At 34.8% G+C, this 230,686-nt stretch carries 188 protein-coding genes, 7 tRNA genes, 3 other RNA genes, 35 pseudogenes and 1 riboswitch (1 of these 234 cut by a window edge); of the genes and pseudogenes, 94 read left to right on the plus strand and 139 right to left on the minus strand.

Annotation, left to right across the window (positions count from 1 at the left end; all coding sequences use genetic code 11):
• Both rnpB and OPR24_RS05235 read right to left on the minus strand, forming a co-directional pair.
• Positions 1-334, minus strand: an RNA gene (gene rnpB / locus OPR24_RS05230) — RNase P RNA component class A (it extends 11 nt beyond the left edge of the window).
• Between the two features lie 158 nt (positions 335-492).
• Positions 493-1,161 carry a hypothetical protein gene (locus OPR24_RS05235; RefSeq protein WP_265033002.1) on the minus strand — a complete coding sequence of 223 codons (669 nt, stop codon included), beginning with the start codon at positions 1,159-1,161 and terminating at the stop codon, positions 493-495.
• Between the two features lie 29 nt (positions 1,162-1,190).
• On the opposite strand from OPR24_RS05235, the pseudogene OPR24_RS05240 reads away from it, so the two are divergent.
• A pseudogene (locus tag OPR24_RS05240) lies at positions 1,191-2,202 on the plus strand (IS630 family transposase).
• 78 nt (positions 2,203-2,280) lie between these two features.
• Here OPR24_RS05240 and OPR24_RS05245 read toward each other — a convergent pair.
• Positions 2,281-2,931 (minus strand): hypothetical protein, encoded by a 651-nt coding sequence (locus tag OPR24_RS05245; protein WP_265033004.1) that lies wholly within the window; start codon positions 2,929-2,931, stop codon positions 2,281-2,283.
• A 125-nt stretch (positions 2,932-3,056) separates the two neighbouring features.
• Positions 3,057-4,481: an Asp-tRNA(Asn)/Glu-tRNA(Gln) amidotransferase subunit GatB gene (gene gatB / locus OPR24_RS05250; protein ID WP_265033007.1), complete on the minus strand. Its 1,425-nt coding sequence runs from the start codon at positions 4,479-4,481 to the stop codon at positions 3,057-3,059.
• Between the two features lie 374 nt (positions 4,482-4,855).
• On the opposite strand from gatB, the gene ruvX reads away from it, so the two are divergent.
• Positions 4,856-5,323, plus strand: coding sequence for a Holliday junction resolvase RuvX (gene ruvX / locus OPR24_RS05255; protein ID WP_253309368.1), 468 nt, complete (start codon positions 4,856-4,858; stop codon positions 5,321-5,323).
• 44 nt (positions 5,324-5,367) lie between these two features.
• On the opposite strand, the gene ruvC is transcribed toward ruvX, so the two are convergent.
• From ruvC to OPR24_RS05300, 9 genes are all read right to left on the minus strand, one after another.
• The gene (ruvC, locus tag OPR24_RS05260; protein WP_265033009.1) at positions 5,368-5,856 is read right to left on the minus strand and encodes a crossover junction endodeoxyribonuclease RuvC; all 489 of its coding nucleotides are present in this window, start codon (positions 5,854-5,856) and stop codon (positions 5,368-5,370) included.
• Complete coding sequence (locus tag OPR24_RS05265) at positions 5,857-6,684, minus strand: cytochrome c oxidase subunit 3 (protein WP_265033011.1); 828 nt, start codon at positions 6,682-6,684, stop codon at positions 5,857-5,859.
• Between the two features lie 47 nt (positions 6,685-6,731).
• The gene (locus OPR24_RS05270) at positions 6,732-7,391 is read right to left on the minus strand and encodes a TenA family protein (protein WP_265033013.1); all 660 of its coding nucleotides are present in this window, start codon (positions 7,389-7,391) and stop codon (positions 6,732-6,734) included.
• Between the two features lie 43 nt (positions 7,392-7,434).
• A complete protein-coding gene (locus OPR24_RS05275) occupies positions 7,435-8,109 on the minus strand; it encodes a TenA family protein (protein WP_265033016.1) in 675 nt (224 codons plus the stop codon).
• A gap of 125 nt (positions 8,110-8,234) precedes the next feature.
• Entirely contained in the window at positions 8,235-9,407 is a 1,173-nt protein-coding gene (gene metK, locus OPR24_RS05280; protein ID WP_265033018.1) for a methionine adenosyltransferase, read from the minus strand.
• 64 nt (positions 9,408-9,471) lie between these two features.
• Positions 9,472-9,548, minus strand: a tRNA-Ile gene (locus OPR24_RS05285).
• Positions 9,549-9,557: 9 nt separating this feature from the next.
• A complete protein-coding gene (rpmA, locus tag OPR24_RS05290) occupies positions 9,558-9,827 on the minus strand; it encodes a 50S ribosomal protein L27 (RefSeq protein ID WP_096617064.1) in 270 nt (89 codons plus the stop codon).
• 10 nt (positions 9,828-9,837) lie between these two features.
• Entirely contained in the window at positions 9,838-10,140 is a 303-nt protein-coding gene (rplU, locus tag OPR24_RS05295) for a 50S ribosomal protein L21 (protein WP_096617066.1), read from the minus strand.
• A 330-nt stretch (positions 10,141-10,470) separates the two neighbouring features.
• Positions 10,471-10,896, minus strand: coding sequence for a P44/Msp2 family outer membrane protein (locus OPR24_RS05300; RefSeq protein WP_265033020.1), 426 nt, complete (start codon positions 10,894-10,896; stop codon positions 10,471-10,473).
• Between the two features lie 76 nt (positions 10,897-10,972).
• On the opposite strand from OPR24_RS05300, the pseudogene OPR24_RS05305 reads away from it, so the two are divergent.
• From OPR24_RS05305 to OPR24_RS06640, 6 genes and pseudogenes are all read left to right on the plus strand, one after another.
• Positions 10,973-11,984: pseudogene (locus tag OPR24_RS05305) on the plus strand (IS630 family transposase).
• Positions 11,985-12,069: 85 nt separating this feature from the next.
• A complete protein-coding gene (locus OPR24_RS05310; RefSeq protein ID WP_265033023.1) occupies positions 12,070-12,312 on the plus strand; it encodes a hypothetical protein in 243 nt (80 codons plus the stop codon).
• Positions 12,309-12,494: a head-tail connector protein gene (locus OPR24_RS05315; protein ID WP_265033025.1), complete on the plus strand. Its 186-nt coding sequence runs from the start codon at positions 12,309-12,311 to the stop codon at positions 12,492-12,494. The genes OPR24_RS05310 and OPR24_RS05315 overlap by 4 nt, the downstream gene beginning before the upstream one ends.
• A gap of 58 nt (positions 12,495-12,552) precedes the next feature.
• Positions 12,553-12,696: pseudogene (locus OPR24_RS06635) on the plus strand (WPE palindromic element domain-containing protein); the annotation flags it as partial.
• 25 nt (positions 12,697-12,721) lie between these two features.
• A complete protein-coding gene (locus OPR24_RS05325) occupies positions 12,722-13,132 on the plus strand; it encodes a DUF3168 domain-containing protein (protein ID WP_265033027.1) in 411 nt (136 codons plus the stop codon).
• A pseudogene (locus OPR24_RS06640) lies at positions 13,107-13,178 on the plus strand (phage tail tube protein); the annotation flags it as partial. The gene OPR24_RS05325 and the pseudogene OPR24_RS06640, both read left to right, overlap by 26 nt.
• 10 nt (positions 13,179-13,188) lie before the next feature.
• Here OPR24_RS06640 and OPR24_RS05335 read toward each other — a convergent pair.
• Together OPR24_RS05335 and dnaG are read right to left on the minus strand one after the other, a co-directional pair.
• Positions 13,189-14,200 (minus strand): annotated as a pseudogene (locus OPR24_RS05335) (IS630 family transposase).
• A 393-nt stretch (positions 14,201-14,593) separates the two neighbouring features.
• A complete protein-coding gene (gene dnaG, locus OPR24_RS05340) occupies positions 14,594-16,342 on the minus strand; it encodes a DNA primase (protein WP_265033029.1) in 1,749 nt (582 codons plus the stop codon).
• A 175-nt stretch (positions 16,343-16,517) separates the two neighbouring features.
• Between dnaG and ubiG the strand changes: the two genes are divergently transcribed.
• The 4 genes and pseudogenes from ubiG (at position 16,518) to OPR24_RS05360 (ending at position 24,280) form a co-directional block, all read left to right on the plus strand.
• Positions 16,518-17,687 carry a bifunctional 2-polyprenyl-6-hydroxyphenol methylase/3-demethylubiquinol 3-O-methyltransferase UbiG gene (gene ubiG, locus OPR24_RS05345; RefSeq protein WP_265033031.1) on the plus strand — a complete coding sequence of 390 codons (1,170 nt, stop codon included), beginning with the start codon at positions 16,518-16,520 and terminating at the stop codon, positions 17,685-17,687.
• 222 nt (positions 17,688-17,909) lie between these two features.
• Positions 17,910-18,921 (plus strand): annotated as a pseudogene (locus OPR24_RS05350) (IS630 family transposase).
• 1,222 nt (positions 18,922-20,143) lie between these two features.
• Positions 20,144-22,981: an ankyrin repeat domain-containing protein gene (locus OPR24_RS05355; RefSeq protein WP_265033032.1), complete on the plus strand. Its 2,838-nt coding sequence runs from the start codon at positions 20,144-20,146 to the stop codon at positions 22,979-22,981.
• 114 nt (positions 22,982-23,095) lie between these two features.
• The gene (locus OPR24_RS05360; protein ID WP_265033034.1) at positions 23,096-24,280 is read left to right on the plus strand and encodes a hypothetical protein; all 1,185 of its coding nucleotides are present in this window, start codon (positions 23,096-23,098) and stop codon (positions 24,278-24,280) included.
• Positions 24,281-24,323: 43 nt separating this feature from the next.
• Here the strand turns inward: OPR24_RS05360 and thyX are convergent, their stop codons facing one another.
• The 4 genes from thyX to acpP all read right to left on the minus strand — a co-directional run bounded on the left by thyX (position 24,324) and on the right by acpP (position 28,129).
• Positions 24,324-25,178 carry an FAD-dependent thymidylate synthase gene (gene thyX, locus OPR24_RS05365; RefSeq protein WP_265033035.1) on the minus strand — a complete coding sequence of 285 codons (855 nt, stop codon included), beginning with the start codon at positions 25,176-25,178 and terminating at the stop codon, positions 24,324-24,326.
• A 9-nt stretch (positions 25,179-25,187) separates the two neighbouring features.
• Entirely contained in the window at positions 25,188-26,465 is a 1,278-nt protein-coding gene (gene murA / locus OPR24_RS05370) for a UDP-N-acetylglucosamine 1-carboxyvinyltransferase (RefSeq protein ID WP_265033037.1), read from the minus strand.
• Between the two features lie 122 nt (positions 26,466-26,587).
• The gene (gene fabF / locus OPR24_RS05375) at positions 26,588-27,856 is read right to left on the minus strand and encodes a beta-ketoacyl-ACP synthase II (RefSeq protein WP_253309221.1); all 1,269 of its coding nucleotides are present in this window, start codon (positions 27,854-27,856) and stop codon (positions 26,588-26,590) included.
• 6 nt (positions 27,857-27,862) lie between these two features.
• Complete coding sequence (acpP, locus tag OPR24_RS05380) at positions 27,863-28,129, minus strand: acyl carrier protein (protein ID WP_265033039.1); 267 nt, start codon at positions 28,127-28,129, stop codon at positions 27,863-27,865.
• A 145-nt stretch (positions 28,130-28,274) separates the two neighbouring features.
• Between acpP and OPR24_RS05385 the strand changes: the two genes are divergently transcribed.
• The gene (locus OPR24_RS05385) at positions 28,275-29,066 is read left to right on the plus strand and encodes a polyprenyl synthetase family protein (RefSeq protein WP_265033040.1); all 792 of its coding nucleotides are present in this window, start codon (positions 28,275-28,277) and stop codon (positions 29,064-29,066) included.
• Positions 29,059-30,000, plus strand: coding sequence for an FKBP-type peptidyl-prolyl cis-trans isomerase (locus OPR24_RS05390; protein ID WP_265033042.1), 942 nt, complete (start codon positions 29,059-29,061; stop codon positions 29,998-30,000). The genes OPR24_RS05385 and OPR24_RS05390 overlap by 8 nt, the downstream gene beginning before the upstream one ends.
• A 68-nt stretch (positions 30,001-30,068) precedes the next feature.
• Here OPR24_RS05390 and hslU read toward each other — a convergent pair whose 3' ends face one another.
• Positions 30,069-31,559 (minus strand): ATP-dependent protease ATPase subunit HslU, encoded by a 1,491-nt coding sequence (gene hslU, locus OPR24_RS05395; protein ID WP_265033043.1) that lies wholly within the window; start codon positions 31,557-31,559, stop codon positions 30,069-30,071.
• Position 31,560: 1 nt separating this feature from the next.
• Positions 31,561-32,115, minus strand: a complete 555-nt coding sequence (hslV, locus tag OPR24_RS05400; RefSeq protein ID WP_096617344.1) for an ATP-dependent protease subunit HslV — start codon at positions 32,113-32,115, stop codon at positions 31,561-31,563.
• 115 nt (positions 32,116-32,230) lie between these two features.
• Here hslV and gshA point away from each other — a divergent pair, with 115 nt between their 5' ends.
• Positions 32,231-33,391 (plus strand): glutamate--cysteine ligase, encoded by a 1,161-nt coding sequence (gene gshA, locus OPR24_RS05405; protein WP_265033045.1) that lies wholly within the window; start codon positions 32,231-32,233, stop codon positions 33,389-33,391.
• Between the two features lie 3 nt (positions 33,392-33,394).
• Here the strand turns inward: gshA and OPR24_RS05410 are convergent, their stop codons facing one another.
• From OPR24_RS05410 to OPR24_RS05420, 3 genes are all read right to left on the minus strand, one after another.
• Positions 33,395-34,216 (minus strand): hypothetical protein, encoded by an 822-nt coding sequence (locus OPR24_RS05410; protein WP_265033048.1) that lies wholly within the window; start codon positions 34,214-34,216, stop codon positions 33,395-33,397.
• 78 nt (positions 34,217-34,294) lie between these two features.
• Entirely contained in the window at positions 34,295-35,242 is a 948-nt protein-coding gene (gene hemH, locus OPR24_RS05415; protein ID WP_265033050.1) for a ferrochelatase, read from the minus strand.
• A gap of 7 nt (positions 35,243-35,249) precedes the next feature.
• Positions 35,250-36,071, minus strand: coding sequence for a hypothetical protein (locus OPR24_RS05420; protein ID WP_265033052.1), 822 nt, complete (start codon positions 36,069-36,071; stop codon positions 35,250-35,252).
• Between the two features lie 113 nt (positions 36,072-36,184).
• On the opposite strand from OPR24_RS05420, the gene ndk reads away from it, so the two are divergent.
• Positions 36,185-36,604 (plus strand): nucleoside-diphosphate kinase, encoded by a 420-nt coding sequence (ndk, locus tag OPR24_RS05425; RefSeq protein ID WP_265033053.1) that lies wholly within the window; start codon positions 36,185-36,187, stop codon positions 36,602-36,604.
• An 835-nt stretch (positions 36,605-37,439) separates the two neighbouring features.
• Here ndk and OPR24_RS05430 read toward each other — a convergent pair.
• Entirely contained in the window at positions 37,440-38,783 is a 1,344-nt protein-coding gene (locus tag OPR24_RS05430) for a bifunctional folylpolyglutamate synthase/dihydrofolate synthase (protein WP_265033055.1), read from the minus strand.
• Complete coding sequence (locus OPR24_RS05435) at positions 38,780-39,370, minus strand: MlaC/ttg2D family ABC transporter substrate-binding protein (protein WP_265033057.1); 591 nt, start codon at positions 39,368-39,370, stop codon at positions 38,780-38,782. The genes OPR24_RS05430 and OPR24_RS05435 overlap by 4 nt, the downstream gene beginning before the upstream one ends.
• A gap of 116 nt (positions 39,371-39,486) precedes the next feature.
• Here OPR24_RS05435 and ssrS point away from each other — a divergent pair.
• The 3 genes from ssrS to OPR24_RS05450 all read left to right on the plus strand — a co-directional run bounded on the left by ssrS (position 39,487) and on the right by OPR24_RS05450 (position 40,878).
• Positions 39,487-39,648, plus strand: a non-coding RNA gene (ssrS, locus tag OPR24_RS05440) — 6S RNA.
• Positions 39,649-39,667: 19 nt separating this feature from the next.
• A complete protein-coding gene (locus OPR24_RS05445) occupies positions 39,668-40,129 on the plus strand; it encodes a type II toxin-antitoxin system RatA family toxin (RefSeq protein ID WP_265033058.1) in 462 nt (153 codons plus the stop codon).
• A 53-nt stretch (positions 40,130-40,182) separates the two neighbouring features.
• Positions 40,183-40,878, plus strand: coding sequence for a DsbA family protein (locus OPR24_RS05450; RefSeq protein ID WP_265033059.1), 696 nt, complete (start codon positions 40,183-40,185; stop codon positions 40,876-40,878).
• A 29-nt stretch (positions 40,879-40,907) separates the two neighbouring features.
• On the opposite strand, the gene OPR24_RS05455 is transcribed toward OPR24_RS05450, so the two are convergent.
• A complete protein-coding gene (locus OPR24_RS05455; RefSeq protein WP_265033061.1) occupies positions 40,908-41,186 on the minus strand; it encodes a DUF2671 domain-containing protein in 279 nt (92 codons plus the stop codon).
• A 258-nt stretch (positions 41,187-41,444) separates the two neighbouring features.
• On the opposite strand from OPR24_RS05455, the gene OPR24_RS05460 reads away from it, so the two are divergent.
• Positions 41,445-42,092, plus strand: coding sequence for an O-methyltransferase (locus OPR24_RS05460; RefSeq protein WP_265033063.1), 648 nt, complete (start codon positions 41,445-41,447; stop codon positions 42,090-42,092).
• Position 42,093: 1 nt separating this feature from the next.
• On the opposite strand, the gene OPR24_RS05465 is transcribed toward OPR24_RS05460, so the two are convergent.
• A complete protein-coding gene (locus OPR24_RS05465) occupies positions 42,094-42,747 on the minus strand; it encodes a glutathione S-transferase family protein (protein ID WP_064125276.1) in 654 nt (217 codons plus the stop codon).
• Between the two features lie 219 nt (positions 42,748-42,966).
• Between OPR24_RS05465 and ffs the strand changes: the two genes are divergently transcribed.
• The 7 genes and pseudogenes from ffs to OPR24_RS05510 all read left to right on the plus strand — a co-directional run bounded on the left by ffs (position 42,967) and on the right by OPR24_RS05510 (position 49,467).
• Positions 42,967-43,066, plus strand: an RNA gene (ffs, locus tag OPR24_RS05470) — signal recognition particle sRNA small type.
• Positions 43,067-43,081: 15 nt separating this feature from the next.
• A complete protein-coding gene (gene dnaX, locus OPR24_RS05475; protein WP_265016627.1) occupies positions 43,082-44,566 on the plus strand; it encodes a DNA polymerase III subunit gamma/tau in 1,485 nt (494 codons plus the stop codon).
• A 21-nt stretch (positions 44,567-44,587) separates the two neighbouring features.
• Complete coding sequence (locus OPR24_RS05480; protein WP_064125278.1) at positions 44,588-44,902, plus strand: YbaB/EbfC family nucleoid-associated protein; 315 nt, start codon at positions 44,588-44,590, stop codon at positions 44,900-44,902.
• A 372-nt stretch (positions 44,903-45,274) separates the two neighbouring features.
• Positions 45,275-45,994: a P44/Msp2 family outer membrane protein gene (locus tag OPR24_RS05485; protein WP_265033065.1), complete on the plus strand. Its 720-nt coding sequence runs from the start codon at positions 45,275-45,277 to the stop codon at positions 45,992-45,994.
• 140 nt (positions 45,995-46,134) lie between these two features.
• A pseudogene (locus tag OPR24_RS06645) lies at positions 46,135-47,049 on the plus strand (IS5 family transposase).
• A 165-nt stretch (positions 47,050-47,214) separates the two neighbouring features.
• Entirely contained in the window at positions 47,215-48,450 is a 1,236-nt protein-coding gene (gene mtaB, locus OPR24_RS05505; RefSeq protein WP_265033072.1) for a tRNA (N(6)-L-threonylcarbamoyladenosine(37)-C(2))-methylthiotransferase MtaB, read from the plus strand.
• A 66-nt stretch (positions 48,451-48,516) separates the two neighbouring features.
• Positions 48,517-49,467 (plus strand): outer membrane protein, encoded by a 951-nt coding sequence (locus OPR24_RS05510; protein WP_265033073.1) that lies wholly within the window; start codon positions 48,517-48,519, stop codon positions 49,465-49,467.
• A gap of 7 nt (positions 49,468-49,474) precedes the next feature.
• Here OPR24_RS05510 and OPR24_RS05515 read toward each other — a convergent pair whose 3' ends face one another.
• Positions 49,475-50,989: a type II secretion system protein GspD gene (locus OPR24_RS05515; protein WP_265033074.1), complete on the minus strand. Its 1,515-nt coding sequence runs from the start codon at positions 50,987-50,989 to the stop codon at positions 49,475-49,477.
• A 143-nt stretch (positions 50,990-51,132) separates the two neighbouring features.
• Complete coding sequence (locus OPR24_RS05520) at positions 51,133-52,506, minus strand: ankyrin repeat domain-containing protein (protein WP_265033075.1); 1,374 nt, start codon at positions 52,504-52,506, stop codon at positions 51,133-51,135.
• A 675-nt stretch (positions 52,507-53,181) separates the two neighbouring features.
• Between OPR24_RS05520 and OPR24_RS06650 the strand changes: the two are divergent.
• The 8 genes and pseudogenes from OPR24_RS06650 to sucD form a co-directional block, all read left to right on the plus strand.
• Positions 53,182-53,497: pseudogene (locus tag OPR24_RS06650) on the plus strand (transposase); the annotation flags it as partial.
• 76 nt (positions 53,498-53,573) lie between these two features.
• A pseudogene (locus tag OPR24_RS05525) lies at positions 53,574-54,585 on the plus strand (IS630 family transposase).
• Between the two features lie 292 nt (positions 54,586-54,877).
• A tRNA-Glu gene (locus tag OPR24_RS05530) sits at positions 54,878-54,949 on the plus strand.
• Between the two features lie 28 nt (positions 54,950-54,977).
• Positions 54,978-55,664: a 16S rRNA (uracil(1498)-N(3))-methyltransferase gene (locus OPR24_RS05535; protein WP_265033076.1), complete on the plus strand. Its 687-nt coding sequence runs from the start codon at positions 54,978-54,980 to the stop codon at positions 55,662-55,664.
• A gap of 225 nt (positions 55,665-55,889) precedes the next feature.
• A tRNA-Pro gene (locus tag OPR24_RS05540) sits at positions 55,890-55,963 on the plus strand.
• A 155-nt stretch (positions 55,964-56,118) separates the two neighbouring features.
• The gene (gene rpsU, locus OPR24_RS05545) at positions 56,119-56,319 is read left to right on the plus strand and encodes a 30S ribosomal protein S21 (protein ID WP_064125049.1); all 201 of its coding nucleotides are present in this window, start codon (positions 56,119-56,121) and stop codon (positions 56,317-56,319) included.
• Positions 56,320-56,348: 29 nt separating this feature from the next.
• A complete protein-coding gene (gene sucC / locus OPR24_RS05550) occupies positions 56,349-57,500 on the plus strand; it encodes an ADP-forming succinate--CoA ligase subunit beta (RefSeq protein ID WP_265033077.1) in 1,152 nt (383 codons plus the stop codon).
• A gap of 3 nt (positions 57,501-57,503) precedes the next feature.
• The gene (gene sucD / locus OPR24_RS05555) at positions 57,504-58,376 is read left to right on the plus strand and encodes a succinate--CoA ligase subunit alpha (RefSeq protein WP_265033078.1); all 873 of its coding nucleotides are present in this window, start codon (positions 57,504-57,506) and stop codon (positions 58,374-58,376) included.
• An 850-nt stretch (positions 58,377-59,226) separates the two neighbouring features.
• On the opposite strand, the gene OPR24_RS05560 is transcribed toward sucD, so the two are convergent.
• Both OPR24_RS05560 and OPR24_RS05565 read right to left on the minus strand, forming a co-directional pair.
• Positions 59,227-59,667: an RDD family protein gene (locus tag OPR24_RS05560; RefSeq protein ID WP_265033079.1), complete on the minus strand. Its 441-nt coding sequence runs from the start codon at positions 59,665-59,667 to the stop codon at positions 59,227-59,229.
• 49 nt (positions 59,668-59,716) lie between these two features.
• On the minus strand, positions 59,717-60,229 hold the full coding sequence (locus OPR24_RS05565; protein ID WP_265033080.1) for an RDD family protein: 513 nt from the start codon (positions 60,227-60,229) through the stop codon (positions 59,717-59,719).
• Between the two features lie 143 nt (positions 60,230-60,372).
• Here OPR24_RS05565 and icd point away from each other — a divergent pair, with 143 nt between their 5' ends.
• From icd to OPR24_RS05585, 5 genes and pseudogenes are all read left to right on the plus strand, one after another.
• Complete coding sequence (gene icd, locus OPR24_RS05570; RefSeq protein ID WP_265033082.1) at positions 60,373-61,800, plus strand: isocitrate dehydrogenase; 1,428 nt, start codon at positions 60,373-60,375, stop codon at positions 61,798-61,800.
• Between the two features lie 83 nt (positions 61,801-61,883).
• Positions 61,884-63,224, plus strand: a complete 1,341-nt coding sequence (locus OPR24_RS05575) for a molecular chaperone DnaJ (protein WP_265033084.1) — start codon at positions 61,884-61,886, stop codon at positions 63,222-63,224.
• A 21-nt stretch (positions 63,225-63,245) separates the two neighbouring features.
• On the plus strand, positions 63,246-63,884 hold the full coding sequence (gene nth, locus OPR24_RS05580; RefSeq protein WP_265033086.1) for an endonuclease III: 639 nt from the start codon (positions 63,246-63,248) through the stop codon (positions 63,882-63,884).
• A gap of 303 nt (positions 63,885-64,187) precedes the next feature.
• Positions 64,188-64,376, plus strand: a pseudogene (locus tag OPR24_RS06555) (IS630 transposase-related protein); the annotation flags it as partial.
• A gap of 154 nt (positions 64,377-64,530) precedes the next feature.
• Entirely contained in the window at positions 64,531-64,887 is a 357-nt protein-coding gene (locus tag OPR24_RS05585) for a transposase (RefSeq protein WP_265033087.1), read from the plus strand.
• A 188-nt stretch (positions 64,888-65,075) separates the two neighbouring features.
• On the opposite strand, the gene OPR24_RS06560 is transcribed toward OPR24_RS05585, so the two are convergent.
• The 3 genes from OPR24_RS06560 to OPR24_RS05600 form a co-directional block, all read right to left on the minus strand.
• Positions 65,076-65,168: a hypothetical protein gene (locus OPR24_RS06560; RefSeq protein WP_406833296.1), complete on the minus strand. Its 93-nt coding sequence runs from the start codon at positions 65,166-65,168 to the stop codon at positions 65,076-65,078.
• The gene (locus tag OPR24_RS05595; RefSeq protein ID WP_265033090.1) at positions 65,158-65,349 is read right to left on the minus strand and encodes a hypothetical protein; all 192 of its coding nucleotides are present in this window, start codon (positions 65,347-65,349) and stop codon (positions 65,158-65,160) included. The genes OPR24_RS06560 and OPR24_RS05595 overlap by 11 nt, the downstream gene beginning before the upstream one ends.
• Before the next feature lie 210 nt (positions 65,350-65,559).
• On the minus strand, positions 65,560-65,715 hold the full coding sequence (locus OPR24_RS05600; RefSeq protein WP_253309621.1) for a hypothetical protein: 156 nt from the start codon (positions 65,713-65,715) through the stop codon (positions 65,560-65,562).
• A 253-nt stretch (positions 65,716-65,968) separates the two neighbouring features.
• Here OPR24_RS05600 and OPR24_RS05605 point away from each other — a divergent pair, with 253 nt between their 5' ends.
• Positions 65,969-66,613: an alpha/beta hydrolase gene (locus OPR24_RS05605; protein WP_320157135.1), complete on the plus strand. Its 645-nt coding sequence runs from the start codon at positions 65,969-65,971 to the stop codon at positions 66,611-66,613.
• Positions 66,614-66,618: 5 nt separating this feature from the next.
• A complete protein-coding gene (locus OPR24_RS05610) occupies positions 66,619-67,428 on the plus strand; it encodes an SDR family oxidoreductase (protein WP_265033094.1) in 810 nt (269 codons plus the stop codon).
• Between the two features lie 304 nt (positions 67,429-67,732).
• Here the strand turns inward: OPR24_RS05610 and OPR24_RS05615 are convergent, their stop codons facing one another.
• The 4 genes from OPR24_RS05615 to OPR24_RS05630 all read right to left on the minus strand — a co-directional run bounded on the left by OPR24_RS05615 (position 67,733) and on the right by OPR24_RS05630 (position 74,475).
• Positions 67,733-69,169, minus strand: a complete 1,437-nt coding sequence (locus tag OPR24_RS05615) for a hypothetical protein (RefSeq protein ID WP_265033096.1) — start codon at positions 69,167-69,169, stop codon at positions 67,733-67,735.
• Between the two features lie 131 nt (positions 69,170-69,300).
• Complete coding sequence (gene carB / locus OPR24_RS05620; RefSeq protein WP_265033098.1) at positions 69,301-72,603, minus strand: carbamoyl-phosphate synthase large subunit; 3,303 nt, start codon at positions 72,601-72,603, stop codon at positions 69,301-69,303.
• A 314-nt stretch (positions 72,604-72,917) separates the two neighbouring features.
• Positions 72,918-73,673, minus strand: coding sequence for an SDR family oxidoreductase (locus OPR24_RS05625; protein ID WP_264687976.1), 756 nt, complete (start codon positions 73,671-73,673; stop codon positions 72,918-72,920).
• Entirely contained in the window at positions 73,660-74,475 is an 816-nt protein-coding gene (locus OPR24_RS05630) for a YihY/virulence factor BrkB family protein (RefSeq protein ID WP_265015758.1), read from the minus strand. The genes OPR24_RS05625 and OPR24_RS05630 overlap by 14 nt, the downstream gene beginning before the upstream one ends.
• 135 nt (positions 74,476-74,610) lie before the next feature.
• Here OPR24_RS05630 and OPR24_RS05635 point away from each other — a divergent pair, with 135 nt between their 5' ends.
• On the plus strand, positions 74,611-74,958 hold the full coding sequence (locus tag OPR24_RS05635) for a TrbC/VirB2 family protein (RefSeq protein ID WP_265033101.1): 348 nt from the start codon (positions 74,611-74,613) through the stop codon (positions 74,956-74,958).
• Between the two features lie 98 nt (positions 74,959-75,056).
• Positions 75,057-75,335 carry a TrbC/VirB2 family protein gene (locus OPR24_RS05640; protein ID WP_265033103.1) on the plus strand — a complete coding sequence of 93 codons (279 nt, stop codon included), beginning with the start codon at positions 75,057-75,059 and terminating at the stop codon, positions 75,333-75,335.
• Positions 75,336-76,141: 806 nt separating this feature from the next.
• On the opposite strand, the gene OPR24_RS05645 is transcribed toward OPR24_RS05640, so the two are convergent.
• The 3 genes from OPR24_RS05645 to OPR24_RS05655 all read right to left on the minus strand — a co-directional run bounded on the left by OPR24_RS05645 (position 76,142) and on the right by OPR24_RS05655 (position 80,403).
• Positions 76,142-76,993 carry a ParB/RepB/Spo0J family partition protein gene (locus tag OPR24_RS05645; protein WP_265033105.1) on the minus strand — a complete coding sequence of 284 codons (852 nt, stop codon included), beginning with the start codon at positions 76,991-76,993 and terminating at the stop codon, positions 76,142-76,144.
• Complete coding sequence (locus tag OPR24_RS05650; RefSeq protein ID WP_006280226.1) at positions 76,990-77,832, minus strand: ParA family protein; 843 nt, start codon at positions 77,830-77,832, stop codon at positions 76,990-76,992. The genes OPR24_RS05645 and OPR24_RS05650 overlap by 4 nt, the downstream gene beginning before the upstream one ends.
• 90 nt (positions 77,833-77,922) lie before the next feature.
• Positions 77,923-80,403, minus strand: coding sequence for a response regulator (locus tag OPR24_RS05655; protein WP_265033107.1), 2,481 nt, complete (start codon positions 80,401-80,403; stop codon positions 77,923-77,925).
• A gap of 160 nt (positions 80,404-80,563) precedes the next feature.
• Here OPR24_RS05655 and hemF point away from each other — a divergent pair, with 160 nt between their 5' ends.
• The 3 genes from hemF to OPR24_RS05670 all read left to right on the plus strand — a co-directional run bounded on the left by hemF (position 80,564) and on the right by OPR24_RS05670 (position 82,012).
• Entirely contained in the window at positions 80,564-81,388 is an 825-nt protein-coding gene (hemF, locus tag OPR24_RS05660) for an oxygen-dependent coproporphyrinogen oxidase (protein WP_264735810.1), read from the plus strand.
• A gap of 81 nt (positions 81,389-81,469) precedes the next feature.
• Positions 81,470-81,784, plus strand: coding sequence for a hypothetical protein (locus OPR24_RS05665; protein WP_265033108.1), 315 nt, complete (start codon positions 81,470-81,472; stop codon positions 81,782-81,784).
• A 9-nt stretch (positions 81,785-81,793) separates the two neighbouring features.
• The gene (locus tag OPR24_RS05670; protein WP_265033109.1) at positions 81,794-82,012 is read left to right on the plus strand and encodes a hypothetical protein; all 219 of its coding nucleotides are present in this window, start codon (positions 81,794-81,796) and stop codon (positions 82,010-82,012) included.
• On the opposite strand, the pseudogene OPR24_RS05675 reads toward OPR24_RS05670, so the two are convergent.
• Positions 81,991-83,002: pseudogene (locus OPR24_RS05675) on the minus strand (IS630 family transposase). The gene OPR24_RS05670 and the pseudogene OPR24_RS05675 sit on opposite strands and share 22 nt — an antisense overlap.
• A 29-nt stretch (positions 83,003-83,031) precedes the next feature.
• On the opposite strand from OPR24_RS05675, the gene OPR24_RS05680 reads away from it, so the two are divergent.
• Both OPR24_RS05680 and OPR24_RS05685 read left to right on the plus strand, forming a co-directional pair.
• Entirely contained in the window at positions 83,032-83,403 is a 372-nt protein-coding gene (locus OPR24_RS05680) for a recombinase zinc ribbon domain-containing protein (protein WP_265033110.1), read from the plus strand.
• Between the two features lie 149 nt (positions 83,404-83,552).
• Positions 83,553-83,969, plus strand: a complete 417-nt coding sequence (locus OPR24_RS05685) for a hypothetical protein (RefSeq protein WP_265033112.1) — start codon at positions 83,553-83,555, stop codon at positions 83,967-83,969.
• 304 nt (positions 83,970-84,273) lie between these two features.
• On the opposite strand, the gene OPR24_RS05690 is transcribed toward OPR24_RS05685, so the two are convergent.
• Together OPR24_RS05690 and OPR24_RS05695 are read right to left on the minus strand one after the other, a co-directional pair.
• Positions 84,274-85,440 (minus strand): aspartate kinase, encoded by a 1,167-nt coding sequence (locus OPR24_RS05690; protein ID WP_265034014.1) that lies wholly within the window; start codon positions 85,438-85,440, stop codon positions 84,274-84,276.
• Between the two features lie 90 nt (positions 85,441-85,530).
• Positions 85,531-86,475, minus strand: a pseudogene (locus tag OPR24_RS05695) (IS481 family transposase); the annotation flags it as partial.
• Positions 86,476-86,601: 126 nt separating this feature from the next.
• Between OPR24_RS05695 and recJ the strand changes: the two are divergent.
• Positions 86,602-88,341, plus strand: coding sequence for a single-stranded-DNA-specific exonuclease RecJ (recJ, locus tag OPR24_RS05700; RefSeq protein WP_265034015.1), 1,740 nt, complete (start codon positions 86,602-86,604; stop codon positions 88,339-88,341).
• 18 nt (positions 88,342-88,359) lie between these two features.
• Here the strand turns inward: recJ and OPR24_RS05705 are convergent, their stop codons facing one another.
• Positions 88,360-89,532 (minus strand): NADH-quinone oxidoreductase subunit D, encoded by a 1,173-nt coding sequence (locus OPR24_RS05705; RefSeq protein WP_265033113.1) that lies wholly within the window; start codon positions 89,530-89,532, stop codon positions 88,360-88,362.
• 280 nt (positions 89,533-89,812) lie between these two features.
• Between OPR24_RS05705 and OPR24_RS05710 the strand changes: the two are divergent.
• Positions 89,813-90,824: pseudogene (locus OPR24_RS05710) on the plus strand (IS630 family transposase).
• Here OPR24_RS05710 and OPR24_RS05715 read toward each other — a convergent pair.
• Complete coding sequence (locus tag OPR24_RS05715; RefSeq protein ID WP_265033114.1) at positions 90,781-91,230, minus strand: hypothetical protein; 450 nt, start codon at positions 91,228-91,230, stop codon at positions 90,781-90,783. The pseudogene OPR24_RS05710 and the gene OPR24_RS05715 overlap by 44 nt on opposite strands.
• A gap of 79 nt (positions 91,231-91,309) precedes the next feature.
• Positions 91,310-92,593: a pyruvate dehydrogenase complex dihydrolipoamide acetyltransferase gene (locus OPR24_RS05720; RefSeq protein ID WP_265033115.1), complete on the minus strand. Its 1,284-nt coding sequence runs from the start codon at positions 92,591-92,593 to the stop codon at positions 91,310-91,312.
• A 70-nt stretch (positions 92,594-92,663) separates the two neighbouring features.
• Between OPR24_RS05720 and OPR24_RS05725 the strand changes: the two genes are divergently transcribed.
• Positions 92,664-93,155, plus strand: coding sequence for an SH3 domain-containing protein (locus OPR24_RS05725; protein ID WP_265033116.1), 492 nt, complete (start codon positions 92,664-92,666; stop codon positions 93,153-93,155).
• Here the strand turns inward: OPR24_RS05725 and OPR24_RS05730 are convergent.
• The 8 genes and pseudogenes from OPR24_RS05730 to OPR24_RS05765 all read right to left on the minus strand — a co-directional run bounded on the left by OPR24_RS05730 (position 93,152) and on the right by OPR24_RS05765 (position 104,573).
• On the minus strand, positions 93,152-93,655 hold the full coding sequence (locus tag OPR24_RS05730) for a WBM0748 family T4SS-associated protein (protein ID WP_265033117.1): 504 nt from the start codon (positions 93,653-93,655) through the stop codon (positions 93,152-93,154). The two genes, OPR24_RS05725 and OPR24_RS05730, sit on opposite strands and share 4 nt — an antisense overlap.
• Positions 93,656-93,762: 107 nt before the next feature.
• Entirely contained in the window at positions 93,763-96,738 is a 2,976-nt protein-coding gene (locus OPR24_RS05735; RefSeq protein WP_265033118.1) for a hypothetical protein, read from the minus strand.
• Complete coding sequence (locus OPR24_RS05740) at positions 96,719-99,073, minus strand: VirB4 family type IV secretion/conjugal transfer ATPase (protein ID WP_265033119.1); 2,355 nt, start codon at positions 99,071-99,073, stop codon at positions 96,719-96,721. Before OPR24_RS05740 ends, OPR24_RS05735 begins: the two co-directional genes overlap by 20 nt.
• 44 nt (positions 99,074-99,117) lie before the next feature.
• Positions 99,118-99,489, minus strand: coding sequence for a hypothetical protein (locus OPR24_RS05745; protein ID WP_187297371.1), 372 nt, complete (start codon positions 99,487-99,489; stop codon positions 99,118-99,120).
• Positions 99,490-99,590: 101 nt separating this feature from the next.
• Positions 99,591-100,862 (minus strand): hypothetical protein, encoded by a 1,272-nt coding sequence (locus tag OPR24_RS05750; RefSeq protein WP_265033120.1) that lies wholly within the window; start codon positions 100,860-100,862, stop codon positions 99,591-99,593.
• 104 nt (positions 100,863-100,966) lie between these two features.
• Positions 100,967-102,007 carry an NAD(P)H-dependent flavin oxidoreductase gene (locus OPR24_RS05755; RefSeq protein ID WP_265033121.1) on the minus strand — a complete coding sequence of 347 codons (1,041 nt, stop codon included), beginning with the start codon at positions 102,005-102,007 and terminating at the stop codon, positions 100,967-100,969.
• Positions 102,008-102,012: 5 nt separating this feature from the next.
• Positions 102,013-102,534 (minus strand): cytochrome b, encoded by a 522-nt coding sequence (locus OPR24_RS05760; protein ID WP_253307207.1) that lies wholly within the window; start codon positions 102,532-102,534, stop codon positions 102,013-102,015.
• Between the two features lie 1,027 nt (positions 102,535-103,561).
• Positions 103,562-104,573: pseudogene (locus tag OPR24_RS05765) on the minus strand (IS630 family transposase).
• A gap of 315 nt (positions 104,574-104,888) precedes the next feature.
• Here OPR24_RS05765 and OPR24_RS05770 point away from each other — a divergent pair.
• The 4 genes from OPR24_RS05770 to petA all read left to right on the plus strand — a co-directional run bounded on the left by OPR24_RS05770 (position 104,889) and on the right by petA (position 109,365).
• The gene (locus tag OPR24_RS05770; RefSeq protein ID WP_265033122.1) at positions 104,889-105,764 is read left to right on the plus strand and encodes a tetratricopeptide repeat protein; all 876 of its coding nucleotides are present in this window, start codon (positions 104,889-104,891) and stop codon (positions 105,762-105,764) included.
• An 81-nt stretch (positions 105,765-105,845) separates the two neighbouring features.
• Positions 105,846-105,918 (plus strand) — tRNA-Val (locus OPR24_RS05775).
• Positions 105,919-105,970: 52 nt separating this feature from the next.
• Positions 105,971-108,679: a DNA gyrase subunit A gene (gene gyrA, locus OPR24_RS05780; RefSeq protein ID WP_265033123.1), complete on the plus strand. Its 2,709-nt coding sequence runs from the start codon at positions 105,971-105,973 to the stop codon at positions 108,677-108,679.
• A gap of 86 nt (positions 108,680-108,765) precedes the next feature.
• On the plus strand, positions 108,766-109,365 hold the full coding sequence (gene petA / locus OPR24_RS05785) for a ubiquinol-cytochrome c reductase iron-sulfur subunit (RefSeq protein ID WP_265033124.1): 600 nt from the start codon (positions 108,766-108,768) through the stop codon (positions 109,363-109,365).
• A gap of 17 nt (positions 109,366-109,382) precedes the next feature.
• Here the strand turns inward: petA and priA are convergent, their stop codons facing one another.
• Positions 109,383-111,386, minus strand: a complete 2,004-nt coding sequence (priA, locus tag OPR24_RS05790; RefSeq protein WP_265033125.1) for a replication restart helicase PriA — start codon at positions 111,384-111,386, stop codon at positions 109,383-109,385.
• A 106-nt stretch (positions 111,387-111,492) separates the two neighbouring features.
• Here priA and OPR24_RS05795 point away from each other — a divergent pair, with 106 nt between their 5' ends.
• Positions 111,493-113,001 (plus strand): ankyrin repeat domain-containing protein, encoded by a 1,509-nt coding sequence (locus OPR24_RS05795; protein ID WP_265033126.1) that lies wholly within the window; start codon positions 111,493-111,495, stop codon positions 112,999-113,001.
• A gap of 65 nt (positions 113,002-113,066) precedes the next feature.
• Here OPR24_RS05795 and OPR24_RS05800 read toward each other — a convergent pair whose 3' ends face one another.
• From OPR24_RS05800 to OPR24_RS05815, 4 genes and pseudogenes are all read right to left on the minus strand, one after another.
• Complete coding sequence (locus OPR24_RS05800; RefSeq protein ID WP_265033127.1) at positions 113,067-113,435, minus strand: transposase; 369 nt, start codon at positions 113,433-113,435, stop codon at positions 113,067-113,069.
• A pseudogene (locus OPR24_RS05805) lies at positions 113,432-114,443 on the minus strand (IS630 family transposase). The gene OPR24_RS05800 and the pseudogene OPR24_RS05805 overlap by 4 nt, the downstream one beginning before the upstream one ends.
• Positions 114,444-114,621: 178 nt before the next feature.
• On the minus strand, positions 114,622-115,278 hold the full coding sequence (locus OPR24_RS05810; RefSeq protein WP_265033129.1) for a hypothetical protein: 657 nt from the start codon (positions 115,276-115,278) through the stop codon (positions 114,622-114,624).
• Positions 115,279-115,597: 319 nt separating this feature from the next.
• On the minus strand, positions 115,598-119,143 hold the full coding sequence (locus OPR24_RS05815) for a peptidase M2 (RefSeq protein WP_265033131.1): 3,546 nt from the start codon (positions 119,141-119,143) through the stop codon (positions 115,598-115,600).
• A 245-nt stretch (positions 119,144-119,388) separates the two neighbouring features.
• On the opposite strand from OPR24_RS05815, the gene OPR24_RS05820 reads away from it, so the two are divergent.
• The 3 genes from OPR24_RS05820 to OPR24_RS05830 all read left to right on the plus strand — a co-directional run bounded on the left by OPR24_RS05820 (position 119,389) and on the right by OPR24_RS05830 (position 121,678).
• A tRNA-Val gene (locus tag OPR24_RS05820) sits at positions 119,389-119,461 on the plus strand.
• A gap of 11 nt (positions 119,462-119,472) precedes the next feature.
• On the plus strand, positions 119,473-120,384 hold the full coding sequence (locus tag OPR24_RS05825; protein WP_265033133.1) for a cation diffusion facilitator family transporter: 912 nt from the start codon (positions 119,473-119,475) through the stop codon (positions 120,382-120,384).
• Positions 120,385-120,436: 52 nt separating this feature from the next.
• Positions 120,437-121,678, plus strand: coding sequence for a hypothetical protein (locus tag OPR24_RS05830; RefSeq protein WP_265033135.1), 1,242 nt, complete (start codon positions 120,437-120,439; stop codon positions 121,676-121,678).
• Here the strand turns inward: OPR24_RS05830 and plsY are convergent.
• From plsY to recA, 6 genes are all read right to left on the minus strand, one after another.
• A complete protein-coding gene (plsY, locus tag OPR24_RS05835) occupies positions 121,673-122,248 on the minus strand; it encodes a glycerol-3-phosphate 1-O-acyltransferase PlsY (protein ID WP_265034016.1) in 576 nt (191 codons plus the stop codon). The two genes, OPR24_RS05830 and plsY, sit on opposite strands and share 6 nt — an antisense overlap.
• A 305-nt stretch (positions 122,249-122,553) precedes the next feature.
• Positions 122,554-124,020, minus strand: a complete 1,467-nt coding sequence (locus OPR24_RS05840) for an alanine/glycine:cation symporter family protein (protein WP_265033137.1) — start codon at positions 124,018-124,020, stop codon at positions 122,554-122,556.
• A 1-nt stretch (position 124,021) separates the two neighbouring features.
• Positions 124,022-125,359: an alanine/glycine:cation symporter family protein gene (locus tag OPR24_RS05845; RefSeq protein WP_265033138.1), complete on the minus strand. Its 1,338-nt coding sequence runs from the start codon at positions 125,357-125,359 to the stop codon at positions 124,022-124,024.
• 31 nt (positions 125,360-125,390) lie between these two features.
• Positions 125,391-126,161 carry a CDP-alcohol phosphatidyltransferase family protein gene (locus OPR24_RS05850; protein WP_265033139.1) on the minus strand — a complete coding sequence of 257 codons (771 nt, stop codon included), beginning with the start codon at positions 126,159-126,161 and terminating at the stop codon, positions 125,391-125,393.
• Positions 126,158-126,850, minus strand: a complete 693-nt coding sequence (locus tag OPR24_RS05855) for a phosphatidylserine decarboxylase (protein ID WP_265034017.1) — start codon at positions 126,848-126,850, stop codon at positions 126,158-126,160. Before OPR24_RS05855 ends, OPR24_RS05850 begins: the two co-directional genes overlap by 4 nt.
• Positions 126,851-127,014: 164 nt before the next feature.
• A complete protein-coding gene (gene recA / locus OPR24_RS05860) occupies positions 127,015-128,082 on the minus strand; it encodes a recombinase RecA (protein ID WP_264687864.1) in 1,068 nt (355 codons plus the stop codon).
• A gap of 141 nt (positions 128,083-128,223) precedes the next feature.
• Between recA and truA the strand changes: the two genes are divergently transcribed.
• Entirely contained in the window at positions 128,224-128,961 is a 738-nt protein-coding gene (gene truA, locus OPR24_RS05865) for a tRNA pseudouridine(38-40) synthase TruA (RefSeq protein WP_265033140.1), read from the plus strand.
• 96 nt (positions 128,962-129,057) lie between these two features.
• On the opposite strand, the gene dnaN is transcribed toward truA, so the two are convergent.
• The 4 genes and pseudogenes from dnaN to OPR24_RS06655 all read right to left on the minus strand — a co-directional run bounded on the left by dnaN (position 129,058) and on the right by OPR24_RS06655 (position 132,942).
• Positions 129,058-130,215, minus strand: a complete 1,158-nt coding sequence (dnaN, locus tag OPR24_RS05870) for a DNA polymerase III subunit beta (RefSeq protein ID WP_265033141.1) — start codon at positions 130,213-130,215, stop codon at positions 129,058-129,060.
• Between the two features lie 123 nt (positions 130,216-130,338).
• The gene (locus OPR24_RS05875) at positions 130,339-130,836 is read right to left on the minus strand and encodes an invasion associated locus B family protein (protein WP_265033142.1); all 498 of its coding nucleotides are present in this window, start codon (positions 130,834-130,836) and stop codon (positions 130,339-130,341) included.
• Entirely contained in the window at positions 130,829-131,722 is an 894-nt protein-coding gene (locus OPR24_RS05880) for an RNA polymerase factor sigma-32 (RefSeq protein WP_265033143.1), read from the minus strand. The genes OPR24_RS05875 and OPR24_RS05880 overlap by 8 nt, the downstream gene beginning before the upstream one ends.
• 305 nt (positions 131,723-132,027) lie before the next feature.
• Positions 132,028-132,942: pseudogene (locus OPR24_RS06655) on the minus strand (IS5 family transposase).
• A 502-nt stretch (positions 132,943-133,444) separates the two neighbouring features.
• Here OPR24_RS06655 and OPR24_RS05900 point away from each other — a divergent pair.
• Positions 133,445-134,453 (plus strand): annotated as a pseudogene (locus OPR24_RS05900) (IS630 family transposase).
• 426 nt (positions 134,454-134,879) lie between these two features.
• Here the strand turns inward: OPR24_RS05900 and dapF are convergent.
• Complete coding sequence (gene dapF, locus OPR24_RS05905) at positions 134,880-135,668, minus strand: diaminopimelate epimerase (protein ID WP_265034018.1); 789 nt, start codon at positions 135,666-135,668, stop codon at positions 134,880-134,882.
• Positions 135,649-136,236: a nitroreductase family protein gene (locus tag OPR24_RS05910; RefSeq protein WP_265033145.1), complete on the minus strand. Its 588-nt coding sequence runs from the start codon at positions 136,234-136,236 to the stop codon at positions 135,649-135,651. The genes dapF and OPR24_RS05910 overlap by 20 nt, the downstream gene beginning before the upstream one ends.
• Before the next feature lie 85 nt (positions 136,237-136,321).
• Here OPR24_RS05910 and OPR24_RS05915 point away from each other — a divergent pair, with 85 nt between their 5' ends.
• Both OPR24_RS05915 and OPR24_RS05920 read left to right on the plus strand, forming a co-directional pair.
• The gene (locus OPR24_RS05915; protein WP_265033146.1) at positions 136,322-136,849 is read left to right on the plus strand and encodes a biotin transporter BioY; all 528 of its coding nucleotides are present in this window, start codon (positions 136,322-136,324) and stop codon (positions 136,847-136,849) included.
• Positions 136,846-137,256 carry a DUF1284 domain-containing protein gene (locus OPR24_RS05920; protein ID WP_320157119.1) on the plus strand — a complete coding sequence of 137 codons (411 nt, stop codon included), beginning with the start codon at positions 136,846-136,848 and terminating at the stop codon, positions 137,254-137,256. The genes OPR24_RS05915 and OPR24_RS05920 overlap by 4 nt, the downstream gene beginning before the upstream one ends.
• 971 nt (positions 137,257-138,227) lie before the next feature.
• Here OPR24_RS05920 and OPR24_RS05925 read toward each other — a convergent pair.
• The 4 genes and pseudogenes from OPR24_RS05925 to OPR24_RS05940 all read right to left on the minus strand — a co-directional run bounded on the left by OPR24_RS05925 (position 138,228) and on the right by OPR24_RS05940 (position 145,721).
• Positions 138,228-139,239: pseudogene (locus tag OPR24_RS05925) on the minus strand (IS630 family transposase).
• Between the two features lie 1,192 nt (positions 139,240-140,431).
• Positions 140,432-142,228, minus strand: a complete 1,797-nt coding sequence (gene lepA, locus OPR24_RS05930) for a translation elongation factor 4 (RefSeq protein WP_265033149.1) — start codon at positions 142,226-142,228, stop codon at positions 140,432-140,434.
• A 75-nt stretch (positions 142,229-142,303) separates the two neighbouring features.
• Positions 142,304-143,698 (minus strand): malonyl-CoA decarboxylase, encoded by a 1,395-nt coding sequence (locus OPR24_RS05935; RefSeq protein WP_265033151.1) that lies wholly within the window; start codon positions 143,696-143,698, stop codon positions 142,304-142,306.
• Positions 143,699-144,709: 1,011 nt separating this feature from the next.
• Positions 144,710-145,721, minus strand: a pseudogene (locus tag OPR24_RS05940) (IS630 family transposase).
• Between the two features lie 73 nt (positions 145,722-145,794).
• Here OPR24_RS05940 and OPR24_RS05945 point away from each other — a divergent pair.
• Both OPR24_RS05945 and OPR24_RS05950 read left to right on the plus strand, forming a co-directional pair.
• Positions 145,795-146,151: pseudogene (locus tag OPR24_RS05945) on the plus strand (transposase); the annotation flags it as partial.
• A gap of 21 nt (positions 146,152-146,172) precedes the next feature.
• Positions 146,173-146,529, plus strand: a complete 357-nt coding sequence (locus OPR24_RS05950; RefSeq protein ID WP_265033153.1) for a TrbC/VirB2 family protein — start codon at positions 146,173-146,175, stop codon at positions 146,527-146,529.
• Positions 146,530-146,531: 2 nt separating this feature from the next.
• Here OPR24_RS05950 and OPR24_RS05955 read toward each other — a convergent pair whose 3' ends face one another.
• Positions 146,532-147,530, minus strand: a complete 999-nt coding sequence (locus tag OPR24_RS05955) for a pyruvate dehydrogenase complex E1 component subunit beta (protein ID WP_265033155.1) — start codon at positions 147,528-147,530, stop codon at positions 146,532-146,534.
• Positions 147,531-148,059: 529 nt separating this feature from the next.
• On the opposite strand from OPR24_RS05955, the gene OPR24_RS06660 reads away from it, so the two are divergent.
• Together OPR24_RS06660 and topA are read left to right on the plus strand one after the other, a co-directional pair.
• Positions 148,060-148,191 (plus strand): TomO hydrophobic C-terminal domain-containing protein, encoded by a 132-nt coding sequence (locus tag OPR24_RS06660; protein ID WP_458694315.1) that lies wholly within the window; start codon positions 148,060-148,062, stop codon positions 148,189-148,191.
• A gap of 87 nt (positions 148,192-148,278) precedes the next feature.
• Entirely contained in the window at positions 148,279-150,729 is a 2,451-nt protein-coding gene (gene topA / locus OPR24_RS05960; RefSeq protein WP_265033156.1) for a type I DNA topoisomerase, read from the plus strand.
• Between the two features lie 135 nt (positions 150,730-150,864).
• Here topA and OPR24_RS05965 read toward each other — a convergent pair.
• Positions 150,865-151,876 (minus strand): annotated as a pseudogene (locus OPR24_RS05965) (IS630 family transposase).
• Positions 151,877-152,652: 776 nt separating this feature from the next.
• Here OPR24_RS05965 and OPR24_RS05970 point away from each other — a divergent pair.
• Genes OPR24_RS05970 through OPR24_RS05980 form a run of 3 tightly spaced genes read left to right on the plus strand, consistent with a single transcriptional unit; the run spans position 152,653 to position 155,161 of the window.
• Positions 152,653-153,579 carry an ABC transporter substrate-binding protein gene (locus OPR24_RS05970; RefSeq protein WP_265033157.1) on the plus strand — a complete coding sequence of 309 codons (927 nt, stop codon included), beginning with the start codon at positions 152,653-152,655 and terminating at the stop codon, positions 153,577-153,579.
• Positions 153,580-153,585: 6 nt separating this feature from the next.
• On the plus strand, positions 153,586-154,425 hold the full coding sequence (locus OPR24_RS05975) for an ABC transporter permease (protein ID WP_265033159.1): 840 nt from the start codon (positions 153,586-153,588) through the stop codon (positions 154,423-154,425).
• A 7-nt stretch (positions 154,426-154,432) separates the two neighbouring features.
• Entirely contained in the window at positions 154,433-155,161 is a 729-nt protein-coding gene (locus tag OPR24_RS05980) for an ATP-binding cassette domain-containing protein (protein ID WP_264338852.1), read from the plus strand.
• A gap of 204 nt (positions 155,162-155,365) precedes the next feature.
• On the opposite strand, the pseudogene OPR24_RS05985 reads toward OPR24_RS05980, so the two are convergent.
• Positions 155,366-156,227: pseudogene (locus tag OPR24_RS05985) on the minus strand (IS630 family transposase).
• A gap of 385 nt (positions 156,228-156,612) precedes the next feature.
• Here OPR24_RS05985 and OPR24_RS06665 point away from each other — a divergent pair.
• Positions 156,613-157,560: pseudogene (locus tag OPR24_RS06665) on the plus strand (IS3 family transposase); the annotation flags it as partial.
• 585 nt (positions 157,561-158,145) lie between these two features.
• On the opposite strand, the gene cgtA reads toward OPR24_RS06665, so the two are convergent.
• From cgtA to murC, 3 genes are read right to left on the minus strand one after another with little or no spacing between them, the layout of a single operon-like run.
• Positions 158,146-159,168 (minus strand): Obg family GTPase CgtA, encoded by a 1,023-nt coding sequence (gene cgtA, locus OPR24_RS06005; protein WP_265033168.1) that lies wholly within the window; start codon positions 159,166-159,168, stop codon positions 158,146-158,148.
• Positions 159,156-160,430: a phosphopyruvate hydratase gene (gene eno, locus OPR24_RS06010; protein ID WP_265033170.1), complete on the minus strand. Its 1,275-nt coding sequence runs from the start codon at positions 160,428-160,430 to the stop codon at positions 159,156-159,158. Before eno ends, cgtA begins: the two co-directional genes overlap by 13 nt.
• A 4-nt stretch (positions 160,431-160,434) precedes the next feature.
• Entirely contained in the window at positions 160,435-161,940 is a 1,506-nt protein-coding gene (gene murC, locus OPR24_RS06015; RefSeq protein ID WP_265033172.1) for a UDP-N-acetylmuramate--L-alanine ligase, read from the minus strand.
• A gap of 26 nt (positions 161,941-161,966) precedes the next feature.
• Here murC and OPR24_RS06020 point away from each other — a divergent pair, with 26 nt between their 5' ends.
• Both OPR24_RS06020 and OPR24_RS06025 read left to right on the plus strand, forming a co-directional pair.
• Positions 161,967-162,641 (plus strand): septal ring lytic transglycosylase RlpA family protein, encoded by a 675-nt coding sequence (locus tag OPR24_RS06020; protein WP_320157120.1) that lies wholly within the window; start codon positions 161,967-161,969, stop codon positions 162,639-162,641.
• Between the two features lie 365 nt (positions 162,642-163,006).
• Positions 163,007-163,579, plus strand: a pseudogene (locus OPR24_RS06025) (AAA family ATPase); the annotation flags it as partial.
• Positions 163,580-163,711: 132 nt separating this feature from the next.
• Here OPR24_RS06025 and OPR24_RS06030 read toward each other — a convergent pair.
• Positions 163,712-164,723 (minus strand): annotated as a pseudogene (locus tag OPR24_RS06030) (IS630 family transposase).
• A gap of 76 nt (positions 164,724-164,799) precedes the next feature.
• On the opposite strand from OPR24_RS06030, the gene OPR24_RS06035 reads away from it, so the two are divergent.
• Both OPR24_RS06035 and OPR24_RS06040 read left to right on the plus strand, forming a co-directional pair.
• Positions 164,800-165,177: a leucine-rich repeat domain-containing protein gene (locus OPR24_RS06035; protein WP_265033176.1), complete on the plus strand. Its 378-nt coding sequence runs from the start codon at positions 164,800-164,802 to the stop codon at positions 165,175-165,177.
• Positions 165,178-165,264: 87 nt separating this feature from the next.
• Entirely contained in the window at positions 165,265-165,510 is a 246-nt protein-coding gene (locus OPR24_RS06040) for a hypothetical protein (protein WP_265033178.1), read from the plus strand.
• A gap of 124 nt (positions 165,511-165,634) precedes the next feature.
• Here OPR24_RS06040 and trhO read toward each other — a convergent pair whose 3' ends face one another.
• Positions 165,635-166,462, minus strand: a complete 828-nt coding sequence (gene trhO, locus OPR24_RS06045) for an oxygen-dependent tRNA uridine(34) hydroxylase TrhO (RefSeq protein ID WP_265033180.1) — start codon at positions 166,460-166,462, stop codon at positions 165,635-165,637.
• Between the two features lie 129 nt (positions 166,463-166,591).
• Between trhO and OPR24_RS06050 the strand changes: the two genes are divergently transcribed.
• Positions 166,592-168,190, plus strand: a complete 1,599-nt coding sequence (locus OPR24_RS06050; RefSeq protein ID WP_265033181.1) for an ABC transporter permease — start codon at positions 166,592-166,594, stop codon at positions 168,188-168,190.
• A 10-nt stretch (positions 168,191-168,200) separates the two neighbouring features.
• Here the strand turns inward: OPR24_RS06050 and OPR24_RS06055 are convergent, their stop codons facing one another.
• Positions 168,201-169,082, minus strand: a complete 882-nt coding sequence (locus tag OPR24_RS06055) for an Rpn family recombination-promoting nuclease/putative transposase (RefSeq protein ID WP_265033183.1) — start codon at positions 169,080-169,082, stop codon at positions 168,201-168,203.
• Between the two features lie 168 nt (positions 169,083-169,250).
• On the minus strand, positions 169,251-170,573 hold the full coding sequence (gene gltX / locus OPR24_RS06060) for a glutamate--tRNA ligase (protein ID WP_265033184.1): 1,323 nt from the start codon (positions 170,571-170,573) through the stop codon (positions 169,251-169,253).
• A 229-nt stretch (positions 170,574-170,802) separates the two neighbouring features.
• Here gltX and ligA point away from each other — a divergent pair, with 229 nt between their 5' ends.
• The 3 genes from ligA (at position 170,803) to OPR24_RS06075 (ending at position 173,744) form a co-directional block, all read left to right on the plus strand.
• Positions 170,803-172,800, plus strand: coding sequence for an NAD-dependent DNA ligase LigA (ligA, locus tag OPR24_RS06065; RefSeq protein ID WP_265033185.1), 1,998 nt, complete (start codon positions 170,803-170,805; stop codon positions 172,798-172,800).
• A gap of 423 nt (positions 172,801-173,223) precedes the next feature.
• Positions 173,224-173,586, plus strand: coding sequence for a hypothetical protein (locus tag OPR24_RS06070; RefSeq protein WP_265033186.1), 363 nt, complete (start codon positions 173,224-173,226; stop codon positions 173,584-173,586).
• Between the two features lie 5 nt (positions 173,587-173,591).
• Positions 173,592-173,744, plus strand: coding sequence for a hypothetical protein (locus tag OPR24_RS06075; protein WP_265033188.1), 153 nt, complete (start codon positions 173,592-173,594; stop codon positions 173,742-173,744).
• On the opposite strand, the gene dapA is transcribed toward OPR24_RS06075, so the two are convergent.
• The 11 genes from dapA to OPR24_RS06130 all read right to left on the minus strand — a co-directional run bounded on the left by dapA (position 173,734) and on the right by OPR24_RS06130 (position 183,248).
• Positions 173,734-174,666, minus strand: a complete 933-nt coding sequence (dapA, locus tag OPR24_RS06080) for a 4-hydroxy-tetrahydrodipicolinate synthase (protein ID WP_265033190.1) — start codon at positions 174,664-174,666, stop codon at positions 173,734-173,736. The two genes, OPR24_RS06075 and dapA, sit on opposite strands and share 11 nt — an antisense overlap.
• Before the next feature lie 9 nt (positions 174,667-174,675).
• Positions 174,676-175,134, minus strand: a complete 459-nt coding sequence (gene ssb / locus OPR24_RS06085; RefSeq protein WP_265033193.1) for a single-stranded DNA-binding protein — start codon at positions 175,132-175,134, stop codon at positions 174,676-174,678.
• A 67-nt stretch (positions 175,135-175,201) separates the two neighbouring features.
• A tRNA-Arg gene (locus OPR24_RS06090) sits at positions 175,202-175,275 on the minus strand.
• Positions 175,276-175,385: 110 nt separating this feature from the next.
• The gene (locus tag OPR24_RS06095; RefSeq protein ID WP_265034019.1) at positions 175,386-176,201 is read right to left on the minus strand and encodes a hypothetical protein; all 816 of its coding nucleotides are present in this window, start codon (positions 176,199-176,201) and stop codon (positions 175,386-175,388) included.
• A gap of 4 nt (positions 176,202-176,205) precedes the next feature.
• The gene (locus OPR24_RS06100) at positions 176,206-176,814 is read right to left on the minus strand and encodes a hypothetical protein (protein WP_182184030.1); all 609 of its coding nucleotides are present in this window, start codon (positions 176,812-176,814) and stop codon (positions 176,206-176,208) included.
• Between the two features lie 4 nt (positions 176,815-176,818).
• Positions 176,819-178,258 carry a hypothetical protein gene (locus OPR24_RS06105; protein ID WP_265033196.1) on the minus strand — a complete coding sequence of 480 codons (1,440 nt, stop codon included), beginning with the start codon at positions 178,256-178,258 and terminating at the stop codon, positions 176,819-176,821.
• 205 nt (positions 178,259-178,463) lie between these two features.
• A complete protein-coding gene (locus OPR24_RS06110) occupies positions 178,464-178,589 on the minus strand; it encodes a hypothetical protein (protein WP_265033199.1) in 126 nt (41 codons plus the stop codon).
• On the minus strand, positions 178,582-180,327 hold the full coding sequence (locus OPR24_RS06115; RefSeq protein ID WP_265033200.1) for a type I secretion system permease/ATPase: 1,746 nt from the start codon (positions 180,325-180,327) through the stop codon (positions 178,582-178,584). The genes OPR24_RS06110 and OPR24_RS06115 overlap by 8 nt, the downstream gene beginning before the upstream one ends.
• 174 nt (positions 180,328-180,501) lie before the next feature.
• Complete coding sequence (gene tsaD / locus OPR24_RS06120) at positions 180,502-181,509, minus strand: tRNA (adenosine(37)-N6)-threonylcarbamoyltransferase complex transferase subunit TsaD (protein WP_265033202.1); 1,008 nt, start codon at positions 181,507-181,509, stop codon at positions 180,502-180,504.
• Between the two features lie 163 nt (positions 181,510-181,672).
• Positions 181,673-182,410, minus strand: a complete 738-nt coding sequence (locus OPR24_RS06125; RefSeq protein WP_265033203.1) for a WD_0702 family putative metalloprotease — start codon at positions 182,408-182,410, stop codon at positions 181,673-181,675.
• Between the two features lie 241 nt (positions 182,411-182,651).
• Positions 182,652-183,248, minus strand: coding sequence for a hypothetical protein (locus OPR24_RS06130; protein WP_265033204.1), 597 nt, complete (start codon positions 183,246-183,248; stop codon positions 182,652-182,654).
• Positions 183,249-183,373: 125 nt separating this feature from the next.
• Between OPR24_RS06130 and OPR24_RS06135 the strand changes: the two genes are divergently transcribed.
• Together OPR24_RS06135 and OPR24_RS06140 are read left to right on the plus strand one after the other, a co-directional pair.
• Positions 183,374-183,982 carry a superoxide dismutase gene (locus OPR24_RS06135; RefSeq protein ID WP_265033205.1) on the plus strand — a complete coding sequence of 203 codons (609 nt, stop codon included), beginning with the start codon at positions 183,374-183,376 and terminating at the stop codon, positions 183,980-183,982.
• A 1-nt stretch (position 183,983) separates the two neighbouring features.
• Positions 183,984-185,255, plus strand: a complete 1,272-nt coding sequence (locus OPR24_RS06140; RefSeq protein ID WP_265033206.1) for a M16 family metallopeptidase — start codon at positions 183,984-183,986, stop codon at positions 185,253-185,255.
• A 386-nt stretch (positions 185,256-185,641) separates the two neighbouring features.
• Here the strand turns inward: OPR24_RS06140 and OPR24_RS06145 are convergent, their stop codons facing one another.
• The gene (locus OPR24_RS06145) at positions 185,642-186,001 is read right to left on the minus strand and encodes a hypothetical protein (protein ID WP_265033207.1); all 360 of its coding nucleotides are present in this window, start codon (positions 185,999-186,001) and stop codon (positions 185,642-185,644) included.
• Between the two features lie 76 nt (positions 186,002-186,077).
• Between OPR24_RS06145 and OPR24_RS06150 the strand changes: the two are divergent.
• The 3 genes and pseudogenes from OPR24_RS06150 (at position 186,078) to OPR24_RS06160 (ending at position 188,419) form a co-directional block, all read left to right on the plus strand.
• Positions 186,078-187,089: pseudogene (locus tag OPR24_RS06150) on the plus strand (IS630 family transposase).
• Between the two features lie 238 nt (positions 187,090-187,327).
• Positions 187,328-187,633, plus strand: a complete 306-nt coding sequence (locus tag OPR24_RS06155) for a hypothetical protein (RefSeq protein WP_265033209.1) — start codon at positions 187,328-187,330, stop codon at positions 187,631-187,633.
• A gap of 483 nt (positions 187,634-188,116) precedes the next feature.
• On the plus strand, positions 188,117-188,419 hold the full coding sequence (locus OPR24_RS06160) for a hypothetical protein (protein ID WP_265033211.1): 303 nt from the start codon (positions 188,117-188,119) through the stop codon (positions 188,417-188,419).
• Here the strand turns inward: OPR24_RS06160 and OPR24_RS06165 are convergent.
• A pseudogene (locus tag OPR24_RS06165) lies at positions 188,398-189,409 on the minus strand (IS630 family transposase). The gene OPR24_RS06160 and the pseudogene OPR24_RS06165 sit on opposite strands and share 22 nt — an antisense overlap.
• A gap of 69 nt (positions 189,410-189,478) precedes the next feature.
• Here OPR24_RS06165 and OPR24_RS06170 point away from each other — a divergent pair.
• Entirely contained in the window at positions 189,479-190,015 is a 537-nt protein-coding gene (locus OPR24_RS06170) for a hypothetical protein (protein WP_265033212.1), read from the plus strand.
• A gap of 45 nt (positions 190,016-190,060) precedes the next feature.
• Here OPR24_RS06170 and OPR24_RS06175 read toward each other — a convergent pair whose 3' ends face one another.
• The 3 genes from OPR24_RS06175 to recR all read right to left on the minus strand — a co-directional run bounded on the left by OPR24_RS06175 (position 190,061) and on the right by recR (position 192,985).
• A complete protein-coding gene (locus OPR24_RS06175; protein ID WP_265033214.1) occupies positions 190,061-191,281 on the minus strand; it encodes a KAP family NTPase in 1,221 nt (406 codons plus the stop codon).
• Positions 191,282-191,345: 64 nt separating this feature from the next.
• On the minus strand, positions 191,346-192,230 hold the full coding sequence (locus tag OPR24_RS06180; protein WP_265033216.1) for a hypothetical protein: 885 nt from the start codon (positions 192,228-192,230) through the stop codon (positions 191,346-191,348).
• 167 nt (positions 192,231-192,397) lie between these two features.
• Complete coding sequence (gene recR, locus OPR24_RS06185) at positions 192,398-192,985, minus strand: recombination mediator RecR (protein ID WP_265034020.1); 588 nt, start codon at positions 192,983-192,985, stop codon at positions 192,398-192,400.
• 543 nt (positions 192,986-193,528) lie between these two features.
• On the opposite strand from recR, the pseudogene OPR24_RS06190 reads away from it, so the two are divergent.
• Positions 193,529-194,540 (plus strand): annotated as a pseudogene (locus OPR24_RS06190) (IS630 family transposase).
• 11 nt (positions 194,541-194,551) lie between these two features.
• Here OPR24_RS06190 and OPR24_RS06195 read toward each other — a convergent pair.
• A pseudogene (locus OPR24_RS06195) lies at positions 194,552-195,243 on the minus strand (ComEC/Rec2 family competence protein); the annotation flags it as partial.
• Positions 195,244-195,302: 59 nt separating this feature from the next.
• Here OPR24_RS06195 and OPR24_RS06200 point away from each other — a divergent pair.
• Positions 195,303-195,379 (plus strand) — tRNA-Met (locus OPR24_RS06200).
• A 639-nt stretch (positions 195,380-196,018) separates the two neighbouring features.
• Here the strand turns inward: OPR24_RS06200 and OPR24_RS06205 are convergent.
• Positions 196,019-197,050, minus strand: a complete 1,032-nt coding sequence (locus tag OPR24_RS06205; protein WP_265033218.1) for a DNA-methyltransferase — start codon at positions 197,048-197,050, stop codon at positions 196,019-196,021.
• A 55-nt stretch (positions 197,051-197,105) separates the two neighbouring features.
• On the opposite strand from OPR24_RS06205, the gene OPR24_RS06210 reads away from it, so the two are divergent.
• Positions 197,106-197,825, plus strand: a complete 720-nt coding sequence (locus OPR24_RS06210) for a helix-turn-helix domain-containing protein (protein ID WP_265033220.1) — start codon at positions 197,106-197,108, stop codon at positions 197,823-197,825.
• Between the two features lie 316 nt (positions 197,826-198,141).
• A pseudogene (locus tag OPR24_RS06215) lies at positions 198,142-199,153 on the plus strand (IS630 family transposase).
• Here the strand turns inward: OPR24_RS06215 and OPR24_RS06220 are convergent.
• From OPR24_RS06220 to pgsA, 7 genes are all read right to left on the minus strand, one after another.
• Positions 199,110-199,361 carry a SemiSWEET family sugar transporter gene (locus tag OPR24_RS06220; RefSeq protein WP_265033222.1) on the minus strand — a complete coding sequence of 84 codons (252 nt, stop codon included), beginning with the start codon at positions 199,359-199,361 and terminating at the stop codon, positions 199,110-199,112. The pseudogene OPR24_RS06215 and the gene OPR24_RS06220 overlap by 44 nt on opposite strands.
• Positions 199,350-199,452: riboswitch (TPP riboswitch) on the minus strand. (Overlaps the previous gene by 12 nt.)
• Positions 199,453-199,528: 76 nt before the next feature.
• Positions 199,529-200,374, minus strand: coding sequence for an SPFH domain-containing protein (locus tag OPR24_RS06225; protein WP_265034021.1), 846 nt, complete (start codon positions 200,372-200,374; stop codon positions 199,529-199,531).
• Between the two features lie 7 nt (positions 200,375-200,381).
• A complete protein-coding gene (locus tag OPR24_RS06230) occupies positions 200,382-201,278 on the minus strand; it encodes a M23 family metallopeptidase (RefSeq protein ID WP_265034022.1) in 897 nt (298 codons plus the stop codon).
• Between the two features lie 3 nt (positions 201,279-201,281).
• A complete protein-coding gene (locus OPR24_RS06235) occupies positions 201,282-202,022 on the minus strand; it encodes a YebC/PmpR family DNA-binding transcriptional regulator (RefSeq protein WP_265033225.1) in 741 nt (246 codons plus the stop codon).
• A 59-nt stretch (positions 202,023-202,081) separates the two neighbouring features.
• The gene (locus OPR24_RS06240) at positions 202,082-202,789 is read right to left on the minus strand and encodes an outer membrane protein assembly factor BamD (RefSeq protein WP_265033227.1); all 708 of its coding nucleotides are present in this window, start codon (positions 202,787-202,789) and stop codon (positions 202,082-202,084) included.
• A gap of 56 nt (positions 202,790-202,845) precedes the next feature.
• Positions 202,846-203,832, minus strand: coding sequence for a hypothetical protein (locus OPR24_RS06245; protein ID WP_265033229.1), 987 nt, complete (start codon positions 203,830-203,832; stop codon positions 202,846-202,848).
• 108 nt (positions 203,833-203,940) lie between these two features.
• Complete coding sequence (gene pgsA / locus OPR24_RS06250) at positions 203,941-204,483, minus strand: CDP-diacylglycerol--glycerol-3-phosphate 3-phosphatidyltransferase (protein ID WP_253309177.1); 543 nt, start codon at positions 204,481-204,483, stop codon at positions 203,941-203,943.
• 126 nt (positions 204,484-204,609) lie between these two features.
• Here pgsA and OPR24_RS06255 point away from each other — a divergent pair, with 126 nt between their 5' ends.
• The 3 genes from OPR24_RS06255 to grxD all read left to right on the plus strand — a co-directional run bounded on the left by OPR24_RS06255 (position 204,610) and on the right by grxD (position 206,589).
• Complete coding sequence (locus OPR24_RS06255) at positions 204,610-205,932, plus strand: malic enzyme-like NAD(P)-binding protein (RefSeq protein WP_265033230.1); 1,323 nt, start codon at positions 204,610-204,612, stop codon at positions 205,930-205,932.
• 78 nt (positions 205,933-206,010) lie between these two features.
• The gene (locus tag OPR24_RS06260; RefSeq protein WP_265033231.1) at positions 206,011-206,229 is read left to right on the plus strand and encodes a BolA/IbaG family iron-sulfur metabolism protein; all 219 of its coding nucleotides are present in this window, start codon (positions 206,011-206,013) and stop codon (positions 206,227-206,229) included.
• 15 nt (positions 206,230-206,244) lie between these two features.
• Entirely contained in the window at positions 206,245-206,589 is a 345-nt protein-coding gene (grxD, locus tag OPR24_RS06265; protein ID WP_265033233.1) for a Grx4 family monothiol glutaredoxin, read from the plus strand.
• Between the two features lie 51 nt (positions 206,590-206,640).
• Here the strand turns inward: grxD and OPR24_RS06270 are convergent.
• The 23 genes and pseudogenes from OPR24_RS06270 to OPR24_RS06380 all read right to left on the minus strand — a co-directional run.
• A pseudogene (locus OPR24_RS06270) lies at positions 206,641-207,213 on the minus strand (efflux RND transporter periplasmic adaptor subunit); the annotation flags it as partial.
• Between the two features lie 3 nt (positions 207,214-207,216).
• Positions 207,217-208,225, minus strand: a pseudogene (locus tag OPR24_RS06275) (IS630 family transposase).
• Positions 208,226-208,362: 137 nt separating this feature from the next.
• On the minus strand, positions 208,363-209,088 hold the full coding sequence (locus OPR24_RS06280; protein WP_265033993.1) for an ankyrin repeat domain-containing protein: 726 nt from the start codon (positions 209,086-209,088) through the stop codon (positions 208,363-208,365).
• Positions 209,089-209,280: 192 nt separating this feature from the next.
• Positions 209,281-210,441 (minus strand): phage tail protein, encoded by a 1,161-nt coding sequence (locus OPR24_RS06285; protein WP_265032603.1) that lies wholly within the window; start codon positions 210,439-210,441, stop codon positions 209,281-209,283.
• Positions 210,441-211,241 carry a baseplate assembly protein gene (locus OPR24_RS06290; protein ID WP_265032605.1) on the minus strand — a complete coding sequence of 267 codons (801 nt, stop codon included), beginning with the start codon at positions 211,239-211,241 and terminating at the stop codon, positions 210,441-210,443. Before OPR24_RS06290 ends, OPR24_RS06285 begins: the two co-directional genes overlap by 1 nt.
• A gap of 2 nt (positions 211,242-211,243) precedes the next feature.
• Positions 211,244-211,579, minus strand: coding sequence for a GPW/gp25 family protein (locus OPR24_RS06295; RefSeq protein ID WP_265032607.1), 336 nt, complete (start codon positions 211,577-211,579; stop codon positions 211,244-211,246).
• A gap of 2 nt (positions 211,580-211,581) precedes the next feature.
• Positions 211,582-211,836 (minus strand): PAAR domain-containing protein, encoded by a 255-nt coding sequence (locus tag OPR24_RS06300; protein WP_265032609.1) that lies wholly within the window; start codon positions 211,834-211,836, stop codon positions 211,582-211,584.
• An 11-nt stretch (positions 211,837-211,847) separates the two neighbouring features.
• Positions 211,848-212,312: a phage baseplate assembly protein V gene (locus OPR24_RS06305; RefSeq protein ID WP_265032611.1), complete on the minus strand. Its 465-nt coding sequence runs from the start codon at positions 212,310-212,312 to the stop codon at positions 211,848-211,850.
• The gene (locus OPR24_RS06310) at positions 212,299-212,772 is read right to left on the minus strand and encodes a hypothetical protein (RefSeq protein WP_265032613.1); all 474 of its coding nucleotides are present in this window, start codon (positions 212,770-212,772) and stop codon (positions 212,299-212,301) included. Before OPR24_RS06310 ends, OPR24_RS06305 begins: the two co-directional genes overlap by 14 nt.
• Complete coding sequence (locus tag OPR24_RS06315; protein WP_265032614.1) at positions 212,769-213,290, minus strand: phage tail protein; 522 nt, start codon at positions 213,288-213,290, stop codon at positions 212,769-212,771. Before OPR24_RS06315 ends, OPR24_RS06310 begins: the two co-directional genes overlap by 4 nt.
• Positions 213,283-213,603, minus strand: a complete 321-nt coding sequence (locus tag OPR24_RS06320; RefSeq protein WP_265032617.1) for a head-tail joining protein — start codon at positions 213,601-213,603, stop codon at positions 213,283-213,285. The genes OPR24_RS06315 and OPR24_RS06320 overlap by 8 nt, the downstream gene beginning before the upstream one ends.
• Positions 213,604-213,677: 74 nt before the next feature.
• Positions 213,678-214,682, minus strand: coding sequence for a major capsid protein (locus tag OPR24_RS06325; RefSeq protein WP_265032619.1), 1,005 nt, complete (start codon positions 214,680-214,682; stop codon positions 213,678-213,680).
• A 25-nt stretch (positions 214,683-214,707) separates the two neighbouring features.
• The gene (locus tag OPR24_RS06330; protein ID WP_265032621.1) at positions 214,708-215,076 is read right to left on the minus strand and encodes a head decoration protein; all 369 of its coding nucleotides are present in this window, start codon (positions 215,074-215,076) and stop codon (positions 214,708-214,710) included.
• Positions 215,077-215,142: 66 nt separating this feature from the next.
• Positions 215,143-216,195 (minus strand): annotated as a pseudogene (locus OPR24_RS06335) (S49 family peptidase).
• Positions 216,195-217,589, minus strand: coding sequence for a phage portal protein (locus OPR24_RS06340; protein WP_265032623.1), 1,395 nt, complete (start codon positions 217,587-217,589; stop codon positions 216,195-216,197). The pseudogene OPR24_RS06335 and the gene OPR24_RS06340 overlap by 1 nt, the downstream one beginning before the upstream one ends.
• A 185-nt stretch (positions 217,590-217,774) precedes the next feature.
• A complete protein-coding gene (locus OPR24_RS06345) occupies positions 217,775-218,230 on the minus strand; it encodes a glycoside hydrolase family 25 protein (protein ID WP_265032625.1) in 456 nt (151 codons plus the stop codon).
• Positions 218,231-218,239: 9 nt separating this feature from the next.
• Positions 218,240-218,464, minus strand: coding sequence for a gpW family protein (locus OPR24_RS06350; RefSeq protein WP_265032626.1), 225 nt, complete (start codon positions 218,462-218,464; stop codon positions 218,240-218,242).
• Between the two features lies 1 nt (position 218,465).
• Positions 218,466-220,292 (minus strand): annotated as a pseudogene (locus OPR24_RS06355) (phage terminase large subunit family protein).
• Complete coding sequence (locus OPR24_RS06360) at positions 220,289-221,770, minus strand: ankyrin repeat domain-containing protein (RefSeq protein ID WP_265032632.1); 1,482 nt, start codon at positions 221,768-221,770, stop codon at positions 220,289-220,291. Before OPR24_RS06360 ends, OPR24_RS06355 begins: the two are co-directional and overlap by 4 nt.
• A 19-nt stretch (positions 221,771-221,789) precedes the next feature.
• A complete protein-coding gene (locus OPR24_RS06365) occupies positions 221,790-222,269 on the minus strand; it encodes a hypothetical protein (RefSeq protein ID WP_265033994.1) in 480 nt (159 codons plus the stop codon).
• Between the two features lie 191 nt (positions 222,270-222,460).
• Positions 222,461-224,341: a hypothetical protein gene (locus OPR24_RS06370; protein WP_265032633.1), complete on the minus strand. Its 1,881-nt coding sequence runs from the start codon at positions 224,339-224,341 to the stop codon at positions 222,461-222,463.
• 140 nt (positions 224,342-224,481) lie between these two features.
• On the minus strand, positions 224,482-225,699 hold the full coding sequence (locus OPR24_RS06375; protein WP_265032634.1) for a DNA modification methylase: 1,218 nt from the start codon (positions 225,697-225,699) through the stop codon (positions 224,482-224,484).
• Between the two features lie 117 nt (positions 225,700-225,816).
• Entirely contained in the window at positions 225,817-226,293 is a 477-nt protein-coding gene (locus OPR24_RS06380) for a crossover junction endodeoxyribonuclease RuvC (protein WP_265032635.1), read from the minus strand.
• 356 nt (positions 226,294-226,649) lie between these two features.
• Between OPR24_RS06380 and OPR24_RS06385 the strand changes: the two are divergent.
• Positions 226,650-227,658, plus strand: a pseudogene (locus OPR24_RS06385) (IS630 family transposase).
• Here OPR24_RS06385 and OPR24_RS06390 read toward each other — a convergent pair.
• The 4 genes from OPR24_RS06390 to OPR24_RS06405 form a co-directional block, all read right to left on the minus strand.
• A complete protein-coding gene (locus tag OPR24_RS06390; protein WP_265033238.1) occupies positions 227,640-227,828 on the minus strand; it encodes a hypothetical protein in 189 nt (62 codons plus the stop codon). The pseudogene OPR24_RS06385 and the gene OPR24_RS06390 overlap by 19 nt on opposite strands.
• Before the next feature lie 235 nt (positions 227,829-228,063).
• Positions 228,064-228,552 (minus strand): GNAT family N-acetyltransferase, encoded by a 489-nt coding sequence (locus tag OPR24_RS06395; protein WP_265033240.1) that lies wholly within the window; start codon positions 228,550-228,552, stop codon positions 228,064-228,066.
• A 19-nt stretch (positions 228,553-228,571) separates the two neighbouring features.
• Positions 228,572-229,369: a phosphoribosylformylglycinamidine synthase subunit PurQ gene (locus OPR24_RS06400; RefSeq protein ID WP_265033242.1), complete on the minus strand. Its 798-nt coding sequence runs from the start codon at positions 229,367-229,369 to the stop codon at positions 228,572-228,574.
• Between the two features lie 6 nt (positions 229,370-229,375).
• Positions 229,376-230,626 (minus strand): PstA family ABC transporter permease, encoded by a 1,251-nt coding sequence (locus tag OPR24_RS06405; RefSeq protein ID WP_265033244.1) that lies wholly within the window; start codon positions 230,624-230,626, stop codon positions 229,376-229,378.
• Between the last annotated feature and the right edge of the window lie 60 nt (positions 230,627-230,686).

Raw genomic sequence — 230,686 nt, forward strand, 5'->3', positions numbered from 1 at the left:
AATATAAGCCAAGTTCTGTTTATGTAGCTATTTATCTGGAGTAAATGTTACCATTTACCGCATGCGATTTACCCGAGTAGATATGAGGAAAACATAAAATCTACTTCTATTTAATCTTGCTCCTAGTGTTGGTTACTCGACTACCAATGTTACCATTGCCATGGTGTGCTCTTACCACACCTTTTCACCCTTACCTAAAATATTAGGCGGTAATTTTCTGTAGCCCTATAACTGGAGTTACCTCCGGCGGGCGTTACCCGTCACTATTTTCCCTTGGAGCCCGGACTTTCCTCTGCTATGTTTATTACACAACAGCAGCTACTTATTCCACCCAGAAATTATACTTTAACATGAAAATCACAAAAGCAAAAGACAATTTCCTAACAGTCTACATATTAAAAACATTCAGACAAATAGCTAAAGGTGATATTCCGGCACATCATCGCTATCCCAAGATAAGCTTCTTTCACTCTTAGACTCCGCTTCAGTCAGTCAAGAGCTTGGTCCACTGCCTGAAGACGATGAGCTACTTCTTGATCGACTACTATTTTCTACTGATATACTGTCTAGTACTGTTCCACTACCATAACTGCTCATTCTGTTACTAGCAACAAAAATTTCTTCATCGCTATTGCCACTTGAAGATGATCTTCTTCTATCATTGAAATCAGTTAGTTCTAACACAGTAGCAGCATTACGACCCTTAACATATTTGTATGCCATGAATCCTATAATTCCGGCAATACTTATTATCGCTCCAACCAAAGATCCCCCTATCACTCCTGCTCTATTAGACCCTATAGCAAGTTGAGTAGGCTGTGGTGAAGAAGTAGTTTGAGGAAGTAAAGTCGTGGTAAATATAGGAGTTGTTGACTCTCTTGTTCTAGTACTTGGTATAATAAATACTGTTTGTGTAGTTTTCTCTGAGCTTGTCGTTGGCACAGTTGGCTCCACTGTTACTGTGCTTGTTTGAGTCGTTGACTCTGTTGAAGGTTTACTCATTGTAGAAGTAGGTGCAACGGTAGTTGATGCTTCTGTTGTTAATTTGGTAGTCTTTACAGTGTCGGTTTCTGTTGTGCTAGTAATTGCAGCAGTCAGCGTTTTCTTATACCAATTCCCACTATACAAAGAACGGATAGACAATAATGGGAAAAAAGCCATACTAAAGTAAGTGAAGTAGCGAGGTATAAATGGCATTAAGATCAAAATTATTGGATGAAAAAGTAGTAGAATCAGCAAAAGAAATGCTGAAGAAAGTAAGGAACAATGTATATGTTTCAAAAAAACTAAATGCTGTAATTGCGGCAAAAAAGCATAGTATAACGGCTGTAGCAAAAATATATTGAATTTCAAGAAGCGCACTAACTTCGTGGATAAAACTCTTGAAATTTGGCAGAGAAGAAAAACTGTTTGCTCCTCCATCACGCCGTAGAAAAACTAAATTAAATCAGGCTCAACTACAGCAAATTGAAGCATGTATAGAAGAAAATCCTAATATTACCATTAAAGAAATGAGAATAAGAATCCAGGAAAAGTTCGGATTAAATATCAGCAAATCTACAGTACACCGCCATATGCAAAAGATGAAATTTTCATATATTACACCAAGACCAGTACACAACGTACAAGATAAAAGTAAACAAGAGGAATTCAAAAAAAAATCTCAATGAAGTTATTGGCAAGTATCCAGAAAAAGAGCTATTTTTCTTTGATGAATCAAGGTTTGGCACACATTCGAAAGTTGGGCATGAATGGTTTAAAAAAGGCACTAGGACTCGGGTTAAAATAAAATTAGGTAGGCATAATTTTTATCTCTACAGTGCAGTTAATCCTAAAAATGGAGAGAGTTTTAGCTTATTTGCACTAAATGTTAACACTGATTGCATGAATGTATTTCTTGAGCAAATGTCGCAATATCTAGGGACAAGAGAAGCTGTTCTTGTTATGGACTGTGCTAGTTGGCATAAGTCAAAAAATTTAAAGGTAGCTAAAAATATTGAGATTATATACCTACCTCCATATTCACCTGAACTCAATCCTGTTGAGAGGCTTTGGTTATACATAAAACAGAACATTTTGCGCAATAAAATATACGATACAATTGCTCTGCTTTAGGGTGCTTTGTGCAAATTTATTACTTCTCTTGCCAGCTCCACAATTAAACAACTCTGCAATTTCTCCTATTTGACTGACCAACAGTGAGAATTGGTATAACTTGCCTTCATTTGTCATTCGCTCAAACTCACGTTGCCATACCTGATTTCTTTCCAATTTTCTTTTTTAGTTTTGATCTGATTTACCTTGAAGTTCTTTTATCTCCTTTTCCAATTCTTCTATTGCTTCTTTTACAGCACTTTTAAATGCCGGTTGCACTATTGAAATCATGTTATCGTGAGTACAAGAGAACTTGTATCTCGTACCGCCGTATTTAAAAAAAATATCACTAGTGCTTATTACTTCAACTGCAATTTCTATTCCCTTGTTTGCTCCCGAAGTTTTTGCTTTCAACTTTTTTATTGTATTTTGTGTTGTACTTTGAGCTAGATCGAAACCGATATTAGTACAGATAGTAAAGTCCTTTAGGTCACCATCTGCAAAATCTGGATTAATTTTAATCTTTAGATAGGAAACAAAATATTTTGGAACGCTAAATTCACCACTTTTATTTTTTGAAAGCAATTTACCTACACCGATTCCTTCGCATTCATTTTGCTTGTGTTTGTTTTGTATAAACCTATGTACTATTTTTTCATTTTTCCTATCCTGAAAAACAATATCATCAAAACCCGTAGCTGATTCCATTTCTGTGGCTAAACGGAAAGAATATCCAACATCTACTGCACGTTTGAGAAGCAGCATTACCCACTTTAGTTGGTAGATATCACCATGAAGAGACCGCTTTCTTCCCCAAGCAGGATAAGTTTCAGGCATCCTCAACCTCACATAATTTTAAAAATAGTACCGACAAATGGTAAAAAACATATATGTCATAATATACATACACCGTAGCGTAGATTTAATACGAGATGTGCTGTTATGTAAATAAAAAAATGTGACTAATTACTTAATCTCTCACTCAAAATTAAATTCACCACATCAGGGCTGGCTTTTCCCTTGGTAAGTTTCATAACTTCGCCAACAAAGAATCCGTATAACTTTGTTTTACCGCTTTTGTATTCTTGAACTTTATCTTGGTTGCTATTGATGATTGTGTCGATAACTTCTGATATTTGACCTTTATCGGTTATTTGCTTTAGGTACTGCTCTTCTATGATGAGAGATGCAGGTTTGCCAGTTTCAAACATACTATCGAATACTTGTTTGCCAAGTTTAGCAGAGATTGTTCCATCAACGATAAAATCTAAGAGTTCTGACAAAGCATTTGCTTTGATTGGAGAGTCAGCAATATCAATATTTGCTTTATTTAAACGACCGAAAAGCTCTACAGTTAACCAGGTGACTGCGAGCTTTGAATCATGTTTTTTTATCAATTCCTCAAAGTAATCAGCAATCGCCTTATCGGAAGTAATGACGTTTGCATCGTATTCATTGATACCTAATTCCTCAATGTATCGCAGCTTTTTTTGATCTGGCAACTCGGGCAAAGATGATTGAATTAAATCAATTTTCTCCTGGCTTACCTCAACAGGTAATAAATCAGGCTCAGGGAAGTATCTATAGTCGCTTGCATCCTCTTTGCTTCTCATCACTTTTGTTTTTCCCAAAGCGACATCAAACAATAAGGTATCTTGACTTATTTCTTCTCCACTTTCTAAAATTTCAATTTGTCTTTGTATTTCATAGTCTATAGCTTGCACAATATAACGTATCGAGTTCAGATTTTTTATTTCACAACGAGTGCCAAATGTACTACTGCCTTTTAGGCGAACAGAAACATTTGCATCACAACGAAGTGATCCCTTTTCCATATCACCATCACATGAACCAATGTAACGCAAAATCTGCCTCAATTTTTTCATGCATTCTGCAGCTTCTGCAGATGACCTAAGATCTGGCTCTGAAACAATTTCCATTAAAGCAACCCCTGCACGATTTAAATCCACATAAGTTTTGCTTTCCTCATGAACGCTCTTTCCTGCGTCTTGCTCTAAATGAATTCTCGCAATTCTTATTTCCTTTTCATTGTCATTGATAAATACTCTACCATTTTTAACTATTGGCTCAAAAAACTGGGTTATCTGGTAACCTTGCGGTAAATCAGGATAAAAATAATTTTTCCGATCAAAGTAAGAACACTTATTAATTTCTGCAGAAAGTGCAAGACCGGTGCGTATTACTTGCTCTATGCAGTAATAATTTAGTATTGGCAGCGTACCTGGCATTGCCGCATCAACTAGAGAAACTTGAGTGTTATGCTCAGCACCAAACTCCGTTGATGAGCTAGAAAATAGCTTCGTATTAGAAGAAACTTGAGCGTGCACCTCAAGCCCAATTACCGCTTCCCAATCCTCTTTCGTCATGTATTTTATTTAAATGATAATCTTAATATTCTGCAAAATTAACACAAAAAGTCAAAACAAAACCCACATTTTTATTTTTTATCTTAACTTTTTAACCTATAGTAATTAAAATATGACCTTACCCAGAAAAAGTGAAGAGAAAGAAAAGACGTTTTTTTATAATAAAAATGTTTTTTCAAAAGGAGTAGTAATGACAAAAAGAAGAGAATATACAGTTGAGTTTTAATTAGAAGCTGTGTATTAAACAGCGTAGACATTCTGCTATTAATTATTGCATTCCTGAGCAATTTGATTCATTATTCTTTTTGTAAAAAATTTTCTTGACTTTCTCTCTACTTTTTCTGGGTAAGGTCACTTTAAAGGAAGTCTAATAGATGCTACATAGAAATCCAGATGAGTTTCTAAAGTCTATTCCAAAAGATAAGCGCATAATGTGCCTTGACATGGGAGAAAAGCAAATAGGCATAGCATTTAGCGATAAAACACAGCTTATAGCCACAGCTCATAGTGTATATTATAGGAAAAATATGAGCAAAGATTTAGGTTATCTGCATAGAATATTCAAAGAAAATGAAGCTGGATCAATGGTAATAGGACTACCATTAAAAATGGACGAGCAAGAAACTAAATGGTGTAAAACCATAATCCAATTCGCAAATAAAATAATAAAAAAATATAAAGTACATATATACTTACAAGACGAAAGCTTCTCAACATCTATCGCAACTCATACACTAAAAATCACTGGAATATCAATCACAAAATCGAAAAAAATAGATGATAAAATCTCCGCATGTATTATTTTGCAACGAACGTTAGACAAGATAAATACAATCAAATAGTTTTTTCAGATCTGGAAATCTTCAAACTGAATCTCATATAAAAGTTACTCAACAAAACAAGAACCTTTCGTATAAGCATGACAAATTGCTACAGCAAGAGCATCAGCAGCATGGTGACATTTTATACTCAAATTTTTAACTATTTGCTTCACCATAAATATAATCTGATCCTTATCAGCATGGCCATTTCCGGTAATGCTTTTTTTTACATAGTTTGCATCATATTCATTCATAGTTAGCTTTGTTATTTTTAACGCTAAAATTACAACCCCTCTTGCATATCCTAAAGTTAGTGAAGATTTAGGATTTTTATTAACAAAAATTTTTTCTACTGCAGCTTCATTCGGAGAATATTGAAATATTACTTTCTTTAATTGTTCAAAAATTATATGTAAGCGTTCACCTGTACCCAATTTACCATCAGTTGATATGGTACCGCCGCCCAAAAATTCAATATTATTTTTCTCGTTCAGGCTGATAATGGCCCAACCAGTCTTGCTTATCCCTGGATCTAGACCTATTATTTTAATCACTTAATAAACGCTTAACCAATAGACAAACAAAAATAAAAACATCCAGACTACATCTACAAAGTGCCAATACCAGGAGGCAAACTCAAAGCACAAATGGTCCTGAGGTGTAAACTGGCCTTTCCGCGCTCTAAATAAACACACTGATAAAAATATTATTCCTATTATAACGTGTGCGCAGTGAAAACCGGTAATAATATAAAAATTGGATGTATAAATAAGCTTTTCTCCTGTTTCTTGTAGAGAAAAACTCGCTTCATGATACTCTATTGCTTGCACTATTATAAAAAAAACCCCAAGCAATGTAGTTATGTACAGCATTTTAATCATGCTCTTTTTATCATTTTCAAGTAAAGAGTGATTTGCCCAAGTAATTGTTGTACCAGAAAGCAATAATATTAATGTATTCATGAATGGTAGTGACCACGGATCAGGTGGCAAAATTCCCTCAGGGGGCCATTCAACTTTTTTTGCAGGAGAAAACGCCTCAAATAAAAAAACTGGATCAAGCCAGGCTTTAAAGAATGAACAAAAGAACACTATAAAAAATACGACCTCCGAGAGAATAAATAAGTACATTGCAAATTTAAGTCCATGTTTTACAATGGTAGTATGACATTTATCATAAATGGCCTCCCTTATTACATCTCTCCACCAATAGAACAGCACCCCTGATACTGCGGAGATTCCCAGAACTAAACAAAACATTCCGAAAATTTGTTTATGAAGCGCGCCAACTAATCCAAGTGCAAGAATAAGAATTGCTGCTGATATAGCAATTGGCCAAGGACTTGGGTCCACTAAATGAAAATCATGTTCTTTACTTTTCATAGCACTTTAAAAAATACTTACTAAGGATACAAATTAGCTTAAAATTGTCAATGTTTCTTAGGAAATTGATTGAATCTTGAAAAATTATATGCACCGTTCAAAAAATCTAACACAAATTGTGCAGTTATTCTAAACAACTCAAGCATTTTGCTCTTTTCATTTTCTCTTGCTCTGCTGCAATATCCATCAATAATATTTTCCAAAATAATGCATCCAGACTTTACTGAATCACTGTAACAAAAATAAAACCAATCCCTATATCTATTATTTTTTTTGAATCTATTTTTTATGCTATCAACGACAGTCTTGTATATAAACATGCAAGAATACAAAACCGTCATAGCCTCATAGGTATTACTATACGAGATGGATAAAAGAAAATTAGTGAAATTAAAACACTCAAGAGATTTCTTTCCACGACTTATACTGTACATAGTAAAGTAGTAGTCATATAGCACTCTATTAACAGTCACTGCTCTTTGGGCTACTTCAGTAAGCGAGATAATACTACTATAATCTTCCATTCTGGATGCAGTAATTAAGGTGGTACGAATATAATCACCTAAGAACAACGTCTTTTGTTGAGCATAGAATTTGAAGTTCTCTATATTTAGGGTGTTATTCGCCAACTTAACATTAAAAGGATGCTCAATTATATTCTTTAAAAGATTTGACCCGTAACAGCTCCTAATTATGCCACTGAACACTGTAGTTAACGATAAAGATCAAGTCAACGTAAATAATCCGCTGCTAATATTCTTTGCTAGATATATTAGAGTAATACATCTCATCCCAGAATATTACCTCAAGTTCTAATCCGTTACGAAAAAACTCGAGCATCTTTTTCTTCTCCTTATTACTAGATTCTCTATACAGCTTATTCACAATCTCAGTTATAGCATCAGCTGTGTTATCCACTATATTAGTATTATAGAGATTAATCCATTTTTTATACTTATTGCTTGAAGGAATGCTATCTTTTACCGTATGTTGAAAGGTGATCTGACACATACCAAAACATGGATAAGAAGCTGCTAAGCCTTCAGCTACTGAATTATGGTATGCAGCACGCATGAAGAAATCAATAAAGGCAGAACTAGATTTCGATCTTTTGTGATTATCGGATGAGTTACATTCTGTAAACTGCTCCTCACATAGACTTCGCATACTGAATATTTTACGAGCTATAAAGGTTAATTTATCCATTGTTTCAATATCATTAGCTCTAGCTGCAATAATTAAAAAAGCACGAGTGCAATCCACTAAGCATAAAAAAGTCTGTTGAACGTAGAACTTGAACTTCTTATAACTTAATTTGCCATTCATCAATTCAACATAAAAAGGATGTTTTTCTATTCTATCAATAAGATCAGATGATTCTTTTATAGCTATGCTACAGAATTCTTCTTCTATTCCGTTATACATTTTATGAGCCTCACAATAAAAACTGAATATAATAATTATCACTAATATAGTATAATTATTATGAAAAAGCAATTATACTTCAACAATAAGCTAGTATATAAATATGAGGCTGTAAATCAAAAATTTTAGCAATCTAAAGAAATTTTACTATTACCTTCTATATTGAATTCTCTACAAAGATCAGCAGACAAGTTCATGCTTTCCCAAGAAAATCCACCGTCATTTTCTGACTCTTTACCAAAATGTCCATAACAGGCTGTACGTTTATATATAGGGCGATTAAGCGATAAATGCTTAATTATGCTTTTTGTTGATAAATCTATACTATTCTCGATAAACTCTTTAATTACTCTTTCCTCCACCGCATTCGTACCAAATGTATCAATATAGAATGAAGTAGGTTTTGATACACCAATTGCATAAGAAAGCTGCACAAGACAACGTTCAGCTAAACCTGCAAAGACAATATTTTTAGCAAGGTATCTTGCCATATAAGCTGCAGATCTATCAACTTTGGTTGCATCTTTTCCGGAAAATGCCCCTCCACCGTGTGGAATATAACCTCCATAGGTATCAACCATAATTTTTCGTCCGGTTAATCCACAATCACTAACCGGTCCACCAATAACAAATCTACCAGTTGGATTGACTAAGAGATTTTCCTCAGGACATATCCACCCTTTAGGTAAAGATGAAACTATGTAAGGATAAATTATTTCTTTTACTTTTGATTGATCCAAATCCTCAGGGTGCTGTATTGAGACAATAATACTTTCAGCACGTACCGGGAGGTTATTCTCATATGCCAAAGTGATTTGTGATTTTGCATCCGGACCAAGCTTTGCTTCTTTAACTGCGCTCATGATATTTTTCAGAATCGAGTGTGCATAAAAAATGGGTGCTGGCATAAGGTTTTCTGTCTCTGTTGTTGCATAGCCATACATTATGCCCTGATCCCCAGCACCTTGATCCAACCCTATTGCAATGTCATTTGATTGCTCATGCAGCAGTATATTTACCTTCACTTTTCTCCAGTGGAAACCATCATGCTCATAACCAATATCTTTTATTGTATTCCGTACAATACTTTCAATCCTGCTATTTTTGATGTTAGGTCCGAATACTTCCCCAGCTATAATAACGTTATCTTTGGTGACTAAAGTCTCTATTGCAGCTCGCGCAAAAGGATCAGTGAAAAGGTATTCATCAAGTATTGCATCTGAAATTTGATCTGCTACTTTATCTGGATGACCAGCCGCGACTGACTCACTGGTTACTAAATTTTTATATAAACTCATGCTTTAGGTTTCTGCTTATACAATACCAAAACCGCTATAAAAAACACAGTTAGTAATTACTAAATGGTGGGCCTGGGAAGAGTTGAACCTCCGACCTCACGCTTATCAGGCGTGCGCTCTAACCACCTGAGCTACAGACCCCTGATTTATTCAAGCTGAAGCTTTCATATTATCTGTAGGCAAGATATCAATAAAAGTCTTTTTATTTGCTGACCTTCTAAAGCTGACCCAGCCTTCTACTTTGGCAAAAATCGTATGATCTTTACCTATACCAACATTCTTCCCAGGATGAAATTTTGTGCCTCTTTGGCGCACAATTATGTTACCAGGAATAACCTTCCCATTCTTCTTTATTCCTAACCTACGACCTGCTGAATCTCTACCATTACAGGAACTACCACCTGATTTTTTAGTTGCCATATCTTACCTCTTACTTTTGAAGATTAATTTCATTGATACGAAGAACAGTTATATACTGCCTATGACCAGTCTTTCTACGGTAATTTTTTCTTCTTTTCTTCTTAAAGATTATAATTTTTTCTCCTCTACACTGCTCCAATACTTCAGCTTTAACAGTAGCATTAGATGAATAAGATAAGCCATTATTTGAAATACAAATCACCTTATTGATTTCTACCTCTTTTTTTTCTTCAACTTCTAACTTCTCTACTTTTATTATACTGCCTTCTTTTACTAAATATTGTTTTCCACCAGTCTCAATTACTGCAAACATGATAAATATAAATTATTGTTATTAACTTTAATCGTAAACGATGTCATATATGCTGTCAATATAAATAAAAAACATGACTTAATGCTCCTTCTGAGCTACTTAAATACTTCTATCTTTTTTTACCTTGTTATTTGCTTTTTCTCAGACAATAATTAATTCTCAAAAAATCTTGTTTTGAACAGAAGCAAAACTTGATCATTTTTAATCTCCCTCACTTTGCTTTTGCGGCAGGTCTCTAATTAAAACTCCATAATATGGCTTATTAATTATCTAGCAAAAATTCAGCTTCAATTTGAAAAAAGTACAACCTGTTGCTATTCAGCTGGGGTTTTATAAGTTATAATTTATTCCAAGCTCAAATCCATGATTATAATCTTCAAATGCTTTCAATAGACTATAACCAGCAAAAGCACTTGTCCTTGAAGAAAGCGGAAAATCAAGACCAGAGCTTATTTTATATGAGAAACCAAACTTTGACTGTCCAATAAAATCGATAGCAGCACCTACACCAACATTGACATACGAAGTGATATCCGTGTTTGTAAACTCGTAATGATAACGTAAATTTGCTAAAATTCCTCCTTGCAGTCTATATTTAAAAATATTTGCAACTGAAATCATAGGCTCAACTGAAATTTTTACGCTGTTTGTGTAGTGATAACCGATACTATGACTAAAATTGCCAGAACTGTATGACGAAGAAGTATAGATCCTATCTCTAACCCAATCAACTCCAAAACATGGTACTGATACCAATTCCCACTATACAAAGAACGGATAGACAATAATGGGAAAAAAGCCATACTAAAGTAAGTGAAGTAGCGAGGTATAAATGGCATTAAGATCAAAATTATTGGATGAAAAAGTAGTAGAATCAGCAAAAGAAATGCTGAAGAAAGTAAGGAACAATGTATATGTTTCAAAAAAACTAAATGCTGTAATTGCGGCAAAAAAGCATAGTATAACGGCTGTAGCAAAAATATATTGCATTTCAAGAAGCGCACTAACTTCGTGGATAAAACTCTTGAAATTTGGCAGAGAAGAAAAACTGTTTGCTCCTCCATCACGCCGTAGAAAAACTAAATTAAATCAGGCTCAACTACAGCAAATTGAAGCATGTATAGAAGAAAATCCTAATATTACCATTAAAGAAATGAGAATAAGAATCCAGGAAAAGTTCGGATTAAATATCAGCAAATCTACAGTACACCGCCATATGCAAAAGATGAAATTTTCATATATTACACCAAGACCAGTACACAACGTACAAGATAAAAGTAAACAAGAGGAATTCAAAAAAAAATCTCAATGAAGTTATTGGCAAGTATCCAGAAAAAGAGCTATTTTTCTTTGATGAATCAAGGTTTGGCACACATTCGAAAGTTGGGCATGGATGGTTTAAAAAAGGCACTAGGACTCGGGTTAAAATAAAATTAGGTAGGCATAATTTTTATCTCTACAGTGCAGTTAATCCTAAAAATGGAGAGAGTTTTAGCTTATTTGCACTAAATGTTAACACTGATTGCATGAATGTATTTCTTGAGCAAATGTCGCAATATCTAGGGACAAGAGAAGCTGTTCTTGTTATGGACTGTGCTAGTTGGCATAAGTCAAAAAATTTAAAGGTAGCTAAAAATATTGAGATTATATACCTACCTCCATATTCACCTGAACTCAATCCTGTTGAGAGGCTTTGGTTATACATAAAACAGAACATTTTGCGCAATAAAATATACGATACAATTGCTCTGCTTTAGGGTGCTTTGTGCAAATTTATTACTTCTCTTGCCAGCTCCACAATTAAACAACTCTGCAATTTCTCCTATTTGACTGACCAACAATGAGAATTGGTATAAGTCTGAATCTTTTCCAGTTATTTCAGAAGAGGTTAAATCTTTTTTACGCATTGAGAACGATCAAGATGATAAGTTGATTTCAGATCTAATTTTTATGGCAACTGATTATGCTGAGTGGCATATGGAAAAGTCACTGGTGAAACAAACATGGCAAGTTTCATATGAATATTATGTACCTCGTAGGATCTATTTAAGCTATGGCCCTGTGAGTAAGATAGTATTGGCTACTGCAATGATGTCTAAAGGTCAAGAGAAGAGAACACTTAAGTATTATTTTAGTGATGTAGGGGCTACGTTGAGTTTTTCAATTATTTGAATGCAATAAGAGTTGATGTTGTATACGAGGCTAGCTATGACAATGTTCCTGAGCAGATAAAACTAGGTATTATGCGGCATGTTTCTGCTATTTACAAAGATCGTGAATCGTGGGTAAGTAGCCATTTGTCTGAAGTGAAGAAGGTGTATTCTCCATTTCGCGAACCAAAGGTTGTTTTGTAGCTCTTTCTTGTCATCCAAGTAGCTCTGTACAAACATTGTCCACCAGAAGGGTGTCATCCCAGTGCCCAGACACTGGGATCCAGAAAAATTGATTGTGCACTATACAACATTTTCGATCAAAAGCTGGATTCCAGTGTCAAGCACTGGAATGACACCATCTGCCACGCAAATTGCCTGCAAATTGCAATGTCCGTACAGCCGCGTCTGAGTAAATCTGAGGATTAATCATGGAAAAAATTCAAGCTATAAACGAGTTGTACAGTAGCATTTATGAAGCACTAAAAGCAAACTCTGATTTAAGGAAATATGTTACTAACATTTATGACTACTTACCTAAACAGGTCACCATTCCTTACCTGAGATTGCATGTAGTGAATTATAATAATCTGCATATGCTGTCCAATTTTGCTACAAAGGCAAGATTTTCATGCGACATATATACCCATCATATAGGCAGTATGTTTGCCATTATAAGGTATATTAACTTGATACTTAAGAGTATTAAATATTCTGATAATGAAACTATTTTGGAAAGTAATTGTGCTATGAGTCAGCACGATGAAATTTTACATTCAACAATTAATTTTGATATTTTAATGAAAGGAGGTGATAATGAGCAAATTACAGCTAAAAATTAAAGATCATGACAATAATTTTATTGTGTTAAATAATATACGAAACCTAATACCAATTCTCATTGTTGATCAGTCAAATAGGAGAAATTGCAGAGTTGTTTAATTGTGGAGCTGGCAAGAGAAGTAATAAATTTGCACAAAGCACCCTAAAGCAGAGCAATTGTATCGTATATTTTATTGCGCAAAATGTTCTGTTTTATGTATAACCAAAGCCTCTCAACAGGATTGAGTTCAGGTGAATATGGAGGTAGGTATATAATCTCAATATTTTTAGCTACCTTTAAATTTTTTGACTTATGCCAACTAGCACAGTCCATAACAAGAACAGCTTCTCTTGTCCCTAGATATTGCGACATTTGCTCAAGAAATACATTCATGCAATCAGTGTTAACATTTAGTGCAAATAAGCTAAAACTCTCTCCATTTTTAGGATTAACTGCACTGTAGAGATAAAAATTATGCCTACCTAATTTTATTTTAACCCGAGTCCTAGTGCCTTTTTTAAACCATCCATGCCCAACTTTCGAATGTGTGCCAAACCTTGATTCATCAAAGAAAAATAGCTCTTTTTCTGGATACTTGCCAATAACTTCATTGAGATTTTTTTTTGAATTCCTCTTGTTTACTTTTATCTTGTACGTTGTGTACTGGTCTTGGTGTAATATATGAAAATTTCATCTTTTGCATATGGCGGTGTACTGTAGATTTGCTGATATTTAATCCGAACTTTTCCTGGATTCTTATTCTCATTTCTTTAATGGTAATATTAGGATTTTCTTCTATCCACTCTTCAATTTACCGTAGTTGAGCCTGATTTAATTTAGTTTTTCTACGGCGTGATGGAGGAGCAAACAGTTTTTCTTCTCTGCCAAATTTCAAGAGTTTTATCCACGAAGTTAGTGCGCTTCTTGAAATTCAATATATTTTTGCTACAGCCGTTATACTATGCTTTTTTGCCGCAATTACAGCATTTAGTTTTTTTGAAACATATGCATTGTTCCTTACTTTCTTCAGCATTTCTTTTGCTGATTCTACTACTTTTTCATCCAATAATTTTGATCTTAATGCCATTTATACCTCGCTACTTCACTTACTTTAGTATGGCTTTTTTCCCATTATTGTCTATCCGTTCTTTGTATAGTGGGAATTGGTATAAGATGCAATTTTTAATCAAATAAAAATGTAAAATTGCAAATAAAGTTGTACATAAGACTGGATTTTAAAAAATTCCCATAGAATGATATTATGGAAATAAGAATATAAAATTATTGTAACAAAACTAAATATATTAGCATATATTTAAATAGGGTAAGGTCAGTTTTAACGCTCCATTAAACGGATACCCAATTGTTCAACACTATCAATTTCAATTTGTAAAGTGTCCTTTATAAATTCATTAGCCTGTCCTATGTTCATTAAAACTCTATATTTATTGGAATTTGGCATAAACTTTTTATAACAGCTCTACTTTTCAATAAACTCCATTTGCATTTCTTGTATATTACTTTCTATTTGCTCTATTTGTTCTATCAACCTTTCCTCTAAGTCAAGATTACCGCTCAGCCTCGCTTCGGTTCTTTCTTTTCGTAACGCATTTAATTCTTTTAGTAACACTATATTATTCCACACAATTTCTGCAGATTTTCTCTCGTTCAGTTGGCTATTTAGTACACTAGTTTTTTCAAATACATACTTTATAACGTCAAACTGTTTCAATTCTTGTAACAAAGCCTCTTTACCAAGTTTGCTTTTGTTACTTATTACATCAATTACACGCTGTTGTAATCTTTTCATCTCATTAGTAAATTCAAAATGAGAAAATTGCTCAAAAAATATAGGACGGTTCAAGATTTCAGGAAATTCTACGGCTATACGCAAAATTATGGTCTGATTTTGCTCTTCCTCAATTAGCTCTGGAGATTTGTTATGAAGATACTCACCTTTTGTTGCTCTAGTTTTACTATTAAAAATCTGTTTTTTGAAGCTACTTCTTAGTTCACTAGCCTTATTGTAAAAATAATCTCTATAATACCTTCTAATACTGCTGTTGCTAATAGTATTTACATATTCCATGAACTTGTGCTCAAGAACTGAATATTTTTCCGGAGCAAGTTTTTCATAATTTTGCAAGTTGCTATCGATTATGTGATGCCATAAATATTCAGAATGCAGTTTTGTTGAATGGTCAAGAGCAGTCAACACGTCTTCTTTCTTGTATGCCAGTTCGTTACATATATCGTATGGATCTTTATTACTCGGCAAAGTCACAAACTTTAACGTGTATCCAGGCTCTAATATTGGCAGAGCAAGTTCTGCAACTCGGGTAGCAGCATGACGTCCAGCACTATCGCCATCCATACAGATGGAGATTTCTTTAGCAAATCTCCATAGATTTTTTATCTGTTCTGCAGAAATTGCGGTACCAAGTGGAGCAACTGCATTACTAATTCCCGCTTGATGTAGCGCTATAGTGTCCATATATCCTTCAACAACAAATATGTGCTGTTTTTTACGTATTTCGCTTAAAGCAAAGTTTAATCCGTATAAATTCTCCCTCTTCTTGAAGAGCTGACTCTCTGGGCTATTTAAATATTTTGGCTGTTGCTCAGAACTCAGCGCACGTCCGCCAAAACCAATAACTCTTCCTGCAATGTTGTATATAGGAAATATCAGCCGGTCATAAAAATAATCATGAAAATTTTTGTTTACTAATCCAATATCAATTAAAATTTTGTCTTCAATACCTGAAGAGTTTAAATACTCTTTCAAACCAGAGCTTGGTGCATAACCTATCTTAAATTTATCTATGATTTCAGGTAAAATCTTGCGCTGCTTTAAATAATCTACAACGCCCTGATTTTTTTGTGCAAACCAATTTGCAGCTAAATCAAGCGCTAAAAATAGTTTATTGTCCCCTTTTGTAATACTAAGACTTTTGGGCAGTTCAACAACTGTAACCGATGCTAATCTTTCCAATGCTTCTTTAAAGCTTAATCCTTCAGTTTGTGAAATAAATTCAAATGCATCACCACTAGCTGAACAACCAAAACAGTAATATAACCCCTTAGTATTGCTCACCGAAAAAGATGGGGTTTTTTCGTTATGAAATGGACAGAGCCCAACAAAACTATCTCCTCTTTTTATTAGCCTGACTTTTTTACCTACTATGTCAGATAATAATAATTTTGATTTTATAATATCTATGTGATCCATCTTATTGAATTAGTAGTAGGATAAAAATTATATAGAATTTATACACATCTGACTCGAAATTTATTTCAAGCTTTAGGACTCCCGAAAGATCAGGAGTATTAAAACGGCTTGACAGAAAGATCAAAATAAATTACCCATATAAATATCCTTAAGTTATGCAAGATCAACTTTTTATATGTCAGATATAATATCAATTGCCTCAGATCATGCTGGTTATGAATTAAAATCAGAAATAAAATCCTACCTGGAAACCCTGGGTTACACAGCGGTAGATCAAGGCTGCACTGCTAAGCAAAAGTGTGTAGATTACCCAGACTATGCTGTTAAAGTTGTAGAAGATATAACAAGCAAAAAAGCAAATTATGGGATATTAATTTGTGGTACAGGTTTGGGCATGAGTACTGTGGCAAATCGTTTTGAAGGAATCTACGCTGCTTTATGCAATAGTGTTGAGATCGCAAAATTAGCTCGCGAGCATGGCAACGCAAATGTACTGTGTCTTGGTGCAGGATTTACTGCGAGTGGATTAGCAAAAGACATAGTCAAACAATTCCTAGAAACAGAATTTTCAAAAGAAAGCAGACATAAAAAACGTCTTGATAAACTCAGTAATATAACCTCTAAGAAAAAAAAAACAAAAACTTATAACGAAGATGAAATATCAAAATTCGCTAAAATGGCAGGCCAGTGGTGGGATGAGAACGGCAAATTTAAACCATTGCACATGATGAATCCTGTGAGGGTATCTTACATTATTGAGAAAATAAAAGAGTTAAAAAAATGTGATTTAAAAGAATTATCATTGCTTGATGTTGGATGCGGTGGTGGCATTTTGTCAGAATCAATGGCACGCGTTGGCATTAATGTTGTGGGAATAGATGTATGTGAAGAAAACATCAAAGTGGCACAGTCACATGCGAAAAAAGTAGGGCTTAATGTAGAATATATGCACACCAGCATTGAAGAGCTAAGCAATGACAAGAAGTACGACGTGGTTCTGTTGATGGAAGTAGTTGAACATGTGGATAATTTAGAGTTTTTCATGAAAAAAGCAATAGAGCTGCTAAAACCAGAGGGACTGATCTTTATATCCACAATAAATAGAACTATCAAATCCTTTTGTCTTGCAATAGTCGGCGCAGAGTACATATTAAATTGGCTGCCGAAAGGCACGCATAACTGGAATAAATTTCTCAAGCCGTCAGAAATTGCAAATCACTTAAGAGAAAATAATGTAACGCTGCAAAACATGGCTGGCATGGAGTACAACGTGATAAAGCGTGAGTGGAATTTAACTAAAGGCGTGGATGTGAATTATATACTTTGTGGCTTGATGAGTGGTTAGATTTAACTCTATAAAAGCACCATTTTCACTTCTTCCTTATCCAATACTTCGAAGAATCTAGACCGGGTTTTTGACAGGTGCCTGCATTAGTTATCAAAAAACCCTTCGGACAACAACCCCAATTGTTACAACGCTGCTTACACCAATTCCCACTATACAAAGAACGGATAGACAATAATGGAAAAAAAGCCATACTAAAGTAAGTGAAGTAGCGAGGTATAAATGGCATTAAGATCAAAATTATTGGATGAAAAAGTAGTAGAATCAGCAAAAGAAATGCTGAAGAAAGTAAGGAACAATGTATATGTTTCAAAAAAACTAAATGCTGTAATTGCGGCAAAAAAGCATAGTATAACGGCTGTAGCAAAAATATATTGAATTTCAAGAAGCGCACTAACTTCGTGGATAAAACTCTTGAAATTTGGCAGAGAAGAAAAACTGTTTGCTCCTCCATCACGCCGTAGAAAAACTAAATTAAATCAGGCTCAACTACAGCAAATTGAAGCATGTATAGAAGAAAATCCTAATATTACCATTAAAGAAATGAGAATAAGAATCCAGGAAAAGTTCGGATTAAATATCAGCAAATCTACAGTACACCGCCATATGCAAAAGATGAAATTTTCATATATTACACCAAGACCAGTACACAACGTACAAGATAAAAGTAAACAAGAGGAATTCAAAAAAAAATCTCAATGAAGTTATTGGCAAGTATCCAGAAAAAGAGCTATTTTTCTTTGATGAATCAAGGTTTGGCACACATTCGAAAGTTGGGCATGGATGGTTTAAAAAAGGCACTAGGACTCGGGTTAAAATAAAATTAGGTAGGCATAATTTTTATCTCTACAGTGCAGTTAATCCTAAAAATGGAGAGAGTTTTAGCTTATTTGCACTAAATGTTAACACTGATTGCATGAATGTATTTCTTGAGCAAATGTCGCAATATCTAGGGACAAGAGAAGCTGTTCTTGTTATGGACTGTGCTAGTTGGCATAAGTCAAAAAATTTAAAGGTAGCTAAAAATATTGAGATTATATACCTACCTCCATATTCACCTGAACTCAATCCTGTTGAGAGGCTTTGGTTATACATAAAACAGAACATTTTGCGCAATAAAATATACGATACAATTGCTCTGCTTTAGGGTGCTTTGTGCAAATTTATTACTTCTCTTGCCAGCTCCACAATTAAACAACTCTGCAATTTCTCCTATTTGACTGACCAACAATGAGAATTAGTATTACCATTAAAAATGAAAAGTAAGGCTTACCTTGTACATACAGAATTAGAACCATTGAGGTCTTTCTACGATACCGTCCAACCTATCCTTTTTAGGAGGAAGCTCTTATCTCCAAAACAGATTCTTGATCTTAGAAGGGCTCCAGAGTTCTTCCTCCTCCATCTAATACTTAAGCTTAAAATACTAGATGCTTTTTTCAAGATACAAGCCTCTTTCTTGTCATCCCAGCGCCCTGACTACTTGGATCCAGAAAAAAGAATGGTGTCATGAAAGTAGATGGCACTGGTTCCTTTATGACGGTGTCATGAAAGTAGCTGACACTAGAATGACAGCAGTCCTACGTCATACCGTCACGGCATCTCTAGATCCCGCTAACAAGTAGCGGGATGATGGTTGTCAGGGTGTCATGAAAGTAGCTGACACTGGTTTCCATCCAAGAGGGTGTCATCCCAGTGCCCAGACTACTTGGATCCAGAAAACTTAACTTTAAATAAGTGGCTGCATAATAAAGACTAGATTCCAGCGTCACGCGCTGGAATGACACCATTTTCGGTCTCTTAAATTGCTTTAGCTACAAACATTAAGAAATTTACCAAATAAAAAAAAGTCAAAAGAAACCCCGTTGGTGGTTGGCTATTTACTATGTACTAAAATATTGGCGTTTTTTTATTCTAAAACGCTTGATTAAGAGCGATTTAGCTGCTTTTAACTTGCAACTAACCTACACCGCAAGTATTTAAGAAATTTACTAAGCAGGAAAAAAGGCAAAAAAACCCCGTAGTAGCTAGCATTCAAATTCTCCCTTGTCAATTTGACGTTTTTTGCTGTCTTAAACGCTTTGTAAGCGCGTTTCGGCTTTTGTAGGTAAAAACCCAGAAATTTTTAAAGACATGCGATGCACGTAGTGCGAAAAATTAAACATGAGACGCCAAATACATTAAGTTTTTTGTCATTAACCTGCACAGATTGCGAAGATAAATAAATAGCTTCAGTTTCATGATAAAGGGGCTGGCGGAGTTTGTAAAGTAATTTTTCGTAGCTCTCATGACTTAAAAAGCTGGATTCCAGCTTCACGCGCTGAAATGACAGATTACTGTTACCTTATCTAGATACAGAAAAAAAATCTTAATACTTAACACATTTTTCATAGTACACACCGTATGATTGATAAATAAAATAATGAATAGATTTACATAATGTTTGGAGGTTACCAATGGTCAACGACAAGATTACTTTGAACTTTGAGATAGAAAAAGGCGAACCTATAGATCGATACTACTTTTCTGCACGTATGAAGCTTACAGATGAAAGCAAAAATCTTTTGCGTGAGAAGCTTGGCAGTACAATTCAATTCGATAACCTAGATGATCACTTCAATCTTAACCATGAGAATTTTTATATCTACTACAATAAATATAGTGAGCACAACGGTAGAAGTGAGCTATACGTTAGGGATGATAACGGTAGATATTTAACTTCCAATCTTCCACTTAATCACTATGGATTCTCAATGGAACTATCATCTGATGGGGCGTCAATAGCAGATTATGGCTTTTATCCTCTTTATGCAATCTATAACCCAAATCACTATGATAAGGCAAAGGAAAAAGTATTTGATGATCACGGTGAATTGTCACCAATTGCATCAAATATGTTAGATAATTTTTTCAGCAACACAAATAGCTTAACCACACAAGGGATATTTTTACAGTTGCAAAATGAAGCTACTGAAAAAGAGGAGAAATTGATAAGAGAGAAAAGACAAGCAGAAGAAGAATTAGATCAAAAGAATGAGGAATTAAAGGAGTTCATAGAAAAAGGTGAAATTACCTTGTTTAAAGTGTTAAAAGGTAATGACGTAGGTAACGGGCGTTCAGCAGTAGTTTTACAGTTTACTGCAGAAGGTAAGGGGACAAATGAAATTACCCTTGATTCCGAAAAATTCTATATAGCAGATTATGAAGATAGTGAATTCTTGCATTGTGTTAGCTCTGATTATGACATGCTACTTGATTATGAAAATTTATTTTTTGTGCTCAATCAAAGCTTCTACTCAGACTTTGAAAGTGGGTTTTATTCAGCAGACAGCACTGATCCCTATAATTACGCTAAATATTCAAAAGAACCATATTTGAGTGGTGATCAGCTATCTGAAAAATTATCTAATGAATTGGAGAAAGATAGCAATCAGATAGGTACTGAATTTACAATTGATGATGAACAAATAGACGAAGAAGTCGTAGTAGAAAGTGAAATTAAATCCAGGAGGAAAAGGGCAGTTGATGAAGATAATGCAGAAGATACTATAGGAAACATAAATGAAACAAATGAGGTAACCGGTGCGACGCGTTTGCACTCTGCTTCTTTATCAGGGGATTTGAATGAAGTTATCGAACTTGTAGAACATAGCTCAAATATTGACGCGAAAGATAAAGCCGGACAAACACCGCTACATCATGCTATTAAATCAGGAAATACAGAAATAGCAAAATATCTTATCGATCAAGGTGCAAATCTCAATTCTCAAGATATTTATTACGAAGGAACTGATTACTCTTGTTTTAAGACACCTTTGCACTATGCCATAAAATCGGGAAACATGGAAATAGTTGAATACTTAGTGGAACATGGTGCAAATCCTAATATTCCAGATGCTCACAATCTCAGGCCGCTCGACTATGCTATAAAGAACACAGCTTTAGTAAAATATCTTGTGGACAATGGTGCAGATATTAATGTACGTAATCCGATATTCCATTTTGTTAAGCTAGGTGACCTGGATATGGTGGAATATTTAGCTCAACATGGTACAGATCTTAATGTCAAAAACACCTCTGCTCAAACACTACTACATTATGCTATTGAACTCAAACATACAGAGATAGCTAAATACTTAATAGATCACAATGTAGATATTAATACTCGAGATATTAGTTCTGGTAAATTTCCATTACATTTTGCCATGAGCATGAAAAATATAGAGGTAGCAAATTACCTAATAGAGCATGGTGCAGATGTTAATGTTAAAGATAGTTACGGTTTAGCACCTTTACACTTTGCTGTTAATTTAGGAAATCAAGAGATATTAGAATATTTAATAAAGAATAATGCAAATATTGAGGTTCGAGATAGTGAAGGCTGGACACCACTTATTCATGCTGTAAGGCATGGGCAATTGGACGAAGTAAAGTACCTGATAGAGAATGGAGCTGATGTCGATATTCGTGGTAATGAAGGATGGACGCTATTTGAGCATGCTGAACAGTGGATAGATGATAGAAGAATATTAAAAAACGTAATAGATAATGATAGAAAATATGCAGATGCTGCAAGTTGGGAAAAGACTGGAAAAGATATACTCGATTACCTTAAGGGAGTTACAAAAAACACTATACAGGAAGAAGAATCTAACTATATAGATCAAATGCAAGCGGATGATAGCAGCAGTTATGTTGAAGATCAACCAGCTTTGCAAAGCAATCGTGATGATTATGCTGATACGAAAAAAGCTCTGCAGGAGAAATTGCATGGAGATGAAATACGCAAGCAAAGTAATGAGAAAGCTCAAAAAGATATGGAAACAAGAAAAGTCACTGTGGAAACTGACAGTAGCAATAATAAAATTGAAAAACAAGCAAAACCAATAGAAGACGAACAAGAAACTGTTATGGCAAGTGTGATAGAAAATATGGATAAAAATTCTGATAGTGAAGCAGAAGATTCTAACAGTATTGCAAATGCACAACATCCCTTAAAAATAAGGACAGGAAGTCCTCTTGAAGTGGGAAAGTATGAGGTGGAGCTGCAAGTGACATATGATGATATAAAGAATTTTTATAATGCGATAGTAGAACATAAGGATCTAGCCAATGATGGAAGTAACCATATTTTATATAACAAAATTGTCAGACCAATTCATGGCCATTATAATGAATCATTTACTCTGCCTGAAGCATATGTTGCAGATGGTCACCTGTTTATTCAGGATAGAGATTTTGGAACTTTATATGATTTCAATGAAATGTTTTATAAAAGTGATGAGTTAATTTGATCAATATTAGTATAACAAATTAAATTTAATAAGTATTTTATTAAAATATCAATTGCCCAATGGTGTGAATTATTATATTATTAGCTTATATAGCTAATAATATAAATAATTAATATGCCAAGATACGTTAAGAAATATATTAATAGTATTACTGAGTCTAATATATTAAAAGTTTATACTTCCGAAGATAACTCTCAAATTAAAGTATTTTTCAAAATTGCAAATGAAGAAATTGATAGAATTTTTTCAGGGCAAGAAGTAGTGAAATTTTTAAATCAAACTACCAATATAAGAGATCATGAAAACAAATCTGCCATTAGTAAAAATGTGGAACAAGGCATCATTAGAGATGTAGAAGGTATACATAGAGAGAATGGTAGATATGTATATAAAGCACCAATTTTATTACTTAGTAAACAATACAAAGAACTGTTTAAAAGTGAGAAAGCTATTCAATTTAATTTGAATGATTTTATGTCAGATAGCATATCAAAACTTGTACACTTAAAAGATAGATTTGAGGAAATTTTGGGTTTTGATCCTGAAGAGGGCCTATGTCATCCATTAAATTATTTTATTACTCTTTTAGAATTAAAGAATATAGGAGACTTTGCTAGATTTCTCAGGTCTGCTGATGTTGTACCTGAACAAGATTTTATAGATTATATTGATGGAAGAAAAGAACAAACAACTGAATTGTTGATGATGCAGATCTTGTTGCAATTCTTACCTATTCTTTATATTCAGAGCATTGAGAGACGTGAGGGAGATCAATTTTATGACAAGACAATATATGAACAAGAGTGTAATGATTTATCATTAACAGAAGTATGGGTTCATATTAATCAAGAAAAAGTCAAGTGTGCTTTGGATAATGTAGAGATAGAATGCTACTTAGAATTTAATTTCTCCTGTTATGCTTGTAATGAAGGAGGTAGTGATAATGACGAGAATATTGCACATTCTATGTTGGTATATAAAGCAGAGAATGGTAAATACATATTTTTTGACCCTAATAGAGGAGCCGTTGGCTTTTGTCCTAATACAGGAGTTGCTAATTTTACATCAGAGGAAATTTGTAGGGCAGTAGAACTGGCTGTAAATTTTTATTCATATAATATGTACATTGAAAATTCTCCAGACTATTGTGAGATTTACGTTACGCTTAGAAATGCAACATTAATGTTAAAGAAAGCTGAGGAACTTTATGAAACAACAGAAAGAACAAACTCAAAAATAGTTGATATATCAGTTGATAACAATACTGGTAAATTGTTGCTTACACCTATAAATCTATAAATATGTACAATTGCTATAAAGATTTATGCATATGCCTTTATCTTTAAGATTGTTTACCAAGTATGAACATCAGCTCATCCCATTCTCTTTTACCAATATTACTTTCTTCTCTAGTAACGTTTTCCCCTTTAATTAATTTGCGAATTATTTCTAGACCAGTTCTTGAAATACAGGCTGATTCTAGGCAATATTCAACAAAGGCATTGTAGGCCAGTGGAACCCATTTTTTTATTATATCCAACATAACTTCTGCATAAACTCTGATTTCATATTGGGCGTGCTTATCAGCTCTAAGCTTCAAAAAATGAAGAAGGTTATGCAGATCTATTTTCCAATAAAATTGTGTGTAGTAATTAAGCGTTAGGTTGGTTCGGGCAATTTCTCTTGCAAGCCCCTGCTCAATAAATTTTTCATAATGAGAATATACTGAATTAGAGTCATTTGTTAGAGAATCCATTATTTCCTTTGAGGTGCCCGAATCAAAAGCTTCCCCGCTACCTTGTTTATTATTATCAGATTGTTTTGCAACCTGTTCTGGTTTTGGTATATAAAATTCATTATCAAGTATTGAATACCTTGCTGAATACTCATTCATATTTGCAGTTCTATGCCTTATCCATTGCCTTGCAACAAAAATTGGAAGTTTCACGTGAAACTTAATTTCACACATTTCAAATGGAGTTGTATGGTGATGTCTCATTAAATACTTTATAAGTGCTTCATCTTGACTGATTTGTTTTGTTCCCTTGCCATAAGAAACACGAGCAGCTTGAACTATAGCGCTATCAGAGCCCATATAATCCACTACTCGAATAAATCCATGGTCTAATACCTTATGTTCTTCATATAAGATTTCATCTATTTCTTTTACTGTAGTTCGTTTAGTTGCTTCATTCATAAAATATCCTCAAGATGAAATGGAGATATCAGCTCCACATGAATTGAGTTTTTCGTGCGTTGCTTCATATCCTCTCCATAAATGATGCGAATTATTTATTGTAGTTTCTCCACCAGCTACCAAAGAAGCAAGTACCAAAGCTGCTGTTGACCTTAAGTCAGTGGCACACAGATTAGCTCCAGATAAGCTTTTTATTCCACTTATAGTAGCTTTGCTTTTCTCGATGCTGATATTAGCGCCTAACTTTCTCAATTCATCTGCATGTGCAAATCTGTTTTCAAAAATGTTCTCTTCAATTACTGATATCCCATCAGCGATGCACATTGTAGACATCAGTTGTGGTTGCATATCACTGGGAAAGTTGGGGTATGGATCTGTTGCAATGTTAGCAGACCTAATAGAGCAATTTTTTCTGGAAATCATAACCCCCTCATTATATAGTTCAACATTAGCCCCTATAGCCTTCAATTCATTCACAATACATCTTATATCAGATAGACTTATTCCTTCTAACTCCAACTTACCACCGGTTATTATAGCAGCTAGTGCATAGGTGCCTGCTTCTATGCGATCTGGTATTATTTTATGAACACATCCATTTAATTCTTCAACTCCTGTTATTGTGATCCTTGTATCACTAATCTCAATATTAGCACCCATTTTCTTTAGGAACTCTATTAAATCAAGAACTTCCGGCTCCGTTGCAGCATTGTTTATTATTGTCACTCCTTCTGCAAGTGTTGCTGCCATTATTACATTTTCTGTTGCACCAACGCTTATTTTCTCAAGTATAACTTCTTTTCCTTGTAGCTTTCCTTTCACTGTTGCAATTATATTACAGCCTTCAACTTCAATTTTAGCTCCCATTTCTTCTAATGCTTTGATATGCATATCAACGGGACGCTTTCCGATATTGCATCCACCAGGAAAGACTGTTGTGATTTTACCAAATCTACTGAGAATTGGACCTAGCATTAAAAGAGATGCTCGCAGCTTACTTGCAGTTTCATGTGACATTACGTGATTGTTGATATTACTGCAATCAATTTCCAAAGTATGATTTGCTTTATAATCTTTATTGCGTGTAAAATTCACTTTCGCTCCAAGACTCTCAAGCAGCTTAGACATTAGATGCACATCAATTAAATCAGGTACATTATGCAAAATTACCGAGAAGCTACTCAATAGACTTGCTGCCATTATTGGTAAAACAGCATTTTTTGAGCCATTAATCTTGATTTTTCCGACCAGAGGTTTATGGTTACTACTTACTAATATTTTGTGCATTTAATTAAGCTAGATCTTACCAAATAAGTATAGTAAATCGACAGTAAAAGGCAAATTACAGATAATATAGCTATCACAGATCATAATGTTCGTACATTTTAGCTATTCAGCAGCAAAATTGATTACACTTGTCCAAAGATGAGCGATGCATTAGTGCCACCAAAACCAAACGAATTAGAAAGTGCATATTGAATTTTATGCTCCTGAGCTTTAAACGGTACAAAATTTAAATCACATCCTTCTGAAGGTTTATGTAAATTTAAGGTTGGCGGAATAATTCCATTATTTAACGCAAGAATACTGAATATTGCTTCAACGCTCCCTGCAGCACCAAGTAAATGTCCTATAGAAGATTTAGTTGAAGAAACAGGTATTTTATAAACGTAGTCACCAAATAACTGTTTCATTGCTATTACTTCAATTTTATCTCCAAGTGGCGTTGAAGTTCCATGTGCATTGATATATCCTACTTGATTTGGATTAATTTGCGCACTTTTTAAGGCAAGCTGCATTGCCTTAAATGCGCCTCTTCCTTCTGGATGTGGTGCTGTAATGTGGTGCGCATCTCCTGTGAGTCCGTACCCAACCAGTTCAGCATGTATTTTTGCCCCCCTTTTTTTTGCATGTTCGTATTCCTCCAGCACCAATATACCTGCTCCTTCACCCATAACAAAACCATCGCGTTCTGCATCCCATGGCCTTGAAGCTTCTTCCGGTTTATCATTGAATTTAGTTGATAATGCCTTCATAGACGCAAAACCTGCAATTCCAACTCTACACAGTGCACTTTCTGCTCCACCTGCAATCATAATATCCGCTTCACCAAGTTTTATAGTTCTTGCTGAATTTATGATTGCATGCGCACCTGTTGCACATGCGGTTACTGCTGAATCGTTTGGACCTGTAAATTCGTATTTAATAGAAATATGGCCAGATATCAAATTTATTAGACTTGCAGGGACAAAAAATGGACTGACACGTCTGGGCCCTTTTTCCTGCATGGTAATAACATTTTCCTGAATTGACGGAAGACCACCTATACCAGAGCCAATAGTTACGCCAACACGTTCTCTATCTACTTTTGAATCTTCTAAAGATGAATCTTCCACAGCTTGAATCGCTGCTGCAATGCCGTAATGAATAAAACGATCCGTTCTTTTTAGATCTTTTTCAAAAATATAACCTACAGGATTAAAATAATTCTCAATGTTATCGGATTGCACAGGCACCTGCCCTGCAACCTTGCAAGCAAGATCAGAAGAGTCAAATCTATCTGTATTGATTGCTTTTATGCCAGACTCGCCTTTTATCAGCCTTGACCAAGTGTTGTCAACATCTGCCGCTAGTGGAGTGATTAAACCAACACCAGTGACTACTACTCTTCTGCTCATTTAACACTAACTATTAGCCTTTTTTACTATAATGTACTCAACTATTTGCTCCATAGTTTCCATTTTTTGTGCGTCTTCATCTGGAATTTCTATTCCGAACTCTTCTTCTGCTGCCATGATGATTTCAACTGCATCTAAACTGTCTGCACCATGCTCCGAAAGCTTTGAAGAGCTGTTGAATTTCTCTACATCCTTACTAATGTGCTCTAGTATAATCTTTTTCACTTTCTCTTCTATGTCTTCTCTAGTGCTCTTTGCTAGTTCGCTATTCACATTTCTTACCAAAAAAATAACCTATTCTTTGATGTTATAAAAAATTTTTATGTTTGCAATATCTTTTATAACTGGTAAACTACAGCAAAGTTTTCTACTGCCCTAGCTGGCTAGCGTTACGTGCTAAACAATTAACAATTCAAAAATGCTAGACGAAACAACAAAAAATTTGCTTATTGTAGAAGTAAATAAACTTTTACCAGAAAATAGCGAGAATAAGCTTATATCAGCTATGCGTTATATACTCCTTGCTCCTGCAAAACATATACGCTCCTTTTTAGTCGTAGCTTCATCGCGAGTGTTTAACGCGGAAGCTAAAAAAGTAATATCAGTTGCTGCAGCAATTGAATTTGTTCATGCTTACTCTTTAATTCACGATGATTTACCGTGCATGGACAACAGTGATACTCGCAGAAGCCAGCTAAGCTGCCATAAAAAATTTGATGAAGCAACAGCAGTGCTTGCCGGAGATGCACTACTTGCTCTGACTTTTGAGGTATTATCTTCGTTAAATGAGAAATGCTGTGAAATCATTAAAGTTCTTTCTCAGGCAATAGGAATTAGGGGAATGGTAGGAGGACAGATTTTAGATATTGGTGCAGATTTTAACAAAATAAAAGAAATTCATTTGATGAAAACCGCAAAACTATTTGCAGCTTCATGTGAAATAGGTGCTATAATAGGGAATGCTACAGATAAGCAACGTAAAGCGTTATATAACTACGGGATAAACCTAGGGCTTATCTTTCAAGCTAAGGATGATATTGAAGATTACGAACAAGATAAAACAAATAATCTAATGTCTGTACTTGGTAAAAGTGAAGTAGAGGACTATATAGACGCCCTCTTTAAACAAGGCTTGGATAATTTGAGTGCGCTTTCAGGGGATACTAATTATTTATATGATTTATTGAATCAAGTAAAGAAAGATGGTTAGAAAAATTATATTACAAATGCTTATTTCCATAGTAATGATTCTCACTTTAACCTCTGCTTTTATGTTTACTATTGTCTATATAAACAAAGGTAAACCGGGAAAAAAGGACAAGCTTTATGAGATAAGTGCCACGCATGGTGGTTTGATACAGACAATAGCACATTATCTAGTGAAGCCAATACTTGAATCAGCACTCGACCGCTATATTGAAAAGCATGGGCTAACAAAATATTTAGAAGAAATGACGCAGCAAAAGGAAGAAGATTCGATAAATTTTTATGAAATTACTGAAGGCAGTGGCAGCAAGGCTTTCTGTGGCATGGAAGTCCTATTGCAAATATATAAAATTTCTAATAATAACTCAGCAACACTCCCTAGCAAAGTTTCTGATGTTACTTTGAAAATAGGTCAAGATGACCTAAAGGAATTGGGTTTAGGGGTGATAGGTATGAAAGAAGGCGGAGAGCGTGTGGTTACTATTGCCAATGATAACAAAATGAATTTTAATTCTTATTACGTCAAACTGATCGAAGTAAAGGATAAATATCCCGACTCAGTGAATAATCTGATGGTTTTTAATGACTTAATTAACAAGACTGGAAAACAAGTAAGGTGCGGTGATGAGATATCAGTTAAATATAGCGTAAAGGAGCATAATGGGGAATATATAGTCAAAGATCAAACAGTGCAATTTAGGGTTGGCGATAAAAAAATACCACTTGCTATAGAGCTTGGAGTTGTGGGAATGAGAGCTGGTAATAAAAGAACTATTCTTTCTCCGCCTGACCTTTTGACTATTACTGACGATATGTTAATAAAAGACATAGATTATGATGAAGAAAATATCTCAATAATTGACTTAAGCTTAGGTATTAAGCAAGAGGTCGCAGCACACCATTCTACTGTTGAAAAACAGCCTAAAGAATATAGCTGAAATTTTAGGTTTACTGGCTGACCTTCTGAACACTCTCTATACTACTTAAAGTAGGCTTTTTGTTTTTCCTAAAGTATAAACTTAGATAAATCAAGCTGCTTCGAAATTGACTCAAGTTTATCTTTTACATACTTGCTGTCTATAATGAATTTTTCGCTATTTTTCTCAGAAGCAATGAAACTTATTTCATCTAAAAGCTTCTCCATGATAGTGTGAAGCCTTCTTGCGCCTATATTTTCCACTTGCCTATTAACTGTAAACGCTATTTCAGCTATGGTTTTTATACCATCATCAGTGAACTCAAGCGTCACATTTTCTGTTTTCATTAAAGCTATGTACTGCTTTAACAAACTAGATTCTGGTTCCTTTAATATTCTTATTAAATCCTCTTGAGTAAGTGCCTTAAGTTCTACCCTGATCGGTAATCTGCCCTGTAATTCCGGTAAGAGGTCAGATGGTTTAGACTGATGAAAAGCACCAGATGCAATAAATAATATATAGTCTGTTTTTACATGGCCATACTTAGTTGTAACAGTTGTTCCTTCAAGTAGTGGTAACAGATCGCGTTGCACTCCTTCTCTGTTTACTTCACCTTTTACTTCTGTACGCGCTGCAATTTTGTCTATTTCATCCAAAAATACTATACCGTCATTACTAACAAGATCAATGGCTTCTTTGATTATCTTATCTTCATCCATTAGCCTTTCACTTTCTTCATTAATTAATATTTCACGCGCTTCTTTTACCTTCACCGTAATAGTTTTTGTTTTTTTGCTCCCGTTAAACATCTTGCCCACTATTTCTGTTACATTCATCACACCAACTTGCCCACCTGGCATGCCTGGTATATCGAAAGTAGGTAACATACTCTTGCTCTCTCTGACGTTAATAGAAACTTCTCCGTCCTCAAACTCTTTATTCCTCAACCTTTCTCTAAAAATTTTTTTACTCTCTTCGGTTGCATTTTCGCCTACCATAGAGTTTACTATTGTTTTCTCAGCTAAAATTAAAGCCTTGTTAGCTAAGGCTTTACGGGCTTTCTCTTTAACTAAAACTATTGCTGCATCAACTAAATCGCGTATTATCGAATCAACGTCACGTCCAACGTATCCTATTTCAGTAAACTTCGTTGCCTCAATTTTTATGAACGGTGCACCGGCAAGTTTTGCTAAGCGGCGAGCTATTTCAGTTTTACCAACCCCTGTATGACCGATCATCAATATATTCTTAGGTATGATTTCATCACGCAATGGAAATGTAACCTGATTGCGACGCCAACGATTTCTGAGCGCAATAGCAACAGCACGCTTTGCATCATCCTGTCCGATTATGAACCTATCTAATTCTTTAACTATCTTCTGTGGTGGCAGGTCATCTAACAAAACTTGAGTACTGTCATTAACTTGAATATCGCTGTCATTTGAATCAAAACCACTCTTAGTATCTTTATAGAGGTCATTTTTTTCATCATAGGTGTCACTACTACAAGGCCGCCCTTCTGAAAGGGTTATAGGCTGATTGGAAAAATTAGTGCACAAAGTTTTTTGCTTGGAAGACATATCACTCCTCTATCTTTTCAATAACTACATTATGATTTGTATAAACACATATATCGCCAGCTATCTTCATAGCCTTTTTTGCAATCTCTTCTATTGATATTCCTTTAATGTCAATTAAAGCTCTTGCTGCAGATAGAGCAAAATTTCCCCCAGAGCCAATAGCTGCGATTCCATCTTCAGGTTCAAGAACATCACCTGTTCCCGTAATTACTAATGAAATAGATTTATCTGCAACAATCATCATAGCCTCTAATTTTCTTAGATATTTATCCATTCTCCAGTCTTTTGCAAGTTCAACACATGCTCTCATTAATTGCCCTGGGTGCTTGTCAAGTTTAGATTCTAGTCTTTCAAAGAGAGTAAATGCATCGGCTGTTGCTCCAGCAAAACCGGCAATTACAGAATCACCAGAAAGACGCCTAACTTTTTTTGCTCCGGATTTTATAACAGTGTGGCCCAGTGAAACCTGTCCATCACCTATTACTACTACGCTTTTATCTTTTCTAATTGACAGTATAGTAGTTCCATACATTTTATTGTTATCGTGTTGAATCATTTTTCTATCACTTTAAATAAGAATTTCATTATACTTTAATCTTTAGTCAAATTTGCTAAATATGTTTAATTATAGCTTATAATATAATACCTTCCTTATAACATTTAAAGTGTAGATGCAAAACATAATTTACCCAGATTTGGAAAAAAGTATAAATAATTGGTTTGAGGCAAAATTTAACGGCCTTACATTGCCATTTTATAGCTCTATAGATCTTAGAAACTCCAGCTACAAAATTGCCCCAGTGGACGCTAATTTATTTCCTGCAGGGTTCAACAATCTAAGTGAGACATCAAGAGCAACAGCAGCAAAACTAATAAAAAGTTATTTTGAAACAAAACAATATAAAAAGACTCTTATAATACCGGAGAATTACACACGAAATAAAATGTATATAGAAAACGTATTTGTTATAGAGAAAGTACTGCAGCTCGCAGGTTTTGAAACTAGAATTGGCCTCTTTCACAACGAAGCATATAATTTAATAGAACCATATGAAACTATCGTGAAAGAAAACTCTCTGCTAAAGACAACTTCAGGATTTGTGCCTGATGTTATTATACTGAATCGTGATATGACGAGCCACATTCCAGACACGCTAAAAGACGTAAAGCAAGATATAGTACCAAGCCCACTATACGGTTGGCATAGCAGACAGAAATTTAAGTATTTTGAAATCTATCAAGAATTAGCGTCCGAATTTTGTAGCGAATTTAAAATGGACCCATGGCTTATTTCTGTGCTTACAGAAAGCTGTAATGGAGTTGACTTTAATGATGATTCATCACTAGGAGCAGTAGCGACTAAAGTTGACCAAATATTATCTCTAGTGCAAAAAAAATATGAGGAATATGAAATAAAAACACAACCTTACGTTTTTATCAAAGCAAGCAATGGCACATATGGGATGGGCATTATAACAGCAACAAGTGGAGAGGAAATATTAAATCTCAATAAAAAAAAGCGTCATAAAATGAAAAAGATAAAAGAAGGAATAGCAATCAATAGAGTTATTATACAAGAAGGTGTACCAACCATTGACATATTTAAAAGCAGTTCTGCAGAACCGCTAATATACTATATAGGAGATACTCCAACATGTTACTTATACCGATGTAATAGCAGGAAAGATGTATATTCTAGCTTGAATGCCACTGACTGTGAGTTTCATGATGTTAGCCAGGTTGTGGAAGGTAAAATTCTGTCACTTTGGAGTATTATTGGCAAATTAGCAGTACTAGCGTTGGCAGTAGAAATAAAATCTTTTCACCTCTAACCCTTACATTCCCACAGCGTTGCCATCGGGCAGATCATTACCATCATTACCGGGCTGAACATGGTTATGGCCAGCATTATCAAGTTCAGTGGAAGGATCATCATTGACAGGTTGTTGAAACAATTTGTCAAGCTGAACTGCCAGAAATACTGCACTATATATTATGCTAACTGTTACGCTTAAGTTGAAATTATAGATTATACCATTACCTAAGTTTATTGGTATGGTTGCAGTCTCCATTCTTTTTAATATGAAGTTTAACAAACCTAATGACAAAGTTAATGTGCTGATAATAAGGTCCTTCTTACACTTAGCAGACTTTTCAGGATCCTTATTATCTAGGTATTTTCTCCATGAATAATAGTAGCTTATAGGTTCCGAAATAAACAGAAATAGGATCGTTGATGTTAAGTGAATGTGACTTATTACGTCTGCATTACCCCTAGTAAAAAAATGGATGACTTGCAACATCATCAATGCTTCTATGATGCTGCTTGCAAGATTAGCCGATTTACCCACAACTTTTGCCAGCTCTTTTTTACTCTCAGGGTTTCTGTAATCCTTAATTAGATCCTGTAGAGTAAATGCAGAATGGGCAATATATAGAATAGATGTCGGAAACTTTACTAGTCGAGCAACATTCCGTATAAGAAAGATATTGGATCTATTATTGTCAATGAACTCGCAGCAAAATTGCAGTGAAATCTTACACAATAGGGCTGTTAAACCTGTTGTGATGCAGATTACCTTCCTGAAATCATGATCATAAATATCATGCACCTTTTGTGCGAGTATATTAGATTTCTTTTTTAGCTTGTTTGGCATGAAATAGTTAACAAAATAATAACCCCCTTTTATTCTATCACATAAAAGCCTTAAAGAAAAGCACTATAAATCAGGACTTTAAGGGTGATTTGTGCATAAATCAGCTAAGCATTTTATAAACAAGGAATCAATACTGAGAGTTGGTACGCGAAAATAATATCCATCCTTGATAATTGCTTTATATTCTATATCAAGTTCAACTAGAGTTTCTGAATGCTCAGAAACAAAAGATATAGGTGATAAAACTACAGGTACACCATCAGCTTTTGTACGTGATAGCTCACTTTCAGTGCTTGGCTCTAGCCATTTTACAGGACCAATCTTACTCTGATAACATATTGACCAATCTAAGTTATTGATAGCTAACTTTTCTACTATTAACTCTACGCTTCTTTCTACCTGTGAAGCGTAAGGGTCGCCTTTTTTAATAACGCTAAGGGGCAAGCTATGAGCTGAAAATAGGACTCTTGGCTTACCAATCCTGCTGGCTAATTTGTAGTACTTGGCTATCAAGTTAGCATGAGCCTCAATAAAGTCTTCATTGTCATAATAATGATGAATTATTTTTGTATTGCATTTTAGGCCATGCTTTTTAGCATTTTTTTGCCAATTTTTGATGGATGACAAAGTTGTGGTAGTTGAATATTGAGGGTATAGTGGCAGCAAAATTACTTCATCAGGATCAAACTGTTTTACACTTTTAACAACTTCATCAGCAAATGGATGCCAATAGCGCATGCAAATGAACACCTTGTGTACATGGTTTCTATCTTCATTTAATTTTAGTTCTAAAGCATCAGCTTGCGCTTTCGTATTATCCAAAATTGGTGATTTACCTCCAATTTGCTCATATATTTCTTGTGCAGTATTTTCTCGTTTCGCAGATATAAACTTTGCTAAAAGAAACCGAAAAGGGTTTGGTAGACTTATTATTCTTCTGTCATAAAAAAGGTTGAATAAAAAAGGACGGACCGCATTCAGTGAATCAGGTCCACCAAGGTTAAATAAAATGACAGCCTTTTTCACCTACGCACTACTTACAACAAGTTACTTCTGGGGTGCCTATAAAATTAGCTACACACTCATCAAATTTAGTTATAGGCACTAAATTTCTCACACTTGCATACAATAAACGGCCTGATCTCTGCAGGTTACTCTTGGTGGATGTGAAGCTCCAATCGAAAAATGTATCGACAAAAAGACTTGGTACCGTTTCAAGAAGTTCAACAGCAGCTAAAGATAACACTATACAACTTTGCAGGACCTTCAGAAGAGCCTTGAGGGGAAAAAGTAAAACTTTAACGAAAAGAGAGGTGCTACTTGTTTCATCCAGTAGTCGCCCTGAGTTAGGCGAATTATACTCGGTGTGTTTTCTATTTTGATCAAAGATAGAAAATTTTATAGTATCTTTCTTAAATTCCGCGTCTATTTCTTTTCTACTATGGTTAGTGATTTTTTCCATTAACTTCTCACGCAGATGAAAAGTTCTGACAATAAAACATGTGGCAATCATTAAGGCAGCACATAAAAGTGCGCATTGCATGAGGCTCATACTGCCTACCATAGCTGGCAGCGCAAAACAAACAAATGGTACTATGATAGCCATTTCAAGCAATGGAATAGTATTCCTTTTCATTGCAAAGGCAGCACCATTTTTTAATTCTGTATTATGATGTAAGCTATATTCCAAATAGCTTAAAAATGCCAAATTAAAAGTTAAAAACCCCTTTGTTCCACAAAAAATTGATGACTTAAGGTTATTTACTAATTTTTTAGTAGTAGATTCAGCTTGTTTTTCAGTGGTAGGCTTAGTTTGTTCAATAGTGCTATTATTTTTTTTACAACAGTTACCCATGCAATACCTCCTTGATGGTTTATCTTTAACTATAAATAAAAAACTACTTTTATCAAATCAAAATTTACAATAAAATAAATCTATAAATATACAATCTTATATAAGGAAATAATATGGTAATTGAGAAAACACTTTCGATATTAAAACCTGATGCAGTAAAAAATAATATTACAGGCAAGATAAATTCATACATTGAAAGCTCTGGGCTCAAAATTATAGCACAAAAAATGATGTTACTGACAAAAAAGCAAGCAGAACTATTTTATGAAATTCATAAAGATAGGCCTTTTTTTGGGGAATTGGTAGAGTTTATGACTTCTGGTCCTGTGATAGTTCAAGTTTTGGTTGGTGAAAATGCAGTAAGTAAATACAGACAAATCATGGGTGCTACAGATCCAAAACAGGCAGATAAGGGCACAATTAGAGGTGATTTTGCTGATGATATTAGTGAAAATAGAGTTCACGGCTCGGATAGTCCAGAAAATGCTCGTAAGGAAATAGCTTTCTTTTTTGCTGAATGTGAGTTGGTGTAGTTAACTCAGATTTTCCTATATATAACTAAATTTTCTGGATCCTATGTCAAACATACATCTGTACGAACGTTGTAATTAACAGGTGGCAAGTGGCGTCATCCAAGTAGCTGACAACATAGAAACGCAAAACTTTCTTGACAAACTCCGCCAGCCCCCTTATCATAACACTGAAGCTATTTATTTATCTTCGCAATCTCTGCAGTGGATTAATGACAAAAAAACTTAATGTATTTGGCGTAAATCATGCTTAATTTTTTGCACTATGTGCACCTCATGTCTTTATAAAACTTTTAGGTTTCTACCTATACAAGCCGAAACGCGCTTATAAAGCGTTTAAGACAGTAAAAGACGTCAAATAGACAAGGGAGAATTTGAATACTAGCTACCCTGGGGTTTCTTTGCCTTTTTTTCCACTTAGTAAATTTCTTAACGTTTATAATTTAGGTTAACTGCATTTAAAAGCAGCTGAATCGCAGCGTTTAGAATAAAAAAACGCCATACTTGAAAGTATAATGTAAGTAACTAGCCAACCACGGGGCTTCTTTTGCCTTCTTTTTCATTTGGTAAATTTCTTAAATATTTATGGCTAAAGTAATTTAGGCCTACCGACAACCGTCATCCCGCTACGTGTTAGCGCCGCGGCGGTATGACGTAGAAGCTATACTTTTATACTCACCAACTCAGTTTGCTTGCTTACAAGTAAACTGCAACCCTAAATGTTGGAGCACTGTCGTACACTAAGCGCTGTAATGACAATTTTAGTCGCTTCATACAATACTATAAATAATCAAAGTTATTTCCCCATCGGTCAGTTAATGCTCACATATCATCAAAGTTAGCTATTCTCCATAGCGAAGTCTCTAGCTAGGAACAATGAGCCACAGATTAGTATGGTTTTGATGTTTTGGATAGAGGCTTTTAATATGTGATTTGATATTGCATCGTCAATTGATTCACATTCAACTGCTTTTATTCCTATGTTATTGGCTTTTTCCCTAATCAAATTTGTATTTGTTGCTTTAGGTTCAGACTTAACACAAACCGCACATAGTAGCTTGATATATGGCTTTAAGTGCTCTAAGAACTCTTCCACATTTCTGTTACGAGTAACACCAAAAATTATATAGATACCTTCAGCAAAATTGTCTCTTACCCACTTAGCTAACACTCTGGCACCATCATTGTTGTGTGCACCATCTAAAAATAATTGCCAATCTTTCGGTAATAAAGAAATTAAATTGCCCCCTTTTATACGCTCCAGTCGTGCAGGCCAGTAGGTATGCTGTAAACCTGAAGTAATATCCTCTTCTCCAATATCAAATCCGTATTTTCCACTCAAAATGCTACATGCTGCAATGGCGTTTCCTGCATTGATTATTTGGTGTTCACCCTTCAGAGATGGCAAAGGAAATTCTATTGATTGAATAGCTGATTGAAAAATCATTTGAGCTCCAGCACGTGACCTCTCATTTTTTTGTTTCTGGATCCCAGTTTGGATGACAGATAGTCGTTTTTTGCAATTCCATTCAAGGCCTCCTCTATACAGAGGAGATTTCTTATTTATTGCGTGGTGTTCTAGCGTGTTCATTATAGATTTTTCTTGTGGTGCTATTACGCAAGGAACATTAGGTTTCATTATTCCAGCCTTTTCACCTGCTATAATTTCTATAGTAGGGCCAAGATATTCTGTATGATCAAGGGCAATGGAAGTAATGATTGTTAAAATCGGACTATCTATAACATTTGTTGCATCAAGTCTTCCACCCATACCTACTTCAACTAAAGTTATATCGGCTTTATGACGAGAAAAAGCTAAAAAAGCTGCAATAGTTGCAGCTTCAAACAGAGTGATAGGTTGTTCTGCAATTACGGCACGGCATTCTTCTAATAAGCTATATAATTCATTATCGTCGATATAACTGCCTGCAATAACTATTCTTTCATTAAAATTCACCAAATGTGGAGAAGTGTATGTATGGACCTTATACCCTGCTGCTTGCATTATATATCTTATAAATGCTAGTGTTGAGCCTTTCCCGTTAGTCCCAGCTATATGAATTACGGGAGGCATTTTTTTCTCAGGATTGTCCAATTTATTTAGAAAGCTTTTTATGCGATCAAGAGAAAAATCCTTTGGTCTACTACCAAGCTGTTTAGGCCAATAAGGCATATATATCATGGATTGTTATTGCATTTTAATTCAGCTATAACGCTTGCTATGCCATGCGTGTCGATTTTTTCACTAAATTGAGAACGTTGATTAATAGCAATACTTATTCCACTCATTACAACATCACTTATCAAGAAAGAACTGTTATTTTTAGTAACTTTAAAATCAATATTTGTAAATTCTTCATCACCGTAAGAAAATCTTGTGCCAATTAAGCAAGTTTCATCGTCAACTGCTTTTGTACTCATTATGATCATTTCACTATCATGCATGTATTTATATAAAATTTTAACGCACAAACGCGTAAGATACACTTCATACTCTCTTAAAAAATCTTCTTTTTCTTTTTGTTTAACTAAAGCCCAATGTTTTCCTATAACGAATTGCGATATTCCTTTGAGGTTAACATTATTCTGAATGACCTCCTGAAGCTTTTCGTGTACATGCCCTAGGTTTTTTCTATTTCCTTTTGTAGATATACCATCCACTTGTTGCTTCATAGTATGCACAAAAATTTTGTGATCTGTACAATTAGTATAAGCACTTGAAGAAATTACAATAAAAACAACAATGATTAAAACTTTAGTAATGTTCATAAGATATATTTATTAACTATGATACTTAGAATGCAAATTTAATAAAGATTAAATAATAATCGCTGACTTTAATATACCTATAGACATGCCCTGTGTAAATCATCTATAATTCAAGTAGGGGTCTGTGCTATGCGTTATGAGTTAAGTTAAATTTCCCGAGCGATAATTTCTAGAGAAGGGGATTGCCTCTGCTGGTTTCGTTGAAACTAATATGCGATGCCCACCTTAACTTCAGGTCTCAGGAATCTACTAAGGCTGACGGTAGATACGGATCCTTTTTTGATTGGTTTAACATTTATGCTTCATCAATGCAGAGAACAAGGTACCTTCCTATGTTCGCCTAATGAAGTATTCCAAATTGTAATTGATGTTGAAAGGTATCCTGATTTTGTTCCTTGGTGCAAAGCCGTTTATATAAAAGAAAAAATTGACAACCAAATGGTTGTGGATCTTCTCGCAGCTTTTCATGGAATTAAAGGAAAGTACACATCAGAAGTAACCTTTCTTTCTCCAAGTGGAACAAATGAAGGTTGGATAAAAGCTGTATCATCAAATGGAATATTTAAACATCTATACAATGAATGGCAATTCATTCCCATAGATGAAAATAAAACTATGGTAAAGTTTTATATAGAGTTTAAGTTTAAGTCCAACTCATTTTCCACTTTATTAAACTCAGTATATAAATATACACAGAGTAAAATAATTGCTGCATTTAAAGATAGGGCTGAAAGCCTTGCTAAACAAAAGTTATCTTGACATTATTAATATAAATATGTAATTTTTTTAGTAAGTTAAGTGTTTGTATTGTAATGATTTTCAGACTATTGTTTTTACTAATTCTTATGAGTGTTAATTCTTATGCAGTTGTTAAATCCAGTAACCAACATATTCAAAAAGAAACTAATGAAATAACATCAAAGGAGTTACTATCACTATTACCTGATGATAAATTATTAGGAGATCCAAAAGCACCAATTCTAATGATAGAATATGCTTCATTAACTTGCTATCACTGCTCTCTTTTTCATAAGAATGTTTTTCCTAAAATTAAAGAGAAATATATAGACACAGGTAAGATGTTATATATATTTCGTCATTTTCCTTTGGATTACAGAGGGCTAAAGGCTGCAATGCTAAGTCATTGCTACGAAAAACAAGAAGACTACTTTAATTTTAACAAAGCTGTTTTTAACTCAATAGATTCGTGGAATTACTACAATTTAAGTGATTTGACTTTACTACAAAGAATTGCTGCACTAAGCAACTTAAAGCAAGATGCATTTAACCAATGCATTAATGATAAGAAAATTATGGATAAAATCGTAAATGATAAATCACTGGCAATCAATAAACTTGGTATCACAGCCACTCCAATATTTTTCATCAAGCTTAACGATGGTAAGTCATATATAGAGCATAATAAAGTTAAACATGAAGGGTATAAAGAGCTGAAATATCTCACTGATGTGATAGATAAATTATATGGAAAAGCTATAGTGAAGTAATACCACTGTAGCTTACCATATAAAAGACTCTATGCTGAGTCATTGTTTTTCACTACTGTTTGTTGTTTTTTACGCTCAAACTCTCTTTTTTTACTGTGCCAACTGTAGTAATACATAGCGATTTTATTCTCTATTAATACTATCGTCCCATCATAAAACTGAACCATATCCATAACTTTTCTCTGAGCTTCATTAAAACGTTCTTTATACTTTTCACGATAAGCTGGATTATGTAGTAACATAACCCCTTCATTCTTGTTAGATTTTTTGTTTAGCGTTTCAACTTCACTAGCAATAGTATAAGACATATAACCCCCTCTAATTGATTATAAAAATTATATTTTAAAAAGAGAAATGCGCATAAACAATCCCTTTAATTCTAGTATAATAATCGATTGTTTATTATACTAGTTAACCATAGTACGATATATAATAATTTTTGTCACTTAAAATTTTATACTATGAAATAATAACTTAAAATAAATGTTTTTATTATTTTAAACTATATTATTATGTTTATAAATTGTGTATGAATTAAGCCTCCCTAATTTATAATATAAAACGTAATGCGTAATAATTCTAGTATAAAATTGTCATATATAAGAAATCTATTTGCAAAAGAATATAAAAAAATAGAAGAATATTGTATTCTTGAAAAAAAGCAACATATTCAGATTGGCCCTGAAGAAGGAAAGCTATTAAGTTTATTTATAAAAATCCATAAAATCAAAAGTATTGTTGAGGTTGGCACATTATACGGTTATTCGTCGATTTGCATGGCAAAAGCTCTACTAGAAGACGGTCATATATATACAATAGAAAATAATCCTCAACACTCAAAAATAGCAAAAAAAAATTTTAGTGCTTTTAATCTAAGTGATAAAATTACTCTAATAGAAGGCGATGCACTGGAAAAAATTAATGAATTATCAGCAAAGGCACCATTTGACATGATATTCATCGATGCTGACAAAAGTAGTTATCCTAAGTATTTAGATTGGGCAGAGTCATACATTAAACAAGATGGGCTAATCGTTGCAGATAACACTCTATTGTTTAATACAGTATTTTTAGAATCGCCTCCAAAAGAAGTATCAGAAAAATCATGGCATGCTATGAGGAAGTTTAATAATAGATTATCAGATGAAAAGAAATATTTCTCTATATTGATTCCAACTGATGAAGGAATGACTGTAGCTTTAAAGCTAACATAAGTTAAAAATCAAGGTCAGCGTAATGTTTAGGAGGGGTTAAACCGGAAACTCTCTCTAATAATATCTCACGAAAACAAGGCTTTGATTTAACAATGGAGTACCATTCTTTTAAAATTTTACTTTTTTCCCATGGAAAACTACTTACATAATCCATTACGGAAATATGCGATGCTAAAGCAATATCAGCTAAAGTAAACTTATCAGTTGCAAGCCAAACGTTCTTGTTAATTAAGTGTTCGATGTATTCCATATGGCAAGGCAGGTTATGCTGAGCTGCATGAAGAAATCTAGAGTCAGGGCTGCGGTTAGTAATTACTTTTTCATTCATAATATACTTAGTAACTTCATTGTAAAATTTGTTGTCGAACCAATTGATTAGAGCGCGTATTTTAGACTTAATAATAGTGGATGAACCAAGTAATTTGACGTCGCTATTGTAAGTCTCTTCTATATATTCACAAATGGCATTACTATCCGCTATTACAAAGTTATTATCTATTAATACTGGTACTTGCCCAGTTGGATTGATCTCCATAAATTCATTCCGTTTTTCCCACGGATTTTCATACACTAGATCGCAGCCTAATTTTTTTTCTTTTAGAAAAGTTCTAACTTTTCGTGAAAATGGACAAAGAGGAAAATGATATAAAATCATAATATTCCTCTTTTGTTATCCCAGTACCTATAGGTTATTATTCCAGTGTGTGACACTGCAATCCACATCTTTTTTCTCTGGATCCAAGTTGGAATGACAAGAGAAGAGTATTTTAGGTAACAGTTGTTTACTCCAAAGTAATGTTGCAAGAGATCTAACATATAAATTATTAAGGTTAATATAGGATATACCTTGCTAAATAAAAAAAAAAGTATAATATTTTATAAGGTATGCAGGCAAAAACTCTGTAATTTGGTCAGATCAGAAATGAAGCAGCCATATCAGAACCTTTTTGGGTTGCATACCTATTTCATTATTTGTTTTATCCGAGGCTATGAATATAGCATTAAAACATCGTCCTAGTAGCTTTAAAGATCTAGTAGGTCAAGATATATTAGTGCGTGTATTAGAAAATGCTTTTATTTTAAACAAAATTCCACAATCTATACTGCTCTCTGGTAGTAGTGGAGTTGGTAAAACCACCACTGCAAGGATAATAGCTTTATGTTTGAATTGTTCCCTGGGGCCAATTTTTGAACCTTGCGGATCATGTGAAAATTGTCTAGCAATAAAAAATTCAAGCCATCCAGATGTAATTGAAATCGATGCGGCAAGTCACACTAGCATTGACGATGTTAAAGTAATCCTGGGAGATATTTGCTATTCACCTATAAGCTCTAAATTCAAAGTCTACATTATAGATGAAGTACACATGTTATCCAGCAGTGCATTTAACGCATTACTTAAAACCCTAGAAGAGCCACCATCTAGTGTAAAATTCATTTTAGCAACTACAGAAATAAAAAAGATACCAATAACTATTATTGCACGTTGTCAAAGATTTGATTTACACAACATTCCTGTAGCTAAAATAGTAGAACGTTTAAATGATGTTGCACAAAAAGAGAGTTATTCCATTGAAAAGGGAGCATTAGAGTTAATTGCACGACATTCTGGAAATTCAATGCGTAACGCCTTGTTTTTGATGAATCAAGCAGTGCTATATAGCAAAGATGGTGCAATATCCACTAAAAATGTGATAGACATACTTGGCCTAGTGGATAAAGATATTATATTCGATCTATTAGGAGCAATATTAGAAGGTGATTTACAGAAAGCTCTATCAGTGTTTGACAAGGCGATAAAAACAGCAAACCCACTTAGTATTTTTGAAGGTCTATTGCAAACAATTCAGTTAGTATGCCGTTTTTTGATTACAAAAGAAATTGATAATGCAGTTACAGAGTATGAAAAGAATAGGATAAAAGATTTAAGTATAAAGAAGTCTTTAATATTTTTTTCGAGATTGTGGAAGGTGTTGCTTAAAGGTATTCAAGATATAAAAACTTCAACATGCAACGATGTTGCTGCTGAAATGATGTTAATTAGCCTCTGTTATCTTTCTGATCTGCCTTCTCCGGAACAAGTGGTCAAAAAAATTCTTTCGCAGAATGCACAGCAGGGAAATACGCATAGTATAGGAAATGAACAGCAACAAAATTATGATTTTGACAAAGTTTTGCAACTATTAAGGCGGAGTAACCAAATTTATCTTTACAAACAACTGTGTAATAATCTACAATTAATAGATTGTAAACCTGGATATTTAAAATTAAAAGCTGTATCTAAGTTGGATAGTAATTTTTGCAATGATTTAAAAAATTACTTAAACCAGGTGACTCAGCAGGAGTGGGTTATTACAGTTGATACGGGTTATATAAATAGGGAAGTGAGTAATTTAAATTATGCACCTGCAGTTAAGGATATACTTGATACATTTAAAGGTGCAAAAGTAGTTAATATAGAAAATAAGGAGTAAGTTGTGGATTTTAGTCAAATAATGAAACAAGCGCAAGAGATGCAAAAAAAGCTTGCAGAAGCTCAAGAAAAATATGTTGGGAAAGAGTTTCAAGGTATTTCTGGTGGTGGCAAAGTTTCTGTATTAGTGGAAGTCATAAAAATAGGTAGCTATAAAGCTAAAAAGGTGAACATAGACTTAGAACTTATGAGAAATGAGGAAAAAGATATAGTAGAGGATTTAGTAACAGCAGCGTTTAATGATGCCGTTAAAAAAGCAGAAGAAGATATGGCAAATGCAACTTCTGATCTTGCAGGTATGATGGGTTTACCACCTGGGTTCAAACTTCCTTTTTGAATTTATTTCTATACTACTGAAGTTTCTTTTAGTGTAAGTATTTCTTTTTTAATATTTTCAACGCTAGTACTTCTTTATATAATACGCCTATAGCTAGCACATTCCTACGTCATACCGTCGCGGATAGATCCCGCTAACACGTAGCGGAATGACGAGGTCTTTCGATAGTAAATCTTACCTGTGTTAGCTATACCAAAAAATCAAGAGTAAAAAAGTCGTGTAACTCTATTTATTCATTAATAAAATCTTTGTCTTTTCCCAAAAATTAGTTAAAATGTAGAATATTTTGTGTTATTAAGTTAGCACTTGACTTAACTTTAGTTGTTACTTAGACTGCTAAAGTGGAATTTTAATTTTTTTACGAGGACAATTATGCATTATAAAAAGTTTTTTTCAGCAGCTGCTTTAGCAACGTTGCTAAGTTTATCAAACTCTGCTTTTTCAGATCCTGTTGGTCCAATAAGTGATGAAGAAACTAGCTACTACGTTAGTTTGCAATACAACGGTGAAATTTTACCTCTTTTCACAAAAGTTGATGGTGCTACAGGTGCTAAAAAGAAGACTGCGGATACTGGTACAACTACTGACCTTTATAAAGCTTCTTTTATGGCTGGTGGTGGTGCATTTGGTTACAAAATGGACGACATCAGAGTTGATGTTGAAGGGCTTTATTCGCAGCTAAGCAAGGATACACTTGATGTAGCTCCTACTCCAGCAATTGCAGAAAGTTTAACAGCAATTTCAGGGCTAGTTAATGTTTATTACGATATAGCAATTGAAGATATGCCTATCACTCCATACGTTGGTGTTGGTGTTGGTGCAGCGTATATTAGCACACCTTTGGCAACCGCTGTGAGTAGTCAAAATGGTAAATTTGCTTTTGCTGGTCAAGTAAAAGCTGGTGTTAGTTATGATGTAACTCCAGAAATCAAACTCTACGCTGGAGCTCGTTATTTCGGTTCTTTTGGTGCTCACTTTGATGGAGAAAAACAAGATCCTCAAGACCCAAGCAAAATGGTTGCTGATAAAGGCGCATATAAAGTACTTTACAGCACTGTTGGTGCAGAAGCTGGAGTAGCGTTTAATTTCTAGTCTATCTCAGTCTTGTTATCCCAGTGGGTTTTTTCTTGTCATTCAAGTAGCATGACACTGGGGTGGCTTTGTTGCATAGCAGCAGAAAAACTAGTGATTACTGACTAAATTCATTATAAAATGACGATTTAAGGATAAATATGCCACAAAAAATGAGAGTCAGTAACCATAGAGAATATAACAAATTTCTAGAAAAAAGAGGAAATATTTTTCATTATATTAACGAAGCCATAGAAAATTGGTATGAAATTGGGCCAAAAATGCAGGGTAGCAACTATATTTATAGTGATAAAGTTGTAATTTTGGTGCATATAATCGTTAATCTTTTTAGAATTGGCTTAAGACAAACAGTCGGGTTTATAAAATGATATTTGCAACAAATAGGAAGAGATTTGCAGCTATTCACAAGCATCAAAAGAAACTTGATATTAAGATCAATGATTGCAGAGTTGATAAAAATAACATGGAAGATATCGAAATTGCTATAGACAGTGCAGGCATTAGTATATACAACAACACACAGCAAAGAAAATAGCAAAGATAGAGAGTACCGCGGCTATAAACAAGTAAGAAAATTGCACATAATGTTGAGCAAACAAGTCATAGCTACAAAATACAGTAATGGCGTTTACTCTGATCACTATGGAGCATTGGGGAAATTTGATGTTAAATATGCTATAAAAGCACTATATGCAGATAGGGCATATGATAGAAAAAAGCTCTATAAGCTGTGTAATCAATATGGCATAAAAACGAAAATTCCTCCGAAAAACAACGCAGCAGAGCATCCAAAATTGGATTATATGCTTGATAGAAATGCCGCTATTCAGTTAATGAAATTACATGGTGAGAATGGTATAAAAAGATGGAAAGAAGAAGTAAATTACGGAAAAAGATCGTATATTGAAGGATTTTTCTCAAGGTTGAAGCGAATATTTGGGTTTAGTTTTAAGAATAAATCTGAGACAAGTAGAGAGAAGGAACTACTTATTAAATGCTACTTAATGAACACATTTACTGCAATTAGTATGCCTAAATTTGAAATAGTCGCATAAAATTATTTACTCTGGAAAAAACTTACGTTGCTATGCAACAAAGCCATCCCAGTGTCTGCTGCTTGCATAGCATTTATCTACCAAAACAATGGTCATGCAAGAGGCTTAATGACTTTGCTTGGATGTGTGATATAATTTAAATTGTAAGGTCTAAAAAATACTAGCATGAATGAAGTGATAACATTTGGTTGTCGTCTAAATTTTTACGAGAGTGAGTTAATCAAAGAAGCATTAAAAAAAGCAGAAAGAAAAAATGTTGTTGTGGTGCATAGCTGTGCAGTGACAAACGAAGCAGAACGCCAAGTAAAGCAAAAAATACGTAAGATCTATAAAAACGACCCAAGTAAAGAAATTATCGTAGTTGGTTGTGCTGTTCAGTTGGATCCAGAAGTTTACAGTAGCATTCCTGGTGTAAGTAAAGTGCTCGGTAATCAAGATAAGCTAAAAGCTGAAAATTACTTACTAAATGACGATAAAATCTTAGTCAGTGATAACCAAGTAAACAAATCAGAACCTGTTCTAATTAATGGATTTGAAGATAAATCAAGGGCATTTATTGAAATTCAAAATGGTTGTAATCATAGCTGCACATTTTGCTCAATTACTGAGGCAAGAGGGAATAATCAATCTGTGCCAATAAACAGTATTATAGAGCAAATTAGGATCTTTGTAGAAAATGGATATCAAGAAGTAGTGTTTACAGGTGTTGATATTACTGACTTTGGTACAGATTTGTTTGCTAAGCCATCACTTGGTTCAATGATTAGGAGAGTTTTAAAAGATATACCAGAGTTGAAGAGGCTAAGACTTTCCTCTATCGATGTTGCTGAAGTTGACGACGAATTAATGGATTTAATAGCTAATGAGTCAAAACTTATGCCTCATTTACACTTGAGTCTACAATCTGGCAATAATTTGATACTAAAGAGAATGAAACGTCGTCACAACAGAGAACAAGTGATAGAATTTTGTTATAAGATGAAGAACTTGAGGCCTAATATAGCATTTGGTGCTGATATTATTGCTGGATTTCCAACAGAAACTGACGAAATGTTTCAGGATACAGTTGATCTTCTGAAGGAAACAAATATAGTTTACCTACATGCTTTTCCATATTCAGAGCGGAAAAATACACCTGCTGCACGGATGCCGCAAGTACCAGAGAATGTGCGTAAAGAACGGGTAAAATACTTGAGAGAGATGAATAAGGAAATGATGGGTAGTTTTTATCAATCTTTGGTCGGCACTAAACAAAGCGTTCTGGTTGAACAAAATCATATCGGTAGAGCGGAAAATTTTGCACTAATAAAGCTTAAATCAAGAGCTCAAGCTAAAAGTATTGTGAAAGCTCATGTTACAGGAATAGAAAATAATTATCTAATTGGAAATATTTTTTCTTAATTTTTATACATTGAAGAAATATACGATATAGTAATTATACTGTAAATGATAATTGTGAATTCATTTATGATAACTAGAATATCTATTACTTTATTTTTGATTTTCATTTCATGTGTCTATTTTTTTATTACTTATATTAGTAATGATACACACATTGAGCAAGTACAACCCTTAAAATTAGAAACAGACAATAATAAAAGTGTGATACGTTCTGAGGAGGTTACTGCAAAAGAAATACCAATAAAATATCAAGAACTTGAAAGTAGTCCACCTTCTGTTTTCCAAGCAGATGATCAGAAAAATATGTGGCCATATATTGCAGATCAAGCTGATAATGAGAAGATTATAAAAGAAAAATCAAAAAAACTTGATTTCTATGTTAGTGCTAACGGCGGTAAGATATACAATAATAACTCAAAAACATTTGTAAAGGGTATAAAGGCAATAGGAGAAAGGTTTATTAGTTTAATCAATACAGATGATTCTGACCTTTCTTGGCTAGAAATTCAGATATTAGGGCTTGTCAAAACTGGATTAGTAAATGAAATTAAGAGTATACAGAAGTTTAAGGGTGAAATTGACTTTCAGTGGCTTAGGAGCATATCTTTAGGTTACTATGCTGGAGAAAATGGCCGAGTTGATTTTGAAGCCATGTATTCTATAGCCAATATTAAAGATAGTAATTCTCCTCCGATATTTGATAAATCAGCAAGCGTGTTTGCATTTTTATTAAACCTTTATTATAACCCCAACATTCAAAATACGCAATTTGCTCCGTACATTGGTCTTGGTATAGGACCAACAGTTTTTAGATTAAAAAAGATTAATGGGTCACCCCAAAATTCAATGCCACTGAATGTTCCTTGGTTTGCTTATCAAATAAAGCTTGGTGTTGACTATTCAATAATTCCAGAAGTTAAAACCTTTCTCGGCTATCGTTACTTTAATGTCCCAACACCTATTGCAGACGACATATCCACTCATAATATTGAAGTTGGTTTGATATTTAATTTTTAGTAGTGATTTAATATATATATAAATTCTTATCTTTTCTATCTAACAAACCAAATGTTGGTACGATTGTTGCTTTTAAAAAAATGACAGTTTCTACTGTTCTAATGTTATTCGCTAGCCTTTTTGACTTCTGATGTAATGTAGCTTTAAAGCTTTGCTTATCTTCTCTATGTTCTATAAGCCCGCCGATTACCATAATTTCACCGCTCTTAATTTTTAACATAGAGTTCATTTCTCTGATTTCAACAATTGGAATGTCGCTATTTAATTTCATTTTACTCTGCTGTGCGATGTACTCTATATCTGGATCTTTAATGTAGCCGTTAATTCTTGATAAAGTTGGATGTATATCCATGAATATTTCACTAGTATCAATGTTAATGCTTGGGTGGATTATTAGCACAACACCTATTGGAACACTATTCATCTTGGTAATTAAGGTCTGATTAGAGTTTCTAGTATCTTTTTGTATATCGGAAGTAAAATAAATATGGTTTTTGGTAAATGAAATCATCGCTTGCTGATTATTTATAGCATGTACTCTAGGGCTTGAAATTACAGTTGAAGCGCCAAATTTGTCTAAATTTTTTACTAAATCTCCTAGATCACTCGCACCAAAGTTCATTGCTAGGTTAATAATGGAGTTATCTTGATTTATTATAGACTTAGTTCCATCGCATAAGTCATTTAAGTTTATACCAGAAAGATATTTGTCATCTAACACAACTTCAACTATTTTTGCCTCTATCATTACTTGAGAAGACGCTAATTTCTTAACCTTATTAATATATTCTTCAACAGCTTTATGGATATCTTTTCTAGCATTCAAAATAATAACACCAGCTTCTCTGTTGGATGAAAGGAATTCGCCATCATCCACCCCGTTAACATCCATTATTGCATTCAAGCCTTTTTCTAATGAATTCCATAAGTCACTACTGTATTGAGACTTCATAACATTGTTATAGTCCCTATCAGTGTTACTTCCATCACTGTTAGTAATATTGTTACTAATGACGAAACTGCTTTGAGCAGAATGTTGAATATTAATGAAGTCTGCGTAATAATTTTGCGCGTATGGCAAGTCCTGCTCAATTCTAATTACACCATTGCTTGTTGAGTAACGCAATTTGGCGCTATTTGCTATACTCTGAATTACTTCATTTATATTCTTATCTTTTAGCTTTAAAATAATATTACCTGATATTTTTGGGTCTATATCCAAGTTAACGTCAGAAAGTTTTCCTATCTCAATCAGCAAATCTTTTACTGATACTTCTTCACTAACATTAATAGAAATAAGCTGATTACTGATTGTGAGATCGGGAAACTCTATTGGTAAAGGCATAATTTCTGGTATTGTCGGTTCATTAATCTCCAAAGAGGTGTTGTATTGCTGCAACGAATAATCGTGCTCACCTATATCATGATGATCTTCGTTGCCTATATTAGTGAGATGTTGCTTAGTAGGCAGGTGTGTGCAAGAAATAATGAAGAGGAGTATTAAGCATTTAAAAATGGCCATTAGAACAGCATATAGATCTATACTAATAGATTTCTATAAAAATATTAAAAATGTATTTAATCTCATTTTCATTCAACAGATAATTGTCATATATTAGCTTGACCTGCACTGGCTATATGTTTTTTTGTACGCCCCTCTTGTACTTAAATGTAGAGTAAGTTTTCCAGCATAGCCTTAGTTTTTTTATATATTTTACTTCTTTCTCTATATTTAATAATAGGCTTAAAAATAAATGGTAAGCCTATAATTGTTAAGCTTAGAGCTAGGGTTGAAAGTATACAACAGGCTTTGTGTTTACTATGCAGCTCTTTCAGGTAAAGCATCAAAAATCTACAAAATTTTTTGTAATTTTCTTCGATGTTTTTTTTGCTATGAGCCTTGCTAATGAATATATCTATTGCGGTATGACCGTTATTACACTTAATGTTAAGGTCTGCACCTTTTTCTGTTAACAGCTGAGCTATATCAAAATAATCCTTTTGAACAGCAAGATGTAGAGGTGCAAAACCTTGTTGCTCACAAATGTTCATATTGGCTCTAACTTCCAATAACATTTTCACAATTTTTGTATGGCCTTTTTTAACTGCCAGTAGCAAGGGAGTTCTGTTACATTTAGTAACAGCATTAATGTTTACCTTAAGCTTCAATAAAAGCTTAACTGTTTTAGTGTTACCATTATGGCTAGCTTTATGCAGCCTGGCGTTGCCATTAAAATCTTGATCATTTGCATCTATTCCTTTTGATACAAGAAATGTTACCATTTTTCTATTATTATGCTCAATAGCGCAATCTAATGCATCAAAACCATGGTTGTTTTTTGTGCAAAAAAACTCTTTAAGTTTAATTTTATCGTTACTTGTTTGCTGTTTTTTTGCAATAAGCTTTACTATTTGCATTTTGTTGTTGTACGCTGCTAGGAAAAGCGTAGTGTTATTTTCTGCATCTTTGGCTTCTATATTTGCACCTTTCTTTATCAAACATTCTATAATTTCTGCTCTGCTGTCATAATGTACAGTGCATTGATAGATAGTTAAAAACAAAGGAGTGCGAAAATTGTTATCTTCACATTCGAGATTTGCTCCGCTATCAATTAAAATTTGGACGCTTTTTTTAGAACCGTATAGTGAAGCTATATGAAGAGAATTATAGCCCTCTTTAGCGTCTTTTTCATTAATTTTTGCGCCTTTTGTTATCAAAAAATCTATTAATTCCGTGTCATCTTGTAGTGCAGCAAGGTGCAGTGGAGTGAATCCATTTTTATCCTTGGAATTAATTGTCAGCTGGTTAACAAAAAGTTTAGCAACTTTCTCGTGTCCATGCATAATGGCGTAATGCAGAGGGTTTCTATTTTCGTTGTCTACGACATTAAAATCAGCTTCGTGCTCTAGTAATGACTTTACTCCAACTAAATCGCCTTCTTTTGTGAACTTATGCAAGAGAGTGATTCCACTTGCATCTTTTGAGTTAATATCAAATCCATTTTCTACTAATTGGTTTATATCTTCCTCACGCGCCATATCACTTAAGTCTCTAATTGAACCCTTTTCGCGTTAATAATACTCCTACTTGATTAAGTTTAAATGAATCTGTGAGAAATGGCTGGGATACTATGCATTCTTGCATAACAAACTTTTGGCAGCGCGTTGGATGAAACAAAAAAACCACTTGACAAACTCCGCCAGGCCCCTTATTATGACAATAAGGGTATTTATGACTCAAAACTTGTTTTTGACCTGCAGGCTCAATGACAAAATTCAGTAAAAAACTTAGGGTATTTTTTGGCGGATTACATAAAATTATAGCGGCTACATATCTTTTAAATTTTTTCTACATTCAGCCAAACCGCGCTTAAACTAAGCGTCAGCACATTATTACAGCGCCAATTTAAAGTATTAGAGGGTCAAAACTCGCACTACGGGATTTTTTTGCCTTTTTTTTATTTGGTAAATTTCTTAAGCATTTATGGCTAAAGTAACTTAAGAGACCGAAAATGGTCAGTGCTCCTTTTTTTGTCATCCCAGTGCCCCTATGATGTCATTCCAGTCTGGAATCTAGTTCTTATTGTACATTTACTTGGTGTAGAGTTAAGTTTTCTGGATCCCAGTGGGCTTTGTTGCATAGCAACTGAAAAAATCTGGTGGCTACTGACAAAATTCATTATAAAATAGCCATTTAACCTTTGAAGAAAAAATATGCCACAGAAAATGAAAGTCAGTAACCAAAACGAATATAACAAATTCCTTGAAAAAAAGGGAAAATATTTTTCGTTACATCGATGAAGCTATCGAAAATTGGTATGAAAATAGTCCAAAAATGTAGGGCGGCAACTATATTTATAGTGATAAAGTTGTAATTTTGGTGCATATAATCGTTAATCTTTTTAGAATTGGCTTAAGACAAACAGTCGGGTTTATAAAATGATATTTGCAACAAATAGGAAGAGATTTGGCAGTTATCAGCTATTCACAGGCATCAAGAAGGTTTAAGAAACTTGATATTAATACCAATTCCCATTACAAGGCAACCAGATGGACAATGATGGAAGAAAAGCCATAATGAAGCAAGTAAAATAGTTGAGGTATAAATGGCATTAAGATTAAAATTATTGGATGAAAAAGTAGTAGAATCAGCAAAAGAAATGCTGAAGAAAGTAAGGAACAATGCATATGTTTCAAAAAAACTAAATGCTGTAATTGCAGCAAAAAAGCACAGTATAGCGGCTGTAGCAAAAATATATTGCATTTCAAGAAGCGCACTAACTTCGTGGGTAAAACTCTTGAAATTTGGCAGAAAAGAAAAACTGTTTACTCCTCCACAACGGCGTAGAAAAACTAAATTAAATCAGGATCAACTACGGCAAATTGAAGAGTGGATAGAAGAAAATCCTAATATTACCATTAAAGAAATGAGAATAAGAATCCAGGAAAAGTTCGGATTAAATATCAGCAAATCTACAGTACACCGCTATATGCAAAAGATGAAATTCTCATATATTACACCCAGACCAGTTCATAATGGACAAGATAAAAGCAAACAAGAGGAATTCAAAAAAAAATCTCAATGGAGCTATTAGCAAGTATCCAGAAAAAGAGCTATTTTTCTTTGATGAATCAAGGTTTGGCACACATTCAAAGGTTGGACATGGGTGGTTTAAAAAGGGGATTAGAACACAGGTTAAAACAAAATTAGTTAGGCAAAATTTCTATCTCTATAGTGCGGTTAATCCTAGAAATGGAGAGAGTTCTAGCTTATTTGCACCAAATGTCAACACTGATTGCATGAACATATTTCTTGAGCAGATGTCGCAATATCTAGAAACACGAGAGGCTTTTCTCGTTATGGACTGTGCTAGTTGGCATAGGTCAAAAAATTTAAAGGTACCTAAAAATATCGACATTATATACCTACCTACATATTCACCTGAGCTAAATCTTGTTGAGAGGCTTTGGTTATATATAAAACAGAACATTTTGCGCAATAAAATATACGATACAATTGCTCTGCTTTAGGGTGCTTTGTGCAAATTTATTACTTCTCTTGCCAGCTCCACAATTAAACAACTCTGCAATTTCTCCTATTTGACTGACCAACAATGAGAATTGGTATAATAAGCCGATAAGTCAGCAACAGACTAATGATCAAAAAATTAAGACCAAGGCTGGCTTTAGTGTAGAAGAAATAAAGCAGAAATATGAGCGTAGAGATTCTGGCTACGATTCTGGCTATGATTCCGATACAAAAGTTGAACAACAATTAAAATTAGGATCTAAAACTTCTAAATCTGAAATAAATTCAGTGAATATTAAATATGGAATAGAGAAAGACGTTTGCGCCATAAAATAATTGACTTTATGTGCATAATCAATATAACTTGAGTTAATTCGCATTGACTCTTTCGTCTAGTGGTTAGGACACCACCCTTTCACGGTGGTAACACGGGTTCAAATCCCGTAAGAGTCACTCAAGTAGAATATAATTAAAGTTTTGAATGGGAAAAATTAGGCTTTATTTTGAAGAAGCTTTATCACAAGGCGTGAGTTTAGCGCTTAATCCACAACAAAGTCACTATATTTGCAATGTAATGCGGCTTAAGAAGTATGATAATCTCTCTCTTTTTAATGGAAAGGATGGAGAATGGTTAGGAGAAGTAGTTAATATATCGCGTAAATTAACAAAAGTTACACTCAAAGAATGCACTAAACAACAGCAATATGAGGAAAATTTATACTTATATTGTGCCATGGTAAAAAGTGGTGCTTTAGGCAACATAGTAAGACAGGCAACTGAAATGGGAGTAACCTGCATTCAATTTATTTCAACGGAACGTACAGTAGTAAAAAACATTAACCTAAGTAGAGCAAAATTACAGGCAATCGAAGCTGCGGAACAATCCGGTAGGATGAGTATACCAGAGATTTTGCCTCCTATTAACTTTTGTGAGTTACCTGATTCCCAGAGTAAAAATTTTGTTTTATGTGATGAAACAGGTAAAGCTGATGAAGTGCTGAAAGGTAAGAAAAATGTTGCTATTATTGTTGGCCCTGAAGGTGGTTTTTCATCTTATGAACTTGATCTTGCCGATAAGTTTTGTCAAAAATTGAGTCTAGGAAAAAGAATTTTAAGGGTCGATACTGCTGTGGTTGCTGCACTAACTTTCACCAATTGGTGTAGCTAGATTTTTAAATATGGCTAAGGTTTGGGCCATAGAGAAATCTGATTCAGTGTTGCACGCGCTAACTGTACAAACTCTATAGGCCGCCTGCGAAGCAGTTTGCTACTAAAGAGGAGCTAATAAAAAACATATTCTAAAATAATATTAAATCTTATATTATATTTTTTCTAAAATAAACAAATGAATCTTGCATTTTGCCTGAGTTATTGATACTCTGAGTAAAGAAGTCGGGGCGTAGCGCAGCCTGGTAGCGCATTTGGTTTGGGACCAAAGGGTCGGGAGTTCAAATCTCTCCGCCCCGATGCTAGCAGAAGTTTTAACGCTTTTAATAGTTAGAGCTTTTAAAGGCATTTCGTTCATATTGCAGTTTAACGCTCAAGTTTATAAAATAATTGACAATGTCAATTTTCTAATTTATAAATAAATTTTGAAATGATTACCGAGGGAGGTATAGAGTTTGATTGAAGTATCAGTCCATTATGGTGATGTAGACAGAGCTCTTCCAGTATTGAAAAAAACAATTCAAAAGGAAGGAAGAGGGTTGAAAATGAAAAAACAATATCATGAAAAAAAATCAGAAAAAAGAGCTAAAAAGAAAGCTGAAGCGAGAAAAAAGAGGCACCAGCAAGAATGCAGAAGGCAGCGTTACGGTTGGTAATTTTTTAATAGTTTATCATTGGTTGTTTTATGAATATTCACGAATATCAAGCAAAAGAGATTTTGCATAAATTTAATGTCCCAGTGCCAAAAGGTTTTGTCACTATATCTGCAGAAGGAGTAAAGACTCAAGTAAGTCAATTAAAATCTGACGTGTTTGTGGTTAAAGCTCAAATTCATGCAGGTGGTAGGGGTAAAGCCGGTGGCGTAAAGCTAGCAAAGTCAGCTGAAGAAGCTCAACAGTTTGTAAAAGACATGATTGGTATGACTTTAGTTACTCATCAAACAGGGCCAAGCGGGCAGCAAGTAAGAAGAGTATATATTGAAGAAGGCTCAAGCATTAAGAAAGAGTATTACTTAAGCCTGGTAATTGACCCGAAGCTCAGTAGGCCAATATTCATATTTTCCTCAGAAGGTGGAATGGACATCGAAGAAGTGGCGAAAAATTCTCCCGCAAAAATTGTGAAATTTGATATTGATCTTGCTACAAGTTTTGATAGCAGCAAGTTAAGCAGCAGTTTTAATTTGAGTTCAGAACAAATAGAAAAAATAACAAATGTTGCAAAAAATATATATGATGCGTTTATTGCAACTGATGCGAGCCAAATTGAAATTAATCCACTGGTTGAAACAAGTTCTGGAGATTTTATTGCGCTCGATGCGAAAATTAATTTCGATGACAATGCTTTATATCGTCACCCAGGAATTATGGAACTTCGTGATTATGATGAAGAAGTGAAAGAAGAGATAGAGGCTTCAAAGTATGGGCTCAGTTACATCAAAATGGATGGCAGTATTGGTTGCATGGTAAATGGTGCAGGTCTTGCTATGGCAACAATGGATATAATAAAATACCACGGAGCAGAGCCTGCTAACTTTTTGGATGTTGGTGGTGGAGCGAGTAAAGAAACTGTAACTGAAGCATTTAAAATCATATTGTCTGATAGCAACGTAAGAGGAATTTTGGTTAACATATTTGGTGGTATAATGCGTTGCGATATTATCGCAAGTGGAATTGTTGCGGCTGTAAAAGAAATGAGCATTAAAGTTCCTCTAGTGGTTAGATTATCAGGTACTAATTTTGAAGAAGGAAAAAAAATTTTAGAAGAGTCGGGATTAAATATTATTGCTGCAGATGAGCTAGATGAAGCTGCGCAAAAGATAGTAAAAGAGGTAAAATAAAGCATGTCCGTTTTAGTAAATAAAGATACAAGATTAATATGCCAGGGTTTTACTGGTGCACAAGGTACGTTTCATTCAGAGCAAGCTATTGACTACGGGACGAAAATGGTTGGCGGTGTAACTCCTGGAAAGGGTGATAGCACTCACCTTAATTTACCGGTTTTTAATACTGTAGCAGAAGCTAGAGAAAAAACTGATGCGAATGCTACGGTAATATATGTACCTGCTAAATTTGCTGCTGCTGCAATACTTGAAGCAATAGATGCAAAAATAGAATTGATAGTTTGTATTACAGAGGGCATTCCTATACTTGATATGGTGAAAGTTAAGCGCGCACTTGTTGATTCAAAAAGTCGATTGGTTGGTCCCAACTGCCCGGGAATTATTACGCCTGAAGAGTGCAAAATAGGAATTATGCCTGGCCATATCCATAAGCGTGGACACATAGGAATTATGTCTCGCTCCGGAACTTTAACTTACGAGGCAGTAGCACAAACAACCGCTGTTGGTCTTGGTCAATCCACGTGTATCGGAATTGGGGGGGATCCAGTTCATGGTATGACATTTGTCGACTGTATGGAGCTCTTTTTAAAAGATGACGATACTCATGGTATTGTAGTTATTGGTGAAATAGGTGGAAACGAAGAAGAAGATGTATCACATTTTGTGAAAACAGAAAAAACTAAAAAGCCAATCGTTGGTTTTGTAGCAGGTCAAACAGCACCTCCAGGAAGACGTATGGGACACGCTGGAGCAATCATCTCTTCCAGTGGTGGAAGTGCTGGTGCAAAACTAGAAGTTATGCGGAGCGCCGGGATTGCAATTGCTGAAACCCCTGCAGTGATTGGTAAGAAGGTATTGGAAGTAATGCATTAGTGCCTAATCTAAAACGCAGCTGTACGAACGTTGTGATTTGAGGAGCAGTTTCTGCTAGAAAGGGTGTCACTCAAGTAGCTGACACTGGTTCACTCTATAATGGTGTCATCCGAGTAGCTTGACTACTTGGATCCAGGAAAGTTTGCTTGCTTACAAGCAAACTGATTTGGTGAGTATAAAAGTGTTGTGTTATAGCTAACGCTGACTCTACGTTATACCGCGGTTCATTCTCGGTATCTCATCCGCTAACACGTAGCGGGATACTTGACCTTTACAGGGATGACGGTTGTCGGTAGGCCTAAATTACTTTAGTCATAAATATTTAAGAAATTTACCAAACAAAAAAAGGCAAAAGAAGCCCCATGGTTGACTAGTTATTTATATGTACTTCAAAATATTGGCGTTTTTTATTCTAAACGCTGCAATTTAGCTGCTTTTAAATGCGACTAACCTAAATTATAAACGTTAAGAAATTTACTGAGCGGAAAAAAGGGCAAAAAAACCCCAGGGTAGCTAGTATTCAAATTCTCCCTTGTCTATTTGACGTCTTTTACTGTCTTAAACGCTTTATAAGCGCGTTTCGGCTTGTATAGGTAGAAACCTAAAGTTTTATAAAGACATGAGGTGCACATAGTGCAAAAAATTAAGCATGATTTACGCCAAATACATTAAGTTTTTTTGTCATTAATCCACTGCAGAGATTGCGAAGATAAATAAATAGCTTCAGTGTTATGATAAGGGGGCTGGCGGAGTTTGTAAAGTAATTTTTTGTAGCTCTCATGGTTTTTGGATTCTAACTAACGTCACGCGCTGGAATAACACCCTTGGTGGTAACAACTAAAGAAAAATATCAACTAGGTTTATAATCTATCACTACCGTGTTTGCAATTTTGTCATGAAAAGCTTGTTTATGTTCGTCATCTACTGCACATACTAAAACTAGGATTAGTATAGCTAAAAGTAAAATAGGATTATAAAGCGATATACAGTAAATTATGAAAAAGGCGATGGTTCTTTTTATTGCTTGTATTAGAGTGATCTGCTCAAGTGTATCTTTGTCTCTTACACGCATGCTAAATAACAAGTGCCCTAGAGTGCCGCCAAATTTTACTAGCATGAATATATGAAATATACATGGTATCATTAAAAATAAAGAAAATACAATCGTGGTGATTACAATTATTGCACCCATGATTACGTGTGTAAGTGAGAAACCTACCGCCATTAAAGCAAATGGTATTGCGATAAATAAAATACAATCAACTATAAATGCTAGAATACGCCTTATCATTGTTGAGTAGTTTACGTTTTTATCCATACACTGCCTATAAAGAAAAATATCAACTAGGTTTATAGTCTATCACTACTGTTTTTGCAATTTTATCGTAAAAAGTCTGTTTGTGCTGGTCAAATATTGCAAACATTAAAACTGAGGTTAGTACAATAAAAAAACATCCAGAAATATAATCAGGCAGAGGATAAGATAGCAAATTACAAATAATCACAATACCGTCCTTAAAAAAATATCTTTTTATTGCTTGCTTTAGAGTAACATTTGTAAATGTGTTTGCATCTTTTATACATATGCCGCACAGTAATTTCCCTGGAGTGCCACCAAATCTTATTGTCATTAGCATATTAAAAATTGTATATATTGGTAGTATCACTATAAAAACTATCATGTGGACAACTGTCTTGTAAGTATCGTCTGCATCGTTGTATGATGAAGATGAATGATGTAGAAAATATAGAAAAAAGACTATAACAGATGCCATTGTCACCCATAAAACAAAATCAATTCCATATGCAAAAGCTCGCCTAAACATCCCTGCATAACTTACTTTAGTATCCATACTCTGCCCATGTTCTACTGTGACATAACTAGTATAAAAATACGTTATTAAATAATCGTAAATATACTAATTTGTGCAATACTAGCTACTTGTGCCACTCTATTATTTGAATTAACATTAAATCATTTACAGTTAGGGAAGTTATGTCAACACCAATCACAGTTGCATATGGTGATGGTATCGGACCAGAAATTATGGAAGCGGTGCTGTCGATATTGCGCGAAGCGGAAGCGAAGATCTCAATGGATATTATTGAAATAGGTGAGCGTGTTTATAGTAAGGAATGGTCTCACGGAATTTCTCCAAGTGGTTGGGAATCTATCGAAAGGACAAAGATATTACTCAAATCTCCGACAACCACTCCTCAAGGTAAAGGACACAAAAGCTTGAACGTTGCACTCAGAAAAAATCTAGGGTTATATGCAAACATCAGGCCGTGTATTTCATATCATCCTGTTATAGAAAATAAATTCGATAAGTTTGATATCGTAGTGATACGCGAAAATGAAGAGGACGTTTACACCGGAATAGAGCATAGGCTCACTGGTGATTCTTACCAATGCACTAAAATTATTACTAGATCTGGCTCAGAGAAGATATGCAGGTATGCTTTTGAATACGCGAAAAAACACAACAGAAAAAAAGTAACTTGCCTGACTAAAGACAACATAATGAAAATGACTGACGGAACTTTCCATGCAGCGTTTGATCGCATTGCAAAGGAATACCAGGACATAAAGGCAGAACATTATATAGTTGATATTGGAATGGCACGTGTTGCCACAGAACCGGAGAATTTCGATGTTATAGTAACTGAAAATCTATATGGCGACATATTATCAGACATAGTGGCACAAACCTCAGGTTCTGTAGGGCTTGCAGGAAGTAGCAATATAGGTAATGAATATGCGATGTTTGAAGCGGTTCATGGTTCTGCTCCTGATATTGCAGGAAAAAACATAGCTAATCCTTCTGGTCTTTTAAATGCTGCAGTGCATATGCTAATTTACATAGGTCAAGTGGGTACTGCAAAACTAATCTACGATGCATGGCTGAAGACTTTAGAGGATGGAATACACACTGCCGATTTGTATAAGGAGAAAAGAAGTAAACAGAAAGTTGGTACAAAAGAATTTGCAGAAGTTGTTATAGATAATCTAGGAAAGAAACCTGCAACATTACCTGAGCTTATAATTAGCAGTGGTTCAGATAGTAAAATAAATAAAGTACAAGACAATTACGAACAAGATTACAAAGTTAAAAAGCTAGTGGGTAGTGATATAACGCTTGCTTGGGACAAATCCAGCAACTTTGACCAAATAGTTAGGTTATTTGAATCAAGCGATCCTCAAATTATAGCGATATACTCAAAAGGACTTGCAATTTGGCCAGGAGGCTCAAAATCTTCAAGTGACCAAATAACCTGCAGGTTTATAGCAAATAATGAAAAGAAAACTATTACAAATATTGATGTGAATAACTTGCTAATCAAACTTGAAGAACACAATTTTGATGTTGTAAGGATGGATAAATTGTATTTGTATGATGGGAAAGAGGGGTTTTTCTCTTAATGATCGTTTGACATTCTTATGATTGCATAAAACATTTAAATAGATTATACTAGAGATATAATTTATTTATGTGAGATGTAGTAATGGGTCAACATTTTAAGTTAACTAGTCAGGAATTTTATGATAATCATTACTTATTTAAAGTATTAGAAATAAAGGCTAAGCAAGTTGTAGACAAGAATTATGAAGAGCTTAGCGCAATTTTGAAGAAACAGAATAAGAAGTTAATTCTTGTAAATCATCCTGACAAGGGTGGAGATAAAAATAGATTTGATCAAATTTATAAAGCCTATCAAGAGCTAAAAAAATATATTGAACCTTTGGAATTAGGAAATCCTTGTGTTAAAGTCAGTGTTGGTGCTGAAAGTGATGGGAGTTTAACAGCGCGTGAATTTTATTATAGGAAGAAATTATTTGAAAAATTAAATATCACTGAAGAGGAAGTGATAGGAAAGAATTTTGTTGAGCTTGCTTCCATATTGAAAAAGAAAAATAGCTCACTAGAAGACTTGGAACACAAAGATAAATTAATTTATGATATAAATTATTGGGTAAGATATGGCTCACTTTTCGATTGTGAAGTCAAAAAGCTAAGAAATGAGCTTGATAAGCACTTATTGAAGCCTAACATGCAACTGTTTAGTTATATTTCTCCTTTAGAAAAGTGTAGGAGTCTAATAAGGGAAGACAAACAAGCACTAATGCAAAAGTTTATAAAGCGTAGAGACGATTTGCTATCTAGTATTTTTAAGGCTAAAGTATATACCTTACTTCCTTTAGCTCTTGCTGAAGCAAGTTATTGTTATTATTTCTTGCCTACTTGGTTAATTGCCAGTAGTACCTTGATGTGTTTATGCTTGCCACTAGTAGCATTAAATTTTATTATGGCGCAGTTTTTGGCTTTGTTAACAGAACATTACGAAAAAAAATACAAAAACTATGAGATTTCTACTGACAAGTATGTAAGTAGAATGAATTGTATTTACTTATGCTATAAGCTTTGTGTTTTTTACGCTTTGCCTATCTTTTTTACTTCTTTAATGATAGAGGGTTTTATTTCTAATAGTCTTTATGTTGATGTGACAATATTTGGTACTTTGTCATTGTTAGCACTGCTAGCTACTGAAGTATTTAGTCCTACCTTTTCAAAAAGCTGTGAAATATATGCTGAAAAGTATGCAAAAGACTTATTAGAAGAGGATCCAAAAGATAGAGTGCAAAAGGAAACCGATCTGTTAGGACGGTATGATCCACAGAGGATATTAATGCCGATAATTATGCCTCTTGTTAGAAAGTGTTTTGCGGAGGTGGCAAGCGAATTTGCTGAGAGGAATTTTGATGAGGTAAAAACTGATATGTCTGATGTTAATACTGAAGGACTATCTAATCCTCAAGCAATTGAATTTGCACAGCAAACAGTATAGTATAAGCTTTTAGCTCTATGCATGGACTCAAAAAAAGTAGAACTAATATTTGAAAAGTTTCAACAATCAAATCCTGCGCCAAAAATAGAGCTAAATTATACCAATCATTTTACACTACTAGTTGCGATAGTTTTATCAGCACGGACAACCGATGTAAGCGTTAATAAAATTACAAGAGAACTATTTAATATCGCTGATACGCCAGGAAAGATGCTGAATCTTGGACAAGACGAGCTTAAAAAACGTATAAGCAGTATTGGTTTATATAATTCCAAAGCAAAAAACATAATCGGGCTCAGCAAAATATTGATTGAGCGGTACAATAGCGAAGTGCCTACTGATTTCGATGATTTGGTATCTTTACCAGGGGTTGGGAGAAAGAGCGCTAATGTGTTCTTAAATTCAGGACTTGGTATTCCAACATTGGCAGTTGATACTCATGTTTTTAGAGTAAGCAACAGACTTGGACTTGTGAGAGAAAAAGATGTGTTTAAAACAGAGCAATCTCTTTTAAATGTAGTTCCAAAAGAATACCTGCTTTATGCTCATCACTGGCTGGTTTTGCATGGTAGATATGTTTGCAAAGCGCAAAAGCCTTCGTGTGAAACGTGTATAATTCATGATTTGTGTGAGTTTGAATGCAAAAGGTATAAAGTCTAGCACACTATGACCCCTTTCTTGTCACTCCGATATTCCTTCCTTTTATCATCCGAGTAGCTGACGCTGGGATCCAGGTTGCTCATAAGCAAACTATAGTATTTTCAAAAGCGAATGATGAAGGTATAATATATTTTTCTAAAGTAGGGAAAGCGATGGTATATAGTGTAGATTTAAGGGAAAAAGCAGTGTTTGTGGTAGAAAAAGGAAAGTCAAAGGTTGAAGTTGCAGAGGTTTTTGAGATAGACACTATATAGATGGCTAAAAAAGAAAGCTACTGGCCAAGGTCTCAAAGCGGTAAAAAGTACTGGTTTTATTCGGAAAATAGACCCAAAAATACTTGCAGACTATGTTAAAAAACACCCAGATCACACACTAGCAGAAATGAAACAAAACCTTGGCTTTGGAATAAGTGCAATTTGGTATAGGTTAAAACAGCTAAAAATAACCTTAAAAAAAAGTCACATTCTATCAAGAGCGCAATCAAGAAGATAGGCAGCAATTTATCGATCAAGTCTCAAAAATAGACCACTGTAGCATTTTATATATAGATGAAGCAGGAGTTGATAATAGACTATACCGAGAATATGCATGAGCTCCAAGAGGAGAAAAAATATATGCTGATGTTCCAGGAAAAAAGCGGGAAAGAGTGAGTATAATAGGTGGATGGATTGAAAAGAAGTTTATTGCACCAATGACCTTCACAGAAGGGTGTAATAAAGATGTATTTAATGTATGGTTAGAGCGAAGATTACTTCCACAATTGCAGCGTAATACAACCATAGTTATGGATAATGCTACATTCCATAAAACTCCCAAAACAAAGTCATTAATAGAGTCTTTTGGCTGTCATTTGCTTTATCTTCCAACATATTCACCTGATCTAAATCCGATAGAGCATTGTTGGCACACCATCAAAAGTCGCCTCAGACCTCTAATGCATCAATGTACAAACTTACACCTTTTAGTTGGTAATACCATTTTAGACGTTTATCATTCGTTTTAGAAAATACTATACTTGTAGAGAAAAAAGAATAGATGATGATCCTATAGCTAACCCAAGAAAGGGTTACCTGAATACTGAAAAACAAAATCAATAGCAGAATTGATATCAGGCCAAAAGCTTGGCAGCGCTTTTTTTATGGCATGCTTGATGGCAAACCAGAACTTCTCAATTGGATTTAAATCAGACGATTATGGCGGCAAAAATAAAACTTTACATCCAACACTTTCTATTAATTTTCTCGTTCTTTCAGACTTATGAAAGCTTGCATTGTCAAGAATTATTGTCTGTCCTCAGCACTGGCACAAGGACATTCTCAACATAAGCCTCAAAAATCTCACTTTTGCAATATCCTTCAATCACCCATGGTGCTTTAACTTTTCCTTCATTCAGCGCTCCAATTATTTCTTCTTTTGAATCCTGGTTTATCAGCAAATAACCTCTTGCCTTTTGCAGCCCATCCATACGCATAAAATTCGTTATCTTCTATCCCTGATTCGTCTATGAATACTAAATTTTCTTCATTTATTTCTGCTACCTTTTGTATGACTTCCTTTCGTTTTCCTTCATCCCTTTCCTGGTAGAGAAAAGTTTTTTTTATACATATAGTTCACTTTTTTAAGGTAGTTATATACTTTGTCTTTGCACATATTGCCAAATTTTTCAATTATCTTTTCAACTCTGATTTTCATCTAGAAATTCGACAAAGCTATCTAAGTCTTTAATTTTATGACTATGCCCCTTTTGATAGCCTGAAGATGGTTTTATGCTTCCTGTTTCTTCTCTTCTTTTCCTCCACCAATATATTGTTTTTCTATCAATTTTGAACATCTTCCTCCATAGTCATTTTTTTCTCGTCTACTACTTTCAAAACACGTTCCCTCAGATCCTCACTTTGGCATCATTCTACCTTATCCAAAGCCATTTTATACCTTTTTATCCCTTCTGAGGTAACCTTTTTTCAGTTAGCTATAGGTATAAAATAATGGAGTATGTCTCTCCATCATTCAACAGCAATCACAGTATGTTTTTACAAATTTGAAAATTAGTGTTAAATAAAAATATAAATGCAAAAGGAAAAGAAATGATTGAACTTAAAGGCCAAGAAATTTGTGCAGGCGGAAATAAGAAAAATTTGATTATTTTTTTACATGGTTGGGGCTCAAGTGGCGATAATTTCATTCACCTTGCTAAAGTTATGAGCAAGTTTTTACCCGAGTCATATTTTGTAGCACCCAATGCTCCGTTTGAAAGAGAAATAGGTGATGGTTATCAGTGGTTCAGCTTGGAAGATCGTAGTGAGGAAGCGCTATATAATGGAGTAAAAAATGCTACATCAATTGTAAATCATTTCATTGATACAAAATTAAAGGAGCTTAATTTAAAAGATACGCAACTTTCTTTGGTTGGATTTTCTCAAGGAGCAATGCTTGCAATACATACAGCTCTCACCCGCTCTCAATCCTGTGCATCAGTTGTTGCATACTCTGGTAGGTTTCTTTCACCTTCAAAAACTGCACCAGAGATCAAGTCAAAACCTAACATATGTGTTATCCATGGTGATGCTGACGACGTGGTACCTTTTTCGTCCCTCAACTTAGCGGTTAAAGCTTTGAAAGAAAATGGAATAAATGTTGAAGGGCACCCAATTCATGCATTAGGGCATATTATTAATGAAGAGGGGATAAAATTAGGAGTAGAATTTATCAAGAAGAATTTTAAAAATTAATTTTCATGCACTTGTTTTGCTTTGGTTATGGATATGTGGCTAAATTTTTATCGAAAAAACTGCTGAACTTAGGTTGGAAAGTCAGTGGCACATCAAGAAGTAAAAATATACAAAATGTAATCCTCTTTAATTATGAGAAAGTTAGTCAAGATCTGCTTAAAAGCGCAACGCACGTTTTAATTTCTATTCCTCCAGATGGTGATGATGTTATGGAGAGATATGGTGATTGCCTGCAAAATGTTAAATGGTTTGGTTATTTGTCTGCAACTAGCGTTTATGGTGATTACTCTGGTAATTGGGTGAATGAGGAATCTGAAACAAAACCTATAGAAATCAGAGGAGAAAAGCGCCTTAGATCTGAAAAGAAGTGGCTGAATAGCAAACTGCCTGTACATATTTTTCGTTTAGCTGGAATATACGGTCCTGGTAGGAACGTGTTAATTGACTTACAGCTTGGCAAAGCAAAAAATGTGAAAAAAGAAGGGCATTTTTTTTCTCGTATTCACGTTGAAGATATATCGAACATTCTATTTTCTTCCATGCAAAGCATAAAACCTGGTGAAGTATACAATTGTGCAGATGATTTACCCACTACACAATCTGAAGTGATAATGTATGCAGCCAAACTTCTCAATGTTAGTCCTCCAGAGCCAATTGAGGTTTCTTCCTTACCAGATTATGCACAGAGTTTTTATTTAGGATCAAAAAAAGTAAGTAATGTTAAAATTAAAAAAGATCTTAATGTCTCTCTAATTTACCGTAACTATAAGGTGGGATTAGAGAGTTTGCACGTAAAAAAACTGAAATCACATTAGAATGAAGTAGATAGACCTATTGTTTAGTTGTATCCGTTCAGCAAAGTGGCAAAATAGGTAGGCGAGATAAACCAAAAAGATAATCATCAAGAAAAAAATAAGTTTACAACAAATGGTGTCATTCCAGTGCTTGACACTGGAATCCAGCCTTTCCATAATCATCAAAAACATTGTATTTTAACGTAAAACAGCTATTTTTATGCTCACCAACTTAATAAAATTCCTGGATCCCAGTGTCTGGGCACTGGGATGACAAAGGAGAGCAGTGTCAAGCACTGATCACTTTTGCTTCAATATTTGCACATTAGCCATGCCTTGAATCAATACGTTTAGTTCTGTCATTGTGTCCGTTCAGACGAATGTTCTCTAGGTAAGATTGTGGAGTATTCGTTGCAGCATTTGGCTGTTCAATTACGCTAGTTGGTATAATACTTCTATTTCTTTCAAAATTTCCATCTTGTATAGCTTCCAGAACGCTTTTTCCTCCTAAAAGACAGTTTTCTCCTAAACTTAATCCACTTTTTTTTAATTTTTCAAACACTTCTTCACTACTTTCATCAAGCTTTACTTCTATTTCATTACTATTTTCCTTAGGATTTAGATGAATACTGATTTTTTCTGCTTCACTATCAAAAGATAATGTTACACCTTGCTTAAGAACATCCAGATAATTTCTTTTTCCGTTGTAGCTTTCAACTCTTATTATACTTTTCCCAATTTGCAGTATACCAACTCTTAAGTTTAAACCTTTATTCTTTTCATTGCTTAGGATTTTTGCAACTTCAACAGTACTATCTTGTGAATATTTTATACAAAAGCACTCATTATCTATCTCTACTTTTAATTCTAATTTGTCCTTTTGAGCTTGCTCATTTTTGTTTACAGTACTTTCATATGCTACATTTTTTAGATCGTTTTCAATTTCCTTACATTCCGCAAAGAGATCATTGACATAATCAAAATCAGAAGTTATATGTCCTAGCTCACCACCATCGAAAAGACCTCTTTCTACTTTCCCACCTTTTAACAATAAATCCCTAATGGTGTTTCTTATGATGTCTAAATTACCATCTTCCAGTACTTCATTCGTGTTGTCATCATCTTGATCTTCATTGTTACAGGAAACATCCTGACCTCTAAATGCATGCGCTTTACTGCTAGGGCATAGGCCTTTATTATTAATAACATCTATTATTTCTTCAAATATCAAATTTGTTACAGTTCTATAACGATCACCATAACATGAATTTAGTCTTATCCCTCTCTCTAAGTATGTATCTACTACGCTTTTCATACGTTTTAAAGCACCCTCTGTCCAATTTTCTATACTTTCCTGGTTAGATATCTTTCTTTTATACTCTCTTTCATTTTCTTCTATTTTGTCTTTCATCTCCTTACAAAATTCATCAATCAGCTTCTCTTCATTTTCAGTTAATGGTATTTCTAGATCCATTAAAAGTGAGCCATCTTCCGAAAAACAAGAATAATCTGAACTACAGCTCGAATTTGAGTACCAATCACTTGATTCAGTACAAGGCATCTGATTACCATCAGCGGAATTATCACCTGAACCATCATTACTAAAGTGCCATGGTCGATTATCACTTTCGTGTTCATCTGTTTTGTTTAACAAATCATCTTTGGCAAAGTTATACTCTTGATTAAGAGAGAACTTCGTCAGATCATTACTTTCAAAAATTTGTTGATCTATTATTTGTTGCTTTTTTATCTCATAAGTCATGTTATATAACCATTACCCATTAATTCTTTGATAAATACTATAATACATAGGCAAGTCAGTAAAGAAATTTGACTTACATTACTCTACCACGATTTCGAGATAGAGGAATGAATTATTTTAGTTTTGAATATTTAAACGTTTTGTATCTGCTGTAATGATTTCACTTCCAATTTGCTATTCTTTACATATTGAATTGCAAGCACTAACGCTTTACTCCCAGAAGCTGTGGTGCTATAAGCTATATTTTGCAAAATAGCAGTTCTCCTGATATCTTTGCTATCTGAGACTGATTTCACACCTTTTGAGGTATTGATCACTAGATTTATTTTTCCATCTTTGAGCATATCAACTATGTGGGGTCTGCCTTCTCTCACTTTATTTACAGCTTGTGCAGCAATGCCGTTATTATTCAGATACAAAGCTGTGCCTTTGGTTGCATATATTTCAAAACTCAGTTCTTTCAACATTCGTACAACAGGCAATATATACTCTTTATCATCATCTTTTACTGAAACCAGAGCTGTTCCTTCTATTGGTAACTTGTATCCTGCAGCCATGTGCGTTTTTGCAAGTGCAGCTTCAAACGATGAGTCAATTCCCATTACTTCTCCTGTTGATTTCATTTCAGGACCAAGTAGAGTGTCAATTCCCGAAAAACGCGTGAATGGAAAAACAGCAGCTTTAACTGCAAAATGATTGAAAGGCTTGTTTTCCTGATTCAATTTTTTACCCAAAATAACCTGAGTGGCAAGCTTTGCAATAGGAATATTGATTACCTTGGAAATAAAAGGAACGGTTCGACTAGCTCGTAAATTTACTTCAAGTATGTATACATCACTCTCTTGAACAGCAAACTGAATGTTTATCAGACCTTTCACTTCTAGTGCAAGAGCTATTCTTTCAGTTTGGAGCTCGATCTCTTTTATTACTTCGTCACTCAATGTATTTGTCGGTATTGAGCATGTTGAATCGCCAGAGTGGATACCAGCTTCTTCAATATGCTCCATGACCGCTGCAATGAAAACTTTTTCCCCATCACACACAGCATCAACGTCAACCTCAACTGCATTGACTAAAAATTTATCAAGAAGCAGCGATCCGTGTTCAAAAATTTTGGTTTGATTCAAGACATACTCTTTAAAGCTCTGAGTATCGTGTCTAATCGACATAGACTGACCGCCGAGGACATATGATGGCCTGACTACTAGTGGAAACCCCACCTTTTCTGCGTTGGTTAACGCTTCTTTTACTGAATGGCAGATAGAACTTTCAGGTTGTTTTAAATTAAGTTGCAAAGCAAGGTTTTTAAATCTCATGCGATCTTCTGCAAGGTCAATAGAGTCAAACGAAGTTCCCAGAATTTTGAAACCTCTCTCGTTAAGCACTTTGGCTAACTTTAAAGGTGTTTGACCACCTATTTGAACTATTATACCAACCAGTGTGCCATTTTCTTGCTCTTTACTGAGTATTTCAAGCACATCCTCTGCAATCAGTGGGGCGAAATATAAACGATCAGCGGTATCATAATCAGTTGAAACGGTTTCTGGATTACAGTTGATTATTATTGTTTCATACCCCATTTCTTTGGCGGTAGAAGCTGCATGTACGCATGCATAATCAAACTCAATACCTTGACCAATGCGATTTGGGCCACTTCCTAAAATGACAACCTTTTCTCGGTCAGAAACATCTGCTTCGCACTCCATTCCCTCTGTCATCCCAGTGCTTGACACTGGGATCCATTCTTCCTTATCTCTGGATTCCAGCGTCACGCGCTGGAATGACATCATTGTGTTACCCTCATAACAGCCATACATATAAGCAGTGCTCGATTCAAATTCAGCTGCACAGGTGTCTACACGCTTATAAACTTGTTTAATGCCAAATTTTTTTCTTATTTCTTCAATTTGCTCTACTTTCTTATTGCTTAATTTTGCCAATCTTGCATCTGAAAACCCCATTTTTTTCAGCTCTAACATTTCATATGCAGTCTCAGGAAGGCCGTTTTCCTTGATTTTTTGTTCAGCTAATATAATTTGCTGTATATTCTGCAAAAACCATAAGTCATATCCTGTAATCGAATTTATTTCTTCTATGCTTATTCCATGACGCATTGCGTCAGCAGCAATCAGTAATCTGTTTGGCAGCAATTTTGCTAATTGAGATCTGATGTGATCAATATCAGTATTTTCAGGAAATACTTCATTAAGTCCCGTAAGCCCAATTTCAAGCGAGCGAAAAGCTTTCTGCAGCGACTCATTAAAAGTGCGGCCGATCGACATCACTTCCCCCACTGATTTCATGGAAGTTGATAGTTCACAATTCGTCCCCTTAAACTTCTCAAATTCAAAACGAGGAATTTTAGTGACGATGTAATCAATCACTGGTTCAAATGCAGCAGGTATAACTGGAGCGCAATCATTACGTATCTCATCGAGTGAATAGCCGATAGCAAGTTTAGTTACAACTTTTGCAATAGGATAACCTGTTGCTTTTGAAGCAAGTGCAGAAGAGCGAGAAACCCTTGGATTCATTTCAATCACAACGAGGCTTCCATCTTCTTTAGGATTCACTGCAAACTGAACATTTGCACCACCGGCACTAACATCAATTTCTCTTAGCACTGCTATAGATGCATTTCTCATCTGTTGGTATTCTAAGTCACGCAGAGTCAAAGCAGGAGCAACTGTGATACTATCTCCGGTGTGCACTCCCATTGGATCGATATTTTCTATCGAACAGACTATTATGCAGTTATCTTTACAATCACGGATAACTTCCATTTCATATTCTTTCCAGCCGATAATTGATTCATCTATCTGAACTTCATTTATTGGCGAAATTTTGAGAGCACTTTCTGCAATATTGAAAAACTCCTCTTTATTGTATGCTATGCCGCTACCTGCACCACCAAGGGTGAATGACGAGCGGATGATTGCTGGTAATCCAATGTAATCCAAAGCCTTTCTTATTTGTTCTTGATTTTTTATAATGATACTTTTGGGGTATTTTAGCCCTATTTTATCCATGGACTGACGGAATAACTCTCTATCCTCTGCTTTTTTTATTGCTTCTCTATTTACCCCTATTAATTCTACATTGTATTTGTCTAACACTCCATCATCTGCAAGTTTTATTGCGCAATTGAGTGCTGTTTGCCCGCCCATTGTTGGCAATATTGCATCTGGCATCTCCTTAATTATAATTTTCTCTATGATTTCAGGCAGTACCGGCTCAATATAAGTTGCATCAGAAAACTCAGGATCTGTCATTATAGTTGCGGGGTTGGAGTTAACTAAAATGACTTTATAACCTTCACTTTTTAATACTTTACAGCTTTGCGTTCCGGAATAATCAAACTCGCATGCCTGACCTATAACTATTGGGCCTGCTCCTATTACTAATATAGATTCTATATCTGTGCGTTTTGGCATAATTACAATAACGATTTCTGTTCAAATAATGTTACCAATCTTTCCTGTATATGTGAATTTTTATTAAACCTATTAGCTAACTACTTTTAGGCTTAACGACTATTACTATGGTTATATAGCTAGCACAAATTAGATCTCGCTACGTCATACCGCCGCGGTATCTCAAGCATAGATCCCGCTAACACGTAGCGGGATGACGAGGCTTACCTTATCGGATTGTTTTAACACGTCATACCGCGATTCATTCGCGGTATCTCATCCGCTAACAAGTAGCGGGATGACGGTTTCTCAAATCGTCGTTAGCTATATGTAATTTATTCGGGAGATTTGCTAAGCGGTAAGATTTTTCCTGATACGCTGCAATCGTTAGAAGCTAACTCCACAAATTTGTCTGTTAGTTTATCAGGTGACACCAATTCAGATCCAGGAAATGCCTGCTCACTACCCACAGGTCCTTTCGTGTATACAGCATTTACACATAATTTTGTATGTTTTGTCTCAGATGCATATATCTGCACCATTATTTCTAGTGCAACTTTACTTGCAGCATACGGCATCCAATATGGATAAGAGGAAGGAGAAAGTGTCACCTCTGAGGTCATGAATATCACTCTTCCAGCATTAGACTTCTTTAGCATTGGATCTAAGTTTTTTAGTAAGTACCAATTGGCAGTAAAATTTGTATTCATTACGTTCTGTAGCTCTTCAATCTCACAGTCGTGAATAGGGTTCAATTTGCCTAAAATTCCAGTACATGCAACTAATATATCAAGTGCTCCAGATTCTGATAATTTCAGGCTTTCTATCATGTTTGTCAGTATCTTTACATTCTCAAAGTCTAAAAGATCAAGCTGAATTAGTTTCACAGAGCCTTCTTTAAATTCTTCAAGCTCTTCAATTTCATTATATAGTGGCTTGAGATTATCAAGAGATCTTGAAATCAGAATCACACATGCACCTTCTTTTACAAATCTTTTTGCAACAGCAGAGCCTATTTCACCTGAAGCTCCGGTGATTAAAGCTACTTTACCTTCTAACTTACTCATTTCTTTCTCCTTAGCGAGATTCATTGAAATATTTTAGCTGAAAATTAAATTTTGCTCCATATATAAAAATCAAACTTAGCATATAAAAAAATAGTAATGACACTACCATACCACCTAAACTTCCATATATCAAATTCAGTTGGTCAAAGGAAGCTTTTAAATATTGCTTGAAAGCTGAAGCGGAAATTGTCCAAAGAATAACAGCCACACAAGATCCAGGAAAGACGTCTGATAAATTTTGTTTTATGTTTGGCAACATAAAATATAGCCAAGAGACTACTGTGAAAAGTACAAATTCAATGAGGAGATATTTAGTATAACTAATCCCCTGATAGGAAAAATCAATTAGCATTGGCACTAATGTAGAGAACACTATAGTTAGAGTTATAATAAGCGTGATCACTAAAAATTGTAGTATACTTAACAACCTTCTTAATATATAAGGTGGTGAAACCGGAACTTTATAAGCTTTGTTCAATATTGTTCTTAGCCCTTCAATTGTTGACGAGGCGGTCCAAACAGCGCCTACAATTGCTAAAGTTAGTAAGCTTTGCGGCGGGCCTGATATTATCTCTCTGATACGCGGCATCAAAGATGCCAAAATATCCTGTGGCATGTTATCAATGATAAATACCCAGCCAATGTTATACTGGTCTAAGAAATTTGCGAATGTTGACGCCACAGCCATTAAAACAATAAGAAAAGGGAATATCGATAACAGGATTAAAAATGATAGATACCCTGCATGCTCCACTCCATCATTATGAATTGTGTCAATCAAAGCACGATAAAGGCAATAAACGATGCTGTAAAATTTCTGTAGCACTGTAATATAAACGAACCAAGAAAAGTATTCTAAATGAAATAAAGAATACTTTTAAGCAAAAAATCCTCACCATTTACTTAAATTTAATCAAAGTGAAGGATAATCCAGCATTAAATAGAAATTATCGGAGGCATAATGAAAAATTTTCTTCTACTTGTGGCGTTAATTCTCTTCTTTGCATTTGATGCACGTGCTGATCTAGATGCAACATCAGCAGTAATATGCAAAATAATTGGTTATACTCACGGCATAGGTGGGCCGATGATCACAATAGTGATAATAGGTGCAGCTTTACTTGCAATATTTGGCAGAATGCCGTGGCCAGCACTTTTTGCACTCGGTGCATTTACTGCTGTGTTCTTCGGTGCGCCTGCCGTCGTTTCAAAAATAGCACCAGATACAGCAAGTAAGTGCGAGACATGTAAGGGTAATCAAACATTGCAAGAGAACCCTCCAGGATCAGGGAAATATAAGTGTAAATAGTCTTAAAAAGTTTAAGTCAATGATACTTCTTGTATCATTGACTTAAACTTAATCAAAGTGAAGGATAATCTAGTGAAATAGAAACTATAGGAGGCATAATGAAAAATTTTCTTCTACTTGTGGCGTTAATTCTCTCCTTTGCGTTTGATGCAAATGCTGATGAAACATCAGAAATGATATGCAAAATAATAAACTATACTCATAGCCTAGGTGGGCCGATGATCACGATAGTGATAATAGGTGCAGCATTGCTTGCAATATTTGGCAGAATGCCGTGGCCAGCTCTTTTTGCATTAGGTGTGTTTACTGCTGTATTTTTTGGTGCTCCTAAGATTGTAACGGCAATAGCACCAGGTACAGTGCAAGCATGCCCGTAGGAGCGTGCTATGTGACAGCATTACAAATAAATGTAAATAGGTATTACAAGCCTCAAAAAAATCTTATGTACGTGGTGCTTCTTAAAGAAGCACCACTATCACATTATATCATAAACCTTTGTTGAGGTTTTCTTTACTTGAAAGTGGTAAGTTTTACCACCTTCAGTGTCTATAACTACCTAATAAATTCTCTTTCTGTAATCATATCAGTTAAAGTCTGAATTCCAGTGTCAAGCACTGGAATGACAAGGTATAAACCTTATCGTCATACCGCCGCGGTATCTCTAGATCCCGCTAACACGTAGCGGGATGACGAAGTTATCGTCATGCCACCGCAGACCGTCATACCGCGATTCATTCGCGGTATCTCATTCGCTAACAAGTAGCGGAATGACGAATTACTTGACCTTTACAGTGATGACGGTTGTCGTTTAGCCATAAATATTTAAGAAATTTACCAAACGAAAAAAAAGGCAAAAGAAGCCCCGTGGTGCGAGTTTTGACCCTATAATAATTTGAACTGGCGCTGTAATAATGTGCTAACGCTTAAAATAAGCGCGATTTGGCTGAATGTAGAAAAAATAAAAAAGACATGCAGCCGCTATAATTTTATGTAATCTGCTAAAAAATACCCTAAGTTTTTTACTGAATTTTGTCATTGAGCCTGCAGGTCAAAAACAAGTTTTGGTCATAAATACCCTTATTGTCATAATAAGGGGGCTGGCGGAGTTTGTCAAGTGATTTTTGTCTCTCCATGCTACTTGGGTGACATCAACAGTTGTATTTTATATTATCTTTTTGCTCTATTAGCACTCAAGTTTCCTATTTAAAATTTTTAATATTAAATTCAATTCATTTGGATTATTATACCGTATCATAACTTTACCCTTAGAATTACTGTCATTAATTTTGATCTTTAAACCAAGTTGAGAAGATATAGCACCTTCTAGTGCTGCCATATCTTGATTTTTGGTATATCTCTGCTCTTTTTGGTTGTTACTTTGATGTAAGTCTTTTATCAATTTTTCAGTTTGCCTAACGCTTAAGCCTTGGGAAATTATTTTTTCTGCAATACTTTCCGCATTTTTAACATTAATCAACGCTCTTGCATGGCCCATAGATAGCTTTTTTTCGTTGATCATTGTTTTTACTCCATCAGGAAGTGACAACATCCGAATCATATTGGTTATGTGACTGCGGCTTTTGCCTATAGTTGAAGCTAATTCTTCATGTGTATAGGAAAACTCATCTATCAGTCTCTTATACGCTTCACCTTCTTCTATTGGATTAATATCTTGCCTTTGTATGTTTTCAATAATGGATACTTCCAAGCATTCCTTGTCGCTCAGATCTTTTATGATAACGGGTGCACTATCAAGATTTGCAATCTTGCTTGCTCGCCAACGACGTTCCCCAGCTATTATTTCGTAACCATCATCATTTGAATCTTTGCGTACCACGATAGGCTGTATAATGCCACTTTTCTTTATCGAATTTGCAAGTTCTCTTAATGACTCCTCGTCAAAATGTTTCCTCGGTTGAAATTTGCTTGGGTGCAGTAATGAAATAGGTAAATACTCTTGTCGATCTTCTTTATTATCATAATTATCGCCTATGAGGCCGGCAAGACCTCTGCCGAGGCGTCTATCATCCTTCATACCACGCCCTCACTCACTAGCTTCTTCTCCTTACAACTGCTCGCGTGCTTTTTCAAAATTTCCCTTGCCAAACTTATATATGCTTGTGCACCAGGACACTTAAGATCATACACAATAGCAGGTTTTCCATGAGAAGGCGCTTCTGATAACCGTACGTTACGTGGAATAACAGTCTCATACAATGGGATGATAGTTTTGTATACTTTATCATTTAAATACTGGCAAATATCGTTTTTAATCTGTTCACTGAGTTTGTTGCGCCTGTCATACATTGTTAACACGATCCCTTCTATTGCCAAAAAAGGGTTTAGGTTATTCCTTTTTATCAGTTCTACAGTTTTAACTAAATGGCTTAATCCTTCCAGAGCAAAAAACTCACACTGAAGAGGAACAATAATAGAATTAGCAGCAGTCAAAGCATTTATGGTTAGAAGCCCAAGTGATGGAGGGCAATCGATGATTATATACTCATAATTATCGCGTATCTTCTCTAATGCGCTTTTTAGCACAAATTTTCCTCGCTCAAGTTGCGATAATTCAATTTCTGCAGCTGACAGATCAACTACTGACGAAATTAGTGATAAATTTGGAATTTCCTTTATATTGAAAATTGCCGATTCTATCAATTTATTTTCGCTGCTCAGTAGTATTTTGTATATATTTTTTTCTTCCCTACTACGATAAGAAATCCCGAGTCCGGTGCTAGCATTTCCTTGAGGATCAAGATCTACCAATAAAGTGCTTTTTCCCACAGCAGCAAAGGCTGTCGATAAATTTATACTAGTTGTGGTTTTGCCAACTCCACCCTTTTGATTTACTATTGCAATAATCTTGCTCACGCCTTTTATCTTATGTATAAAATAATTCTATTGTATATATGCAAGAAACTTTTGCATTAGAAAATTTTTTTGTTGCTAATCACACTAAAATTAGACTGTCTTTTTTGCTTTGTGTAACACACTTTGAACCTTGTTTCCTAATTCATTCAGAGTGAATGGTTTTGGCAAAAAGTGAAAATCTTCTATATTGATGTCATCACTCTTTAAAAAAGCATCTTCTGCATACCCAGAAATAAAAATAACGTTGATATTTGGCCTATGGATCAATGCTTCTTTAACTATTTCTGGACCACTCACCTCTGGCATGATTACATCAGTGATTATTAGATCTATGTGTTGATTTTTTTTACTGATTATTTCTAGCGCCTCGCTGCCTATGCTTGCTTCTATTACATCAAATCCTTTTCTTTTGAGTGCTTTAGAGATGAATTCCCTTACTGAATTTTCATCTTCAATCAATAAAATTATACAATTACCTTTAATTTCACTTACTACCGGTCTTTCTATTTCTTTACTATCTTCCTCTCTCAGATTTTCATCTGATATGTAAACCATGGGCAAAAATATGCTAAATTTAGTTCCATGATTTACTTTGCTAGCAACATAGATGTATCCTTCAGTTTGTTTAATAATGCCATATACAGTAGAGAGGCCAAGACCTGTACCAGAGGTAATATCTTTGGTAGAAAAAAATGGGTCAAATGCCTTTTCAATTGTATCACTTGTCATTCCACATCCAGTATCAATTACTTCAATCACAACATAATTTCCATGTTCGATCGTTTCCTTGTCTGGAGAAAACATGTCCTGAGATGTAGAATTTAATGAGTTAATCTTTTGATTAAAGGTTCGTATAGTTAATTCTCCGCCCTTTTCCATAGCAGCACTAGCATTGACTGCTAAGTTAAGTATAACTTGCTCTAATTGCCCTTGATCAGCCCTAACAGCACCCAAGTCTCTACCATAATAAATATTAAACTTTATATTTTCACCTATTAATCTTTTTATCATTTCATAAAGATTAGCTATAGTACTATTTACATCAATAATTTTTGGCTGCAAGGTCTGTCTTCTTGAAAAAGCAAGCAATTGTCTTACTAAATTTGATCCACGCTTTGCATTTTGCTGTATCTGTATTATATCTCCAAAAGATGGATCACCAGCTGAATGTTGGAGTAAAAGCAAATCGCAAAATCCTATTATCCCAGTCAATATATTGTTGAAATCATGCGCAATACCACCTGCTAACTGCCCTATAGCTTGCATCTTTTGATAATGCTCAAGCTTTATCTCTAGGTTTTTGTGTTCAGTATTGTCAATAAAATAACAAAGTATGAAGATCATTTTATTATGAAGAAACTTATTGAAATATATTTTTATGTTATTATCGCCGTTGAGCTGTACATCAAAGGACGCATTATTTATTCTATTACTCGAAAAATATTCACGTATTTTCACATGATAACTATCTAATATCAATGTAAAGATTGAATTATTATCTGACCCTGCAAGCTTTATTAGTGCCGTATTTTTCTTTACAAAGTTGCCGTTTATGTCACATTGTGCAATAGCAATTGATGAATTTGCAAAACAAGGGTGTAATTGATAATCAACAATATTTGATTCGGTTGGTGTTATAAAGCCATATATATAGCTATGGTTGTACTTATCACAAAATATAGCAGTGCTCATATAAGCCTTGAATGGAATACCACTTATAGTAAAAAACAAAATTTCATTATCGGTTGTTGTATTGTTATATTTAGATTGAGATATAAAATCACTGATTGAGCTACCTTTTTCCAGTTTTTTCAGTTCAAATATATCTAAAAATCTTTTATTTACAGATAAAATCACCCCTTTGGCATTTGCAATGTAAGTTCCTATACTGTGTTTTTCTATTAACTCTTCATATATCTGCTCCTTGTTTATCTGTGTTGCTTTTAACACAAAATACCCATCTGGCCTTGCTATTGGCACTAATGATAAATTTAAAATCTTATTACTATTTATAGCAATTTGGGGATTATCTGGTATCGGCTCAAAGAGCAAAAGAAAGTTAGATACTCTATTCTTCTTGTTTAAGGAAATGCATACTTGTACAGAAGAGTTATTTTTTAGTGCATGATAGAGTACTTTTTTGTCTTCTTCTGAAATATCTCCTATTTCAAAAATCTTGCCTAACGTAATGTCATCATCTATATGATCTTTAAACCTTTCGTAGAACCTTGCATCAGCATAAATAATACCCTCATCTCTATGTAAAATAAGGCAAAATTCTGTATTATGATTTAGTGCATTTGCAAATATTGCATTTTGAAATTCTATAGTATTAAGTAGGTGTCTGTAGCGTTTTACATTATATATTATAAAGAGAGTTGTTAGAATGCTAACTAATAAATTAATCTCTATATTAATATGCTGACTATATATATCAAAAAAGTAGAGTATCGATATTGCTACTGGAGGTAAGAGCATAATAACTGCCATCACAACAATTGACATTCCATAATTTCTTAGTATGAAGTCAACCCTGTTCTCTTTTTTGTTATCTATGTATCTTTTACTCATTATTGTTACTTGGCATCGTTGTACATACGAAAATGTTTTATTATATTGATTTAATTATTATAGATTTATTAACGTCTTTGATAGATAATTATCATCCAAATCTAATTAAGTTCCTTAAATATCAGATATAACAATGTTAATAAGCTAGCGAGAGGATATTATGGAAAAACAAAGAACACAAGCATTTAAGTGGTTCTGTGCACTAAGAGATAAGATCATAGAATCTTTCTTATTAATTGAAAAACAATCATCCGCAGAGCCAAAGATCGAAAAAAGAAAGTGGGATCGCCCAGGTGGTGGAGGTGGTGAATCTACAATTATTTTTGGCAATGTTTTTGAAAAAGTTGGAGTAAACGTTTCAAAAGTACACGGAAAATTTGCAGATTCAGCCATTAATGAAATTCCTGGTGCAAGTGAAAGTAACGGAGAGTTTTGGGCAAGCGGTATATCTTTAGTGTCTCATATGCAATCGCCCCTTATCCCTGCAGCACATATGAACACAAGGCTGATATATACTTCAAAACAATGGTTTGGTGGAGGGATGGATTTTACGCCAATATATAAAAATGAAGAAGATTGCAAGTATATTCATGAATCAATCAAAATGACATGTGATAGATTTGACACCGGATATTATCCAAAATTTAAAGAGCAATGTGACAACTATTTTTTCTTACCACATAGAAAAGAGCCGCGTGGCATTGGTGGTATTTTCTATGATAATCTGAGTTCTGGCAATTGGAGAAATGATTTTGAGTTCACAAAAGCAGTAGGTGAAGCCTTTTTGGAAATTTATTTGCACATCATACGTAAACATATACAAAAATCTTGGACAAAAGAACAACGAGAAAATCAATTAATAAAACGTGGCAGATATGTAGAATTCAATCTGTTATACGATCGTGGCACAAGGTTTGGTTTAATGACTGACGGCAATCCAGATGCAATTATGATGTCAATGCCACCACTTGTTAAGTGGTTATAGAGAGCTGCTATTAGCAGAAAATAAATCATCATAGTTTAAAGTTGTACCATGATAGTGAGCTTTTATATAGGGGGTATAATCATGGGTATAATAGATAATTTTTTAATTAAATCTGTCAAAAACAATGACATAAAAGGTGTTAAACTGACTCTAAGTCTCTACGATGCACTAAATAGTTTTAGAAAATTCTTTTCAAAGACTATGTCTTTCAAGAATACAGGATCATTTGATATAAATAATAATCAAGCTTTAAATCAGGCTTTAGGATATGCAGTAAAAAGTCTTGATTATGATGTAATGGAATTACTTATTAATGCTGGCGCCAACGTTAATGCAATAGGCAGCGACGGTATAAGAAGTGTAATCTATAAATACGAAAGAGCACTTGCTCATTAGAAAGAGGTTATGTCGGTCCTAGGCAAGGAGTATCTTAAAGACTATAAGGAAAAATGTTGTTTAATACTTGGTGAGTTAGTAATAAATGGTGCAATGCCTCGAAATGTTGCAGAAAAGGAAAAAATATTGAACATTTTCAAAGAAAGAGAGGGTTTTGATGAGTTTAAAGAAGTAGTAAAGCTGAAACTTGAGGCTAATACCAATTCTCATTGTTGGTCAGTCAAATAGGAGAAATTGCAGAGTTGTTTAATTGTGGAGCTGGCAAGAGAAGTAATAAATTTGCACAAAGCACCCTAAAGCAGAGCAATTGTATCGTATATTTTATTGCGCAAAATGTTCTGTTTTATGTATAACCAAAGCCTCTCAACAGGATTGAGTTCAGGTGAATATGGAGGTAGGTATATAATCTCAATATTTTTAGCTACCTTTAAATTTTTTGACTTATGCCAACTAGCACAGTCCATAACAAGAACAGCTTCTCTTGTCCCTAGATATTGCGACATTTGCTCAAGAAATACATTCATGCAATCAGTGTTAACATTTAGTGCAAATAAGCTAAAACTCTCTCCATTTTTAGGATTAACTGCACTGTAGAGATAAAAATTATGCCTACCTAATTTTATTTTAACCCGAGTCCTAGTGCCTTTTTTAAACCATCCATGCCCAACTTTCGAATGTGTGCCAAACCTTGATTCATCAAAGAAAAATAGCTCTTTTTCTGGATACTTGCCAATAACTTCATTGAGATTTTTTTTTGAATTCCTCTTGTTTACTTTTATCTTGTACGTTGTGTACTGGTCTTGGTGTAATATATGAAAATTTCATCTTTTGCATATGGCGGTGTACTGTAGATTTGCTGATATTTAATCCGAACTTTTCCTGGATTCTTATTCTCATTTCTTTAATGGTAATATTAGGATTTTCTTCTATCCACTCTTCAATTTACCGTAGTTGAGCCTGATTTAATTTAGTTTTTCTACGGCGTGATGGAGGAGCAAACAGTTTTTCTTCTCTGCCAAATTTCAAGAGTTTTATCCACGAAGTTAGTGCGCTTCTTGAAATTCAATATATTTTTGCTACAGCCGTTATACTATGCTTTTTTGCCGCAATTACAGCATTTAGTTTTTTTGAAACATATGCATTGTTCCTTACTTTCTTCAGCATTTCTTTTGCTGATTCTACTACTTTTTCATCCAATAATTTTGATCTTAATGCCATTTATACCTCGCTACTTCACTTACTTTAGTATGGCTTTTTTCCCATTATTGTCTATCCGTTCTTTGTATAGTGGGAATTGGTATAAGACCAAAAAAAACTCCTGCGAGCAACCAAAAGATAATTATTCTACTTATCCTGTTCCAAAAGAGGATTGGATTTATGTTAAAGTACCTAGTATAGTAAACGAGGATTTATTTGATATAGTTCAAGAACAATTAGCAGAGAATAGAAAAATAGCAAGAACAAGACAAAGAGGAGCAAGATATTTATTGCAAGGTTTAGTAGTATGTAAGCTTTGTAATTATGCATATTATGGTACTAGCACTGCAAGGAATAAGGAGGGAAAAAAAACTAATAATCAGGTGTATTATCGTTGTATTGGTACGCCTTTTTGGTGGTAATAAAATGTGTAACAACAAATTAATTAGTACAGATACATTAGACATAGCTGTGTGGGAAGAAGTAAAGCATCTATTAAAAAATCCGAATAGAATATTAGAGGAGTATAAACGAAGACTTTCAGAACTTACCACTAGATCAAAAAAGCGCTTTGCTTGAAGCACAAGAAGATAAATTAAAACGTGGTATTGCAAGGTTAATTGATAGTTATGCTCAAGAATATATTGATCAAGAAGAATTTGAGCCAAGAATTAAAGCAATGAAACAAAACTTAAAAATGGTTGAAGAACAAAAGAAAAAAACATTTGATCAGAAAAAACTCACACAAAAGTTCACTCTAGTAGTAACAAATTTAGAGGGATTTTCCTCTAGTATTAACTCAAGTCTTGATAATGCAGACTGGCTAACTAAACGTGATATTATTAGAACGTTAGTTAAGCGAATTGAGATTAATTTTGAGGATGTGAACATTGTGTTTAGAGTGAAAGAGCTTCCAGACTCTTCTCATGGGGAGAAAAATCAATACTTGCAATGTTGTTGTAGGGGTAGTCATCCCGCTACTTGTTAGCGGAATCTATGCTAAGAGATACCGCGGCGGTATGACGTCTTGCTTGTAACCTATAGCCTTGTCATTCCAGCGCGTGACGCTGGAATCCAGAAAACTTAACTGCAAGTAAATGCATTGGATTTGGTGAGTGTAGGCTTTAGTTAAAATGAAACACTTTCGATCAAAAACTGGATCCCAGTGTCTGGGCACTGGGATGACACCGTCATAAAGGAACCAGTGTCAGCTACTTGGATGACAGGAGAATGACACCCTCCTGGTAGGCCCAAATTGCAATGTTCGTACAGTTGTGGACGTCGAGCCTATCCTAGTGTTGCATATCAAGCTCATACTCAGTATGTAAATCTTTGACCAAAGCTACAACGTATTCTTTTTGAACAATTATACTGATTTTGATTTCGGATGTTGTGATAGAAAGTATTTCTATCTTTTTTTCGCTTAAAACCTTGAGTGTACGGTGCATCACTTCAGTGTTAGACATAACACCAATACCAATTATTGAAATTTTAGCTACATTATCGTTTATAGCATAATTTTCATTCTTATTCAGTAACTTTTCCATTAAATCAATATCAAATTTGGAGATAACAAAACTTGACCCATGTATCATATCAATTTTAACGTTTGCCCCTACTATATCTCTTAAAGTACGCAAGTTATTTGCAAGGTTAGTGAAAGTTACAAGAGCTTCATTAGTGCTATAAGCTATTCCAGTAATTAAATATCTCTCTAGTACATCCCTTTTGTGTAGTACTGTGGTGCCTTCTACTTCTTTAAAAGTGGATAGCACTTGCACTTTAATGTTATGCTTCATTGCAAGTTGTACTGAACGATTATGCAGTATTTTAGCACCAGATGACGACATTTCCAACATTTCATCGTAAGAGATAAATTTGAGCTTGCGTGCCTTTGGAACAATTCTCGGGTCTGCTGTATATATTCCATCAATATCAGTAAAAATTTCGCAAGTTCTAACACCAAAGGCTACCGTGAAGGCAACTGCTGATATATCAGAGCCTCCTCTTCCAAAAGTAGTGATTCTATCATCATTTATACCCTGAAAACCAGCGATGATCGCAGCAGTATAACCCTCAGCAAAAGATCTTTTCACACGGTCAATCTTTATTGTTTTTATTTTAGACTCAGAATAAAAATCATCAGTTACAATTGGTAACTGCCAGGGAAGCCACGATTTAGCATTAACTCCGATCGATTGGAGAGTGATAGCTAATAGACCGCAAGAAATTTGTTCTCCTGCTGAAAGCATAACGTCATACTCTGATAACTCTTGTCTGCAACTTAAATTTGAGATTTGCCTAGCCTGAAAAGCCATTTGGTCAGTAAATCCTGCAACAGCAGATACAACAACGATTACATTACAACCTTTCTCAATATCGTTTTTTATCAAATTTGCAACTCGGTTTAAATCAGTTAGCGAAGTCCCACCAAATTTTTTTATGATTATTTTGTCCATAGTTACAATATAACTCTCTTCTGAAGAAAAATATAGTTTTTGTAGAGATAGAGGTTGTCCGAAAACTAGAATTAAGGTAGAGTATAAAATGTATGGTTCCAGAGTGTGATGGTGTGGATCTATTATAAATAATTCAGGAGACTTTGTCAACTGAGAACATATAAATTCAAAAGGTGTAAGACCCCTAAGAGCTTTGAGTCTCTTTGCATAATTGTAGACCATAACAAAGTCATAAAGATGCTCCTTAAGTTGTTGATGCGAACGATAGTAATATTTCTTAACTGTAGCATTCTTTAAAGTTTTATTCATACGTTCAACTTGTCCATTTGTCCAAGAATGGCTAACTTTTGTCAGAAGATGTTCAATGTTATTTTCTTCACAAACTCTATCAAATATGTGTCGGAAGGCGTATTTATGGCGCTTCTGATTTGTAAATTGTATGCCATTATCTGTCAAAATAGTGTGGATTTTATACGGTAAAATTCTAATCAGATTACCTAAAAACTCAGCAGCTATGGGTTTTGTAGCACTTTTGTGCAACTCAATGTAGGTGAATTTGGATGTTCTATCTATTGCAACAAACAAATACAGCTTTCCTTCTTCTGTTCTAACTTCCGCGATATCAATATGGAAATAGCCTATAGGATATTATTTGAATTTCTTTCTTGGTTTAACTTCACCATCGACATCTGGTAGTCTGCTAATGTTGTGCCTTTGTAAATAACGATGTAAGCTGGAGCGACTCAAATGTGGGATTGAGGTTTGCAAAGCGTAGAGACAGTCATCTAATGGCAATAGAGTATGCTTACGAAATGCAACAATTATAGCCTCCTCTTCTAAAGTTAAAACAGTTGATCTTGGATGCTTTGGACCCATACCAGCATCTTTGGTAAATGAGCGTTTTCTCCACTTAATAATAGTTTTTGGTTTAAGGTTATAACACTTGGAGAGTTTTGCTATGCTCTCTTTACTATTTTGTATTGCTCTACGAATTGTCTCTGTTGTTCTGGCGCACCCATGTAATACTTGTCCTATAATTCCTCCCTTGATGATATTTTTTTCTCACATTTTATCATACCATCACACTCTGGAACTGTGCATCTAATACAATTATGGAACAAGTTTAAAAGTTCTGGTAAAGTAGTTTTATTTACAAAGAATATGCTACTTGAAATTGAAAAGCGCAGCATAACAAATGCATTGTGGAAGTTGCAAGAAGCAGATCAAAGGGAAATCTTAACTCTTATACAGAGATTTGAGTTGCCAGAAGTACTAGCAAGAATATTGGTTACTCGTGGTGTTAACATAGAAAATGCGAGCGACTTCTTATATTCACTAATCAGATCGCTGTTACCAGATCCCTTTCACCTTCTTGATATGGATAAAGCTGTTTCTCGTATAATACGGGCAATAAAAAATAATGAAAACATTGCAATATTTGGTGACTATGATGTTGATGGTGCAACGTCGTCAGCATTGATTAACAGGTACCTGAGAGCAATCGATATACACTCTATAATCTACATTCCAGATCGTGTTGATGAGGGCTATGGATTAAACACAGATGCTTTATTACAACTTAAAAAAAACGGGATCGATTTATGTATTTCCGTTGATTGCGGTACGCTTGCATATCAACCAATAGAAGATGCAAAGGTCTTTGGTCTTGATATTATAGTTGTCGATCATCATCTTGGTACGGAAAAGTTACCAAGCGCCGTAGCAGTTGTTAACCCAAACCGCCTTGATGAAAGCTCTCCTTATACTAACCTTGCAGCAGTTGGAGTGTCATTTCTGCTGATTATTGCTCTTAATAAAAGCCTACGTGAGCAAGGATTTTTTACCAACAAAAAAGAACTAGATTTATTTGATCTGCTGGATTTAGTTGCCCTTGGAACTGTTTGCGATGTTATGCAGATTACAGGCCTCAATAGAGCATTTGTCTCACAAGGATTAAAAGTTATGTCAGCAAGAAAAAACGTTGGCTTGCGTGTTTTATTTGATGCTTTGGGGATCCTTGAAAAACCAAGTGTTTCACGATTAGGGTTTAGTATTGGGCCATGCATAAATGCTGGAGGAAGAATTGGAGAAGCATCGCTCGGTGCAAGGTTGCTTTCCACCGATGATGATGAAGAGGCACATTCAATCGCGCTAAAATTAATAGATTTGAATAATGCAAGGAAAGTGTTAGAAAATGAGGCTCTCTTGGAAGCTACAGCACAAGCGGAAAAATTTGCCCAATTAGGTGTAAATTTTATAATGGTAAGCGGCAACTGGCACCAGGGAATAATCGGTATAATTGCATCGAGGCTAAAGGAGCAGTTTCACTTACCAACAATAGTGATGTCTTTAAACAATGGAATAGGAAAAGCAAGCTGTAGATCAATTTTGGGAGTTGATATCGGTGCTGCAGTCCTTTCCGCAAAGTTTACAAATTTAATTATTGAAGGTGGTGGCCATAGTATGGCGGCAGGATTTTCAATTAAAGAAGACAAAATAAATGATTTGCATGATTTTTTTACTGAAAGATTTTCAAACTCTATAAATGAGAAAACTTTAAAAGCTGATAGTATAGTAACTGCTAAAGCAATAAACTTATCTCTGTGGAACCAACTGCAACGCTTGGGACCATTTGGAGTTGGGAATCCTGAACCAAGGTTTATCATTCAGGGAGCAAAGATAAGAAAGCCTGAAGTTATAGGAGTTGACCATATAAAATGTTTTATTGCTGATGATAATGTTATGGTAAGAGCTATTGCATTTCGCTCTGCAAATACTCACCTTGGCTCTGCTATCATGCAGGGTAATGTTAAAGCCATTTTGGGTAAAATCTCTATGAATTACTGGAATGGCAATGAATTTGTACAATTTTTAATAGAAGATGTATTGACCATTAGTTGAGTTACTATTTTACAATAATTACCTATCAATCTCACCAAAAACTATATCGAGTGAGCCAATAATTGCTGCAATGTCGGCAAGCATGTGTCCTTTTGCCATAAAATCCAAAGCTTGTAAATGTGCAAAGCCAGGTGCTCTTATTCGGCATCTATAAGGTCTATTGGTACCATCTGAAACTATATACACTCCAAACTCACCTTTTGGTGCCTCAACAGCTGTGTAAGCTTCACCTTTTGGTACGTGATATCCTTCTGAGTAAAGTTTAAAATGGTGAATCAGAGCTTCCATAGATTTTTTCATCTCTGTTCTTGGCGGTGGAGAAATTTTTCTATCTTCAGTTTTTATTGGGCCTCCAGGCATTTTCTCTATACACTGCTTCACCAAGCTAACAGACTGCCTAATCTCTGCCATTCTCACTAGATAACGGTCATAACAATCGCCATTTTGGCCAATAGGTATATCAAAATCTAGCTGATCATATATTTCATATGGCTGGCTTTTTCGCAAATCCCAAGCAAGCCCAGCAGCACGCAGCATTGGTCCACTAAAGCCCCAGTCAAGTGCCTGTTTAATTGATATTTCACTGATTCCTACAGTGCGTTGCTTCCATATTCTATTTTCTGTTAAAAGTTCATCAACATCGTCTATATACTTTGGAAATTGCTCTATAAACTTTGCAATATCCTCAATCAAGCCTTCTGGAACATCTGCTGCAACTCCACCTGGTCTGATGTAAGCTGCATGAAACCTTGCGCCTGAAGCTCTTTCGTAAAATTCCAGTATTTTTTCTCTTTCTTCAAAGAGCCATAAAAGAGGGGTCATTGCTCCAACATCAAGCGCTTGAGAAGAAACGTTCAGTAAATGATTTAGTATTCTCGTCAGTTCACAAAACAAGACACGTAAATACTTTGCCCTAATTGGAATTTCGCATTGCAACAATTCCTCTACACATAGTGAATACGCATGCTCTTGTGACATTGGTGACACATAGTCAAGGCGATCAAAATAAGGCAAAGCTTGAAGATACGTTTTATGTTCTATTAATTTTTCAGTACCACGATGCAAAAGCCCAATATGAGGATCAGCTCTCTCAACCACTTCGCCGTCCATCTCTAAAACAAGGCGCAACACTCCATGTGCAGCTGGGTGCTGAGGGCCAAAATTTAACATCATTGTCTTTAGATCGGGCATGTCCAGTAGTTTAAGATATTAAAATTGTATAGGCTAAAGTGCGCTCAAAGTCAATAGACTTCTTGCATATGCTACAGCTGTCATTCAATAGAAACAAAAACTTACTTGACCTTTATAGCTAAAGTGGCCTAGGTTTACCTACAATTTGAAAAACAACAAATTCGTTATTCCGCTACTCGTTAGCGGAATCTATACTGATACCAATTCCCACTATACAAAGAACGGATAGACAATAATGGGAAAAAAGCCATACTAAAGTAAGTGAAGTAGCGAGGTATAAATGGCATTAAGATCAAAATTATTGGATGAAAAAGTAGTAGAATCAGCAAAAGAAATGCTGAAGAAAGTAAGGAACAATGTATATGTTTCAAAAAAACTAAATGCTGTAATTGCGGCAAAAAAGCATAGTATAACGGCTGTAGCAAAAATATATTGAATTTCAAGAAGCGCACTAACTTCGTGGATAAAACTCTTGAAATTTGGCAGAGAAGAAAAACTGTTTGCTCCTCCATCACGCCGTAGAAAAACTAAATTAAATCAGGCTCAACTACAGCAAATTGAAGCATGTATAGAAGAAAATCCTAATATTACCATTAAAGAAATGAGAATAAGAATCCAGGAAAAGTTCGGATTAAATATCAGCAAATCTACAGTACACCGCCATATGCAAAAGATGAAATTTTCATATATTACACCAAGACCAGTACACAACGTACAAGATAAAAGTAAACAAGAGGAATTCAAAAAAAAATCTCAATGGAGCTATTAGCAAGTATCCAGAAAAAGAGCTATTTTTCTTTGATGAATCAAGGTTTGGCACACATTCGAAAGTTGGGCATGGATGGTTTAAAAAAGGCACTAGGACTCGGGTTAAAATAAAATTAGGTAGGCATAATTTTTATCTCTACAGTGCAGTTAATCCTAAAAATGGAGAGAGTTTTAGCTTATTTGCACTAAATGTTAACACTGATTGCATGAATGTATTTCTTGAGCAAATGTCGCAATATCTAGGGACAAGAGAAGCTGTTCTTGTTATGGACTGTGCTAGTTGGCATAAGTCAAAAAATTTAAAGGTAGCTAAAAATATTGAGATTATATACCTACCTCCATATTCACCTGAACTCAATCCTGTTGAGAGGCTTTGGTTATACATAAAACAGAACATTTTGCGCAATAAAATATACGATACAATTGCTCTGCTTTAGGGTGCTTTGTGCAAATTTATTACTTCTCTTGCCAGCTCCACAATTAAACAACTCTGCAATTTCTCCTATTTGACTGACCAACAATGAGAATTGGTATAACATCACTGATACCACTATCCCCTGAATCACGGCGTTGTTTGTTAGAAGTGCTAACGCTTACATGAATATTGTCTTTCGTGAGTTTTTGCATTGTTGGGCCAAATGTTCTTCCAAGATTGCTACTTACTGTTTTATTACTATCATTTGCTTGGGAATGAGATGCATTTCGCTCAAAAATCGCTTTTATTCCAGCAAATTTAGCTTGGGAAGATTTCGGAGGAACAGGTGGAGCAACTTTCTTAAGCTTTACTATTTTTTCTAACTCATTCTGCGACGATAACTTGGTCTCTGGTGCTCTTGGTGGTACCGGTGGGGCAACCATGCCTTTTGAGTTAATCTTTCCTTCATTTTTAGGAAAAATTTTTGGATTATTTTTTTCTACTGTAGTATTCATTTTTTTACCTCTAAGCCTATTAACTAGTAGAATTATAAACTTAGAGGTATTAATTTTGTAATAACGATGCTAATAGGTTTCAAATAAGCATCGCCAGAGGACTCTCTATATAATGCTTAAAGGCATTTAAAAATTTTGCTCCTAATGCTCCATCAACTGCTCTATGGTCAACAGAAAGTGTTACTGTCATTATTTCTGCTATCTCTATTTTCTCATTCATAACAATTGGTTGTTTTTTGGATGCACCAACTGCCATAATGCAAGATTGCGGCGGATTGATTATAGCACTGAAGGCTTTTATACCAAACATTCCTAAATTGGAAATAGTAAACCCACCTCCTTGAAATTCTTCTGGCCTTAATTTTCCAGATCTTGCTCTGCTTACTAAATCTTTCACTTCTTTTGATATAGATAAAATACCCTTTTTATCAGCATTTTTTACTATAGGAGTAATTAGCCCATCTTCAAGTGCCACAGCGATTGAAATGTCTACATTCGAGTATTTAAGTATTTTATTATCTATCCACGAAGAATTTATAACAGGAAATTTTTTCATGCTGAAAGCTGCAGCTTTTATGATTAGGTCATTAATTGTTACTTTGTTATTTTCATCTGCTGAGCTAATCTCGTTTTTTAACGATATTAACTTATCAACCTGGCAGTCTACAGTTAAATAAAAATGTGGAACATTCTGTTTGGATTCAGTTAAGCGCTGTGCTATCACTTGGCGCATATTGCTTACTTCAACCATGGTATCTTCCTCGGGCCTTTCACGACTTTCAATGCGTGTACCACTACCTAAAGACTCCAGCACATCAGCCTTAATTATGCGACCATATGGTCCTGTACCTTTTAATTGCTGCACATTAACCCCTTCATTTTGAGCTATTTTCTTAGCTAATGGGCTTATTTTTATTCTACCTTCTGTTGTCTTAGTATCTTCTTCCTTTCTAGATCCCAGTGTCAAGCACTGGGATGACATCAAAGGGTTAGATGACATTGGAGGGTTGATTGAGGAATTGGATGGCACTGAGGGATTGGTTTCAACTTCTTTCTTAGCTTCAATATTGGTAGCAGAAGCTGAAACATAGTTACCGAGTGCACTTTCATCTTCTCCTTCTTCCAGCATTAAAGCTATCGGTTGATTTACAGGCACGCCACTTATTCCTTCTGTTACTAAAATTTTCGCTAAAACTCCTTCATCCACAGATTCAAACTCCATTATGGCTTTATCAGTCTCTATCTCAGCAATTACATCGCCTACTTCAACTTTGTCTTGTTCTTTTTTATGCCACTTTACAATTTTTCCTCCAGTTTTGCTCATTGTCGGTGAAAGAGCAGGCATTAATATTTCTATAGGCATTGATTTTGCATTTAAAGATCTATTCAATTTTTAATTTACTCTTTATCTTATGTCAATCTAATCGTGAATTATGATGAATAAGTCTGTTACACTATCCCTCACGTCATCCCAGTGCGTGACACTGGGATCTTGGTTCAGTACTATTATCCTATTGTTTTTATTATTTAGCCATAGCTTGTTTGCTAATAACTTTGTTTCAACCAAATCAAATAAAATCAACATGAGAACGGGGCCAGGGTTTCACTATCCTGTAAAATGGATATACACTTGCAAAAATCTGCCCCTGAAAGTGATAGAAGAGTTTGAGAGTTGGAAAAAGATCTGCGATATAGATGAAGACTGCGGATGGATAAAAGGCAATCTGCTTAGCGATAAGCACCACGCAATGATAAAAGAAGATACTTATGGATATCAAAAACAGAGTGTAGACAGCAAGATTACTATGAAAATAGACAAGTTTGTTGTAATAGAAATAAAAAAATGCAGTGAAAAATGGTGTTTGCTGTCCTCATCGAAACGCAAAGCATGGGTACAGAAAGAATCTATATGGGGAGTTGATTAGACTGGCGAAAGACCTTGATTAGTAGTAGTTTCCAAACCTTCTGTAGCAGACTCTTCAGATGAAGCAGGAGTTGCACTAACTTCTTGAGGTTCTGGAGAATTATTTTGCCATATAGTGCTGTCACAAAAACTCTGTAACATCTCCTCAGCAGATGAATCTAAAATTTGTACAATAGACTTTCCACTTTGTTCTCTTAGCGATTGATCCATTCTAGAAATCAACTTAAGAAACTCACTACCTGATTTTTCAGCTTCACTTTTTATTTTGCTTTCTATGCTTGCAATATTACCTTGATCAATTTCTTCTTTTGTTATGTTGAATGAATTTGCAACATCTTGATATTCGATCTTGCAATCACCACCGCCAGTTATACAAAGAGCAATAGAATTAGATATTTCGCTTGCAGCCCACTTGTGTATAGCGTAAGCCAAATAATTGTCATGGTATTTAATGCTAAATTGTTGTTCTATTAGCTCAGAAATTTTATTCTTTAGAGACATAAAGCACTCCCTCCTTACATTACCTTTTGTTAAGATACACCATTTACTACATGCTTTGTTTTAATTAATTATTAAAACAAGAGCATAATTTTCAGAGTTATATCTTTTTACCTTAACAATTCTTTTTTGAGTTCCTCTTCAATCATCTTAGTTAAACTCGTGTCAAACTCACTCCTCGAAAAATCCCTAACCTCCCCGGGATCATATTGATTTCCTATTTTTTTTTCAATAGCATCCTTTATTATGTTTTTGTCAAATCCCTTTATAATAGGCGTTACCTTCACCTGCCCTGCAGAACCTTTACCATAAATTCCTTTGCTTTTATCAATGCAACCACCTGCACCAGGTTTACTGCTTCTAAAACCCTTGCTACACTTTACTGTTTCATACTTGATTTCACCATTTTCTATATATGTTATTTTATTATCTTCAGTAACCCGCAATCCTGTTGTTTTGGTTTCTTTTTTTATTTTTACACTATCATCAATTATTGTTTCCATATAACTCTTATAACTCCTATAATCATTATAATTATTTTCATGCGGATACATTTTATAGATACCTCCACCTCCCATAGTGATTAAATTCTTGCACTCTTTTTTGTCTACACTACACTTTCTTACAAAAATAGGCCCCCCATCCTTATCTGTGTATCTAAATTCTTGGTTACCTCCTCCCTCCGAAACTTTAACCTTAATGATAGGATAATCAGGAACAATTTCCAATTCAGCTTTAATATAATCTCCTGGCATTCCTGCTCTAGTTTCAGTGGAACAGGCATCCTTATTGGCGTGCGTATCCATATGCCGTTTGCAGCTATTGGGTGTATTTTCTATGTGACCTGCTTCACCACTTCCCCACACTTCTATTTCAACATGGCTAGATGTTATTTGTGAGCCATCCACATCATGATTTCCATTTCCAAAATCATGGGACTTTTCGCTCTTTTTTTCCGGTTCTTGTTTCTCTTTTTCCAGTTGTTTCTCGATTATCTCTTTTAACTTCTCTGTGAGACCTTCTAAATCGAACCTACACAATTTATCAGCATAAAAAACTTCTGTTCTGTTTGCTTTAATCAGTTGATCTTTTAATTGTGTACACTTTCGTACTTCATTTTTTTCATCTCTTAATACTTTACCATCCTTATCTTTACAATCCACTTCCTCATACCTTAAGTAAAATTGCTTATCATTTTCATTTTTATTCAAATATTGTTTTGAACGGCTGCATTTTCCATCAGAGCAGATGCAACCATCATCACCTTGGTTACATTTTTCTCTATGCTCTACATCTATCAATTTATATACTACTTTGACTTTGTTATTTATAAATTTTTCATTTATGTCTTTATCGTAATCCACGCAGTAACTGCATTTCCCCTTTTCCTGTTTATTGTCGTCAGGGAAGAAAACATACCCTTGCTTATTAAATATTATTTTATCCAACTGATCTTGAAGTCTTTTTATTTTTAAGAGGTCGACTGTTTCCCTTTCCTTGCTTGGAAGATAATAGAACTGATTTGATTCCTTAGAGTAAACAGCATTGTATTTAATATATTTTGTTCCCATTAATTTTAGTGGTATTATTTTATTTTCTCTTTCAAGAACAAACTCTTCTGGTTCTGGCTGCCATCCAGAAAGACAGAGCATTTTACTGTTAGAATTTTCTTTATACTTTACTTCTATTTCTGGTTGTCCTAAGTTGTTCAATTTGCATTTATTTCCTTGAAACTCTTTACATTCTGTTTCAATATCAGGAACATAGTCATATTCTTTCAGAACTTTAAATTGTTGCGGATTACTTTCTAATATACCTTCTATAATATTATCAATATAACTTTTTTCGTTATTACTATCAGTTGTTTTTGCTACTATTGCTGGTTTTACTACTTTTAAAGATAGAGGGCCAATATTTACAGGATGGGTGGTAACATTAAAAGTACATAAACCATTGCTGTAGACTCCATGTGCTCTATAAATACAAGTGCTCTCGCTCATCTTCATTTCTATTTCTAATGTATTTGCATCCACTATCCTTAATATTTTAGGCTCTGGAGCAGGTGGTGCCGGGAAGCAGCGGACGAACTGCGGATTTTTTTCATCTATACTTTGAGTTCCAAGGTATTCAGCGCAGAGTTTATCTTTTTTTCTATAAGTTGCGAAGTAATGTGTCGTGCCATTTTTATCCAAAATAGAATGCCTCCTAACTTCATCCGAAGTAGGGAGCTCCTCAGCTTTATCTTTTTTGTATTTTCTGGGAAAATCTAATTCTTTTCCAATCTTTCCGCCTTCTTCTATTAGATCACCAGCTATTACCTTAACTTTAGGGTTGAAGTAATCATTATCTTTATCTGTTATAGGAACAATTCTAACTTGTGGAAGCGACATTGCAAGTTGCTCACAGAATGGAGGGGGGCCAGGTGCAAGTGGTACAGGGGCACATTTTACTTTTTCCTGATAGCAAGTATCACAGGTATTTGCCATATATCCAGGGCGAAAAATATTTGCTCCTTCACCTATTTTAGTAAAAAATGAGAAAAAATCTCCTATGCAGGCTGCTTTTTGACTGCAGGCGCATATCTTAGGAGAATTAGCAAATTTCCTTTTTTCTTCATCAGTAACATTATCTACCCACTCCCACTCGAGACCTTTCGCAATCCCTTCCTTAAATTTTCCATCATTTAACACTGTATCTCCTTCCCAGTCGATAAAAACTGCTGCAGAAACTCCAGCTCCACTTGTCTGTGTTCCATATATTTGGCGGCAGGATGTTCCGTTACCTAATTGATAGCAGTTATCTTTTCCTTCGTAATCACAGACTTGAATCCTTGGATTGAAATAACCATTAATTCCTTGGTCTTTTATTGCTGTGACTCTAATGTATTGTAATAACTTTTCATCAAAATCTAGATTGCTCCAATTAAAGGTAAAAAAATTTGCTAAGCCTTTTCCAGTTTTGTTAGCCGCAGCTTCAACTTCAGTGTGAAAACGTATCTTTCCACAGGTATCAGAATATCCATTACTTGCAATTAGCAAAATTAATACTAGGAAAAAAAAATTAGCTTTAAGCTTTACACTTCTCATAAAACACCGGTAACCACTCATTAACTTCTTCTCCTTTTTCCTTTATTGCCTCGTACATATACTTTATCGTTTCTTTGTTAGCTGAAAGTACATGTATTTCTTGCATATTCTTTAAATCTAAATTTAAAGTTACTAATCCTTTATACTGCTTTATCAAGAATAAACCTTCCTGCGTTGGTGTTTGCAGAATTATATTCAGCTCCTCTTTCGATAAAGAAAATGCTTTCATGTATAACCTATTTGCATTGACGTTTGGCATCAAGATCCTTGTATCAACATGTTTATCTAAATATTGAGTAAATTTGCTAGCAAATGCGAGGTTTAAATTTTCAGTACTTAGGATTACCACAATATTTAGTTCCGTCATTCTTTGCATCCAGTTATCAAACTCTTTCTCTGTAGGAAAAATATCACTTATCTCCCATGCTTCATCCAAAACAAGTATTGCAGGTGAGCCATCACATTTTGCCTCAAAAGAATATAAAAAATAGTAAAGTATCACGGACATACATTCTTTTCGTTTTGTGAGGTTTGCGGTGTTGAGAGATATAATTTTTGTTTCCCAGTCAATATCTGATTCATTACTATCTTGAAATAAGTAAGCAAACTCACCACCGTCACACCATCTACTTATTTTACCCCCGAGGAGCAAAAGCACCTCAGAAATTTGCGCAATAGAACGTGACTCCTTGGGTATAGCAAATATAGAATCCACAATTTTTCTTATCTTTTCTTCTACGTCCACCAAGCTCGTATCGGCTACCATTCTTTTGATCAGTTCAACCAACATATTGCGATTGGAAGCACTATCTTCAATGTTTAGTGGATTAAATTTTAGGCTTTTGTCCTTATACTTCGGATCGATTATATAATATTTACCACTCACTGCTTTAGTAAAAATTATCGACTTTCCAGTGTTATCCAATATGACAATTCTTGGGTTAAACTTTCTTGATTCTGATAATAGGAAATTAATGAGTGAAGTTCTGCCTGAATTTGGAGCTCCAAGTATCGTAGTATGGCCATTATTTCTTTTTCCATGGAAATTAAAGAAGTAAGGATTTCCTTCTTTTGAGAAAAAAACTGTTACCGCTTCTTTCCACCTTCCTCCTTTTAATGTACCTGACGTAAAATCATGCAGCATAGCAAAACTGCAAGCATATTTTGCTAATATATTTTTCGGTTGTGTAATAAAGGTAAAATTGCCCGGAAGTTGTGCCCAAAAATGACTTTCCATATGTAGATCAGTTCTAAATATCATGAAGCCAATTAATGACATTATAGAAGATAAATCACTAATATTTTCGGCTAACTTATTCCTATCGTCTGCAAATATTGTAAAAATAATTTTCTGTTGGCAGAAGTCTAGACTAGAGGTCTTTTCAAGCTCTATTATTTCTTCAATTCCTGAGCTTTTAAGTAAGGTATTATCCTCACTAATTTGCAGCATGTTAATTTGTTTATTAAATTCTTTTATTGCCTTACTATTACTAGTAAATATCATTATTTCTGTAATGATAAATTCAGATTCAAGCTGCAAGCACCTATCTATATTGCCTAAGGAGATTTCTCGGTATTCCTTTATGCTGAAAACAGAGCCAAATTTCTGTTGATTTTCAAAGATTGTCTGAAACGTATTGAAACCAAAAGCTATTTTAAAACTTCTAATATATTGCGACAGGTCCCTTTCATGTATTGGATAATCTTTGTGCGTTAATGTAACAATATAGTGGAGAAATTCTATCATTTCAGAATATATTTTACCTTCACTAAATCTTAGACCCAGTTTTTTAGCTCCAAAAGGTCCTAAATCATCGTGAATTAAGTCAGTTATCTTTTGCAACTCCTGGCGACTTTCTTGTAAAGACAGCTTATGCTTATTCTTTATTCTATTAAAAAAAAATGAATTATTAGTATGCTTACCAAAATCGTTAAACAATATTACAATATATAATTCATTTATATACTGTAATTTACTATCAGTGAGTTTATCAAACTGCGCTGAATGTAGCTTATCAGAGAAGTCTTCAGTTTTATTCCATTTTAAGCTCAATTTATTGCGCTTTCGGACAGTATGAATCCAAACGGTAAAATATAGGCTATTAATATTTTTTGATATGCTTTTTCTAATTTCAGTTCTAAGGTCGCTGTAATTATCAACAGAAGAATAATCTTCTAACTTGATTATTTTTAACAACTCTCCCTGTTTTGTTAGTATAGTTTCTTCATTGTAATGACAAGCATAAGGAATGAAATCTAAATCAATGCTCTCTAGTAATGCTAAGTTGTTCTTTTTTTCAAACTTAGAGTTAATTGCTGGTACTTTTAGCTGCATATGCGTATTCAATAAAGATAATTAAAAAAGATAAAGATACTATCTTAATTTTTATCTTTTTTTTCGCTATCGGATTGTAATTTTATATCTTTTGCAAAATTAAATTTTTCTTTTAAGTAGTCTGTTGCCTTTTCTGTACTACCAAACATCATGATCAGTACACCAAACATTATCATAAAAAAGATTAGACCTCTGAACACTACTGCAAGTATCACCGCAGCTATACACAACCCTATGATTGTTGAAGGACTCATATTTTCTACAGTATCTTTAATTGAAAATGAAGAAATAAAATCTTTTACCGTTTCTTGTACATCCTTTAATTCATCACTCACCGAAGCTTCGCTAGAATATGATGCAAAAATGAAACTTAATAAGGCTATAAAAACCAAAACTTTATTCAATTGAATGCGCATCAACTAAATACCCTTTAAATATTCCTCAAATATAACAACTTTTATATCAATAGGCAAGAACTGAATTCACTTATCCACTACAAGTAACACATATTTAATTTTTACAGATGTGAACATGCTGTAAGCTCTTTATCATCAACAGGACGACTCAAATTGGTGGATGTTAATTCACTTGAAGGGGTTAAACACCATGTAGTTATTGCCGCTATAGCAAATACTGCTCCTATGACACACAATATTCCTGATCTTGCTATTGCTGCTGCAACAAGACACCCCACTGCTAGAAGAGCACAACCTGCTACAAGTGCAACGTGAAGATTTCTGTTATTGGGTTGTTTAAGTGGAATATCTTCACCCTTTTTCTCATTCACAGGAAGTTTCTGCACAGTTGTAATGGTATTTTTTTTGTCCTTTTTTTCTTCAGATTTCACTGGATCCTTTGTGTGGTCATCATCTGTCATCCCAGTGCGTGAGACTGGGATCTTTGATTCTTCTCCTCTGGCTTCAGTTACCTGCTGTAATGACACCTGGGATAACTCCTCCTTAACTTGATCTGGATTTGCTTGACCATCTGAGTTTACACTTTCCTCAGATGAAGTGCTTGTTACTAAAGTTAAACTGCTCCTTCTGCTACTTACTGGTGATTTCAAACTTTCTTTACTCGTTCTAGGTGAGTCTATTCCACTATCTGAGTCATTGCCACTACTGAGTTTAGAAGTTTGCTTCTCCTCTATTTCTTCCACAACCTTGCTATATTTTTCAAACACTTCCTCTGTAACATCTGAATTACTAAGTATTTTATTATCACCACTTTTTTTCTCAGCTACATTCAAGGGTGTTTCTTGTGTGTTGTTTTGCTCTTCAATATGTTTTAGCTGCATTTGATCTTCAATATTTTCTTCAACAGCATTTGGTATTGAGCTTACACTGCTGCTCCTGTTAGTAATATCCAAAATTGTTTGTACTATTGCTGCCTTTTTTTTTGAGTCTAGTTTTTTTGACTCTGTTATTTCTACTTTCAACGCTGGAAGAAAGTGTTGGATGTAAAACTCATAATCTTCTTTTTGTTTTTTCAGTGATTCTTTTAATTCATCTGGTGTTTTAGGACTGTTTCCTTGCTTGGACAGATTTATATGTTTTGCGAGATCCTGCTCATCTTGTCTTGCTCTCAGTAATTCTCCTAATTTAGTTAATACCTCCCTAGGATTAGCAGGACTATTTTTTTGCTTGAACAACCTTTTGCATTTTCTGGCAGTCTCTTGCACAGCTTTTTGATCTTCTTTTACTGTTTCACGTATAATGTTGAACAAATTCCAATCTGCGTCATTCCAAGATTCAGCAGAATTTTCTATTTTATTAGGTGAAACAGGCATAACATTTCTCCATACATAATAAAATGTATAGATACCTCTTTAGCGTTAATTTTACATTAAAACTGGGCAATTATGCCATATTATGGATAATTAATGGCAACTTGCTAACCATTTGCTTTGCTAACTACTGGGTTTTCTACTTCTACAGATTTGCTATCAATATAATTATTTGCCTGTTGAATTAATATGTCTATCACTTCTTTTACAGGCTTTTCCCTATCAACCATGCCAACACTTTGACCGGCCATTAAAGATCCCGTTTCAACATCTCCATCAATTACTGCTCTTCTTAAAGCTCCAGCCCAGAACTTTTCTATTTCAAGCTGCCCATCTTCTTTTGAGATCTGTCCCTTTTGGTATTCATCAATAACTTTTTTTTGATGCTTCATAAAATCATTACTTGCCTTGTTGGCTATAGCTCTTACTGGAATTACAGGAAAATCAGCACTTATCTGTACAGAAGGTATTGCATTACGTGCGGCTGATTTAATAAACACTTTCTTAAAATTTTTGTGGGCAATTGACTCATTAGTGCAGACAAATAATGTACCTATTTGACAGCCACTTGCCCCCATTTCTAAGTAATTAACTATCATTTCACCTCTTCCTATTCCACCTGCAACAAACACTGGTATTTGTTCATTTTTAAAATGAGGCAATATCTCTTGTGCGAGAACAGAAGTGCTAACTGGCCCTATGTGCCCGCCTGCTTCCATTCCCTCTATTATTAACGCATCTACTCCTATTTTTACTAACCTTTTCGCAAGGCTTAATGCTGGTGCAAAGCACAAAACTTTAATGCCTGCACTCTTAATTTTTTCTATATTAGGCTTCGTTGGTAATCCGCCAGCAAGCACTATATGGCTTACTTTCGTTTCAATACACACATCTATCAACTCACTCAACTTTGGGTGCATAGTAATTAGGTTTACACCAAATGGTTTGTTAGTTAATTTCTGTGTTTCTATGATTTCTTTTTTCAATAGGTCTGGAAACATTGCACCACATGCAATTACACCGAAACCACTAGCGTTTGAGATTGCCGAAACCAAGTTTCTCTCTGAAACCCAGCTCATAGCACCACCCATTATCGCAAACTCACTACCAAGAAAATCTGTTCCTTTTTTCCAGAGGCTACTTAACATATAACCTATATCATACGTTTAAAAATGTTTTGCTTATCTATAAATGTGTGTTTCAAAGCGCCAAGTATATGCAAGATTATAAAGAGTACCATAAAACATGCAAGCATCGAATGTAGCTGATTAGCCGTGTTAGCTAGGTCTTTATTTTGATTAATCAACAAAGGGATATGAAAAAAATACTTGATCTTTTTGCCAGAAGCAGAAGACATAACATAGCCAGATAGTGGCATTAGCACCATTAAAGAATATAAACCAAAGTGTACTGTTTTACTTGCATTGATTACAAACCGAGAAAAATTTGCTGGAAGTCGTGGAACATAAGTAAAGACGCGAAAAAATATGCGTACTATGATTAATCCAAGAATAGTGATACCGCAAGCCTTATGAATAGCGTATATGTTGAACTTAATCTCATTGCTAAGTGGTAAGCTTTTCATATAAAGTCCAGAGCAAAGCATACCAATAATAAAAACAGCCATCAACCAATGGATAACTCTTAAACCTAGGCTATATTTATCGTCTTCCATTTTGATTACCCTAAAGTAGCATTTATATAATAGAAAAACTATTTTTCAATCAAAATTATTAAAGCAATTTAGATTTACCGACAATGTAGCTATACAAATTCGACCCAGCCGGGAGTCAAGTAGCTGGCCGGCACCTAAGCCATAGAAACGGATTAAATGCAAAACTTCCTTGACAAACCTAGCCAGCCCCCTTATCATGAAACTGAAGGTATTCAGTTGTCTTCATCTGTGCAGATTAAACAGCAAGAAAACAACGTAGTTGGCGTCTTATTTTTAATTTTTTGCACTATGTGCATCTTATGTCTTCACAATATTTCTAGGTTTTTACCTACACAAGCTGAAACGCGCTTATAAGTCGTTTAAGACAGTATAGTACGCTAATTTGCAGGATTAGAGAGTGACAACTAGCTAACACGGGATTTCTTTTGCCTTTTTTTCTGCTTAGTAAATTTCTTAAACATTTAAACTAAGGTGAGTTGCACTTAAAAGCAGCTAAATTGCAGTGTTTAAGACTTAAAAAAACGCCAATACAGAAAATAGACAATGACAAGGGCTTCTTTTGCCTTTTTTTTCGTTTGGTAAATTTCTTAATGTTTGTAGCTAAAGCAATTTAAGAGACCGAAAATGGTGTCATTCCAGCGCGTTACGCTGGAATCTAGTCTTTATTATGCAGCCACTTATTTAAAGTTAAGTTTTCTGGATCCAAGTAGTCTGGGCACTGGGATGACACCTTGACAATCGTCATCCCGCTACGTGTTAGCGGATGAGATACCGCGGCGGTATGACGTAGGGGTTGCCGAGAACTTGTCATTCCAGTCTGGAATCCAGTTTTCTTTACAAATTCACCAAAAGTGCTTCATTCTATAACGCAAAACCCATACTTACCAAACCCAATGCATTACTTGCAATTAAGTTTCCTGGATTCCAGATTAGAATGACACCGTCATAAAAGAACCAGTGTCAGCTACTTGCATGACACCTTCCTGATAGACAATGTTCGTACAGTGTCAGCTACTCATACCAATTCTCATTGTTGGTCAGTCAAATAGGAGAAATTGCAGAGTTGTTTAATTGTGGAGCTGGCAAGAGAAGTAATAAATTTGCACAAAGCACCCTAAAGCAGAGCAATTGTATCGTATATTTTATTGCGCAAAATGTTCTGTTTTATATATAACCAAAGCCTCTCAACAAGATTTAGCTCAGGTGAATATGTAGGTAGGTATATAATGTCGATATTTTTAGGTACCTTTAAATTTTTTGACCTATGCCAACTAGCACAGTCCATAACGAGAAAAGCCTCTCGTGTTTCTAGATATTGCGACATCTGCTCAAGAAATATGTTCATGCAATCAGTGTTGACATTTGGTGCAAATAAGCTAGAACTCTCTCCATTTCTAGGATTAACCGCACTATAGAGATAGAAATTTTGCCTAACTAATTTTGTTTTAACCTGTGTTCTAATCCCCTTTTTAAACCACCCATGTCCAACCTTTGAATGTGTGCCAAACCTTGATTCATCAAAGAAAAATAGCTCTTTTTCTGGATACTTGCTAATAGCTCCATTGAGATTTTTTTTTGAATTCCTCTTGTTTGCTTTTATCTTGTCCATTATGAACTGGTCTGGGTGTAATATATGAGAATTTCATCTTTTGCATATAGCGGTGTACTGTAGATTTGCTGATATTTAATCCGAACTTTTCCTGGATTCTTATTCTCATTTCTTTAATGGTAATATTAGGATTTTCTTCTATCCACTCTTCAATTTGCCGTAGTTGATCCTGATTTAATTTAGTTTTTCTACGCCGTTGTGGAGGAGTAAACAGTTTTTCTTTTCTGCCAAATTTCAAGAGTTTTACCCACGAAGTTAGTGCGCTTCTTGAAATGCAATATATTTTTGCTACAGCCGCTATACTGTGCTTTTTTGCTGCAATTACAGCATTTAGTTTTTTTGAAACATATGCATTGTTCCTTACTTTCTTCAGCATTTCTTTTGCTGATTCTACTACTTTTTCATCCAATAATTTTAATCTTAATGCCATTTATACCTCAACTATTTTACTTGCTTCATTATGGCTTTTCTTCCATCATTGTCCATCTGGTTGCCTTGTAATGGGAATTGGTATTAGATGGCAGGGAGGAGCTACTTGAATGACGGTTCTTATCGTCGGTAAACTTAGAGCTATAATAACTATTTGCCTTTTTTCTACTTAAGTTTGGGTTATGCAAGAAGTCTAATAGAGCGAAATATGGAAGACAAAAGATAAGTGCATTCTACGCAGCATGTTCGTCCCGCTAATTAATAATATCTTTATTATTGTATGAGATAGGTAATTTAGCATTTATGAATTTGTAATGTGTTACGCATAGCTCAAAGAAATAAGGTTTACTGGTTACACGCTGCAGCCAATGCCACAACACTAGGATCTATGTTTGTCTGCATGTTAATTTGCGTTGTGATTTTATGGAGGTCTTCTGTTACCTATGCTAGTGAAAATTTGGAGATACAGAAGGCCTTTGATAGTGTTGTCAAGCATATAAAAGCTGATAAAAAGTATAAAGATCTTGATGTTATTGAGAGAAAAAGTGACAAATTTAATATCAAAATTGCGCAGAATTCTGGCAAGAGTTTTGACATATACTCTACTTTAAAAAAAGCAAAGGATTCCTTTGAGTCAGGAGATAATGAAAAAGCTATTTCTCTCCTTAATCGGATCATCACAAAGTTTCCTTATCATAAAAATGCTTTAATTGGATTGGGAAATATTTATTACGCTAATAAAGAATACAAAAAAGCTGTAGAGATTTACACAAGACTGTTAAAAGAATACCCTAGTAACCCTTACATATTAAAAAATTTTCTGACGATAATCTCACGATATGATCCTGATCTGGCGTTGAGTGAAATGTTGAAATTGTATAATATACATAAAAATTATGCTCCTTTATTAGCAAATTTAGGTCTGATTTATATGAAAAAGGAGGATTATGTAAAAGGTAAAGAGTATATGACAACTGCTATTTCCCTTGATGAAAACAATATTTTTTATACCTATAATTTAGCTGTTATTCTAGATAAACTTTCAGATTTTAAAAATGCTACAATATTCTACTTAAAGTTGTTGAACATGGCTACAACTTCGAAAGATGTGAGTGAAAAAATACCTTTATACAAAGTGACAGCAAGACTAAAATTTATAAAACTCCACAGCACTCACCCAAAGATTTCATAAAAGCTTATAGCTTACCTAAATCTAATTTATCGCTATTTTTGTTTACAATAATAATATTGAGCTATAGAATTACATCTAAAGGGGCAATTAGCTCAGCTGGTAGAGCATCTCGTTTACACCGAGGAGGTCGGCAGTTCAAGTCTGTCATTGCCCATTTGCTTAACTGAATGTTAATATTATTAATTACTTCAATCAAAATATAGAAAATGCAGGATAATATAGTACCAATCTCAATAGTAAAAGAGCTGGAAGATTCTTATCTCTCTTACGCAATGAGCGTTATCATAAGCCGGGCTATACCTGACGTGCGAGATGGATTTAAACCTGTTCATAGGCGCATATTATATGCAATGTCAAGGGCTGGATACGATGCTGGTAAACCATATAAAAAGGCGGCTCGTATAGTAGGGGATGTAATGGGGAAATATCACCCACATGGTGATGCAGCTATTTACGATTCCTTGGTTAGAATGGCCCAAGATTTCTCTCTTCTTTTACCACTTGTTGATGGACAAGGTAACTTTGGTTCGATAGACGGAGATCCACCCGCTTCGATGCGATATACAGAAGCAAGGCTTCACAAAGTGTCGCACTTCTTACTAAATGATATTGACGAAGATACAGTTGATTTTAGGCCAAACTATGATGGAAATGAAACAGAGCCTGTTGTACTGCCTGCAGAATTTCCGAATCTATTGGTAAATGGTGCAAGCGGTGTTGCAGTTGGTATGGCAACCAATATTCCTTCTCACAACCTTGGAGAAATAATAGATGCTTGTATGTTATATATAGATAATCCTGAAGTTACTTTGGATGAGTTACTTGAAGTGATGCCAGGGCCGGATTTCCCAACTGGGGGAACGATTCTTGGAAGGTCTGGAATAAGATCAGCATTTGCAACGGGTCGTGGATCAGTTGTTGTGCAAGGCAAGACTCACATGGAAGACCTGCCACAAGATAGGCAAGCAATAGTGATTGATGAAATACCTTACCAGGTAAATAAAGTAAAATTAATTGAGAAGATAGGTGAGCTTGTAAAAGAAAAAAGAATTGATGGCATAACAGAAATTAGGGATGAGTCTGATAAGTCTGGTATTAGAGTAGTAATTGACCTCAGAAGAAATGCTGAAGCAAGTTTTATACTTAATCAAATATTGGGACTAACTCCACTAAGAAGTAGTTTTAGTGTTAACACTTTAGTCCTCAACAACAACAGGCCTGCTTTGATGTCATTAAAAGAAATCATAGCTGCTTTTGTTGATTTTAGAAAAGAAGTATTAATCAAGAGAACAGAATTTCGTCTAAGAAAAACGAGGGAAAAAGCTCATATATATATAGGGCTCTACATTGCGGTCTTGAGCATAGATGAAGTGATAAAAATCATCCGTGGTGCAAAAGATCCTGCGGAAGCAAGTAGAGAACTTTTAAATAAAGAATGGAAAACTTCAGCTGAGATAAACACAATTATTGGATTAATCTCAGACAGTACAAGCTTTTTGAAAGACGGAGTGTATAGATTAACTGAGCTGCAAACGAAAGCTATTCTTGACATGAAATTGCAACGTTTAACAGGCCTTGAAAAAGACAAATTAGAAGCTGAGCTAAGTTCAATGATCAACCTGATAAAAGAATATATCGCTTTTCTTGGCTCAGGAGAGAAGTTGATGAAAGAAATAAAAAACAATCTACAAGAAATAAAGAACAGATTTGCTGTGCCGCGAAAAACTTCAATAGAGGAATTAGATACGGACATTGAAGCTGAAGATCTAATTCCACGAGAGGATATGGTGATAACCGTAACTATGAATGGTTATATCAAGCGTGTGAAGCTTTCTCATTATAGAACTCAGCGTCGTGGTGGAAAAGGAAAGCTAGGACAAGGATTAAAAGAAGAGGATGTAACCACAAAATTATTTGTTGGGAATACCCACACTAGCCTTTTATTCTTTTCTAATATTGGCCGAGTTTATAGATTAAAAGTTTATAAGTTACCTCTTGCAGAGCCAACTGCACGTGGAAGAGCACTTGTTAATATATTCCCGCTTAGCGATGGTGAAACTATAACTAATATAATGCCATTACCAAGTGAAAATGACGAAAATCAAAACATAGTTTTTGCTACTGCTCATGGGAACATAAGGCGCAACTCTTTAGCGGATTTTCACTATATTCCAAGCAATGGAAAAATAGCAATCAAGCTCGATGAAGGAGATAAGTTAATATCAGTTAAAGTATGCAATGAAATTGATCATGTTTTTCTTTCAACAAGATTCGGCAAAAGTATCAGATTTGTTGTAAGTGATGTGCGTCAATTTAAAAGTCGCAATTCAGATGGCGTAAGAGGTATCAAACTTGCAAAGAATGACAGCGTGATATCCATGACCATATTAAATGGGATAGGTGTAGCAACAGAAACAAAAGAACTTTACTTAAAAGTTCCACTTGCAAAAAGACTGGGGACTGCAATTAATAACTCCATTGATTCTAAATTGGAAAAGACTTTGAATGATTTAGGAATAGATAACGAATTGTTCTTAAAACTTGCATTGAATGAGGAGTTTATATTAACTATTACCGAAAATGGCTTTGGTAAAAGAACTTCTGCGTATGAGTATAGAATAACTAACAGGGGTGGTGTTGGTATCACCAATATTCTTACTACCAACAGAAACGGTAATGTTGTTGCTAGTTTTCCAGTTGAGCAGGGTGATAATATCATGCTTATTACAGATAAAGGAAAGTTAATTCGTATTTCAGTAAATGATATCAGAATTGCAGGACGTAGCACTCAAGGAGTCACTCTGTTTAAAACAGAGAGTAGAGAAAAGGTGGTGTCAGTAGCGAAAATTGAAGATCCTGATTCCACTGAAGATAGTATTTCTGAAGTTGAAAACTCTATCTCTTCTCAGCTGTAGTACAGGTTAAACAAAAAGCGCAAGTTTTTGTTGATTAATACGCATTATTTAATTTAAAATATATACTTATGGCTAAGTAGAGATCAATGGACAAAAATTTAACTAAAAATAAAAAACCACTGGCAAACAAAGAGGATAAAAAAACACCTCCCGTTAAAGATCTTACTAAAAATAAGAGTAGGAGAGATTTTATAACATTAACTACATGCGCTATGGCAGGTATAGGAGCTGCAAGTGGACTTTGGCCACTGGTTAAGTCTATGAATCCTTCTGCTGAAGTTTTAGCAACTTCCACAGTGGAGGTGAATTTGTCTGGAATTCAGGAAGGACACGGAGTAAAAGTAAAGTGGCAAGGTAAACCAGTATTCATTCGTAGACGCACAAAGCAAGAAATTGAGGCTGCAAGAGCTGTGAATGTGAAGAGCTTGAGGGATCCTCAATTAGATGAGCAGAGAGTATACGAAGGAAAAGACGAATGGTTAATTATGCTTGGAATATGTACACATCTTGGGTGTGTGCCGATTGATCACGCTACAAAAGATGGTAACGGTTGGTTCTGCCCTTGCCACGGTTCATATTATGACACATCAGGCCGAGTAATTGGGGGTCCTGCACCAAAAAATATGGTTGTACCTGATTATTTTTTTCCCAGTAAGAATGTTGTGGTAATTGGCAAGAAGGCTTAACGGATACAATAAACTCGTTAAAAAAAACTCACAGGATCAACATCTATTATCACTGCAATACTCGAATTCAAGTTACAATTTTTAATCCAACATTTCAACTTCTTTTGTATAGATAGACTGTGCTTATTGTGTATTTTTAGCAACACCCTATACCGATACTTATTATTTAAGAAATTTATTGCTGCTGGTGATGGACCAAGAATTTCAAATTCCTTTTTGTCTGCACTTACATTTTTTTCCTGAATACAAGTAGTTGAGCTACTTGTATGACAGAGAAGAGATTTTACTATTTCATTCGCTGCTTTTTGTGTCGCAATCTGATTCTTACCACAAATTATAAGCGCTATTAATCTGCTAAATGGTGGCATTTTGGCTTCACGTCTTGACTTAAGTTCAATTTCATAAAATGAGTCCCTTTTTTGATGCAGCAATGCTTTTATTATTGAACTTTCAGGGTTGTTGGTTTGCACTATTACCATTCCTTTTTCATTAAACCTTCCTGATCTGCCTGCAACTTGGTGTAATAATTGATACGTCTTTTCCGCTGCTCTTAAATCAGAATTTTCGAGACTCAAATCTGCATTTATTACTCCAACCAAAGTTAATTTGGGGAAATTGTGCCCCTTAGCAATTATTTGTGTGCCGATTATAATGTTCACCTCTTCTTTCAGTACCAAGTCAATTACGTTACTAACCGACTTCTGATCGCTGCTTATCATCGCAGTTTTTGCGTTTGGTATTAATTTCACCATTTCTTCAAGTAACCTTTCAATTCCTACGCCATAAAGTGACAATGACTGTTCACCTTGGCAATTAGAACATTTCTCTGGAAGTTTTAATTGATAAGAGCAATGATGGCACAAAAGAGCATTTTTTTTCTTGTGATATGTAAGCCAAACAGCACAATTTAAGCAGGAAATTTTATATCCACACTTTTTACAAACTGCCAGTTGTGCATACCCTCGGCGGTTTAAAAAGAGCATAACCTGCTGTTTTTTCTCTATGGTTTGTTTGATGCTTTCAAAAAGCTCAGAGGAGATCCATTGCTTGTTGTTCCTCATATCTACTACTTTAATGAGTGGCAATTCTGCACCACCGAATCGCTTGGTTAGCTTTACATGATTGTAATTCCTGCTTTTAACATGATGAATCGTTTCAAGCAGTGGAGTTGCTGATGATAAAATAATCGGAATATTTTCAAATTTGGCTAAGATTATCGCCATATCTCGAGCATTATATATAATTCCCTGTTCTTGTTTAAAAGATGAGTCGTGCTCTTCATCAATGATAATCAATTTTAGGTTTTTATAAGGCAAAAAAAGTGCTGACCGTGCACCAATAATTATCTGCGCATTTCCACTTGCTATATTGAGCCAATTATTCCGGCGAGTTTTTGGAGTGAGCCTTGAGTGCCATTCAACTAAGTTTTTTGATATCTGACCGCGAACACGATTTACCAATTGTGAAGTTAAAACAATTTCAGGCAAGAGGATTAAAATTTGTGCACTGTTTACAGTTTCTACCAATTTTGCAATTGCGGATAAGTAAACTTCCGTTTTTCCAGATCCTGTCTCACCGTCAAGCAAAGTCACTGAATACTCATTCAAACTGCTTATTATTTTATCGCTAGCTATCTGCTGTTCAGGGTTTAATTGGCAACTTATTTCACTTATTTCCTGCTTCTGCTTAGCACAAACCAATTTATCTATTTGGTTTACTTTTAACACTCCTCCCATTATCACTTTGGCAAGCATACCAATAGGCATTACATTGTATTGTGCAACCCACTCTGCAAATGTGATCAATTTTGGTCTAATATTTGGTAAATCGATTTTTTGCTCAATAAATTTTAATGCTCGACCACTCTTGTCACTATATTTCCAAACTATTCCGATCAAGCGTTTTTTGCCAAATGGCACCACTACGTAATCTCCAAGTAAAATCTCAGTATTTTCCTCAATTGCATACGAAAATAACTGATCAATTGGAAGTGGTAGTAATACATCAACTGTTCTTGTCATAGCAGCCTAAGTTTAGCACTGTTTTGAAAATATTCGTTTGATTTGTGGATTGATTGGTTAAACTGGTATAGCATTATACTAAATTAATTTGATTGGGGGAGTGAGTATGATTCCAAAAACACGTAAAGAGGCATTCAAAGTATTAGGATTGTCAGAGAGTGCAAGCACAGAAGAGATTAAGAAGGCATATTACGAGCTTGCATTGAAATGGCATCCCGACAAATGGTCAGATAAAAGCCAAGAAGAGCAAAAGACAGCAACAGAAAAGTTTAAAGAAATATCAGTAGCATATAAAATATCAATAGGCGAGATAACTGAAGAATTCATTAGCCAACAGCCTAATGATGATTGGGTTGATGAGTGTATGGGAGGCATTTTTGGATCACACTTAAATAGTATAGAAATTTATTTATTCACTGTTCTTGCAGGTGGATTTTTGAAAGAAGCGGAGTTATTATTACCAAAAATTACAAATCCTAATATAAAGAGTCAACCTGGTAATGTTAGTATTGAGGACAAAGCACCATTACATTATATTGTGCAAAATGCTTGTGATAAGCCTAACGGTGGTTGGGAAGTACTTCTTGAGAAATTTTTATCATCAGATAATGATACAGGAACAGGTGTAGCCATAAATTCGATGCTCCCACAGAAAGAATTTGTAGATGTTAATATTGGCGATCAAATAGGTACTACCCCTCTTCACGTGGCTTCAAAGTACGGTCGTATGGACTTGATACAAGTTCTTTTAAAATATGGAGCAGATGTGAATAAGCTGGATAAATTGTCACACAGTCCATTATATCAAGCTGCTAGTGGTAACCATGTTCAAACTGTAAAACTGCTTTTAGAGCACAAGGCTAAAATTAGTAATGGTGAGAGGTTTCTTACTCATGGTACAATTCTTTATGACCTTGCTGAAGGGGAATATAGTGCAGAAGTGACAACAATGCTTTTAGGCAGAGCTTCTACCGAGGAAAAGAATAAAATATTTTTAGAGTCTTGTAGGATAGGCAAGGTTGAGCTTGTAAGCAAGCTACTTTCTGAATATAGAGTTAATCCTAATCTGATATCGATAGATGGGTGTGCAACTATTTTGCAAGATATATGTCAATTCAACAAACCTAATTCTGTTAACATCGCTAACCTTTTATTACTAGCAGGAGCTGAACAAACTCTAGTAGTAGGAAAGTGGCCAAGTGCATTAGAAATTGTTCAACAACAGAAAAACAAGGAATTTATAGAATTATTTGCTCAGTATAAAAATAAAACAGGTTCACCCGTACAACACACTAATAATCATTTCCAACCAACTTTAAGACCAGGAGTGCAAAGTGCTCAGCCACCTATAACAGATAATAAGAATCATCATTCTCCACAAAAACAAGCTTCAGGAATTTCCCCAAGAGTTATAGGCTTAGCATTATTATTTGGTGCTGTAGGAGCTACGCTAGTTGCAATAGGAATTATACCTGAGATTATTGCTATCGGAGTAATTGCAACTGCTGTATTATTAGGAATTGCAAGTGCAGCATTAGGTGGTATAGTAGGGTATCTTACAGACATAACAGTAAACAAATGTTGTAATAGTGAAGCTGTTATGAAAGCTGCATAACTAACAACTAATGTCATTCAAATAGCTCGTCTAGGCATGTTTTTTTCTGGATTCTATAGTATTTTCTAAAACGAATGATAAACGTCTAAAATGGTATTACCAACTAAAAGGTGTAAGTCTGTACATTGATGCATTAGAGGTCTGAGGCGACTTTTGATGGTGTGCCAACAATGCTCTATCGGATTTAGATCAGGTGAATATGTTGGAAGATAAAGCAAATGACAGCCAAAAGACTCTATTAATGACTTTGTTTTGGGAGTTTTATGGAATGTAGCATTATCCATAACTATGGTTGTATTACGCTGCAATTGTGGAAGTAATCTTCGCTCTAACCATACATTAAATACATCTTTATTACACCCTTCTGTGAAGGTCATTGGTGCAATAAACTTCTTTTCAATCCATCCACCTATTATACTCATACCAATTCTCATTGTTGGTCAGTCAAATAGGAGAAATTGCAGAGTTGTTTAATTGTGGAGCTGGCAAGAGAAGTAATAAATTTGCACAAAGCACCCTAAAGCAGAGCAATTGTATCGTATATTTTATTGCGCAAAATGTTCTGTTTTATGTATAACCAAAGCCTCTCAACAGGATTGAGTTCAGGTGAATATGGAGGTAGGTATATAATCTCAATATTTTTAGCTACCTTTAAATTTTTTGACTTATGCCAACTAGCACAGTCCATAACAAGAACAGCTTCTCTTGTCCCTAGATATTGCGACATTTGCTCAAGAAATACATTCATGCAATCAGTGTTAACATTTAGTGCAAATAAGCTAAAACTCTCTCCATTTTTAGGATTAACTGCACTGTAGAGATAAAAATTATGCCTACCTAATTTTATTTTAACCCGAGTCCTAGTGCCTTTTTTAAACCATCCATGCCCAACTTTCGAATGTGTGCCAAACCTTGATTCATCAAAGAAAAATAGCTCTTTTTCTGGATACTTGCCAATAACTTCATTGAGATTTTTTTTTGAATTCCTCTTGTTTACTTTTATCTTGTACGTTGTGTACTGGTCTTGGTGTAATATATGAAAATTTCATCTTTTGCATATGGCGGTGTACTGTAGATTTGCTGATATTTAATCCGAACTTTTCCTGGATTCTTATTCTCATTTCTTTAATGGTAATATTAGGATTTTCTTCTATACATGCTTCAATTTGCTGTAGTTGAGCCTGATTTAATTTAGTTTTTCTACGGCGTGATGGAGGAGCAAACAGTTTTTCTTCTCTGCCAAATTTCAAGAGTTTTATCCACGAAGTTAGTGCGCTTCTTGAAATTCAATATATTTTTGCTACAGCCGTTATACTATGCTTTTTTGCCGCAATTACAGCATTTAGTTTTTTTGAAACATATGCATTGTTCCTTACTTTCTTCAGCATTTCTTTTGCTGATTCTACTACTTTTTCATCCAATAATTTTGATCTTAATGCCATTTATACCTCGCTACTTCACTTACTTTAGTATGGCTTTTTTCCCATTATTGTCTATCCGTTCTTTGTATAGTGGGAATTGGTATTACAAGCAAACTTTCCTGGATTCCAGCGTCGCGCGCTGGAATGACAGAGCTATAGGTGTCATCCAAGTAGCGAGACTACTTGGATCTGAGCTGGATTACCAATCCGCAGAAATTGGAACATCTGCTGCGTCTGGAATCTCAAGTGGCGGGTATGACATTACTTCTCTCACATTTTTTTGGAAATCTGGATTACTTGAGACAGCCATATCTTTAATACTTTTTTCAATACCCTTTTTGAAATCATGATCTTGTACTAACTCAGCAGCTGATGGAACTAATAACTCCCTTGCTGTCTTTGTATTATTACTATACGCTTTGGCGTTTTCATCAAGAAATCCTCCTAATTTATCCACAAGGACTGATTTGTTGCCATCTTGTACAGCAAGTATTGCATCTGCTAAAGCTTTTCCTTTATCTGCTTGGGTTGAAATATTGGAACCATCAGTTTTAACAAAAGCAGTATCTGCAGCAGTTTTAGTATAAACATCTGCAGTATTAGCTTTGTTGGCTAGATCATCTGCACCAGCTTTCTTTCCTAGCTCAGTATCGACGTAATTCTTGTCAGCTTTCCTTTTCAACTCATCATCCACACCTTTTTTAGTATATATACCTGCATTATTAGCACCTTTACTGAGTTCCGTTATCAATTTTCCTAAAAAATCACTGTTAGTTGTAAGGTTTTCTATTATATCTATTGTACTCAATCTGTCACTCAACGCCATATCACACTCTCCGTTAATTATAAAAACCATAGTGTGCATGAAAAAAGTATAATTTTCGTTAATGCTAGATTTTGCATAAGATTTCCTTGAAACTTTTCATTTTAGAATTCTTCTCTTGTCATTCAAGTAGCTGACACTGATTTGATCGAAAATGTTGTATAGTGCACAATCAATTTTTCTGGATCCCAGTGTCAAGCACTGGGATGACAAGGGAGGGAAGTACTGGAATGACAGGAGAAGGTACTGGAATGACACCCTGACAATCGTCATCCCGCTACTTGTTAGCGGGATCTATGCTAAGAGATACCGCGAATGAATCGCGGTATGACGTAGGAAAACCTTTCTTGGGTTAGCTATAGATACAGGCCGAGTTGTGGTCGTGATAAATGTGGTCGCTTGCGCAATCGAACATTTTCACAAAGCCACTTTCCAGATAAGAGTTATATTCATTATGTTGACCTAAAAATATAGTGCTATCTTGTGTTTCTAGGCTGAAACCGCTTGTATCTGACAGCAACTCATAGTTTAAATCATCTATTTTGGTGATACTACTTATTACTTTACCCTTCTCATCAGATATAGCAAAATCATAATGATCACCATCCTTCATTATCTTGATGGATACCTTGTCTTCAGGTAACACTATAAGCTTCTTCGTATTACTATCGTGGATTACGAACTTGCCTTTTTCAAAATAATATTTGTCTTCCGGCAAAGCACCAACCTTATAATTCGATGCGTGCAATTTGTGCCAAAACTTTAACACAGAGCCTTTGTCCTCCCCTTCTGCTCTATCATACAAGGCTTTTACATCATGATAATCTATGGTTACATTTGCCTTGTGCTTCCCTTCTGAGTCCTGCTCGCGACTCTTTTCTATTTTTAGAATTGTATCTTTCAACACCTGCTCTTTCTCCTCCACTGAAGCTGACCTTTTTGCCCTTGTTGGAATTTGTGGCTGATCAGACTGCATTTCACTATTGTCGTTTGATGCAGTTTTCTCTTCAGCAACAACATTAGTAGTACTATGGCTCATGTGTGACGTATCAACTTCTGTCTTAGTTTCACTTACCTGCCCTTTTGGACTTTCGGTTTGTTTCTCTTTTGTGAATATTCTCTGATAGTCCGTGTAGCCTCTATTAGTATCACCGATATCGCCATCACCTTGATCGAAAGTTATTTTTTTACTTCCATTCCCCATGTCCTCAATTTCAACTTGAGGAGAAACAGACGCTAGGAAATCGTTATAACTATAGTTGTAGTCAGCAGAAAAGAATATTTTCCCTTTGAAGTTATGGAAATTATTAGATAACATTCCAATTTCTTCATCAGTATCACCATCAAATAGTTTTACTTTAGTGAAATATGCTTGATCTTTTATTCTAACTATCTCACCGCTAGAGTTTCTTTGTATGTGGTAATCATTTGGGTCGTACTTTATAGCAAAAAGTTTGCCAGAGCCATATTTCTCTAAGTTTATAAGGCCCACATTTATATGTTTATGGGAATAATCTCTCTTCTCATATTCATGTGCAAATATTGGATCTATATATCTATATTCATCTGATATATTTGGCATACCTATTGGATGTTCATCACCATCTTTCGTCACCGGAACAAGCTTATATGCTCCGTCTTTTTCCACTAATTTTAGATGAGTAATACTTTGTGGTAGTTGAAACCTTACATTTGCTCCATGGTCATGAATAAATAGATCACCTTTTTCGGTAATATAAAAGCCCATATTTTTGAATGTATGTAAATTTTCGCCTCCTTGTTTTACAACCGCTTCGTGTACATCATCGTCTGTCCTGTCGGTTCCCTTATTATCCAATAATCTTCCTTTTTCTACGATTACTCCATTTGCCTTTTGCTCATCAGAATATTGGGCATGCTCTGAATCCTGATGATTCAAAATTTTGGTACCTCTGAGAAGCAGAGAATCTAAATCTTTTTGGATGTGTCCAGTGCTAGGATGCAACAACTCATTTTCATGTAAATGCGCCTCATCAAAGTATTCATCACGTTCAACTGTTCTGCCATCTATCAGAGAAGCTTTATAATGACCATTTTCTTTTGTAACTGCCATGTAAGCACCGCCTTCGTATGAAACATTTAAGTTATGTAATATGTCCTCAAAAACAAAAGTTTCTTTAGTTTGGCCTTCAACTTGCTTAAAAAATCCTGATTCGCTCGATAATTCTCCAAGTTTTGTATTTCCATCATATATAGACAGTGCACCCATATCTACTTGACCATGAGCTTGCATAGAAAAAATCTTACCTTCTTGTAGATCAATATGATTTGTACCTCTTATCAAGTTTGAATCGATATTGATCATCTCTTCTAACATCTTTTCTACGTCGATGTTCTTAGTCGCTTTTACTTGTTCTAAGCCAGTGTTTATGGTTTTATCAAGCAAGGTACTTTTTAAATTTTCATACTTATCTAGTATTGCATCTTTCAGTTGTGTATATTTGTCTTGTGTAGCACTATATAATCTCTTATCTTCATTACGATAATTAGTGCTGGCTGAATTGCATTTTTCTACAAATTTCTCATAAGAGATCTCTCCTCTTTTGTATTGCTTGTATGCATCATGACGCTGTGTTTCTTCCTGTTCACGCAGGCCTTTCAACACATCATCATCCTTCTGCTTATTTAAGTCTTCTAGCTCGCTCGCACGTATTTTTTCTAAGTCTTCTTTCCCATTATAGTAAGATTTTCTTAGATCTTCACCATATTTTGATAGCATCCTTAAAGCCTGATTTTTATACTCTTGACTGTTTTGATATTCATTACCTTGTTGATCAGAGTAAGTTAGTTTATCCTGTCCATCAGAAGTTTTGATTACCTTTAAGAAATGATATTCCTTTGATATATCGAGGTTATCATTTGTTGCCCTATTAACAGCACGAGCAACATTATGAAATGCAACATGTTCTACAGGAGAAAAACTTCCAACGTTTTCTCCATCTATTTTTTCTATATTTGCTTTATAGTAGGATATGTTTTTAATTTCTCCACCCACTATTTCTTGACCAGTTGCTATAAAATCTCCTTTTGTAACCTGCAAAGCGTTGAGATGTTCCATTGCAGTTTCTGTATCATTCTCAGCAAGCCAACTTTTGAAGTCAGCATCATGTCCTTTTATGTCTTTCAAGAAACTTTTTGACTCATCTGAGTTACCTTGACGTAAAGCATCTAGGTAGTCTCTTAATAAACTAGGATCTTTTTCCTGTAAGTACATTATCAACGCATGACCTGTTTTATAAACCAGGCTATTTGCTTCGCTGTCCTTTGAATATTCTAAACTTAAAATTTTATCTAAATCCAAATTTGCAGCTTCAGTTTTGTCGATACTTGACCCTTGAGAATTGAATTTATGATCTGAATGATGCTCAAAGTAATCTGCAATTCCTTCCATTAATACTGTAGGTAGGTGCTTACCTCCTGTAGCCAAGTAAGTTAAACCATGTGCAAATTCATGCTGAAGGTTATAAACGCCACCTTGCTGATAGACATACATTTCAGCAAAAATATCAGCTTCCCCTTTGTAGTAACATTTACCACCCTCATCTCCAAGGTAAGAACCGAAACGCTCGCTTCCGCCAAGGTGAGTGTAATCATCCTTGTCATCAAACATATAAATTTTAAATGTTTGTTCTGAGTTGCTGTGTTCTAACTTGAATGTATCTTTAAAACTAGTAGCTGTTTCTTTTATCTCACTTTCAATTGTTGCAATTTTACTTGCTCTTAAATTATGAGAATAAACTTCTACTTTAATATTTAAATCTTTAACTTCTACAACATGTGGCGAATTAAACCCTTTGCCGTTATTGTTAAAGTATTCTTCTTTAGTTATATTTTTATTTATTTGTTGATTGATTGTCATAATTCTAACCTCTAATTTATTAACTCTTCAAATATAAGGTGATCTCTACTAAAAAAGTGTGAATTTTCATATTGGTATAATCTATATCTTAGTGAAGAAATATAAGTAATTAATTTAATATGAACAATATAAGATATAGCTTGACCACAAAAAAAATCTAAATTCTAACGTTACATTAGGATAGGGTAAGAATTTAAAAGCAAATTGACTTTTATTCCACCAAAGCACTATACTAAAACCACGATGGGTAATTAGCTCAGTTGGTAGAGCACTTGCTTGACGTGCAAGCGGTCGCTGGTTCGAACCCAGTGTTACCCACGTTTTTGTTCATGAAAAGATTTTATATGACAGCAGTGCATAACGGCAAACACTCAGCAGCACAGTCCAAGCGCTTAATCTATTCCATAATAATAGTTGCGATAACAATGTTTATGGAAATAGTAGGTGGAATAATTTCACATTCGCTTGCTCTACTATCAGATGCAGGGCATATGCTCACTGACCTCTTTGCCTTAGTTTTAAGCTGGTTAGCACACAAATTTTCAGCTAAGAAATCTGATTTGCAAAGATCATACGGGTATCATCGGTTGCAGATAATTGCAGCATTTGTTAATGGTTTAACTTTATTCTTCATTGCAGTAATCATTATAATTGAGTCAATAAAAAGATTTATTTTTCCGGTAAATGTTGAGTGGAAAGTAATGTTAGTAATTGCTACACTTGGCCTGATCTCTAATATTATAGTCTTTTTTATATTACATAGTAAATGCGAGAGCAATATAAACATAAAAAGTGCTGTACTACACGTTATAGGAGATATTTTAGGTTCTGTAGCTGCTATACTTGCATCCATAATTATCATGTTTACTGGATGGCAAATGGTGGATCCGATTTTATCGGTATTTGTCAGTGTAATCATTTTGAATAGTGGCTACAAAATTCTAAAGAATTCTTGCCACATACTTCTTGAAGGCACACCTGAAGGGATATCTACTGAGGAAATAAAAAGTAAGATCACATCAGAATTACCTGAAGTGATAGATGTGCACCACATACATGCATGGTCACTGTCTGATAATTATTTTATAATTACCATGCATGCTAAAATAAAGCAAAATGTGCAGCACACCAATGTTTTATATGAAATAAAAAAAATATTGCTAGATAAGTTCGAGATAGCACACTCTACAGTCGAGATTGAATACGATGAGTGTGCGGATAATAAGATACTTAAACATTGACGTTTTAAATTACTATGCTATTACTAGAGTGTAATGATGTTGAAGGTAAGCTATGATAGGTATTTCTCAATTACAATTTACTTCAAAGGATTCTAGCAGGCTAAAGTTTTTTGTTTACCTTGGTATTATGCAAGCGTTGAATATATTAACTATGCCCACCAGTATAGCAATTTCTTTTGTGGCTATTCTTTACAGATCAGAGATCCAAACTTTTCTTACCTATAAAAAAATAAAGAATGAGGAAGTAAATAAAAAGGAATATTGGAAAATATTTATTAAAAATAATGTAATCAAGTCAGTGTTTTTTTTATCGTTAGTAGGATTTACGTTATATCTATCCTTTACTAAGACTCTCATATTAGCTTGGCTATTAGCACCGATACCATTAACGATGCTAATAATTTTGTTGCAACCTGAAGTCAGACCAAAAAAACTTAATCCTATTGCCCTGTTTAAGAATGCAGTGAATTTACTTTTGGATGGTGCACGAGAAAACTTATTCGGTATGAAGTATATTATTAATACTGCTATTGAACACACATTGCCTCATTTATCGAATGATAGTATTATTAACAATATTAATATATTAAAAGATAAATATGGTGAGAAGGTACCAGAACCTAAGGATGTTATACGTAATGATGAGTTTGTTAAGTTTATCCAGTATATAAAAGGAGAAAAAGAGTTTAGGAAGAGTAATGAACAAGAATTCATTAACTATCTTAATAGATGGTGCAATAATGATGAACAAGTTCATGTTTCTGGACTTACAGGAGGGCAAATTTTATACTTAGTTCTAAAGGCTTGTAATAGTGGAGATAGTGAATCAGTTGCAGCAAAAAGGCGGGAATTGACAAAGTCTTTAATGTATGCCATAAATTATGCTCAAGGGACGTTTATTCCTGAAACTTGCTTTACCGGTATTATTGGTGCTGCGATAAAGTCATTAGAAGGAATACACCCTGATATTAGAGTAGAATACCTTATGGAAGACAGAATTGGAACGGATGCAAAAGATGAGGCATGTAAGTTTATTAAGAAAGAGCTGCAGAAAAAGGAAAATCACGAAGAAATCCTCAATGCTTGGAACAAGTCAGATGATAACAGTAACCAAATAACTTCTAATTTTATTCAAGAAATCAAAATACCTTTAATGAGAAATTTGTTTAGCTTGGATTGTAGTGAACAGAATGTAGTAGATACAATAGAAAATCTTGAGTACATTAATCCAGGAAAATTAACCGACCTAAACATCAATAACATAGCAGAAACAGGGTCAGCACGTAAGTTATAAAAATTTATGTTCCTTTCCTTGCAAAAGATTTGCAATATTTTTGTGATGCTTTAAAAAAATTAATATTGCTACAATTAATAGTGCAAAAAATAAGTCTTTTTGAAAAAAGAAAGATGTCGCTACAATAGTTGCAGTAGCAGTCAATGAAGCAAGAGAAGAGTATCTAAAGATAAAAAATACCACTATCCAGGCAAATATAAATATCAAGGCAATTGGCATATTAAGTGCTATCAACACTCCCAGAGTTGTTGAAACTCCTTTGCCTCCTTTAAATTTTAGCCAAATAGGAAACATGTGCCCTAAAACTGCTAAAATTGCAGATACATATATATGAAAATCGTTATTATCACAAAATTGTTGTGCTATATAAACGGCGATGAATCCTTTCAAGGAATCCAGAAGTAATGCCAGAGCAGCAAGACATTTATTTCCTGTTCTTGCAACGTTTGTAGCGCCAATGTTTCCTGAACCTACTTCTCTTAAGTTTATCCCTTTTATTCTTGTAATGATTAAGCTAAACGGTATTGAACCTAATATGTAGGATAGTATAAGGATTACGTACCTCTCCATCATTCTAGCATCCTCTCTCTTGTCATCCCAGTGCGTGACACTTGGATCCAGCGAACTTTGTTCGCAAACGAATCTAGTAGATAAATATAAAATTTTACATTAAAACATAACACTATGGTGGAACTATATACAAAATAGATCCCAGTGTCACGCACTGGGATGACAAGAGGGAGTTTTGCTATGACAAGAAAATGGCACTGGAATGACACCATTAGTTGTACATGTTGCTTTAAAATATAAAGTTCGTACAATTGTGTGTCAGTTACTGAAATGACATCTGTTGTTGTACCTTCATATGCCAAAATTTAATTAATTTTATTATTCCTCAGCCTTTTTAGGTAGCACTGAACTTCATCGTTAATCTGATTACTAAACAGTATAAGCGCTGTCATATTGATGAGAGCTAAACAAGAGAATAAAGTTCCACCAATATTGGCAATAGCCATTATGTCTTTAGAAAGACCAGAAAAAAACGCTACAATTATTACCGCTATGCGATATATCACTATACTTTTTGCACCGAATAAATATAGCCACCCCATTTCACAACAATATACAAATGAAATTACCGAAGAAAATGCAAACAAAGGTGCAGCTATGGTTAAAAGCATAGGAAACCATGGAGAAACTGTCTCAAATGCCTTTTGAGTAATTAATATCCCTTCACCAACACTAGTCTGGTATGCACCTGTTATTACTATTGTTATTCCTGTTAAACAGCAAATTAATATTGTGTCAAAGCATGGTTCTATCATAGCGACTAGTCCAGTTCTTACTGGTTCTTCATCTTTAGTTGTTGCATGAGTAATTGCAGCAGAGCCAACACCAGCTTCGCTGGCAAAAATTGCTCTTTGAATTCCAGCAACAAATGCTCCTACCATCCCTCCGCCAACAGCATTAAAATCTATCATGCTGGAAAATAATATCTTAAATGTGTGACCAAGATTGTGGATATTAAATCCAATAATAACAAGGCAGCTACATATATATATGAGTGACATAATAGGCACTAGTGCAGAAGATACTCTAGCTATCCTTTTAATTCCGCCAATAATCACTAGAGCAAGCAGCGCAGAGATTATGGAAGAAAGAAACCAAGAGTGACCATCTACCCAACTTGAACAGCCAGATAATATTGAAACCATTTGGTTGGTTTGAAACGCTACACTTCCGCCAAGACCTGATAATACAAAGAATACTGCATATATTGCAGCTAAAACAATACCAAGTTTTTTAAATCCAAATTCCTCCAGACCATTCCTTATATACTGAAAGGGACCACTAAACAATTGCTCCTGATCTTCTGTTCTATGTCTAAATGCTAAAGTCACTTCGGCAAATTTTGCTGACATACCAAAAAAACCTGTAATCATCATCCAAGACACTGCTCCTGGCCCTCCCATTGAAACTGCAATTGCGACTCCAGCAACAGTTCCAAGGCCTACTGTGCTTGAAAGTGCAGTCATAAATGCCTGAAAATGCGTAATATGACCATCATGGTGATTCGTGTCATATTTTCCACATAAAATAGCAAACGCATGCTTAAACATTCTTATGTTGAGAAACTTAAAGCGTAAGGTTAAAAATACATAACCAAAGGATAGTAGAAGAAGTATGAACGGTATATAAAAGATTTTGAAAAACAGCACTTCATTCATGAAGTTATTTATTCCATTCAACACAGCGTCATAACTTTCGTAAAAACCTGAAGCAGCGTACACATCATTAAACAATAGGCAAAATAACACCATACAAAGCAATCTATAAATCATGTTAATACCTTTTAGAATTGTAATAAGAATCTATTGTATTCAAAACTTCCCTTCTTAGTAGATATATTGCAACAGCATTTGGAATCATAAGGCACATAAACAAACTGTCACCTAGATAAGATATAAATTCTATATTCTTTGACATACAACTGATATATACTGAAACCACTATAAGAATTTGGAACAGTATCAGTATTTTTTTATTACCAAATAAGTACAGCAAAGCAACTTCACAGTAGTAACAATAAGCTATTATTGTAGAAAATGCAAAGGAAAACATCATTAGCGGAAAAACTAACTTGCTGAACAAGGGCAAAGCTGTTGAAAATACCGAACTAATTAGTGTAATATCACCCACGTTATCAGTGCTATGCATACCAGTAATAATTATCACGATACCAGTCAAAAATGAGATTAATATTGTGTCTATAAGTGGTGCAATCATTGCAACGCATCCAACTTTAATTGGATCTTCTTCTTTTACAGATGAATGTGCTATAGCTGCTGTTCCGGTACCTGCTTCGTTAGCAAACACTGATCTTCTCACTCCTGCTATTAATCCGCTCAATACTCCGCCTCCTATAGCTGATTTATTAAAGATGTCTTGGAATATTATGGATAGAGCATTCAGCAAATTACTTCTGTTTACATAAATTAAATATATACACATACCCATATATAGCACTATCATAATTGGTGCTAAGCTCGTTGAAACGAAAGCAATGCGCTTTATTCCTCCCAATATTACAATAAAGACAAGCAGGGATATAATAATAGATGCGTTGTATTCGAAGAGGTTATTTGACAATGCTGCTATCTGATTCGCTTGAAATGGTATACCGCCCAAAATCATTGCAATAAGTAGCATAATCGCATAAGTAAAGGCAAGAAATCTACCAGTTTTTACAAATCCAATTTTTGCAAGCCCGTACTTCATGTAATAAAAAGCCCCGCCAGTTGCATTTTCAGAGCGATAGGTGAATGCAAGCACCACCTCGGCAAACTTTATCGACATACCAAGTATTCCGGTAATTACCATCCAAAAAACTGCACTTGGGCCCCCTATTGTGATAGCTATTGCAACTCCTGATATTGTTCCAAGACCAACTGTTCCTGAAATTACTGTTGCAAACGCTTGAATATGAGTGATTATGCCATTGTTATTACACTTTAGATTGAATAGCGTCTGTATTCCATGCTTGAACAATCTAAAGTTAGTGAATTTGAATTGGATGGTACAAAAAACCCCAGTTGCAATTACCCAAATAATTATAAATGGAATGTTGAATATCTTTATGTACAGAAATGAATTTAACAGTTCACTTATTTTTACAATCATGCTGCTCACTACTTTTTATTACAACTTATAGCTAACGAGCTTTATACGAGTAATATATATAAAGCCCAGTGCTTACTGGAATAGTAAGTACATACACTACACCTAAAATTGGTAGCGTCATCCAGGGCTTACTGATGAAAAATATAATAAGTACTCCAAAAAATGACACAAATATATAGGATAGGCTTTTGGGAACATAAATATATTTTGCAGAGAAAGTTGGAATGTGACTTATCGAAAAAAATGAAATGGCCAGAAAGTAACAAGCTACGTTTCTTGTGTTAAAAAATCGCTCTATGAGAAGTAAGTATTCACTCTCATGAGATTGAAAGGTAATAATTATTGGTAACAAAGAAAGTAAAGCACACACTGGAGCTGGAACACCAGAAAAGAAAAATTTTTCCCAGTGTGATTGTTCTGAGTGTAGCGAAACATTAAATCTTGCAAGTCTTATTGATATGCAGATTACGTATATCATTACTAAAATCCAACCTATGACTTTGATTTCGTTTAGCTTCCAAAAATACAAAAGAAATGCAGGCGCTGCACCAAAGTTTAGAAAATCTGCAAAAGAATCAAGCTCGGCTCCAAAATTGCTAGTTGATTTTAGAATTCTAGCTATTCTGCCATCCATTCCATCTAGTATTGCTGCAATGATGATAAAAATTACTGAGAATTCCCATTGTTCATTAAATGTAAATTTAAGTGAAGTGAGACCAGAACATAAACCCAATAAAGTTATAAAATTTGGGAATAATTTAGTAATAGGTAAGGATCTACTGTTACTTTCATCGTTATTCATATAACATCAAAAGTAAGCTTCTCTTGAACGTTTTCCTTATTTAAGTTTGCTATAATTGTTTCACCACCAATAACAGTTTGCCCTTCTGAAACTCTTACTTCTATATCAGCAGGAACATAAATATTCACTCTACTACCAAATCTTATAATTCCAAACCTTTCACCTGCTTTCACATTCTGGGATACTCCTAAATTACAAACGATACGACGTGCAATTAATCCAGCTATTTGCTCCACAATAATTTCTTTTCCCTTTTCGTATTCAATCACAATAACCTGCTTTTCATTTTCATTACTAGACCTATTGCTTATTGCGGATACAAACTTGCCTTTTTTATAATTCATTTCCTTTATCGTACCAGATATTGGTATACGGTTCACATGGACGTTCAAAACACTTAAAAATATGCTAACAAGCGTGAACTTCTTCTCTTCTCCATTTTCTGCCGATAAAGGATAATTAACTTCTTCAATTTTTGAAATCACACCATCAGCAGGACTTAATATAAGATCCTTATTGTTTGGCACAGCTCTTGCTGGATCGCGAAAGAAATAAGTACACAATAATGTCGGAAACAAGCACGTAACACCAAACCCCCAAGATATAGAGAATGCTATACACGTTACTATAAAGGCAACGACTATAAATAAATAACCTTCCCTGTTTATATTAGGTAAACTAAAACACATAATCTTATTCACAATAACCTATTGTTAACAATTTATCATTTATAATTTCTCATGAAAAGCTTTTTTTAACTGCTTCAGCAAAGTCCTCTTGATACAAGGTAACATTACAGATTAGCACACACCGTCATACTGTAACAACCCATCCAACACAAACTAAGTTTAGATCAGAACACTGATTCTTCTAAAAGTTGCTCACTATCCTCGTCTATTATAATAGAATTATCATGATTTCTGAGTAAATCTCTGATTTTCATTTCTATTTCATTTGCGACTTCTTTGTTTGTTTTTAGGTAAGTTTTTACATTCTCTCTTCCTTGTCCAAGACGTGTGTTGTTATATGAATAGTAAGCACCTGCTTTTTCAAGCACACCAAGCTTTGCTCCCATATCTATTATTTCTCCGAGTTTTGATATACCTTCATTGTACATTATATCAAATTTCGCTTCTCTAAATGGAGGAGCAACTTTATTTTTTACAACTTTAACTCTTGTTTCATTGCCTGTAATATTTTCTTTATCTTTTATTACACCAACTTTTCTTATGTCAAGCCTTACAGAAGTATAGAATTTTAATGCATTTCCACCCGTGGTAGTTTCAGGATTTCCATACACTACTCCTATTTTCATACGAATTTGATTAATAAATATCAATATACAGTTTGCTTTTGAAACGGCAGAGGTTAGCTTTCGTAGCCCGTGACTTAGAAGCCTTGCTTGCAGCCCCATATGTTGATCACCCATATCACCTTCAATTTCAGCTCTTGGAGTTAACGCTGCAACAGAGTCAATAACTATCACATCAACCGCACCAGAACACACTAAGTACTCAACAATGTGTAATGCTTGTTCCCCAGTGTCTGGTTGCGAAATTACTAAATCATCAGTGCTTACCCCAAGTTTACGAGCATATAAGACATCCAATGCATGTTCTGCATCGATAAATGCGCATGATCCTCCTTTTTTTTGTGCTTCAGCAATCACGTGCAAGGCAAGAGTGGTTTTACCAGAACTCTCGGGACCAAATATTTCAATTATACGTCCTTTTGGCAAACCTCCAACACCTAGAGCCGAATCAAGCGCAATTGATCCTGTGGATATTGTGTCTATTTTCTCTACAGGGTTTTGCTTCAACTTCATTATTGCACCTTTACCAAATGCTTTTTCAATCTGGCTTATTGCGTTATCTAATGCTTTTTGCTTATCATTATTTCTTTCTTCTGAGTTGTTTGCCATGGATCATTTATTAACTTGTATAACTTCCATGGTAATCGAACGTGAACAACCTGCCAAGGGTTTTTTAATAACGAAGAACGTTATCGTAGAAAAATTAGTTACCTAAATTATATTAAGATAGAAAGTTAGATAGACTCTGCAGTGCGATACAAAATAACGATAGAATACAATGGTAGTAGTTTCTCTGGCTGGCAGAAGCAGCAACATTCTGCTAATTCAATCCAGGAAGCCATAGAAAATGCTATATTTAATTTTAGTGGTGAGAAAGTTACTTTGTACTGCGGTGGCAGGACTGATGCAGGTGTTCATGCTTTAGGACAAATTGCTCATTTTGATATGGAAAAGGAATTTGAGCTTTATAGAATAAGAAACGCAATAAATTATCATTTAAAATCAATTCCCATAGTCGTGCTTAATGCAGAAGTTGTAGATGATGCGTTTCACGCACGTTTTTCAGCAAAAAAAAGATATTACGAATACAGAATAGTTAATCGCTATGCTCCTGCGGCTCTGGAGACAGGTTATGTATGGCAAGTGTTTAACCCACTTGATGTAAATATTATGCGTGAAGCTGCTAAACATCTACTTGGAAAACATGACCTTTCAAGTTTTCGTTCAAAAGATTGTCAAGCCGCAAATCCGATGAGAACAATTGATGATATCGATATAATACAAAATGGGAATCATATACACATCAAAATATCTGCTATTTCCTTTTTACATAACCAAGTGAGGATTATTGTGGGTACTTTAGTTGAATTTGGAAAAAATAGAACTAATCCACAAGAAATGCTAAATATATTAAACCAATGCAAAAGAAATGCAGCTGGAGTTACTGCACCACCTTTTGGCTTATATTTGGTAAAGATAGATTACTAATTTAATAAAAAGTAACGTTCTTAGTGAAATAAGTAACAACACGTCATACCGCCACGGTATCTCCAGATCCTGCTAACAAGAAGCGGGATGACAAGTTTAAGTTCTCATTGGCATCACTACATATAATACACTTGAATCGTCTTCATCAGTGATAATTGTAGCACTATTACCATCGGCTAAGCTAAACTTACATTTATTTTTTATGCAGGATAGAACATCAAGTAAATAACGCGAGTTAAACCCTATTTCTATAGGGGCTTCATTGTAGTCCACTTCTATGGATTCAGTTGCATCATTGCACTCTTGAGAGTTTGAATGCAGAGTCAGCAGCTTTTCTTGTAGTGAGAATTTAATGGATTTTACTTTATCAGATACAACAACGGAAACTCGATCTATAACATCTGAAAGTTTTTTACTTTCAATAATCATATGCTTGTCTTGAGATGCTGGAATAACTGCTTTATAATTTGGAAAAGTCCCATCTATTAATTTTGATATTAGAATATATTCACCGCATGTAAACTTGATTTTTCTGTCTGAGAGTTTTACATTAATTTCATTACAATCGTCCCATATTTTTAACAGCTCCATAACAGTTTTACGTGGAATGATCACACCAAATTCGCCATTGATGTTCCCAGGCTTTGGTCTCTTTATACATGATAAACGGTGACCATCAGTTGCAACGCAGTACAGAAACTGCTCGTCTGTATGTAGATATATTCCATTTAAATTATACCTTGTATCATCTAGTGATACAGCAAATTTTGTTTTAGTTAATAAGTCTATCAGGTCCGTATTTAGTAGAATAAAATCATGTTTATAATTGTCTTCTTCAAGAGCAGGAAAGCTGCTTGAAACTACATTCGGTAAAGAAAAGTTTGCATTTCCGCAAGACATCAATAATTTTCCTTGGTTGTTTACTTCAAAATTGACATCCAAATCAGCGGGTAACTTCTTCACTATGTCATGTAAAGTATGCGCTGAAATCTTTACTTCTCCTTCTGTTAATACGGTTGCAGCAAGTGAGGCAAACATTGAAATGTCAAGATCAGTTGCCATTAATTTTATGCTGCCGTGTTGTGCTTTGATATTTATACATGCCAAAACATCTATTGCATTACGCCTTTCAACCACTCCACTTACTCTGGATAATGTATTTAAAAGACTTGTGCGGCTCACGCTAAAACGCATCTGCTCGCGCACAGAATTTTGCTTTTTGATTTCTGTATCTACACCTGCAACCTCTGACATTGCTAACTCTCAAAAATATATTTTAAATGATATCCACATCCCATATAAAGTAAAGTGCTATTTATATTTCCATTGAAAGAGTAGTCTAGTTTATACTATAGCTTGGTATTCTGTTACAATGATTTACTTTGTATGGCATAAATCATGCATTTTTTGATACGCTTTTTGAAAACCAAGTAGGGAATAAGTATCATCAGTGGTTACTGTTTTTGCTTTTCCATTCACTACCATTGATAATCCCTGCTTCATTTTTAGAATGAGATCTTGATCTATTTTTGTATGCTCTGCCCACGCAAAACTTCCCTGTATTATAGGCAGTGTATATTTAATTTTTTTGTCGATATTGAGAGCTACAGGCTCCTTATCATACTGAAAACCAGAGGTAACGCTTACCTCATCTGCTTTTTTATCAACATAACTGACCATTACATACGGCTTGCGATTGGTTGTATAATGCTCGCTTTTTGTCTTAGGGTAAGATACAATGTAACACACTTTCTCTCTATCTTCTGATGCAGTATATACAAGCCAATCTTTGTATTTTTCCTTCAATTGCACATCACTAACCGATGCAAAAGCGCCTATTGAAAAAAATATTAGAAATATAAAAAAACTACGCATGCAAACCAAATTTCAAACTTTCAGATTGTATATATCGTTTTACCTTGGCCATCGCCTGCTCAGCTAACTGTCTTATTCTTTCTCTTGAAACACAATATTTTTTACTAAGTTCATCCAGAGTTTGAGTGTTTTCACACAAGTATCTACTAATAAAAATGTCTCTTGCCCTCTCGTTAAGGCTTGCTAGTGCATTGTTTAAAATTGTTTCTTTTAATTCTTTTTCTTCATGATTCTGATAGGTTACTTCTTGACTGACCAAGTTACATGGGATCATATCTTGCAACTCCCTTTTAGAGTCATCACCTATTTTTATGCAATCGTTTAGCGACTGATCCTTACAAGCCAAACGGTAATTCATCTGCAGAACGTCTCCTTCGGATACAGAAAGCTCATTAGATATTGCTTTTATTTCTTCATTGCTTAAAGTTTCCCTGTTTGTATACTGTAAAATTCTTTTTTTTATTTTACGTAAACTAAAAAATAGTCTTCTTTGTGCTTGCGTCGTGCCTATTTTCACGAACGACCAAGATTTCAATATAAAGTCTTTTATTGAAGCTTCAATCCACCACACTGCATAAGTTGAAAAACGAAACCCTAAATCAGGATTAAACTTTTTCACTGCATGCATTAAACCCAGATTCCCTTCCATGACCAGGTCCATCAACAATAGTCCATAATTTTTGAATTTCATTGCAATTTTTACTACCAAATTCAAATGGCTGGTAATCAATTTATGAGCAGAAGAAATATCCTTATATTGGTTCCAATTTTTTGCTAATAGTACCTCTTCCTCTTGAGACAGCATAGGAAATTTTTGCACTCTAGCAATATATTGCATGAGATTGGTTCTGCTATCAACACATAAGCTTGCCATTGGGGTCAACATAACAACTTAAATTAAAACTTCATATATATAATATATTGATTTGCCAGCAAAAATTCAAGCTTTGATTTGAAAAAAGTACAAAACTTCTATCTAATTGGGATCTTAAAGACGATAAGCCCCAGCACAGCTACCTGGGTAACACTATATATGACATCCTGCCAGCGTGTAATGATGAACATTATAGTTTAAATACGTAGTAAGTGGTGTTATTCCAGTGCCTTGACACTGGAATCCACATTTCTTTTTTCTAGATCCCAGTGGGCTTTGTTGCATAGCAACGTAAGTTTTTTCCAGAGTAAATAATTTTATGCGACTATTTCAAATTTAGGCATACTAATTGCAGTAAATGTGTTCATTAAGTAGCATTTAATAAGTAGTTCCTTCTCTCTACTTGTCTCAGATTTATTCTTAAAACTAAACCCAAATATTCGCTTCAACCTTGAGAAAAATCCTTCAATATACGATCTTTTTCCGTAATTTACTTCTTCTTTCCATCTTTTTATACCATTCTCACCATGTAATTTCATTAACTGAATAGCGGCATTTCTATCAAGCATATAATCCAATTTTGGATGCTCTGCTGCGTTGTTTTTCGGAGGAATTTTCGTTTTTATGCCATATTGATTACACAGCTTATAGAGCTTTTTTCTATCATATGCCCTATCTGCATATAGTGCTTTTATAGCATATTTAACATCAAATTTCCCCAATGCTCCATAGTGATCAGAGTAAACGCCATTACTGTATTTTGTAGCTATGACTTGTTTGCTCAACATTATGTGCAATTTTCTTACTTGTTTATAGCCGCGGTACTCTCTATCTTTGCTATTTTCTTTGCTGTGTGTTGTTGTATATACTAATGCCTGCACTGTCTATAGCAATTTCGATATCTTCCATGTTATTTTTATCAACTCTGCAATCATTGATCTTAATATCAAGTTTCTTTTGATGCTTGTAAATAGCTGCAAATCTCTTCCTATTTGTTGCAAATATCATTTTATAAACCCGACTGTTTGTCTTAAGCCAATTCTAAAAAGATTAACGATTATATGCACCAAAATTACAACTTTATCACTATAAATATAGTTGCTACCCTGCATTTTTGGCCCAATTTCATACCAATTTTCTATGGCTTCGTTAATATAATGAAAAATATTTCCTCTTTTTTCTAGAAATTTGTTATATTCTCTATGGTTACTGACTCTCATTTTTTGTGGCATATTTATCCTTAAATCGTCATTTTATAATGAATTTAGTCAGTAATCACTAGTTTTTCTGCTGCTATGCAACAAAGCCCACTGGGATCTAGGAATTTTGATTGGATACTGAGTCGGTGAGTATAAAAGTATAGCTAACGCGAGCTCTGCGTCATGCCGCCATGGTATCTCAGCAGATCCCACTAACAAGCAGCGGGATGACGATTGTCAGGGTGTCATCCCAGTGCCCAGACACTGGGATCCAGGAAACTTAACTCTACACCAAATAAATGTACAATAAGAACTAGATTCCAGTGTCAAGCACTGGAATGACATCATCTTGGATAGCGTCACGCACTGCCCAGTTCATGTTAGCCATAAATATTTAAGAAATTTACCAAATGGAAAAAAAAGGCAAAAGAAGCCCCGTGGTTGGCTAGTTATACTAATTCCCATTACAAGGCAAACAGATGGACAATGATGGAAGAAAAGCCATAATGAAGCAAGTAAAATAGTTGAGGTATAAATGGCATTAAGATTAAAATTATTGGATGAAAAAGTAGTAGAATCAGCAAAAGAAATGCTGAAGAAAGTAAGGAACAATGCATATGTTTCAAAAAAACTAAATGCTGTAATTGCAGCAAAAAAGCACAATATAGCGGCTGTAGCAAAAATATATTGCATTTCAAGAAGCGCACTAACTTCGTGGGTAAAACTCTTGAAATTTGGCAGAAAAGAAAAACTGTTTACTCCTCCACAACGGCGTAGAAAAACTAAATTAAATCAGGATCAACTACGGCAAATTGAAGAGTGGATAGAAGAAAATCCTAATATTACCATTAAAGAAATGAGAATAAGAATCCAGGAAAAGTTCGGATTAAATATCAGCAAATCTACAGTACACCGCTATATGCAAAAGATGAAATTCTCATATATTACACCCAGACCAGTTCATAATGGACAAGATAAAAGCAAACAAGAGGAATTCAAAAAAAAATCTCAATGGAGCTATTAGCAAGTATCCAGAAAAAGAGCTATTTTTCTTTGATGAATCAAGGTTTGGCACACATTCAAAGGTTGGACATGGGTGGTTCAAAAAGGGGATTAGAACACAGGTTAAAACAAAATTAGTTAGGCAAAATTTCTATCTCTATAGTGCGGTTAATCCTAGAAATGGAGAGAGTTCTAGCTTATTTGCACCAAATGTCAACACTGATTGCATGAACATATTTCTTGAGCAGATGTCGCAATATCTAGAAACACGAGAGGCTTTTCTCGTTATGGACTGTGCTAGTTGGCATAGGTCAAAAAATTTAAAGGTACCTAAAAATATCGACATTATATACCTACCTACATATTCACCTGAGCTAAATCTTGTTGAGAGGCTTTGGTTATATATAAAACAGAACATTTTGCGCAATAAAATATACGATACAATTGCTCTGCTTTAGGGTGCTTTGTGCAAATTTATTACTTCTCTTGCCAGCTCCACAATTAAACAACTCTGCAATTTCTCCTATTTGACTGACCAATAATGAGAATTGGTATTACTTACATTATACTTTCAAGTATGGCGTTTTTTTATTCTAAACGCTGCGATTCAGCTGCTTTTAAATGCAGTTAACCTAAATTATAAACGTTAAGAAATTTACTAAGTGGAAAAAAAGGCAAAGAAACCCCAGGGTAGCTAGTATTCAAATTCTCCCTTGTCTATTTGACGTCTTTTACTGTCTTAAACGCTTTATAAGCGCGTTTCGGCTTGTATAGGTAGAAACCTAAAAGTTTTATAAAGACATGAGGTGCACATAGTGCAAAAAATTAAGCATGATTTACGCCAAATACATTAAGTTTTTTTGTCATTAATCCACTGCAGAGATTGCGAAGATAAATAAATAGCTTCAGTGTTATGATAAGGGGGCTGGCGGAGTTTGTCAAGTAGTTTTGCACTGTGAAAACAATTATCACAAAAATCCTATATCACCGGTCATGAATACGTTATTTGCCCATTCGATTAATAACTTACCTCCTGGTAAATCTACTGAAGTCTGTTGGGCAGTCAGATATCCACGTAGTGTGGATGCAACAAGTGCTGCACAGGCTGCACTACCGCATGATGCAGTAATGCCTGTACCTCTTTCCCAAACTCTTAAAGCTATTTCTCCAGACTTTTCAACTTGTGCAATACTAATATTAATTTTCTGAGGAAATAGTACGTGATTTTCTAGCTTTGGTCCTAAATTTCGCAATGGTATTTCACTTATGTTATCAACAAAAAAAACTATATGAGGGTTACCAATATTTACTGCAACAGGATCTTTTAGCATTTCAAGTTCTATAGGTAAGTGAAGAGTGTCACACTCAGTAGACAAGGGAATTTCATGCCATTTTAGCAAAGGTTTACCCATGTTAACCTTTATGGATTTATCACCAACTTTAAAACACTCTAAAATGCGTTTGTTTACCAGCTCAATAGTGATATACTCAGTACCTTTTTCTGACATTATCAAATATCCAACACAGCGTGCTGCGTTTCCGCACATTTCAGCTCGACTACCATCAGCATTATAGATATGTATAAAGCAGTCTGCAGCATTAGACATTGTTATAATTATCACTTGATCACAACTGCTTTGATCAGCAATTTGTCTATAGTTCCAGTCTAAATTGTTTGTTGAACATGAGTCTATGATAACAAAATTATTGCCAGTACCGTGCATCTTGATAAAATTTTTAGGACCTTGGCCACTCATCATAAAAAAATATTTCTTCTATTGGTCTTCTTTTTTTCTTACTTGTTTCAGCGCCCTCTTCTTCGTAACCAACCGCTATCATTGACATTACATTAAAATCATCGGATATGTTGAATCTTTCTACTATTTTATCTCTATCAAATCCACCCATTTGATGAGCCATTAAGTTCACAGATGCAGCCTGTAGCATAAGTGCATAATTTGCTGCACCAGTATCATGACTAGCCCAAAGATTTTCTCCTTTACCTCGTTTACGGAAGTTTTTAGCACTTAAAGATATGATTAACACTTGTGCATCTTTTGCCCATTTTTGATTAGATTCATCAAGACAATTTAGCAGCTTTTCCCATGCGCTTTGATTGTTCTGTTTGTTGCATATCACATATCTCCAAGGTTCATCACCAAAACATGAGGGAGTCAGCCTTACAGCTTCCATTAAAATATACATGTCTTCCTGAGATATTGCTCTTGTAGTATCGTATGAACGTCCGCTGTGTCTTGCTTTCATCAACGATAATAGATCTTGTTTACTCATCATTTTTAATTTAATAGTGCATAAATAATTCATTGTAGCACAATATGAGCAAAATTTAAATTGCAAAACCTCTTATACACATATATTATATTTAATAAGTTATTTTTATTGGGAAGGTATGTTTATAACACAATCTAGTAGCAGATTAACACTGGCTGAAATATTGTCTTGCGTTTTACTTTTATTCTTGATGGCTCAAATAAGCGTACCATTGCAGCCTGTGCCTATCACATTGCAAACTTTAGGAGTAATGCTTATTGGGCTTAAATTTAACCGCAGAACAGCATTCTATTCTGTGCTTACATATCTATCACTTGGTGCAGCAGGATTTCCTGTTTTTGCGAATTTTTCTGGTGGTTATCACATTTTTCTCGGACCAACAGGTGGATATTTAATTGGCTGTTTAGTTGCTGTTATGGTAATGAGCAAAGTAAATGAATTACTGAACTCTAAATATAAATCATTTGTGTGTAATTCTTTAAGTTGTCTGGCTGGTACAGTTGTAATCTTTATTTGTGGTGTTAGTTGGCTTGCTGTTTACTTGGGTCTGGGACAAGCAATAATGGTGGGTGTTTTACCATTTATCCTTCCTGGTTTGGTAAAAATTTTTCTACTTGTAGCAGCTTTGCAATATTTGAAAAAATGATAAAATTCCGCCCTCATCATTTCATGTGCACCCTCGCGTTTCGGGGATATGGGTATTCTCAGGGTTTTGTAGAAAATTATAAAAAGATAGCAAGCAAAGTAATTAGTGATTCTAACACTCAAATCAAAGTAGTCGGCAATCTTGATAGTATTTGTAGTGCTTGCCCAAACCAGATTAAACAAGGTAAATGCACCACACAAGCTAAAGTTTTAGAGCTAGATAGAAGGCATATGGGAATTTTAGGAATAAAAATTGGCGAGACTTTAACTTGGAATGAGGCGGTAAAAAAGATCAGAGAGAAAATGTCTTTAAAGAAATTTGATTACGCATGTGAGGGGTGCAACTGGCAGCCATATGGAATATGTAAAAATGCCCTTTTAAATTGTCATTCCTATAAAGGTAGTTGACAAAATGTTAAGATAAATTGAAGCATTTTTGTGGAAATAGACTTCTTGCACTACCTCCCAAGCCACAACTGTCATTCAGTAGAAACAAAAACTTGCTTGACAAACTCCGCCAGCCCCCTTATCACAACACTGAAGCTATTTATTTATCTTCGCAATCTCTGCAGTGGATTAATGACAAAAAAACTTAATGTATTTGGCGTAAATCATGCTTAATTTTTTGCACTATGTGCACCTCATGTCTTTATAAAACTTTAGGTTTCTACCTATACAAGCCGAAACGCGCTTATAAAGCGTTTAAGACAGTAAAAGACGTCAAATAGACAAGGGAGAATTTGAATACTAGCTACCCTGGGGTTTCTTTGCCTTTTTTTCCGCTCAGTAAATTTCTTAACGTTTATAATTTAGGTTAGTCGCATTTAAAAGCAGCTAAATTGCAGCGTTTAGAACAAAAAACGCCAATATTTTGAAGTACATATAAATAACTAGCCAACCATGGGGCTTCTTTTGCCTTTTTTTCACTCGGTAAATTTCTTAATGTTTGTAGCTAAAGCAATTTAAGAGACCGAAAATGGTGTCATTCCAGCGCGTGACGCTGGAATCTAGTCTTTATTATGCAGCCACTTATTTAAAGTTAAGTTTTCTGGATCCAAGTAGTCTGGGCACTGGGATGACACCTTGACAATCGTCATCCCGCTACGTGTTAGCGGATGAGATACCGCGGCGGTATGACGTAGGGGTTGCCGAGAACTTGTCATTCCAGTCTGGAATCCAGTTTTCTTTACAAATTCACCAAAAGTGCTTCATTCTATAACGCAAAACCCATACTTACCAAACCCAATGCATTACTTGCAATTAAGTTTCCTGGATTCCAGATTAGAATGACACCGTCATAAAAGAACCAGTGTCAGCTACTTGCATGACACCTTCCTGATAGACAATGTTCGTACAGTGTCAGCTACTCATACCAATTCTCATTGTTGGTCAGTCAAATAGGAGAAATTGCAGAGTTGTTTAATTGTGGAGCTGGCAAGAGAAGTAATAAATTTGCACAAAGCACCCTAAAGCAGAGCAATTGTATCGTATATTTTATTGCGCAAAATGTTCTGTTTTATGTATAACCAAAGCCTCTCAACAGGATTGAGTTCAGGTGAATATGGAGGTAGGTATATAATCTCAATATTTTTAGCTACCTTTAAATTTTTTGACTTATGCCAACTAGCACAGTCCATAACAAGAACAGCTTCTCTTGTCCCTAGATATTGCGACATTTGCTCAAGAAATACATTCATGCAATCAGTGTTAACATTTAGTGCAAATAAGCTAAAACTCTCTCCATTTTTAGGATTAACTGCACTGTAGAGATAAAAATTATGCCTACCTAATTTTATTTTAACCCGAGTCCTAGTGCCTTTTTTAAACCATCCATGCCCAACTTTCGAATGTGTGCCAAACCTTGATTCATCAAAGAAAAATAGCTCTTTTTCTGGATACTTGCCAATAACTTCATTGAGATTTTTTTTTGAATTCCTCTTGTTTACTTTTATCTTGTACGTTGTGTACTGGTCTTGGTGTAATATATGAAAATTTCATCTTTTGCATATGGCGGTGTACTGTAGATTTGCTGATATTTAATCCGAACTTTTCCTGGATTCTTATTCTCATTTCTTTAATGGTAATATTAGGATTTTCTTCTATACATGCTTCAATTTGCTGTAGTTGAGCCTGATTTAATTTAGTTTTTCTACGGCGTGATGGAGGAGCAAACAGTTTTTCTTCTCTGCCAAATTTCAAGAGTTTTATCCACGAAGTTAGTGCGCTTCTTGAAATTCAATATATTTTTGCTACAGCCGTTATACTATGCTTTTTTGCCGCAATTACAGCATTTAGTTTTTTTGAAACATATGCATTGTTCCTTACTTTCTTCAGCATTTCTTTTGCTGATTCTACTACTTTTTCATCCAATAATTTTGATCTTAATGCCATTTATACCTCGCTACTTCACTTACTTTAGTATGGCTTTTTTCCCATTATTGTCTATCCGTTCTTTGTATAGTGGGAATTGGTATTAAATTTAGATATTGCAATTATACCTAAAATACTATAATTTTTAGTAAAGCTAGCATAAAGATTGAATAACAAACGGTGCCACAAAAGTAGTTGACACACAACTGCACGAACATTCTAATATGGTACAACGTTACAACGATGTCATGAAAGTAGCTGACACATAACTGTACGAACATTGAGATATAAGAGTAATTGTACCAAGAAAAAAGATGTCATCCGAGTAGCTTGACTACTTGGATCCAGGAAAAAGGAGGGTGTTATGCAAATAGCTGGCACTGGTTTCCATCCAAGACGGTGTCATCCGAGTAGCCCCTTCGGTGTCATTCCAGTGCTTGACGCTGGAATCCAGATTGGATACTGAGTTGGTGAGTATAAAAGTGTTGTGTTATGGCTAACGCTGACTCTACGTCATACCGCGATTCATTCGCGGTATCTCTTAGCATAGATCCCGCTAACAAGCAGCGGGATGACGATTCTTCAAATCGTCAAGGTGTCATCCCAGTGCCCTGACTACTTGGATCCAGGAAACTTAACTTTAAATAAGTGGCTGCATAATAAAGACTAGATTCCAGCGTCACGCGCTGGAATGACACCATTTTCGGTCTCTTAAATTGCTTTAGCTACAAACATTAGGCAAATAAAAAAAAGGCAAAAGAAGCCCTTGTCATTGTCTATTTTCTATTTTCTGTATTGGCGTTTTTTTAAGTCTTAAACACTGCAATTTAGCTGCTTTTAAGTGCAACTCACCTTAGTTTAAATGTTTAAGAAATTTACTAAGCAGAAAAAAAGGCAAAAGAAATCCCGTGTTAGCTAGTTGTCACTCTCTAATCCTGCAAATCGGCGTACTATACTGTCTTAAACGACTTATAAGCGCGTTTCAGCTTATATGGGTAAAAACCCAGAAATGTTGTGAAGACATAGGGTGCACATAGTGCAAAAAATTAAAAATAAGACGCCAATCACGTAATACTGTTATCGTTTAATCTGCACAGATTGAAGATAAATGAATATCTTCAGTATAATGATAAGGGGGCTGGCGAAGGGTGTCAAGTAAGTTTTTTCGTTTCTAACGGTTGTTGCCAAAAACTATACAAGAAGTCTTTTAAGATCAATCACTTATCTTCAAAGCTTGAATAAAAGCATTCTGTGGAATATTTACGTTCCCTATAGAATGCAACCTTTTTTTACCCTTCTTTTGCTTTTCAAGCAGTTTCATTCTTCGTGTCACATCTCCACCATAGAGTTTAGCTGTTACATCTTTTCTATATGGATTAATCGTTTCTCTGGCAATAATTTTTCCGCCCACTGCAGCTTGAATCGCGATTTTATATTGCTGACGTGGTATTAGATCCTTCAAGCGTGCGCATATTTCACGCCCCCTTTTTTCTGCTCTGCTTTTGTGAGCGATACAAGCCAGTGCATCTACGGGCTCTCCATTAATTAAAAAGCTTAATTTATCTATTTGACTTACCAGATAGCTGGAAATTTCCCAATCCAAACTTGCATACCCCCTGGAAATTGATTTTAATCGATCATAAAAGTCAAAAACAACTTCAGACAGTGGTAACTTATATCTTAACAATGCTGTTGTTGTGTTACCAATGTAAGATAAATCTTCCTGTTCTCCCCTCCTCTCTTCACATAATGATAGAATCTCACCTAAATATTGGTCAGGGAACATTATGGTTGCAGTAATCCACGGCTCTTCTACCATTTCAATCTTTGTTGGATCTGGCATGTCACTAGGATTATGAATGCTAAGAACTTCACCACCTTGCGTTGTAACCTTATATATAACACTCGGTGCAGTTGCTGTTAGATCTAAATCAAATTCTCTCTCGAGCCTTTCTTGAATAACTTCAAGATGCAACATTCCCAAAAAACCACAACGAAATCCATAGCCTAGCGCATTTGAAGTTTCTGCTTCAAAAGTAAAACTTGCATCATTCAAATGTAATTTTTCCAGTGCTTCTCTTAAATATTTAAAGTCGTCCGTTTTATTAGGAAAAATACTACAAAATACCACAGGGTGCACTTCTTTAAAACCAGGCAATGCCTCGCTGCACGGTCTTTTCTCTTCAGTAATAGTGTCTCCCACTCTACAGTCTGCAACTTCCTTCATTGAAGCAGTGATAAAACCAACTTCACCTGCTGAGAGTTCACCTGTCATTACTTTTTTAGGAGTAAAAATACCGATATTGTCCACTTGGTATGTAGAGTTATTAGACATCATAACAATCTTCATGCCCTTTTTTAGCACTCCATTTTTAATTCGTACTAAAATTACTACTCCCAAATAAGTGTCATACCAACTATCAACTAAAATTGCCTGTAGTGGAGCATTCACATCACCTTGAGGAGCTGGAAGTTTTGTCACTATAGCTTCTAATACATCCCTTATTCCCAGACCAGTCTTGGCTGATATTAAAACTGACTCACTTGCGTCAATGCCAATTACTTCCTCAACCTGGAGTTTTACCTTTTCTGGATCTGCAGCAGGGAGATCAACTTTATTGAGTACAACTATTATTTCATGATTGTTGTCAATTGCCTTGTATACATTTGCAAGAGTCTGAGCTTCAACACCTTGACTGCTATCTACCACTAAAAGTGAGCCTTCACACGCTGCTAAACTTCGACTTACTTCATACGAAAAGTCAACATGACCTGGAGTGTCCATGAGATTTAAGCAATATTGATTACCATCATTTGCAGTATAGTTGAGCCTTACCGTCTGTGCTTTAATTGTAATCCCACGTTCGCGTTCTATATCCATCGAATCAAGCACTTGATTGGTCATTTCTCTTGCTTCAAGGCCGTTACATTTCTCTATTAAACGGTCAGCAAGCGTTGACTTACCGTGGTCTATATGCGCTATTATTGCAAAATTTCTTATGTTGTTCATTTATGGCTATTTTATTTAAGTAGAACCATTTTACATTTTAAGTGTTGTGAGGGCAATTATTTATTAAGAGACTATTTACTCCTTCAACATAAACGACACTTTTTTCGAGCAGGAAATCACTTTATTAACCATATAGTTTTCATGATTATTATCTATTTTAGGCAACTCATACAGATAATTTACCATCATCCCAGCCGACTGACTAATACCCTTTTCAGAAGTATCCGCCATCCAGTTTAATTGTTTTATCGATGCACCATTGCTTAAATGAAAATGCGCCACTGGATCATAGGCACTTCCATTATTGCTCTTAACCTTGAGCAAGTAATATGCACATAGTTTAAGCAAGCACTGTTTTTCACATTCAACGTTAATTTTTAATTGCTCTGCACTTTCTAAAATTTCTGCACTAGATTGTTTTATATTTAGTTTGCCCAATAAAGTGACATCTTGGTTTAGATTGTTTTTTAGCCATTTCGTAAAGCCAGGTATTGGAGAAAGAGTTGCGTATGTTTTTATACTTTTAAACTCTTGCGATAGCTTTTCTACAACCCTTTTGATCAAAAAATTACCAAGGCTGATTCCAGATAACCCTGCTTGAGTATTTGATATTGAGTAGAATATAGCAGTGCTTGCACTACTTGGATCACTTGAAGGTACTGCTTCATCTAAAAGGTGTTGAATGCTATCTGCAATCTTATTCACCAATGCAACCTCTACAAAAATTAGAGGTTCGTTTGGTATTTTGTAATGAAAGAAAGCAAAACAGAGACGATCAGAATCTAGTCTGTTTTTTAAGTCATCCCAAGAGGAAATTTTATGCACAGCTTCATATTTTATAAGTTTTTCTAGCAATGATGCAGGTGAATCCCAGGTGATTTGACGAAGATCGAGTAGATCAACATCAACCCAAGTATAGAGTATATTTTTTAATTCATTCTCTAGTGGATTCAAACTTCTATATTGGTTCTTTAGCTTAAGCACATCAGAACGCATATCAACAATAAACTTGAGGCCTTCTGGTAGAGAAATAAATTGCTTCAATATTTTAGAACGCGGTGATTCAAGAATTTTTATTAAATCCTGTTCAAATTTATAGTTTAACTCGGGATCTTGATTTTTCTTGTACTCTTTTATTTTCTCATCTATTTCTTCTTTATGTAGACTAAATTTTTCTGCCAGGGTTTGCAGAAATTTTATTTTACCTTTCTCTGATAAGCTTAAGTACAAATTACCAAGAGATACAGCATTCTTACGTGCTGAAACCTCCCCTCCCTTTGGATTTAAGCACTCGTTCATCTTCAAGACTAAACTATCGATATCGCGACTGTTGCTTAAATCAGGACCGATGTTACCAATCCACGATCTTACAGCATCTGCCACTTCACCTAGTATTTTAAAAAAGCTTCTTACCGCTTTTTTGTCTTCAACTTTCACTATATCAGTTTTTACCAATGATTCTTTTGTCATAGATTTCCTTTATTATACATGGCTAATGCAAGTCAGGTTTCCCTACGTCATACCGCCGTGGTATCTCTAGATCCCGCTAACAAGCAGCGTGATGACGAATTTGTCGTTTGTCAAATCGTCGGTAAACCCAAGTTATTTTAGCTACATATAGCTTAAGTTAAAGGAAAATTTTAGCTACATAGCAGGCACTATTACTGAATTATTAATAATTCAGTAATACAATAGACTTCTTGCACTACCTCCCAAGCCACAACTGTCATTCAGTAGAAACAAAAAACTTCCTTGACAAACTCCGCCAGTCCCCTTATTATGGTAATAAGTGTATTTATGACTCAAAACTTGTTTTTGACCTGCAGGCTCAATGACAAAATTCAGTAAAAAACTTAGGGTATTTTTTGGCGGATTACATAAAATTATAGCGGCTGCATGTCTTTTTTATTTTTTCTACATTCAGCCAAATCGCGCTTATTTTAAGCGTTAGCACATTATTACAGCGCCAGTTTAAATTATTATAGGGTCAAAACTCGCACCACGGAGCTTCTTTTGCCTTTTTTTCCGCTTGGTAAATTTCTTAATGTTTGTAGCTAAAGCAATTTAAGAGACCGAAAATGGTGTCATTCCAGCGCGTGACGCTGGAATCTAGTCTTTATTATGCAGCCACTTATTTAAAGTTAAGTTTTCTGGATCCAAGTAGTCTGGGCACTGGGATGACACCTTGACAATCGTCATCCCGCTACGTGTTAGCGGATGAGATACCGCGGCGGTATGACGTAGGGGTTGCCGAGAACTTGTCATTCCAGTCTGGAATCCAGTTTTCTTTACAAATTCACCAAAAGTGCTTCATTCTATAACGCAAAACCCATACTTACCAAACCCAATGCATTACTTGCAATTAAGTTTCCTGGATTCCAGATTAGAATGACACCGTCATAAAAGAACCAGTGTCAGCTACTTGCATGACACCTTCCTGATAGACAATGTTCGTACAGTGTCAGCTACTCATACCAATTCTCATTGTTGGTCAGTCAAATAGGAGAAATTGCAGAGTTGTTTAATTGTGGAGCTGGCAAGAGAAGTAATAAATTTGCACAAAGCACCCTAAAGCAGAGCAATTGTATCGTATATTTTATTGCGCAAAATGTTCTGTTTTATGTATAACCAAAGCCTCTCAACAGGATTGAGTTCAGGTGAATATGGAGGTAGGTATATAATCTCAATATTTTTAGCTACCTTTAAATTTTTTGACTTATGCCAACTAGCACAGTCCATAACAAGAACAGCTTCTCTTGTCCCTAGATATTGCGACATTTGCTCAAGAAATACATTCATGCAATCAGTGTTAACATTTAGTGCAAATAAGCTAAAACTCTCTCCATTTTTAGGATTAACTGCACTGTAGAGATAAAAATTATGCCTACCTAATTTTATTTTAACCCGAGTCCTAGTGCCTTTTTTAAACCATCCATGCCCAACTTTCGAATGTGTGCCAAACCTTGATTCATCAAAGAAAAATAGCTCTTTTTCTGGATACTTGCCAATAACTTCATTGAGATTTTTTTTTGAATTCCTCTTGTTTACTTTTATCTTGTACGTTGTGTACTGGTCTTGGTGTAATATATGAAAATTTCATCTTTTGCATATGGCGGTGTACTGTAGATTTGCTGATATTTAATCCGAACTTTTCCTGGATTCTTATTCTCATTTCTTTAATGGTAATATTAGGATTTTCTTCTATACATGCTTCAATTTGCTGTAGTTGAGCCTGATTTAATTTAGTTTTTCTACGGCGTGATAGAGGAGCAAACAGTTTTTCTTCTCTGCCAAATTTCAAGAGTTTTATCCACGAAGTTAGTGCGCTTCTTGAAATGCAATATATTTTTGCTACAGCCGTTATACTATGCTTTTTTGCCGCAATTACAGCATTTAGTTTTTTTGAAACATATACATTGTTCCTTACTTTCTTCAGCATTTCTTTTGCTGATTCTACTACTTTTTCATCCAATAATTTTGATCTTAATGCCATTTATACCTCGCTACTTCACTTACTTTAGTATGGCTTTTTTTCCATTATTGTCTATCCGTTCTTTGTATAGTAGGAATTGCTATTATTTGCACCAAATGTTAACACTGATTGCATGAATGTATTTCTTGAGCAAATGTCGCAATATCTAGGGACAAGAGAAGCTGCTCTTGTTATGGACTGTGCTAGTTGGCATAAGTCAAAAAATTTAAAGGTAGCTAAAAATATTGAGATTATATACCTACCTCCATATTCACCTGAACTCAATCCTGTTGAGAGGCTTTGGTTATACATAAAACAGAACATTTTGCGCAATAAAATATACGATACAATTGCTCTGCTTTAGGGTGCTTTGTGCAAATTTATTACTTCTCTTGCCAGCTCCACAATTAAACAACTCTGCAATTTCTCCTATTTGACTGACCAACAATGAGAATTAGTATAAGGTATAGGGATGAACCCTAGGAAAGTTTTTAATATTCTTTTTATAGTATTATTTATTTCTTTTTCTCATGTTGGGAGTGCTGCCTCTGACACTAATGCTGATACAACTGCTCAAGTAATATGTAATATTATTGGCTACGTTTGGGGAATAGGCGGACCGCTTATGACCGTAGTGATAATAGGTGCAGCTTTGCTTGCGATATTTGGTAGAATGCCATGGCCAGCTCTTTTTGCACTCGGTATATTTTGTGCTGTATTTTTCGGTGCTAAAACTATTGTGACAAAAGTAATGGTTGGTATAGGCAGCACTGGAAATACTTCCTTGATGGACCAATGTGGAACAGGAGACACAAAAAAGAACCAATAGGGTTATTTTTTTCTAAAGCAGACCTGATGCACGGCTTCAACTATATCTTCCACTTGCGGTAATGCTTTTTTTTCTAGGTTTGCAGCGTAAGGTAAGGGGATGTCCTTGCCAGTTACGCGCATAACTGGAGCATCAAGGTAGTCAAATCCTTTTTCCATAACAACGGCTGACAGCTCTGCTCCTATTCCTGCAAATGGCCATCCTTCTTCTACACTAACTAACCTATTAGTCTTCTGAATAGAGTTAATAACAGTTTGAGTGTCAAGTGGTCTTAAGGTTCTGAGGTCAATAACTTCAGCTTCTATACCTTCACCTGAAAGTAAATCTGCTGCGTTTAAAGCATCCATTAATTTCAGTGAGAAAGCAGTGATAGTTACATCCTTTCCTTCCCGTATAACAGCAGCCTTGCCTATCTCAAGTAGATAATCTTTATTTGACAGCTCAGAGTCAGAAAGTTCATGTTCATGTCCGTAAGCTATTTCGTTTTCTAGAAATATTACCGGATTAGGGTCACGAATTGCAGCTTTAAGCAGACCTCTGCAATCGGAGGCAAAGTAAGGTGCTATCACTTTTAATCCCGGTATATGCGAATACCAAGATGCAAAGCATTGAGAGTGTTGTGCAGCAACTCTTGCTGCAGCACCATTTGGTCCACGAAATACTATGGGGCATCCAAGTTGTCCACCTGACATATAATTTGTTTTTGCTGCAGAATTAACGATTTGGTCGATAGCCTGCATAGAAAAATTAAAAGTCATAAATTCGACAATTGGCTTTAATCCAGCGAATGCTGCTCCAACAGCAAGGCCAGCAAATCCATGTTCGGTAATAGGCGTATCAACCACTCTATTTTCTCCAAACTCTTTCAGTAATCCTTTTGTTACTTTATAGGCACCATCATACTCTGCAACTTCTTCACCGATGATCAACACGTCAGGGTCGTTTTGCATTTCTTCTCTGATTGCTGTGCATAAAGCTTCTCTTACACTTAAGGTTGCCATTTATAAACTTTTATAGACTTTAACTAAAGTAACTATATCAGAATTACTAGGGGTGAGTAAAGCGTACAAATTAAGTTTTACAAACTGACCTTACCCAGATGATATGAATAAGTATTACTTGGTTGAAAGCAAGAGAAGATAATAACTTCTCAGAGTGGATAGGTGGCAGGTTGGTACTTCTTTTGAGGCACTTTCTGCTCTTACATGGAGTGTAGGAAGAAGACCTCGTGATCCAGATTAACCACCCCTGCCACCGGTGAGGCTCAGTCACCTTTTTGATAGCCTGAAGATGGCTTTATGTTTCCTGTTTCCTGTTTCTTTTTTCCTTTTCCTCTATAAATATATTGTTTTTATATTCAGTTTAAATATTTCACTAATTCTTTTTATCGTCATTGTTTTTTCATCAACTGCTTTGAGAACTCGTTCTCTGAGGTCTTCACTATATGGGCTTGGCATTTTTCATCTCTTTAATATGCCATTATAACCTATTCTATCCTTCAGGTAAACCTTTCTTGGGTTAGCTATAGCAGTGGGAATAGTAGTTGGAGCTTGTTGTCTGGTTGCTGCTGCAATCATATACTATTGTAATAGACCTTCAAATTCACTTGAAAATAGCAAGGTCCAAGGGTTTTCTGGAAACCATGAACAACCTACTCTGTAAAATTCACAAGACCTATTAAAATATTTTTTTACTTTTCATCGTATATTTCTCAACATATTATCTTTAAATACTAAAATAATTAACAATATGGCATTATTAATAGTTGAATCACCTGCGAAAGCAAAGACAATAGGCAAATATTTAAGTAAAGAGTTCAAAGTAGCTGCATCCTTTGGACATGTGAGGGATCTTCCAGCAAAAAACGGTTCTGTCGATCCGGATAATGATTTTGCTATAAAGTATGAAACCATTGAAAAAGCAGAAAAGTATATAAAAGAGTTAGTAAAAGCAGCGAGTAAAGCATCAGATATATATCTTGCAACAGACCCAGACAGAGAAGGGGAAGCAATGGCTTGGCATGTGATAGAGACATTAAAAGAAAAGAAAGCAATCAGTAATGAAAACAACATTTATAGAGTAGTCTTTAATGAGATAACAAAGAGAGCAGTTCAAGAAGCAATAAAGAATCCACGTGAAATTAATATGGACTTAGTGCGCGCACAGCAAACACGCAGAGCTTTGGATTATCTAGTTGGATTTAGTTTGTCACCACTGTTATGGACGAAATTGTCGGGGAGCAAGTCTGCAGGGAGGGTGCAGTCTGTTGCATTAAAGCTTATATGCGAACGGGAAGATGAAATCAGTAAGTTTATAACACAGGAGTATTGGAGCATAAAGGCAGAAATGCAAAATAGCAAAGATGAGGCTTTTTTTGCTATGCTAAGCCACTATGACAATAAAAAGCTAGAAAAATTTGATATTAAGAATGAAGAAGAGGCAAAGAACTTAGTCAGGGAGATTGAATCAAGGCAATATGCTGTAAGCACAGTAGAACGCAAGCAAGTTAAGAGAAACCCACTTCCTCCATTTATTACTTCAAGTCTTCAGCAAGATGCAGTGAATAAGCTGTATTTTAACGTGAAAAATGTTATGCGCATAGCGCAAAATTTATATGAAGGTATCGATATTGGTGGTGAAACTGTAGGGTTGATAACTTACATGCGTACAGATGGGTTTCATATTGCAGATGAGGCTATAAACTCAATTAGAGGGTCAATTAAGTCGTTATATGGTGATAAATATTTACCACAGTCTCCTCGTAAATATGTAAAAAAGGTCAAAAATGCTCAAGAAGCACATGAAGCAATTCGTCCAACTGATATCAATAGAACGCCGGGTAGTATTAAGGATTACTTAACGCCAGAGCAATTTAAATTGTACGATTTAATCTGGAAAAGAACCATTGCAAGTCAAATGGAATCGGCGATTCTTGATCAAGTGGTAGTTGAAATTAGTTCTACTGATCAGAAAGTGATTCTGCGAGCAAGTGGATCAAGTATATTCTTTGATGGTTTTTATAAAGTCTATCAAGATAATATGGAAGCCGAAAATGAAGGCCTGCTACCTGCCATGAAGGAAGGGGAAGCGTGTAAGCTGATTTCAGTTGAGCCAAAACAGCATTTCACTCAACCGCCACCTCGTTATAGTGAAGCAAGTATCGTTAAAAAAATGGAAGAAATCGGTATAGGTCGCCCATCAACTTATGCAACAATTATTTCGGTATTACAAGATCGTGAGTACGTTTCATTGGATAACAAAAGATTTATTCCAAGCAGCCGCGGTAAAATCGTTACTATATTTTTAGAAACTTTTTTTCAGCGTTGTGTAGAGTATGATTTCACAGCACAAATGGAAGAAAAGCTTGATTTAATCTCAAATGGACATGCAGATTGGAAAAAAGAATTGAGCCACTTTTGGGTGCCATTTTTTGGTCATGTAAATTCTGTCAAGCAAATGACACATGATGAAGTTTTCAGCGGCATTCACGATTTGGTAGTTAATTGGTTTTGTTCAGAAGAAGGAAGAAAAGAGGTGGGTACGAAATGCCCTGCTTGCTCTGATGGTATATTAAAATTGAACTTTGGGCGAGCAGGAGTGTTCCTTGGATGCTCTAACTATCCTGAATGCAACCATACAAAAGAAATTACAGGTAGTAATGACAATTTAGAATATCCAAAAAGTTTAGGTGTAGATGATATAACAGGCCAAGAGGTAGTAATTAAAAAAGGTCCTTTTGGGCTTTACCTTGAGTTTAATAGTGAGTCCAAAAAGAAAAAAACAGTTTCCATACCAAAGGATCTAAATATTAATGATATTGATCTGAATACCGCTACTCAGTTACTTTCCTTGCCAAAAGTAATCGGAGAACACCCTGAGACCGGAAAGGAAATAAAAATAGGCCTTGGACGATTTGGGTACTATATTTTTTATGATGGTAGATATTTTTCTCTTAAAAAAAGCTCTAAAGAGGTGCTGAATACAGAATTGAGCGAAGTTGTACAAATTATTGCAAACAGTCCATGCAAAGAGTTAAAGTCTCTCGGGGTTAATGAAAAAGGAAAAGAAATCTTTATCTGCAAAGGCAGGTACGGGTTCTATATAAAATGCGATAGAACAAACGTTGCTTTGGGTAAGAATGCAGATATTGAAAGCATAGATTTGAAGAAGGCTTTAGAGTTGATTAAGAATAAAAAGTAGACTTTTGTTGAAATATTATGTAGAGTTGAAATATGCTCTAATAATGTGGTGGAATAAATGACATTCGAAATACGGGGTAACACTTTAGTTTTACGTGATTTAGATTACATAGATGTAAGTAAGTTATACCAATTCTCACTGTTGGTCAGTCAAATAGGAGAAATTGCAGAGTTGTTTAATTGTGGAGCTGGCAAGAGAAGTAATAAATTTGCACAAAGCACCCTAAAGCAGAGCAATTGTATCGTATATTTTATTGCGCAAAATGTTCTGTTTTATGTATAACCAAAGCCTCTCAACAGGATTGAGTTCAGGTGAATATGGAGGTAGGTATATAATCTCAATATTTTTAGCTACCTTTAAATTTTTTGACTTATGCCAACTAGCACAGTCCATAACAAGAACAGCTTCTCTTGTCCCTAGATATTGCGACATTTGCTCAAGAAATACATTCATGCAATCAGTGTTAACATTTAGTGCAAATAAGCTAAAACTCTCTCCATTTTTAGGATTAACTGCACTGTAGAGATAAAAATTATGCCTACCTAATTTTATTTTAACCCGAGTCCTAGTGCCTTTTTTAAACCATCCATGCCCAACTTTCGAATGTGTGCCAAACCTTGATTCATCAAAGAAAAATAGCTCTTTTTCTGGATACTTGCCAATAACTTCATTGAGATTTTTTTTTGAATTCCTCTTGTTTACTTTTATCTTGTACGTTGTGTACTGGTCTTGGTGTAATATATGAAAATTTCATCTTTTGCATATGGCGGTGTACTGTAGATTTGCTGATATTTAATCCGAACTTTTCCTGGATTCTTATTCTCATTTCTTTAATGGTAATATTAGGATTTTCTTCTATACATGCTTCAATTTGCTGTAGTTGAGCCTGATTTAATTTAGTTTTTCTACGGCGTGATAGAGGAGCAAACAGTTTTTCTTCTCTGCCAAATTTCAAGAGTTTTATCCACGAAGTTAGTGCGCTTCTTGAAATGCAATATATTTTTGCTACAGCCGTTATACTATGCTTTTTTGCCGCAATTACAGCATTTAGTTTTTTTGAAACATATACATTGTTCCTTACTTTCTTCAGCATTTCTTTTGCTGATTCTACTACTTTTTCATCCAATAATTTTGATCTTAATGCCATTTATACCTCGCTACTTCACTTACTTTAGTATGGCTTTTTTCCCATTATTGTCTATCCGTTCTTTGTATAGTGGGAATTGGTATAACTTGTCAATCCTTACTTGGAAAAGTTTTCAGACTTAGAGTAATTTTCAATAAAAGCCTCTTAATAGGACCAATACATGACATTTTGTTTATTTTGAATTTTGTTTTGTCATGAGCTTGCCCTAATTCTTCCATAAGAAAATTAATATTAATTCAGCAAGATATATTATTAAGATCTCAAGTAAGATAACCATTTCTAGCGCTCAAAACCAAGGAACGTGAGAAGATTTTGTTTTGGGATGTATTGGTCTACCATGTGATACATACGAACTTTTTTATATGGTAATTTTACTATACCGCAAAATCACCCATATTAGCCTACTTTTGCCATATTTACATATGAGCTAATTTGCCTAACTTCTTTGCAACAACTTTGCGTTTTTATTTTCACAACGCAGCTTTTATTTGAGCCGCTCTCACAAATATACGTACTATTTTTGTGTTTTTGGGAAAAGTAAATAATTAAATCCTTTACGACACTAATTCGCAGTATGTTTCTAATGCTATTTTCACTGTTTTGAATATAATTGACATTATATTTAAAACATATTAGACTTTGTTTTGTATAATAATAGGACTTATATATATGATACCTGTAGAAATTAGTAATTTAAATCAAGGATGGCGTTGGCGTAAATAATTGTACACCAATTTTAGACTTTGTTTGAATTGTAGTTTTTATAGGATATCACGATGTTGTTTTCCGTCATTTTTAAAGCTTTCTATTATAAGAAGTATCTTTTAGCGTTTCTATCTGCCCTATTTTTTACTGTTGCAGTTTATGCTAATCATAAAAATATTGGTATTATTGTACCTCTTGAACATAAAGCAATGACTCAGATTGTTAATGGAATTAAAGAATCGTTGCAAGACCAGAGTGTTAAAATTACAGTTAAAAATGCTCATGGGGATCCTAATATTTTACTCACAATAATTAAGCAAATGCATCAGCAAGACATACTCATGCCTATTGGTTCTTCTACCTCTCTAATGACTATTTCTCATATAAAAAATAAGCCTATCGTTTGTGTAGCTGCAGCAATAAATAACAAGAATCATCCCTTGGTGACCGGGGTTAATGATGAAATATCGATAATAAAGTTAGTTGATAAACTACCATCGTTGCATGATATAACATTATTATATAGTAGTAGTGAAAAAGTAGCACCTGCAGTAAAAGAATTAAAATTATATGCAGAAAAAAATAATATTGTTCTCCATAAAATGATGATAAATAACTTGACTGATCTCCCGCTAGCGATAAAAAATAGCCCTAAAAATACGCAAGCTTTTCTAATCTTAAAGGATCATTTACTAGCAAGTGGCATAAATATCTTAAAACAAGAAGCGGATAATAGATCAATTCCTATAATTGCTTCAGATGAAGGGTCAGTAATTGACGGTGCAACTATAGCAATAGGGGTGCGAGAAAAGGAAATTGGAGTTAAGAGTGGATTAATTGCCAAAGATATTTTAAACGGCATTCCCCCTAAAAATATTCCTTTTAAGCTTATGGATAGTTTAATGCTCTTTATTAATTCTAAATCATTTTCTAGACAAAAGATTCTAACTAAACCTGAAATATCTTCTTTGCCATTTCAGCGTATAGAAATTGAGTAACAAATAATGGACATACTATTTATAGCGTTAGAACAGTCCTTTTTAACACTACCTCTTATTTTGGGGATGTATATAAGTTATGAAATTATGAAAATTACAGATTTAACTGTTGATGGTACTTATGTTTTAGGGGCCGGTATATTTGCCCGTACCATTGATTTTGGGTTATTTCCAGCATTAATATTTAGTATGCTTGCAGGTATGATAGTTGGAAGCATAGTTAGTTTTATGCAAAAAAATGACCGTATTGATAGTTTAATAGCCGGAATACTTGCAAGCTTTATGCTATATTCAGTTAATCTGCGAATACTTAGACGCCATAATATATCAATATTAGGAACGCCAACGATCTTATCATTATTTAATTTAGAAAATTGGTTGATTCCACTAACTATAATCAATTGTATTATCATTATATCACTAGTATTTTTACTAAATGGAAGGTTAGGATTATTACTTCGAGCATTTGGCTATAATAAAAATTTATTGGGTATTTTAGGGAAAAGACCAGAAGTTTATCGAACTATAGGTCTTGCATTAAGTAATGGATTCGCGGCTCTAACAGGTGCGCTTGCTGCTCAAGTAAATGGATTTGCGGATATTAATATGGGAATAGGACTTGCGCTTACTAGTGTTGGAGCTATTGTCATCGGATTACATATTTTTAGAGGTAATTCTCAGTATTTTCATATTTTTAGGCAAGTAATTGCATGTTTTGTCGGAATATTTTTTTACTTTGTAAGCCTTAGCAGCATATTGCATATAGGAATTGATCCTGTAAATTTGAAGCTTGTTTTAGGGGTAATATTATTTATATCCTTGCGACGCAACAGGAATTATAGGTAAAAAAAATATGGAATCTTATTTATGTGCTAAAGAAATTGAGTTTAAAGTAACGAACCGTGATAAACCAATAATTTATGATACTACCCTTAATATTGACAAAGGTGAATTTGTAGTGTTACTTGGGGCCAATGGAAGCGGTAAATCTACCTTAGCTAAAATACTAGCCGGCTATCTTGCACCAACGAAAGGAGAAGTATTTTTAAATCAATTACCTATTGATAAAATCTTACCTATCCAAAAGGCTTTTATGGTTGTTACTTTAACCCAAAAAGCTGAAGATAGATTATTCACTGAATTAACTCTGGAAGAAAATATTCTTCTATGGGAAAGTAGGTTCCCAAAGAATGAACGTTTTACAAGTAAAGAAGTAATTTCTAAAACCTATACTCCTAAAAAATTTTTATCTCTTTTAAATCAACCGATAAATAATTTTTCTGGAGGAGAGAAACAAGCTATTTTATTAGCCCTTGCAATTATTCATCCACCTCAAATTTTATTTCTGGATGAACATACAGCAAGTTTAGATCCGAAAGCTTCTAAAGAAATTATTGCGATAACAGCTAAAGTAATAGAAGAACATAACATCACTTCAGTAATGATAACTCATAATTTAGAGGATGCTGTAAATTATGGTAAAAGGATTATAGTATTGGATAATGGGCGAATAGTAATAGATAAAGTAAAATCTTTTAATTTTTGCTTAAAAGAGTTAAAAGAAATTTTGAACTCTCTATAACAAAATTGGTTTATTAGTAAGTATGGTTGTAGCTTTACTTTTGGAATATTCAAAAAAGCATACGCGTCAAGTTAAGGAAAAGTAGCTGATAAAAAGGGGCAAGTGCTTTTAAGTTAGAGTATCACCTCTTTGCATTTGATGGCGGTAAATAGGCACAATGTCGTTACTGGCAGGTGTAGCTAATTATAGCTCTTCTCATAATAGTCAGAACAAATCAAAAAAAAAAGCAGAAACAACAGCTTGACGTAAAGACTGAAAAATAGAGATATTTTTTCTAGCTCTGTTCTTTATAGCAAAACACTGATGCTCAATTTCGTTAAAGTCTGGAGAATATGGAAGAAGATAAAGAATTTCGGCACCTACTCCTATAGCAAGATCATCGATTTTTAGATTTATGGAAAGCAGCGTTATCAAGAATTACAGTTTGGCCAGACCTTAAAATTGGAGTCAAAAACTGCTCAAACCAAGCCTCAAAAACATCCTTGTTACAGTATCCCTCAAAGGTCAATGGAGCAATGATTCTATTTTTATTTAGAGCTGCAATCATACTGACGCGCTGAGTTTTTTTACCTGATTTTAGTGAATGAAACCTCTCTCCTTTTCTGCAATATCCGTATGTTCTGTATTATCTATTCCAGATTCGTCAATATATACAAGATTTTCATGACGTTTTGTTTCTATAACCTTTGAAAATTGAGCTCGCTTCTCTTCATTTCTTTCTTTATATCCGCAGGTCTTTTTTTCTTGTAAATCGAATATTTTTAAGTGCGCAGTGAATCGTTTGTCTACTGATATTGCCCCAGAGTTTAGCCATCTCTGACTGAGTTTTGCTACCATGGTTTTTTGCAAATTCGGCGAAGACATTCCAGTCGGTAATTTTATGGTTATATCCTACGCTTCCAGGCTTTTTTGACTGAAAATCTCCCGTTTCCTCACGCCTTTTCTGCCGCTCATATAAAGTCGTTTTTCCAATTTTAAATCTCTTGGCAACAGCTGCTCTACTTTCTCCTTCGTCCAATGCTTCCATTGCTTTTTTCCTTAAGTCGTAACTATACGCTGCTGGCATACAAACCCCACTACCATAAATCCATATCTTACCTTATTTGGATTATTATGAGAAGAGCTATAAAAGTAGAAGCATCAATGTCAGTGAAGTTTAAAAAATACAAAAGTTAGAAAGATTATGCTTGCATTGATTTTTATTTGTACTATATATTATACATAATATCTTTACATACTAGGGGGAGATAATGGTGAATAGAACTGATTAAAAGGTAATCTTTCAAATCTTATTGAACTTTATATATTATAGCAAAATAAATAGTTTGAGGTGGGAATCATGGAACATGAGCAGTGGTTAGAAGTGTTAAGTACAATAAATGACCTTACCCAGAAAAAGTAGAGAGAAAGTTAAGATGTTTTTGGAGTAAAATAAAACGTTTTTTCAAAATATGGCAAATAGAAGGGAATATACAGCAGGATTCAAATTAGAAGCTGTTAAGCTGGTTAAAGAAACAGAAGTAAAAAAATAGCAAAAGATCTAGGCATAGATGGCAGTATGTTAAGTAAATGGGTAAGAAAATATGATGGAAAAATGTCAGAAGCATACGCATTTCCAGGCAAAGGCTCCTTATGACAAAGAGAGATTTGATTTACAGAAAGAGTTAGCAAAAGTAACAAGAGGAAGAGACATTAAAAAAAAAGCCCTGGCCAGTCAAAAAGAGTAAAGTATTCTTTTATATAGAAATTGCTATAAAATACAGGAACTATGTAGGGTTTTAGACATATCTGCTGGTGGTTATTATAAATGGGTTGCTAAGGGAAAAAGCAGTAAGGAATTAGCAAGAGATGGGCTTCTAGCAGATATTCAAAAAAAGCATCCAAATGCATATCCCTAAAATTCACGCTGAATTAAAAGCTTTAGGCAAAAATTATAACATCAAAACAGTACAAAGTGTTATGCAAGAAAATGCCATTAAAGCCAAACTTAGACGAAGGTTCAAAAATAAAAAACAGCAAATAAGCAACCGAGTTGTGGCTCCGAACACATTGGATCAAAAATTCACCACTGATCAGCCAAATAAAGTTTGGGTAAACGATATTACTTATATAAAAACTAAGGAAGGTTATTGGCAGCAATAATTGACCTATATTCACGTATGGTAGTTGGCTCGTCAATGAGTAGCTCAATAAATAAACAATTGGTTGTTGACTCTTTATTGATGGCCGTTAATAAGCGCAAACCCAATAAAAATCTGCTGTTACATAGCGATCAAGGGTCACAGTATACCTCTCAAAATTACCAATTTCTATTGAATACAAAAAACATCATTTCCAGCATGAGCCATAAGGGATGTTGTTACGATAACTCTGTTGCATTAACACGATTTGGCTTTTTGTAGATGAGTAATTCTCTAGGGATTATCCTATTGAATTTTATGATATTATTTTTTGTAACATTGTTATACACGTCATGAAACTGAAGCTATTGTATTTTGCTTTCGCCAATCTGCAGATTAAAAGGTATAGATACTGTATGTCTTTACAAAACTTCATCTAGATTTTTATCTAAATAAGCTGAACGCGCTTACAAAGCGTTACAAGACATCAAAAAATGCCAATACTCGACAAAGATAGTAAAGGACTAGCTAACTCGGGGATTCTTTGTCTTTTTTTCTGCTTGGTAAACTTCTTAAATATTTGCAGCGTAGGTTAGTTGCAATTAAAAGCAGCTTAATCTCGCTTGTCAAGCGTTTAAAACATAAAAAACGCCAATATTTTAAAGCGGATAATAAACACGGGGCTTCTTTTGCCTTTTTTTCCATTTGGTAAATTTCTTAAATATTTATAGCTAACATGAACTGGGCAGTGCGTCACGCGCTGACCATTTACTGTGCAAATCACCTTCAAAAACAAACGTTCGTACACATATATTCTAGTTATATGATAAAATAAATGAAAAACATCAATTATCTAAATGAAATTCACATCTTAAAAGGATCATACACATCGATTTCCTTAGAATTACTCTTTTTCAATTTTTCACTTAATAATCTTAAAATAGGCTGTAAATCACCATTAATTGATAAGCACAGCACTTCTTTATTAAGATAATTGGCTAGGTGATTCTTCTTTTCCAGAATTTCTGCTTCTCTCAGCAAGTCGCATTTGTTTAATACTACAATCTCTTCTTTTTCAACAAGATCACCATTGTAAAGTTCCAATTCATTATGGATACAACTATAAGCCGAAACAACGTCATCATGAGTTACATCGATTAAATGAAGTAAAATTTGACACCTTTCTATGTGCTTTAAAAATTTATGTCCGAGCCCAACTCCAAGGTGAGCATCGGTGATTATTCCAGGAATATCTGCTATTACAACTTCGCTATCATCCACTTTTGTCACACCTAAGTGGGGTCTTACGGTGGTAAATGGATAATAGCCTACTTTTGTATCGGAATTTGAGCAGCGAGTCAAAAATTTTGATTTACCTGCGTTTGGCATGCCAATAATTCCAACATCTGATAAAACTTTTAGTTTTAATAATACATGTTTTTCTTCGCCAGGCTGACCGTAAGTAAAATGTCTTGGTGCCTTATTAGTAGAAGATTTAAAATTAGTATTTCCAAGTCCACCTTTTCCACCCTGTGCTACTTGAAATTCCATACCAGGCTTGTCAAGATCTACTATTATCTCTTCACTTTCTTCATCAATTATTTGTGCACCGACTGGAACTCGAAGTATAACGTCTTTCCCTGCTGTGCCAGATCTATCCCTGCCTGCACCATTTTTCCCATTATCTGCTTTAATGTGTCTTCTATAACGAAAATGAAGCAAAGTGTTGAGATTAGCGTCGCTGATGAAAACTATGTTTCCACCCCTTCCTCCATTACCACCATTTGGACCACCAAATTCAACGAACTTTTCTCGACGAAAACTTGCACAACCGTCACCACCATCACCGGCTTTTAAGTACAATTTTACTTCGTCTATAAAACCCATGCTAACCCACGATAATATTTAGCATCCTTTCCTAATGCGCTTTCTATTCTGATTAGCTCGTTATACTTTGCGAGTCTATCAGAACGCGATAGCGATCCGGTTTTTATTTGCCCGCAATTTGATGCAACTGCTATATGAGATATTGTTGTGTCTTCTGTTTCACCTGAGCGATGAGAAATAACAGCTTTGTAGTTGTTTGATTTTGTCATTTCAATAGCAGCAAAAGTTTCTGTTAACGTCCCTATTTGATTTGGCTTGATCAGTACAGCATTTGCCATTTTTTCTTCTATTCCTTTGCCTATTAGTTCACAATTTGTAACAAATAAATCATCCCCAACCAATTGAATTTTACTCCCCAATTTTACAGTAAGCAATTTCCAACCTTCATAGTCATCTTCACTCATTGCATCTTCTATAGAAATTATTGGATATTTTTCCACAAGGTTATAATAGTATTCAGCCAATTCTTCCGAAGTAAGTTCTTTGTTTTCAAATTTGTAAATTCCATCTTCATAAAAAGTAGATGAAGCAACATCAAGGCCTAGTGCAAAATCACTTTGCGCTGAATAACCTGCTGATTCTATAGCGTATATGATCAAGTCAAGTGCTTCTTCAGTACTTTCAATATTTGGTGCAAAACCGCCTTCATCTCCTACGTTTGTGCTATAACCCTTTTTCTTAAGAATGCTACGTAAGTTGTGGAACACCTCCGCAGTTATTCTAATCGCTTCACTGAAAGTCTCAGCACCGACCGGAAGAATCATGAATTCTTGGAAATCGAGCTTATTGTCTGCATGTACTCCACCATTAATTATGTTAATGAGTGGAACCGGCATAACACTCATCTGCTCTCCTCCCAAATATCTATACAACGGTATTTTGAAACTGTTTGCTGCTGCTTTTGCAACCGCAAGAGACACACCCAAAGTTGCATTTGCTCCAAGTTTAGATTTATTTTTTGTTCCATCTAGTTCAATTAATGCTTTATCAATTGCACTTTGGTTTGTTGCATCCATGCCAATGATTTCATTTGCTATCACTCCATTTACAGCTTGAACAGCTTTCAGCACTCCTTTACCACAATACCTTTTCTCATCTTGGTCTCTGAGTTCCAAGGCTTCTAATTTACCAGTTGAAGCTCCAGAAGGTACAGAGGCCCTACCTATTGCTCCATCACAGAGTTCAATTTCCACCTCAACAGTGGGGTAACCCCTGCTATCTAAAATTTCTCTTGCAAATACGTTGTTGATTATCTTATTCATCGCATTAAACCTTAACTTCCGCAATAAGTGCTGCAGTTTCCTTTGCCAATTTAGCTATATTACTACCAGCACCAATAAATAATACTATATCACCTGGACTTGTCGAATCACTAATAAAATGTGAAATGAGTAGAGCATCATTCATAATCTTTACATCATTAAACCCATTACTGATTAAAGCTTTTTGTATATCATCAATCCCACAACCAGGAATAGGCTTGTCTTCTGGGGGATGAATAAGAGTAAGGATTACATAGTCAAACATCATAAAGATCCTTATGAATTCACCAAAAAAATTACGAACGCGAGCAAAACGAAGTGGTTCGATAATTCCTATTACTTTTCCTTTAGTAATCGAACGTGCAGCCGTTAAAGTTGCATATATTTCATTTGGATGATGGGCATAATCATCAATTAACTTAACACCTTTAATATTGGCAATCAAAGAGAATCTTCTTGCTACTCCTTGAAATTCCAAAAGGCCTTTTTTAATCTCTGCATTGCTAATCCCGAGCTTTATCGCAACTGATATTGCAGCCAAGGCGTTACTCATTTTGTGAATACCTATTGCGTTTGCTAGTACTACGTTTTTTAAAGGGCTGGATCCCAGTGTCACGCACTGGGATGACAGAAGGTGATGGGATGACACCTGTTTTTCTGTCATTCCAGTACTTGATACTGGAATCCAGTTGTTCAACACGTCAAATTCTATGCTGTTAGCATGCTGTTTAATGTTGCTGGCTCTAATGTTACCACTTTCAAACCCAAACATCATAGAGTTACTTGCATCATAATTAATGCCTACAGAATCAGGCAAAACTGCAAAATCTGCTTTGCTTATAAACTGAGAAAACGCATTTTTAATATCGTCGAATGTACCATAATGATCCATATGATCGTCGTTAATACTTGTTATAACAGCAATATTTGCAGGAATTTTTAGCATGGTTCCATCAGACTCATCAGCTTCGATTAAAAAAATGTCACTCTTTCCAAGTCTTGAATTACTCTGATACGAATTTAGTATTCCTCCTACAATTACAGTTGCATCAATATTAGAATGATCAAAAATAGAAGCAATCATAGCCGTTGTTGTCGTCTTTCCACTTGAACCCGAAACTGCTATCACATATTTATCTTTCATAATTTCAGTAAGTATGTCTGATCTATGCAAAATGGTTTTATTGTTATTTCTCGCTGTTACTAACTCCACATTATCAGATTCTATCGCAGAAGAATGTACAACTATTTGAGCTTGGCTTATATTATTAGCATTGTGACCAATAAAAACCTCTATGCCCAGCCTTTGTAATCTATCTACATTGTTGTTTGATTGTGCATCACTGCCTTGAACTTTGCAATTGGAATTGTGAAGAATTTCAGCAATGGCACTCATTCCTATTCCACCTATACCAATTATATGTATTATTCTTTTTTGAGTTTTGTTAATATTTAGCAGTAGATGTTTACTCATTACTAAATTTATTATAGTATAATTTAAAATCCTCATAGTATCGAACCCTCTTACCGAATACAATGATAAAAAACCTAGCCTTCCTATGTCTAATATTTGTTTTGATGAGTAGTTGCAGTTTTAGCAACAGGTTTAATTGCACTGCAGGTCATTATAAAATTGGCTGCAGCTACACAATAAATGGTATAACTTATTATCCAAAAAACTGTAAACACTATGAAGAGATAGGGATAGCGTCGTGGTATGGAATAGAAGATCATGGCACGCTTACAGCAAATGGTGAAGTGTTTAACCGTCACTTGATCTCTGCAGCGCATAAGACTTTGCCCCTACCCTGCTTTGCTCTTGTCACTAATTTAGAAAATGGAAGAAAGCTTGTTGTAAGGATTAATGATAGAGGGCCTTTTATTGAAGGCAGAATAATAGACTTATCAGAAAAAGCAGCTCAATTCTTAGGATTTCATAAAGTAGGGCTTGCAAAGGTAAAAGTCCAATACCTAAGAAAGATGTCAGAACAATTGATACAAAATACTCCTCATTACAGAAAGCAATATGAAAAAGAAATGCAGAAACGTCACCCAAAACAAGACAGTGCAGAAAGTAAGGGATATGTTGCATTTTTTAAAAGTGCTCAGGCTGCTAAATCAGCTGCATCAAAGCTTCGCAATCAAGGAATAAAAAATGTTAGATTGCTTTTTAAGAACGATCAATATTGCGTGAAAGTGAGTTATAGGTAGTGGTGAGTGCAGAATTCGAAAGATTTGGTTAATGTAAGAAACGCTGGCTAACTATTGTAAGTTAAAAATGTGATATAAAAAAGATATCAACAATTTATAGCTATACCGCCGCGGTATCTCATCCGCTAACACGTAGCGGAATGATGAATTACTTAACCGTCATGCCACCGCGAACCGTCATACCGCCTCGGTATCTCTAGATCCCGCTAACAAGCAGCGGGATGACGAATTTGTCGTTTTTCAAATTGTCGGTAAATCTAAGTCAGTTTAGCTATAGCACTATAGAGACAAAGATCAAAATTTACTTATTTACGTCTCCAATTTCATTGTGTATAATCGAGACAAAGATTGATATTTCGTATTTTATGTCTCCATCATTTATTGGTAGGCAAACCGAGTTGAAGCAACTGCTGGAGCTTACGGAAAAAAACACTGCATCTTTTGTAGTAGTCAAAGGAAGGCGTCGTATAGGAAAAAGTCGTTTAATTCAAGAGTTTGGTAAACATTTCGAACAACATTACTCATTTGCAGGTTTGCCACCAGAAAAGCATACTACAACATCCCACCAACTTAATGAATTTTCTAGACAAGTTGCTAGACAATTTAATACATCTTTTGCTAGATATGACGACTGGAGTGACTTACTATGGGCAGTTGGTGAACGTTTACTATCTGGCAAAATATTATTGCTCTTTGATGAAATTTCTTGGATGGGCTCAAAAGATCCAACTTTTTTAGGCAAAATAAAGAATTTTTGGGATATACAGCTAAAAAATAATAACAAGCTAATTTTTGTCGTTTGTGGATCTGCATCATCTTGGATCGAGAAAAATATACTTAGTAGTACTGGTTTTGTAGGAAGAATATCGTTGACTTTAACACTCGGGGAGTTATCACTTTCTGATTGCAATGAATTTTGGCCAAAAAATATTTCAGCATACGAAAAGTTTAAGGTGCTTGCAGTAACCGGTGGAATTCCAAAATATTTAGAAGAGGTAAATTTTAAACATGGTGCTGAAGAAAACATTAAAAAGCTTTGTTTTACAAAAGGTGGGTTTTTATACCAATTCTCATTGTTGGTCAGTCAAATAGGAGAAATTGCAGAGTTGTTTAATTGTGGAGCTGGCAAGAGAAGTAATAAATTTGCACAAAGCACCCTAAAGCAGAGCAATTGTATCGTATATTTTATTGCGCAAAATGTTCTGTTTTATGTATAACCAAAGCCTCTCAACAGGATTGAGTTCAGGTGAATATGGAGGTAGGTATATAATCTCAATATTTTTAGCTACCTTTAAATTTTTTGACTTATGCCAACTAGCACAGTCCATAACAAGAACAGCTTCTCTTGTCCCTAGATATTGCGACATTTGCTCAAGAAATACATTCATGCAATCAGTGTTAACATTTAGTGCAAATAAGCTAAAACTCTCTCCATTTTTAGGATTAACTGCACTGTAGAGATAAAAATTATGCCTACCTAATTTTATTTTAACCCGAGTCCTAGTGCCTTTTTTAAACCATCCATGCCCAACTTTCGAATGTGTGCCAAACCTTGATTCATCAAAGAAAAATAGCTCTTTTTCTGGATACTTGCTAATAGCTCCATTGAGATTTTTTTTTGAATTCCTCTTGTTTACTTTTATCTTGTACGTTGTGTACTGGTCTTGGTGTAATATATGAAAATTTCATCTTTTGCATATGGCGGTGTACTGTAGATTTGCTGATATTTAATCCGAACTTTTCCTGGATTCTTATTCTCATTTCTTTAATGGTAATATTAGGATTTTCTTCTATACATGCTTCAATTTGCTGTAGTTGAGCCTGATTTAATTTAGTTTTTCTACGGCGTGATGGAGGAGCAAACAGTTTTTCTTCTCTGCCAAATTTCAAGAGTTTTATCCACGAAGTTAGTGCGCTTCTTGAAATTCAATATATTTTTGCTACAGCCGTTATACTATGCTTTTTTGCCGCAATTACAGCATTTAGTTTTTTTGAAACATATACATTGTTCCTTACTTTCTTCAGCATTTCTTTTGCTGATTCTACTACTTTTTCATCCAATAATTTTGATCTTAATGCCATTTATACCTCGCTACTTCACTTACTTTAGTATGGCTTTTTTCCCATTATTGTCTATCCGTTCTTTGTATAGTGGGAATTGGTATTAGTAGACCTTTTAAGAGACAGACCAAATACTGCAGGGCTTTATTTAACTAAGTGCAAGATTAGTGTTGAAATTGCAAAAGAATTAGCCAAACTCAAAAATCTTACTTCACTTTATTTAAGTGAGTGCAAGATTAGTGTTGAAGTTGCAAAAGAGTTAGCTGAGTTTAAAAATCTTACTTCACTTAATTTAACTCAGTGCGAGATTAGTGTTGAAGTTGTAAAAGAATTAGCTGAGCTCAAAAATCTTACTTCACTCAGTTTATTTGAGTGCAAGGTTAGTGTTGAAATTGCAAAAGAATTAACCAAACTTACAAATTTTACTTCACTCGGTTTAGTTAGGTGCGAGATTAGCAATGAAGCTGCAAAATAATTAGCTAAACTTACAAATCTTACTTTTCTCGGTTGCAAGACTAGCGATAAAGGTACAAACGTAAAACTGCAGAATGAGGTATCAAACTTGCAAGAAAAACTTAAAAGTAGTGGCAAATACTATATTTGTGGAGCAACAGTTGGTTTAGTTATTGGTCTAGTTGCAGCATATTGTTTAGGAGCGGCTGCTTTAACTCCTGTTGGCGTCTCTGTTGCAGTGTTTATTGCATCTGCTGTGGTTGGCGCGTTACTCGGAGCTGGGGTGGGTTATGCTGTGAGTACATATCTTGAAAACACTGAAGTTAAAAATATGCAACCTCACAAGAGTTATTGAAGATCTGTATTAAATACTAGCACAGGGGCTTTCTTCTATAGCTAACACAAGACTATTTCAAGACCTCGTCATCCCGCTGCTTGTTAGCGGCTGAGATACTGCGGCGGTATGAAGTAGAGAAATCTTACTTATTATAGCTATAACACTGAAGTTTACAATCAGAACAAACCACTTGGCCACGTGGAACTGACTTCAGCTTGTCCGTTGAAACTTGATTTGAGCAGAATATACATTTTATTGTGTTGCTTGGAGTAAGTGAGTTATCAACAGTAATTCTATCATCAAAAACAAAACACTCACCTTCCCAATTACCATTTTTATTATGATTTTTTTCAAGGTAAGAAAGAATGCCGCCTTTCAGGTGGTATACATTGTTAAATCCAAGATTTTTCATGTACGCTGTTGATTTTTCGCATCTAATCCCACCAGTGCAGTACATAGCTACTTTCAGGTCTTTACTCTCAGAGAAAGACTTTGCCCACTCAGGAAAATCGCGAAAACGCTGATTATGTGGATTGATTGCATTTTTAAACTTGCCTAATTTCACTTCATACTCATTTCGTGTATCTATTACTAAAACGTCAGGTTGAGAAGTAAAATCATCCCAATGCTCTGGATCAACATATTTACCCTTAAGGGAAATATCAAGATTGCCTACACCAAGATTCACAATCTCTCTTTTTAATTTTACCTTCATCTTGCTAAATGGTTGATATTCTGCTGCACTCTCTTTCCATGTAAGGTCCCTTAGCCTATAATCAGAACGTAGAAAATCGAATATTTTATCAATCGCGTTTCTTTCACCAGATACGGTTGCATTAATACCCTCTTCTGCAAGGAGTATAGTACCCTTTAATTCAATGTTGTCGCATGCAGTTTTTATTTCGTCTTTCATGTCATAATAATTAGAGAGTTCTACAAAGTGATAGAAAGTTGCAATGACGAAGCTCATGATTATTCACTTATCAACTAAAAACATGATATACAAAATTATAAAGATATTCAATAGTACGGCTGTTAATTACTGGATATCTTCAGTTTTTACATATAACATTTTAATATAAAATATAGATCCAAATTAATGTTTTTGAGAGTATTTAAAAATATATTCTTATTTTTAGTAAGTATATTATTCGTCTGTCCTATACTATCGTTAATATCGATTCTATTTACAGAATCAGCAAATTCTGGATGGGTAATCAGCACACTTTTCCCTGAATATATACTGAGTACGCTAATTTTGATGATAGGAGTGGGGGGGATATCCTTCATATTTGGAGTGATTCCAGCATGGCTCACCACATTTTTTTCATTTCCTGGAAGTAAAATTTTTGAGATTGCTTTGTTCTTTCCGGTATCGATTCCTGGATATATAGTAGCGTTCGTCTATGTAAATACACTAGAATTTTCAGGTCCGGTGCAGAGCTCATTAAGAGACATTTTAAAGTGGAGCAAAGGTGACTATTGGTTTCCTGAAATAAAATCCTTAGGTGGTGGAATATTAGTAATGGGATTTAGTTTATATCCATACGTTTATATGCTAGTCCGCTCAAGTCTAAAGAATGTTAGTAACTCAGTCACTATTGCGTCAACACTTGGGTTCTCCTCATTACAGAGCCTGTTTTCTGTCATCATACCTTCCATACGTCCATCAATTATAGCTGGGTTGTCCTTGGTACTAATGGAGGTAATTACGGATTTCGGCACACCACAGTTTCTTGCTATCGATACTTTTACGACAGGAATATATCGCACCTGGTTTTTACTGCATGATAAATATTCAACTACTGTTTTAGCAGTTGCAGAATTGATTTTCGTTGCAACACTAATAGCTATCGAAAAGAAACTACAAAAAAAAGGAATATCTTACTCTTCAATCAACACTAATGCAGATTATCACAACAAACGGAGTGTAAGTGGCACTATACCATTGATCTTTGCTTATCTTATGTGTGTATTGCCGATATTAATAGGTTTTATTTTGCCAATGATTCCGCTCATATATTGGAGCATAGAGAAGGGGTTTTTCATATACGAAGCAAGGTTCTATAATATAATAGCAAATAGTGTTAGTTTATCATTTATCACCGCATTAATCTCAATTAGCATTGCAATAATGATTGGATATACGGCGCGTAAAAGTAAGGTAATCAATAATGTAGCACGTCTCATTTCTTTAGGCTACGCAATTCCAAATGCAATTATCGCAATTAGCATAATAATATTTTTAAGCAGAATATCTTCTTTCATTACTCAATATATTGTGGAAATTAGCTTGGTAGGAACTATTGGCGCATTAGTTTACTCATATTTATTTCGTTTTTTTGCTATATCTTTCAAGGCGGTAGAATCAGGGCTCAAAAAAACACCAAATGAAATTGAGTGGACTGCATATACCATGGGTCATGGGCCTATTTCCACATGTTTGAATGTTCATATCCCTCTCATCAAGAAGAGTATATTATCGGGATTTTTGCTCGTATTTATGGATACTATCAAGGAGCTCACAGCAACACTCATTATAAGACCATTTAATTTTGAAACTATATCAACTAGAATATATGAACTTGTAAGCGATGAGCGCTATAGAGAAGCTGCCCCATTTTCGTTGATAATAGTTATAATAGGCTTAATCTCTACAATAACCTTATTTACACTTGATGATAAGGATAAAAAATAAACGTAACCGTTCACAGATTTCCACTTAATTCTTCAATCTCACTAATAGAAAGGCCTGTAAACTTGACAATAGTGTTAACATCAACATTATTAGCCAGCATTGCTTTTGCGACTTCAATTTTTCCTTTCTCTATACCTTTTTGTATACCTTTCTCTTCAGCAAGATCAAGTCTGTATTCAAGAATGGCTTCTTCTTTCCGTAGATCCATTATTCTTTCTTCGTAAGCTACTAAATCTTTTTCGTTCCAACGAAACTTGTCTAATTCATCATATGCTAGCTTTATTATTGGCGCTTTTTCTGCTATCTCTTTTAAGTCCTCTTCTGTTGTTTCTTCTGCGTATTTAAAAAAGAAACACCACCTTTCTACTATACTTTCTAACTGCTCTACTTTACTTTTTGAAAATTTGGGCAATTCTATAAAGATAAATTGAAAATCTTTTAAGTAATGTCCGTTGGTTTTTATATCACGTATATTATGAGTAGAGATATAATCAACTTCTTCAGGAAGTAAGTTACAATTTGATATAGCAATAAAGAAGACTTTCTTTAAATCAATGTAGTTGCCAGATTTATCTAATTGTCTTGAGTAGGCTTTAGCGGCATATAATTGAGCGCGTTTTTCAAAGCCCTTGTCTCTAGCGAGCTGCATTTCTGCTATATATCTATTTCCGTGAGAATCCTTACAGAGGACATCAACAATACTCTGTTTATCAGAAGCAATCTCAGGATCCATAATAGTGCTAAGAAACTCAACTTCTTGTATTGCATTTATCTCAGTAAACCCTAAAATATCGTTCAAAAAGTGGATCAGGATATTCTTATTTTTTTCCGTTCCAAAGATTTTTTTGAAACACAAATCATTGCGAGGATCGAGAAATTTTGAAAGAGCCATGGCAAAAATGCTTGAAAATATTAATAATTATACACTATTATTAACAATTATTCAACTATATTTTTGAAGATAGCTAGTTTCTGTATTTACTTTAAATTGAAGAAAGCTCAAATGAAAGATCTTGTTTTTCACAGAATGCAGTCTGGTTACTATATAATTTTTTGATTTTCACTTTTCTTTTAACCTTGCAATGATATTTTCTTTGCCGATAAAAATTAATAATTTAGCGAGCTCTGGTCCTGTTTCTGTTCCTGTTAAAGCTGAACGCAACTGCATAAATAAGTCTTTTGCCTTTATATCCAATGTCTGTCGAATAGCTTTTACCCACTCTGATAATGTGTTTTCGTTACAATCGCCTTGAGGCAATGCATTGAACGCAATTTTTATAAGCTCCTTATCAAGAATCACAGGCTCTATATCAGATTTGCATATTTTCCACCACTTGGCCACCTCAGAAAACCTTTCTATATTGTTCCTTATAAAATACCAAAACTCTGAGGAGCCCACTCCAATTTGATTTAAACGTTCTTGTACAATTTCAAATGACATTTGTTTCAGCACTTTGCTATTTAGCTTGTATATTTCACTCAAGCTGAATTGTGCAGATGCTGAGCTAAATTTTTTAATATCAAATGAGTTAATTAAAGACTGTATGTCAACATGAGCTTCTATCGGATCAGATGTTCCAAGTTTTGCTAAATAGCTAGTTAGCGCCATTGGTTCAGTCTCATCTTCTCTTATGGACTTGATATCCAGCCCGCCTTTCCGTTTCGATATCTTGCTATCATCAAAATGTAGTAGAGAAAGGTGAGTAAATATAGGGATTTTCGCTTTTAATGCTTTAATCATTTGGATCTGAACTGCGGTATTAGTTACATGATCTTCCCCACGTACAACATGGGTTACATTAAAGTCAACGTCATCAATAACAGAAGGTAGCATGTATGTATAAATTCCATCTTCTCTTTTTACCACAGGATCGCTGATGTGACTTGTTGCAATATTTATTTCACCTTTAACTTCATCATTCCATTTAACAACTTCATTTCTATCCAATCTAAACCTGAAATGTGGTCTTCGTCCTTCTTGCTCATAATGGATTTTCTCTTGCTCAGTTAGAAGCAATGCACTTCTGTCATAAACAGGAGGAAGTCCTTGTTTTAATTGCAACTTTCGTTTAATTTCTAACTCTTCTCTTGTTTCATAGCATGCATAAATATGCCCTTCTTTTATTAACTGCAAGAACACCTCGTTATAGCGCTCAAAGCGCTCTGATTGCTTAAAACTTGCATCCCAATCGATACCAATCCATTTTAGGTCTTCTATGATATTATTTATATATTTAACATCTGAACGCTGAAGGTCAGTATCATCAAAACGGAGTAGAAATTTTCCATTTTGATTACGTGTGTACATCCAACAAACCAAAGCAGTTCGTACGTTTCCTACGTGGAGATAGCCAGTTGGGCTTGGAGCGAATCTTGTTAGCATTTAAATAGCAATATTGTAAAATAATAACTTATTTACTCTAATTTATTTTAATTTTATATAAATATACGGCTAAAGCAAGTGAGATCTGCTAATACAATTGAGCAAGAGAAAAACAAGTATGGCTATAGCATTGTGGCACCTTTGATATTTGATGGATTAAGACCATATGATAAATTCAAGAAAATTCACAACTTGACGACAAAGGCTAATGTAGCATTATATTGATATCATGACTAACTTAGAAAAGATGAGAGAAAAACTGCAAGATCAAATAAATTATCATAATGTTTTGTATCACCAAAAAAATAAGCCAGAAATAAGTGATGCTGAATATGATGAACTGAAGAAAAAGTTAGCTGAAATAGAGGCACAATTTCCAGAAATTTATGCAACACAAGATAGTGTTGGTGCTCCACCTGATGAGAGGTTTTCTAAGGTGGAACATCAAGAACCTATGCTTTCTCTTGAGAATGCTTATGACGAACAAGATGTAGAGAAATTTTTGTCTAAAATAAAGAGGTTTTTAATTGAGGATAAAATAGAGATATTATGTGAGCCAAAAATTGATGGGTTGTCGTTTTCTGCAATTTATGAGGATGGGAGATTTGTTAAAGCTGCAACTCGAGGTGACGGTTTTTTAGGGGAAGATGTCACTCACAATGTTGCAACAATAAAAGGATTTCCTAAGTTTTTGCAAGGTGTGCAAGGTAGATTGGAAGTAAGAGGTGAAATATACATCAGTAACAGCGACTTTTTAAAGTTAAATGAAAACGATGAATTTGCCAATCCTCGAAATGCAGCTGCTGGTTCTCTAAAGCAATTGGATGCAAACATTACAGCAAGTAGACCACTTAGATATTTTGCTTATTCTTTGATTGGTGGAGCAGAGAAAAGTCAAAGTGAAATACTAAATAAGCTTGAGGCACTTGGTTTTTGCGTAAATGAGCATCAGTCCTTAACGAGTAGTTTGGATGGAATGCTGAAGTTCTATAACGAGGTCTATAATTGTCGCTATAACTTGGATTATGATATTGATGGAATAGTCTATAAAGTAAATGATTTGGTACTACAAAATCGTCTAGGGAATACTCACAAAGCACCGCGCTCAGCACTTGCATACAAGTTTTCTGCAGTTTATGCAAAAACAAAGTTAAATAAGATATTTATACAGGTGGGCAGAACAGGGGTTTTAACTCCAGTTGCAGGTTTAGTGCCAGTCAATATTGGTGGGGTGCTAGTTAGTAGAGCAAGTCTGCATAACCAAGATGAGATAAAACGTAAAGACATAAGAGAGGGAGATATTGTAACAATCAAAAGGGCAGGAGATGTAATTCCCCAGATCATTGAAGTGAACAGAGATTCTCGTCTTCCAAATACACCTGAATTTGTGTTTCCTGGAGTATGCCCTGAATGTGGTAGTAAAGTACGTCAGGTTGAGGGAGAGGCGGCAGTAAGATGTCCTGAGGAACTTGCCTGTAAAGCTCAAATAATAGAAAAACTAAAGCATTTTGTATCGAAAGATGCATTTGACATTGTTGGCCTTGGTGATAAGCAGATAGAGTTTTTTTACGACCTTGATCTGATAAAACAAATCCATGATATTTTTACTTTAGAAGAAAAATTGGATGAATTTAATCTGGAAGGACAGTCTGGCTGGGGCGAGAAATCTATAGCTAATTTGTTAAATTCTATACAAAGCAGAAGGGTAATAACTCTAGATAGGTTTATATTTTCTTTAGGTATTAGATTTATTGGCCAAGTTGCAGCAGAATTGCTTGCAGATTATTATGTTTCTTATGATAATTGGTATAATTCGATGATTGAACTGTCATCAGATAATACTGAGCTAGTTGGTATAGACGGCATAGGAAAAAAAGGGGCTGAATCTTTGGAATCATTTTTTTCTAAGGAACATAACATCAAAATGTTAAATGATCTTACTGCTTGTCTTCAAATTCTTCCTGTGAGCTCCAACTCTAGTGACTCTGTTTTAAATAATAAAATTATAGTGTTTACTGGTAAGCTACTTGCTATGAGTAGAGGAGAGGCAAAAGTAAGAGCCAAAACTCTAGGAGCAAAGGTCAGCTCACATCTTTCTGCTAAAACTGACTACCTAATTGCAGGAGAAAAACCAGGATCCAAATATAAAAAGGCAGTGAAATTAGGTGTAGAAATTTTAGATGAAGACCAGTGGCATAAAGTGATAAGTTCGGGAGTGTTCAAATGACACTTGGATTGTATATTAAATCAAAGTTGCAAGACTATAATGAACAAGCTGTTAATTGGATTGATTGGGTAGGGTCATTACCACAAAAAAACTCCTTTCTTTCTCTCCATTTTTTCTGGGTAAGGTCATGGTGCTGGTACAGGTCCTATAGCTGACCCAAGCAACACGTCATACCGCGATTTATTCGCAGTATCTCAGCATAGATTCCGCTAACAAGTAGCAGAATGACGAATTTTTGTTTTTCAAATTATTGGTAAACCTAATCCACTTTAGCTATAGATCTGACATGTCTTATAGCTTAAGATATTAAAATTGTATAGACTAAAGTGCGCTCAAAGTCAATTAAAAACCCTCCGTTATATAATTGACATTGGGTGCAACATTATGTAACAACAAAGAATTATATCAATAAAGAGGGAATTTATGCCTAATCAAAAAAAGTTTGCATCATATGCAGCAATAACCATAGGGTCTATAGGGCTTATAGCTAGTACCATAGCTCTTACTATGTATCGTTCTAGTTTATCACCTCTTATTGTAGGGGGAATGATTGGCTCTATAATCCCGCTATTTGGATGTGCTGGTATTGGCGTTTTATCGCTTATAGATAGAAGCTTTCTCGATAAAATATATGGTAATATGTATGACCAAAAAAAGATAAATGAAAAAGCTGAATCGTTTGATAAATTGAGTAAGCATGTTGTGCCTCTTATAGAAGGTGCTGTTGTTTCTTTTGGAGTTGGAGCAGGCTTAGTTGCTCTTAGTGTCACATCACCTATACTATAACTATTTTGACTCTAATAGCAAACGCAATTGTTATGCAACTTGTGAGTAAAATAACTGAACGCTCTTCTTCTCCACCAACACCACCAAGTGGCTTGGTTGACAGCGGCGTGAAAGTTAATGGTGCTAGTGCAGGTTGTGTTCCTAGCCCTAGTCATTAGTCAGTTCTTTCCATTCAAGAACCATTTTATTGGCTTGCCTTAATATCTCAACAGAAGGCAAGTCTTCTGTGCTGAGTGGTAGGCGGACAGTTTTGTGTTCTATGAGCCTAATATCATGTAATAGCGCTTTAGTGGGTATTGGGTTGCTGGCAATAAATAGAGCTTTGCAAACTTGTTGCCAGATATCTGTTGAACTTTTCATGTCATTTCCTGTCATTTGAGGAGTTGTTTTTTTTCTAGTTACGTGCTGGAATGACAGTAGGCATTGCTTAACATATTCATGTGCTACATGTGGCCAAACATTGGAAGCAACGGAAACCAGACCAGCCGCACCCTTAGCAGCCATATCGGGTATCATATTATCATCTCCGCAAAAGACCTTAATATTTGGTGCAACTTTCTTATACTGAGCTAAAGTACCAACGGTGCCACTGGAATCTTTGATAGCCCAAAGTTTTTCATGGTCAGATAAGTTATGTACAGTTTCAGGATGAAGATTTATTCCCGCTCTTGATGGAATATTGTAAAGCATAGCCGGTACATGTGCTTTTTCAAGCAGCTTTTCAAACCATAAAGTTTGCCCCATGATTCCAGGCTTTGCATAAATGGGAGTTGTCATTAGATAGCCATGAATAGGCATACCCTTGCAAAAATCAAGCCATTCAAGAGTTTGATATAGATTCACTCCTGGTACACCAATTATAATTTTCGTATTTAATTTTAGCTTACATAAAAATTCAACTAATGTACGCTTTTCAGAATCAGTAAGTGATAGGCCTTCACCTGTGCTACCCAGTAACACTACGCCATTTTCAGCTTCAGCTTGTATTGTAAGTAAACGCTGCAAACTGCGGTAATCTATGTCATCCCCATTGCAATTAAAAGGAGTAACACAAGCAGTCCATAAAAATGTAAATTTCAATTTAAATTGTTAAAATGGTATTTCATCGTCGATTAGTTCATCTTTTATATCGTTGTCAAAACTTTCGTGCTTATTTTTTTGTTCTGTTTCATTTGGCTTGTAATCGGAATTTGGTCGCGAATCCAAGAGAGTAAGAGCGCTATTAAAATTATATAGAACCACCTCTGTTGTGTATCTTTCACTACCGTTTTGGTCAGTCCATTTTCTAGTTCTCAAAGAACCTTCAACATAAACTTTACTGCCTTTGCGTGCAAAATCTTTGACAATTTTTACTAATCCTTCACTAAAAATTACAATATTATGCCATTCTGTCTTTTCAGAGCGCATACCGGAAAGTTTGTCAGTCCAACTTTCAGACGTGGCTATTGAAAAACTTGCCATCTCTTTTCCATTTTGTGTAGTCCTAATTTCAGGATCTTTTCCTAAATTACCAACTAATATGACTTTGTTTATGGTACCACCAGACATAATTATGCTCTAAATAAATCCCTTTATTATCTTATGTGAAAGTACTATTGTCAAATTTAATTAAAAGTGCGCTTGGAGGGATTCGAACCCACGGCCTTTGCCTCCGGAGGGCAACACTCTATCCAACTGAGCTACAAGCGCATATATAGCTACCCACCCGCGGTATCTATGTTGAGATCCCGCTAACGAGCAGCGGGATGACGGTTTTTCAAATTGTCGGTAAACCTAAGTCACTTTGGCTATATACTAAATTATCTAATAGATAAGCTATCCAAGTCAAATTTTTGTTTTGGATAAAGCGTAAACATAACACTCCCATGTCCAAGATATACATTTTGAGAATCATTCGCATGCTTTTTTATTGCTTTTTGATCTACGGCCCATACAAAAGTCACACAATTTTCAGTGACTGAGTGCACCTTTAAGTCCTTAGTATTTATAAACAGCTTTCCATTTACCCATATTTTCCATGTATCGGAAGAAAGATATAAAATTGAGTCTAAACTCACTACCTTACAGTTGAAATTATCTGATACCTCCTCTTTTGCAGCTCTTGAAGACCGTAAATTGAACTTTTCCATTTCATTGACCATTCTATTAACTGGCTCTTCATCAAAAAAAATGCTTTTTACGTTACTATATTGTGACAAAACGTCAAAGTCACTTTCCACTGCTTCTCTTATTATATCGTCCCGATCTGTATAGCTTAGTTTTTGATTGTTAATAAAGAAACACTCTTTTGCACGCAAATTTGCTATATCAATAAAATCATCGATTTCTTGATTGCCAACTTTAAGAATACTTTCAAAATATCTTTTTTCTATCATCATTCCATACTGAGAATGATGACAAACCATTTCATCATCACCTTGTTTTTCTATATATACGCATAAATTTCCACTATTTAATCCTAATATTTTATGCTCAATAAAATCTTCATTGCCAATATATTGTCGGCAAGAATACTCCTTACAAATTTCTATGCTTTCTATGATATCTTCACAACTGCAATATGCATTAACATTGGAAATGAGTAGCGTAAAAATAAAAAACAGCTTTATGTTCATCACCTTATCTACTTAATATAGTATACCAATCAAAGACTATATTAACTCTCACTATCTCTATCATATTACCATTCAAAATTTGATTCATAGTTGCAGCATCAATATTTCTCTGCTTGTTTAAAATAAGAGATTTGATCATAACATAACCGGGCAGATTTGGAATAGACTGTAGAAATAAAAAAATATGCTTATCGCTGATTGAACTTAAATTTAGGACCACTTCACTTTTTATTACTTTTGTGCGTTCACTTTTGTTGTGGAGCTCAACTTCTTCGGGTATAGAAATTGATATTTCAGGTTCTAATATATAGTACTTTTTATATAACCTGCTAAGCTCGAAATTTAAATTTGCAATGTATCTGCTACTGTGTAAATTTGAAGAAGAAATTTTTTTCCATAAATCTAGGTTTTTATTTAGAACAACTTCCTTTTTTTGAATTCCAGTAATCTGTAAATTAATAGAACGTATTTTATCAATCGCAATTTGGTTTTTATTATAAACCTTTTCGTTATAGATAACAACATATGTTAATAACCCTATTAATCCAACAGATAATAACAAATACGATATAAACTGAATTGTAGCTTTTCTTTTTAATTGAGAGATAGTCATTAATCTACATTGCCTCTCCTATTTCAACATCAATAGATAGATTTTGCCCTTTAGCAGCAGGTAAGTTAGAAATATTAATGTCATAGGTACGAAAATTATCGTTTAAATTTTTTCGTAGTTTCTCGTATTGATAGGAAATATTTTTACCGGATCGAAAATTAAACCTTAAAGTTGTGGTAATATAACTTTTTGCCTCATTATAATTCCATTCAAATGATCGAAGCTCTATACCTGGTACTTTTAACTTTTCTACATACTTAACTTGTGTAAGAGGAGAGTATTCTATTTTTGATAAAATATTATTGATATTAATAAAATCATAAATTTCATCTATTTTTTTTACATTATAGCTTTGGCTAAGTTTTGTTAATTGGTTATTTAAGGTGCTCTGCTTTGCGGATAAATGATCAGCGACACTGAAGTTTGAATACAAATTTAGCAAACAAAGGGCGTTAATTACAACTAAAACCAAAGCGAAGTATAGAAAAATTTGAGGAGAGTTTAAATAAAGATAATTGAATAGATAAAATTCTTTAGTTTCCTTTGTATTAAAAATAGCTGCTAATTTATTCTTAAAGCTGTGAAACAAAATTATGGTATCGCAAAAGTTATCTTTTTCACTTATAGTTAGTTCTGCTCCTAATAGTTTGCCTAACTCATATGGAGTTAATATGTTCACACTGTTCTCTGAAAAATTTATGACTGATAAACTAGCTTTAATATCTTCTGATACTATGATGCAAAGGTCGATAGGGTTATTTTTTTCAAACCCAAACTTAGTTAAGGATCGAATAGTATCTTGCACTTCCTGATATATTCCACCAGCAATAATTCCTGGTAAATTATCATTAGTAAATGGTACTAAAAGCGTAAATATCATTTTATTCTCTTTAAGAACCACTTGTCTATAGCCTCCCGTTTTAGTTGCAGCAACTATAATTTTCCAATTATTAGGATCTTTATGTAGAATCTTTTTTGTTATATTACTTATTTCTATAGGAAACATTAATATTCCCTTAAAGTTGGAGCCTATCTCAATAAACACATTCAACCAATATTCTACTAAATGCTTTGCTTTTGATGAAACAAGAAGATAGCACCAGTTTTGATTGAATTTGTTTGGCTTCTCAACCAAAAAAACTGAACTTATGTCATTATTACGAGAAAAATGCTCCATCTTTGTTTTTGCTGATAGATAGGCACTAATCTTGTTTGCCCTTGTAATAAACTGTAGCGAGTAATTTTGATCTGCATGATTAAGCACTAGGTATAAAGGTGCTTTTTTATCTGACGAAAGACATGAAATTAAATCGGAAACTGCTTTATCGTTTTTGCCCTTAACAAAATACCTTTTATTTAAAGTATTATTTTTAAAATATAGTAACATTATGCCTTCTTCTCCAATAGAAAGCATAAGCTTACTTTTGGATTTTGAACTAAACATATTAACAAAACGTATACTTATCTAGAATTAAAAAGGCAATTTATTGAAATTCATTAAACGTTAGAGGGAAATATTGTTATAAATTTTCGCAGCAACATTATTTATATTATAATTTTTTTATAAAATCACTACTAATATTAAGCTATTTAATTAATAAATTAAGAAAACTCATTAATTAGAAATATACACTATCTGCCGATTAACTTTAATTAATAGGAGTTATTAATCTATTTACTATTCTTGTAATATTATTTCTAATGGTAAACATTTCTAGTAATACTGGAACAGTTGTTATTTCAGATATAGAATTTAGTGTAAGTAAACTAACCATTTGCTGAAGAGCACTCATCTTCTGTGGTATTTGATGATGGAGCAACTAATTTGCTCAAAATCTCATCTTTTGGTCCCATAGCGTAAATGACACCATCTGACATGAGGATCACCTTATCAACTACGGACAATAACGGTAGCTTGTGAGTGATGATAACAGTAGTAGTATTTTGCTTTCTTGCAATGCCAATTGCATTAATTAAGCATGCCTCTCCATTGCTATCTAAGTTAGCGTTTGGTTCATCAAGTACTAAAAGTTTTGTGTGACCATAAAAAGCTCTGGCAAGTCCAAGAAGCTGTTTTTGGCCGCCAGAGAGCGTTACTCCTCCAGGACTTCCTATTGTTGTATCATATCCATTTGGTAAGCTTAGTATTAGTTCATGTATTCCTGCAATTTTTGCTGCTTTGATTATTTCTTCAGGATTTGGATCTGGTCTCATGCGAGCAATATTAGCTTTGACACTAGTGTTAAATAACTCAATATCTTGAGGTAAGTAGCCAACATAATTACCAAAATTTTCTCGATTCCAAGTATATACATCAGCGCCATCTAGTCTGACTACACCAGATATTGGCTTCCATACACCAACAGTTAATTTTGCAATAGTGGATTTACCAGAAGCACTTGCACCAATCACACCTACTACGTCCCCTGGTTCTATAATAAATGATATTCCTTTTACTGTTGGCTTATTGCTTCCATAAGGAGTAAAAAATACTCTATCAAATTCCAATTTTCCTTCAGGTTCTGGTAGAGCCATCGTTTGCTCTCTTTTTGGCGATGTTAATATAAGTCTTTGTAGCCTTCCATATGACATTCTAGCCTGATTTAAAAACTTCCAAGTATGAACCGCAGCGTCAAATGGTGCTAATACTCTACCCATTAAAATTGAAGCAGCGATGATGCTACCAGCAGTTTTATGAGCTGTGATTGCAAGTAATGCACCTGTTCCAATTACTGATATTTGCAGAGTTGAGCGCAAAAATTTGGTGATTCCGGTAATCACATTAGAGCGATTTTGTGCTTTGATCTGCATTGCTCGATTCTGATCATTTCGTTTACACCAATCAGAGACTATGAATTCTGACATGCCCATAGCTTCAACTACTTCTGCATTTCTTGTTGCAACATCTATAGCATTGATATTCCGTATAGTTTCTTCGTTGGTTTCTTGTAATATTCGTTTAGTGGCAAGTTCATTCCATATTGCCATAGAGACTAATATAATGATTCCAGCAATAGCTATAAACCCTGTGGAGGTGTGTATCATGAAAATCACAACAAGGTAAATTAACGACCATGGAGTATCAAACAGTGAGAATATACCATTTCCTGTAATGAAATTTTTTATTATCCCGAGATCTCGTATTGCTTCACCACTTGAAGTTGAGCTCTGCACTGACGTTAGCCTGATTGACCTTACTATCAGATCTGGTGTTGCAGTTTTATCGATCCAATCACCTATTTTTGCCATGGCTAAATATCGACAAGTTTCAAGCATTGCAGAACATGCAAATGCAGATAAAGTGATAATTGTCAGCATAGTTAGTGTTGACACACTTTCGCTTGATATCACCCGATCAAGCACTTGAGAGGTATAAAGTGGTAGGAATAACATTAATAAATTTATTCCCGCACTAAACCAAAAGATAAACCAAAATGCACTTTTGCATTTTTCTAGGCAAATATATAGAGCACTTTGCTTCAATTCTTTTTTTATTGATGGCGTAATTTCCACAATCTTCCTCTTAATTTGATTACATGCACCATATACAATTTTTATTACAAAAATATTAATAACGGCAGTTAGCCTGCTTTAAGTGAGTAATATATGTGAATAGGAAATATAAACAATGGTAAAAAGAAGTATAGTTAATATTTCCTTCATCACCTAATTCAAAATTGAGAGTTTTTAATAACTCTCCAACTCCCACTTTGGCCTTGGTGCAAAATTGAGAGAATCGATATAGTTTTTCCTTAACATTTCAATTCCTGCCCATCCAACCATCACTGCATTATCTGTACATAGGTTATTAGGGGGAAAAAATATATTTAAGTTTGTGTGTTTTTTCAATTTTTCTTTCAAGAAATTATTTGCTGCAACTCCGCCGGTAATCACAAAGTCATTGATTTTGATATTTAAAGATTCAGCCATAATAATCGCATTACTAACCCTGTCCAGCAGTATGTCACTAATACACTCTTGAAACGAAGCACACATATCACACACATCTTGCTCGCTCATTTCGAGTTTCTGCACTAAGTTTTTTACTGCTGTCTTGATTCCAGAAAACGAAAAGTTACATCCAGAACGTTTTATCATCGCCCTTGGCAGTTTAAATCTTGCACCATTGCCTTTTTTAGCTAACTTTTCAATTAATGGGCCTCCGGGATAGCTTAAACCCAACATCTTAGCAACTTTATCAAATGCTTCCCCTAACGAATCATCAAGTGTTTCTCCAAGTTTAATATATTTACCTACATCTTGTGCAATTAAAAATTGACAGTGGCCGCCTGATATTAATAGAACTAAAAACGGAAATTTCACCTCATGCAGTAACCTAATAACTAATGCATGCGCTTCTAAGTGATTAACTGCAATAAAAGGTTTTTGTGCTACATGTGCAATTGCTTTAGCCATCATTGTACCAACTATTAATCCACCTATGAGTCCTGGTCCTGATGTTGCTGCAATTGCATTGAGATCACAAAAGTTAAGGTTAGATTTTTCCACGGCGCTTTTTATTAGACCACTTAAATGCTCCATATGAGCACGTGACGCTATTTCAGGGATCACCCCACCGCGTTTTTTGTGTTCTGCTTGGGAGAGAATTTCGTGAGCAAGGACTTGCTTGTCACTATTTACAATCGCTACTGCAGTTTCATCGCAGCTTGTTTCAACAGCTAAAATGGTTTTCATGTATATTCGAACACTTTATTATAAAAACTATACCTTGAAACGCTATAGAAGTTAACTGCAAAGTTAACTTCTATAGCTAAAAGATTTACCGACAACCGTCATTCCGCTACGTGTTAGCGCCGCGGCGGTATGACGTAGGAAAACCTGCACTAGCTATACTAAGCTAATTGTCATCTCCAAATATAGAGCTAATTTTTTTGCCCCCAGGAGAAAATTTATTAGTCCAACTGCTTTGCACTTTGGTTACGTCTTTAGTGGCGGTTTTATTGCTGTATTCCTTGATTTCCTTATCTATTCTATCCATCATTTGTGGATCCAGGCAGCTCTTTTTCCATTGATCAGTAGCAAGGAACACTTTGTTTAAATCTTGAGTGCGAATTAAGTATTCTTTATCCTTAGGATAAACCTCTTGTGCCCAAGCAAATAGCTCAAAATAGCGTGCAAACAATTCAGATGCGCGTGACTTTGCAGTTTGATAAGCTTGTATCTCCTTAAATATAACTTGGCTAATAATTTTCTGCACAAGAACATTTGCTTGCCTTAAATTCTGCTCAATATCCTGGTAAACCTTATGGAGAAATTCCTGCTCTAGGCTCAAGTTAAGCTCATTTTCAACCATATGTGAAAGTTCATGCACTATAATGTATGGATTTGACCTTCTCAGCACAATAACATACCTATTTACACAGGAAGACCTGATTGTCTTACACACCCCTTCTTCCATATCCACTAATCCCTCTTGGTATATTTCAAACGAAAGCCTATTTTGCTTTATTAGTGACAAAGTGAGGTTTAATGTGTTTCTAAACTTCTCAAATTGATAGAGATACTCAATATATCGTATTGCATTTTCACTGCTTCCTACTTTAGTCGCTTGTTTGATTAAATTCCTGATTAGCATGCCTTATTATTAAAGGAATTTTTTTTATATCAAGGATTGATTGGCTGCAAAGTGTTTTTTAGGAAATCTCATTGCATAGCTAAAGTAATTCAGGTTTACTGACAAGCGTCATCCTGCTGCTTGTCAGCGGGATCTATGGTGAGATACCGCGAATGAATCGTGGTATGACGTCTGGCCTGCACCCCTGAGATTCACAAATACAAAATGCCCATGGCTAGATGTTAAAGCCATATTGTGCAGATTAGCTTGCAGTAACAGTATTTTCATGGTGGTTAGCAGCTTTAGTCTTTGCGTCACTAAACTTACTTGCCACTTTATCAACAGCCCAAACCAGTAGTGTAATAGTTAATGCGGCAGTCCAGATGACAGTTGAGATAATGCAAGATAGAGCTAAACTTAAGAATTTAGCGAGAGGTTCACCATGTGTTTCTGCGTTGCCCTGCAAATTATTGGCATACTCTACAAGAGATTTTGGACCGTCTGTTCCTTTTAGATGTGAAAACAATTTGTATGGCAAATACGTAACATACGCAAACCCTGTATAGAGCACAAGTAATAAGTTTGCAATATTAGCATGATCTAGATTATACTCTTTACCGTAAACTCTTTTATTTCTTCTCCCCAGACACATTATTGGAGTGTCGAAATCATAATTTACTCCTACAATCATATTCTTGATTGGCCCTAAAGCACTATCAATATAGTATACAGATTTATAGAAGCTGTTTTGTGAAACTCTACTGTTATCACTTTTTTCTATAGCAGGAATAGTACTATATTTAGCATATTTTGTGAAATTTCCATATGTTTCTTTAAGAATTTCATATACACCTGACACCTTTATTGTGATATAAAACTTAGAATAATGCAATAGATATCTAAGTGTTTTAGCTATTAATTATATGTTGCACAAAAGCATATATTGCCCTACCATCCAAGTAGGTCAAAAATAAGGAGATTGTCATGAGTTTTACTTTACCTGAATTACCATATGATAAAACAGCTTTAGAGCCTTACATATCTGCAAAAACCTTAGATTTTCATTATGATAAGCACCATAAAGGATATTTAAATAAACTCAACGAGCTAGTTGAAAATACAGATTATCAACATGTGAAAATTGAGGAATTAATAACGAAAGTTCATGGTAATAGTGATAAAGTTCCCATATTTAATAATGCAGCACAAGTTTGGAATCACACTTTTTATTGGAATTCAATGAAAAAAAATGGTGGTGGTAAGCCTAAAGATGATGGTTTTCTGGCAAAAAAAATTCAAGATGATATCGGTGGTTTTGATAAGTTTTATGGGGAATTTGCCAATCATGGAGTAAGCCAATTTGGTAGTGGATGGGTATGGTTAGTGCTCGAAAAAGGAAAGCTCAAAATCACCAAAACTCCAAATGCAGATTTGCCATTAATTTATGGCCAAGTTCCATTACTCACTATGGATGTCTGGGAGCACGCCTATTATTTAGATTGTCAAAATCGTAGAATTGACTACATAAAAGTTTTCCTTGACCATTTGATTAATTGGGATTTTGCAGAAGAAAATTTAAAAAAGAATACATAAGATGAATACACCTCAGGTAACAAAATTAGATAATGGTCTGCGCATAATAACTGAGCAGGTGCGTGATGTTGATTCCGTAGCTTTAAGCATACGAGTTGGTGTTGGCAGTAGAGCGGAAAGTGCAAATCAAAATGGAATATCCCATTTTCTAGAACACATGGCTTTCAAAGGAACGAAGACAAGAACTGCGTTTGAAATTGCAAAAGCTTTTGACGACATAGGTGGGGTTTTCAACGCCAGCACCGGTAGGGAAAGCACCACCTATTATGCAAAAGTCCTCAAGAAAGACATAAAAACTGGTATTGATATATTAATAGATATATTGATGAATTCAACATTTCCAGAAGATGAACTGGAACGTGAGAAGGGCGTTGTAATACAAGAGATTTTTCAAACTAATGATTCACCAAGTGACATTGTTTTCGATAAATATTTTGAGGCAGCTTATAAAGATCAACCTTTTGGCAGGTCAATCTTAGGCACGCAAGATACTGTAAAATCTTTTACTCGAGGAGATCTAGATAATTACATAAATGAACATTACTTTGGCGAGAATATGCTATTTACCGTTGCAGGAAATGTTGAACATGAAGAAGTTATTGCATTAACCAAAGATTTTCTCTCAAAGATTCATTCTAAAAAGCTGAAAAAAAGCCAAAATGCGAGCTGTACTGGTGGTGAGTATTTAGAACATCGTAAATTAGATCAGGTACACTTGCTAATTGGTCTACCTAGTGTTTCTCGCCATGACGATAAATATCACACGTTTCAAGTGCTTGATTCTATATTAGGGAGCGGAATGTCATCACGTCTGTTCCAGGAAGTAAGGGAAAAGCAGGGATTAGCTTACTCTGTTTATTCATTTAATTCCAGCTATACTGATACAGGAATGTTTTCCATTTTTGCTGGTACAGACAGTAGTAACTTAGATAAGCTTTTAAAATCTATGACGACAGAGTTGAAGAAGCTGTCTACAGATAATCTGAGGGAAGAAGAAGTAAATAGAGTAAAAGAGCGAGTAAAATCCCAAATTTTAATGTCACGCGAAAGTGTGAGCTCACGCGCTGAAACATTGGGGCACTACTATGGTAACTATAATAGGTACATCAGTAAAAATGAATTAATAGAAAAAATTAGTTCAGTTACCACTGCTAACGTAAAAAAAGCAGCAAAAGAATTGTTATCTCAGCATGAAAAAACCACTCTAGCTGCAATTGGAGAAATTAAATCATTGCCAAGTTACGATAAAGTGGTTTCTATGCTTAAAGCTTAGCGCATTCTATTATATTGATTTGGCTGCTTTACAATATAATTTAGCACAGTGATTAAAGAAGTGTAAGTTGAAACAATGTGCCATGAACCGGATATGCAAGAAATTATACGAATCTTCGACCTCCTCTTTCAATAATATTATTATTTCTATTTTGCGTAACTTTTTCCGTATAATTTTTAGGAGGTACTGGTGGTGCAAGTGGTTTTTTGCTTACAGGGTTTGAGTCTATACCTTTCTTTTGCCGATGATAGTTCCGTGCTTCTTGAACCATACGCGTCAAGTTAAGGGAAAGTAGCATAAGGAAAAAGAAAAGTGGTAAAAATTATTTTAGATATTAAGTAATAAAGCTAGTAATTTATAGACTCTTCTAAAAGAATTATCTTATTTTAGATCAAAACTTCCAAAAAAATAAATGTAACAAACAAGATACCCACTTTAAATGGTGCTATATTGGGCCTTAACTTGACGCGTATGGCTTCTTGAACGGTCTGAAATATAGACTCTCCATCATTATAGTTTCCTCTCACAGAGTTTGAGTTTATGTCTTTCTTTTGCGGAGGATAATTCGATGCCTCTTCACGAGTCTGGAATATAGGCTCTCCATCATTATAGTTTGAGTTTATATTTTCCTTTTGCGAACCAGCGTTCAATAATTTCGATATCTCTCGCCCTAGCTGATCACCTTTATAATTATTGTTAAGATCTTTAATTTTCTCTTTTTTCTCGATTATTTGAGCTAATACCAATTCCCACTATACAAAGAACGGATAGACAATAATGGGAAAAAAGCCATACTAAAGTAAGTGAAGTAGCGAGGTATAAATGGCATTAAGATCAAAATTATTGGATGAAAAAGTAGTAGAATCAGCAAAAGAAATGCTGAAGAAAGTAAGGAACAATGCATATGTTTCAAAAAAACTAAATGCTGTAATTGCGGCAAAAAAGCATAGTATAACGGCTGTAGCAAAAATATATTGAATTTCAAGAAGCGCACTAACTTCGTGGATAAAACTCTTGAAATTTGGCAGAGAAGAAAAACTGTTTGCTCCTCCATCACGCCGTAGAAAAACTAAATTAAATCAGGCTCAACTACAGCAAATTGAAGCATGTATAGAAGAAAATCCTAATATTACCATTAAAGAAATGAGAATAAGAATCCAGGAAAAGTTCGGATTAAATATCAGCAAATCTACAGTACACCGCCATATGCAAAAGATGAAATTTTCATATATTACACCAAGACCAGTACACAACGTACAAGATAAAAGTAAACAAGAGGAATTCAAAAAAAAATCTCAATGAAGTTATTGGCAAGTATCCAGAAAAAGAGCTATTTTTCTTTGATGAATCAAGGTTTGGCACACATTCGAAAGTTGGGCATGGATGGTTTAAAAAAGGCACTAGGACTCGGGTTAAAATAAAATTAGGTAGGCATAATTTTTATCTCTACAGTGCAGTTAATCCTAAAAATGGAGAGAGTTTTAGCTTATTTGCACTAAATGTTAACACTGATTGCATGAATGTATTTCTTGAGCAAATGTCGCAATATCTAGGGACAAGAGAAGCTGTTCTTGTTATGGACTGTGCTAGTTGGCATAAGTCAAAAAATTTAAAGGTAGCTAAAAATATTGAGATTATATACCTACCTCCATATTCACCTGAACTCAATCCTGTTGAGAGGCTTTGGTTATACATAAAACAGAACATTTTGCGCAATAAAATATACGATACAATTGCTCTGCTTTAGGGTGCTTTGTGCAAATTTATTACTTCTCTTGCCAGCTCCACAATTAAACAACTCTGCAATTTCTCCTATTTGACTGACCAACAATGAGAATTGGTATGAGTTGTAGTTACTAATCCAGTTAACTCAATTGCTCAAGAATTACAAATGCTAAAACTAACAATTGAGCAAGATAATTCACTTATTGAATCTATTCGTATTGTATTTCAAGAGAAGAAAGTAACTCTGTTCTTTAAAAGAAATGAACATTATACTATTATTTATTACTCAGAGCACATACTTAATAAAAAAGAGCGTGAAGATTTTAAATCATTAATGAAAGAAGCCTATGGACTTACAATCCTCCCAAAAGCAAGCTATTGCAGATATTCTGAGATCTCATGACTCTTGGATTGATCCTAGTAAAGCTTATTTAGAAACTGCATTGTGGTTGTCTGACCTCAGCTTTATTAAGCTAAAAGAAGTTGATTTTGTTATTTGTTCCCGCATAGAAGACCATCTAGATTGGCCTAACGTATTCTACCCAGATTGTAATAATGAAATTCCTATTAGTCGAGATTTTGATGAAGAGTGTGATGACATGATTTGTGAAGATTGTTGTCGCTACATTTTACCAAATACACATCAAAAATAACGATTTCACCTACTATCAACCAACCTTAACTTAGAAAAAATTGCAAGTTGGTTCGAGGATTTATTAAGCAGCTCAAGATTAATCTGGCGAAGAGCAGCAGAAGGAGTTTACCACATAAGCAGCCAAGGTAGTATAGTAAGCGTAATTATTCTTGACCTTTGCACTGATGCAGTACATTTAACCGTAGATAAACTGAGAATTCAGCCCACCATCCTAATTACCGTAAGAGAAAATATACCAAACTTGCCACTAGTTTTACCTATTGTAAAAATGTCTGATCTTTTTTGTGAGCATAAAACTTTAAATGAAATACTTTGTGAAGCAGCTATACCAGAATTAATTGCTAATGTTTCTACGCAAATATTTCCTATTATTTCACTAAAGGAAGTCAAACCTAAATTACCAAAAAAGTTTCTACAACTAAAGTTTTCACATGGTGTGGTTTACATTAATGACATTTAAGTAGTAAATAAACGAGCTACATTGTGTGTTAGTATTTTTCGCGTTTTATTCAAACAATTCCTTAATGATTTTGAAAATGATGTACCGTTAGAGAAACATATACCCCTTAGCATTGAAAAAATAGCAGACCGTTTAACTTTTCATTCAGAAATCACAGATTTAGAACAACAAATAAGATATCCTCTGAATAAAATGCAAAGAACGATAAAAGAAAAACTAGCCAATCAATTGGGATTAAACATTAAACGTGATGATGTTATTCAAACCATTGGTTGGCCAGAATTAACTTGTAATACCAATTCTTATTGTTGGTCAGTCAAATAGGAGAAATTGCAGAGTTGTTTAATTGTGGAGCTGGCAAGAGAAGTAATAAATTTGCACAAAGCACCCTAAAGCAGAGCAATTGTATCGTATATTTTATTGCGCAAAATGTTCTGTTTTATGTATAACCAAAGCCTCTCAACAGGATTGAGTTCAGGTGAATATGGAGGTAGGTATATAATCTCAATATTTTTAGCTACCTTTAAATTTTTTGACTTATGCCAACTAGCACAGTCCATAACAAGAACAGCTTCTCTTGTCCCTAGATATTGCGACATTTGCTCAAGAAATACATTCATGCAATCAGTGTTAACATTTAGTGCAAATAAGCTAAAACTCTCTCCATTTTTAGGATTAACTGCACTGTAGAGATAAAAATTATGCCTACCTAATTTTATTTTAACCCGAGTCCTAGTGCCTTTTTTAAACCATCCATGCCCAACTTTCGAATGTGTGCCAAACCTTGATTCATCAAAGAAAAATAGCTCTTTTTCTGGATACTTGCCAATAACTTCATTGAGATTTTTTTTTGAATTCCTCTTGTTTACTTTTATCTTGTACGTTGTGTACTGGTCTTGATGTAATATATGAAAATTTCATCTTTTGCATATGGCGGTGTACTGTAGATTTGCTGATATTTAATCCGAACTTTTCCTGGATTCTTATTCTCATTTCTTTAATGGTAATATTAGGATTTTCTTCTATACATGCTTCAATTTGCTGTAGTTGAGCCTGATTTAATTTAGTTTTTCTACGGCGTGATGGAGGAGCAAACAGTTTTTCTTCTCTGCCAAATTTCAAGAGTTTTATCCACGAAGTTAGTGCGCTTCTTGAAATTCAATATATTTTTGCTACAGCCGTTATACTATGCTTTTTTGCCGCAATTACAGCATTTAGTTTTTTTGAAACATATGCATTGTTCCTTACTTTCTTCAGCATTTCTTTTGCTGATTCTACTACTTTTTCATCCAATAATTTTGATCTTAATGCCATTTATACCTCGCTACTTCACTTACTTTAGTATGGCTTTTTTCCCATTATTGTCTATCCGTTCTTTGTATAGTGGGAATTGGTATTAGTAGCAGCACTTCTGATGATGAGGATAGAACAATAAAAGATAAAATGATGGAAAATGTTAAGCAGGATAACCATCAAAAAAGCTTTGATTTACATCAAGTACAAGCAACTGATAAATTAGAAACCGTAAAATTTCTCAAAACACTAAGCAAGAAAGAAAGAGAAAACCTAGGTTTTTCTCCTAAACAGCAAAATAACCAAAAGGTTGAGACTAGCAAAAAAACTTACAATCCACTTGATTGGAATCCAATCTATCAAGGTAAAAAGCGCTTTAGCTTAGACAATATGTCGAGTAATTCGTCTTCACGTAGTGAAAAAAGCAATATTTCAGATATAAGCGATAAGTCTAATAATTCAAACATTGTCAGATGTAATATTACTAGGAGTAACAGTAAGGAAGACCTTCGTAAACCTGATGCTTCACATAATGACAAATCTGCAGGTAAAAAATTATCTAATGTCAACGTAAGCGAATTAATCAGAAAGTTTGAACAAGGTAATAACATAGTAAAGGGGCGTTAATCAAATATTACCCTATCTTTGTATATGCAAAGGTAGGGTATCTTTTCAAAATATTATATCCTTTATAGCTTTGTTAATTTTTGATTCCTTCTCTGCAAAAGCAGCTTCTAGAGAGGTTTTAAGTTTTTCCCATTCCTCTTGACCATTTAGAATTAAAGATTTATATTCATTTTCAATTTTTTCCAATGCTCTTTGACATGAGGAATCTAACTCCTCATACAAATCAGTATTTACTGATTGCAGTATTACCAAAAACGAAAACAAATTTGGAGCAGGTAATTCTTCTCTTGTGTAATTTAGAAGACACAGCTTTATTTTTTTTACGCAGTATTCTATTGTTTTTAACGATAGTAAAAGGCTTTCTGCATAAAATATAAAACTATCTACAATCAAATTTTTTGACTTTTTCGGTAATTTAATATTTTCAAATAGTTCTTTTGTAAATTTTTCTATCGGTTGCTTCGATAAATGTAAAGAGAGATCAGTAAAAGATTTTAGGTCAAAATTTGGTCCAAGTATCGTGCTAATGGCTTTATGCACATTGCTCTTATCTTTACTTACAGAAATAATGAAAACCAGCCCCTCCACATCAAGCATATACTTTATAGATTCCAAAAAATCAACAACAAATTTAGGGCGGCACACATCAAGATTATCCACCATTATATAAATGTTTTTGTCCTTTCTAATTCTATTAACTACTTTTGCCAATTGTGTTTTAAAATCCTTAATGTTTTCTTCTCTTCTTTGAAGAGTATTCAACTCTCTCAGTACAGAACCAATATCTTTCCTATCAGCCTCTTTTGTAGCGTCAAGCAATACGGAAAGCATAGCAAGTGGAGATTTACTGATCAGCTTTCCTAGTGTGTTTAGAGAAAATAGTTCTTGGTTTATGTTCTTGAACTGTTGTATAACGCTTCTTTTTACTTCATACGATGCAAATAAATCTTCAAATAGAAAATTTAAAAAAGAAGGAAGTGGTTGATCCAGTGCATTGGTATCCCATGCGTTGTAGTAAGCTGCAATTTCATTTTGCTGTTTTAACTCTTTTACCCACTCTTTCAGAAAAAACGTCTTACCCCATCCATCATATCCTTCTAAAGATATTATTGTAAAAGACTGATCAATCGTTTTAATTATAGTGTTGAATTTGCCTGAAAATTGCTTATAGTTTAGACGGTCATTTTCCCAAGCCGCCACTTGAAGTGGTGGCGCTGTTTCTTTCTTCTTGAACGTTATTAACGATACAAGTTTTTTTAAGCACATAAGACCCTTACGCTATATTTTACTATAGTATTTTATAAGTTAAGAGTCCAGGCTTATATCACAATCATTTACTTAGTAATCCATGTTTTTCTAACACATTAATAGAAATGTTTTTCAAGCTACTTACAGGATCAAGCACACCATATGGATCATATGTGATAGTTTTTATTCCTGTTTTTTCTTCTATGCATCTTTCCATGTATTGCACGTAATTTTGTGTAAGATCGTCTATTACTTCCTGTGTTTCCTTTAAACTTTTACAATCTTTGAATTCAGTGACTAGTTGCTCAATTCCACTTTCATAGAGTCCAGAATAGTTTTGAATTATAAAACTCCTGTTTTTAATAGCTTTTTGTATTAAAGGAAACATCCCGTTTATATAAACTAAGCTTCTTGCATCCAAACTGATATCTATTGTTAACTTTCCTTTTTCCTTCCATAAGTCTATTTTTTCCTCCATGATTTTCCTACTATCACAAGTTTTTATTAATTCTATTAGTGCAGAATTACCATACTTATCAGATACCCAGTCACTATGCACAAAGTTTTTATACACCAGCATTAATGGAAATATAAAGCTTAGGTTATCAATATATCGAGCATATTCGTCTAGATTTAATTTTCTTATTATTTCGCTGACATTAGGTGGGTTATCTAATAATATAGGAAGATCTCTTTTTTGTGGTAGCTCTATATTGTGAAAATTAATATCGCTTTTTGTTAAAAGTAGATCATTTAATTTAAAATCAAACTCTTTTAATTTTTTCACTTCTAAATTAGGCACTTGTAGTCCTAAGTCAATCTTTATATCCTTTAATATGTATCCAATTCGTTTACTATCTGCGTATTCTTTGTTAAATAATGCAATGAAATCAAGAGGGGTTGATCTTAATTTTTTGATTAACCAATTATAAGTATTATGTACTCCATCTAGTACAAAAGTTAACATAACTCCCTCATTTTAAAACACTATGCTTTAAATGTACAATATTTCAAGAATTTAGTAAAGCAAGTTTTTAGGCTGAAGTATGTCACTAAAATTTAGTATTTTATAAGTAGTGGTAGTATGATAAAAAACTTATAGCTTGCTAAAAAGAAATTGAATGACTGTGATAATTATTTAATATCCTGTCTTGAAGTAAGTGCTATCCTCAGCGTTCCTTCATCTAGGTAGTCAATTTCTCCGCCCATTGGTATGCCGCAAGCAAGACGTGATATTTTCACATTCAAGTCTTTTAGCAATTCAATTATATATTGTGCAGTAACTTGACCCTCTAATGTCGGATTAATTGCAATAATTATCTCTTCAACTTTAGATTTTGTCACTCTTTCCAGAATAGTATCAAGATTAAGTTCTTTTGGACCTATGCCATTTATTGCAGACAATCTGCCCCCCAAAACATGGTATAAACCTGAATATATATTTCCTTTTTCAAACGCCCATAGATCACCCAATTCTTCTACTACACACAGTAACTTAGTGTCACGTTTTGGGTTAGTACAAATAGAACAAGGTGATTTAGTATCTAGATTTCCGCAAATCTCACATTCTACTATAAGATCTGCTAGCTCTTTAATCAAAGATACAAGTGGTAGCATAACTTTCTCTTTGTTTTGGAGTAAATGTATAACCAACCTGCGTGATGATGATGGTCCTAAACTTGGCAATTTAGAAAAAGCATGAACTAGATTCTTTATGTTAATGTTCATTCAATAAATTCAGAATAGTTCATCAAATGGTAACATCAAACCCTTTGTAAAGAAAGTGATAAGTTTCTCTTGATCCCACTTTGATTAGCTATAGAAAAAATTTTTTACTCTAATACAAAAAATTACTTCCGCACACTTAAAGCCTGATTATAATAGACTTCTTGCATAACCCAAACTAAGTAGAAAAAAGGTATAGCTGACCCAAGCAACACGTCATACCGCCACAGTATCTCTAGATCCCGCTAACAAGCAGCGGGATGACAGCAGTTCTACGTCATACCGCCGCGGTATCTCTTAGCATAGATTCCGCTAACAAGTAGCGGGATGACTACCCCTACAACAACATTGCAAGTATTGATTTTTCTCCCCATGAGAAGAGTCTGGAAGCTCTTTCACTCTAAACACGATGTTCACATCCTCAAAATTAATCTCAATTCGCTTAACTAACGTTCTAATACCAATTCCCACTATACAAAGAACGGATAGACAATAATAGAAAAAAAGCCATACTAAAGTAAGTGAAGTAGCGAGGTATAAATGGCATTAAGATCAAAATTATTGGATGAAAAAGTAGTAGAATCAGCAAAAGAAATGCTGAAGAAAGTAAGGAACAATGCATATGTTTCAAAAAAACTAAATGCTGTAATTGCAGCAAAAAAGCATAGTATAACGGCTGTAGCAAAAATATATTGCATTTCAAGAAGCGCACTAACTTCGTGGGTAAAACTCTTGAAATTTGGCAGAAAAGAAAAACTGTTTACTCCTCCACAACGGCGTAGAAAAACTAAATTAAATCAGGATCAACTACGGCAAATTGAAGAGTGGATAGAAGAAAATCCTAATATTACCATTAAAGAAATGAGAATAAGAATCCAGGAAAAGTTCGGATTAAATATCAGCAAATCTACAGTACACCGCTATATGCAAAAGATGAAATTCTCATATATTACACCCAGACCAGTTCATAATGGACAAGATAAAAGCAAACAAGAGGAATTCAAAAAAAAATCTCAATGGAGCTATTAGCAAGTATCCAGAAAAAGAGCTATTTTTCTTTGATGAATCAAGGTTTGGCACACATTCAAAGGTTGGACATGGGTGGTTTAAAAAGGGGATTAGAACACAGGTTAAAACAAAATTAGTTAGGCAAAATTTCTATCTCTATAGTGCGGTTAATCCTAGAAATGGAGAGAGTTCTAGCTTATTTGCACCAAATGTCAACACTGATTGCATGAACATATTTCTTGAGCAGATGTCGCAATATCTAGAAACACGAGAGGCTTTTCTCGTTATGGACTGTGCTAGTTGGCATAGGTCAAAAAATTTAAAGGTACCTAAAAATATCGACATTATATACCTACCTACATATTCACCTGAGCTAAATCTTGTTGAGAGGCTTTGGTTATATATAAAACAGAACATTTTGCGCAATAAAATATACGATACAATTGCTCTGCTTTAGGGTGCTTTGTGCAAATTTATTACTTCTCTTGCCAGCTCCACAATTAAACAACTCTGCAATTTCTCCTATTTGACTGACCAACAATGAGAATTGGTATGATAATATGCTATTCTTGCAAAATCATATGCATGCTCCGAGGGCGCAATCTTTAGAGGGAAGAGTTTTGCTGATAATTTTACTTGATCGCCTATTTCAATGCCTTTTTCCACTTTGGTTCTAACTGATATTCTGATGTTATCTAGAGCTCTATCCGGTGTCATTCCAGCGCGTAACGCTGGAATCCATATCTTTTTTTTCTGGATCCCAGTATCAAGTACTGGGATGACAAAAGGGGGTGCTGGGATGACAGGAGAGGATTTTGAGATAGTAGAGGGTTTTGTAACAGAAAGCAGAAATTGTTTGTATGAGCCCCTGTCATTAATGTCCTTCACTGTGGCAATTATATCTTTTTCGTATCTCTCTTTATCAAGAATTTGAGTATCAACTAAAGCTGTTCTTAATTTACTAGCTGTAAATCCTATGAGCACTGCAATTAAAGCAATGCATAGTATTGTGTACCTTTTGTGCAGTATCGCAATCAGAGTTAGTGTAGGTGGAAGCAAAAGAAAAATAGATATAGTGAAAATGCAGCTTGGTTCAAAACTTAGGGAAAAATAGGTTAAAATCCCTACACACTGACACACAGGAAACCACAGTATCAAGTTATATTTTTCATTACGTAGGTTATGACGTATATAGCTAACTATTATGTCAAAAAAAAAGTTAATAAATATACTAATATACGACCCATAGCGGATTTTATCCTTGTATATCCTATAATTGCAAGTATAATAGCTAAATAAACAACGACGCGGGATGGAGCAGCTCGGTAGCTCGTCAGGCTCATAACCTGAAGGTCGTAGGTTCAAATCCTACTCCCGCAACCATCTTCCAATTGTACAAATATTGTAGTTTCAGGTAGCTCATAGAATGGATTAAACGAAAAACTACTTGACAAACTCTGGCAGCCCCCTTATCATGGTACTGAAGGTATTCATTTATCTTCAATCTGTGCAGATTAAACGACAACAGTATTACGTAATTGGCGTCTTATTTTTAATTTTTTGCACTATGCGCACCTTATGTCTTCACAACATTTCTAGGTTTTTACCTATATAAGATGAAACGCGCTTATAAAGCGTTTAAGACAGTATAGAACGCTAATTTGCAGGATTAGAGAGTGACAACTAGCTAACACGGGATTTCTTTTGCCTTTTTTTCTGCTTAGTAAATTTCTTAAACATTTATGACTAAAGGTTAGTTGCATTAAAAAGCAGCTAAGTCGCGGTTATTAGACGTTTAAAACATAAAAAAACGCCAATGTTTTTAAATAGATATTAGTCGGGGCTTCTTTTGCCTTTTTTTTCGTTTGGTAAATTTCTTAATATTTATGGCTAACATGAACAAATATTTAAGAGTAACTTCCGCTAGTAACGCTAATGTGGAAAGTGTTGAGGATAGGCAACAAAAATGCTTATATAAAAAATTATTGCTAAAAACGGGAAAACCATGAACAAAGAGCATAACTAAACTACTAATGACTGCTGAGTGAACTTAAGATCCAATATAGACTGCTTAGCCTTTAACACTTGCTCTTCACCATGAACAATGCGTTGATAGATAATTTCTAACTCTCCCTTTGAGTGTTCTTTTTCTAAGAACCTAAAAGTAGATGCAGCAAGATATTCTCTATTTTCTTCAAATGCTAACCAGTAACGGTCTTCTTGCTCACATATAAAACCTGTTGTGTTAGAACCAGCAAAAATATCTAAAACAACGTCACCTGGTTGTGTTAGAAACCGAATAAAAAATTGAGGTAATTTAGCAGGGAATCTAGCTGGATGCTCTTTTACACCTAGTTCCTTACATGCAGCAAGATACTGGCTGTTAGACTCTGAATTAGGAATCTGCAAAAGATTTGATGGAATAGCTCCTCCATTATCTTTACCAAAGCTACTACCAATATTATGTCCGGATGGTCGTTCTTTTGGAGTATAATAAGCCTTTGGGTTCTCGATAAGTTTTTTCATGCGGCCACTGTATTCCACTAGCACCTTTGTGACATCTGCTTTAGGCCACTCAGTTTTGCTGAACCACCATACTGTATTAACAGAATCTTTTGCTCTGATTTTTCTCTTATTTACCCATTCAATTGGACTTGGCAATTTAGAAGGATTATACCAATAGAAATCTTCTGCAAGGAAGAAGCCTATATCATCACAGAAATGCATAAGCACTCTAAAATTATATAAACTTCTGGATGGCACGCCTTTTTCATAAGCCCCACCTAGATCAAGTACAAAGCTGCCTGTATCTTTGAGTTTGCTATGTACTAATTTTGCAAATTGACCAAGCCAGGCAACATATTCGGCTTGGGATTCATTTCCGTATTCTTTTTTTCTTTGCAAAGCAAACGGTGGACTGGTGATTATGAGATCTAAGCTATTATCTGGTAATTGCGGCAATAGGTTAAGAGAGTCTCCACAATATGCAGCTCCCCTATCTGTAGTATATGTGGGTTTATTATTAAATTTAAATTTTTCCAATATATGTGCCATATGAAAGATACTTATAGTCTGTAGACTTATAATTGTCAACTATTATCTTACAAAGATGACAAAAATAAAAAAACAATCTTTGCGGTTACTTCTTTCCCAGAATATACGAAAGATAAGAAATATAAAAGGGCTTTCCCAAGAAACTCTTGCTGATTTATGTGAATTACACAGAACATATATAGGCTCCGTTGAACGTGGTGAGAGAAATATCTCTATAGATAATGTTGAGCGCATAGCAGATGCCCTTGGTATTGAACCTACTGCACTTCTAAATCAGGATCAAGACAGAAAATGTCTGAAAGATATATTTCCTCATATACTGAAGTATCAGGAGTTTGCTGTTAAGTACGGTATAAATGATATCTTTCAGGATAACGGCGGGAAAATCCTACAAGTCTTATTACTAACTGGACTCACTATTCTTCCAGCACGCGAGGGAAATGATGCCATTGATGAGTATGGTAATGAATATGAGCTTAAATCAGTAAATGCTCTTCTTACAAAAAGCTTTTCTACTCATCATCATATGAATCCTACAATAATTGCAAAATACCGAAAGGTGGATTGGGTATTTGCTATTTATGAAGGAATAGAGCTAAAAGAAATATATAAATTAACGCCGCAAGACCTTGAACCATATTATATTACATGGGAAAAGAAATGGCATGATACTGGTGGTAAAGACATCAATAATCCCAAAATTCCTTTAAAATACGTCAGAGATAAAGGTAAGCTTCTTTATCATTGTGATGAAAGAGTATGTGACCGCCACTAACTTCCTCCATCCCAGGTTGATTTTAAATTGTCCGGAATGCTGTATTATTTAAAATCCTAACATTTAACTCTTTTTTTGATAAACTTGTTTATTTGCTGTTTATTAAAATTTTCACTTCAAAATTTAACCTCACCAAAAGTATAAGAAGCCTGTCCAATGAAAAATTTGCAGCCCTTAACCTTCTATAGCTAACCCAAGAAAGGTTTCCCTACGTCATACTGCCGCGGTATCTCATACCAATCCCCACTATACAAAGAACGGATAGACAATAATGGGAAAAAAGCCATACTAAAGTAAGTGAAGTAGCGAGGTATAAATGGCATTAAGATCAAAATTATTGGATGAAAAAGTAGTAGAATCAGCAAAAGAAATGCTGAAGAAAGTAAGGAACAATGTATATGTTTCAAAAAAACTAAATGCTGTAATTGCGGCAAAAAAGCACAGTATAGCGGCTGTAGCAAAAATATATTGCATTTCAAGAAGCGCACTAACTTCGTGGGTAAAACTCTTGAAATTTGGCAGAGAAGAAAAACTGTTTGCTCCTCCATCACGCCGTAGAAAAACTAAATTAAATCAGGCTCAACTACAGCAAATTGAAGCATGTATAGAAGAAAATCCTAATATTACCATTAAAGAAATGAGAATAAGAATCCAGGAAAAGTTCGGATTAAATATCAGCAAATCTACAGTACACCGCCATATGCAAAAGATGAAATTTTCATATATTACACCAAGACCAGTACACAACGTACAAGATAAAAGTAAACAAGAGGAATTCAAAAAAAAATCTCAATGAAGTTATTGGCAAGTATCCAGAAAAAGAGCTATTTTTCTTTGATGAATCAAGGTTTGGCACACATTCGAAAGTTGGGCATGGATGGTTTAAAAAAGGCACTAGGACTCGGGTTAAAATAAAATTAGGTAGGCATAATTTTTATCTCTACAGTGCAGTTAATCCTAAAAATGGAGAGAGTTTTAGCTTATTTGCACTAAATGTTAACACTGATTGCATGAATGTATTTCTTGAGCAAATGTCGCAATATCTAGGGACAAGAGAAGCTGTTCTTGTTATGGACTGTGCTAGTTGGCATAAGTCAAAAAATTTAAAGGTAGCTAAAAATATTGAGATTATATACCTACCTCCATATTCACCTGAACTCAATCCTGTTGAGAGGCTTTGGTTATACATAAAACAGAACATTTTGCGCAATAAAATATACGATACAATTGCTCTGCTTTAGGGTGCTTTGTGCAAATTTATTACTTCTCTTGCCAGCTCCACAATTAAACAACTCTGCAATTTCTCCTATTTGACTGATCAACAATGAGAATTGGTACAAGCACCACAAAAATTGAGCTCTGGTAAAGACCATAGCCAATCCAAGACAATGAACAAATAAGATAGTTTACTAACATTAGCATCGATACATCACGAGTAACTTTAGTGATATATGCTTTATATACTTGAGGTGATAATCCAATTAGAGATGCAATTAACGCAATGAAGCCGAAGCATTCTTCAATATTTATATACATACATTTTCCTATGCTTGCTTTAACAATATCAGGTTCAAAGGGTTGTACTTTATGTACTCTCAGCTTTTCTAGAGCACCCCTAATGCGTGTAATTTATAACATCATTTAGTCTATTAATCAAGAAATTAACAGTGACTTGCATTCATGAAACCCAATCGGCTTCTATGCTAATTATTATCCAAACTAATCGTTGGTTGTGCATCTTGCTCAGAGATTAGGGCAACCAACAAATTATTTATCAATTGAACCTTTTGCTTGCCATCTAATTGTAAGCTTTTGTTTTTTTCAAAATGAGCTATTACTTCCTCGACAATTCCTATTGCATTTTGCACTATATGCCTTCTTGCCGAAGTGATAGCATGTGCTTGTTGACGCCTTAACATTGCTTGTGCAATCTCGGACGAATACGCCAAATGCGATATTCTTGCTTCTGTAATCTCAATTCCTGCAATATCTAATCTTTGTTGTAACATTGACCGCAATTCATCTGAAATTTTATCAGAATTTTTACGTAAAGATTCCTCATCGCTTTCGCTATCATACGGATAATTGCTTGCTAATTCTCTTATTACTGAGTCACTTTGTACAAAAACAAATTCGTGATAGTTGTTAACATTATAATACGCCTTTGCAGGGCTGTTTACTCTCCAAACAATTACTGCAGAAATCTCTATTGGACTTCCATTTTCATCATTCACTTTTATTTTTTCTGTGTTGATATTTTGAAATTTTAGGGAAACTATATATTTGCTTGAAAAGGGAAGCGTTACACATATTCCAGACTTAAAATAAGTTCCAATATAATGACCAAAAAACTCTATCACTCTTGCTTCATTAGGGTCATTAATAAAAAATCCTTGAAGAAAAGTCAAAATTGAAACAGCAGCAACTCCAAGCGCAATTGTGCTGTCATATGCCAAAAAAAGCAGCGATAAAATTAATCCTAGCGCTATTAGTACAGGAAAAAACCGGAGTTGACTTAAATTTCTATCGTTTATCGTATTCTTATCCATATTGTCTTTAAACTTCTTTTTCACTTGAACCCTCTCTGTTGATCGTTTTATTTATCTTATTTACAAATAGTTTAAACTCTCTTAATTCATGATCAGGCAATTTTACTTCAGTTTTATGCGCTATCGTAAGCGGATCGATGTGTTTGCCGTTATATATAACTTCGTAATGTAAATGGGGTCCTGTTGCAACACCAGTGCTACCAACATAGGCGATTACCTGTCCCTGCTTTACTTTAGAGCCTAACTTTATATCGCCACTAAATCTACTTATATGCGCATAACAGGTTGAATATTCATTTTTGTGTTTTATTTTGATGTAATTTCCATAGCCACCATTCTTTCCTATATATTCTACCACACCCTCTGCAGCAGGGTATATGGGAGTGCCAAGCTTAGCTGCATAATCCACTCCTTTGTGAAAAGCAATTTTACCGCGAACAGGATGCTTTCTATTGCCAAATTTTGAGGATATGCGATAATCTCCATTTAAAGGATTTGCAAAAATTTCGCCATTTTTTAAGCTTATTCCTTCTTTATTAAAATACCTTTCTTTGCCGTCTTGCGATTTATAATGATATAAACTAATAGCTTTCTTGTTTATTGTCAGTGAAGCATATAAAATCTTTTCTTCAGTCTTCTGATTACTGAGCGATCTCTCAAAAAGAACCTCCAATTTACTCTTCGGCACAATGTCTTTTTTAAAATCAACACCAAAATCTTTATATATGTTGATCAATTTTACCACTGTATTTGGCGCCAACCCTTGCTCAATTCCCGTGGCAAAAAAAGAAGATTTTATGGTGCTGGATATTAAAAAAGTCTCTTTACTGTTATCTGGAGTCTTAAGGGCGTGTATATTAAATATTGGTAAAATATAAAGCAGTATAAATATAATCAGCTTCATCATTTAAACAGCATCAACAAAAATAAAATTACCTTCAACATACTGTACATCATCATTATCTTCTAATTCTTCAACCAATGTGGATAATTTATCGATCAACTCTTTATCGCTAATTTCAACTAGATCCTTTGGTTGCCACGAAAGACGAGCAAGTTCTGGTTCTCCGAATTTTGCATAAAAGGCATCGCGTACTTTACCAAAATCTTTTATTTCACAAGTTATAACGTGTAATCCTTCTTTGTCATTTTCCTCAACATTCAATACTTCTAACTCGATCCCATAATTAAATAAATCATCAAAATTCACACCCTCTGCTTTATAGACGATTAAGCCTACATGATCGAAAAGGTAACTAACACTTCCTGTTTCTCCCAAGTTTCCACCCTTGCGAGAAAATATATAACGTACCTCAGAAGCAGTACGGTTGCGGTTGTTAGTCAAGGCATGGACAATGAGTGCAGTGCCAGAAGGGCCATGACCTTCATATTGGATTTCCTCATAATTTTCTCCAGCAACGTTACCAGTTGCATTTTTTATTGCTGTTTCTATTTTATCTTTTGGTAGATTTTCCTTGCGTGCAGCAAATATAGCAGAGCGAAGGCGCGGGTTGAGTTCGGGATCGTGCAGCCCTTGCTTTGCAGCAATTGTTATTTCTCTAATCAGCTTCGTAAATTTTTGAGAGCGCTTTGCATCCTGAGCGCCTTTCCGATGTTTTATATTTGAAAATTGTGAATGACCAGCCATATTCAAATAGTTAAAAACCTAATTATATATCAAAGCATAGAAAAAGCTAAAGCAAATTTTCAAGCCTCTGGCTTGGCATCTTGCAGGTTTTCTGCTAATAACATACTTTCATACTGTTCAGCTTCTAAGTCAAGGCCAATAGCTGAATGGGCTGCTATTAAATAGTTAATAGATTTAGAAAAATGTTTAGAATCTTTATAGCTTGCTATATTCTGGAAACGCTTAATTGCTGCCAAATATTCACCACGCCTCAGGTAAAATTTACCGATAGAGTACTCTTTTGTTGATATATGCTCTGTGATCAGCTTTGCTTTTTCCTTCATCTCGTCTACATATTCGCTGCCTGGAAAGAGATTAATGTACTCTGTAGCCAGCTCTAAAGTTTTATATGCAGTTTGCTGTCCAAGTTGCACTTTATTAATTTGCATGTAATAAGATAATACTCTTAAGTAGTATACATATGGTAAATCTTCACCATTTGAATAAACATATATATAATCATCCATATCACTTGCAGCACTTCTATAGTTACCCATATTATAGTGAGAAACCCCAGATAATAATTTTGCTTTCATTGCCCAATAAGAAAAAGGATACAAATCCTCTATCTTTTGAAATGCCCTAATAGCTTGTTTATATTTTTTCTGGTCAAAAAGTTCAACTGCTTCTTTATATAGTTCAGTTTCAGTTTTTTCAAGATCATTCGCATACGATTGTGTAAAGGAGCAAATTAGGAAAATAAAGCACGTGATTAAAGTCTTATACATAAGATTTTTTTCGATCAAAATAAAGTATAGACCTAAATATTACTTAAATAAATTTCTTAGGCAATAGCCTGTCCTTCCTCTTTATAACTACGGTCAGAACTACCTACATTCCTCGATTTACCTTGTCCTTCCACTTTTGGATCTTTCAGCGTTTTGCTGTAGGAATGTGTAGTTAATATCTGTACAACCATAAAAAGTGCAATACCTATCAAGCCTAAAGTAGGCCCAACAGGAGGATTTAAGGACGATGCTAATGCCATTAACATTATCCTTCTTATTAAAAATATAGAAGAACCAGCAAGCGCCAATCCGGCTACAGATATATTGCTAGTTTTCTTGCTAGATTTTTCATCAAGATTAGATTTTTCTGTTTCCTTTTTCTTATTTTTTTCATGCTCATCAATATAAGAAACAAGAGTTACAAGAAAAGCAATTGCATTGGCAAGAAATAAAATTGTATCCTCTGCTGCTTCAAGCGAAGATGTTTCACCCATTATCATACCTACAATAATCAGTGCAGTTGTTATAGCCTCAATATAGATCAAACACTGACCTATATCAGAAATATTATGCCCTTTTTCCTTTACTTCCTCTCCATTTTCAATATTCTCCAACTCTCGTTCTTTTTGTGCTATTTTCCTATTATTGTAAATTAAATATAGCGTACAAATAAGAGATAGGACCATAGAAGGTAATATAGTGTGGCTTAGCGCGCCACTTATCAAGCCAAGTAATACCTGATCGCTACATGTTTTTTCCAGTTCAATCGCCATCAGCAATGCAAATGGGACCATTGTTGCCAATGATACACATTGTCTATATAGCTCTCTTTTTTTTAGTGTTAATAGCTCTTGTTCTAGCTTCTTCTTTTTTTCTGCTTCTCCTACTTTTAGCATTAATAACTCCTGTTCGAGTTTCTTCTTTTTTTCCGCTTCTTCTTTTAGTGTTAATGACTCTTGTTCTGACCTTTCTTTTTTGACTTCCTTATCAACTGTCAGCCAAAAATCTCCAGGAGAAAACGTAGTCTTAGGGTTACCAGTCATATAGATCCCGTTGATTTATGAACTAATATATTATACAGGATTTTAACTATTCAGTCAATATTATAAAAATGTTAACCATTTTTGTATATTAACTGTTTCTCAAGAAATTCAGTCAACCTGTTTGATGCCGGCTAGGATATAATTATAGCCTGACCACATAGTTATAATAGCTGCAACCCATAAACAAATTGCACCTATATATTGAGTTGTGTCGTAATCGTTCATTATTAGCGCTACTACAGCAACCATCTGCAAAAATGTTTTAATTTTGCCAGCTTTGCTTACAGGTAGACTAACATTTATAGCTATAAGGAACTCCCGTAAACCCGAAACTAATATTTCCCTACAGATGATGATAATCGATGGTACTATTGTAAAATCATTTATCTTCTGCTTATAAACTAGCATAATTATCGTTGAAACCACTATTAATTTATCAGCAATTGGATCAAATAGCTTGCCAAACTTTGATTGGACTTTCCACGCACGCGCCAAGTAACCATCAAAAAAATCCGTAATGCACGCAAACACAAAGATTGATATTGTTATCAGGCCTGCATATTTATTTTCTATATAAAAACTTAATATTATTGCTGGTATTGCAAGTGCACGAGAAATTGTAAGCAAATTAGGCACGTTTTTCTTAAGCATGTAATATAATCTTACGTAATAGGTAAACTTATACAGAAGTACAACAGAGTTCACAAGCTAATAGTTTACAATTGAACATTTATAAAAACTCCATATACTTAAAAATTACAAGCTTAAAATATAAGAATGAACGATGATTTAGATAATACCACAAAACAAGAGGCACTTAAGTATCACAGTAGAGGTGGTAACCCTGGTAAAATTTCAATCATGCCAACAAAACCTTTATCTACCCAGTATGATTTGTCACTTGCTTATTCTCCTGGCGTTGCAGCTCCGTGCCTTGAAATAGTTAAAAATCCTGAGGTTGTTTATGATTATACGGCAAAAAGCAATTTTGTAGCTGTCATTTCAAATGGCACTGCAGTGCTTGGGCTTGGTAATATCGGTCCTCTTGCTGCAAAACCTGTCATGGAAGGCAAAGCTGTTTTATTTAAGCGTTTTGCTGATATTGATGCAGTTGATATAGAAGTTAGTACAGAAAATATAGAAGATTTTATCAATGCAGTAAAGTACCTTGGGCCAAGTTGGGGGGGGATAAATTTAGAGGATATAAGATCTCCCGATTGTTTTATAATAGAGAAACGTCTGAATGAACTGATGGATATTCCAGTGTTCCATGATGACCAGCACGGAACTGCAGTGGTTGTTGCAGCTGGTATAGAAAATTCTCTTGATATTGTCGGAAAGAAATTAGAGGACGTTAAGATCATTATGAATGGAGCTGGAGCAGCCGGTATTGCATGTTTAGAAATACTAAAGTCCATGGGCGCTAAAAATATAGTGCTGTGTGATAAACAAGGAGTAATATACAAAGGTAGAAACGAGGACATGAATGAGTGGAAAGAAAAATATGCAATTGATACTTCCGAACGTTCTCTACTTGATACAATAAAAGGCGCTGATGTATTCATCGGATTATCTGCAAAAGATGTGTTAAATGAAGAGATGTTAAAGAGTATGGGCAAAGACCCGATTATTTTCGCTCTCGCCAACCCCGATCCAGAAGTAAGGCCTGAGTTTGCAAAATCTGTGAGGCCAGATGCAATAATCGCAACTGGCAGGTCAGATTACAACAATCAAGTCAACAACGTAATGGGATTTCCTTATATATTCAGAGGAGCGCTTGATGTACATGCAACAACAATAAATGATGAGATGAAAATTGCAGCTGCAGATGCAATAGCAAAGCTTGCCCGTGAGCCAGTGTCTGACGAGATATCTGCAGCCTATGGCGGTCGTAAAATGAGCTATGGACGTGAATATATAATACCTACTCCATTTGACCCAAGATTAATTTCTATAGTATCTCCTGCTGTTGCAAAAGCCGCAGTTGATTCAGGTATTGCAAGAAAGGCAATACAAGATTGGAGTAAATATGAAAATCAATTAAAATCTCGCCTTGCTAGTGCACTTAACACGCTGAATCTACTGTCTTTACAATATTAGTAACCATATAATCAATAATTCAATTGCACCCAGTCGTTTTAGATTTATAATGAAAGTATTGTAATTTAAAGCAAATTAATGACCATTGCAATTCACGAATTAGAAAGGATCATCAAACAATCGTTCCCCGGCGCTGATATAAAGGTTCATGACCTTGCTGGAGATGATGATCATTATCATTTAAAAATAACCTCCAAGCGCTTTCTTGGAAAGACAAAAATAGAACAGCATAAAATGGTATATAAAGCTCTGGAAGGTCAGTCTACACACGCCTTGCAACTGGAAACTAATACTTAAAAATAAGGTGAATTTATGAGCAGTTTTGAACAAATAAAAAAAGATATAGCGGAAAATGATGTGGTGTTGTACATGAAAGGCACTTCTGATTTTCCTCAATGCGGATTCTCTGGACTCGTCGTGTCAATTCTAAAAAAATTGAACGTGAAGTTTAAGTATATTAACGTGTTGGAGAATGATGAAATACGTGAATCTATAAAAAAGTTTTCTGATTGGCCAACAATTCCACAATTATATATAAAGGAAGAGTTTATCGGTGGTTGCGACATCACTCGCGAGATGTACGAAAAAGGCGAACTGCAAAATTTATTGAAGGAAAAAAAAATATTGTGGAATAAGTACCAAGAAACCAGTGCCTAGACGCTGGGATTGGTATAACGTAGTATAAGCTATGAAAAAGGATCTTATGTCTTAAACCTTATCACCAGGCTTAACAAATAGGTGGCCCAATACTATTAACTTTATGGGTTTACCTTCGTTATTTGCTACTATCCAAACCCCATCGCTCTCATGATCAACAATTTCTATTGGTACAAATATTACATAATTATTGTCATCAACAATCTTTGTTCCAAGAGCACCCTCGTCACTTAAGCTCAGGGCTGAAGAAGGAACTTTATATGCAAATCTTTCGCCTGAAGGTAGTCTTACGTTGGCAGTTAGTCCCTGCAAGGATATCATTTTATTATTAATTACCTTTACCTCTACCCTATAAGACCCAGTTTTAGGCTCAGCAATTTTACTAATAAAACTTACTTCACCTGCCAATTCTTTTCCGTCCAGTAAACCAATTTGAGCTGTGCTGCCTAGCTCTATTTTATTTACTTCATTTTCCGAAACGTATAACACCACAAGAATTTGATCGAAATCAACCACGTCAGCTATTTTTTGCCCAGCATTAACAAAATCCCCTTCGTTTGCATTGATTTTATCAATATAACCATCTATAGGAAATTTGACTGCAGTATTTTCTAATACCAATTCTCATTATTGGTCAGTCAAATAGGAGAAATTGCAGAGTTGTTTAATTGTGGAGCTGGCAAGAGAAGTAATAAATTTGCACAAAGCACCCTAAAGCAGAGCAATTGTATCGTATATTTTATTGCGCAAAATGTTCTGTTTTATATATAACCAAAGCCTCTCAACAAGATTTAGCTCAGGTGAATATGTAGGTAGGTATATAATGTCGATATTTTTAGCTACCTTTAAATTTTTTGACCTATGCCAACTAGCACAGTCCATAACGAGAAAAGCCTCTCGTGTTTCTAGATATTGCGACATCTGCTCAAGAAATATGTTCATGCAATCAGTGTTGACATTTGGTGCAAATAAGCTAGAACTCTCTCCATTTCTAGGATTAACCGCACTATAGAGATAGAAATTTTGCCTAACTAATTTTGTTTTAACCTGTGTTCTAATCCCCTTTTTAAACCACCCATGTCCAACCTTTGAATGTGTGCCAAACCTTGATTCATCAAAGAAAAATAGCTCTTTTTCTGGATACTTGCTAATAGCTCCATTGAGATTTTTTTTTGAATTCCTCTTGTTTGCTTTTATCTTGTCCATTATGAACTGGTCTGGGTGTAATATATGAGAATTTCATCTTTTGCATATAGCGGTGTACTGTAGATTTGCTGATATTTAATCCGAACTTTTCCTGGATTCTTATTCTCATTTCTTTAATGGTAATATTAGGATTTTCTTCTATCCACTCTTCAATTTGCCGTAGTTGATCCTGATTTAATTTAGTTTTTCTACGCCGTTGTGGAGGAGTAAACAGTTTTTCTTTTCTGCCAAATTTCAAGAGTTTTACCCACGAAGTTAGTGCGCTTCTTGAAATGCAATATATTTTTGCTACAGCCGTTATACTATGCTTTTTTGCTGCAATTACAGCATTTAGTTTTTTTGAAACATATGCATTGTTCCTTACTTTCTTCAGCATTTCTTTTGCTGATTCTACTACTTTTTCATCCAATAATTTTGATCTTAATGCCATTTATACCTCAACTATTTTACTTGCTTCATTATGGCTTTTCTTCCATCATTGTCCATCTGTTTGCCTTGTAATGGGAATTGGTATTACCAAGCTTTATCATAATCTACCCCACCTTTCTTTAAAATTAAGTCCCTTTTTTAAGCTTTCCTTCTCACCACCTCATCAATCATTTCGTTCACTTTGCACATTATCTTGCTTGCTAAATTTTTACACTCTTCCCTTATTAGCGCCTTATCTCTCTTTCTTATTTCTTTTATCTCTATTATTTTTAACTCTGGTAAATAGCTTCTATCCAACATATATGCTATTTCTTCCACTAAATTCTCTATTTCATAGCATGTCACTTTTCTACTTTTTGTTATTCCACCTTGTTCTCTCATGAATTTTCTCGCCTTTTCATTCTCTCCATTATCCCATAGGCAATACCTTTCACTCTCCCATATATAATACATTGGTGTTGCACCATATTTATCCAGTTGATTAATGGCAGCTCCTGCTTTTACTAGCTCTTTTATTATTGCAATTCCTGCCCCTATCCTACATGCAGAGTGCAGTGGCGCACATCCGCTGATATATTGAGTGGCATTTATTTCTGCTCCTCCCCTTATCAGCACTTTTACATTTTCTAAATTTCTCGCAAATACTGCCCAGTGCAATGGTGTAAAACCTTTGTTATCTCTTGCATTGATGTCCGCTCCTTTCTTGACTAGAAAACTTACTTTTTCTCTTGTCGACATTCTTGCTGCCTTATGTAGTATCGTTTCTCCTTTTTCATCTTTTTCATTAATATTCTTAAACGAGTTCTCTAATAATTCATAAAATGACTTATTAAAAGCTTCTCTCTTTTCCTTGCTAAACCTCATTTCATACTTCACTATAAAAACATACATAAAATGGCCAATTTGGCTCACTTCAGTGCAAGATCAATTTGTTATGTTTACCTACACCTACCTAATTTATAGCTGTCTTGGCATGGAAAAGCAACTTCTTTTTTTCAAAAAACACACACTTTTACCGAATATTAATGCATTATGTGAAGATGTAAATATATGTATTTAACTCATTAAGCATATAGGTTGTTTTTCTTCCCAGGACCTGTTCAAATGTCGATGTTCGTGCCACGTTAGTACACCTGGGTAAAACACCAAAATGTAACTTTCTAATTCATGTATTGCATCCTTTTGTTTTAAATCTAAATCGCTTTCATAATGAACATAGTGCTCTGCTATACCAAATCTTATAACTTTTTGGTTGGTAAAATCTTCTACCTTGTAATGATGAGTAACGCTAAACCTTTCTAAAATTGGCTTGTATTTTAAATTCCACAGTTGTTCAGATAGTTTGCTACTTCCTAGTAAAAATTTATCCCCTTCCTCTTCTACGCTCGTAACCGGAAAACATGCGTTTATTTCTCCCAAATTCCAACTATCCGACAATACTATCTGCGCTTTAGCAAACTTAATTGCCGGTAATAAGCTCTGTGGTAGCGGATATAGCGCTTTGAAGTTATACCACACATGATTTCTTTCATAGATGCCTCTGTAATTCTTCATGTGGGACTCGGTTTCTCCAAGTATTGCTACATCTAGGCGATATATATCATTGCTTAAAGCTCGTTCATAATGATCGCGTAGATAGTTTTCTATAATCCTAATAACTGGACCACTAGACCTGAAAAAATTTACTCTCCCAAATGATAACACTGGTCCATCTTTTTCTATTTTTACCCCCGAATAGTCAGAAAGAAGATCTCCAAATAAACTCTCATCCAATATAAATCTCTGCGCATTATAATAATCGTTAAAAATCCTCATCAATCTGGATCTTACAGGCAGTGATAGTTTTGCCAGCTCTACTACTGCATCAACAAAAAAATCATTTGGTACGTCTCTTATCCCTATCTGTAATTCAAAGAAATGTTTACCAGGTGGCTCTTCAATAATCGTAATATCTTCTATACTTGCCCATTTTAATGCTATTTTCAGTGACGCTGGTGTTCCTCTTAAACGCTGAAATTTTATTCCTTCTTTTATCGCTCTTCTTTTCTCTTTTGCCCAACGCAGAATCTCTTCTAACCCATATTCCTCTATTATCCATGGCAATATTTCATTTTTAGGATTAAACTTAAATCCTCTTATCCTGCTTGGTTCTACTTTGTAGTCTATTGCATCAACCAGCGCTTTTTCTTGCTTTGTTGCGTTTGGGGGTAATAACATTAACTTTTACCCATTAGTTCAATATTTAAGCTTTGCAAAATAGCACACTCATTCCCCAGTACCACAACATCCTCTCTTGGCTCGATTAATTCTACGTTTTCTACCCCATCCACAAACAGGTTGGCTATAATCCATGATTTCGTTACTTTCCATCCTAATCTTTTCGTTGTTTCAAATTTTTCGATAAATTTCTTCTTCACCGTTTCAATGATGTCTGGTCTGTTAATGCTAATTTTACTGTGGATATCTACTTCTATAATATTGCAACTTACCACTTCTATTGTATCTGTTAAAATCCTCACATCCTCCCTGTTTAGTTGATTTCTGACAATTTCTAGTAATTCTTCTTGGGGTATGCCAGTTGTGGATAATTGTGTTGATAAGATCGAAACTTGTACTTTTCCTGGTACAGGTGATTCTACTAATGCATCTTTTACTCTCGTATCTGCTGATAATGCATAATACCGATAATTTCCTCCAGTACTCCAGCCTACTATTTTTGCTTTAATCCTTTTCCTAAAATTTTCATCTTTTTCTTCTTTTTCCCTTGCAACTCCGTAAAATTCAGCTAAATTATCAAGATCATTTCCCGTCGCAAACTTCAGTAAATTACTTTTTACCGCTTCTTTTATTCTTTCTCTCAGCAAAAGTTCTCGCCATGCTGCTACTTCTAATACCTTCATCGCTGGGTCACTTTCTACTAATGCTGTAAAACTTGAGTCTCGACGTATCAACTCCTCCTTCATACGTGAAAAGATTTCTTCGAAGTTCAGTGGCTCAATAATGTTAGGCTGCTCCATCTTTATACCACAACTCTATCAAAGCGAATCTTTTCCCCCATTGGTAAGTACAATCCTTCTAGGTCAAGCGTTACTTTTCCTTCTTTCACTTCTGTTATTTTTACTTTTTCTAACTTAAATCTCTTTTCCCATTTTTGTAGTGCTTCTGCTGTTGCTGTGTAAATTTCTAGTGTAAAATCACGATTTACTGGCTTATCTACTAATTCAAATAATCTTGATCCATACTCTCTTCTCATAATACGTGATCCAATAGGAGTGGTTAAAATATCAGTAATTGATTGTTTTAAATGCTCCAAACCTTCTAATGCCTTACCTGTTTTAGCATCCATTCCCTTCATTTCTATTTTGCAAAGACGCTTTCACTGCCTTTTATTACTTTAAACCCACATGAAACTATATCTCCTACTCTTCCTACACTAAGACCATTTGCAAATACTGTTTTTGATCCTTCAGTTAATGCTCTTCCTTCACTAAAACTGTCTCCCTGTCTGCACATTGGCTTACCATTTACAAAAACATTGTTACTGCCGCTAATGCAGAAATGCGGTGTTGCTTCTACACAATAATCTCCTACTCGCACAACTGATTTTTTCATTCCTTTTCTATTTAATTTAGATTTATTCTTTTTGCTTTTAGGTTTATTTCGCTCTTTGTCATCTCTATATTTGATTCTCCAGCTTTTAGTGTTATTTTGTCCACTACCTCAATCTCTAAATGATGCTTCTCTTTATCATATAACAATTTTGTTCCATCTTGAAATTTTACACTATTCATTTCTTTTTTATTCTCTGGTTCAGGGTATTTTTCCTGATATATTCCTGGCAATACTACTCCTAATGATAGTTCTCCAAGAGGAGAAAATACTATTACTTGTTCATCGATATCTGGAGGAGACCAATCTCTATCTTTTCCTGCTTTGCTCGTTATCCACGGTAAATAATCTGTTAAAAATTCTCCTATTTTCACTCTTACTTTTGCTTTTTCATAATCTATTTCTTTTACAAGCCCTATACGAATGATATTCGCTAATTTTCTATTTAGCTCTGAAATTGCAAAATTATGGTCTAACATTTTCGCCAACACTTATTGTATGTGGTATGATACCAGTTCCTGACCATATTGATTTTCCTAAGTGTAGCTCATGCACCCAGTCTACCATCCATACTAAATATGCATCCAATTCTGGCCTAAATCCATCTGTTTCCGCAGATATAAATTCTCCTGGCGAAATTTTTTCCGTTTCCCAAGTATTCTTATTTACTACTCTTGCAACTTCCGCTGATAATTCTCTCACAATTATCGGTGCACTTTCTATTGTACTATCAACTATCACTCTTGCTTCAAATCTACCTCTCAGCGCCAATTCCTCCGTTCCTGAATCTTTTCCCGATTCTAAACTCACAAGCTCTACAAATAACGCTGGTGCTATCAATTCTTTCCTTATTGCTGGATAAACCTCACAAGTTTGAATTGCTGGTATTTCTCTCTTCAGCGTAGTGCAGATTGCATTATGCAAATCTTTAAAATTCATACATTTCTTGTAATATAACTCAATTCACTTTCAAAGAACTTTTCAAACACTTCCTCAACTTCATAATTAACAAAATTCTCTATTATCCTTGAAGCTTCAGGTTCCAATGGCAATTTAACTTCCTTTATTGGTAATGCTGTTTTTCCCTCGCGTTTGAAAGCTCCTTTATAACCTCTTGGCATCGTTGCTATAAATGCTCCTGTAATCTGATATTTTCCAATTTCTGCCCCTTTTTTTCCTTGCTTCATTCTTCCAATTGATGATACCTTTACATCATAGAGGTTTGCTCTAACTAAAGCTGTCAATGTATTTCTATTAGCCTTAACAACCCTTAGTCTTTTCCTTATTACCGTTAATTTTATTCTCTTTTCCTCACTGATTTCCTTAGTTGCTTGCGCTTTTAACCATGATGCCGTTTTGTTTAGTGCTATTACCGCTGCCAATTCTATTTTGGCTTTGTTAGCATCAATGTTGTGAATAATCCTCTCAATATTTTCATTAACCTCAATGTTAAACATCCTTCTCTCCAAGTACTGTACATTTTATATTCCATACTATTCCTGAATTATCTCGCAGCGGTGGAGAATATACTTTATATTTACGACCATCAATAACAAAAATATCTCCCACCATCGGCCTCAGTACATCAAAAACGTTTACCTCAAGAAAAAGCATCTCTTCCACAAATTGTCCTTCACCAATCTCGTATAATTTATCTGGCTCTTGCTTTAATACTTGTACCATATATGACTTATCCTTCGACTCATACAAGGCTGTCTTCCCTAAATGGGCAAAACAATCTTTCAACAATCGCTTAATATTTTCTTGCATTCTTTCATAAGTATGCTAATAAGGTATATGCTGATAGGGTAGTCTTACGCCTCACTGCTTTTTAGTTAGTATTGTTATGTTGTAGCGACTTTTACCAAAAAGGCCGGACGATGGCACATTGGCAGAGGATTTGACTGTGTATGTAAATCTGTTCCTCTATCAAATCTTCTTGGTTCTTGTTTTGCATATAGTGGCTGTCCAAGAGTATTTACTGTTTCATTAAAATCTGCTGGTGCAAAATATGTTGTAAATGTGCTTGCTGTTCCTAGTGGAAAACAGTGTCCCGTATCTCTTTCTATAAATCTTCTTACGGTTCCTTCAGGGTCAGTTGCTTGCCCTCTATATTCCTCAAATGTGATTCCACAGAACGTAAATCCTGACCTCATATCATTCCTTAGCGCTGCTCCTTCTTGCCATCTCTCATATGCTTCTTTTACTTTAGCATGAGAAGTTAGTGCATCAAAAAACTCAGGGCTTACCAAGGCATGAATTCCAGTCATGTATTCACCACTTAGGTTATCTTCTATGTGCCTCAATACTTCCAGACACTTACGTTTTACATCTGTTGTTGCTGTTCCTAGTGCAAAATTTACTACTTTTGGCGTGATTTCAAATTCGTTGTACAGATTTAATAATTCACTGCCATCAGCATCTAAAATTATTCCTTTCAGCGCTCCCATTCGCAAATGCTCTAACGTTATTGCATGTTTGTTTCTCATTAGCTGTAAATGATCGGTTATTACATCTGCCAGCGCTTTAAGTTCACTCTCTGATCCAAATGCCCTTATTCCCTGTATTTCCTCTGGCAGAACTACATCATCATGCGGAATATGCGGAATTGTAAACGTTCTTACCTTTCTTTTTCCTCTTTTTCCTACTGTTGCTGGTGCTCCGGGTACTTGCGTTGGTAGTAAACTTAACACTCCGTTGTGCTCTTCTATTGTAATATGTCTAAATCTTACTGACCTACTTGGAAATAAATTTAAATTTTCAACACGTCCATAATTTACCGGCAATATATTCATCGCATTTGTTAGTGCCGTCATGCTAAATGCTGTATTTGTAAATGGATTTTGCATTCTTTTTCCCCCTTATTAATTTAAGTTACACTCCCTTGCGGACAATGATCCCTCGTGCTTCAAGTTGCTTTATTGCTGCAGCTTTTTGCTCTTCAGTGATATTTGTTGGCCACACAATTGCATGATCTGCTAGCATTGCACCACGAGCAATAATTACTCCTTTACTATTTTCCTTTGCGTTTGCATCGCTTGCTATTACACCTATCGCTGTTTGTGTACCATCTGTGGCAGTTGGATTTATTATCTTAACCATGCTATCTTTATCGAGAGCCACTACTGTACCAAGCTTTAGGTTCTGCCCTTTGGCTACTGTTATCTGATCTCTTGAATATAGACTTGATGCCTCATACTTTAATAGTTCACCCAGATTATTTTGTTCGCTTATACAACTCATAAATTTCTCTCCTTAACTGCTTACCGCCGCTTTTATCAATGCTATATACGGCGGTTATAAAAAAACTTAAATACTTGATTGTGCTCTAGCTTTAGCTACCTGCATCATCAACTCTTCTCCTGAATTCTGTGGTATTGCACTCAGTATCTCTGTCTTCTTCGTTCGCTCTGCTAGCAGTTCCATTAAAACTTCCCTAGCTTGCTCAACACTTACGCCCTGCTCAATAAATTCTCCTATTTTCTCTGGCATTCGTGATAAGTTACATAAACGTATTAATTAAAGAACTTCAGTACGATACTTAGTTAAATTATCAGTTTCTAGGTCAGTTGTAGTTTGTTCATTCATAGTAATACTCCTGTTTTTATTAATAGATTTTAACTCCGAAAGAATTGTAATTCCGTCTGCAAGGCCTATCTCTACTGCATTTTCACCAAAATAAAGCCCTGCTTCTGTTGATCGAATCTTTTCAATTGAAAGACCTCTGTTTCTTGCTATTAGCTGCACAAACATTTCATATAGTCGGTCTACTTCTTTTTGTAAGCTTTCCAGACTTTCAGACGTCATTGGCTCATGTGGATTTAAATCATTTTTTCTACTTCCTGCAAATACTGTCGTATATTTTACTCCCTGTTTTTCATCAAATTCACTTTGATCTATATGACTTGCTATTACTCCAATACTGCCAACACCAGAAGTTCTGCTCACAAATACCTTCTCAGCGCTAGAAGCTATAGCATATGCAGCAGAATATGCATCATCATTTGCTATCGCTATTATCCTCTTTTTTCCTCTTGCACTATAGATAAAATCAGCTAAGTCAAATACTCCATTTACCTCTCCTCCTGGGCTATCTATGTCCAGTAAAATAGTCTCTATACTACTATCTGCTAATTCTTGCTTTACTTGCGCTTCTATTTGCTCATATGATGTCATCCCGAGCATTTCATCAAACGCACCTGGTTTTTTCGTCAAGATTCCATGAATTGGTATAATTGCAGTTCTTTCTACGTTACTTTTGATGGAGTGCTTGAGATTTTTGAAAATTGGCTGTTTTTCTTTGTATAGCGATAGTAGCTCAAAACTCCTTGGCTCAAGCATTAATGGTTTTCCTAAGAGCATCATAACCCTTTACAATCAGAGTCAAACATTAAATTGAGACTATTTGCACGCTTTTGATCTTCTGCTATTTCTTGATCAATTTCTTCTACATCGTAACCCATTTCTGATACTACCTCTGCTCGACTCTTAAATCCATTTCTTACTGCCACTTGCTGTGCTTGCTGGTCTTTAAGTGGATCCACCCAATCAAATCCCTGTGGTATCCATTTTACATCTTTAAATATTTGATTATCTGTTGTAGAAAGTTCTCCAGATAAAGTTGCAAGTTCTAACCATCTACTCCATACTGGTCTACAAAATTGGAATACCATAATGTTATGTTGCAGCATAGCGCATCTACGACGAAACTCTATTAATCCTGCTCTGATTGATGAATAATTAACACCTGTTAAATCTCCTGTTAGCTGCTCGTATGTTATCCCTGTGCCTATTGCTATTGCCCTTAGCTGCTGTCTCATGAATGCTTCATAACTTCCTCCTACATCTGATGGTTCTGAAAATTTTATGTCCTCACCTGGGTCTAAAAGCTGCATTGTTCCAGGTTCTAGGCCAGATAGTGCTACTCCTTGCTCATTTGCTTCGCCTTCTCCTAAAATATTTGCTTCAGGATCAAGTCTTGTAATAAATCCTGCAAACATCGCTGCTGTCTTTTTTCTCACTAATTCTGCATCATCGTATTGATCAAGCTCATAAAGCTTTAGCAGTATATTAGAAAGCCATGGCTCTCCTCGAATCTGACCAGGTCTTAATGGTCTATAGATATGTAAAACATCGTTTGCTGGTACTCTCACTGATTCTCCAAACGAGCCTTCTCCTGGATGTTCTCTAAATAAGTAATATGCCTCTCTTTGCCCAAGTCTATTGAACTCAATCCCGTTTCTTATTACATTACCATTGGCTAGTGTTTGATTGCTCTTATTGTCCAAATGCTCTGATTCTAGTACTTGCAGTTGTAATGGTACAGAAAATCTATCCTCTAGCTTTCTCGTTCTTAAACGTACAAAACATTCTCCTCCCTCTATCATACTTCTGCATACTAGAGCTTGTAATCCATAAAAATCACTTACTCCACTACTGTCTGCTTCATCTGTCCATTTTAGCCATAATTCTTGCACCTTCTTTCGAAATTCCCCATCTCTTGCTTTTGATTGTGGTTTTATTCCTGTTCCAATAGAGTTACTTACTATTGTATCAATAATATTTGCTGCATATGGATTTTTTCTTACCATATCACGAGAGCTGCTACGCAAGTGCTCAAGGCTTTGAGAAAGCAAATTATTTATGCTTCCCGCTTCTCCTTGCCAATACATTACCCTTCTTCCTGAGCCTGCTGCATACCATGCAGAACTTTTGATTTTTGGCTTACTAAATAGTTGTTTTAAGGTCTTTAACATCCTGATAACCAAAAATTCTTTAATTCTTCTATTGTTCCATTAAATTTACTTCTATCACATGGTCCTATTCCTCTTACTGAACGCGGTTCAGGTCCCATTTGACCATTAGTGTATTGCCACAAAACCCACTTACTCCATCCTTTTGGTAGTTTAGACCATCTTATTTTCCACAGTGGACACTCAGTTTAAATTGGTATAGCAAAATCTTTTAGAAAATAAGCTCCTCCGCAAATCAATGGTAAGCGATTAGTTCTTTCTTGAACTCTATTCACAAAATCTTCTGCTTGTTTTGGTGTTATATCTTTCTCATTCTGATTTTTCTGAATATCAAGTGCAAGCAGAGTTTGAGCATTATCACCTACTTTATCCAGAAAATAGTCAGCTTGATCTTTACCATTTCCCCAGACTCCAAGATGATATGCACCCCAGAGAAGTCCTTCATTTTCAGCAGCTTTTCTCCTTTTAGCATATTTCGGATCTACATATTTTAGTCCTTGTGTTACTTTATGAACTACACCAGCTATGCTGTCTTCCTTAGCTAATTTGAAGTCTACATTTTCATCACAGTAAGATAAATCTACTACTGCGTTTGTTATATTCCTTCTATTTTCAGAATATTCTTCTTCTACAACTTTTTTCATATCATTTCCTTAAATAATTCCCTTATTCGTTGAAAAAACAATTTTCCTCTTTGGCTTCATTCCAGCAATCTTCAGCTCAGCTTTAATACGTTGTCTTAAGCTCAGTAGATCCTTTATCTGAACTTCAGCATATCTCACAACATGATCACCATATGCAATTGATACTACTCGCTCTCCGCTTTGCAGTTTTTTTATCGCTTCTTCGACTTGACTTAAATATTCTTGATTGTACATTTTACTTCTCATTCAACCATTTACTTTGTCTCACTTTTTTAGGTTTTTTGCTTTCTGGTTTTTCACTCAAACTATTCCATTTACTCTCTGGCCATCTGTCTATTCCCAGTGCTATCGATGCTGCTCTTGCGTAAATTCGGCAATCTAGTACTTCATTTCTTTCTCTTACCTTTTGCCACTCCTGTTTGGTGTATCCTTTTACTACCTTGCTGACTAATTGCTTTGCCGTTAGCTGCTTAAAATATTCAGGTGCATACTCGGGAAAATGACAATACCCTGCTGGCACTTTCTCTTCTTCTTTTAAAACATTAAGTAATTGAAAAAGTTCTGACTTTAATATTGATACTCCTACTGGCCAGAGCTTTATTCCTCTTTTCAGCTTTTGACCACCAACTGTTATATCTACTCTGCTTGGACTGCTAAGTGGTACTAGAGCTTTATTTACACCTTTGACTGCCATTACTCTTCCAGATCCTTGATGACCTCTTACCCAGTTGTATACTTCTTGCGTTGCATATCCAGCATCAACTGCCATCATGCTTATCATGTATTCAAGCCCATTTTCACCGATAAAATGATGATTAAGTAACTCCGAAAGTTTTTTCCATACTTCTCCTCCTCCTGTATCTCCTTCAAATACTCGGTAGTCTATTGACCAATTCTCACGGCTTTTTCCCCATGCTACGACTTCTACTTCTAAACGATCTTTTTGTACATCTACTCCTGCGGTAAGTACCACTTCTCTCCTCGGTACTGTGCCTACGGGAAAAAATTCTCTCCTGTTAAATAATTGCTTCCAGTCTGGTACTTCTCCTTTATCTACCCAAGTTTCTCCTAGCGTGGTATTTATCCAAACTTTCAGTAATTGTTCACTCTCTTTTGCATGGAGAAAGTCCTCTACTGCTTGTTGCCAACTATACCACCCAACTGGACTATAAAGACTTGAAAGATGAAATCCTTTTTTCTCCCCTTTTATTGGATTAGTAGCCCTCCATTCTCCACGGTCAAGCATCTCTGTCTTTTGATGATTTTCTATCTTTTCACCACATTCTATACATATATAGTGTGCTGTATTTGGATTTTTATCTTCTCATTTTATTTGTGACCATTTTAGAACTTGATAGTAATTACAATATGGACATGGTACAAAAAAATATCTCTTATCTGTTGCTTCAAATTCTTTCTCAATTCTGCTTATTCCATGAATCGTTGGTGTTGATACTAAAAAAATCTTTCGCCGTGCAAATGTATTAGTTCGAGCAATACTGAGCAGTACTGGATCTCCTTCACCTCCCGAATCTCCTGGATAGGCATCTATTTCATCAAGAAAGAGGTATTTTACTGGCATAGAACGAAGTCCTACACTACTATTCGCTCCGGTTATTACTACTATTCCACCTGGAAATTCCTTACTTTGTACAGTATTGCCTGAATCTCTTGACCTTGGGTCTTTTACTTTATTTTTTAAACATGGTGTACTCTCTATTAACGGTGCAAATCTTCCCTTCGACCAACGTTTTCCCATTTCAACTGTTGGCTGCACAACTAACATTGGCCCTGGTGTTTGATCTATGATATAGCCTATCCAATTGTTACCTGCTTCTGTTCCTCCAATCTGCGCTCCCTTCATAAATACTACTTTTTCAGCCTGTGAAGAAGGAGATAGTGAATCCATGATTTCTTTAAGGTATGGCGTTCTCTCTGTTCTCCATTTTCCTGGCTCTGATGCTGCAGTTGGCGCTAAAACTCGATACCCATTCGCCCACTCTGATACTTTAAGCTGCGGATCTGGTTTTAAACCTTCAGAAAAAGATGTGGCGTATATCATTGTCTGCATCTACTCACAACTGGTTCTAACTCAATATCATTAACAGTAGAACTACACTCCTCCAATTCCATAAACATCTTTTTCTGAAATTCGTTTTCTATATATCTTTTGCTCATCTCACTTATCATCATTGCTATAACAAGCGCAAATATCCCTGTTACTGTTGCAAAAATGATTGCATTGCCTATTGTTGTTATTAACCCTATATATACTGCTACTGCGCTGACTGTAATACAGATGCAGATAATATTATTATGCTTTTTCATCCTTTTATCTGCTATTTCTCTCTGTGCTATATATTTATTATGAAGGGTTGGAAAATTAACAATGGTATCTCTGCAGAGCAATGCCCCATTTTTTTCAGTAAACAAAACTTTTTGTAACTCTAAATTGTTTGATTTGATTACTAAATGCAAAACAGGTGTATAATTTGCTCCTTTTTTCAGCAATAACTTCACTACATGTAAATGTCCTTTTTCTGCAGCAAGGTAAATTGCTGATAGACCTTTATTATTTGAAATATCAATATCGATTTCTTCTTTTAAAATTGCATCTACAAGCTCAATTTCTCCTCTTTGTGCAGCTAAATGCAATAGACTATTCTTTTCAGAACCGTATTTATTATTCATCAAAGCCTTCTTTATCTCAGGTCTATTTTTAGCGTAATCAAATGGTGTCTTGCCGCTATCGTCTTTTACCAGAGGATCTATATCTTCTCGCGTTAGTAAGACCTCTATTGTTTTAAGTCTTTCAGCGTAATGTAGAGGTGTTTTATTTTCGTAGTCTTGTAGATTCACTTGAGCATTAGGCTCCTTTATTAAGCATTTGAGGATATCAAGACATAAGTCTCTTTCATCGTAATTAGTATTACTTACAGCTATATGAATAGGTGATAATTTCATCGAGTTTTGTCCTACACGTGCGCTATTTACATCTGCTCCTAGCTCCAGTAATAACTTTACTATCTCCAACTTTTTGTTATTAACTGCATAGTGCATTGGTGTCTGATTTCGTGCATCAAAAACCTCGATTTCAGCATTTCCTTCTTCCACTAAAATTTTGACAATATTTTCATGTCCTATGCCTGCTGCTAGATGTAATGGAGTATGATGCAAAGCATTTCGTAAATTAACGTCAATACCTTTTCCTATCAAATATCTAACTGCATTAACTTCACCTATCATTGCAGCTAAATGAAGTAAGCTATCTTGCTCTGATCCGTATTTGTTATTAATTAGTGCTTGTAATATTTCTGCTTTTTTCCCTTCTTTTGCGTAATCAAGAGATGTTTTACCATCATTATCTTCTACAAAAGGATTGATATTCTTTTTTGTGAGCAGCAGATCCACCATGCTTAACTCGTCAAACTCTATAGCACAATGTAATGGGGTTTTTCCGTTTAACCCTCTAACATTTACATCCACTTCTGGCTGATTAATGAGGCACTTTATTAACTCTAAACTTAAGTTATCAGCCATTTTATATTCAAAATCTTTTTTATATTTGAAATTTAGTATTAGATAATTCTTGGAGTGAGTTTGTAATCTCTTCAGTGAGCGTCTTATGAATCTTTTCAGTTTCACTCAGTGATGCAAGCAGCGCTGAAACCCTATTTGGAATATTAAGCAAATTATTACGTACAACTCTTGCTACGTTAAATGCATCGCGCTTTACTTCCTCTACTGCTACAAGTTCTCCTATCTCAGCCTTAGCTTTAGCCTCAAGCAGTTTACCACGTTCCATTTCATTTTTTATTCGCGTTTTTAGCAACATCGTGGAAAGTTTTTCTCCATTTTCTGAATAGTTTTTTCTTCTCAATGGCTGACTTGGATCTCTTATTGCTGCTACTGCTTCATTTGCTTGTTCTCTGTTGATCAAACCATCCTCCAACTCGACTATTCCTTTCTTTACTAAATAACAGACATATTGCTTTGATACTCCTATCTCTCTTGCCCATTCTGTTTGTGTGATTTTCACTTTTTTTGCTTCTTTTTTACGAATTTTCTTCTTGAATCTCTGAAAAGGTTTTGCCAGTATCAGCAATTCCCTACCTGTTTATACTTGCCAATATTTTAGAGATATTTTACTAACATAAAGCGAAGTACTCCGGTTATTACTACTATAGCTGCTTTCTTTTTATATAGTGAAATTTGGCTATAAAAGTTCTTTCAACTAATACTATAAATTACATCTTTGTAGTTATGAGATTCAACCACTACTTGCTCTAGCGTTAAACTGCTGCATTTAGCATCTTTACTGTGGTTTTCTTCAAGCACTTTTGTCCTTGCTTCCTTTATTTCCTCAATGAACTTTCCATTAACTTTTTCTGGTTCAATTCTTTCCTCACAATATACAAGATTTGTGCAATTTGTTTTTCTGTAGTAATGTACTCCAAGGCATATCATTGATAGTGCAAGTATACTCGAGCCTACAAGTACTGATAGCCCTACGTTATTAATCAAAGCGTTCTGGTAAAACTTCTGTACACTACTAATACCACCTTCCACATACAGTAATAAAGGCCATACTATATTTGCAGCAACCAAACTGCTTAATAATGCTGTAAATAATGGCCTATCTTTGATTACTGATTCTACTTTATTCCTTCTACTAATGACTTTGTCGTCAATATTAATGAAGTTGTTCTTACTCTTCCAAGCGTTAAGTGTAAAATGTGAATGAGTACTATTGCTGTATTCCAGTCTGACTGATTTTATTACTTTACCTTTTGGTTGATACTCTAGCACCTGATTCAAAGTTTCATTCGCATTCTTTCCCCCTATTTGACACTCTTCAGTATATCTAAATTGCTTTATTCCACAAAATATCGGACTAATTGCAACCAATAATGCAACAGCTAGAATTGGTATAGTCACATAGATGGCACTGTTTGCAAAAAATGCAATAAATTGTGCTTTATCCTGTAAATATACCAAAGCTGCAGAAACGCTAAGTGCAACAGCAGCTATACCGAAAATTATAAATTCCTTCTGCTGCACTGCATATTTTACTCTTGGCAAAATTCTATTTGTTTTCTTTTCTTTTTTAATTAACGGGGTTTCTTCATTATCACTTTTTTCTGATGAGCTAGTTGAAAGTGTAACTGGACTATCATGTTTTAATGACATATTCTCCCATCCTTGACTGCCACAAGACTCACTCATTTCTGTTACTTGAGAATTTGATCTTGTCATCTCTGCACTTCTATTGTCTATTCCACTATCGCTTCCTTCCAAACTCTTTTTTAAAAATTTTGTATTCAGATCTACAGGTTCATCAATTATATCTTCTGACCCTTTCTTAATTGATGTTTCTTCAGAATTTGACTTTTCTATCTTTGGACTTTGATCATTTATTTCACCATCTAAACCTCTTTTCGAGAATTTTTTACTTTGGTCTATAGCTGCATACATAGGTTCTCCTATAGCTTCTTGCTCATCACATTTTTCTCCATCTAATTGGAAAGAAGAATGTGGTAGCTTTGGTGGTGCAATATTCTGAATAATACTCAACCGATGATTTTCTGCTGTTCTAGGTGAAGGTGGAGCCACACTCCTACTATTGTCCTGCTGTACGATTTTAGGTGATGACTTTGGCTTATCCCATGATTTTCTATCCTCTTCATGCACATCTATTGTGTTATATGTTTGGTAGTTGGAAGATGTGCTGAATGCCACATTAAACTGATCAGGAGAATACCCACCGTTATATCCTATTCCATTTGCCTCACAAACTGCATTAAATTCGTCCTCTATGTCTTTACCATCATCCAACACTAAAGAAGAACAACTCACTGAAAAATCAGAACCTGCTTCGTCTATTTTTGGTGTAATACTGCTATCGCTACCATTGGTAATTACATTTAAAGAAGCCAGTTTGCATTCAGTGTTCAAGTCAGGTTCTTGCTTCGTACCTTTTTCAAACAATTCAATTCTCTCCTTAACAGATAGTGTAGAATCTGAAACATTATTTTCTACTTCTTCAGAAAACGATGTTTCATTATTTGTTTGCGACGTTACTACTCCAGCTAACGTCTTTGCTTGATTCATTGAGTACATCTTATTTAATTTAAAATTGATTTACATGTACTACATTAAACTAATTAAAATACGGTATATACCAGTAAATTAATATTACAACTACTAAGGCTTACTAAATTTCTGTTTGCGTTATCTTTTCCACTTTTTTCTTACTGTTTTTCTTCTTGAATCTCTGAAAAAGTTTTACCAGTACCAGAAAGAATTGCCTCCCTACCTGTGTATACTTGCCAACGTTTTATCGTTACATCCACAAATTTTGAATCTAGCTCTATTGTTCTGCAGATTCTTCCTGTTCTCTCACATGCAATCAGTGTGCTGCCAGAGCCACTAAATGGATCAAGTACAGTATCCCCAGGTCTGCTGCTGTTTACTATCGCTCTCTCCATTAGCTCTACTGGCTTCATTGTTGGGTGTAGTGTATTGTGTGTTGGCTTATCATAAAACCACAGATCACTTTGATTTCTACCACCATGCCACTCACGTTTATTACCGCTTTTCCATCCATAGAGCATTGCTTCGTATTGTCTTTGATAATCTGATCTGCCTAGCGTAAAGTGATTCTTTGCCCAAATGATAAATGTTGACCATTTCCCTCCCGCTTCCTCAAATACTTTTTGTAACGTTGAAAACTCTGATGATGATACGCAGATGTAAATTGCACCTTTCGTATATGCTAAAATATGAGTGCAAATATCATAGAGAAAAAGCTCATACTTTTCACCTTGATTATCGTTTAATATCTTTTTGTCTTCTCTTTCTTGGCTACTACCATAGTCAACGTTATATGGAGAATCACAAACAGTAATATCTGCCATTTTATCGTCTAATACTGCTTTAAATGATTCAACTACAGAGCTATCACCACAATAGATTCGATGATCACCTAAAATCCATAGATCACCTGGTTTTGTTACTTCTTTGTCATCAACAGCTAAGTTAGAAAAATCTTCACCATTGTCTCCATCAAAATCATCGAGAAATCGTTGAACTTTTTCCAATTCAAATCCTGTCATTTTAAGATCAAACTGTAAATCTTCTAGCTCTTGAATTTCCACCTTCAAAAGATCATCATCCCACTTTGCCCAGTTAGCTGATTGATTAGCAAGTAGTCGAAAAGCTTTGGTTTGTGGTTCATTCAAATTATCACTTAAGACCACTGGAATACTCTCCATACCAAGTTTTCTTGCTGCTTTAAGTCTTAAATGACCATCAACCACAGTGCCATCGCTTTTTGCAACTATTGGAATACGAAAGCCGAATTCCCTGATTGAAGCACACATTCTGTTCACTACGTCATCATTTTTACGTGGGTTACGCTCGTATTCGACAAGATCTCGAGTAGGATAGTAGTGGATTGCTAAATTCATATAATTACTATGTTTAATAGTTAATTAAAAAGTTAATATTCAAAATATCTCTGACGCTAAAGAAGGCCTGGGGTCGTACCCACCAAACCCGCCATCCTGGCCGAAAGGACCCACTTTCTATGGGATTTTTAATGTGTTAAAATCTTTACTAAGATTCATAGCATAAAACATTAATGCCAAAGCATCAGATTCATTATCATCTCTAGGTGAAAAACCTTTGTCCTTTACAGCTTCAATAACTCCACCCTTGCTCGCATTACCTTTGCCTGCTATAAAGCGTTTTATAGTTTTAACATTAACACCTTGGTAGGGAATATTGTTCTCCTCACACCAAGCAGATAGAACGGCAAGAAAACCACCGTAGCAATGAGCTGCATCAGTTCCTAGATGTCTTCTCACTTCCTCAAAATACACTGCTTCAATGTTTGAGAACTTTTCCTTCATTTCATTTAGCCAGCTACGAAAATTTAAGAAGTGTATGCCACCACCACTGAAACGACTACCATGAAAACTTTTGCTTCCACTTTCAATTACTTCATCTGTAAGAATTGCCCAGCCTGTTTGTTTGCCGAGGTCAAGTGTTAAAATTGACATTATTTAAGATTACAAGTAGCACTGACTCCTAAATATCGTCTGGTTCCTACAACGTACTATCAAAAAGAGGTTTATAGTTTTTTTGTTGGCCAACAACGGAAATCCAAGAATCATGTGCTACTCCTAAGAAGTATATGGATTAAGGTTGTCTACGTTATAGTAGCTCTTTCAACCACCTCTTAACAGATATATACTAGAAATGAGGTTAGAAATTTGATTTGCACTAAAATTTTTTTGTTTGAGTTAAGTTATTTCTTCTCAATTACGCAACTTATACCAATTCCCACTATACAAAGAACGGATAGACAATAATGGGAAAAAAGCCATACTAAAGTAAGTGAAGTAGCGAGGTATAAATGGCATTAAGATCAAAATTATTGGATGAAAAAGTAGTAGAATCAGCAAAAGAAATGCTGAAGAAAGTAAGGAACAATGCATATGTTTCAAAAAAACTAAATGCTGTAATTGCGGCAAAAAAGCATAGTATAACGGCTGTAGCAAAAATATATTGAATTTCAAGAAGCGCACTAACTTCGTGGATAAAACTCTTGAAATTTGGCAGAGAAGAAAAACTGTTTGCTCCTCCATCACGCCGTAGAAAAACTAAATTAAATCAGGCTCAACTACAGCAAATTGAAGCATGTATAGAAGAAAATCCTAATATTACCATTAAAGAAATGAGAATAAGAATCCAGGAAAAGTTCGGATTAAATATCAGCAAATCTACAGTACACCGCCATATGCAAAAGATGAAATTTTCATATATTACACCAAGACCAGTACACAACGTACAAGATAAAAGTAAACAAGAGGAATTCAAAAAAAAATCTCAATGAAGTTATTGGCAAGTATCCAGAAAAAGAGCTATTTTTCTTTGATGAATCAAGGTTTGGCACACATTCGAAAGTTGGGCATGGATGGTTTAAAAAAGGCACTAGGACTCGGGTTAAAATAAAATTAGGTAGGCATAATTTTTATCTCTACAGTGCAGTTAATCCTAAAAATGGAGAGAGTTTTAGCTTATTTGCACTAAATGTTAACACTGATTGCATGAATGTATTTCTTGAGCAAATGTCGCAATATCTAGGGACAAGAGAAGCTGTTCTTGTTATGGACTGTGCTAGTTGGCATAAGTCAAAAAATTTAAAGGTAGCTAAAAATATTGAGATTATATACCTACCTCCATATTCACCTGAACTCAATCCTGTTGAGAGGCTTTGGTTATACATAAAACAGAACATTTTGCGCAATAAAATATACGATACAATTGCTCTGCTTTAGGGTGCTTTGTGCAAATTTATTACTTCTCTTGCCAGCTCCACAATTAAACAACTCTGCAATTTCTCCTATTTGACTGACCAATAATGAGAATTAGTATTACATTCAGAGTTTTCTTCCTTTTTGCTCACTTTTATTGGTTTACTTAACACTAATTTCTCATATGCATCTAATAGATACAACTCTGCTAATCTATTCACTTCATAACTACAACGAATACAAACTATTAATTTCTTGTTGCCCATTAGCTCTCCCATATGTTATTCATCGAGACATATGGTTATTTGATCACTAGCTCTATAAATAAATTCAACTCTCTGTTCTTTTTGTAGAAGCTTTCGGGAAATAGTTTTCTCAAGTTTCAGATTTCTTCCAATATTGTTGGCGGAGTCCCTACGTCATACCGCCGCGGTATCTCAGCATAGATCCCGCTAACAAGTAGCGGAATGACGAATTTGTTGTTTTTCAAATTGTAGGTAAACCTAAGCCACTTTAGCTATATTTTTCTGGTCTGTTCTGATGAATTTGGTTGAGATTTTTCATCATGTAAACCATGTTCCACTTGTAACCTTGGGGTTTTAAATTGAATAATGGTTCAAATCCACAAGACTCATAAAATTTGTATGTTTTTAGGTAATTTTCATCTGATGCATTTGGGCTCAGGGTTTCAACAGTCATTGTTCTGGCAGTATTTACCAAACTACATGCTGTTTCGACTAACTTATACCCTACTCCTTGGCGTTGGTAATTACGAAAGACAGCCATCCAATAGATATTGCTGTTATTAGGATAGGGAAAATCTAAACTGAGAAGTCCGATATAGTTTCCATCAATTTTTGCAGCTAAATTTTTGCAAGAACGAACACCCACAGCATAATGCTCATTACACTCTGGCAAACCAAAATACTCTGATAAATCAGCTGTAATCTTGCAGCATAAATCTTCTGCAATATCAGGAGATATTTGTTCAATTTCGACCATAAACCCCTACCAATAAATTTTAACAAAAATACTTTAGTGCATTTTCAAATATAAGCATTCCATCACCATATTTTGGCACAGCAATACCTAAACGCTTGCTCTTTTCTTTTTCAAGAGGCCAATTATCTTGCTGAGTAAAAAATATTCCCCTCTCTGGATGGGGCATTAAAGCTAGCACTCTTCCACTTTTATCTGATAAAGCTGCTAGGTCGTATGTAGATCCGTTCGGATTGTAAGGAAATTGTAGGTTAGCATAGTTGCCATTTTCATCAATGTAACGTAATGCGGTGGAATTGCTCTCAATCAATTGGTTCAAAATATCTTGATCCATAAAAAATTTGCCTTCCCCATGAGCAATAGGGAGATATAGTTCACTCAGGCCCCGTAGCCAAACAGAATTACTCTGCGGATTAACTCCCACTCTAATCCAACAGCATTGATAATTGCCTATATCATTATGGATTAAAGCTAGACTAGAGAACTCTGGAATTAATTTTACTAATATCTGACAACCATTACATATTCCTATAATCAGCTTGTCCTGAGATAAAAACTCTTGAAACTCATCCAACAAGTTGTTTTTAATACGTAAAGCAAACGCATTACCAGCACCAGTGTCATCACCATAGGAAAAACCTCCTGGAATTGCAAGTATATTGCTTAATTTCAGTTCACTTGGATTATCTATGATATCATTAATGTGAACGATTTTTACTTCAATATTACTAATACCAAGTTTTCTGCTGCATTCCATAAATGCAAATGCGGTTTCTTTTTCGCAATTTAAGCCATAACCAGATAGGACTGTGATTTTCATGAATTGCTAAAAATTAAAAAATTCGAATTTCTTTTTTACAAAATTTGCTACTAAATTTAACGCAAATAACACCAATAATAAAGCTATAATTGCAATAGCAGCAAGTTCAATAAATGCAATTTCAGGACTACTTGACCATATGTATATTTGTACAGGCAGAACAGTCGCCGGATCGAAAAAGGACGAAGGTGTATCAGCAATAAATGCCACCATACCTATCATAAGTAAAGGGGAAGATTCACCTAAAATCCTTGCAATTGCAAGCACAGTACCATGTATTATTCTTGGTAACGCAATCGGTAAAGAGTGATCTAATATCACCTTGATGTGAGGCGCACCGAGCGCAAACGCTGCATCTTTTATCGTAATAGGAACATTCGCAAAGGCATTTTTTGTTGCAATTATAATATTAGGTAACATCATAAATGAAAGAGTCATTCCACCAACAAGTGGTGAAGAGCGTGGTAGCCCAAATATGCCAAGATAGAGAGTTAAGCCCACTACACCAAATATTATTGAAGGCACTGCAGCAAGATTATTCATGCTAATTTCTACAATATTAGTCATTAGCCTATTTTTAGGCATAAATTCGTAAAGACAGATGCCCGACATAATTCCTATTGGTAATGCTAATGCTAGGCACACTATAATTGTCATTAATGAACCGATAAATGCCCCTAAAATCCCTGCATTCTCAGGTTCACGAGAGTCAGATTTAAGGAATAAAGACTTATTAAAAAATTTTTTCACTCTCCTCTTTTCTTTTAGCCAATCAAGTAATTTAGCATAACGATCATTCAAATGTTTATCTTTATTTATTGAATTAATTATACTTGACGCGGTAAACCAGATCTCATATTCACCACTATCTTTTACTTTCTTACGAAAAAATTTCTCCAGTTCTTTGTAAGAATTACGACTTAAAATTTCGTCACTGTCTTTAAAATCAGTTCCTTTAAACACCTTACGTAAAGAATCGTTGAGTAAGCCAATGGACTTATACCGCAAATCACTAGGATTATTTGTTAAAGTAAGATCAGCACTTATTTCAATTGGCAATAAAATTTTCGTTACTGTTAAGGCACTGTAAGAGTTAACTAATATACCCAACAATATACATACAGGACAGCCAAGTGAGATCACTAGTGCCGTGAAAGAGCAAAAGCGTAACGCTCTGTTCTTTTTATTTTTCCTTTTTATACGAGCATGTACACGCCTTGACTGAAGTAATTTAAGGAATTTTTTCTTTATACTCATTTATTTTTCCTGGATCCTATCGTCAAGCCCACAGCTGTACAAACGTCCAGTTTAATAAAC

Source organism: Wolbachia endosymbiont (group A) of Sicus ferrugineus (assembly GCF_947251515.1).
GTDB lineage: Bacteria > Pseudomonadota > Alphaproteobacteria > Rickettsiales > Anaplasmataceae > Wolbachia.

Excerpts from the sequence above, each read along its gene's own strand:
- OPR24_RS05235 (WP_265033002.1), bottom strand. The coding sequence starts at position 1,161 with ATGGCTTTTTTCCCATTATTGTCTATCCGTTCTTTGTATAGTGGGAAT.
- OPR24_RS05245 (WP_265033004.1), bottom strand. The coding sequence starts at position 2,931 with ATGCCTGAAACTTATCCTGCTTGGGGAAGAAAGCGGTCTCTTCATGGT.
- gatB (WP_265033007.1), bottom strand. The coding sequence starts at position 4,481 with ATGACGAAAGAGGATTGGGAAGCGGTAATTGGGCTTGAGGTGCACGCT.
- ruvX (WP_253309368.1), top strand. The coding sequence starts at position 4,856 with ATGCTACATAGAAATCCAGATGAGTTTCTAAAGTCTATTCCAAAAGAT.
- OPR24_RS05265 (WP_265033011.1), bottom strand. The coding sequence starts at position 6,684 with ATGAAAAGTAAAGAACATGATTTTCATTTAGTGGACCCAAGTCCTTGG.
- OPR24_RS05275 (WP_265033016.1), bottom strand. The coding sequence starts at position 8,109 with ATGTATAACGGAATAGAAGAAGAATTCTGTAGCATAGCTATAAAAGAA.
- metK (WP_265033018.1), bottom strand. The coding sequence starts at position 9,407 with ATGAGTTTATATAAAAATTTAGTAACCAGTGAGTCAGTCGCGGCTGGT.
- rpmA (WP_096617064.1), bottom strand. The coding sequence starts at position 9,827 with ATGGCAACTAAAAAATCAGGTGGTAGTTCCTGTAATGGTAGAGATTCA.
- rplU (WP_096617066.1), bottom strand. The coding sequence starts at position 10,140 with ATGTTTGCAGTAATTGAGACTGGTGGAAAACAATATTTAGTAAAAGAA.
- OPR24_RS05325 (WP_265033027.1), top strand. The coding sequence starts at position 12,722 with ATGGAAAAAATTCAAGCTATAAACGAGTTGTACAGTAGCATTTATGAA.
- dnaG (WP_265033029.1), bottom strand. The coding sequence starts at position 16,342 with ATGGATCACATAGATATTATAAAATCAAAATTATTATTATCTGACATA.
- ubiG (WP_265033031.1), top strand. The coding sequence starts at position 16,518 with ATGTCAGATATAATATCAATTGCCTCAGATCATGCTGGTTATGAATTA.
- OPR24_RS05355 (WP_265033032.1), top strand. The coding sequence starts at position 20,144 with ATGGTCAACGACAAGATTACTTTGAACTTTGAGATAGAAAAAGGCGAA.
- OPR24_RS05360 (WP_265033034.1), top strand. The coding sequence starts at position 23,096 with ATGCCAAGATACGTTAAGAAATATATTAATAGTATTACTGAGTCTAAT.
- thyX (WP_265033035.1), bottom strand. The coding sequence starts at position 25,178 with ATGAATGAAGCAACTAAACGAACTACAGTAAAAGAAATAGATGAAATC.
- murA (WP_265033037.1), bottom strand. The coding sequence starts at position 26,465 with ATGCACAAAATATTAGTAAGTAGTAACCATAAACCTCTGGTCGGAAAA.
- fabF (WP_253309221.1), bottom strand. The coding sequence starts at position 27,856 with ATGAGCAGAAGAGTAGTAGTCACTGGTGTTGGTTTAATCACTCCACTA.
- OPR24_RS05385 (WP_265033040.1), top strand. The coding sequence starts at position 28,275 with ATGCTAGACGAAACAACAAAAAATTTGCTTATTGTAGAAGTAAATAAA.
- OPR24_RS05390 (WP_265033042.1), top strand. The coding sequence starts at position 29,059 with ATGGTTAGAAAAATTATATTACAAATGCTTATTTCCATAGTAATGATT.
- hslU (WP_265033043.1), bottom strand. The coding sequence starts at position 31,559 with ATGTCTTCCAAGCAAAAAACTTTGTGCACTAATTTTTCCAATCAGCCT.
- hslV (WP_096617344.1), bottom strand. The coding sequence starts at position 32,115 with ATGATTCAACACGATAACAATAAAATGTATGGAACTACTATACTGTCA.
- gshA (WP_265033045.1), top strand. The coding sequence starts at position 32,231 with ATGCAAAACATAATTTACCCAGATTTGGAAAAAAGTATAAATAATTGG.
- OPR24_RS05410 (WP_265033048.1), bottom strand. The coding sequence starts at position 34,216 with ATGCCAAACAAGCTAAAAAAGAAATCTAATATACTCGCACAAAAGGTG.
- OPR24_RS05420 (WP_265033052.1), bottom strand. The coding sequence starts at position 36,071 with ATGGGTAACTGTTGTAAAAAAAATAATAGCACTATTGAACAAACTAAG.
- ndk (WP_265033053.1), top strand. The coding sequence starts at position 36,185 with ATGGTAATTGAGAAAACACTTTCGATATTAAAACCTGATGCAGTAAAA.
- OPR24_RS05430 (WP_265033055.1), bottom strand. The coding sequence starts at position 38,783 with ATGATATATATGCCTTATTGGCCTAAACAGCTTGGTAGTAGACCAAAG.
- OPR24_RS05435 (WP_265033057.1), bottom strand. The coding sequence starts at position 39,370 with ATGAACATTACTAAAGTTTTAATCATTGTTGTTTTTATTGTAATTTCT.
- OPR24_RS05445 (WP_265033058.1), top strand. The coding sequence starts at position 39,668 with ATGCTTCATCAATGCAGAGAACAAGGTACCTTCCTATGTTCGCCTAAT.
- OPR24_RS05450 (WP_265033059.1), top strand. The coding sequence starts at position 40,183 with ATGATTTTCAGACTATTGTTTTTACTAATTCTTATGAGTGTTAATTCT.
- OPR24_RS05455 (WP_265033061.1), bottom strand. The coding sequence starts at position 41,186 with ATGTCTTATACTATTGCTAGTGAAGTTGAAACGCTAAACAAAAAATCT.
- OPR24_RS05460 (WP_265033063.1), top strand. The coding sequence starts at position 41,445 with ATGCGTAATAATTCTAGTATAAAATTGTCATATATAAGAAATCTATTT.
- OPR24_RS05465 (WP_064125276.1), bottom strand. The coding sequence starts at position 42,747 with ATGATTTTATATCATTTTCCTCTTTGTCCATTTTCACGAAAAGTTAGA.
- dnaX (WP_265016627.1), top strand. The coding sequence starts at position 43,082 with ATGAATATAGCATTAAAACATCGTCCTAGTAGCTTTAAAGATCTAGTA.
- OPR24_RS05480 (WP_064125278.1), top strand. The coding sequence starts at position 44,588 with ATGAAACAAGCGCAAGAGATGCAAAAAAAGCTTGCAGAAGCTCAAGAA.
- OPR24_RS05485 (WP_265033065.1), top strand. The coding sequence starts at position 45,275 with ATGCATTATAAAAAGTTTTTTTCAGCAGCTGCTTTAGCAACGTTGCTA.
- mtaB (WP_265033072.1), top strand. The coding sequence starts at position 47,215 with ATGAATGAAGTGATAACATTTGGTTGTCGTCTAAATTTTTACGAGAGT.
- OPR24_RS05510 (WP_265033073.1), top strand. The coding sequence starts at position 48,517 with ATGATAACTAGAATATCTATTACTTTATTTTTGATTTTCATTTCATGT.
- OPR24_RS05515 (WP_265033074.1), bottom strand. The coding sequence starts at position 50,989 with ATGGCCATTTTTAAATGCTTAATACTCCTCTTCATTATTTCTTGCACA.
- OPR24_RS05520 (WP_265033075.1), bottom strand. The coding sequence starts at position 52,506 with ATGGCGCGTGAGGAAGATATAAACCAATTAGTAGAAAATGGATTTGAT.
- OPR24_RS05535 (WP_265033076.1), top strand. The coding sequence starts at position 54,978 with ATGGGAAAAATTAGGCTTTATTTTGAAGAAGCTTTATCACAAGGCGTG.
- sucC (WP_265033077.1), top strand. The coding sequence starts at position 56,349 with ATGAATATTCACGAATATCAAGCAAAAGAGATTTTGCATAAATTTAAT.
- sucD (WP_265033078.1), top strand. The coding sequence starts at position 57,504 with ATGTCCGTTTTAGTAAATAAAGATACAAGATTAATATGCCAGGGTTTT.
- OPR24_RS05560 (WP_265033079.1), bottom strand. The coding sequence starts at position 59,667 with ATGATAAGGCGTATTCTAGCATTTATAGTTGATTGTATTTTATTTATC.
- OPR24_RS05565 (WP_265033080.1), bottom strand. The coding sequence starts at position 60,229 with ATGGATACTAAAGTAAGTTATGCAGGGATGTTTAGGCGAGCTTTTGCA.
- icd (WP_265033082.1), top strand. The coding sequence starts at position 60,373 with ATGTCAACACCAATCACAGTTGCATATGGTGATGGTATCGGACCAGAA.
- OPR24_RS05575 (WP_265033084.1), top strand. The coding sequence starts at position 61,884 with ATGGGTCAACATTTTAAGTTAACTAGTCAGGAATTTTATGATAATCAT.
- nth (WP_265033086.1), top strand. The coding sequence starts at position 63,246 with ATGGACTCAAAAAAAGTAGAACTAATATTTGAAAAGTTTCAACAATCA.
- OPR24_RS05595 (WP_265033090.1), bottom strand. The coding sequence starts at position 65,349 with ATGGATGGGCTGCAAAAGGCAAGAGGTTATTTGCTGATAAACCAGGAT.
- OPR24_RS05600 (WP_253309621.1), bottom strand. The coding sequence starts at position 65,715 with ATGTTCAAAATTGATAGAAAAACAATATATTGGTGGAGGAAAAGAAGA.
- OPR24_RS05605 (WP_320157135.1), top strand. The coding sequence starts at position 65,969 with ATGATTGAACTTAAAGGCCAAGAAATTTGTGCAGGCGGAAATAAGAAA.
- OPR24_RS05610 (WP_265033094.1), top strand. The coding sequence starts at position 66,619 with ATGCACTTGTTTTGCTTTGGTTATGGATATGTGGCTAAATTTTTATCG.
- OPR24_RS05615 (WP_265033096.1), bottom strand. The coding sequence starts at position 69,169 with ATGACTTATGAGATAAAAAAGCAACAAATAATAGATCAACAAATTTTT.
- carB (WP_265033098.1), bottom strand. The coding sequence starts at position 72,603 with ATGCCAAAACGCACAGATATAGAATCTATATTAGTAATAGGAGCAGGC.
- OPR24_RS05625 (WP_264687976.1), bottom strand. The coding sequence starts at position 73,673 with ATGAATCTCGCTAAGGAGAAAGAAATGAGTAAGTTAGAAGGTAAAGTA.
- OPR24_RS05635 (WP_265033101.1), top strand. The coding sequence starts at position 74,611 with ATGAAAAATTTTCTTCTACTTGTGGCGTTAATTCTCTTCTTTGCATTT.
- OPR24_RS05640 (WP_265033103.1), top strand. The coding sequence starts at position 75,057 with ATGAAAAATTTTCTTCTACTTGTGGCGTTAATTCTCTCCTTTGCGTTT.
- OPR24_RS05645 (WP_265033105.1), bottom strand. The coding sequence starts at position 76,993 with ATGAAGGATGATAGACGCCTCGGCAGAGGTCTTGCCGGCCTCATAGGC.
- OPR24_RS05655 (WP_265033107.1), bottom strand. The coding sequence starts at position 80,403 with ATGAGTAAAAGATACATAGATAACAAAAAAGAGAACAGGGTTGACTTC.
- hemF (WP_264735810.1), top strand. The coding sequence starts at position 80,564 with ATGGAAAAACAAAGAACACAAGCATTTAAGTGGTTCTGTGCACTAAGA.
- OPR24_RS05665 (WP_265033108.1), top strand. The coding sequence starts at position 81,470 with ATGGGTATAATAGATAATTTTTTAATTAAATCTGTCAAAAACAATGAC.
- OPR24_RS05670 (WP_265033109.1), top strand. The coding sequence starts at position 81,794 with ATGTCGGTCCTAGGCAAGGAGTATCTTAAAGACTATAAGGAAAAATGT.
- OPR24_RS05680 (WP_265033110.1), top strand. The coding sequence starts at position 83,032 with ATGGCTTTTTTCCCATTATTGTCTATCCGTTCTTTGTATAGTGGGAAT.
- OPR24_RS05690 (WP_265034014.1), bottom strand. The coding sequence starts at position 85,440 with ATGGACAAAATAATCATAAAAAAATTTGGTGGGACTTCGCTAACTGAT.
- recJ (WP_265034015.1), top strand. The coding sequence starts at position 86,602 with ATGCTACTTGAAATTGAAAAGCGCAGCATAACAAATGCATTGTGGAAG.
- OPR24_RS05705 (WP_265033113.1), bottom strand. The coding sequence starts at position 89,532 with ATGCCCGATCTAAAGACAATGATGTTAAATTTTGGCCCTCAGCACCCA.
- OPR24_RS05715 (WP_265033114.1), bottom strand. The coding sequence starts at position 91,230 with ATGAATACTACAGTAGAAAAAAATAATCCAAAAATTTTTCCTAAAAAT.
- OPR24_RS05720 (WP_265033115.1), bottom strand. The coding sequence starts at position 92,593 with ATGCCTATAGAAATATTAATGCCTGCTCTTTCACCGACAATGAGCAAA.
- OPR24_RS05725 (WP_265033116.1), top strand. The coding sequence starts at position 92,664 with ATGATGAATAAGTCTGTTACACTATCCCTCACGTCATCCCAGTGCGTG.
- OPR24_RS05730 (WP_265033117.1), bottom strand. The coding sequence starts at position 93,655 with ATGTCTCTAAAGAATAAAATTTCTGAGCTAATAGAACAACAATTTAGC.
- OPR24_RS05735 (WP_265033118.1), bottom strand. The coding sequence starts at position 96,738 with ATGAGAAGTGTAAAGCTTAAAGCTAATTTTTTTTTCCTAGTATTAATT.
- OPR24_RS05740 (WP_265033119.1), bottom strand. The coding sequence starts at position 99,073 with ATGCAGCTAAAAGTACCAGCAATTAACTCTAAGTTTGAAAAAAAGAAC.
- OPR24_RS05745 (WP_187297371.1), bottom strand. The coding sequence starts at position 99,489 with ATGCGCATTCAATTGAATAAAGTTTTGGTTTTTATAGCCTTATTAAGT.
- OPR24_RS05750 (WP_265033120.1), bottom strand. The coding sequence starts at position 100,862 with ATGCCTGTTTCACCTAATAAAATAGAAAATTCTGCTGAATCTTGGAAT.
- OPR24_RS05755 (WP_265033121.1), bottom strand. The coding sequence starts at position 102,007 with ATGTTAAGTAGCCTCTGGAAAAAAGGAACAGATTTTCTTGGTAGTGAG.
- OPR24_RS05760 (WP_253307207.1), bottom strand. The coding sequence starts at position 102,534 with ATGGAAGACGATAAATATAGCCTAGGTTTAAGAGTTATCCATTGGTTG.
- gyrA (WP_265033123.1), top strand. The coding sequence starts at position 105,971 with ATGCAGGATAATATAGTACCAATCTCAATAGTAAAAGAGCTGGAAGAT.
- petA (WP_265033124.1), top strand. The coding sequence starts at position 108,766 with ATGGACAAAAATTTAACTAAAAATAAAAAACCACTGGCAAACAAAGAG.
- priA (WP_265033125.1), bottom strand. The coding sequence starts at position 111,386 with ATGACAAGAACAGTTGATGTATTACTACCACTTCCAATTGATCAGTTA.
- OPR24_RS05795 (WP_265033126.1), top strand. The coding sequence starts at position 111,493 with ATGATTCCAAAAACACGTAAAGAGGCATTCAAAGTATTAGGATTGTCA.
- OPR24_RS05800 (WP_265033127.1), bottom strand. The coding sequence starts at position 113,435 with ATGAGAATTGGTATGAGTATAATAGGTGGATGGATTGAAAAGAAGTTT.
- OPR24_RS05810 (WP_265033129.1), bottom strand. The coding sequence starts at position 115,278 with ATGGTTTTTATAATTAACGGAGAGTGTGATATGGCGTTGAGTGACAGA.
- OPR24_RS05815 (WP_265033131.1), bottom strand. The coding sequence starts at position 119,143 with ATGACAATCAATCAACAAATAAATAAAAATATAACTAAAGAAGAATAC.
- OPR24_RS05825 (WP_265033133.1), top strand. The coding sequence starts at position 119,473 with ATGAAAAGATTTTATATGACAGCAGTGCATAACGGCAAACACTCAGCA.
- OPR24_RS05830 (WP_265033135.1), top strand. The coding sequence starts at position 120,437 with ATGATAGGTATTTCTCAATTACAATTTACTTCAAAGGATTCTAGCAGG.
- plsY (WP_265034016.1), bottom strand. The coding sequence starts at position 122,248 with ATGGAGAGGTACGTAATCCTTATACTATCCTACATATTAGGTTCAATA.
- OPR24_RS05840 (WP_265033137.1), bottom strand. The coding sequence starts at position 124,020 with ATGATTTATAGATTGCTTTGTATGGTGTTATTTTGCCTATTGTTTAAT.
- OPR24_RS05845 (WP_265033138.1), bottom strand. The coding sequence starts at position 125,359 with ATGATTGTAAAAATAAGTGAACTGTTAAATTCATTTCTGTACATAAAG.
- OPR24_RS05850 (WP_265033139.1), bottom strand. The coding sequence starts at position 126,161 with ATGAATAACGATGAAAGTAACAGTAGATCCTTACCTATTACTAAATTA.
- OPR24_RS05855 (WP_265034017.1), bottom strand. The coding sequence starts at position 126,850 with ATGTGTTTTAGTTTACCTAATATAAACAGGGAAGGTTATTTATTTATA.
- recA (WP_264687864.1), bottom strand. The coding sequence starts at position 128,082 with ATGGCAAACAACTCAGAAGAAAGAAATAATGATAAGCAAAAAGCATTA.
- dnaN (WP_265033141.1), bottom strand. The coding sequence starts at position 130,215 with ATGTCAGAGGTTGCAGGTGTAGATACAGAAATCAAAAAGCAAAATTCT.
- OPR24_RS05875 (WP_265033142.1), bottom strand. The coding sequence starts at position 130,836 with ATGCGTAGTTTTTTTATATTTCTAATATTTTTTTCAATAGGCGCTTTT.
- OPR24_RS05880 (WP_265033143.1), bottom strand. The coding sequence starts at position 131,722 with ATGTTGACCCCAATGGCAAGCTTATGTGTTGATAGCAGAACCAATCTC.
- dapF (WP_265034018.1), bottom strand. The coding sequence starts at position 135,668 with ATGAGTGGCCAAGGTCCTAAAAATTTTATCAAGATGCACGGTACTGGC.
- OPR24_RS05910 (WP_265033145.1), bottom strand. The coding sequence starts at position 136,236 with ATGAATTATTTATGCACTATTAAATTAAAAATGATGAGTAAACAAGAT.
- OPR24_RS05915 (WP_265033146.1), top strand. The coding sequence starts at position 136,322 with ATGTTTATAACACAATCTAGTAGCAGATTAACACTGGCTGAAATATTG.
- OPR24_RS05920 (WP_320157119.1), top strand. The coding sequence starts at position 136,846 with ATGATAAAATTCCGCCCTCATCATTTCATGTGCACCCTCGCGTTTCGG.
- lepA (WP_265033149.1), bottom strand. The coding sequence starts at position 142,228 with ATGAACAACATAAGAAATTTTGCAATAATAGCGCATATAGACCACGGT.
- OPR24_RS05935 (WP_265033151.1), bottom strand. The coding sequence starts at position 143,698 with ATGACAAAAGAATCATTGGTAAAAACTGATATAGTGAAAGTTGAAGAC.
- OPR24_RS05950 (WP_265033153.1), top strand. The coding sequence starts at position 146,173 with ATGAACCCTAGGAAAGTTTTTAATATTCTTTTTATAGTATTATTTATT.
- OPR24_RS05955 (WP_265033155.1), bottom strand. The coding sequence starts at position 147,530 with ATGGCAACCTTAAGTGTAAGAGAAGCTTTATGCACAGCAATCAGAGAA.
- topA (WP_265033156.1), top strand. The coding sequence starts at position 148,279 with ATGGCATTATTAATAGTTGAATCACCTGCGAAAGCAAAGACAATAGGC.
- OPR24_RS05970 (WP_265033157.1), top strand. The coding sequence starts at position 152,653 with ATGTTGTTTTCCGTCATTTTTAAAGCTTTCTATTATAAGAAGTATCTT.
- OPR24_RS05975 (WP_265033159.1), top strand. The coding sequence starts at position 153,586 with ATGGACATACTATTTATAGCGTTAGAACAGTCCTTTTTAACACTACCT.
- OPR24_RS05980 (WP_264338852.1), top strand. The coding sequence starts at position 154,433 with ATGGAATCTTATTTATGTGCTAAAGAAATTGAGTTTAAAGTAACGAAC.
- cgtA (WP_265033168.1), bottom strand. The coding sequence starts at position 159,168 with ATGGGTTTTATAGACGAAGTAAAATTGTACTTAAAAGCCGGTGATGGT.
- eno (WP_265033170.1), bottom strand. The coding sequence starts at position 160,430 with ATGAATAAGATAATCAACAACGTATTTGCAAGAGAAATTTTAGATAGC.
- murC (WP_265033172.1), bottom strand. The coding sequence starts at position 161,940 with ATGAGGATTTTAAATTATACTATAATAAATTTAGTAATGAGTAAACAT.
- OPR24_RS06020 (WP_320157120.1), top strand. The coding sequence starts at position 161,967 with ATGATAAAAAACCTAGCCTTCCTATGTCTAATATTTGTTTTGATGAGT.
- trhO (WP_265033180.1), bottom strand. The coding sequence starts at position 166,462 with ATGAGCTTCGTCATTGCAACTTTCTATCACTTTGTAGAACTCTCTAAT.
- OPR24_RS06050 (WP_265033181.1), top strand. The coding sequence starts at position 166,592 with ATGTTTTTGAGAGTATTTAAAAATATATTCTTATTTTTAGTAAGTATA.
- OPR24_RS06055 (WP_265033183.1), bottom strand. The coding sequence starts at position 169,082 with ATGGCTCTTTCAAAATTTCTCGATCCTCGCAATGATTTGTGTTTCAAA.
- gltX (WP_265033184.1), bottom strand. The coding sequence starts at position 170,573 with ATGCTAACAAGATTCGCTCCAAGCCCAACTGGCTATCTCCACGTAGGA.
- ligA (WP_265033185.1), top strand. The coding sequence starts at position 170,803 with ATGACTAACTTAGAAAAGATGAGAGAAAAACTGCAAGATCAAATAAAT.
- OPR24_RS06070 (WP_265033186.1), top strand. The coding sequence starts at position 173,224 with ATGCCTAATCAAAAAAAGTTTGCATCATATGCAGCAATAACCATAGGG.
- ssb (WP_265033193.1), bottom strand. The coding sequence starts at position 175,134 with ATGTCTGGTGGTACCATAAACAAAGTCATATTAGTTGGTAATTTAGGA.
- OPR24_RS06095 (WP_265034019.1), bottom strand. The coding sequence starts at position 176,201 with ATGAACATAAAGCTGTTTTTTATTTTTACGCTACTCATTTCCAATGTT.
- OPR24_RS06100 (WP_182184030.1), bottom strand. The coding sequence starts at position 176,814 with ATGACTATCTCTCAATTAAAAAGAAAAGCTACAATTCAGTTTATATCG.
- OPR24_RS06105 (WP_265033196.1), bottom strand. The coding sequence starts at position 178,258 with ATGTTTAGTTCAAAATCCAAAAGTAAGCTTATGCTTTCTATTGGAGAA.
- OPR24_RS06110 (WP_265033199.1), bottom strand. The coding sequence starts at position 178,589 with ATGGTTAGTTTACTTACACTAAATTCTATATCTGAAATAACAACTGTT.
- tsaD (WP_265033202.1), bottom strand. The coding sequence starts at position 181,509 with ATGAAAACCATTTTAGCTGTTGAAACAAGCTGCGATGAAACTGCAGTA.
- OPR24_RS06125 (WP_265033203.1), bottom strand. The coding sequence starts at position 182,410 with ATGCTAATCAGGAATTTAATCAAACAAGCGACTAAAGTAGGAAGCAGT.
- OPR24_RS06135 (WP_265033205.1), top strand. The coding sequence starts at position 183,374 with ATGAGTTTTACTTTACCTGAATTACCATATGATAAAACAGCTTTAGAG.
- OPR24_RS06140 (WP_265033206.1), top strand. The coding sequence starts at position 183,984 with ATGAATACACCTCAGGTAACAAAATTAGATAATGGTCTGCGCATAATA.
- OPR24_RS06155 (WP_265033209.1), top strand. The coding sequence starts at position 187,328 with ATGGACTTACAATCCTCCCAAAAGCAAGCTATTGCAGATATTCTGAGA.
- OPR24_RS06175 (WP_265033214.1), bottom strand. The coding sequence starts at position 191,281 with ATGTGCTTAAAAAAACTTGTATCGTTAATAACGTTCAAGAAGAAAGAA.
- OPR24_RS06180 (WP_265033216.1), bottom strand. The coding sequence starts at position 192,230 with ATGTTAACTTTTGTACTAGATGGAGTACATAATACTTATAATTGGTTA.
- OPR24_RS06205 (WP_265033218.1), bottom strand. The coding sequence starts at position 197,050 with ATGGCACATATATTGGAAAAATTTAAATTTAATAATAAACCCACATAT.
- OPR24_RS06210 (WP_265033220.1), top strand. The coding sequence starts at position 197,106 with ATGACAAAAATAAAAAAACAATCTTTGCGGTTACTTCTTTCCCAGAAT.
- OPR24_RS06220 (WP_265033222.1), bottom strand. The coding sequence starts at position 199,361 with ATGTATATAAATATTGAAGAATGCTTCGGCTTCATTGCGTTAATTGCA.
- OPR24_RS06225 (WP_265034021.1), bottom strand. The coding sequence starts at position 200,374 with ATGGATAAGAATACGATAAACGATAGAAATTTAAGTCAACTCCGGTTT.
- OPR24_RS06230 (WP_265034022.1), bottom strand. The coding sequence starts at position 201,278 with ATGAAGCTGATTATATTTATACTGCTTTATATTTTACCAATATTTAAT.
- OPR24_RS06235 (WP_265033225.1), bottom strand. The coding sequence starts at position 202,022 with ATGGCTGGTCATTCACAATTTTCAAATATAAAACATCGGAAAGGCGCT.
- OPR24_RS06240 (WP_265033227.1), bottom strand. The coding sequence starts at position 202,789 with ATGTATAAGACTTTAATCACGTGCTTTATTTTCCTAATTTGCTCCTTT.
- OPR24_RS06245 (WP_265033229.1), bottom strand. The coding sequence starts at position 203,832 with ATGACTGGTAACCCTAAGACTACGTTTTCTCCTGGAGATTTTTGGCTG.
- pgsA (WP_253309177.1), bottom strand. The coding sequence starts at position 204,483 with ATGCTTAAGAAAAACGTGCCTAATTTGCTTACAATTTCTCGTGCACTT.
- OPR24_RS06255 (WP_265033230.1), top strand. The coding sequence starts at position 204,610 with ATGAACGATGATTTAGATAATACCACAAAACAAGAGGCACTTAAGTAT.
- OPR24_RS06260 (WP_265033231.1), top strand. The coding sequence starts at position 206,011 with ATGACCATTGCAATTCACGAATTAGAAAGGATCATCAAACAATCGTTC.
- grxD (WP_265033233.1), top strand. The coding sequence starts at position 206,245 with ATGAGCAGTTTTGAACAAATAAAAAAAGATATAGCGGAAAATGATGTG.
- OPR24_RS06280 (WP_265033993.1), bottom strand. The coding sequence starts at position 209,088 with ATGAGGTTTAGCAAGGAAAAGAGAGAAGCTTTTAATAAGTCATTTTAT.
- OPR24_RS06285 (WP_265032603.1), bottom strand. The coding sequence starts at position 210,441 with ATGTTATTACCCCCAAACGCAACAAAGCAAGAAAAAGCGCTGGTTGAT.
- OPR24_RS06290 (WP_265032605.1), bottom strand. The coding sequence starts at position 211,241 with ATGGAGCAGCCTAACATTATTGAGCCACTGAACTTCGAAGAAATCTTT.
- OPR24_RS06295 (WP_265032607.1), bottom strand. The coding sequence starts at position 211,579 with ATGAAGGGAATGGATGCTAAAACAGGTAAGGCATTAGAAGGTTTGGAG.
- OPR24_RS06300 (WP_265032609.1), bottom strand. The coding sequence starts at position 211,836 with ATGAAAAAATCAGTTGTGCGAGTAGGAGATTATTGTGTAGAAGCAACA.
- OPR24_RS06305 (WP_265032611.1), bottom strand. The coding sequence starts at position 212,312 with ATGTTAGACCATAATTTTGCAATTTCAGAGCTAAATAGAAAATTAGCG.
- OPR24_RS06310 (WP_265032613.1), bottom strand. The coding sequence starts at position 212,772 with ATGAATTTTAAAGATTTGCATAATGCAATCTGCACTACGCTGAAGAGA.
- OPR24_RS06315 (WP_265032614.1), bottom strand. The coding sequence starts at position 213,290 with ATGTTTAACATTGAGGTTAATGAAAATATTGAGAGGATTATTCACAAC.
- OPR24_RS06320 (WP_265032617.1), bottom strand. The coding sequence starts at position 213,603 with ATGCAAGAAAATATTAAGCGATTGTTGAAAGATTGTTTTGCCCATTTA.
- OPR24_RS06325 (WP_265032619.1), bottom strand. The coding sequence starts at position 214,682 with ATGCAAAATCCATTTACAAATACAGCATTTAGCATGACGGCACTAACA.
- OPR24_RS06330 (WP_265032621.1), bottom strand. The coding sequence starts at position 215,076 with ATGAGTTGTATAAGCGAACAAAATAATCTGGGTGAACTATTAAAGTAT.
- OPR24_RS06340 (WP_265032623.1), bottom strand. The coding sequence starts at position 217,589 with ATGTTAAAGACCTTAAAACAACTATTTAGTAAGCCAAAAATCAAAAGT.
- OPR24_RS06345 (WP_265032625.1), bottom strand. The coding sequence starts at position 218,230 with ATGAAAAAAGTTGTAGAAGAAGAATATTCTGAAAATAGAAGGAATATA.
- OPR24_RS06350 (WP_265032626.1), bottom strand. The coding sequence starts at position 218,464 with ATGTACAATCAAGAATATTTAAGTCAAGTCGAAGAAGCGATAAAAAAA.
- OPR24_RS06360 (WP_265032632.1), bottom strand. The coding sequence starts at position 221,770 with ATGGCTGATAACTTAAGTTTAGAGTTAATAAAGTGCCTCATTAATCAG.
- OPR24_RS06370 (WP_265032633.1), bottom strand. The coding sequence starts at position 224,341 with ATGAATCAAGCAAAGACGTTAGCTGGAGTAGTAACGTCGCAAACAAAT.
- OPR24_RS06375 (WP_265032634.1), bottom strand. The coding sequence starts at position 225,699 with ATGAATTTAGCAATCCACTACTATCCTACTCGAGATCTTGTCGAATAC.
- OPR24_RS06380 (WP_265032635.1), bottom strand. The coding sequence starts at position 226,293 with ATGTCAATTTTAACACTTGACCTCGGCAAACAAACAGGCTGGGCAATT.
- OPR24_RS06390 (WP_265033238.1), bottom strand. The coding sequence starts at position 227,828 with ATGGGAGAGCTAATGGGCAACAAGAAATTAATAGTTTGTATTCGTTGT.
- OPR24_RS06395 (WP_265033240.1), bottom strand. The coding sequence starts at position 228,552 with ATGGTCGAAATTGAACAAATATCTCCTGATATTGCAGAAGATTTATGC.
- OPR24_RS06400 (WP_265033242.1), bottom strand. The coding sequence starts at position 229,369 with ATGAAAATCACAGTCCTATCTGGTTATGGCTTAAATTGCGAAAAAGAA.
- OPR24_RS06405 (WP_265033244.1), bottom strand. The coding sequence starts at position 230,626 with ATGAGTATAAAGAAAAAATTCCTTAAATTACTTCAGTCAAGGCGTGTA.